At 68.2% G+C, this 230,686-nt stretch carries 224 protein-coding genes, 1 tRNA gene, 4 pseudogenes and 1 other annotated feature (2 of these 230 cut by a window edge); of the genes and pseudogenes, 104 read left to right on the forward strand and 125 right to left on the reverse strand.

Features of this window, described 5'->3' with window-relative positions:
• From atzF to mbp1 (A7U43_RS22515), 12 genes are all read left to right on the forward strand, one after another.
• Positions 1-503 carry the final stretch of an allophanate hydrolase gene (gene atzF, locus A7U43_RS22460; protein WP_067999530.1) on the forward strand. 1,999 nt of this gene lie to the left of the window's left edge, so only the last 503 of its 2,502 coding nucleotides appear in the window; its start codon lies beyond the left edge, outside the window; the stop codon is at positions 501-503.
• An 8-nt stretch (positions 504-511) separates the two neighbouring features.
• Positions 512-1,540, forward strand: a complete 1,029-nt coding sequence (locus tag A7U43_RS22465) for an isopenicillin N synthase family dioxygenase (RefSeq protein ID WP_068003454.1) — start codon at positions 512-514, stop codon at positions 1,538-1,540.
• 86 nt (positions 1,541-1,626) lie between these two features.
• Positions 1,627-3,123: a sodium:solute symporter family transporter gene (locus A7U43_RS22470; RefSeq protein ID WP_068003457.1), complete on the forward strand. Its 1,497-nt coding sequence runs from the start codon at positions 1,627-1,629 to the stop codon at positions 3,121-3,123.
• 50 nt (positions 3,124-3,173) lie between these two features.
• Positions 3,174-3,890 (forward strand): TetR/AcrR family transcriptional regulator, encoded by a 717-nt coding sequence (locus A7U43_RS22475; protein ID WP_067999532.1) that lies wholly within the window; start codon positions 3,174-3,176, stop codon positions 3,888-3,890.
• Positions 3,891-3,933: 43 nt separating this feature from the next.
• Positions 3,934-4,854, forward strand: a complete 921-nt coding sequence (locus A7U43_RS22480; protein ID WP_067999534.1) for a hypothetical protein — start codon at positions 3,934-3,936, stop codon at positions 4,852-4,854.
• Between the two features lie 48 nt (positions 4,855-4,902).
• On the forward strand, positions 4,903-5,307 hold the full coding sequence (locus A7U43_RS22485) for a TOBE domain-containing protein (RefSeq protein WP_067999537.1): 405 nt from the start codon (positions 4,903-4,905) through the stop codon (positions 5,305-5,307).
• Positions 5,301-6,077: a molybdate ABC transporter substrate-binding protein gene (modA, locus tag A7U43_RS22490; RefSeq protein WP_418287699.1), complete on the forward strand. Its 777-nt coding sequence runs from the start codon at positions 5,301-5,303 to the stop codon at positions 6,075-6,077. The genes A7U43_RS22485 and modA overlap by 7 nt, the downstream gene beginning before the upstream one ends.
• Entirely contained in the window at positions 6,074-6,886 is an 813-nt protein-coding gene (locus A7U43_RS22495) for an ABC transporter permease (protein ID WP_067999541.1), read from the forward strand. Before modA ends, A7U43_RS22495 begins: the two co-directional genes overlap by 4 nt.
• The gene (locus A7U43_RS22500) at positions 6,883-7,968 is read left to right on the forward strand and encodes a sulfate/molybdate ABC transporter ATP-binding protein (RefSeq protein WP_067999543.1); all 1,086 of its coding nucleotides are present in this window, start codon (positions 6,883-6,885) and stop codon (positions 7,966-7,968) included. Before A7U43_RS22495 ends, A7U43_RS22500 begins: the two co-directional genes overlap by 4 nt.
• 3 nt (positions 7,969-7,971) lie before the next feature.
• On the forward strand, positions 7,972-9,906 hold the full coding sequence (locus A7U43_RS22505; RefSeq protein ID WP_067999545.1) for a potassium transporter Kup: 1,935 nt from the start codon (positions 7,972-7,974) through the stop codon (positions 9,904-9,906).
• A gap of 80 nt (positions 9,907-9,986) precedes the next feature.
• Complete coding sequence (gene mbp1, locus A7U43_RS22510; protein ID WP_067999547.1) at positions 9,987-10,226, forward strand: microaggregate-binding protein 1; 240 nt, start codon at positions 9,987-9,989, stop codon at positions 10,224-10,226.
• Between the two features lie 274 nt (positions 10,227-10,500).
• On the forward strand, positions 10,501-10,740 hold the full coding sequence (gene mbp1 / locus A7U43_RS22515) for a microaggregate-binding protein 1 (protein ID WP_067999548.1): 240 nt from the start codon (positions 10,501-10,503) through the stop codon (positions 10,738-10,740).
• Between the two features lie 96 nt (positions 10,741-10,836).
• Here the strand turns inward: mbp1 (A7U43_RS22515) and A7U43_RS22520 are convergent, their stop codons facing one another.
• Both A7U43_RS22520 and A7U43_RS22525 read right to left on the reverse strand, forming a co-directional pair.
• On the reverse strand, positions 10,837-11,526 hold the full coding sequence (locus A7U43_RS22520; RefSeq protein ID WP_067999550.1) for a PAS and ANTAR domain-containing protein: 690 nt from the start codon (positions 11,524-11,526) through the stop codon (positions 10,837-10,839).
• Positions 11,527-11,610: 84 nt separating this feature from the next.
• Positions 11,611-12,054 carry an Hsp20/alpha crystallin family protein gene (locus A7U43_RS22525; protein ID WP_067999553.1) on the reverse strand — a complete coding sequence of 148 codons (444 nt, stop codon included), beginning with the start codon at positions 12,052-12,054 and terminating at the stop codon, positions 11,611-11,613.
• A gap of 222 nt (positions 12,055-12,276) precedes the next feature.
• Here A7U43_RS22525 and A7U43_RS22530 point away from each other — a divergent pair, with 222 nt between their 5' ends.
• Both A7U43_RS22530 and A7U43_RS22535 read left to right on the forward strand, forming a co-directional pair.
• Positions 12,277-13,131 (forward strand): SDR family oxidoreductase, encoded by an 855-nt coding sequence (locus A7U43_RS22530; protein WP_082902465.1) that lies wholly within the window; start codon positions 12,277-12,279, stop codon positions 13,129-13,131.
• A gap of 54 nt (positions 13,132-13,185) precedes the next feature.
• Positions 13,186-14,388 (forward strand): metallophosphoesterase, encoded by a 1,203-nt coding sequence (locus A7U43_RS22535; RefSeq protein WP_067999557.1) that lies wholly within the window; start codon positions 13,186-13,188, stop codon positions 14,386-14,388.
• Here A7U43_RS22535 and A7U43_RS22540 read toward each other — a convergent pair.
• The 3 genes from A7U43_RS22540 to A7U43_RS22550 form a co-directional block, all read right to left on the reverse strand.
• Complete coding sequence (locus tag A7U43_RS22540) at positions 14,378-15,259, reverse strand: dihydrodipicolinate synthase family protein (RefSeq protein WP_067999559.1); 882 nt, start codon at positions 15,257-15,259, stop codon at positions 14,378-14,380. The two genes, A7U43_RS22535 and A7U43_RS22540, sit on opposite strands and share 11 nt — an antisense overlap.
• Positions 15,260-15,276: 17 nt before the next feature.
• Entirely contained in the window at positions 15,277-16,062 is a 786-nt protein-coding gene (locus A7U43_RS22545; RefSeq protein ID WP_067999561.1) for an aldolase, read from the reverse strand.
• A gap of 151 nt (positions 16,063-16,213) precedes the next feature.
• Positions 16,214-16,741: a helix-turn-helix domain-containing protein gene (locus A7U43_RS22550; RefSeq protein ID WP_067999563.1), complete on the reverse strand. Its 528-nt coding sequence runs from the start codon at positions 16,739-16,741 to the stop codon at positions 16,214-16,216.
• A 288-nt stretch (positions 16,742-17,029) separates the two neighbouring features.
• Between A7U43_RS22550 and A7U43_RS29835 the strand changes: the two genes are divergently transcribed.
• Positions 17,030-17,179 carry a hypothetical protein gene (locus tag A7U43_RS29835; RefSeq protein ID WP_156526000.1) on the forward strand — a complete coding sequence of 50 codons (150 nt, stop codon included), beginning with the start codon at positions 17,030-17,032 and terminating at the stop codon, positions 17,177-17,179.
• Positions 17,180-17,234: 55 nt separating this feature from the next.
• On the opposite strand, the gene A7U43_RS22555 is transcribed toward A7U43_RS29835, so the two are convergent.
• The 5 genes and pseudogenes from A7U43_RS22555 to A7U43_RS22575 form a co-directional block, all read right to left on the reverse strand.
• Positions 17,235-18,050 (reverse strand): hydroxypyruvate isomerase family protein, encoded by an 816-nt coding sequence (locus tag A7U43_RS22555; RefSeq protein ID WP_067999565.1) that lies wholly within the window; start codon positions 18,048-18,050, stop codon positions 17,235-17,237.
• Positions 18,050-18,767, reverse strand: a pseudogene (locus A7U43_RS22560) (SDR family oxidoreductase). The gene A7U43_RS22555 and the pseudogene A7U43_RS22560 overlap by 1 nt, the downstream one beginning before the upstream one ends.
• Positions 18,768-18,813: 46 nt before the next feature.
• Positions 18,814-18,999, reverse strand: a complete 186-nt coding sequence (locus A7U43_RS22565; protein ID WP_068003460.1) for a hypothetical protein — start codon at positions 18,997-18,999, stop codon at positions 18,814-18,816.
• 95 nt (positions 19,000-19,094) lie between these two features.
• Entirely contained in the window at positions 19,095-19,325 is a 231-nt protein-coding gene (locus tag A7U43_RS22570; protein WP_156526001.1) for a hypothetical protein, read from the reverse strand.
• Positions 19,322-20,350: a YihY/virulence factor BrkB family protein gene (locus A7U43_RS22575; RefSeq protein WP_067999568.1), complete on the reverse strand. Its 1,029-nt coding sequence runs from the start codon at positions 20,348-20,350 to the stop codon at positions 19,322-19,324. Before A7U43_RS22575 ends, A7U43_RS22570 begins: the two co-directional genes overlap by 4 nt.
• A gap of 182 nt (positions 20,351-20,532) precedes the next feature.
• On the opposite strand from A7U43_RS22575, the gene A7U43_RS22580 reads away from it, so the two are divergent.
• The 3 genes and pseudogenes from A7U43_RS22580 (at position 20,533) to A7U43_RS30125 (ending at position 22,905) form a co-directional block, all read left to right on the forward strand.
• On the forward strand, positions 20,533-21,174 hold the full coding sequence (locus A7U43_RS22580; protein ID WP_067999571.1) for a TetR/AcrR family transcriptional regulator: 642 nt from the start codon (positions 20,533-20,535) through the stop codon (positions 21,172-21,174).
• A 49-nt stretch (positions 21,175-21,223) separates the two neighbouring features.
• Positions 21,224-22,387, forward strand: a pseudogene (locus tag A7U43_RS22585) (acyl-CoA dehydrogenase family protein); the annotation flags it as partial.
• A 140-nt stretch (positions 22,388-22,527) separates the two neighbouring features.
• On the forward strand, positions 22,528-22,905 hold the full coding sequence (locus tag A7U43_RS30125; protein ID WP_197500110.1) for an acyl-CoA-like ligand-binding transcription factor: 378 nt from the start codon (positions 22,528-22,530) through the stop codon (positions 22,903-22,905).
• Between the two features lie 45 nt (positions 22,906-22,950).
• Here A7U43_RS30125 and A7U43_RS22595 read toward each other — a convergent pair whose 3' ends face one another.
• The gene (locus A7U43_RS22595) at positions 22,951-23,706 is read right to left on the reverse strand and encodes a GTP pyrophosphokinase (RefSeq protein ID WP_082902261.1); all 756 of its coding nucleotides are present in this window, start codon (positions 23,704-23,706) and stop codon (positions 22,951-22,953) included.
• A gap of 102 nt (positions 23,707-23,808) precedes the next feature.
• Here A7U43_RS22595 and A7U43_RS22600 point away from each other — a divergent pair, with 102 nt between their 5' ends.
• The gene (locus tag A7U43_RS22600) at positions 23,809-24,723 is read left to right on the forward strand and encodes an MBL fold metallo-hydrolase (RefSeq protein ID WP_067999573.1); all 915 of its coding nucleotides are present in this window, start codon (positions 23,809-23,811) and stop codon (positions 24,721-24,723) included.
• 363 nt (positions 24,724-25,086) lie between these two features.
• Positions 25,087-25,449, forward strand: a pseudogene (locus A7U43_RS29285) (DUF222 domain-containing protein); the annotation flags it as partial.
• A gap of 13 nt (positions 25,450-25,462) precedes the next feature.
• Here A7U43_RS29285 and A7U43_RS22610 read toward each other — a convergent pair.
• Positions 25,463-26,718 (reverse strand): IS3 family transposase gene (locus A7U43_RS22610; RefSeq protein ID WP_156525800.1). Its coding sequence is split into 2 segments (ribosomal slippage): positions 25,463-26,421 and positions 26,421-26,718, totalling 1,257 coding nucleotides; the frame shifts between segments, so codons are not numbered across the junction.
• Positions 26,303-26,434 (reverse strand) — a sequence feature (AL1L pseudoknot). (Overlaps the previous gene by 132 nt.)
• Before the next feature lie 15 nt (positions 26,719-26,733).
• Between A7U43_RS22610 and A7U43_RS22620 the strand changes: the two genes are divergently transcribed.
• Positions 26,734-27,123: a hypothetical protein gene (locus A7U43_RS22620; RefSeq protein WP_067999576.1), complete on the forward strand. Its 390-nt coding sequence runs from the start codon at positions 26,734-26,736 to the stop codon at positions 27,121-27,123.
• A gap of 43 nt (positions 27,124-27,166) precedes the next feature.
• Here the strand turns inward: A7U43_RS22620 and A7U43_RS22625 are convergent.
• From A7U43_RS22625 to A7U43_RS22640, 4 genes are all read right to left on the reverse strand, one after another.
• Positions 27,167-27,240 (reverse strand) — tRNA-Met (locus tag A7U43_RS22625).
• 63 nt (positions 27,241-27,303) lie between these two features.
• Positions 27,304-28,689, reverse strand: coding sequence for an FAD-binding oxidoreductase (locus tag A7U43_RS22630; RefSeq protein ID WP_067999578.1), 1,386 nt, complete (start codon positions 28,687-28,689; stop codon positions 27,304-27,306).
• 165 nt (positions 28,690-28,854) lie between these two features.
• On the reverse strand, positions 28,855-31,860 hold the full coding sequence (locus A7U43_RS22635) for a UPF0182 family protein (RefSeq protein WP_067999579.1): 3,006 nt from the start codon (positions 31,858-31,860) through the stop codon (positions 28,855-28,857).
• Between the two features lie 102 nt (positions 31,861-31,962).
• A complete protein-coding gene (locus A7U43_RS22640) occupies positions 31,963-33,003 on the reverse strand; it encodes a YlbL family protein (protein WP_068003468.1) in 1,041 nt (346 codons plus the stop codon).
• A 63-nt stretch (positions 33,004-33,066) separates the two neighbouring features.
• Between A7U43_RS22640 and A7U43_RS22645 the strand changes: the two genes are divergently transcribed.
• Genes A7U43_RS22645 through A7U43_RS22655 form a run of 3 tightly spaced genes read left to right on the forward strand, consistent with a single transcriptional unit; the run spans position 33,067 to position 36,671 of the window.
• Complete coding sequence (locus A7U43_RS22645) at positions 33,067-34,422, forward strand: zinc-dependent metalloprotease (RefSeq protein WP_197499894.1); 1,356 nt, start codon at positions 33,067-33,069, stop codon at positions 34,420-34,422.
• 35 nt (positions 34,423-34,457) lie between these two features.
• Complete coding sequence (locus A7U43_RS22650; protein WP_067999583.1) at positions 34,458-35,297, forward strand: cyclodehydratase; 840 nt, start codon at positions 34,458-34,460, stop codon at positions 35,295-35,297.
• 57 nt (positions 35,298-35,354) lie between these two features.
• Positions 35,355-36,671 carry a macrolide-binding ATPase MABP-1 gene (locus tag A7U43_RS22655; RefSeq protein ID WP_067999584.1) on the forward strand — a complete coding sequence of 439 codons (1,317 nt, stop codon included), beginning with the start codon at positions 35,355-35,357 and terminating at the stop codon, positions 36,669-36,671.
• Positions 36,672-36,700: 29 nt separating this feature from the next.
• On the opposite strand, the gene A7U43_RS22660 is transcribed toward A7U43_RS22655, so the two are convergent.
• From A7U43_RS22660 to A7U43_RS22665, 3 genes are all read right to left on the reverse strand, one after another.
• Complete coding sequence (locus A7U43_RS22660) at positions 36,701-36,967, reverse strand: WhiB family transcriptional regulator (RefSeq protein ID WP_067999586.1); 267 nt, start codon at positions 36,965-36,967, stop codon at positions 36,701-36,703.
• A 142-nt stretch (positions 36,968-37,109) separates the two neighbouring features.
• Positions 37,110-37,286, reverse strand: a complete 177-nt coding sequence (locus A7U43_RS29845; RefSeq protein WP_156526003.1) for a hypothetical protein — start codon at positions 37,284-37,286, stop codon at positions 37,110-37,112.
• 153 nt (positions 37,287-37,439) lie between these two features.
• Positions 37,440-39,530, reverse strand: coding sequence for an ATP-dependent DNA helicase UvrD2 (locus A7U43_RS22665; RefSeq protein WP_197499895.1), 2,091 nt, complete (start codon positions 39,528-39,530; stop codon positions 37,440-37,442).
• A 99-nt stretch (positions 39,531-39,629) separates the two neighbouring features.
• Between A7U43_RS22665 and mrx1 the strand changes: the two genes are divergently transcribed.
• A complete protein-coding gene (gene mrx1, locus A7U43_RS22670; protein WP_197499896.1) occupies positions 39,630-39,881 on the forward strand; it encodes a mycoredoxin Mrx1 in 252 nt (83 codons plus the stop codon).
• Positions 39,882-39,924: 43 nt separating this feature from the next.
• On the opposite strand, the gene A7U43_RS22675 is transcribed toward mrx1, so the two are convergent.
• Positions 39,925-41,772: a sigma-54-dependent Fis family transcriptional regulator gene (locus tag A7U43_RS22675; protein WP_068003470.1), complete on the reverse strand. Its 1,848-nt coding sequence runs from the start codon at positions 41,770-41,772 to the stop codon at positions 39,925-39,927.
• A gap of 189 nt (positions 41,773-41,961) precedes the next feature.
• On the opposite strand from A7U43_RS22675, the gene A7U43_RS22680 reads away from it, so the two are divergent.
• The 5 genes from A7U43_RS22680 to A7U43_RS22700 are packed head-to-tail and all read left to right on the forward strand — an operon-like array spanning position 41,962 to position 49,666.
• Complete coding sequence (locus A7U43_RS22680) at positions 41,962-43,869, forward strand: hydantoinase/oxoprolinase family protein (protein ID WP_067999593.1); 1,908 nt, start codon at positions 41,962-41,964, stop codon at positions 43,867-43,869.
• A 31-nt stretch (positions 43,870-43,900) separates the two neighbouring features.
• On the forward strand, positions 43,901-44,329 hold the full coding sequence (locus A7U43_RS22685; RefSeq protein ID WP_067999595.1) for an acetone carboxylase subunit gamma: 429 nt from the start codon (positions 43,901-43,903) through the stop codon (positions 44,327-44,329).
• A gap of 25 nt (positions 44,330-44,354) precedes the next feature.
• Positions 44,355-46,484: a hydantoinase/oxoprolinase family protein gene (locus A7U43_RS22690; protein ID WP_067999597.1), complete on the forward strand. Its 2,130-nt coding sequence runs from the start codon at positions 44,355-44,357 to the stop codon at positions 46,482-46,484.
• A 22-nt stretch (positions 46,485-46,506) separates the two neighbouring features.
• Entirely contained in the window at positions 46,507-48,819 is a 2,313-nt protein-coding gene (locus tag A7U43_RS22695) for a hydantoinase B/oxoprolinase family protein (RefSeq protein WP_067999599.1), read from the forward strand.
• A 58-nt stretch (positions 48,820-48,877) separates the two neighbouring features.
• On the forward strand, positions 48,878-49,666 hold the full coding sequence (locus A7U43_RS22700; protein ID WP_067999601.1) for a hypothetical protein: 789 nt from the start codon (positions 48,878-48,880) through the stop codon (positions 49,664-49,666).
• Positions 49,667-49,757: 91 nt separating this feature from the next.
• Here the strand turns inward: A7U43_RS22700 and A7U43_RS22705 are convergent, their stop codons facing one another.
• Complete coding sequence (locus A7U43_RS22705) at positions 49,758-50,525, reverse strand: IclR family transcriptional regulator (protein WP_231963391.1); 768 nt, start codon at positions 50,523-50,525, stop codon at positions 49,758-49,760.
• A 166-nt stretch (positions 50,526-50,691) separates the two neighbouring features.
• On the opposite strand from A7U43_RS22705, the gene A7U43_RS22710 reads away from it, so the two are divergent.
• Genes A7U43_RS22710 through A7U43_RS22720 form a run of 3 tightly spaced genes read left to right on the forward strand, consistent with a single transcriptional unit; the run spans position 50,692 to position 53,284 of the window.
• Positions 50,692-51,459, forward strand: coding sequence for a CoA transferase subunit A (locus tag A7U43_RS22710; protein ID WP_197499897.1), 768 nt, complete (start codon positions 50,692-50,694; stop codon positions 51,457-51,459).
• Complete coding sequence (locus A7U43_RS22715; protein WP_067999604.1) at positions 51,456-52,106, forward strand: CoA transferase subunit B; 651 nt, start codon at positions 51,456-51,458, stop codon at positions 52,104-52,106. The genes A7U43_RS22710 and A7U43_RS22715 overlap by 4 nt, the downstream gene beginning before the upstream one ends.
• Complete coding sequence (locus tag A7U43_RS22720; RefSeq protein ID WP_067999606.1) at positions 52,103-53,284, forward strand: acetyl-CoA C-acetyltransferase; 1,182 nt, start codon at positions 52,103-52,105, stop codon at positions 53,282-53,284. Before A7U43_RS22715 ends, A7U43_RS22720 begins: the two co-directional genes overlap by 4 nt.
• A 21-nt stretch (positions 53,285-53,305) precedes the next feature.
• On the opposite strand, the gene nudC is transcribed toward A7U43_RS22720, so the two are convergent.
• Together nudC and A7U43_RS22730 are read right to left on the reverse strand one after the other, a co-directional pair.
• Positions 53,306-54,229 (reverse strand): NAD(+) diphosphatase, encoded by a 924-nt coding sequence (gene nudC, locus A7U43_RS22725; RefSeq protein WP_067999608.1) that lies wholly within the window; start codon positions 54,227-54,229, stop codon positions 53,306-53,308.
• A gap of 6 nt (positions 54,230-54,235) precedes the next feature.
• Entirely contained in the window at positions 54,236-55,327 is a 1,092-nt protein-coding gene (locus A7U43_RS22730) for a potassium channel family protein (RefSeq protein ID WP_067999610.1), read from the reverse strand.
• A gap of 42 nt (positions 55,328-55,369) precedes the next feature.
• Here A7U43_RS22730 and A7U43_RS22735 point away from each other — a divergent pair, with 42 nt between their 5' ends.
• Complete coding sequence (locus tag A7U43_RS22735; RefSeq protein ID WP_067999611.1) at positions 55,370-55,774, forward strand: DoxX family protein; 405 nt, start codon at positions 55,370-55,372, stop codon at positions 55,772-55,774.
• On the opposite strand, the gene A7U43_RS22740 is transcribed toward A7U43_RS22735, so the two are convergent.
• Both A7U43_RS22740 and A7U43_RS22745 read right to left on the reverse strand, forming a co-directional pair.
• Positions 55,759-59,109: an ATP-dependent helicase gene (locus A7U43_RS22740; RefSeq protein ID WP_082902466.1), complete on the reverse strand. Its 3,351-nt coding sequence runs from the start codon at positions 59,107-59,109 to the stop codon at positions 55,759-55,761. The genes A7U43_RS22735 and A7U43_RS22740 overlap by 16 nt on opposite strands.
• The gene (locus A7U43_RS22745) at positions 59,049-62,156 is read right to left on the reverse strand and encodes an ATP-dependent helicase (protein WP_067999612.1); all 3,108 of its coding nucleotides are present in this window, start codon (positions 62,154-62,156) and stop codon (positions 59,049-59,051) included. The genes A7U43_RS22740 and A7U43_RS22745 overlap by 61 nt, the downstream gene beginning before the upstream one ends.
• Before the next feature lie 71 nt (positions 62,157-62,227).
• Here A7U43_RS22745 and A7U43_RS22750 point away from each other — a divergent pair, with 71 nt between their 5' ends.
• Both A7U43_RS22750 and A7U43_RS22755 read left to right on the forward strand, forming a co-directional pair.
• Positions 62,228-63,019 (forward strand): alpha/beta fold hydrolase, encoded by a 792-nt coding sequence (locus A7U43_RS22750; RefSeq protein ID WP_067999615.1) that lies wholly within the window; start codon positions 62,228-62,230, stop codon positions 63,017-63,019.
• Positions 63,020-63,022: 3 nt separating this feature from the next.
• On the forward strand, positions 63,023-63,319 hold the full coding sequence (locus A7U43_RS22755) for an MGMT family protein (RefSeq protein WP_068003482.1): 297 nt from the start codon (positions 63,023-63,025) through the stop codon (positions 63,317-63,319).
• A gap of 59 nt (positions 63,320-63,378) precedes the next feature.
• Here A7U43_RS22755 and A7U43_RS22760 read toward each other — a convergent pair whose 3' ends face one another.
• The 3 genes from A7U43_RS22760 to A7U43_RS22770 form a co-directional block, all read right to left on the reverse strand.
• The gene (locus A7U43_RS22760; RefSeq protein ID WP_067999618.1) at positions 63,379-64,233 is read right to left on the reverse strand and encodes a TIGR02569 family protein; all 855 of its coding nucleotides are present in this window, start codon (positions 64,231-64,233) and stop codon (positions 63,379-63,381) included.
• Between the two features lie 37 nt (positions 64,234-64,270).
• Entirely contained in the window at positions 64,271-65,446 is a 1,176-nt protein-coding gene (gene moeZ / locus A7U43_RS22765) for an adenylyltransferase/sulfurtransferase MoeZ (protein WP_067999621.1), read from the reverse strand.
• Positions 65,447-65,542: 96 nt separating this feature from the next.
• Positions 65,543-66,802, reverse strand: coding sequence for a DUF3152 domain-containing protein (locus tag A7U43_RS22770; protein WP_418287657.1), 1,260 nt, complete (start codon positions 66,800-66,802; stop codon positions 65,543-65,545).
• Positions 66,803-66,925: 123 nt separating this feature from the next.
• Here A7U43_RS22770 and A7U43_RS22775 point away from each other — a divergent pair, with 123 nt between their 5' ends.
• A complete protein-coding gene (locus tag A7U43_RS22775) occupies positions 66,926-67,585 on the forward strand; it encodes a TetR/AcrR family transcriptional regulator (RefSeq protein ID WP_067999623.1) in 660 nt (219 codons plus the stop codon).
• A gap of 20 nt (positions 67,586-67,605) precedes the next feature.
• Here A7U43_RS22775 and A7U43_RS22780 read toward each other — a convergent pair whose 3' ends face one another.
• Positions 67,606-67,854: a DUF3107 domain-containing protein gene (locus A7U43_RS22780; protein WP_067999625.1), complete on the reverse strand. Its 249-nt coding sequence runs from the start codon at positions 67,852-67,854 to the stop codon at positions 67,606-67,608.
• Positions 67,855-68,067: 213 nt separating this feature from the next.
• Between A7U43_RS22780 and A7U43_RS22785 the strand changes: the two genes are divergently transcribed.
• A complete protein-coding gene (locus A7U43_RS22785) occupies positions 68,068-68,952 on the forward strand; it encodes a hypothetical protein (protein WP_067999627.1) in 885 nt (294 codons plus the stop codon).
• A gap of 4 nt (positions 68,953-68,956) precedes the next feature.
• Here the strand turns inward: A7U43_RS22785 and A7U43_RS22790 are convergent, their stop codons facing one another.
• A complete protein-coding gene (locus tag A7U43_RS22790; RefSeq protein ID WP_067999629.1) occupies positions 68,957-69,673 on the reverse strand; it encodes a ferritin-like fold-containing protein in 717 nt (238 codons plus the stop codon).
• A gap of 295 nt (positions 69,674-69,968) precedes the next feature.
• Here A7U43_RS22790 and A7U43_RS22795 point away from each other — a divergent pair, with 295 nt between their 5' ends.
• Together A7U43_RS22795 and A7U43_RS22800 are read left to right on the forward strand one after the other, a co-directional pair.
• On the forward strand, positions 69,969-71,474 hold the full coding sequence (locus tag A7U43_RS22795) for a DEAD/DEAH box helicase (protein WP_067999630.1): 1,506 nt from the start codon (positions 69,969-69,971) through the stop codon (positions 71,472-71,474).
• The gene (locus A7U43_RS22800) at positions 71,475-72,728 is read left to right on the forward strand and encodes an Rv3212 family protein (protein WP_067999633.1); all 1,254 of its coding nucleotides are present in this window, start codon (positions 71,475-71,477) and stop codon (positions 72,726-72,728) included. It begins immediately after the preceding gene.
• A gap of 3 nt (positions 72,729-72,731) precedes the next feature.
• Here A7U43_RS22800 and A7U43_RS22805 read toward each other — a convergent pair whose 3' ends face one another.
• A complete protein-coding gene (locus tag A7U43_RS22805; protein ID WP_082902264.1) occupies positions 72,732-73,526 on the reverse strand; it encodes a ParA family protein in 795 nt (264 codons plus the stop codon).
• 58 nt (positions 73,527-73,584) lie between these two features.
• Here A7U43_RS22805 and A7U43_RS22810 point away from each other — a divergent pair, with 58 nt between their 5' ends.
• From A7U43_RS22810 to A7U43_RS22820, 3 genes are read left to right on the forward strand one after another with little or no spacing between them, the layout of a single operon-like run.
• Entirely contained in the window at positions 73,585-74,199 is a 615-nt protein-coding gene (locus A7U43_RS22810) for an acid phosphatase (protein ID WP_067999637.1), read from the forward strand.
• Positions 74,181-75,284 carry an isochorismate synthase gene (locus A7U43_RS22815; protein ID WP_067999639.1) on the forward strand — a complete coding sequence of 368 codons (1,104 nt, stop codon included), beginning with the start codon at positions 74,181-74,183 and terminating at the stop codon, positions 75,282-75,284. The genes A7U43_RS22810 and A7U43_RS22815 overlap by 19 nt, the downstream gene beginning before the upstream one ends.
• A complete protein-coding gene (locus A7U43_RS22820; RefSeq protein ID WP_067999641.1) occupies positions 75,281-75,766 on the forward strand; it encodes a GNAT family N-acetyltransferase in 486 nt (161 codons plus the stop codon). The genes A7U43_RS22815 and A7U43_RS22820 overlap by 4 nt, the downstream gene beginning before the upstream one ends.
• Here the strand turns inward: A7U43_RS22820 and A7U43_RS22825 are convergent.
• Both A7U43_RS22825 and aroQ read right to left on the reverse strand, forming a co-directional pair.
• Complete coding sequence (locus tag A7U43_RS22825) at positions 75,763-76,140, reverse strand: hypothetical protein (protein ID WP_067999643.1); 378 nt, start codon at positions 76,138-76,140, stop codon at positions 75,763-75,765. The two genes, A7U43_RS22820 and A7U43_RS22825, sit on opposite strands and share 4 nt — an antisense overlap.
• On the reverse strand, positions 76,137-76,580 hold the full coding sequence (aroQ, locus tag A7U43_RS22830) for a type II 3-dehydroquinate dehydratase (RefSeq protein WP_067999645.1): 444 nt from the start codon (positions 76,578-76,580) through the stop codon (positions 76,137-76,139). Before aroQ ends, A7U43_RS22825 begins: the two co-directional genes overlap by 4 nt.
• Before the next feature lie 128 nt (positions 76,581-76,708).
• Here aroQ and A7U43_RS22835 point away from each other — a divergent pair, with 128 nt between their 5' ends.
• The 8 genes from A7U43_RS22835 (at position 76,709) to whiB1 (ending at position 84,868) form a co-directional block, all read left to right on the forward strand.
• Positions 76,709-77,800, forward strand: coding sequence for an acyl-CoA dehydrogenase family protein (locus A7U43_RS22835; RefSeq protein WP_068003488.1), 1,092 nt, complete (start codon positions 76,709-76,711; stop codon positions 77,798-77,800).
• A gap of 1 nt (position 77,801) precedes the next feature.
• Positions 77,802-79,019, forward strand: coding sequence for an acyl-CoA dehydrogenase family protein (locus A7U43_RS22840; protein WP_067999647.1), 1,218 nt, complete (start codon positions 77,802-77,804; stop codon positions 79,017-79,019).
• A 5-nt stretch (positions 79,020-79,024) separates the two neighbouring features.
• The gene (locus tag A7U43_RS22845; RefSeq protein ID WP_067999650.1) at positions 79,025-81,346 is read left to right on the forward strand and encodes a CaiB/BaiF CoA-transferase family protein; all 2,322 of its coding nucleotides are present in this window, start codon (positions 79,025-79,027) and stop codon (positions 81,344-81,346) included.
• A 72-nt stretch (positions 81,347-81,418) separates the two neighbouring features.
• On the forward strand, positions 81,419-82,348 hold the full coding sequence (locus A7U43_RS22850; RefSeq protein ID WP_067999652.1) for a LysR family transcriptional regulator: 930 nt from the start codon (positions 81,419-81,421) through the stop codon (positions 82,346-82,348).
• On the forward strand, positions 82,335-82,736 hold the full coding sequence (locus A7U43_RS22855; protein WP_067999653.1) for a YchJ family protein: 402 nt from the start codon (positions 82,335-82,337) through the stop codon (positions 82,734-82,736). Before A7U43_RS22850 ends, A7U43_RS22855 begins: the two co-directional genes overlap by 14 nt.
• 9 nt (positions 82,737-82,745) lie before the next feature.
• Positions 82,746-83,264: a M15 family metallopeptidase gene (locus A7U43_RS22860; RefSeq protein ID WP_082902265.1), complete on the forward strand. Its 519-nt coding sequence runs from the start codon at positions 82,746-82,748 to the stop codon at positions 83,262-83,264.
• Positions 83,265-83,408: 144 nt separating this feature from the next.
• On the forward strand, positions 83,409-84,356 hold the full coding sequence (locus A7U43_RS22865) for a diacylglycerol/lipid kinase family protein (RefSeq protein WP_067999655.1): 948 nt from the start codon (positions 83,409-83,411) through the stop codon (positions 84,354-84,356).
• Positions 84,357-84,613: 257 nt separating this feature from the next.
• Positions 84,614-84,868 carry a transcriptional regulator WhiB1 gene (gene whiB1 / locus A7U43_RS22870; RefSeq protein ID WP_029373613.1) on the forward strand — a complete coding sequence of 85 codons (255 nt, stop codon included), beginning with the start codon at positions 84,614-84,616 and terminating at the stop codon, positions 84,866-84,868.
• Between the two features lie 122 nt (positions 84,869-84,990).
• On the opposite strand, the gene A7U43_RS22875 is transcribed toward whiB1, so the two are convergent.
• Together A7U43_RS22875 and A7U43_RS22880 are read right to left on the reverse strand one after the other, a co-directional pair.
• Positions 84,991-86,490, reverse strand: a complete 1,500-nt coding sequence (locus A7U43_RS22875; protein WP_067999657.1) for a sensor histidine kinase — start codon at positions 86,488-86,490, stop codon at positions 84,991-84,993.
• A 20-nt stretch (positions 86,491-86,510) separates the two neighbouring features.
• Positions 86,511-86,726: a biotin/lipoyl-binding carrier protein gene (locus tag A7U43_RS22880; RefSeq protein WP_068003490.1), complete on the reverse strand. Its 216-nt coding sequence runs from the start codon at positions 86,724-86,726 to the stop codon at positions 86,511-86,513.
• Between the two features lie 159 nt (positions 86,727-86,885).
• On the opposite strand from A7U43_RS22880, the gene A7U43_RS30690 reads away from it, so the two are divergent.
• Positions 86,886-86,960, forward strand: a complete 75-nt coding sequence (locus A7U43_RS30690) for a 50S ribosomal protein bL37 (RefSeq protein WP_085976028.1) — start codon at positions 86,886-86,888, stop codon at positions 86,958-86,960.
• Between the two features lie 96 nt (positions 86,961-87,056).
• Here the strand turns inward: A7U43_RS30690 and rsrA are convergent, their stop codons facing one another.
• Positions 87,057-87,359, reverse strand: a complete 303-nt coding sequence (gene rsrA / locus A7U43_RS22885) for a mycothiol system anti-sigma-R factor (protein ID WP_067999659.1) — start codon at positions 87,357-87,359, stop codon at positions 87,057-87,059.
• Complete coding sequence (locus A7U43_RS22890; protein ID WP_067999662.1) at positions 87,356-87,988, reverse strand: sigma-70 family RNA polymerase sigma factor; 633 nt, start codon at positions 87,986-87,988, stop codon at positions 87,356-87,358. The genes rsrA and A7U43_RS22890 overlap by 4 nt, the downstream gene beginning before the upstream one ends.
• 212 nt (positions 87,989-88,200) lie before the next feature.
• Between A7U43_RS22890 and A7U43_RS22895 the strand changes: the two genes are divergently transcribed.
• Together A7U43_RS22895 and A7U43_RS22900 are read left to right on the forward strand one after the other, a co-directional pair.
• Complete coding sequence (locus tag A7U43_RS22895) at positions 88,201-88,692, forward strand: YbaK/EbsC family protein (protein ID WP_067999663.1); 492 nt, start codon at positions 88,201-88,203, stop codon at positions 88,690-88,692.
• 10 nt (positions 88,693-88,702) lie between these two features.
• Positions 88,703-89,551 (forward strand): SDR family oxidoreductase, encoded by an 849-nt coding sequence (locus A7U43_RS22900; RefSeq protein ID WP_067999665.1) that lies wholly within the window; start codon positions 88,703-88,705, stop codon positions 89,549-89,551.
• Positions 89,552-89,565: 14 nt separating this feature from the next.
• Here A7U43_RS22900 and A7U43_RS22905 read toward each other — a convergent pair whose 3' ends face one another.
• Positions 89,566-90,291: a YqjF family protein gene (locus tag A7U43_RS22905; protein WP_068003493.1), complete on the reverse strand. Its 726-nt coding sequence runs from the start codon at positions 90,289-90,291 to the stop codon at positions 89,566-89,568.
• 27 nt (positions 90,292-90,318) lie between these two features.
• Here A7U43_RS22905 and A7U43_RS22910 point away from each other — a divergent pair, with 27 nt between their 5' ends.
• Positions 90,319-91,083 carry a class I SAM-dependent methyltransferase gene (locus tag A7U43_RS22910; protein WP_067999667.1) on the forward strand — a complete coding sequence of 255 codons (765 nt, stop codon included), beginning with the start codon at positions 90,319-90,321 and terminating at the stop codon, positions 91,081-91,083.
• Here the strand turns inward: A7U43_RS22910 and A7U43_RS22915 are convergent, their stop codons facing one another.
• Complete coding sequence (locus A7U43_RS22915) at positions 91,084-92,559, reverse strand: N5-glutamine methyltransferase family protein (protein WP_067999669.1); 1,476 nt, start codon at positions 92,557-92,559, stop codon at positions 91,084-91,086.
• Positions 92,556-93,329 carry an SOS response-associated peptidase gene (locus A7U43_RS22920; protein ID WP_068003495.1) on the reverse strand — a complete coding sequence of 258 codons (774 nt, stop codon included), beginning with the start codon at positions 93,327-93,329 and terminating at the stop codon, positions 92,556-92,558. Before A7U43_RS22920 ends, A7U43_RS22915 begins: the two co-directional genes overlap by 4 nt.
• Before the next feature lie 10 nt (positions 93,330-93,339).
• Here A7U43_RS22920 and aroA point away from each other — a divergent pair, with 10 nt between their 5' ends.
• Positions 93,340-94,623: a 3-phosphoshikimate 1-carboxyvinyltransferase gene (gene aroA, locus A7U43_RS22925; protein ID WP_068003497.1), complete on the forward strand. Its 1,284-nt coding sequence runs from the start codon at positions 93,340-93,342 to the stop codon at positions 94,621-94,623.
• Positions 94,620-95,606 carry a ribosome small subunit-dependent GTPase A gene (rsgA, locus tag A7U43_RS22930; protein ID WP_067999672.1) on the forward strand — a complete coding sequence of 329 codons (987 nt, stop codon included), beginning with the start codon at positions 94,620-94,622 and terminating at the stop codon, positions 95,604-95,606. The genes aroA and rsgA overlap by 4 nt, the downstream gene beginning before the upstream one ends.
• A 78-nt stretch (positions 95,607-95,684) precedes the next feature.
• Here the strand turns inward: rsgA and A7U43_RS22935 are convergent, their stop codons facing one another.
• The 5 genes from A7U43_RS22935 to A7U43_RS22955 all read right to left on the reverse strand — a co-directional run bounded on the left by A7U43_RS22935 (position 95,685) and on the right by A7U43_RS22955 (position 101,955).
• Positions 95,685-96,932, reverse strand: coding sequence for a fatty acid desaturase family protein (locus A7U43_RS22935; protein WP_067999676.1), 1,248 nt, complete (start codon positions 96,930-96,932; stop codon positions 95,685-95,687).
• 69 nt (positions 96,933-97,001) lie between these two features.
• Positions 97,002-98,156, reverse strand: coding sequence for a ferredoxin reductase (locus A7U43_RS22940; protein ID WP_067999678.1), 1,155 nt, complete (start codon positions 98,154-98,156; stop codon positions 97,002-97,004).
• A 66-nt stretch (positions 98,157-98,222) separates the two neighbouring features.
• On the reverse strand, positions 98,223-98,738 hold the full coding sequence (locus tag A7U43_RS22945; RefSeq protein WP_197499899.1) for a DUF6912 family protein: 516 nt from the start codon (positions 98,736-98,738) through the stop codon (positions 98,223-98,225).
• A 6-nt stretch (positions 98,739-98,744) separates the two neighbouring features.
• Positions 98,745-100,493 carry a BCCT family transporter gene (locus tag A7U43_RS22950; RefSeq protein WP_067999680.1) on the reverse strand — a complete coding sequence of 583 codons (1,749 nt, stop codon included), beginning with the start codon at positions 100,491-100,493 and terminating at the stop codon, positions 98,745-98,747.
• A gap of 52 nt (positions 100,494-100,545) precedes the next feature.
• The gene (locus A7U43_RS22955; RefSeq protein WP_067999681.1) at positions 100,546-101,955 is read right to left on the reverse strand and encodes a WS/DGAT/MGAT family O-acyltransferase; all 1,410 of its coding nucleotides are present in this window, start codon (positions 101,953-101,955) and stop codon (positions 100,546-100,548) included.
• 168 nt (positions 101,956-102,123) lie between these two features.
• On the opposite strand from A7U43_RS22955, the gene A7U43_RS30410 reads away from it, so the two are divergent.
• On the forward strand, positions 102,124-102,639 hold the full coding sequence (locus A7U43_RS30410; RefSeq protein ID WP_231963392.1) for an Rv3235 family protein: 516 nt from the start codon (positions 102,124-102,126) through the stop codon (positions 102,637-102,639).
• Positions 102,640-102,644: 5 nt separating this feature from the next.
• Here the strand turns inward: A7U43_RS30410 and secA are convergent, their stop codons facing one another.
• The 3 genes from secA to A7U43_RS22975 form a co-directional block, all read right to left on the reverse strand.
• Positions 102,645-105,452 (reverse strand): preprotein translocase subunit SecA, encoded by a 2,808-nt coding sequence (secA, locus tag A7U43_RS22965; protein ID WP_067999686.1) that lies wholly within the window; start codon positions 105,450-105,452, stop codon positions 102,645-102,647.
• Between the two features lie 189 nt (positions 105,453-105,641).
• Positions 105,642-106,277, reverse strand: a complete 636-nt coding sequence (gene hpf, locus A7U43_RS22970) for a ribosome hibernation-promoting factor, HPF/YfiA family (RefSeq protein ID WP_197500091.1) — start codon at positions 106,275-106,277, stop codon at positions 105,642-105,644.
• A 339-nt stretch (positions 106,278-106,616) separates the two neighbouring features.
• Complete coding sequence (locus A7U43_RS22975) at positions 106,617-107,246, reverse strand: ComF family protein (protein WP_068003503.1); 630 nt, start codon at positions 107,244-107,246, stop codon at positions 106,617-106,619.
• An 89-nt stretch (positions 107,247-107,335) separates the two neighbouring features.
• On the opposite strand from A7U43_RS22975, the gene A7U43_RS22980 reads away from it, so the two are divergent.
• The gene (locus A7U43_RS22980) at positions 107,336-108,142 is read left to right on the forward strand and encodes an SDR family NAD(P)-dependent oxidoreductase (protein WP_067999691.1); all 807 of its coding nucleotides are present in this window, start codon (positions 107,336-107,338) and stop codon (positions 108,140-108,142) included.
• 1 nt (position 108,143) lies between these two features.
• On the opposite strand, the gene lpqB is transcribed toward A7U43_RS22980, so the two are convergent.
• From lpqB to A7U43_RS23055, 16 genes are all read right to left on the reverse strand, one after another.
• Positions 108,144-109,916 (reverse strand): MtrAB system accessory lipoprotein LpqB, encoded by a 1,773-nt coding sequence (gene lpqB, locus A7U43_RS22985; RefSeq protein ID WP_067999693.1) that lies wholly within the window; start codon positions 109,914-109,916, stop codon positions 108,144-108,146.
• Positions 109,913-111,595, reverse strand: coding sequence for an MtrAB system histidine kinase MtrB (gene mtrB / locus A7U43_RS22990; protein WP_068003508.1), 1,683 nt, complete (start codon positions 111,593-111,595; stop codon positions 109,913-109,915). Before mtrB ends, lpqB begins: the two co-directional genes overlap by 4 nt.
• Before the next feature lie 28 nt (positions 111,596-111,623).
• Entirely contained in the window at positions 111,624-112,310 is a 687-nt protein-coding gene (mtrA, locus tag A7U43_RS22995) for a two-component system response regulator MtrA (protein ID WP_067999695.1), read from the reverse strand.
• A 117-nt stretch (positions 112,311-112,427) separates the two neighbouring features.
• Positions 112,428-113,051, reverse strand: a complete 624-nt coding sequence (locus A7U43_RS23000) for a dTMP kinase (protein WP_067999697.1) — start codon at positions 113,049-113,051, stop codon at positions 112,428-112,430.
• 26 nt (positions 113,052-113,077) lie between these two features.
• Positions 113,078-113,869, reverse strand: coding sequence for a tetratricopeptide repeat protein (locus A7U43_RS23005; RefSeq protein WP_067999699.1), 792 nt, complete (start codon positions 113,867-113,869; stop codon positions 113,078-113,080).
• 153 nt (positions 113,870-114,022) lie between these two features.
• A complete protein-coding gene (locus A7U43_RS23010; RefSeq protein WP_067999701.1) occupies positions 114,023-115,294 on the reverse strand; it encodes a lipase family protein in 1,272 nt (423 codons plus the stop codon).
• A 192-nt stretch (positions 115,295-115,486) separates the two neighbouring features.
• Positions 115,487-115,945: a hypothetical protein gene (locus tag A7U43_RS23015; RefSeq protein ID WP_067999704.1), complete on the reverse strand. Its 459-nt coding sequence runs from the start codon at positions 115,943-115,945 to the stop codon at positions 115,487-115,489.
• 6 nt (positions 115,946-115,951) lie between these two features.
• Complete coding sequence (gene ahcY, locus A7U43_RS23020) at positions 115,952-117,412, reverse strand: adenosylhomocysteinase (RefSeq protein WP_067999706.1); 1,461 nt, start codon at positions 117,410-117,412, stop codon at positions 115,952-115,954.
• Between the two features lie 121 nt (positions 117,413-117,533).
• The gene (gene alkX / locus A7U43_RS23025; RefSeq protein WP_067999710.1) at positions 117,534-118,166 is read right to left on the reverse strand and encodes a TetR family transcriptional regulator AlkX; all 633 of its coding nucleotides are present in this window, start codon (positions 118,164-118,166) and stop codon (positions 117,534-117,536) included.
• A 62-nt stretch (positions 118,167-118,228) separates the two neighbouring features.
• A complete protein-coding gene (locus tag A7U43_RS23030) occupies positions 118,229-118,408 on the reverse strand; it encodes a rubredoxin (RefSeq protein WP_067999712.1) in 180 nt (59 codons plus the stop codon).
• A 27-nt stretch (positions 118,409-118,435) separates the two neighbouring features.
• Complete coding sequence (locus tag A7U43_RS29290) at positions 118,436-118,618, reverse strand: rubredoxin (protein WP_082902267.1); 183 nt, start codon at positions 118,616-118,618, stop codon at positions 118,436-118,438.
• Complete coding sequence (locus A7U43_RS23035) at positions 118,615-119,772, reverse strand: alkane 1-monooxygenase (protein ID WP_082902468.1); 1,158 nt, start codon at positions 119,770-119,772, stop codon at positions 118,615-118,617. Before A7U43_RS23035 ends, A7U43_RS29290 begins: the two co-directional genes overlap by 4 nt.
• A 305-nt stretch (positions 119,773-120,077) precedes the next feature.
• On the reverse strand, positions 120,078-121,304 hold the full coding sequence (gene manA, locus A7U43_RS23040; protein WP_067999716.1) for a mannose-6-phosphate isomerase, class I: 1,227 nt from the start codon (positions 121,302-121,304) through the stop codon (positions 120,078-120,080).
• Between the two features lie 4 nt (positions 121,305-121,308).
• The gene (locus tag A7U43_RS23045) at positions 121,309-122,379 is read right to left on the reverse strand and encodes a TobH protein (RefSeq protein WP_067999718.1); all 1,071 of its coding nucleotides are present in this window, start codon (positions 122,377-122,379) and stop codon (positions 121,309-121,311) included.
• Positions 122,376-123,776, reverse strand: a complete 1,401-nt coding sequence (locus A7U43_RS23050) for a phosphomannomutase/phosphoglucomutase (RefSeq protein ID WP_067999720.1) — start codon at positions 123,774-123,776, stop codon at positions 122,376-122,378. Before A7U43_RS23050 ends, A7U43_RS23045 begins: the two co-directional genes overlap by 4 nt.
• Positions 123,777-123,918: 142 nt before the next feature.
• On the reverse strand, positions 123,919-124,350 hold the full coding sequence (locus A7U43_RS23055; protein WP_067999722.1) for a DUF3499 domain-containing protein: 432 nt from the start codon (positions 124,348-124,350) through the stop codon (positions 123,919-123,921).
• A 130-nt stretch (positions 124,351-124,480) separates the two neighbouring features.
• Here A7U43_RS23055 and A7U43_RS23060 point away from each other — a divergent pair, with 130 nt between their 5' ends.
• The gene (locus A7U43_RS23060) at positions 124,481-124,903 is read left to right on the forward strand and encodes a metallopeptidase family protein (RefSeq protein ID WP_067999724.1); all 423 of its coding nucleotides are present in this window, start codon (positions 124,481-124,483) and stop codon (positions 124,901-124,903) included.
• Between the two features lie 35 nt (positions 124,904-124,938).
• Here the strand turns inward: A7U43_RS23060 and A7U43_RS23065 are convergent, their stop codons facing one another.
• Entirely contained in the window at positions 124,939-125,208 is a 270-nt protein-coding gene (locus tag A7U43_RS23065) for a WhiB family transcriptional regulator (protein ID WP_197500092.1), read from the reverse strand.
• 470 nt (positions 125,209-125,678) lie between these two features.
• Here A7U43_RS23065 and cofD point away from each other — a divergent pair, with 470 nt between their 5' ends.
• The 3 genes from cofD to A7U43_RS23080 are packed head-to-tail and all read left to right on the forward strand — an operon-like array spanning position 125,679 to position 128,535.
• The gene (gene cofD, locus A7U43_RS23070; RefSeq protein ID WP_067999725.1) at positions 125,679-126,665 is read left to right on the forward strand and encodes a 2-phospho-L-lactate transferase; all 987 of its coding nucleotides are present in this window, start codon (positions 125,679-125,681) and stop codon (positions 126,663-126,665) included.
• Positions 126,662-128,005 carry a coenzyme F420-0:L-glutamate ligase gene (locus tag A7U43_RS23075; RefSeq protein WP_067999727.1) on the forward strand — a complete coding sequence of 448 codons (1,344 nt, stop codon included), beginning with the start codon at positions 126,662-126,664 and terminating at the stop codon, positions 128,003-128,005. Before cofD ends, A7U43_RS23075 begins: the two co-directional genes overlap by 4 nt.
• Positions 128,002-128,535: an NUDIX hydrolase gene (locus A7U43_RS23080; RefSeq protein ID WP_067999730.1), complete on the forward strand. Its 534-nt coding sequence runs from the start codon at positions 128,002-128,004 to the stop codon at positions 128,533-128,535. The genes A7U43_RS23075 and A7U43_RS23080 overlap by 4 nt, the downstream gene beginning before the upstream one ends.
• Positions 128,536-128,586: 51 nt before the next feature.
• On the opposite strand, the gene manB is transcribed toward A7U43_RS23080, so the two are convergent.
• Genes manB through A7U43_RS23100 form a run of 4 tightly spaced genes read right to left on the reverse strand, consistent with a single transcriptional unit; the run spans position 128,587 to position 132,525 of the window.
• On the reverse strand, positions 128,587-129,675 hold the full coding sequence (gene manB, locus A7U43_RS23085; protein WP_067999732.1) for a mannose-1-phosphate guanylyltransferase: 1,089 nt from the start codon (positions 129,673-129,675) through the stop codon (positions 128,587-128,589).
• 1 nt (position 129,676) lies between these two features.
• Positions 129,677-130,552 (reverse strand): glycosyltransferase family 2 protein, encoded by an 876-nt coding sequence (locus A7U43_RS23090; protein WP_067999733.1) that lies wholly within the window; start codon positions 130,550-130,552, stop codon positions 129,677-129,679.
• A 60-nt stretch (positions 130,553-130,612) separates the two neighbouring features.
• Positions 130,613-131,467 carry a dTDP-4-dehydrorhamnose reductase gene (gene rfbD / locus A7U43_RS23095; protein ID WP_067999735.1) on the reverse strand — a complete coding sequence of 285 codons (855 nt, stop codon included), beginning with the start codon at positions 131,465-131,467 and terminating at the stop codon, positions 130,613-130,615.
• A 5-nt stretch (positions 131,468-131,472) separates the two neighbouring features.
• Positions 131,473-132,525, reverse strand: coding sequence for a glycoside hydrolase family protein (locus A7U43_RS23100; protein WP_067999738.1), 1,053 nt, complete (start codon positions 132,523-132,525; stop codon positions 131,473-131,475).
• 215 nt (positions 132,526-132,740) lie between these two features.
• Between A7U43_RS23100 and A7U43_RS23105 the strand changes: the two genes are divergently transcribed.
• From A7U43_RS23105 to A7U43_RS23115, 3 genes are all read left to right on the forward strand, one after another.
• Entirely contained in the window at positions 132,741-134,240 is a 1,500-nt protein-coding gene (locus A7U43_RS23105) for an LCP family protein (protein WP_067999740.1), read from the forward strand.
• Between the two features lie 37 nt (positions 134,241-134,277).
• Positions 134,278-134,976 carry a TIGR03089 family protein gene (locus A7U43_RS23110; RefSeq protein ID WP_068003515.1) on the forward strand — a complete coding sequence of 233 codons (699 nt, stop codon included), beginning with the start codon at positions 134,278-134,280 and terminating at the stop codon, positions 134,974-134,976.
• Positions 134,977-135,066: 90 nt separating this feature from the next.
• The gene (locus A7U43_RS23115) at positions 135,067-135,867 is read left to right on the forward strand and encodes a class I SAM-dependent methyltransferase (protein WP_231963440.1); all 801 of its coding nucleotides are present in this window, start codon (positions 135,067-135,069) and stop codon (positions 135,865-135,867) included.
• Positions 135,868-135,957: 90 nt separating this feature from the next.
• Here A7U43_RS23115 and A7U43_RS23120 read toward each other — a convergent pair whose 3' ends face one another.
• From A7U43_RS23120 to A7U43_RS23130, 3 genes are read right to left on the reverse strand one after another with little or no spacing between them, the layout of a single operon-like run.
• Positions 135,958-137,118: an acyl-CoA dehydrogenase gene (locus A7U43_RS23120; RefSeq protein WP_067999742.1), complete on the reverse strand. Its 1,161-nt coding sequence runs from the start codon at positions 137,116-137,118 to the stop codon at positions 135,958-135,960.
• A gap of 37 nt (positions 137,119-137,155) precedes the next feature.
• Positions 137,156-137,686: a 5-(carboxyamino)imidazole ribonucleotide mutase gene (gene purE, locus A7U43_RS23125; protein WP_067999744.1), complete on the reverse strand. Its 531-nt coding sequence runs from the start codon at positions 137,684-137,686 to the stop codon at positions 137,156-137,158.
• Positions 137,676-138,857: a 5-(carboxyamino)imidazole ribonucleotide synthase gene (locus A7U43_RS23130; RefSeq protein ID WP_067999746.1), complete on the reverse strand. Its 1,182-nt coding sequence runs from the start codon at positions 138,855-138,857 to the stop codon at positions 137,676-137,678. The genes purE and A7U43_RS23130 overlap by 11 nt, the downstream gene beginning before the upstream one ends.
• Positions 138,858-139,007: 150 nt before the next feature.
• Between A7U43_RS23130 and A7U43_RS23135 the strand changes: the two genes are divergently transcribed.
• A complete protein-coding gene (locus A7U43_RS23135; protein WP_067999748.1) occupies positions 139,008-139,697 on the forward strand; it encodes a GtrA family protein in 690 nt (229 codons plus the stop codon).
• Here A7U43_RS23135 and A7U43_RS23140 read toward each other — a convergent pair.
• From A7U43_RS23140 to A7U43_RS23185, 10 genes are all read right to left on the reverse strand, one after another.
• Entirely contained in the window at positions 139,652-140,170 is a 519-nt protein-coding gene (locus A7U43_RS23140; RefSeq protein WP_067999750.1) for a PH domain-containing protein, read from the reverse strand. The two genes, A7U43_RS23135 and A7U43_RS23140, sit on opposite strands and share 46 nt — an antisense overlap.
• 10 nt (positions 140,171-140,180) lie before the next feature.
• Positions 140,181-140,984 (reverse strand): biotin--[acetyl-CoA-carboxylase] ligase, encoded by an 804-nt coding sequence (locus tag A7U43_RS23145; protein WP_067999752.1) that lies wholly within the window; start codon positions 140,982-140,984, stop codon positions 140,181-140,183.
• Positions 140,974-142,239 carry a lipase family protein gene (locus tag A7U43_RS23150; RefSeq protein WP_231963441.1) on the reverse strand — a complete coding sequence of 422 codons (1,266 nt, stop codon included), beginning with the start codon at positions 142,237-142,239 and terminating at the stop codon, positions 140,974-140,976. Before A7U43_RS23150 ends, A7U43_RS23145 begins: the two co-directional genes overlap by 11 nt.
• Positions 142,240-142,290: 51 nt before the next feature.
• Positions 142,291-143,784 (reverse strand): sugar transferase, encoded by a 1,494-nt coding sequence (locus tag A7U43_RS23155; protein ID WP_231963442.1) that lies wholly within the window; start codon positions 143,782-143,784, stop codon positions 142,291-142,293.
• Between the two features lie 808 nt (positions 143,785-144,592).
• Positions 144,593-145,846, reverse strand: a complete 1,254-nt coding sequence (locus A7U43_RS23160) for a lipase family protein (RefSeq protein WP_067999753.1) — start codon at positions 145,844-145,846, stop codon at positions 144,593-144,595.
• A complete protein-coding gene (locus A7U43_RS23165) occupies positions 145,846-147,156 on the reverse strand; it encodes an acyltransferase family protein (RefSeq protein ID WP_082902269.1) in 1,311 nt (436 codons plus the stop codon). The genes A7U43_RS23160 and A7U43_RS23165 overlap by 1 nt, the downstream gene beginning before the upstream one ends.
• 90 nt (positions 147,157-147,246) lie before the next feature.
• On the reverse strand, positions 147,247-148,506 hold the full coding sequence (locus A7U43_RS23170; RefSeq protein ID WP_067999755.1) for a lipase family protein: 1,260 nt from the start codon (positions 148,504-148,506) through the stop codon (positions 147,247-147,249).
• Positions 148,507-148,513: 7 nt separating this feature from the next.
• Complete coding sequence (locus A7U43_RS23175) at positions 148,514-149,239, reverse strand: YveK family protein (protein ID WP_067999757.1); 726 nt, start codon at positions 149,237-149,239, stop codon at positions 148,514-148,516.
• Between the two features lie 14 nt (positions 149,240-149,253).
• Positions 149,254-150,504: a lipase family protein gene (locus A7U43_RS23180; RefSeq protein ID WP_156526004.1), complete on the reverse strand. Its 1,251-nt coding sequence runs from the start codon at positions 150,502-150,504 to the stop codon at positions 149,254-149,256.
• A 4-nt stretch (positions 150,505-150,508) separates the two neighbouring features.
• On the reverse strand, positions 150,509-151,969 hold the full coding sequence (locus A7U43_RS23185) for a tyrosine-protein kinase domain-containing protein (protein WP_067999759.1): 1,461 nt from the start codon (positions 151,967-151,969) through the stop codon (positions 150,509-150,511).
• Positions 151,970-152,150: 181 nt separating this feature from the next.
• Here A7U43_RS23185 and A7U43_RS23190 point away from each other — a divergent pair, with 181 nt between their 5' ends.
• Positions 152,151-153,644 (forward strand): O-antigen ligase family protein, encoded by a 1,494-nt coding sequence (locus A7U43_RS23190; protein ID WP_067999761.1) that lies wholly within the window; start codon positions 152,151-152,153, stop codon positions 153,642-153,644.
• On the opposite strand, the gene A7U43_RS23195 is transcribed toward A7U43_RS23190, so the two are convergent.
• From A7U43_RS23195 to casI, 8 genes are all read right to left on the reverse strand, one after another.
• On the reverse strand, positions 153,641-154,780 hold the full coding sequence (locus A7U43_RS23195; RefSeq protein WP_067999762.1) for a glycosyltransferase: 1,140 nt from the start codon (positions 154,778-154,780) through the stop codon (positions 153,641-153,643). The two genes, A7U43_RS23190 and A7U43_RS23195, sit on opposite strands and share 4 nt — an antisense overlap.
• Positions 154,777-155,967, reverse strand: a complete 1,191-nt coding sequence (locus tag A7U43_RS23200) for a lipopolysaccharide biosynthesis protein (RefSeq protein WP_197499900.1) — start codon at positions 155,965-155,967, stop codon at positions 154,777-154,779. Before A7U43_RS23200 ends, A7U43_RS23195 begins: the two co-directional genes overlap by 4 nt.
• A 4-nt stretch (positions 155,968-155,971) precedes the next feature.
• Positions 155,972-157,108 carry a glycosyltransferase family 4 protein gene (locus A7U43_RS23205; RefSeq protein ID WP_067999764.1) on the reverse strand — a complete coding sequence of 379 codons (1,137 nt, stop codon included), beginning with the start codon at positions 157,106-157,108 and terminating at the stop codon, positions 155,972-155,974.
• Positions 157,108-157,785: an acyltransferase gene (locus tag A7U43_RS23210; RefSeq protein ID WP_067999767.1), complete on the reverse strand. Its 678-nt coding sequence runs from the start codon at positions 157,783-157,785 to the stop codon at positions 157,108-157,110. Before A7U43_RS23210 ends, A7U43_RS23205 begins: the two co-directional genes overlap by 1 nt.
• A gap of 73 nt (positions 157,786-157,858) precedes the next feature.
• Positions 157,859-159,037 (reverse strand): glycosyltransferase, encoded by a 1,179-nt coding sequence (locus A7U43_RS23215; protein WP_067999769.1) that lies wholly within the window; start codon positions 159,035-159,037, stop codon positions 157,859-157,861.
• Between the two features lie 135 nt (positions 159,038-159,172).
• The gene (locus tag A7U43_RS23220) at positions 159,173-160,297 is read right to left on the reverse strand and encodes a Rieske 2Fe-2S domain-containing protein (RefSeq protein ID WP_067999771.1); all 1,125 of its coding nucleotides are present in this window, start codon (positions 160,295-160,297) and stop codon (positions 159,173-159,175) included.
• 2 nt (positions 160,298-160,299) lie between these two features.
• Entirely contained in the window at positions 160,300-161,913 is a 1,614-nt protein-coding gene (locus tag A7U43_RS23225) for an FAD-binding protein (protein ID WP_082902271.1), read from the reverse strand.
• Positions 161,906-163,570 (reverse strand): steroid-22-oyl-CoA synthetase, encoded by a 1,665-nt coding sequence (gene casI / locus A7U43_RS23230; protein ID WP_231963443.1) that lies wholly within the window; start codon positions 163,568-163,570, stop codon positions 161,906-161,908. Before casI ends, A7U43_RS23225 begins: the two co-directional genes overlap by 8 nt.
• A gap of 89 nt (positions 163,571-163,659) precedes the next feature.
• On the opposite strand from casI, the gene A7U43_RS23235 reads away from it, so the two are divergent.
• The 9 genes and pseudogenes from A7U43_RS23235 to A7U43_RS23275 all read left to right on the forward strand — a co-directional run bounded on the left by A7U43_RS23235 (position 163,660) and on the right by A7U43_RS23275 (position 172,312).
• The gene (locus A7U43_RS23235) at positions 163,660-165,288 is read left to right on the forward strand and encodes an acyl-CoA carboxylase subunit beta (protein ID WP_067999773.1); all 1,629 of its coding nucleotides are present in this window, start codon (positions 163,660-163,662) and stop codon (positions 165,286-165,288) included.
• Between the two features lie 50 nt (positions 165,289-165,338).
• Complete coding sequence (locus A7U43_RS23240; protein ID WP_231963444.1) at positions 165,339-165,599, forward strand: acyl-CoA carboxylase subunit epsilon; 261 nt, start codon at positions 165,339-165,341, stop codon at positions 165,597-165,599.
• The gene (locus tag A7U43_RS23245) at positions 165,596-166,237 is read left to right on the forward strand and encodes a Maf family protein (protein WP_067999776.1); all 642 of its coding nucleotides are present in this window, start codon (positions 165,596-165,598) and stop codon (positions 166,235-166,237) included. Before A7U43_RS23240 ends, A7U43_RS23245 begins: the two co-directional genes overlap by 4 nt.
• Before the next feature lie 56 nt (positions 166,238-166,293).
• Positions 166,294-166,833: pseudogene (locus A7U43_RS23250) on the forward strand (cysteine hydrolase family protein).
• Between the two features lie 56 nt (positions 166,834-166,889).
• Positions 166,890-167,786 carry a sulfurtransferase gene (locus A7U43_RS23255; protein ID WP_067999778.1) on the forward strand — a complete coding sequence of 299 codons (897 nt, stop codon included), beginning with the start codon at positions 166,890-166,892 and terminating at the stop codon, positions 167,784-167,786.
• Positions 167,783-168,199, forward strand: a complete 417-nt coding sequence (locus A7U43_RS23260; RefSeq protein WP_067999780.1) for a SufE family protein — start codon at positions 167,783-167,785, stop codon at positions 168,197-168,199. Before A7U43_RS23255 ends, A7U43_RS23260 begins: the two co-directional genes overlap by 4 nt.
• A 199-nt stretch (positions 168,200-168,398) precedes the next feature.
• Complete coding sequence (locus tag A7U43_RS23265) at positions 168,399-169,832, forward strand: hypothetical protein (protein WP_067999782.1); 1,434 nt, start codon at positions 168,399-168,401, stop codon at positions 169,830-169,832.
• A 270-nt stretch (positions 169,833-170,102) separates the two neighbouring features.
• Positions 170,103-171,899, forward strand: coding sequence for an acetyl/propionyl/methylcrotonyl-CoA carboxylase subunit alpha (locus tag A7U43_RS23270; protein WP_067999785.1), 1,797 nt, complete (start codon positions 170,103-170,105; stop codon positions 171,897-171,899).
• 80 nt (positions 171,900-171,979) lie between these two features.
• Positions 171,980-172,312: a hypothetical protein gene (locus tag A7U43_RS23275; RefSeq protein ID WP_067999787.1), complete on the forward strand. Its 333-nt coding sequence runs from the start codon at positions 171,980-171,982 to the stop codon at positions 172,310-172,312.
• Here the strand turns inward: A7U43_RS23275 and A7U43_RS23280 are convergent.
• Positions 172,309-172,866: a nucleotidyltransferase family protein gene (locus A7U43_RS23280; protein ID WP_067999788.1), complete on the reverse strand. Its 558-nt coding sequence runs from the start codon at positions 172,864-172,866 to the stop codon at positions 172,309-172,311. The two genes, A7U43_RS23275 and A7U43_RS23280, sit on opposite strands and share 4 nt — an antisense overlap.
• Before the next feature lie 285 nt (positions 172,867-173,151).
• Between A7U43_RS23280 and A7U43_RS23285 the strand changes: the two genes are divergently transcribed.
• Entirely contained in the window at positions 173,152-173,523 is a 372-nt protein-coding gene (locus A7U43_RS23285) for an STAS domain-containing protein (protein WP_067999790.1), read from the forward strand.
• A gap of 1 nt (position 173,524) precedes the next feature.
• On the opposite strand, the gene A7U43_RS23290 is transcribed toward A7U43_RS23285, so the two are convergent.
• Positions 173,525-174,247 (reverse strand): RNA polymerase sigma factor SigF, encoded by a 723-nt coding sequence (locus A7U43_RS23290; protein ID WP_231963717.1) that lies wholly within the window; start codon positions 174,245-174,247, stop codon positions 173,525-173,527.
• A gap of 26 nt (positions 174,248-174,273) precedes the next feature.
• A complete protein-coding gene (locus A7U43_RS23295; protein WP_067999794.1) occupies positions 174,274-174,699 on the reverse strand; it encodes an ATP-binding protein in 426 nt (141 codons plus the stop codon).
• 174 nt (positions 174,700-174,873) lie between these two features.
• On the opposite strand from A7U43_RS23295, the gene A7U43_RS23300 reads away from it, so the two are divergent.
• Positions 174,874-175,071, forward strand: a complete 198-nt coding sequence (locus A7U43_RS23300; protein WP_067999796.1) for a hypothetical protein — start codon at positions 174,874-174,876, stop codon at positions 175,069-175,071.
• Between the two features lie 73 nt (positions 175,072-175,144).
• Positions 175,145-175,981 carry a DoxX family protein gene (locus A7U43_RS23305; RefSeq protein WP_067999798.1) on the forward strand — a complete coding sequence of 279 codons (837 nt, stop codon included), beginning with the start codon at positions 175,145-175,147 and terminating at the stop codon, positions 175,979-175,981.
• Between the two features lie 31 nt (positions 175,982-176,012).
• Here the strand turns inward: A7U43_RS23305 and A7U43_RS23310 are convergent, their stop codons facing one another.
• The 5 genes from A7U43_RS23310 to A7U43_RS23325 are packed head-to-tail and all read right to left on the reverse strand — an operon-like array spanning position 176,013 to position 178,688.
• Positions 176,013-176,705, reverse strand: a complete 693-nt coding sequence (locus A7U43_RS23310) for a methyltransferase (RefSeq protein WP_231963445.1) — start codon at positions 176,703-176,705, stop codon at positions 176,013-176,015.
• Positions 176,702-177,685: an LLM class F420-dependent oxidoreductase gene (locus tag A7U43_RS23315; RefSeq protein WP_067999801.1), complete on the reverse strand. Its 984-nt coding sequence runs from the start codon at positions 177,683-177,685 to the stop codon at positions 176,702-176,704. Before A7U43_RS23315 ends, A7U43_RS23310 begins: the two co-directional genes overlap by 4 nt.
• Positions 177,686-177,726: 41 nt before the next feature.
• A complete protein-coding gene (locus A7U43_RS23320; RefSeq protein WP_067999803.1) occupies positions 177,727-178,260 on the reverse strand; it encodes a DUF6328 family protein in 534 nt (177 codons plus the stop codon).
• Between the two features lie 30 nt (positions 178,261-178,290).
• Positions 178,291-178,446, reverse strand: coding sequence for a hypothetical protein (locus A7U43_RS29855; RefSeq protein ID WP_149443567.1), 156 nt, complete (start codon positions 178,444-178,446; stop codon positions 178,291-178,293).
• Positions 178,443-178,688, reverse strand: coding sequence for a hypothetical protein (locus A7U43_RS23325; RefSeq protein WP_197499901.1), 246 nt, complete (start codon positions 178,686-178,688; stop codon positions 178,443-178,445). Before A7U43_RS23325 ends, A7U43_RS29855 begins: the two co-directional genes overlap by 4 nt.
• A 170-nt stretch (positions 178,689-178,858) precedes the next feature.
• Between A7U43_RS23325 and mbp1 (A7U43_RS23330) the strand changes: the two genes are divergently transcribed.
• Positions 178,859-179,095 (forward strand): microaggregate-binding protein 1, encoded by a 237-nt coding sequence (gene mbp1, locus A7U43_RS23330; RefSeq protein ID WP_067999808.1) that lies wholly within the window; start codon positions 178,859-178,861, stop codon positions 179,093-179,095.
• Positions 179,096-179,161: 66 nt separating this feature from the next.
• On the opposite strand, the gene usfY is transcribed toward mbp1 (A7U43_RS23330), so the two are convergent.
• The 5 genes from usfY to A7U43_RS23355 form a co-directional block, all read right to left on the reverse strand.
• Positions 179,162-179,470 carry a protein UsfY gene (gene usfY, locus A7U43_RS23335; RefSeq protein ID WP_067999811.1) on the reverse strand — a complete coding sequence of 103 codons (309 nt, stop codon included), beginning with the start codon at positions 179,468-179,470 and terminating at the stop codon, positions 179,162-179,164.
• 98 nt (positions 179,471-179,568) lie between these two features.
• Positions 179,569-179,928, reverse strand: coding sequence for a hypothetical protein (locus A7U43_RS23340; RefSeq protein ID WP_067999812.1), 360 nt, complete (start codon positions 179,926-179,928; stop codon positions 179,569-179,571).
• 94 nt (positions 179,929-180,022) lie between these two features.
• Positions 180,023-180,709, reverse strand: a complete 687-nt coding sequence (locus A7U43_RS23345; protein ID WP_067999814.1) for a PAS and ANTAR domain-containing protein — start codon at positions 180,707-180,709, stop codon at positions 180,023-180,025.
• 11 nt (positions 180,710-180,720) lie between these two features.
• Positions 180,721-181,071, reverse strand: coding sequence for an ArsR/SmtB family transcription factor (locus A7U43_RS23350; protein ID WP_231963446.1), 351 nt, complete (start codon positions 181,069-181,071; stop codon positions 180,721-180,723).
• Complete coding sequence (locus A7U43_RS23355) at positions 181,068-181,496, reverse strand: SRPBCC domain-containing protein (protein WP_067999816.1); 429 nt, start codon at positions 181,494-181,496, stop codon at positions 181,068-181,070. The genes A7U43_RS23350 and A7U43_RS23355 overlap by 4 nt, the downstream gene beginning before the upstream one ends.
• Before the next feature lie 108 nt (positions 181,497-181,604).
• On the opposite strand from A7U43_RS23355, the gene A7U43_RS23360 reads away from it, so the two are divergent.
• On the forward strand, positions 181,605-182,147 hold the full coding sequence (locus tag A7U43_RS23360) for a restriction endonuclease (RefSeq protein WP_067999818.1): 543 nt from the start codon (positions 181,605-181,607) through the stop codon (positions 182,145-182,147).
• Here the strand turns inward: A7U43_RS23360 and lat are convergent.
• Together lat and A7U43_RS23370 are read right to left on the reverse strand one after the other, a co-directional pair.
• Entirely contained in the window at positions 182,134-183,474 is a 1,341-nt protein-coding gene (gene lat / locus A7U43_RS23365; protein ID WP_067999820.1) for an L-lysine 6-transaminase, read from the reverse strand. The two genes, A7U43_RS23360 and lat, sit on opposite strands and share 14 nt — an antisense overlap.
• Positions 183,475-183,523: 49 nt before the next feature.
• Complete coding sequence (locus A7U43_RS23370) at positions 183,524-183,985, reverse strand: Lrp/AsnC family transcriptional regulator (protein ID WP_067999822.1); 462 nt, start codon at positions 183,983-183,985, stop codon at positions 183,524-183,526.
• Positions 183,986-184,003: 18 nt separating this feature from the next.
• On the opposite strand from A7U43_RS23370, the gene hglS reads away from it, so the two are divergent.
• From hglS to htpG, 3 genes are all read left to right on the forward strand, one after another.
• Positions 184,004-185,203, forward strand: coding sequence for a 2-oxoadipate dioxygenase/decarboxylase (gene hglS, locus A7U43_RS23375; protein ID WP_067999825.1), 1,200 nt, complete (start codon positions 184,004-184,006; stop codon positions 185,201-185,203).
• Positions 185,204-185,208: 5 nt separating this feature from the next.
• On the forward strand, positions 185,209-186,744 hold the full coding sequence (gene amaB / locus A7U43_RS23380; RefSeq protein WP_418287658.1) for an L-piperidine-6-carboxylate dehydrogenase: 1,536 nt from the start codon (positions 185,209-185,211) through the stop codon (positions 186,742-186,744).
• Between the two features lie 61 nt (positions 186,745-186,805).
• Entirely contained in the window at positions 186,806-188,719 is a 1,914-nt protein-coding gene (gene htpG / locus A7U43_RS23385; protein ID WP_067999830.1) for a molecular chaperone HtpG, read from the forward strand.
• Positions 188,720-188,751: 32 nt separating this feature from the next.
• Here htpG and A7U43_RS23390 read toward each other — a convergent pair whose 3' ends face one another.
• From A7U43_RS23390 to A7U43_RS23415, 6 genes are all read right to left on the reverse strand, one after another.
• Positions 188,752-189,906 (reverse strand): CaiB/BaiF CoA transferase family protein, encoded by a 1,155-nt coding sequence (locus tag A7U43_RS23390; RefSeq protein WP_067999832.1) that lies wholly within the window; start codon positions 189,904-189,906, stop codon positions 188,752-188,754.
• Positions 189,899-190,819 (reverse strand): SDR family NAD(P)-dependent oxidoreductase, encoded by a 921-nt coding sequence (locus A7U43_RS23395; protein ID WP_067999833.1) that lies wholly within the window; start codon positions 190,817-190,819, stop codon positions 189,899-189,901. The genes A7U43_RS23390 and A7U43_RS23395 overlap by 8 nt, the downstream gene beginning before the upstream one ends.
• Positions 190,816-192,654, reverse strand: a complete 1,839-nt coding sequence (locus tag A7U43_RS23400; RefSeq protein WP_067999835.1) for a flavin-containing monooxygenase — start codon at positions 192,652-192,654, stop codon at positions 190,816-190,818. Before A7U43_RS23400 ends, A7U43_RS23395 begins: the two co-directional genes overlap by 4 nt.
• Positions 192,651-193,829, reverse strand: a complete 1,179-nt coding sequence (locus A7U43_RS23405) for an LLM class flavin-dependent oxidoreductase (RefSeq protein WP_067999838.1) — start codon at positions 193,827-193,829, stop codon at positions 192,651-192,653. Before A7U43_RS23405 ends, A7U43_RS23400 begins: the two co-directional genes overlap by 4 nt.
• A gap of 69 nt (positions 193,830-193,898) precedes the next feature.
• Positions 193,899-195,323 (reverse strand): aromatic ring-hydroxylating oxygenase subunit alpha, encoded by a 1,425-nt coding sequence (locus tag A7U43_RS23410; protein WP_067999840.1) that lies wholly within the window; start codon positions 195,321-195,323, stop codon positions 193,899-193,901.
• A gap of 12 nt (positions 195,324-195,335) precedes the next feature.
• A complete protein-coding gene (locus tag A7U43_RS23415; protein ID WP_067999842.1) occupies positions 195,336-196,181 on the reverse strand; it encodes an SDR family NAD(P)-dependent oxidoreductase in 846 nt (281 codons plus the stop codon).
• A 170-nt stretch (positions 196,182-196,351) separates the two neighbouring features.
• Here A7U43_RS23415 and A7U43_RS23420 point away from each other — a divergent pair, with 170 nt between their 5' ends.
• Genes A7U43_RS23420 through A7U43_RS23445 form a run of 6 tightly spaced genes read left to right on the forward strand, consistent with a single transcriptional unit; the run spans position 196,352 to position 203,259 of the window.
• Positions 196,352-197,944, forward strand: a complete 1,593-nt coding sequence (locus A7U43_RS23420) for an SMP-30/gluconolactonase/LRE family protein (RefSeq protein WP_067999844.1) — start codon at positions 196,352-196,354, stop codon at positions 197,942-197,944.
• Complete coding sequence (locus A7U43_RS23425; RefSeq protein WP_067999846.1) at positions 197,941-198,693, forward strand: GntR family transcriptional regulator; 753 nt, start codon at positions 197,941-197,943, stop codon at positions 198,691-198,693. Before A7U43_RS23420 ends, A7U43_RS23425 begins: the two co-directional genes overlap by 4 nt.
• Positions 198,690-200,189: an AMP-binding protein gene (locus A7U43_RS23430; RefSeq protein ID WP_067999848.1), complete on the forward strand. Its 1,500-nt coding sequence runs from the start codon at positions 198,690-198,692 to the stop codon at positions 200,187-200,189. The genes A7U43_RS23425 and A7U43_RS23430 overlap by 4 nt, the downstream gene beginning before the upstream one ends.
• 1 nt (position 200,190) lies before the next feature.
• A complete protein-coding gene (locus A7U43_RS23435; protein WP_067999850.1) occupies positions 200,191-200,964 on the forward strand; it encodes an SDR family NAD(P)-dependent oxidoreductase in 774 nt (257 codons plus the stop codon).
• The gene (locus A7U43_RS23440) at positions 200,961-202,442 is read left to right on the forward strand and encodes an AMP-binding protein (protein WP_068003543.1); all 1,482 of its coding nucleotides are present in this window, start codon (positions 200,961-200,963) and stop codon (positions 202,440-202,442) included. The genes A7U43_RS23435 and A7U43_RS23440 overlap by 4 nt, the downstream gene beginning before the upstream one ends.
• A 19-nt stretch (positions 202,443-202,461) precedes the next feature.
• Positions 202,462-203,259, forward strand: a complete 798-nt coding sequence (locus A7U43_RS23445) for an SDR family oxidoreductase (protein WP_067999852.1) — start codon at positions 202,462-202,464, stop codon at positions 203,257-203,259.
• Between the two features lie 26 nt (positions 203,260-203,285).
• Here A7U43_RS23445 and A7U43_RS23450 read toward each other — a convergent pair whose 3' ends face one another.
• The 3 genes from A7U43_RS23450 to A7U43_RS23460 form a co-directional block, all read right to left on the reverse strand.
• A complete protein-coding gene (locus tag A7U43_RS23450; protein ID WP_067999854.1) occupies positions 203,286-203,771 on the reverse strand; it encodes a VOC family protein in 486 nt (161 codons plus the stop codon).
• Between the two features lie 109 nt (positions 203,772-203,880).
• Positions 203,881-204,231, reverse strand: a complete 351-nt coding sequence (locus tag A7U43_RS23455) for a heme-binding protein (protein ID WP_067999856.1) — start codon at positions 204,229-204,231, stop codon at positions 203,881-203,883.
• Between the two features lie 29 nt (positions 204,232-204,260).
• Positions 204,261-204,620: a hypothetical protein gene (locus tag A7U43_RS23460; protein WP_067999858.1), complete on the reverse strand. Its 360-nt coding sequence runs from the start codon at positions 204,618-204,620 to the stop codon at positions 204,261-204,263.
• 124 nt (positions 204,621-204,744) lie between these two features.
• On the opposite strand from A7U43_RS23460, the gene A7U43_RS23465 reads away from it, so the two are divergent.
• The 3 genes from A7U43_RS23465 to nei2 are packed head-to-tail and all read left to right on the forward strand — an operon-like array spanning position 204,745 to position 210,606.
• The gene (locus A7U43_RS23465) at positions 204,745-209,286 is read left to right on the forward strand and encodes an ATP-dependent helicase (RefSeq protein ID WP_067999859.1); all 4,542 of its coding nucleotides are present in this window, start codon (positions 204,745-204,747) and stop codon (positions 209,284-209,286) included.
• Between the two features lie 48 nt (positions 209,287-209,334).
• A complete protein-coding gene (locus tag A7U43_RS23470) occupies positions 209,335-209,814 on the forward strand; it encodes a DUF2834 domain-containing protein (protein WP_068003545.1) in 480 nt (159 codons plus the stop codon).
• A gap of 36 nt (positions 209,815-209,850) precedes the next feature.
• Entirely contained in the window at positions 209,851-210,606 is a 756-nt protein-coding gene (gene nei2, locus A7U43_RS23475) for an endonuclease VIII Nei2 (RefSeq protein WP_067999861.1), read from the forward strand.
• Here nei2 and A7U43_RS23480 read toward each other — a convergent pair.
• Together A7U43_RS23480 and A7U43_RS23485 are read right to left on the reverse strand one after the other, a co-directional pair.
• Positions 210,594-211,772: a fatty acid desaturase family protein gene (locus A7U43_RS23480; RefSeq protein WP_411289574.1), complete on the reverse strand. Its 1,179-nt coding sequence runs from the start codon at positions 211,770-211,772 to the stop codon at positions 210,594-210,596. The genes nei2 and A7U43_RS23480 overlap by 13 nt on opposite strands.
• 17 nt (positions 211,773-211,789) lie before the next feature.
• Positions 211,790-212,845 (reverse strand): ferredoxin reductase, encoded by a 1,056-nt coding sequence (locus A7U43_RS23485; protein WP_067999863.1) that lies wholly within the window; start codon positions 212,843-212,845, stop codon positions 211,790-211,792.
• A 150-nt stretch (positions 212,846-212,995) separates the two neighbouring features.
• On the opposite strand from A7U43_RS23485, the gene A7U43_RS23490 reads away from it, so the two are divergent.
• Entirely contained in the window at positions 212,996-213,688 is a 693-nt protein-coding gene (locus tag A7U43_RS23490; protein ID WP_067999866.1) for a TetR family transcriptional regulator, read from the forward strand.
• Positions 213,689-213,698: 10 nt separating this feature from the next.
• On the forward strand, positions 213,699-214,487 hold the full coding sequence (locus tag A7U43_RS23495; protein ID WP_068003555.1) for an enoyl-CoA hydratase/isomerase family protein: 789 nt from the start codon (positions 213,699-213,701) through the stop codon (positions 214,485-214,487).
• Here the strand turns inward: A7U43_RS23495 and A7U43_RS23500 are convergent.
• Entirely contained in the window at positions 214,484-215,254 is a 771-nt protein-coding gene (locus A7U43_RS23500) for an SDR family NAD(P)-dependent oxidoreductase (protein ID WP_068003561.1), read from the reverse strand. The genes A7U43_RS23495 and A7U43_RS23500 overlap by 4 nt on opposite strands.
• Positions 215,255-215,449: 195 nt before the next feature.
• On the opposite strand from A7U43_RS23500, the gene A7U43_RS23505 reads away from it, so the two are divergent.
• Positions 215,450-216,217 (forward strand): FkbM family methyltransferase, encoded by a 768-nt coding sequence (locus A7U43_RS23505; RefSeq protein WP_067999868.1) that lies wholly within the window; start codon positions 215,450-215,452, stop codon positions 216,215-216,217.
• Here the strand turns inward: A7U43_RS23505 and A7U43_RS23510 are convergent.
• The 3 genes from A7U43_RS23510 to A7U43_RS23520 all read right to left on the reverse strand — a co-directional run bounded on the left by A7U43_RS23510 (position 216,204) and on the right by A7U43_RS23520 (position 220,305).
• Positions 216,204-217,067, reverse strand: coding sequence for a pseudouridine synthase (locus tag A7U43_RS23510; protein ID WP_067999870.1), 864 nt, complete (start codon positions 217,065-217,067; stop codon positions 216,204-216,206). The genes A7U43_RS23505 and A7U43_RS23510 overlap by 14 nt on opposite strands.
• Positions 217,064-218,815: a glycerol-3-phosphate dehydrogenase/oxidase gene (locus A7U43_RS23515; protein ID WP_067999872.1), complete on the reverse strand. Its 1,752-nt coding sequence runs from the start codon at positions 218,813-218,815 to the stop codon at positions 217,064-217,066. Before A7U43_RS23515 ends, A7U43_RS23510 begins: the two co-directional genes overlap by 4 nt.
• A 74-nt stretch (positions 218,816-218,889) precedes the next feature.
• Positions 218,890-220,305: an NAD(P)H-quinone dehydrogenase gene (locus tag A7U43_RS23520; RefSeq protein ID WP_067999874.1), complete on the reverse strand. Its 1,416-nt coding sequence runs from the start codon at positions 220,303-220,305 to the stop codon at positions 218,890-218,892.
• A 94-nt stretch (positions 220,306-220,399) separates the two neighbouring features.
• Here A7U43_RS23520 and A7U43_RS23525 point away from each other — a divergent pair, with 94 nt between their 5' ends.
• Entirely contained in the window at positions 220,400-220,873 is a 474-nt protein-coding gene (locus A7U43_RS23525; protein ID WP_067999876.1) for a gamma-glutamylcyclotransferase family protein, read from the forward strand.
• Positions 220,874-221,080: 207 nt separating this feature from the next.
• Entirely contained in the window at positions 221,081-221,266 is a 186-nt protein-coding gene (locus A7U43_RS23530; protein ID WP_067999878.1) for a hypothetical protein, read from the forward strand.
• Positions 221,267-221,329: 63 nt separating this feature from the next.
• On the opposite strand, the gene A7U43_RS23535 is transcribed toward A7U43_RS23530, so the two are convergent.
• Positions 221,330-222,499, reverse strand: a complete 1,170-nt coding sequence (locus A7U43_RS23535) for an amidohydrolase (protein ID WP_067999881.1) — start codon at positions 222,497-222,499, stop codon at positions 221,330-221,332.
• Positions 222,496-223,680 carry a M20 family metallopeptidase gene (locus A7U43_RS23540; protein ID WP_067999883.1) on the reverse strand — a complete coding sequence of 395 codons (1,185 nt, stop codon included), beginning with the start codon at positions 223,678-223,680 and terminating at the stop codon, positions 222,496-222,498. The genes A7U43_RS23535 and A7U43_RS23540 overlap by 4 nt, the downstream gene beginning before the upstream one ends.
• Before the next feature lie 9 nt (positions 223,681-223,689).
• On the opposite strand from A7U43_RS23540, the gene A7U43_RS23545 reads away from it, so the two are divergent.
• Complete coding sequence (locus A7U43_RS23545; protein WP_411289575.1) at positions 223,690-224,493, forward strand: purine-nucleoside phosphorylase; 804 nt, start codon at positions 223,690-223,692, stop codon at positions 224,491-224,493.
• 1 nt (position 224,494) lies between these two features.
• Here A7U43_RS23545 and A7U43_RS23550 read toward each other — a convergent pair whose 3' ends face one another.
• The gene (locus A7U43_RS23550) at positions 224,495-225,040 is read right to left on the reverse strand and encodes a TetR/AcrR family transcriptional regulator (protein WP_067999887.1); all 546 of its coding nucleotides are present in this window, start codon (positions 225,038-225,040) and stop codon (positions 224,495-224,497) included.
• A 97-nt stretch (positions 225,041-225,137) separates the two neighbouring features.
• Between A7U43_RS23550 and A7U43_RS23555 the strand changes: the two genes are divergently transcribed.
• Positions 225,138-226,283, forward strand: coding sequence for an FAD-dependent oxidoreductase (locus tag A7U43_RS23555; RefSeq protein WP_067999889.1), 1,146 nt, complete (start codon positions 225,138-225,140; stop codon positions 226,281-226,283).
• Positions 226,280-227,071 (forward strand): hypothetical protein, encoded by a 792-nt coding sequence (locus tag A7U43_RS23560; RefSeq protein WP_067999890.1) that lies wholly within the window; start codon positions 226,280-226,282, stop codon positions 227,069-227,071. The genes A7U43_RS23555 and A7U43_RS23560 overlap by 4 nt, the downstream gene beginning before the upstream one ends.
• Here A7U43_RS23560 and A7U43_RS23565 read toward each other — a convergent pair.
• Complete coding sequence (locus tag A7U43_RS23565) at positions 227,031-228,122, reverse strand: AbrB family transcriptional regulator (RefSeq protein WP_067999893.1); 1,092 nt, start codon at positions 228,120-228,122, stop codon at positions 227,031-227,033. The two genes, A7U43_RS23560 and A7U43_RS23565, sit on opposite strands and share 41 nt — an antisense overlap.
• 91 nt (positions 228,123-228,213) lie before the next feature.
• On the opposite strand from A7U43_RS23565, the gene A7U43_RS23570 reads away from it, so the two are divergent.
• Positions 228,214-228,663: a MarR family winged helix-turn-helix transcriptional regulator gene (locus tag A7U43_RS23570; protein WP_067999895.1), complete on the forward strand. Its 450-nt coding sequence runs from the start codon at positions 228,214-228,216 to the stop codon at positions 228,661-228,663.
• Positions 228,660-230,249, forward strand: a complete 1,590-nt coding sequence (locus tag A7U43_RS23575; RefSeq protein WP_067999897.1) for a phospho-sugar mutase — start codon at positions 228,660-228,662, stop codon at positions 230,247-230,249. Before A7U43_RS23570 ends, A7U43_RS23575 begins: the two co-directional genes overlap by 4 nt.
• Before the next feature lie 3 nt (positions 230,250-230,252).
• On the opposite strand, the gene upp is transcribed toward A7U43_RS23575, so the two are convergent.
• On the reverse strand, positions 230,253-230,686 hold the 3' portion of the coding sequence (gene upp / locus A7U43_RS23580; RefSeq protein WP_067999900.1) for a uracil phosphoribosyltransferase. It continues 190 nt past the right edge of the window; 434 of the gene's 624 nt are visible here — the last part of the coding sequence; the start codon falls outside the window, past its right edge; it ends in the stop codon at positions 230,253-230,255.

The following is a 230,686-nucleotide window of genomic DNA, read 5'->3' on the forward strand; positions in this document are numbered from 1 at the left end:
TCGATCTGCACCCCGCCGAACCCCTTCCCGATCGGGGTCGGCTTCATCTGGCCGGCGACGTCCTCGTCGAAACCGGCATCGGGCGTGATTATTTCGAGGACTGGGCGGCCGGACCGCCCGCCCCGAACGGGCTGGAGATGTCGCTCCGCGACGAGTCCGGCCGGACCGGGATGTTGCTGCGCGTCGGTGAACACTTCGGCTACGTCCGCGGGCGCGCCGAGGGACGGACACCGGCACCGGGTGTGGCCCTGCGCGACGTCGTTGCCCGCGCCGATCTGGATACCGCGCGCGCCGTGATGGACCTGGAGATTTCACTGGGCACCGTCGAGGACGATCGCTGGGTCATCAGCCGATCGACGCTGCCGTTCCGCGTCGGCGACGACCTGGCGCCCGATCTCGCGGCCGGCGAGGTCACCGTCGCAGAACGTGACACCGCAGGCAGACCCGTGCGGCGGCGGTGGGCGGTGGCCCTGGACCGTTCCGAACCCCTACTGGCTCGCTAGGACTGATGATGACCACCACTTTCACCGATATCCCTGTACTGGACGTGTCGAGTCTGCTCGACGAGTCCGATCCGGGCTACCGCAGCGCGGTCGAGGCACTCGGCGACGCCGCCCGCCGTGTCGGTTTCGCCCAGATCGTCGGCCACGGTATCGATCCCGCGCTTTTCGATGACCTGCTGGCCGCCACCACGGCGTTCTTCGCACTTCCCGATGCGGAGAAGCACCGCGTGCACATCGCCAACTCCACCAACCATCGCGGCTATGTGCCACCGGGCGAGGAGGTGTTCTCGGCGGGCACGGTGGACGCCAAGGAGGCCTTCGACCTGTCCGTCGAGCTACCCGCCGACGACCCCCGCTATGTGGCCGGCCACCCGCTGCTGGGCCCCAATCAGTGGCCCGACCTCGACGGCTTCCGGGAAGCGGTGACCGCCTGGTACGACGCGGTATTCGCGCTGTCCCGGGTACTGCTGCGGGCGTTCGCGGTGGCACTCGGCGAACCTGCCGACCGCTTCGATCGCCATGTCAGCGCCCCTCCCTCACAGTTACGCCTCATCCACTACCCGTTCGATCCGACGGCAGCCGACCGCCCCGGAATCGGTGCGCACACCGATTACGAGTGCTTCACCCTGCTGCGACCCACCGCACCCGGGCTTGAGGTACTCAACGCGGCCGGGTCATGGATCGACGTCCCCCTCATCGAGGGTGCGTTCGTGCTCAACATCGGTGATCTCCTGGAGATCTGGACCAACGGCGAGTTCATCGCCACCACCCACCGGGTACGCAAGATCGCCGAGGAGCGGTACTCGTTCCCGCTGTTCGTCAACGTCGACGACGACACCGAGGTGGCACCGTTGCCGGCCTTCGTCCGCGACGGTGCCCCCACTCGGGCTCCGGTCATCGCCGGCGAGCACCTGTTCGCCCAGACCGCGCAGAGCTTCCGTTACCTGCAGCAGCGCCTCGCCCGAGGGGAGGTGACATTGCCCGAGGGCGCCCACCCGCTCGCGACATTCGGCCGGAAGGCCCTGGCCGCCAACTGAAGCCCCCGCAATGGCGCGGTATCCGAAATCTCCTCCCCGGCAGCGTCGCCGAACTTCCATACCCCACCTCCCCGATGGAGTCCGCCATGATCATCACCGGCGTTGCCATATTCCTGCTCATCCTCACCGTCAGCGGTGTGGTCTCCGCGCGCCGGGTGCGCGGAGACTGTTCGAACTACCTGGTGGCCGGGCGTGCACTGCCCGCCGTGCTGGTCACCGCCGTCCTGATCGCCCAACCGGTGGACTCCAACGCCACCATCGGCAATGCCGACCTGTCAGCGGCTTTCGGCTTCTGGGCCGGCGCTGCACTGCCGATCGGTCTGGCCCTGTGCCTGCTGCTGATGGGGTTGTTCTTCGCCAAGCGGATGCGTGCCGCCGACGTGGTGACCCTTCCCGAGTACTTTCGCAACCGTTTCGGCCGCAGCACCGAGGCGGCGTCGTCGTTTCTGACCATCGCCAGCTTCATCATCCTGTTGGCCGGAAACCTGGTCGCCGTCGGCTTCCTGCTCGAGCGCTTCCTCGGTGTCTCCTACGCCTTCGGCATTCTGCTGACGGTTCCGTTGGCGCTGCTCTACACCATCAGCGGCGGCATGTTCGCCTCGGTCTACACCGGTGTCGCGTGCGTGGTGGTCAATATCGTCGGGGTGATCTCGCTGGTGATCTGGGTTGCCTCCACGCACGGTTTCAGCGCGCCCGAGGGCATGGGCGCCGGTGATCTGGCGCAGCTGACCTCCAGCGAGTCCGGTGCGGTCATCAACTGGGCCACCATCATCGCGCTCGGTCTGGGCAACCTGGTGGCCATCGACCTCATGCAGCGGGTGTTCTCCGCGCGCACCCCGGGCGGTGCGCAGAAGGCCTGCTTCGCCGCCGCGGCCGGTCTGCTGATGCTGTGTATCCCGTTGTCCTTCGTGGCACTGGCCGCGGTGAGCATCGTCGGCGACGCGGCCGCCGACGGGCCGATCCTCTACACGCTGCTGGGCCAGTACGCCCCGGCATGGCTGGCCATCGTCGTCATCTCCGGGCTGCTGGCCGCCACCCTGACCACCATCAGCGGCATTCTGCTCTCGACCGCTGCGGTGTTGATACGCAACATTTTGCGGATCGACGCCGACGCGGTGATCATGACGCCGCGGGTGCTGACCGCGACCCGGTGGGCGACGCTGCCGATGGCGGTACTGGCGGCGGTCGTGGCGCTGCGGGTGCCCCAGACCGGCATCCTGCTCACCCTGGCGTTCGATCTGCTGCTGGCCAGCCTGGTGGTGCCGTTCATCCTGGGCCTCTACTGGTCGCGCGGCGGGGCCGCGGCGGCATGGGCGGCGATCGTGGTCGGGATCGGGGTGCGGTTGACGTTCTTCGTGCTCACCCCGACCATCTACGGCGTCGACAACACCCTGTTCTACCTGCCGAATGAGTGGGTGAGCACCTCGGCCGACGGCTGGAGCACGCTGCTGGCCGGCGCCGCCTCGCTGGTCGCCTACCTGGTGGTGGCCGCCGTCACGCCGGGCCGGGCCGGGCAGCCTGCCGAGGAATCCGTGCAGGATGCCTCGCCCGCGCCGGCTGTGCTCACATCGGCACCGTCCTGAGTCGGTCGGTCGCACACGTGTCGAGCCTGCCTTCCTGGCAGGATCGACACGTGCGCACCACCGCGACCGGCCGCCCCCGGCTGGAGGAACGCAAACGTCCGGGCAATACCGCCCGCGACGAGGTGCTCGACGCCGCCGCCGAACTGTTCACCACGATGGGGGTGGCCGCGACGTCGACGCGGCAGATCGCCGAGGCCGTCGGCATCCGGCAGGCGTCGCTCTATCACCACTTCCGCACCAAGAACGACATACTGGCCGCGCTGCTGAGCGGCACCGTGGTGTCCTCGCTGAGCGCCGCACACCAGTTGCGCGACAGACCGGAGCCGGCCGTGGTGTTGCTGCACGCACTGTGCTACCTGGACTGCCGCCTGCTCTGGGACAGCCCATGGAACCTGGGCATCCTGTACCTGCTGCCCGAGGTCCGCGATCCTCAGTTCGACGAATTCCACCGGCAGCGAACCGAATTGCGTGCCGCCTACCGTGAGCTGGCCGAGCGAGTGGTCGCCGATCTGAGCCCGCCGGCACCCGGCTGCCTCGACGTCACGCCCGATGATGACGCCGTGTTCCGGATGGTCGAGACGCTCCCCAACCTGCGTGCGGACGGGTTGGGTGCACCCGATCAACCGGCGCGCACCGCCGATCTCGCGGTGCACCTGCTCGGATGGCGGGGCGACTGGGCGGCGCTGCGCGCAGCCTCGCGCGCGGTCGCTGCGGAGCTAGCACAGCGACCAGTCGACGAGGTGACCTCCTCGACCGTGGCACCTTAAATTGCGTTGAAACCCGTCGAGGCCGGAGCGTCTAATCGTGCCGATGGACGATCCCTGGCCCTCGCTGTCCGCCCAGCGGGCCGTGGCCGAGGCGATGTTCGGTGCGCACGGCCCTGCCATGGTGGCCGAGTGGTTCGCCGGTGAACTGTCCCGGACCGGCGACGCTGCCTTCGCCCGGTCCTTCTCCGATCACATCCATCTGCCGGGCATCGGGTCCGATGACTACCTGCATCGCCTGATCAGCACCCGGTGGGGACGACTGCTGGGCGGCATCCGCTTCTATGGCCGTGACGTTTCGCGTCCATTCGTCGAGATCGTCGCGCATAGCTTCGATGATCTGGATCGGCTGTGCGACTGCGTCGCCGAGGAATGGACAATGTTCGCGCCCCGCGCGATGCGCCTGCACGCCGCACCTGCGGGCCTGCGGCACCCGCGGGTCGTGCTGGACAAGACCATCCACGCCGCGCGTTGTCGCGAGATTCGCATATCCGCACCGCAGGTCACGCTCGAGCCGTTCACCCGTATCGAGGAGGCGCTGTCCCTGGTTGCCGCCCGATATCGGGAACTGACGCCAGACCTGGCGCGCAATGTCGCCCCTGCCGGAGCCGATGATCTTCGCCGGTGGCACGCGACCGGACAGCTGCACGCGGTGTGTGCCCGCGCGTCGGTGGTGGGTGTGCTGGCGGTGGCGTCGGGATACATCGGCTGGATCGACGGAGAGGAGATTATGGAGGAGGTGGTGGACGCAGCACATGCTGGGCACGGCTACGCCGCACACGCACAAGCTTTCTGGGCCGCGCACCTCTCACCCGATCGGGATCGGTATCTGATCGGTACCATCGACCGACTCAACACCGCGTCGCGCAAGACCGCCGAGGCCGCCGGTCGGCGCAGGGTGCTCGACATGGTGTTCATCCCCCTCGGCGCAGACTCGGCATTGCAACCGCAAACCTCGACGGTATAGCGTCACTTTGTCCGCAACCGCGGTTGATCTAGCCGACTGGAGGTGCAAATGCCGATTATCCGAGTGAAGGATGCGGCAGTGCTGCTCGGCGTCAGCGACGACACCGTGCGCCGCTGGATCGACAGCGGCACGCTCGCATCGACCAAGGACGAGACGGGCCGCAAGGTCATCGCCGGCGAGGTGCTGGCCGCGTTCGTGCGCGATCAGGCCGACCCGCCTGCCGACCCCACGGGCGCCAGCAGCTCGGCGCGTAACCGGCTGGTCGGCCTGGTCACCAAGGTGACCGCCGACCGCGTGATGGCCGAGGTCGAGATGCAGTGCGGGCCGTTCACCGTCGTCTCCCTCATGAGCAGCGCCTCGGCCACGCAACTGGGTCTGGAGCCCGGCGCCGTCGCGGTCGCCGTCGTCAAGGCCACCAACGTCATCATCGAAACTCCCGGCGGCACATCGTGAAGGCCTGGCTCGGAGTCGTCACCGCAGTGAGCGCCTCCGCGCTGCTGGCCGGCTGTTCCTCCGCGGATACCGACGCGACGCGCCCCGGAGACACCGCCACCACGGTGACCGTATTTGCCGCGGCCTCGTTGAAAGCAACATTCACCGAGCTGGCCGGCCGATTCGAATCCGACCATCCCGGAACCAAAGTCGCCCTCAACTTCGCCGGTTCTTCGGACCTCGTCGCTCAGCTCACCCAGGGCGCGCGGGCCGATGTGTTCGCCTCGGCCGACACCACCAACATGACCAAGGCGGTGGACGCGGGCGTGATCGCCGGTGACCCCGTCGCGTTCGCCACCAATATCCTGACCATCGTCACCCCGCCGGGAAACTTGAAGGGGATAACCCGATTCGCGGATCTCGCCGCACCCGGCACCCAGGTGGTGGTGTGCGCGGCACAGGTGCCGTGCGGGGCGGCAACCGAAAAACTGGAAAGGGCAACCGGTGTCACCCTCACACCGGTGAGCGAAGAGTCCTCGGTCACCGATGTGCTCGGCAAGGTGACCTCCGGACAGGCCGACGCCGGCCTGGTGTACGTGACCGATGCGGCCGGTGCGGGTGACAAGGTGGCGACCGTGCCGTTTCCCGACTCCGCCGCAGCGGTGAACACCTACCCGATAGCGGCGCTGGCCGACTCCACCAATCCCACCGCAGCACAACAGTTCATCGGACTCGTGACCGGACCGACCGGCAAGGATGTGCTTTCGGCGGCGGGCTTCGGCACCTCGTGAGATCGCAGCGGCGCGGGCAGTCGGTGGTCCAGGTCGGGCTGCCCGGCTGGATCTACCTTCCCGCGACACTCGGCGCGCTGTTCGTGATCGTGCCGCTGATCGCGATTCTGCTCAAGATCGACTGGCCGAATTTTCTCCCCCTCGTCAGCTCCGAATCGTCGCGGGCGGCCCTGGTGTTGAGCCTCAAGACCGCAGCCGCCAGCACGCTGGTTTGCATCCTGCTCGGGGTGCCGATGGCGATGGTGCTGGCGCGCAGCCAATTTCACGGCCTGTCGGTGCTGCGGGCGCTGGTCCTGCTGCCGCTGGTGCTACCCCCCGTCGTGGGCGGCATCGCGTTGCTCTACACCTTCGGCCGGCAGGGCCTGCTCGGTGCCCACTTCGACCTCTGGGGCATCCGGATCGCCTTCTCGACCACCGCCGTGGTGCTCGCTCAGTCCTTTGTCTCGTTGCCGTTCCTGGTCGTCAGCCTCGAAGGTGCGCTCCGGTCGGCGGGCACCGGCTACGAGAACATCGCCGCCACCCTCGGGGCCCGTCCCACCACCGTGCTGCGCACCGTGACCGTGCCGTTGGTGCTTCCCGGGCTCGTGTCCGGTGCGGTGCTGGCATTCGCCCGCTCGCTCGGCGAGTTCGGGGCGACCCTGACGTTCGCCGGATCCCTGCAAGGAGTGACGCGCACGTTGCCGCTGGAGATCTACCTGCAGCGCGAGACCGACGCCGACGCCGCCGTCGCGCTGTCACTGCTGCTGATCACCGTCGCGGCGGTCATCGTGATCGTGTCGGGCACCCGACGGCTGGCGAGCCCGCTGTGAGCGGCCTACGGGTGTCGGCCCACCTGCGGCAGCGCGACGTCGCCTTCGATATCTCCCTGGCCGACGGCGAGGTGCTGGCCGTGCTGGGCCCCAACGGGGCAGGCAAGTCGACATTACTGGCGCTGATCGCCGGGCTGCTCAAACCCGATACCGGACGGATCGCCGTGGGTGAGACCGTCCTCACCGACACAGCCGCCGGAACGTTCGTACCCCCGCACGCCCGCGGGGTGGCCATGCTGTCCCAACAGGCAATGCTGTTTCCGCACATGAGCGTGCTGGCCAACGTCGGCTATGCACCGCGCTGCCGGGGCGTGGCGCGCGGCACCACCCGGGAGATCGCGCGGCGGTGGCTGGACACCGTCGGCGCCGGCGACCTGGCCACCCGCAAACCCGGCCAACTGTCCGGCGGACAAGCACAACGGGTCGCCCTGGCCAGGGCGCTGGCCGCCGAACCGCGGGTGCTGTTGCTCGACGAACCGATGGCCGCGCTGGACGTCACCGCGACCCCGGCGATGCGACGACTGCTGCGGGAGGTGCTCACCGGTACCGGCCGCACCGCCCTCATCGTCACCCATGATCTTCTCGACGCGCTGGCGATCGCCGACACGGTCATCGTGGTGGAACGGGGCCGCATCGTGGAAGGCGGGCCGGTCCGCGAGGTGCTCACCACGCCGCGCAGTGAGTTCGCGGCCACCCTCGCCGGGGTCAACCTCGTGCCCGGGTCGATCACCGCACCGGGCGTCCTCCGGACAGCCTGGGGTGTGGACGTATGCGGGATCTCCGAGGTGCCGGTCGGTGCCGCCGCGATCGCGCTGTTCCGTCCCGCGGCGGTGGCGGTGCATCTGAGCGCGCCACACGCCAGTCCGCGCAACGTTGTCGAGGTGACGATCACCGAGATCGACATCCAGGGCGCCGCGGTGCGCGTGCGCGGCGTCGACCCGCGCGATGACACCACCGTGCTGGCCGCCGACATCACCGCGGCGGCGGCCGCCGATCTGGACCTGGTGCCCGGCAGACGCGCGTATTTCGTGGTGAAAACGCAGGAAGTGCAGCTTCATCCGGCGCTGGCACCAATGATGTAGGGCATGCTCGAAGACCGCCCCGTGCAGAGCCCGGCCGTCCAAGGGGTCCGCCCACTGCGCGTGGCGGTGATCGTCGGCGCGCTCGGTGTGGTGTTCGGCGATATCGGCACCAGCCCCATCTACACGCTGCAGACGGTGTTCAATCCGGCAGATCCGCACCCGGTGCCCCTCGATGAAGCGAATGTGTACGGGGTTGTCTCGCTGATCTTCTGGTCGGTGATGCTGATCGTCACCTTCACCTACGTCACCTTGGTGATGCGCGCCGACAACCACGGCGAGGGCGGCATCATGGCACTGATCACGCTGCTGCGGCGTGGTGCCGGTACTCGGGGGCATCGGACCGCGATCGCGCTCGGCTTTCTGGGACTGTTCGGGGCGGCCCTGTTCTTCGGCGACTCCATGATCACGCCGGCCATCTCGATGCTCTCGGCGGTCGAGGGGCTCAAGACCATCGAGCCCGACCTCAAGGACTGGGTGGTGCCGATCACCGCGGTGATCACCGTGGCATTGTTCAGCGTGCAGCGCCAGGGCACCGCGGTGGTCGGCCGGTTCTTCGGGCCCGTGATGATCGCGTGGTTCGTCGCCATCGGCGCGTGCGGGATCGGCGGTATCGCCGCCGATCCCGGCATCCTGGCGGCACTGTCACCGACGTATGCGCTCGGCTTCATCAGCGGTCACTTCCACATCGCCTTCTTCGCGCTGGCGGCGATCGTGCTCGCGGTCACCGGGGCCGAGGCGCTGTACGCCGATATGGGCCATTTCGGGCGCCGTGCGATCGTGGTCGGTTGGCTGGGGCTGGTCCTGCCGGCCTGCACGCTCAACTATTTCGGCCAGGGCGCACTGCTGCTGCGCGACGACAATGTGCACAGCGCGCCGTTCTTCCTACTCGCGCCGGAATGGGCGCGGCTGCCGATGGTTCTGCTCGCCACCGCCGCGACGGTGATCGCCTCCCAAGCGGTGATCACGGGTGCCTTCTCGGTGGTGTCCCAGGCCGTTCAACTCGGGTATCTTCCGCGACTGCGGATCACGCACACCTCGGCGAAGGCCATCGGGCAGATCTACGTGCCGTGGATCAACTGGGCCCTGATGGTCTCGGTGCTCACCTTGGTCTTCGCGTTCGAGACATCGGCGGCGTTGGCCTACGCGTTCGGCATGGCGGTGAGCGGGACCATCACCATCACCACCCTGCTCTTTCTCTATTACGCGCGGCAGCAATGGAAGTGGCCACTGGGCCTGCTCGTGGTCGGCGGGGGCGCACTGCTCGTGGTGGATGTGATGTTCTTCGCCGCGAACCTCACGAAGTTGGTGCATGGCGCATGGGTGCCGCTGGTGATCGCCGTGTTCGCGTTCACCGTGATGACAACCTGGCAGCGCGGCAAGCACCTGGTGACCGCGTCGCGGCGCGAGATCGAAGGACCCCTTCGTCCGTTCATCGACGAACTGGCCGACCGCAAGCCCCCGTTGACGCGGGTGCCCGGCACGTCAGTCTTTCTCAACCGCAGCGATGACACCACCCCGTTGGCACTGCGCGCCAATGTCGAACACAATCACGTGCTGCACGAGCACGTGATCATCGTGTCCGTCGAGACGCTGCCGGTGCCCCGCCTCACCCCGGATCAGCGCATCACCGTGGATGCGCTGGGCTACCGCAACGACGGCATCGTGCACGTCACGGTGAACGCCGGCTATATGGAGCGACCCGATGTCCCGGCGGCGCTTCGCATGCTGCCCACCGAGATCACCGCGGGCGGTGTCGATCTGGACCGGGCGTCCTACTTTCTCTCCCATCTGGAGCTGATCCCCGGCGACAGCACCGACATGATGGGCTGGCGCAAGCGGCTGTTCGTGGCGACGGCGTTGCTCACCGCCGATGCCGCCGGCTACTTCAACCTGCCCCAGGACCGCACGATCCTGATCGGGTCGCGCATGCAGGTGTGATCCAGCGCAGTCGATGATTGAACCGCCCGGTCGATGGGTAATAACGGCGGCAGCGTTGAACATCGACCGGGAGGAACCCCATGGCTGACAGCGGACCAGAGAATGCAGTGAGCGGCATTGTCGAAGACCTCAAGGGCAAGGCCAAGGAGGTCGCCGGCACGGTGACCGACAACGACAGCCTGCGCGAAGAGGGCAAAGCCCAGCAGGACAAGGCCGACGCTCAGCGCGATGTCGCGAAGAAGGAAGCCGAAGCGGAGGCCGCCCGCGGTGCCGCCGGGGCTGCCGAGGCACGCCAGGAAGCGGCGGAAAACACCAAGTAAGCCCGCACCGCGCACGATGGGTCCCGCGGCCTGCGGGGCCCATCGTCGCGCGGCAGGCTCGGCGCGCGCGATCATCCGCGGCACGCCACCCACAAACTTTGCGGAGCGGGTAGCTCCAGGCGCACGGAACGGCCCCGGTGTGTTTCCCGGGGGCGTTCCGAATATTCGATCGGCACGCTGCCGCCGTGGTGGCTCCGGTCACATCGATGTTGATATCTCGACCATCCGGGTATCCCCCCAACAGCGGTAATCCCCTCTTCTGAAAGGAATCAACATGGCTGACAGCGGTCCTGAGAACGCAGTGAGTGGTGTCGTCGAAGACGTCAAAGGCAAAGCCAAGGAAGTCATCGGCATCGTGACCGACAACGACTCCCTACGTGAAGAGGGCAGGGCCCAGCAGGACAAGGCCGAGGCCCAGCGCGATGTCGCCAAGAAGGAAGCCCAGGCCGACGCCGCCCGGGCGGCCGCGAGCGCCGCCGAGGCCCGGCAGGCCAGCGCCGAGGCGGCCGACTAGCCGACGCGCTGAGTCCGGTGCGTCCCGTCCAGCGTCGGACGGGGCGCACCCTTTTGTCGTCCACTTTTGTCGCCGGAGGGCGGAAAACGGGTTCGGCTATCCCACCTGCCGGGGCGCACCGCCCAGCCGCTGATGCGCCGTCATCAACAGGGTGTCGAACGTCGTTCGGGGGGGCAAGGATTCACCGCCACCCAACGCGGTGAAGTCGCTCATCAGTTGCTCGGCCAGCGCCCGGAGTTTGACGTTGGTCTCCTGAGAACGCCATTTGAGCAGTCCGAAAGCGGCCTCGGAATCGATGCGGTAGACCATCCGCAGGATGCCCTTGACCTGCTCGATGGCGGCCCGATGATTGGCGATCTCGGAGACCGCCTCGGTGATGGCGGCGTCGCGGACCTGCGCGTCGGGGGTGACGTCGATGTAGAAACCCTGCGCGCCGATCACCTGTCCGGCATCGTCTCGCATCTGCTCACCGATGACCACGACTTCACGAATATCGTTGGCCACGGTGATGATTCGGTGCCGCGTACTGAATGGGGCACGACTGTGCCGAATCCCCGACAACGACGCCGTGACCAACTCCAGGTCGTCGGGGTGCTTGTGCTTCAGCACAAGTTCGGTCGTGGGTCGCGAGGTTCCGGGCTCGTACCCGTGCAGCATCTCGACCTCGGGCGACCAGTCCCAGCGCTCGTCGGCGAAGTAGTACCGATACCAGCCCACCTGCTGGGGCTGGCAACCGGCAATCGCCAGTTCCCCTGCTGAACAATCGGATTCATCGCATGTCGCCATTCCCGCATCCCGTCTCACGTGCCACCGGCGAGGCCGCTGTGCGCGGCCACCGCCACGGGCGGCAGCCGCGCACCGTCGGCCCGGCTAGCCCGGATCGACCGTGGTCGAATCGATGGTGGTGGCGGTTCCGGCATGCGCCACATTGACGCGGCGCGGCTTGGCCCGCTCGGCGAGCGGGATGCTCACGGTCAGGACACCGTTCTCGTAGGTGGCCGAGATGCGCGAGCAGTCCACGCCTTCGCCCAGAGACAACTGCCGGCGGTAGGTACCGGAGAATCGCTCATTGGACAGCCACTGGACCGCCTCGTCGGAGCGCGCGCTGCGATGCGCGGTCAGGGTCATGGTCCCGTTGTCGACGGTGACGTCCACCGAACCGGGGTCCACGCCGGGCAAATCAGCAGTGAGCACATAGTGGTCATCGACCTTGTACAGGTCCATGGGCATGAAACGGGGCACGCGGCCGGAGCCCATCTGGCTCGTGGGCGCCTGGCGGCCGGCAACATCACCGAACGGATCGAAACGGAGCACAGCAATCCACCTCCTCGCTTTCCGGAGCCCGCCGGTCGGCGAGCGATCCCGCACTGTGCACATCCGAATTTAGCACTCGAAACCCGCGAGTGCCAGAAATTTTCTCGTCGGCCGAGCCTCGCCGGACCCGCCAACTCACGCGTTTCACGTGCCGCCGACCGCGGGTAGTCCCACTGTTCCCGAGCGTGAGCCCACCGCACACCGTCAGGAGCCACCATGTCGATGCCCGCCGATCCAGCACCGCACGGCACGATCCCGTATCCGGGACATACCGATCAGATGGAGCGTCGTCCGCGTGACGAGATGGCCGACTACCTCGGCCGGGATCTGCTCGCCGGCAAACGCGCACTGATCACCGGCGGCGATTCCGGGATCGGGCGGGCGGTCGCCGTGGCCTTCGCCAAGGAAGGCGCCGACGTTTCGATCGCCTACCTCGATGAGACCGATGACGCCGACCACACGGTGAGCCTGGTGGAAGCGCAGGGCCGGCGGGGGGTCGCACTACCCGGTGACCTGGCCGACGCGGCGCACTGCCGCGCGGTCGTCGCCGATACCGTCACCGCACTCGGGGGAATCGAGATCCTGGTCAACAATGTGGCCTACCAATCCCCGGTGGACGATTTCGCCGAATTGACCGATGAGCAGTGGCGCCGCACGTTCGCGGTGAACATCGACAGCTTCTTCCACGTGACGAAGGCGGCGCTACCTCTTCTGACGCCTAGCGGTGCGATCATCAACACCGCGTCCATCAACGGGCTGCGGGGCAACAAGTCGCTCATCGACTACTCGGCGACCAAGGGGGCGGTCATCGCCCTGACGTACTCCCTGTCTCAGGCCCTCAGCGATCGCGGCATCCGCGTCAATTGTGTTGCGCCCGGGCCGGTGTGGACACCCTTGATCCCGGCCACCATGGACGCCGAGAAGACCGCGAGCTTCGGCGAACAAGCGCCCATGGGCCGCGCCGCCGAGCCCGACGAGATCGCACCGTCCTACGTGTTCTTCGCCGCGGGACGGCTGTCGTCGTATTACAGCGGTGAAGTGCTCGCGCCGATCGGTGGCGAGACACTGCCGGGGTGAGTCCCCGCCGTCGGTACCGTCGTTGACAGTGACCCTGTACGCGATCGAGGTGTGATGACCGACAATCCTGCCGACGTAGTCGAAGAAGCCGCACACCCACCGCGCCGGACCGGCGCACCCTGGCGCCGCACCGCGGTAGTGACGGTTGTCCTGGTCCTGCTGTTCGGCATCCCGTGGTGGACCCTGGTGGCCGGCCCGGCGTGGCCGCGGCCGGTGCTGATCGCCGGATCCCTGCTGTTCGCCGCCGCGTTGGTGGCGCTGCCGGCGCTGATGTTCACCGGCCACGGGAAACACCGCGATCTGCCGTCGGCGGTCGGTGACGCGCTGCTGGGCACGGTGTGGGTGCTGTTCGTGTGGTCGGTGCTCGGCAACGTGACGGGCCTGTTCCTGCTGGCCGCCGGGATCGAGGATCCGTTGCGGTCCCGGCTGGTCGCGGTGACGGTGCTCGTGGTCTCGGCGGTCCTGCTGGGCTGGGGCCACGTCGAGGCGATGCGGGTGCCGCGGATCCGGCCGGTGCAGGTGCACGTCCCCCGATTGGGCTCCGCCCTGGACGGCCTGCGCGTGGCGATGATCACCGACACCCACTACGGCCCACTGGACCGGGCGCGGTGGTCGGCCGCGGTCGTCGAGCGGGTCAACGATCTCGACGCCGATATCGTCTGCCACGTCGGCGATATCGCGGACGGCACCGTGGCAATGCGCCGCAACCAGGCCAGTCCGTTGGCGTCGGTGCGAGCCGCATCGGCGCGGGTGTACGTCACCGGCAACCACGAGTACTTCAGCGAGGCTCAGGGCTGGCTGGATTACATGGAGAGCATCGGTTGGTCGGCACTGCACAATCGGCACATCGTCGTCGAGCGCGGCGGTGACCGACTGGTGGTCGCCGGGGTGGACGACGCCACCGCCGAGGGTTCCGGGGTGCACGGGCACGGTGAGGATCTCGCGACGGCGCTCTCGGGCGCCGACCCCGCGCTGCCGGTACTGCTGCTCGCCCATCAGCCCAAGCAGGTGGCGCAGGCGGTGGCCGCCGGGGTGGATCTGCAGATCTCCGGGCACACCCACGGCGGGCAGATCTGGCCCTTCAATTTCCTGGTGCGACTCGACCAGCCGGTGGTGCAGGGGCTGAGTGCGCACGGGCAGCGCACCCAGCTCTACACCAGTCGTGGCACCGGCTTCTGGGGTCCGCCGTTCCGGGTGTTCGCGCCCAGCGAGATCACCCTGCTGACGCTGCGGACCGGGCAGCCGCTCACGTCGTGAGCAGCAGCCGCTTCAGCTCGTCCCGCCCGCTCTCGTCGAGCGGCAGCAGCGGCGGCCGCGGTACACCGGCACCTCGACCGAGGACGTCCAGACCACCCTTGACCGTCGTCGGGAGTCCCCCGGCGACGATGAACTCCAGCAGCGGACGCAGGTCCTGGTAGATCGCTTCGGCCCGGGATTGATTCCCGGCGCGCAGGGCGGCATAGAGGTCGAGACACGGCTGCGGACGTAGGTTCGGGGCCGCGGTGCACCACCCCTTGGCGCCGGCGTTGAATGCATCGAGCACCATCGGGTTGCTGCCGTTGTAGCACGGCAACCGACCACCGCTGAGTTCGCCGATGCGCTGCATACGGGCCAGGTCGCCGGTGGATTCCTTGACCATCGTGACATTGTCGATATCGGTGAACATCTGCACCAGCAGTTCAGGACGCATGTCGATGCCGCTGGTGGCGGGGTTGTTGTACACCATGATCGGGATGCCGATTCCGGCGCCGATCGTCGCATAGTGCTGGGCGATCTCGCGCTCGGAGAGTTTCCAGTAGGAGATCGGCAGCACCATGACCGCGTCGGCTCCGGCCCGTTCGGCATAGCGAGCCCGGCGGATGGTGTTGGCGGTGGTGAGATCCGAGGCGCCGATGACCACGGGCACCCGGTCGGCCACCACCCCGATGGTGGTGTCGACGACGGCATCGAACTCAGCTTCGGTGAGGTACGCGGACTCCCCCGTGCTGCCCAGCGGGACGATCCCGTGGGCGCCGTCGGCCACCAGCTGCTCGACGAGCGAGGCGAGCCTGCCGGTGTCCACGTCGCCCTCGGCGGTGAACGGCGTGACGGGGTAGGCCAGGATGCCGTGAATCTCTTTGCTGTTCATATCTCGTTCCTCCGGGTTCAGTTGGACAGCGCATCGGGGTGGTTATGGAACGCGCGGCGCGCGTAGTAGGCGAAGTTGGCCTCGCTGCGCTTGGGGCGCAGGGTCCAGTCGTGGGCTTCGCGGGCCAGCCGCGGAGGCAGCTCGGCGATGTCACCGGCCGCCATGGCCGCCAGCTGCAGTTCGGCGCCACGCTCGATGAGCATGGCCAGCGAGCACGCTTCCTCCACGCTGGCGCCGGCGACGACATGGCCGTGGTGGGCGAGCAGAATGGCCTTCTTGTCCCCCAGTGCCGCGCTGATGATCTCGCCCTCCTCGTTGCCCACCGGCACACCGGGCCACTCTGCGAGAAATGCGCAGTCGTCGTACAGCGGAGCGATATCCATCTGCGAGACCATCAGCGGCACCTCCAGCATGGACAGTGCCGCGACGTGAAATGGATGCGTGTGCACGATGCACTGCACATCAGGCCGTGCGCGGTAGATCCAGGAGTGGAACCTGTTGGCCGGGTTGGCCATTCCTGTGCCGTCCAGCACCGTGAGGTCTTCGTCGACCAGCAACAGGTTGGCGTCGGTGATCTCGTCGAATCCCAAACCCAGACGCTGCGTGTAATAGGTGCCCGGCCGCTCGGCGCGGGCGGTGATCTGGCCGGCAAGACCCGAATCGTGCCCGGCATCGAACAGCGCCCGACAGGTCAGAGCCACCTTCTGCCGAGTCGTCAACGTGGACTCTGCGATATGGGTGGCCAGATCCTCGAGGGCGCGCTGCATCAGGACCTCTTTGGAGTCACCGAGGGTCGTTGTCATCTGGTCAACCTTTCGCCGCAGTAGGACACTGAGGCGACTTTAGGACACTTTGTGTCCTATCGTCAATGCCCGGCAGGAGCCGACGCAACGCGCAGTCAGCCATGCCTGCGACAGGGCGCGAAAAGGGACATCGCCGACGATGCGGGAGGCCTCAGCGGTTGCGGGCGTACCCGGCGTGCACGACCACCAGCACTTCACTACGCGCACTACCCCGCTGGCGAAGCTGATGCGGGATCGACGAATCGAAGTACACGCAATCGCCGGATTCGAGGGGCACCAACTGGTCACCGAGCCGAAGTTCGACCACGCCGGCGTGCACGAATACCAACTCTTGGCCGGCATGCGCCGGGTGCGGGTGCTCGGCGAACTTCTGTGTGGGACGGACGATGAACGGAGACATCGCCTTCCCGAGCATGGACGCTGCGACGGCGTGATAACGACTGTCGTCGCGCCCCTCGACGCGGTCCACCACCAGAGCCCCCGCGGACTGGTCGTCGGCGAACAGTTGCGCCACGTCGACGTCCAGCGCACGCGCCAGCCGCATGGCGACCGCAATCGACGGTGTCGACCGCTGACGCTCGATCTTCGACAGATAGCTCTTGGTCAGCTCGGTCTTGGCGGCGAGCTCTTCCAACGTCATGCCGCGCTGTTGACGCACGGCGCGTAGCAGCGCACTCATCGACCCCTCCGTCCGGCCCGGCCGCCGACAGTGTCACACATGTGCCGATAGGACACGCCGTGTCCGACATACGACACGCAACTGGCGCACAATCGGGTCTCGATGTGACGCCGAGCACTTCGGCCGAGCCAATGCGGCTGAGCTGTCGCCGATCTCACACAAAATAGATTGCTTTACACAGAATTAACACCGACGATGGAGGCGTTGCACAGATCGGGTGATCCCCGACTGGCACACCAGATAGCAACCCAAGTCCCTGTGACCCAGGGCACTCAAGGAGTGAGAAGAATGTCCCTTGCGCAGTTTCGCGACAACATCAAGCGCGCCAACAATCGGCGTCGCCTGTACGCGCGGATCAACGCAATGCCCGACTCGACGGTTCGTGAAGAACTGATCGCGGTGGCGCAGCGTTACGAGTTCGAAGACTCGGTTCGCTGACCTGATCCCGAATACCGATGACCAGAGCCGGTGCCCGCAGGGTGCCGGCTCTGAGCTATGTCAGCGGCTGCCACGCACCGCCGCGGCGGGACGGTGGAAGCCATCCGAACGGGTCCGGGCCGTCGGCGCGGTACTCCAGGCTGACGTTTCCCCGGTAGCCGCGTTCCCCCAGCCGGCGTAGGTGCCGGCCGATATCCAGAGTGCCGGTGCCCGGGGCGCCGCGGCCCGGGGCATCCGCGATCTGCACGTGCCCGATGCGATCGATGTGGGAATCGATCACGGCGTCGATATCGTCGCCGTTGACGCCGAGGTGATACAGGTCGGCCAGCAGCCGTATCGAGCCGGCGCCGACGCGGTCGATGACCGCGAGCGCATCGGTGGCCGTGCGCAGCGGATAGTCGGGAACGCCGCTGAGCGGCTCCAGGAGAATGACCGCGGCGAGGCGTTCGGCCAGCCGGCCGACGTGTTCGAGGTTGGCGATGGCCGTCTCGTCGTGCGCCTGCGCGGTCACGCCGTCGAGTCGATTGCCGTAGAGCGCGTTGAACGCCTTGGTGCCCAGGCGTTCGGCGATGCCGAAGGCGATGTCGGCGTTGTCGCGGAACAGCTGTCGACGCGCGGGATCGGAGAGCAGTCCGCGCTCCCCCGCGGCCATATCGCCGCCCGCGAAGTTCAGCGCCGTCAGCCGCACCCCCGCGTCGGCGATCGACCGGATGAAGACATCGACCTCGGCGTCACCGGGTACCGGCTGCTCGAACGGCCACCAGAACTCGACCGCCCCGAATCCGGCATCGCGGGCCGCCTGCGGGCGGTGCAGCAGCGGCACGTCGGTCAGCAGTATCGAGCAGTTCACCACCCAGCACGGCTCGGCCATCAGCCGCGTCCGACGTAGCGCATACCGCGCGCCATCACCGTGACGGTGGGCACCGAGACGTCCACCGGGAGACCCACGATATGGGCGATCGTGTCGGCCACATGCCGCACATCGATCGTCGGTTCGGCGGTGAAACCACTGGTCATTTCGGTCGCGGCGTTGCCGATGTCAATCTGGGTCACGTCGATGTCCAGGTCGCGCAGGTCGAGCAGCATCGACGCCGTCAGACCGCTGACGGCGTGCTTGGTCACCACATAGGCCAGCGTGTTCGGGCGAGGCCGGTGCGCGGCCAGCGACCCGTTGTTGATGATCCGGCCGCCGCGCGGCAGCTGGTCGGACATGACGCGCGTGGCTTCCCGCGCGCAGAACAGCGCCCCGTCGACATTGGTGCGCCACACGGCATGCCATTGCTCGTCGTCGATACCGGCGATCGACGCGGCCGGGCCGAACACCCCGGCGTTGTTGAACAACACGTCGACGGCCGAAGGCCGACACCGCCCGCTCGAACAGGGCCCGCACCGACGCCGAGTCACCGACATCGGTGGGCACGACCAGAGCGTTCGGATGCCCGTGGGCCGTCTCGGCGAGTTGGTCGGGGCGCCGGCCCGCGAGCACGACCCGATGCCCGGCACCGAGCAGGGTGGCGGCGGTGGCCCGTCCGATACCGCTGCCGGCTCCGGTGATCACGACGACCTTGTTCATGCCACCGATGTCCATGACGCGATTCTTCACCGTCTACCGTCCGCGCGGCCACGGCGCACTCCTAGAAGGTGCGGCGCAATCTCAGCACATCCCGTTTCGCACAGCCCACCCGTTCTGCCGCTTCGGCCGCCGTCAACAGCGGATCCAACACGATGCTCAACTCGCCGGGCGAGAAGTGCGGCTCCTCATCCCAGGGCGCGAAATCCCACCCCGCGTCCTCGAAGCCGGTCGACAGCCGCTCCCCCATGGTCATTCCTCACGTCGATGCCGATACCCGCGGCCGTTCCCGGAACAGACCGGAGACGGCGGCGCCACACGCGTCGGCACTGACACGATCTCAGCCTAAAGATGTGGGCGGTCGCGCGCCGGGTGAACGCCCGGCGCCGCTGCGGTGACCGATTCCGGGGCGGCGCCGGCGCTGCCGCGACGTTTGACCGCGACCACTGTGGCGGTGCCGATCGCGAGGCCGGCCACCAGCAGCGTGGGCCACCACAGCAGTTGGACGATCACGACCCTGCGCTGCACCTTCACGCCGAAACGCGCCGCAGATCGTGCCCGTGCCGTGACGCTCACAAGCGCCCTCCCCTCTCCTGATTCGTCCCGGCAATACCCCCGTCACCGACTCGGGAAACGTCGTCAGCGACATCGGTAGCGTGGAAACTGACGTCCACCCGCTGAAATCCCTTGGCCTGCTGCGCTTCTGCCTGACCGGCATAGACCCGCCGGTCCGCTGGAGTCAGGTCGACGTTGTCGGTGAACGGGGTGAGCAGCGCGCGTGGGTGCAGCCGGTCCACCCGCACCGCGTTGATCTGGGCGCACACCAACAGTGAGGTGCCGACCAGATAAAGGAAGGCCAGCAGCCCCAGCACGATTGCGAACACGCTGTTGGTCACGCTGGCCGACGCGACGACCGAGGACACGTAGCCGGCGCCGAACCACTGCAGCATCTGCCACAGCACCGCCGCGACGACCGCTCCCGGCAGGACCTGCAGGACCGTCAACGGCCGGACGGTGGTGACCCGGAACGCGGCGACGCATACCCCGGTGTTCAGCAGCAACGACGCGACCACGATCGCGACGGTGCCGATGAACCCGAGATCGGACCAGTTCTTGCCGACCGCGGTGAGCAGCGTGGTGGCGATGAGCGCCGATCCCAGCACGATCAGCAGCATGAGGCTGCGCACCCGTGCCTTGATCGGATCGGGCCGCACGTATCGGGGTACCGCCCACACGGTGTCCATCGCGTTCTGCAATGCAGTACCGACGCCGAGGCCGCCGTAGAGTGCGCCGACAATGCCGACCACCACGGCGGTGGTGCCACCGCTGAGTGCGCTGGGCTCGCTCATCTGGTTGCCCAGCAGCGGCAGCTGGCTGAGCGCGGAATCGACGATCTGCTCGCGCCATTCCGGCCGGTCGCGCAGCACCACCCCGAGCGCGGTGGTGAGCAGGAGCAACAGCGGGAACAGCGAGACGAAGGCGTAGTAGGTGATCAATGCGGCGAGGTAATTGGCCTGGTCGTCGATGTACTTGTAGACGACGGCGATGGCGAATCCGGCCGCGCGGCTGCGCTGCTGAACGCGATCGAGCCAACCCAGCATCGTGACCTCCCGTTTCCGCGCGGCCCTGTGCCGACGAGCTGGGGTACCCACTCTGGACATGTTTCGCACCGGATGCGAGCAGACAACAATGCGGGACGGAAGCCGCCCGAATCCACACCATGTCAGACAACTAACCGTCTGCACTGACCGCAAATGCGAGGTACACCGGCTACGATGCGTAAATGAAAGCCGCCGCTGCACCGGCCCGAAGATCCCAAGCGAGCCGTCGCGCCGACAGTCGGACACTGATTCTCGATGCGGCCGTCGACATTCTCGTCGAACGCGGCTACAACGGCACCACCACGGTGGCCATCCAGGAACGCGCGGGTGTCACCCGCGGACGACTGCTGCACCACTTTCCCTCAAGGGACGCGGTGCTGGTTGCCGCCGCACATCATCTCGCCAGCGAACGTATCGCCGAGATGGAGCATTGGTTTGAGCGCGCAGATGATCCCGACCCTGGCGGCCCGGCACGGATCGATCATGCAATTGCCCAGCTGTGGAGCACTTTTCGACAACCGTACTTCTGGGCCGCAATGGAGCTGTGGTCGGCCGCACGTACCGACGCGGCGCTGCGCGACGAAGTGGCCGCAGCCGAGCGCCGCCTCGGCCGTGCGATCCAGAACGTGATTGCCACCATGTTCGGGCCGGTGCACAGCAGCCACCCGCGCTTCGACCTGATGCGCGATGTGGTGTTCGCCAGCATGCGCGGCATCGCGCTGACCTACACCTTTGTCGACCGCGATCCGGCGACCGATCCCCACGTCGCGCTGTGGCGCAGCACCGCCCGGACATTTCTGCTGGGCGAACCGCTCCGCCAATAAACAGTCAACATTGACTGCTATGATGGGCCCAACCCACGAAGGAGTCCCCATGTCGACCCCGGACGCCCCGCCCATCGGTCCCGCGGTACCGCGGACCCAGGACCGCATGACCCACGATGTCTGGCTACCCGACGAGATCATCGGCCTGCGCACCCAGGCGCGCGCCGCCGTCGAACGGCGATTGGCCCCGTATGCACGCGAGATCGGCCAGCGCGAAGAGTCCTCCGACAGCTTTCCGTGGACCGCCTTCCGTGGGCTTGCCGACGAGGGCCTGTTCGCCGTGCCGTTCGGACCCGAGTTCGGTCGAGGACTGCGCCACCCGATGCTCGGCACCTGCACCGTCACCGAGGAGATCGCGTATCACTCCTCCTCGATGGCCGGCGTCTACGACGGGCAGTGCATCCTGGTGCCGCAGACCCTCACCTTCGCCACCGACGATCTGCGCCGCCGCCTGATCCCCGAGTTGGTCAGCGGGCAGACCGCGTTCTCCTTCGCCACCACCGAGCCCGACACCAGCTCCGATCTCACCGCGCAGCGCATGCAGACCGTGGCCGAGGAAACCCCGGCGGGATTCGTCGTCAACGGGCGCAAGCGGTGGATCACGAACAGTGTTGTCGCGGGCTGGGTCTCGGTTCTGGTGCGCGCCGGAGCCGGCAGTGATCGCGCGACCATGCTGCTGATCGACCTCTCGTCACCGGGGGTGCGGATCGGCTCCCCCGACCTGAAAATGGGTCATCGCGGTCAGATCACCGCCGACATTGTCTTCACCGATGTCCTGGTCCCGCACGCGAATCTGCTCGGCCACGCGGGCAACGGGCTTTCGGTCGCGCTGTCCGCCCTCGTCCGTGGCCGGGTCGGCATCGGCGCCGCGGGTGTCGGCGTCGCGCAGGCCGCACTGGACCTCGCCGTGCATCGACTGCGCACCCGCCACGTGTTCGGCGGACCACTGGGCGCGATGCAGCACTGGCAGTTCACCATGGCACAACGAGCCACCGAAATCGAATGCGCACGCGGCCTCTATCAAAAGGCCGCCACACTGCTCGATCGGGGCGAACGAAACGCCGAACCCGAAGCCGCGATGGCCAAGGCCTACGGCACCCGGTTGGCCAACGATCTTGTCCGCGAAGCGATCCAGATTCACGGCGCACTCGGATTTGCCCGCCAGGTGAGCGAAAGCGGCGAGTCCGTGCGACTCGAGGAGATGTATCGCGACGGGCCGTCGAACGGGGCGTCGCGGCGGTCCGCACCGAGGACATCGCCGCAGAAGCCGGCGTCTCACCCAGAACGTTCAACAACTATTTTCCGAGCAAGGAGGCGGCCATCGTCGGCGTCGCGGGGATCCGGACCGAAGTCTTGTGCGCAGCACTTCGCGCCCGGCCCGCCGAGGAGCCGCTGCACGAGGCTCTCCGCGCGGCCGCCCTCGCCCTGTTCGCCGACGAGCCGGATCGCGACTGGCTAGCCCGCAGTCGGCTGATCCGCAATGAACCTTCGCTGTACGCGGAGGAACGAAGGTCCGATATCACGATCGAACGAGTCATCGCCGCCGAGATCGGCATTCGCAGTGGCACCGACCCGACTGTCGACCTCGCGCCACGCCTGGCCGCGGCGACCGTCGTGGCCGCCATCCACACCGCTGTCCAGTTCTGGCTGGACGTTCCCGCCGCCGGGACTTTGCGCGACGTCCTCGAACGAGCCATCACGCAGTTCCCGCTGGGTGCTCCGCAGGCGTAGGGCACGCGAACGGGTGCCTGCGCGGCAACGCTTCTCGCCGGCCCGCTAGATCAGCGGCGCGAATGTCACCCGCTGCTGGGCGAAGCGGGCCAGCACGGCGTCCGGGATCGGGATGCTGCCGTTGGCCATCTCGACCGGCACGGGCGGCAGCGCACCGTGCACATCATGGTGCAGACTCTCCATCTCGTCATCGAGTCGCGCCGCGGTCGTGGCGGCCTCCTGCAGGCTGCGCGCGATGTGGGGCGGCACATCCCCGGAGTACTTGTAGAAGATCTTGTGTTCGAGACTGGCCCAGAAGTCCATCGCCACGGTGCGTATCTGTATCTCGACCGGAACGTCCACCACACCACTGGACAGGAAGACCGGCACCTCGACGATCAGGTGCAGGCTGCGATACCCATTCGGCTTGGGCTCGGCCACATAATCTTTGCGCTGCAGCACGGTGAGATCGTCCTGCCGCGTGAGGGCATCGGAGATCAAGTAGACGTCGGAGGTGAACGAGCAGGTGACCCGGACACCGGCGATGTCGGTGATCTTGGCGCGAATCTCCTCGAAACGCGGCTCACACTGTTTGCGGGCAATCTTGTCCAGCACACTTTCGGCCGTCTTGAGCCGACTCGCCACATGCTCGATCGGGTTGTACTTCTGCAGGTGTTTGAACTCCTGCTGCAGGATGGAGACCTTGGTGGTCACCTCGTCCATGCCGAACTTGTACGCGAACATGAATCGCGAGAACTCCTCGCGCAACACGTGAAACTCTGCGAGCAGAGCGTCAGGCATGGCCTCCAGAGACGAGTTCATACCTCCAGGATGCCTGAACGGGAAAACTCTGCGGAAAGCGTGCGTTCGAGCGGGTAGAAGGGCAGCCCGCACCTTCGTCGACACAAGGATCAGGAGAACAGCATGAGCGTGGACAGCGTTGCAGATCTGGGTAGGACGGGGCTCGACGAGCTGGTGCCGTCACGCTACGCATTGAAAGTGGGCGATATCGATGTGCTGGTGATCAGCGACGGGGTGCTGCCGATCACCGCGTCGACGATGGCCACCAACGTCGAGCCCGCCGAGTACTCGGCCTGGCTCAAGGACATGTTCCTGCCGCCGGAGATCCTGGACTGGCCGCTGAACGTGGCCGTGGTGCGCAGCGGCGGCAAGACGATCCTGATCGACTCGGGCCTGGGCACCGAGTTCCCGGACTTCCCACGGGCCGGTCAGCTGAGCACGCGTCTGGTGGCCGCCGGTATCGAACCGTCCTCGGTGACCGACGTGGTGCTCACCCACCTGCACATGGACCATATCGGCGGGCTGCTCGTGGACGGGCTGCGCAACAAACTGCGGCCGGACCTGCGCGTGCATGTCGCCACTGCCGAAGCGGAGTTCTGGGCGGCACCCGACTTCACCCGCACCGTCATGCCGGCCGCCATCCCGCCGGTGCTGCGTCAGACCGCCGCGCAATTCCTGGAGCTCTACCGCGGCCAGCTGCGGACCTTCGAAGACGAGTACGAGGTGGCGCCCGGCGTGCTGCTGCGCCGCACCGGTGGCCACACACCCGGGCACAGCATCGTGCGCATCGAGTCCCGCGGCGGGGCGTTGACGTTCGCCGGTGACGCGGTGTTTCAGCCCGGGTTCGACAACCCCGAATGGCAGAACGGATTCGAACACGACCCCGAGGAGTCGGCGCGGGTCCGGATCCAGCTGTTGACCGAACTGGCGGCCACTCGCGAGCAGCTGGTCGCCACCCACCTGCCGTTCCCGTCGGTCTGCCATGTTGCGGCCACAGGCAGTGGGTTCCGGTTCATCCCGGCGGTCTGGGACTACTGATCGACCCGGTGGCACCGGACCCCCGGATCGGTCCGGGCTCCGGCGCCACCCGTGTTCATCTCACGTTTACCCGGTGCCGGTTTGGACTCGCAGGTGCGCGGGGTACATGCGTGCCAATGGCGCGATTCGGCGCCGTACCACTGACCCGAAGGCCGCCCATGATTCCTTTCATCTGCACCAGCTGTGGACACATCGACATCGATTCGGCCGAGTGCTCGTCATGCGCGCAGGCGCCGGGCGAGCGCAACGTGGCGGGCGCAGACCTCGCCTGATCGGCGCGCCAACCAACCGCCGCGGAATCCCGGCAAGAAAAGCGGTACGCACTCGACTCAACTTGTCGGACCACCTCTTTAAAATCGTGGTATGCCGCCTCCGACAGCGCCTTTGGATCGGGATCGGTTCGCGCCCAAGCGTATCGAGGTGTTGTTCGAGGAGATGGCGGAGTTGACCGGGCAGCGCAATGCGATCGATGGCCGGTTGGTGGAGATCATCGCCGAGATCGACGGCGCGGGCTCCGAGGATGGCAACGCGTTGTGGGGCGCGACCGGGTGCCGGTCGATCGAGGCTTTGGTGGCGTGGAAGGCCGGGGTGAGCCCGCGGCGGGCCGAGACCATGGTCACCGTCGCGCACCGCATCGACGAACTTCCCCGCTGCACCCAAGGCTTACGGGACGGGCGGGTGTCCTTGGATCAGATCGGGGTGATCGCTGAACCGTCCTGGTCTGGGTGGAGACCTTCGGTTATGCCACCTCTGCTGTGGAGGCGACGGTGTGACGGTACCGGTCCTCGTGCTGGCAGGGCGAGAGATAGTCCAGAGCCGAGTGCAGGCGGGTGGTGTTGTACCAATGCACCCAGGCGGCGGTTTCTCGTTCCACCTCGGCCCGCCCTGTCCAGGACTGGGTGCGATTGATCAGCTCGGTCTTGTAGAGACCGATCGCGGATTCCATCAATGCGTTGTCCAAGGCGTCACCGACCGAACCAATCGATCCCGCGATACCGGAGTCGTGCAATGCATCGGTGAAGGCCAGCGATGTGTACTGACTTCCGGCATCGGAATGGTGCACCAAACCTGTTGTCGTGAAATGGAAATCAGTTCTGCGCCGAGTGAACACAGCCTGCTCGAGGACACTGTGCACCAGCGGTGTCGCCTTGGTCGACATCACCCGCCAGCCCAGTATCCGCCGTGAATACACATCGACGCAGAACGCCGTGTAGACAAACCCTGCCAGCGTCCAGGTGTAGGTGAAATCAGCGACCCACCACTGATCGGGACGCGTGGGCGCACCCCATTGCCGGGCGATCAGATCGGGATGGCGCGCCGCCCCCGGATCAGCGGTAGTGGTGACCGTGGTGCGTCGTCTGCCACGCACCGCACCGCTGATCCCGCAGATGCTCATCAGCCGGCCCACCTGATCACGCCCGATGTCGTGGCCTGCATGTTTCATGGCGTGCCACATCTTGCGGACCCCGTAGAGCCGCCGGTTGTCGACGAACAGCTGGTGCACGGTGTTGGCGGCGTGCGCTTGGTTCCAGGCAGTGTCGCTGACTGGGCCGCGGGCTTTGGCCGCGTAGTAGGTGGACGGGGCGATCTTGACGCCGTAGCTCGAAAGCACGGTGCAGATCGGGTCGACCCCGAACCGGTGACGATGAGCGTCGATGTACTCGACGATCACCGAAGTCGGCGGTCGACCTCCGCCGCCGCGAAAAACGCTGTCGCTGTCTTGAGAATCTCATTAGCCCTGCGCAACTCGGCATTCTCCCGACGCAACGCCGTCAACTCCGCAACCGGGTCACCAGACCCCTGCCCAGCCCCGGGGTCAGTCGAGCCGTAACGGCCCTCCACCCAGTTGCGCAACGTGGCCTCATTGATCCCAAGGATCTCGCCGACATAGCGACGAGCCCCTCGCTTGGAATCCCCGGCCTGACTAATCCGGTCCTGATACATCCGTACCGCCCGCTCACGGGTCTCCGGGTCGAACTTCCTCGGCGCAGCCACAACAACATCCTCCTGGTGCGATCACGATCTCCACCAGACCCAGGACGGTTCAACCACCGCCGCCCACATCGCTCGCTGCCCCACCACGCAACCCCCACCACGATCTACACCAGCCGCCCCAAAGCCGACCCAGCAACCCGACTCGACACCCACAACCGCGTACGCACCGACCGCGTCGACCAAGCCGGAGCCGTCACCCTACGAGTCAACGGACGACTGCACCACATCGGCATCGGCCGACACCACTACCGAACCCGCGTCTTGATCCTGGCCCAGGACCACCACATCACCGTCATCAACGCCGCCACCGGAGAAACACTCCGCGACTTCACCCTCGACCCCACCAGGGACTACCAACCCACCGGCGCACCCAAAGGCCCCAAACGGAAAAAACCGCGGACCTAAAGTAGGTCCGCGGCTATTCCGATGTCTTGCGACATCACAATAGTAGCGGGGACAGGATTCGAACCTGCGACCTCTGGGTTATGAGCCCAGCGAGCTACCGAGCTGCTCCACCCCGCGTCGGTGAACACAACATTACCCAAGGGAGTGCAGCGCACCAAATCGGGTGCTCAGCGCCGGTTTCTACGCCGAAAAGCGCACCACCAGACCGGTCTTGAAGACCCCCGCCGGGTCGTACCGGTCGGCCAACACCGCCAGCCAGTGCCGGGTGTCTTCGTCATAGACCCGCGCCATCCGCTCCGCGTTCGCTGCGGGCGCAAAATTGGGCAGCAGTCCGCCGGTCGACCACGGTTGCAGCGCGCGCGCCAGCGCGCCAGCCTGGGCCGGCACCAGCTCCGCGGCCGGCCCCACCGGCACCCCGATGATGGTGACCGCGTACGCCGCCTGGCGATGGCAGAACGCGCTGGGGTGCGGGGCCTGGCGGGCCATCGCCCCGCCGAGCAGCCGCACCTCCACGATGGTCTGCACCGACGCCGAACCCGGGCCCGCAGCCGTCAGCAGGATATCGACTGCCGCCGAACCCAACTCGCGCAGCAATACCTGCTCCTCGTACGTCGGCATCGGATCCACCGGGTCGGCGTGCACCGCGCCGATCGCCGCATACGGCAGCACCCCGACGGTGTCGAGCACCGGCGTGGCCGCCTCCCGCATCGGCGCCAACATCGCTGCCGCTTCGGCGAAGTCATCCAGCGCGGTGTAGCGCACCGCGACGGTCAGTCGGCCCGCCAGCTCCTCGGGCACCCCGGGCAACGGCGGCAACTGCTGAAAGGCGATGGACGTGTTGATGTTCTCCGGCAGCCCGGCACTCCACTGCTGCCAGCCACCCAGCACCGCCGCGGCATCGGCACCGTCGAAATAGAGTGCGCCACCATAGAACTCGGAGATCGGCAGCAGATCGATCTCGACGCCGGTGACGATGCCGAGGGTGGCCTTGCCGCCGCGCAGCCCCCAGAACAATTCGGCATGGTCCTCGGGGGTCACATGCAGCAACTCACCGGCCCCGGTCACCACGTCAAAGGCGCGCACGTAGTCCGAGGACACGCCGACGCTGCGCACCAGCGGACCGACACCGGCGCCGGTGAGGAACCCCACCACGCCCACACTCGGAGAGGATCCGCACAGCGGAGCCAGCCCGTGCGGTGCGGCGGCGTCCAGCACGTGCTGCCACCGCGCGCCGGCTCCCACCCGGGCGGTCCGCGTCGGCAGGTCCACCACGCAGTCGGTCATTGCGCTGGTCTGCACCAGAATGGTGTCCGCGGCCACCGGGATGGCGCCGTGCCCGGTCGCCTGCACCGTCACCCGCAGACCGTGGGCGGCGGCGAAGCGCACAGCTTCGGCGACGTGATGCGGCGACGTGGCGAACACCACGGCCGCGGGCTGCACCGGCACGGCGACGTTCCACGGGGTGCAGCGCTCGTAGCCGGGCTCGCCGCGCAGCGCGACCAGGGCGCTGACGTGGTCGGGCAGTGCCGACACCACGCTCCTGTCGACAGATTCGGCCAGGGTCATTCGAGGGTCCTTTCGGGCAGGGCTGTTCATCGGTCCCCACCTTCGCCCGGCCCACTTGGCATCTTCTTGGAGCCGCCCGCAAGTCAGCCCGCGCACGCGAAAGTGCGGTCCCATCCGCACCCTCTCGGGGTGTTGCGGATGGGACCGCACTGTCGGCGGGTGGAGCTACCGGGCCTCGCGGTACTTGTTCATCGCGTCGTCGAGGCGCTGCAGCGCCTCGCCGAACTCGGCGAAATCACCGCTGGTCTGGGCGGTCTGCATATTGTCCAGCGCCGCATTGACCTCCTGCAGGGCGGCGGCCTTGGCCCCCGACAACTGCACCGGTCCGCCCGGAACCGCGGCGGCGGGCGGTGGCGCGCTGGGCGCACTCCCCTGCTGCGGCGGAGTGGCCTGCGGGTTGGCCGCGGGCTGCGCCGGCGGCCGCGCCGCCGGCTGTCCCTCGGCCGGCGCCGGACCTGTCGCGGTCGCGCCCGCACCGGCACCGAAGATCTCATCGAGGGCATCGCGGACCGTCGGACCGTAGCCGACCTTGTCGTTGTACATCATCGCGACACGAATCAGCCGTGGGTATGTCGACGCGGCATCGCTGGCCCCCGGCGAGGCGTAGATCGGCGCCACATAGAGCAGGCCACCGTTGCCGATCGGCAGGGTCAGCAGGTTGCCCCAGCGAATCCGGTTCTGGCCGTCACGCCCGATCTGGCCCAGCTCCGTGGACACCGCGGTATCGGTGCTGATGGCGTTGAACGCCAACTTCGGCCCGTTGACCTGGCCCGGGATCGTGAGCACCGTGAGCTTGCCGTAGGTGTCGGGATCCGAGCTCGCGCTGATATAGGCGGCCAGGAAGTCACGCCTGATCCAGTTCATCGCACTGGTCAACTGGAACGACGCCGAGTCGCTCTCCTGCTGGGCCAGATCCTTGGCCACGATGTAGTACGGCGGCTGGAAGCTACTGGCCGTCGGGTTCGGATCCAGTGGGACATCCCAGAAGTCGGCGTTGGTGAAGAACTTCACCGGATCATCCACGTGATACTTGGCCAGCAGCGCACGCTGCACCTTGAACAGGTCCTCGGGATAGCGCAGATGGGCCTGCAGGTCCGCGGAGATCTCCGACTTGGGCTTCACCGTGTCCGGGAAAACCGACATCCACGCCTTGAGCACCGGATCGGTCTCGTCCTGCGCGTACAGCGTCACCGTGCCGTCATAGGCATCCACGGTGGCCTTCACCGAGTTCCGGATGTAGGACACCTGCTTATCCGGCAGCAGCCGGTTGACGGCCACCTCGTTGGAGTCGATGGTGGCGTTCGACAGCGTGGTCAACTCCGAGTACGGGTAGTTGTCCAGGGTGGTGTACCCGTCGACGATCCAGACCATCCGCTTGTTGACGATCGCCGGGTAGACCCCGTTGTCGGTGGTCAACCACGGCGCGACGGCCTCGACCCGCTGCGCGGGGTCACGGTTGAACAGGATGCGGCTGTTCTCGCCGATCACGTTGGACAACAGGAAGTTCCGCTCGGCGAACTTGGCCGCGAACACACCGCGGTTGATCCAGTTGCCGATCCCCACACCGCCGGTGCCACCGTAGGTGTAGTTCTTGGTCTCCATGTTGGTCTCGTAGTCGTATTCACGGTCGACGTCACCGCTCTTGCCGACGATCGCGTAATCGTCGGGGGCACTGGCGATCACCGGGCCGAAGTAGATCCGCGGCTGATCCAGCGGTGCCGGGCCCGGGGACACCACGCCGCCGTTGGCCCCGACCACGCTGGCCAGGAACTCCGGGTATCCGCCGTTCTGGTTGGGGTCGTTGGCGACACCACGCACCGTGTTGGCCGGCGAGGCGACAAAGCCGTTGCCGTGGGTGTAGACGGTGTGCCTGTTGATCCAGTCCCGCTGGTTGTCGATGAGGCGGTCCGGGTTGAGCTCACGCGCGGCCACCACGTAGTCGCGGATCTGGCCGTCGGGGCCGGTGTAGCGGTCCATCGAAAGCTGGTCGGGGAAGTTGTAGAAGTTCTTGCCCTGCTGGAACTGGGTGAAGGCCGGGCTGACGATGGTCGGGTCGAGCAGCCGGATGTTCGAGGTGGTGGCCCGGTCGGCCGCCACTTGCTGGGCCGTCGCGTTGGCGTCACCGCTGTAGTCGCGGTAGGTCACCACGTCGTCGGTCAGCCCGTAGGCGTGCCGGGTCGCGTCGATACTTCGACTGATGTACTCGCTTTCCTTCTGCGCCGCATTGGGCTTGACGCTGAACTGCTCGACGACCAGCGGCCAGCCCGCGCCCACCACCAGAGAGGACAGCAGCAGCAGCACCAGACCGATGGCCGGGATACGCAGATCACGCAGGACCAGCGCGGAGAACACCGCGACCGCGCAGATGACGGCGATGGCCAGCAGGATCAGCTTGGCCGGCAGCACCGCGTTGATATCGGTGTAGCCAGCACCGGTGAAGGGCTTACCGGCGCGGGTGTTGCTCAGCAGTTCGTACCGGTCCAGCCAGTACGCGGCGGCCTTGAGCAGCACCAGGGTGCCGGCCAGCGCGATCAGCTGGATACGGGCCGCGCGGCTGAGCGCGCCGGAGCGCCCGGCCAGCCGGATCCCGCCGAACAGGTAGTGGCCCAACAGGTTGGCCACGAACGCCAGGAACACCGCGACGAACAGGTAGGTCAGCACCAGCCGATAGAACGGCAGGTCGAAGGCGTAGAAGCCGAGATCGATGCCGAACTGCGGGTCGGTGATCCCGAACTCGCCGCCGTGCAGGAACAGCTGCACCTGCGGCCAGTAGCTCTGCGCGACGATGCCGGCCAGCAGACCGATGAACACCGGGATGCCGATACCGAACAGCCGCAGCCGGCTCATCACGGTGGTGCGGTAGCGGGCCACCGGGTCGTTGGGGCCCACGGTCGGCACGAACACCGGGCGGGTGCGATAGGCCAGCGTCATGGCCGCGAAGACCACCGCTCCGATCAGCAACGCCACCACCAGGAACAGCACGATGCGGGTGAACAGCACCGTGGTGAACACCGAGCGGTAGCCGAGCTCGCCGAAGAACAGCCAGTCGACATATCCGTCGATGAACCGGGGGCCCACCAACAACAACAGGACTACAGCTACCGCGACGCCGATGAGAACCCGGCTCCGTCGTGTCAGCTGCGGCATTCGTGCCGCGGGCCGCATACCCAACTCTTCAACTCCAGTCCATGATCGGTGGCCTCAGCATGTCTGAATCCCGGTCGAGGGGCCACGTCTTGTCCCAACTCTACGCAGTGCCTGCCAAGGAACTTCTCAGCATGTGGGGGGTTCGCCACCGGCAGAAATCGTGTTCAACGCGTCCACTGCCGTGGTGAGCGTCTCCACCTTGACCAGTTGCAGACCGTCTTCGTGGGCGGTGCGCGCCTCGGCGCAGTTCTCGGCGGGGACCAGGAACACCGTCGCACCCGCTTCGCGCGCGGCCACCATCTTGTGCGTGATGCCGCCGATGGAACCGACCTTGCCGTCGGCGTCGATGGTGCCGGTGCCGGCGACGAACTTGCCGTCGTTGAGTTCACCGGTGGTCAGCTTGTCCACCACGGCCAGGCTGAACATCAGGCCCGCCGACGGCCCGCCGATATTGGCCAGGTTGAACTCGATGTCGAACGGCGCCCACGGCGCGTCCAACACCCCGACACCGAGGTAGCCCTGCTCCTTGTCGGGGTGCTTGCCCAACGTGATGGTGGCGGTGCCGACGCCGCCGTTCTTGCGCCGGTAGTCGATCACGATCTGATCGCCGGGCTTGGTGTTCTTCACGACATCCTGGAAGGCCTTGAGGTCGGGCACCTCGATGTTGTTCACCATGTCGATGGCATCGCCGCGTTCCAGCTTCCCGGCCGAGGGCCCCTTCTCTTCGACGGACTCCACCGTCACGGCCTTCGGGTACTTCAGGTAGGACAGTGCGGCGTATTCGGCGTCGTCCTCGGAACGTTTGAAGTCCTCGGTGTTGCCCTTGTCGATGTCGTCCTTCGACTTGTCCGGCGGGTAGACCAGCTCGCGCGGGATCAGCTGATCGCGGCCCGACATCCACAACACCAGCGCCTGGCCCAGGCTCAGGCCGTCCCGCTGGGACACCGTCGTCATGTTCAGGTGCCCGGAGGTCGGATGGGTAACCTGACCGGCGACCCCGTCGGTGGCTTTGATGTCCACGACCTGCTTGCCGTCGATCTCACCGAGGGTGTCGAATGTCGGCCCCGGACCCAACGCGACGAAGGGCACCGTCACCACCGACAGCAGCAACCCGAACGCCACGATCGGCACGAGCGCGACCACCAGCGTCAAAATCCGCCTGTTCACGCCGCCCACAGTAGAGCGCGTTCACCCACAGCGTGACCCACGGGCCCACCCGCGACACCGCCGGTGGGTACCGTTGACGGTATGGCTGACCTGCCCTTCGGCTTCTCTCACGGAGATGACCCGGATCCTGACAAGCGCAAGAAAGATCCCTCCGGGGATCCGTTCGGGCTGGGCGGTGAAGGTTTCGACATGTCCGATCTCGGCCAGATCTTCACCCGCCTCGGCGAGATGTTCAGCGGTGCAGGCACTATGGCCGGCGCCGGGCAGCAGGCCGGACCGGTGAACTACGACCTGGCCCGCCAGCTGGCGTCGAGTTCCATCGGTTTCGTCGCACCGGTGCCCGAGTCCACCGCCACCGCGATCGCCGATGCGGTGCGCCTCGCCGAGACATGGCTCGACGGGGCCACCGCCCTGCCGGCGGGCACCACCCGCACGGTGGCGTGGACGCCGACCGAGTGGCTGGACAACACCCTGGACACCTGGAAGCGGTTGTGCGACCCGGTGGCCGAGCAGATCTCCACCGTGTGGGCCTCCGCGCTGCCGCAAGAGGCCCAGGCGATGGCCGGCCCGTTGCTGGCCATGATGTCCCAGATGGGCGGGATGGCTTTCGGCAGCCAATTGGGGCAAGCCCTCGGCAAACTGTCCAAGGAGGTGCTGACCTCCACCGATATCGGATTGCCGCTGGGCCCCAAGGGTGTCGCCGCCCTGATGCCGCAGGCCGTGGACGCACTCACCGAGGGTCTAGAGCAGCCCCGCAGCGAAGTACTGACCTTCCTGGCCGCCCGCGAGGCGGCCCATCACCGGCTGTTCAGTCATGTGCCGTGGCTGTCCAGCCAGCTGCTCAGCGCCGTCGAGGCGTTCGCCAAGGGCATGAAGATCGACATGTCCGGTATCGAGGACATGGCCCAAGGCTTCAACCCGGCGTCGCTGGCCGACCCGGCGGCCATGGAGCAGCTGCTCAGCCAGGGCATGTTCGAACCCAAGTCCACCCCGGAGCAGACCGCGGCGCTGGAGCGGCTGGAGACCCTGCTGGCGCTCATCGAGGGCTGGGTGCAGACCGTCGTGATCGCCGCGCTCGGGGACCGGCTGCCGGGCACCGAGGCGCTCAGCGAGACGATGCGCCGTCGCCGCGCCACCGGTGGTCCCGCGGAGCAGACCTTCGCAACCCTGGTCGGGCTGGAACTGCGGCCCCGCAAGATGCGCGAGGCCGCCGCCCTGTGGGAGAAGCTGACCGAGGCCGTCGGCGCCGATGCCCGCGACGCGGTGTGGCAGCACCCCGACCTGCTGCCCGGTGCCGCCGATCTGGACGAACCGGCCGCCTTCATCGACCGGGCCATCGGCGGTGATACCAGCGGCATCGACCAGCTGCTGGAAGACCTGGAACGCAACGAGGGCCCCGAAGGCCCTGTGGATAACTGACGCGGCGGGTGCGCCCGTCGTGACACAGTCATGACATGCGGCGCTACGCACTGAACCCGGCGATGCCGGTCCTGCTGCGTCCCGACGCCACCGTGCAGGTGGGCTGGGATCCGCGTCGCGCCGTCCTGGTGCACCCCCCGGCCGGACTGACCGGCCCGGCGCTGGCCCGGCTGTTGCGTTCCATGCAGGACCCGGTCACCGTCGGTGACCTGGTCGCCCGCGCGGGCCACCCCGAGCCGTCCCGGGAGGCCGTCACGGAACTGCTGGACGGCCTCGTCGCCGCGGGCGTGGTGACCCCGAGCCGGCCGCCGCTGCGGTCCGTGTCGGTCCGGGTGCACGGCCGCGGACCGCTGTCGGATCTGCTGTCCGGGTCGCTGCGCTCCTCGGGGACCCGGGTGACCCGCAGCAGCCGGCGCCACGCGGTGGTGACCACCGACCACACCGACCTGGTGGTGCTGGCCGATGCACTGATCACCGACCCGCGGGTGCTGCGCGATCTGCACACCGCCCGGGTGCCGCACCTGCCGGTCCGGGTGCGTGACGGCACCGGACTGGTCGGGCCGTTGGTGATTCCCGGGCTGACATCGTGCCTGGCGTGCGCCGATCTGCACCGCAGCGAGCGGGATGCGGCGTGGCCGGTGCTGGCCGCACAGCTGCGGCACGCCGTGACCACCGCCGACCGGGCCACCGTGCTCGGCACCGCCGCACTGGCCCTCACCCAGGTGGAGCAGGTCCTGCGGGCGCTGCGGGAAGGGGCGGGTACCGAGGGTCCGCCGCCGGAGCCGATGACACTGGACACCACCGTCGAATTCGATGTCGGCAGCGGCTCGGTGGTGACCAGGCGCTGGTCACGCCACCCGGCCTGCGGCTGCTGACACCACATGTTGCCCGTTCGTTGCGGCACATTCAGCCTCGTCATGGATGATGGTTAGGTGTCTGAAATTAAACGAGGCAGCGTCGCGCGCAATGCGAAGCTGGCCTCACTGCCCGTCGGCATCGCCGGACGGGCCGCGCTCGGGATCGGCAAGCGGCTGGCCGGTAAATCGAAGGACGAAGTCACCGCGGAGCTGATGGACAAGGCTGCCCAGCAGCTGTTCACCGTGCTCGGTGAACTCAAGGGCGGCGCCATGAAGGTCGGGCAGGCCCTGTCGGTGATGGAAGCCGCGATACCCGAGCAGTACGGCAAGCCCTACCGCGAGGCGCTGACCAAGCTGCAGCGCGAGGCTCCGCCGCTGCCCGCGGCCAAGGTGCACCGTGTCCTGGACGGGCAGCTGGGTACCAAATGGCGCGAACGGTTCCAGTCCTTCGACGACAAGCCGGTCGCCTCGGCCAGCATCGGGCAGGTGCACAAGGCGGTGTGGTCGGACGGCCGCGAGGTGGCGGTCAAGATCCAGTACCCGGGTGCCGATGAGGCGTTGCGCGCCGACCTGAAGACCATCCAGCGGTTGACCGGGGTGTTCAAACAGCTCGCGCCGGGCGCCGATATCGAGAGTGTGGTCGCCGAACTGATCGAGCGCACCGAGATGGAACTGGACTATCGGCTCGAAGCCGACAACCAGCGGGCCTTCGCCAAGGCGTACGCCGACGACCCGCATTTCGTGGTGCCCGCAGTGATCGCGAGTGCGCCCAAGGTCGTCATCGCCGAGTGGATCGAAGGCGTGCCGATGTCGGTCATCATCCGCGAGGGCACCCCCGAACAGCGCGACACGATGGGCACTCGCCTCACCGAGCTGACCTTCGGGGCGCCCAAGCGTCTGGAGATGATGCACGGCGACGCGCACCCCGGCAACTTCATGCTGATGCCCGACGGCCGGATGGGTGTCATCGATTTCGGTGCTGTCGCACCGCTTCCCGGCGGATTCCCGCCCTCGCTGGGCACCTGTATCCGGTTGGCCAGGGACAAGAACTACGTCGACCTGCTGCCCGCGATGGAAGCCGCCGGGTTCATCCAGAAGGGTGAGCAGGTCTCGGCGCAGGAGATCGACGACATGCTGCGCCAGTACGTCGAACCGGTGCAGACCGAGGTCTTCCACTACACCCGGCGCTGGATCCAGCGGATGGCCGCCGGACAGATGGACAACTCGGTGGCGCAGCTGAAGATGGCGCGCCAACTCGACCTGCCGGCCAACCTGGCCATCCCGCTGCGGGTAATCGCGTCGACCATCGCGATCTGCTGCCAGCTGGACGCCCACGTTCCGGTGAAAGCCATTGCCACCGAGTTCGTTCCGGGTTTCACCGACGTCGCATAGTGCGCCGGCAAGCGGCCTGACCTGTTTGGTCAGGCCGCTTGCGCGTCCTTACGCGGACGGCCACGTGGCCGCTTGCGGGCCACGATCGCGCCGCGCTCGATGATCTCGCCACCCCACACTCCCCATGGTTCCTGGCGCTCCAGCGCCTCGTTCAGGCACAGGCTGCGGATCGGGCAGTCCGCGCACAGCGCCTTGGCCCGCTCCAATTCCGACGGGCTCTCGGCGAACCACAGGTCGGGATCTGCCTCGTGGCACGGCACCGTGAGTATTCGTTCAGGGCATGCCTGGACGGACATGTCGTTCCCTACTTCCTGGTCGTTGTTTCGGTGTCGGTGTTGAGACCGGACCGGGTGACCAGAGTGTTCGGGTGTTCCGAAAACAATGGCCACGGATCCGGTTGACGCGGGTCCGTGGCCTTTTCGGCGGTGCTGGGGCTACCTAGATGGGGCCCACTTCACGGACTCGGCGGTCGTCGGCGGCGCGGCGCTTGTGCTGCGGCGCGGCGGCAGCGGGCGCCCAACCAGCTCGATGCGCGGCGGGAATGCCGACGACGGCGTGGACGGACAGCGGCATACCGCTGACATTTACGCCCTGCTGCATGGTGAAAATCGTCATGATGCCGTATCCCTCCTCTCGCCCAGACAAAAAAGTAGCCCCGAAGAACTTGTGATCTTGAGGCTAGAGCCTAACAGCCCGAACGCACAAGCGATTTTCTGACCAGCGCATTTGGCGGAATATGCACCACAGTTGGCCGAAGTCCGGTCGGTGTCAGGACCGAGCCTTCACCAGGGCCAGCACATCGGAGCCGTACTGCTCCAGCTTGCGGGCACCGATCCCGGGAATCGCCACCAGCGCGGCCGCATCGGCCGGCAGCGTCTCGGCGATGGCGATCAGCGTGTTGTCGGTGAACACCACAAATGCCGGCACCTTCATCTCCTGGGAGATCCGCAGCCGCCAATCCTTCAGTTCGGCCAGCAGCTCGGTGTCGATATCGGACGGGCAGCTCTCGCAGCGGCGCAGCATGATCGCCGTCGGGGAATTCAGCGCCCCGTTGCACACCCGGCAGCGCGGCGCCGCACCCTTGGCACGTCGCGGACGCGACGGCGCGGCGTCCGACGGTGATTGCGGGGCCACCCCGTTGAGGAAGCGCGAGGGCCGCCGGCCCTGCCGCCCACCGGGCGTGCGGGCCAGCGCCCAGCTGAGCGCCAGATGTACCCGCGCCCGGGTGACGCCGACGTAGAGCAGCCGGCGCTCCTCCTCGACCGCCTCGCTGTCGGGTCCGTGGGCCAGCGCGTGCGAGATCGGCATGGTGCCGTCGGCCAGCCCGACCAGGAACACCGCATCCCATTCCAGGCCCTTGGCCGCGTGCAGCGAGGCCAGCGTGACACCCTGGACAACCGGCGGGTGCCGGGAGTCGGCGCGCTGCCGGAGCTCGGCGAGCAGCGTCGGCAGATCCAGCGAAGGACGTTGCGCCACTTCGTCATCGACCAGATCGGTGAGCGCCGTCAGGGCCTCCCAGCGCTCCCGGGCCTGGGTGCCGGCGGGCGGTTCGTCGGTCAACCCCAACGGTTCCAGCAGTGCCCGGACCAGATCGGGCAGCGAATCGTGTGGGTGATCGACATTGCGTTGCAGCGCCATCAGCGCCTGCCGGATCTCCTGCCTGCTGAAGAAACCCTCGCCGCCGCGCACCTGGAAGGCGATACCGGCCTCGGTGAGCGCCTCCTCATACACCTCGGACTGCGCATTGATCCGGTACAAGACCGCGATTTCGGCTGCGGGCGTGCCGGATTCGATGAGCTTCTTGATCTTCTTCGCGACGCCGGTGGCCTCGGCCACTTCATCGGGGTGCTCGGCGAAGGACGGTTTGGGGCCCGGGTCGCGCTGCCCGATCAGGTGCAGCTTGCTGCCGGCCATCCGGCCGCGCGCGGCCGCGATCACCCGGTTGGCCAGCGACACCACCTCCGGGGTGGATCGGTAGTCGCGTTCCAGCCGCACCACGGTGGCCTCGGGGAAGCGCCGGGAGAAGTCGAGCAAGAACTTCGGGGTGGCGCCGGTGAACGAGTAGATCGTCTGGTTGGCATCACCGACGACCGTCAGGTCGTCCCGGTCGCCGAGCCATGCGTTGAGCACCCGCTGCTGCAGTGGCGTGACGTCCTGGTACTCGTCGACGACGAAGCAGCGGTAGCGGTCCCGGAATTCCTGGGCCACCGCCGCGTCGTTCTCGATCGCCGCCGCGGTGTGCAGCAGCAGGTCGTCGAAGTCGAGCAGTGCGGTGCCGTCCCGGTGCGTTTTGAGCCGCTCGTAGTTGTTGTAGACCTTGGCGACGGTGCCCGCGTCCATCGGGACGTCGCGACGGGTCTTGGCGACCGCGGCCGCGTACTGCTCGGGGGTGATCAACGAGGCCTTGGCCCATTCGATCTCACCGGCGAGATCGCGCACGTCATCGGTGCTCGCCTTCACCGCCGCCTTGTTCGCGGCCTGCGCCACCACCGAGAACTTGCTGTCCAGCAGTTGCCACCCGGTGTCACCGACCACCCGCGGCCAGAAGTACTGCAGCTGGCGCCGCGCCGCCGCGTGGAAGGTGACGGCCTGGACCGCGGCGGTCGGCACCCCGGACTGATCACCGAGGGCGCGCAACCGGCTGCGCATCTCACCGGCTGCGCGCGCGGTGAACGTCACCGCCAGCACCTGGCCGGGCGCGACATGCCCGCCCACCACCAGGTGGGCGATGCGGCGGGTGATGGTGCGGGTCTTCCCGGTGCCCGCGCCCGCCAGCACGCAGACCGGTCCGCGTGGTGCCAACACGGCCTCGCGCTGTTCGTCGTCGAGGTCGCCGAGGAGACTGTCGACGGACGGCATGGGCTCCATCATGGCAGGGGGCACCGACATGGGCAGCGCCCGTCCCGTTACATAGGGTGGGCGGGAAATACGCATCGACGTCGATAGGTTGGTTACTCCATGGCCCCAACTTCTGCAGCCCAGCTGACCATGTACACCACCTCATGGTGCGGTTTCTGCAATCGGCTCAAGACCGCCCTGAAGGCCGAGGGCATCGCCTGGGACGAGATCGACATCGAGGCCGACCCGTCGGCCGCCGAATTCGTCGGCTCGGTGAACAACGGCAACCACGTGGTACCGACGGTGAAGTTCGCCGACGGGTCCACCCTGACCAACCCGAACATCAAGCAGGTCAAGGCCAAGCTGGGTTAATCCAGCGCCGCCCAGGACGGCGCTGGTCGTGGGCGTGCCAGGGCTATGCCGTGATGCCGTAGGCCTTGACCTTGCGGTACAGACTCGACCGCGACATCCCCAGATGCGCGGCCGCCGCAACCCGGTTGCCGCCGGCATCACGCAGCGCCGTCACGATGGCATCGCGTTCCGCGGATTCCAGCGGGGTCAACGCGTGGCGGGACGCGGTCTGGCAATAGCCGGGTAGATCGGACTCCTGGATCTCACCCACCGGCCTGCGCCGCACCGCATGCACCAGCGCCTCGCGCAGCTGAGTGATGTTGCGCGGCCACGAATATCGTGCGATCAGTCGCTGCGCCTCTGGACTGAGGCGCACCTTGCGGGCAGGTGCGATCCCGCGCAGCAATGCCGCAGTGAGCGCCGTCAAATCATCGGTGCGGCACCGCAGCGGTGGAATCGCTATCGACAACTCGAAATGATGCAGCAGCTGACGAAACGGCAGATCGGCAGAAGACGCCGAATCGGAACCGGTGGCAACCACCCAGGCCGGGCCCTCCATCGCCGCCACCGCCGAGAAATACGACTCAAGCCGCTCGACGCCGTCGGTACTGCCCTGGTCGATGTCACGGATGATGTGCAGTGTCGGATCGGCGGGATCACCGAGCAGTGAGCCGAGGTCGGTGGCCGGGCCCTCGACTCCGAGCTGGGTGGCGTCCACCGAGATGGCCCGTCCACCCGGATACACCGCATGGAACAACTCGGCCACCAACGTGAACTTTCCCGAACCCGGTTCCCCGACGACCAACGCCGGCAGACCCTGTTCGAGAGCCTGACACAAATCCGTGCACGCACGGACCCACGCCGGCGAGGTGCCGCCGGCCATGGAGTCCCGCGAGCGCGACAAACCGCTGACGATCTGTGATGTCTGCGGCGTTGCGACGGCGACCTGAGGCAACTTCTGCTCGCTGAAATCACCGGGCGACCCCGGCTGACGCACGGTCACGACATCGGCGATCACCACCATGCCCGCCACCTCCGCCCCCGCCAGGATCCGAGTTCCCCGGATACGGACCAGGCGCTGTCCGGGCAAGGTGATGGTGTCGCTGACTCGGTCCTTGCCCGCCATCAGGAACATCGCGTGCTCACGGACGACGCGTTGCTCGTCAGCGTCGAACATCTGCTGAGCGGCCGAATTGGCGACGAAGACCGAATCTCCGAAGGCGAACACCGCCTGTCGCGCGGCCCGCGCGGTGACCTTCAGATAGGTGTCGAAGATGGCCCGCTGCGCCTGCCCGCGATCCAGCAGCAGATTGCGTGCGATGTCCTTGGCCGCACTCTTGACCAGGGTGTGCATCAGCGGGCTCCAGGTCGACGAGAGCGTCGAGATGTCGAGTACTCCCTCCAGCCGGCCCGTCACCGGGTCGATCACCGGAGCGCCGGTACAGGCGAAAAGGTGCAGATTCTCGCTAAAATGCTCGGGGCCCACCACGCTGACCGGCTGTCCCGCTTCGAATACCGTGCCGATGCCGTTGGTGCCCATCGTCGACTCGGCATAACTGAATCCCGGGGCCAGATGCACCCGATCCAACAGCCTGGCCACCGCGTTCGAACTGTCGATGCGCTCCACCACCCGAGCGTTCTTATCGGTCAACGCAATGACCAACGGCATATCCGCAGTATCGATTTCCAACTGTTGTAGCACCGGTCGCGCGCAGCGGACCAACAGCGAGGCGGTGTCGATCTCATCGGTGAACTGCACGTCCGGGTGCGAAACGTCCACCCCGGCGGCCTGGCTGCGCTCCCACGATGCGGCGAGCACGTCGGAGACGCCGGCGGCGCCGCGGCCGCCGTACTCCAGGAAATCCGCCCGTGCGGCAGCAACCCGCAGTAACCGCATATCGCTGTTGGGCATGGCCACCTCCTGACTCGGTTGTCACCAAGTGTGAACGAGACACACATCACAACCAAGTCTTCCGATGTCCGATATTGGGACACCTTGCCGCCTGAGACACAGTTCACGCTTGGTCAAGCGATGTGGTGCACAGCACAGATGCCGCACGCATAACGCATTCACACATGCGAGTCCCACGAACGGAGCGCCATGGGAACCCTCATCAACATCGACAACGGCGGAACGCTGACCGACATCTGTGTCTGGGACGGCGGTGCGTTCACCTTCACCAAGACCCTGACAACCCCCCACGATCTGTCGGAATGCCTGTTCAGCGGTATCGAGAAGGCGTCGACCGCCCTCTACGGCGCGGCAGACACCACCCGGCTGCTACACGCCACCGAACACATCCGCTACTCCACCACGCAGGGCACCAACGCCCTGGTGCAGCGCCGCGGACCGATGATCGGCATCCTCACCACGCTGGACACCCTCGACACCCGGATGCAGAACACCGCCGCAGAGGAGAAGCTGTTCACCGGGTTGGTGGCCGATCGATTCCTGACGATCGACCCCGAGGCCGAGGACTTCGACTTCGATGCCGTCCAGAGGGTGAACCGGCTCACCACCCTTGGGGCGGCCCGCGTCGTCATCGCTGCGGGCAGTGCCGACGAGGAACGACGACTGCGGCACATACTGCTGCGCAAGTTCCCCCGCCACCTGCTGGGCTCGGTGCCGCTGCTGTACAGCTGGGAACTGGCCGGCGACCGCGACGACGCACGACGAGTGTGGTCGTGCGTGGTCAACGCGTTCTTACATCCGACGATGGAGCGGTTCCTCTACGGGGCCGAACGTCGCCTGCAGGACTACAAGGTGGTCAACCCGCTGCTGGTCTACCGTAACGACGGCGCCTCCTCCCGGGTGGCGAAATCAGTTGCCCTCAAGACATATTCGTCCGGACCTCGCGGAGGTCTGGAGGGCACCGCGGCAATGGCGAAGGTATACGGGCTGTCGCACGCACTGATGATGGACATCGGGGGCACGACAACCGACGTCGGCGTCGTGGAGGACGGATCCGTGGCGGTGTCGGACCGGGGCGCGATCGAAGGCGTGCAGATCTCCTATCCGATGAGCGACGTATCCTCGGCGGGCGTCGGGGGTTCCTCGGTCATCCAGGTCATCGACGGCAACATCACCGTTGGCCCGCAGTCCGTCGGTGCCGCACCCGGGCCGGCCTGCTTCGGATTCGGCGGCAAGCAAGCCACGATCACCGACGTCAACCTGCTGCTGGGGGTCCTCGACGCCGACACCTACCTCGACGGCACCTTCACCCTCGACGCATCCAGATCCCGCGCGGTGATCACCGAAACGATCGCGGCCCCGCTCGGAATCTCGCTGGAGGAAGCCCTGATCCGGATGGAGCATGCCTACTTCCAGGCGTTGTCGGCGTCGTTCGCGCACCTCGTCGGTGACGGCACCACGCTGCTGGCATTCGGCGGGGCCGGACCGATGAGCGCCACCGGCGCGGCCCGCCTCGCCGGTGTCAAGAAGGTGCTCGTCCCTCGCACCGCGGCAGTGTTCTCCGCCTTCGGGATCTCGTTCTCCGATATCGGCAAGACCTACGAGGTGCTGATCGACGAGCCCAGCGCCGCCGCCGCCCGCGCGACGCACGGCGCACTGCTGGCCCGCGCCGAGCGAGACATGTTCCAGGAAGGGTATGCGCTGGCCGACTGCCAGACGACCTGGCAGCTGCTGGTCGAAAACCCCGACGACGCAACGGTGTCGCAGCTGCCGTATGAGCCCGGTGACGAGGTCGACTATCCCGGCGCCGTGGTGTCGCTGCGGTTGAATGCCGCTGCGCCCCTGCCTCACCCGAACCTCGAGGCCGATGTCCCGATGTCGCCGCTCGCAGCCCCGGCACAGGGAACGCGCGCGGTTCGTTCGACCGCCGACCGGATCGACGACGTCACCGTGCATGTCCTCGATGAGCTCTCACCCGGACATACCGGTGCGGGGCCGGCCATCATCGAGGGCCCGTTCTTCACCGCTCGGGTCCTGCCGGACTGGTCATTCCGGGTCACGGCGGCCGGCGACCTGATGCTCACCGACAACCACTGATCCAAACCCGCACTCAGAAAGGAGGACTCCCATGCGAGTCCCCATGACCGAATACCTCGTGATCGACCTCGACTCCGAACGCTGGGTGTGCCGGGTGTGCGCCCACGACATGGGCTCGGCACACGAGAACTACAAGCCGGGAACGCTGGTGTACGACCGTGATCCCCGCGAGATCCACCAACCCATCATCGACCCCGACCGCTACGAGTACACCTTCAGCCCCGACCCCACGTACTGCCGGATCCTGGAGTACTACTGCCCCGGCTGCGCGACCCAGATCGAATGCGAGTACCTCCCCCCGGGGCACCCGCCGGCCGTCGACATCCTCGTCGACATACCGGCCCTGCGAAAGCAATGGGAACAACGCGGCATCGATGCCGAAGCGGCGCACAACTACGGCCCCGGCGAGGACGCCCAGAAGTACACCGCAGCACTCAAGGCCGCCGGCCACACCCACTGACCCGAGAATCAGGAGATCCACTGGCATGAAACGAATTTCGGTCGACATCGGTGGCACGTTCACCGACTGCTTCTTCGTCTGGGACGACATCTACGTCGACGCCAAGGCGCTCACCACCCATCACAACCTCGCCATCGGGTTCAACGAGGCCCTGGACCTGGCGTGCAAACGCGCCGGGTTGGACCGCTCGACCGTGCTCTCCGAGGTCGATTCGGTGCGATACGCAACCACGCTCGGCACCAACGCACTCATCGAGCGCAACGGTCCGAAGGTGGCCGCGATCGTCACCCACGGCTTCGAGGACACCATCCCGCTGTCGCGCGGCCGAGGCTACGGCGAGGGCTTGGACTACGCCATGCAGCAGAATCTGCCCGCTGCGGAACGACCAGAACCCCTGGTGCCGCGGCAGCTAATCCGATCAGTCAAGGAGCGGATCAACTCTGCCGGCAAGGTGGTCGCACGGCTGGACCCCGAGGATGTCCGCACCGTGGTCCGTGAACTTGTCGATGCCGGCGCCGAAGCCATCGTGGTGTCGTTGGTCAACGCCACCGAGAATCCCGAGCACGAACTGGCGATCCAAGAGATCATTCTCGACGAGTTCCCGCCGCACGAACTCGGTGCCATCCCGATGCTGCTCGGCCACCAGGTGTCGGGACGCAAGGGCGAATACGTCCGTGCCACGTCGACGATCATCGACGGCTATCTGCACGAGATCATGTTCCACGCGCTGGCCCAGCTGTCGGCCAACCTGCGCGACTTCGGTTACGACAAGCCGATGTTGGTGATTCACAACTCCGGTGGCATGGCGCAGATGAACTCCACCGATGCTCTGCAGACCATCCACTCCGGCCCCATCGCCGGGGTGGGAGCCGCCGAGCATCTCTCGAACGAGACCGGGCTCGGCCATGTCATCGCCACCGATATGGGGGGCACATCCTTCGATATCGGGCTGGTGCCCGAGGGCGGGGTCAAACACTACGACTTCCTGCCCACCATCGACCGCTGGCTGGTGTCGGTGCCGATGGTGCATCTGGACACCCTGGGTGCCGGCGGCGGATCGATCGCGAGCTACGACCGTATCCACAACTCCGTCAAGATCGGCCCGAAGTCGGCCGGCTCCAACCCGGGCCCGGCATGTTACGACCGAGGCGGATTGAAGCCGACCGTGACCGACGCCGACCTGGTGCTGGGCTACCTCGACCCGGACAACTACGCCAACGGCTATATCAAGCTCAACCGCAAGCGGTCGATGTTCGCCATCGAGGAGGAGCTCAGCGACCCGCTCGATATGGACCCGATCGAGGTCGCACGCGTGATCAAGGACGGTGTCGACGAGCAGATGGCCATCGGCATCGGCAAGGAGCTGCGGGTGCGCGGCTACCTGCCGGAGGACTTCACCATGCTGGCCTACGGCGGCAACGGGCCGCTGCACGCCTGTGGTGTTGCCCGGCACGCCGGTATCAAACGTGTACTGGCACCACCCTTCTCATCGGTGTTCTCGGCATGCGGCGCGGGCAACATGAAGCAGTTGCACTTCCACGAGCGAGGCGTGCACGTCACCATGTACAACGCCACCACTCGGGCGCTGTACGACAACTACGACGAGTTCAATGCCGTCGTCGCGGAACTCGAGGCGCGCGGCCGCGAGGACCTGGTGCGGCAGGGATTCTCCGAGCTGGACGTCCAGTACCGCCTCGAGCTGGACATGCGCTACGGCAACCAGCTGCTGACTCAGGCGGTGGCACTGTCGGATATCCACCGGATCTCCGGCGTCGGCGATGTGCTGGACATCATCAAGACGTTCGGCGATGTCTACAGTCACCGTTTCGGAGCGTCATCGGCGGCACCGGAAGCCGGAATCCGTTGCAGCACCATTCGAGTGGCTTCCTACGTGGACGGCGACGTGGTGAACTTCGAACCGCTCGAAGCCGGTGGGCAACGTAGCGCCCCGGAGCCGGTCGGACATCGCAGCGCCCACTTCATCGGCATTGATGAGCCGATCGACACCCCGGTGTTCGACGACAGCGCCCTGGCCCCCGACCGGGTCATTGCCGGCCCGGCGATCGTGACCACCGAGAACACCACCTTCCTGGTCGAACCCGGTTGGCGACTGGAGCCCACGGCCCAGGGCGCTGTCTGGTTCCTGCAGGACTGACCACAAACGTAAGGACTAGAAGATGACAACAGTCAACGAAAGCCCGGCCGGCACGCTCACCGACGAAGAACAGCAGTGGGTGGACCGCTTCATGGACGAGACCACCCTGTTTCTCGGCCCAGACCGCGAAATCATGCGCAGTCACAGCATTTCCGACCGATCGGATCATGAAGAGCTGGCCATCGCCGCAGGCGTGGACCGGCTACAGGTCGAACGCATCCGCAAGCGCATCGCGGGCGCCCTCGACGAGGGTTATGAGATGTGCGAGGCCCAAGGTGCCGCCCCCGGCGCCAAATGGGGCGACCTCACCACCGCCATCTACACCGCCTCCGGCGATGTCTCGTACCTGTCCTGCCACGGGGTGATCGCATTCAGTGCGATCCTGCACCACCCAATCCGGTACATCATGAAGTACTGGAAGGACGAACCCACCGTCGGCGTCAACCCGGGTGACGGATTCATCCACAACGATGCCCGGTACGGCAACGTGCACAACACCGACCAGTCGATGATCATGCCGATCATGCGCGACGGCGAGATCATCGCCTGGGTGGCCGCCACCATCCACGAAGGCGAGAACGGGGCGTGCGAACCCGGTGGCATGCCCTCGGGTTCGGAGACGGCGTTCGACGACGGGCTGAGGATGAGCCCGTTCAAGATCGTCGAGCGCGGCGAGTTGCGCCGAGATCTGCTGACCTTCCTGCAGCATTCGGTGCGCGACCCCAAACTGCAGCTCGCAGACCTCAAGGTGAAGATCACCGCGGTTCGCAAGATCATGGAGCGCATCGACGCCGTGATCGACGAGGTCGGTGTCGACACCTTCGTGGGCGCGCTGCGCACCACGGTCGAGGATGTCGACGTCGAAGTCCGCCGCAGGATCGCCGAACTCCCCGACGGCACGTACCGCTTCGACCAGTTCATGGACAGCACCCTCAAGGAGAACATTCTCATCAAGTTCGCCTGCACGATCACGGTCAATGGTGACCACATGACCGTGGACCTGCGCGGCACCGGTCCCGAGATCCTCAATCGGGCCATCAATTCGCCGCTGTGCTCGGTGAAATCGATGATGATGCAGGCCATTCTGGCGTTCTGGTGGCCCGACCTGCCCCGCTGCACCGCCGCGATGAGCTGCATCGACATCATCTCCGACGAAGGTACGTGGGCCGACGCATCCTACGATGCCCCGATGGGCCAGTCGCTGCAGGCCTCATTCCGCGGATTCTCCTGCATGCAGGCGCTCTACAGCAGAATGTCCTTCTCCACCCCGCACAAGTACAGCAACGTGGTGTCCAACTGGTTCAACCAGATCAACACCTTCCTGTGGGGCGGCATCACCCAGCACGGGGACATGGTCGGCAACCTGTGCGCCGATCTCAACGGGATGCCCGGCGGCGCAAAACCGTTCCGTGACGGCGAAGATGCGATCTCCCCGCTGTTCTGCGCCATGGCCGATACCGCCGAGCAGGAGGTGATGGAGGAAGAGGTGCCCTTCATGCAACTCGTCGCCAAGCGTCTGATCCGCGACAACATGGGATTCGGGAAGTTCACCGGCGGAATGGGTTACGAGATGATCGTCGCCGCCGAAGGTACACCCCAGTGGGGCTTCATGACGGTGACGTCGGGGGCCAAGTTTTCTTCGATCTACGGCATGTACGGCGGCTACGGTTGCGGAACCTATCCGCTGGCGATGGTCAAGGGCACCAACGTCTACGAGCACTTCCGGACGGACAACAAGAAGTTCGACCTGTCGATCGAGAAGGTCATGAACGAGCGTCCCTTCCCGGACGGTCGATACTCCACCTCGCACATGGGCCTGCAGTTCGACCTGGCCAAGGACGGCGAGCTGTACATGATCAGTCAGGGTGCCGGCGGTGGATACGGCGACCCACTGGAGCGAGCACCGGAATCGGTGATCCACGATGCCGAACTGGGCCGAATCAGCCAGCAGGTGGCCGAGGATATCTTCGGCGTTCGCTACGATCCCGCGACGTTCCGCATCGACGCGGCCGGCACCGAGGCCGCTCGGGCCGCCGCACGCAAGCAACGCCTGCAGCGGGGTAAGCCGTTCGCGGAGTTCTGCGCGGAGTTCGTCACACCGGAGCCTCCGAAGGATCTGCCGTACTACGGATCCTGGGGAACGTGGACGCCAGAAAGACAGGACATCACCGCCACGGTGTACTCCATCGACGGTCCCGAGCGGGTATGTGCGCCTCTGGCGGAACTTCCGATCGTGATGGTCCCGGATCGTCGCGAGGTCAAGATCGGCAAGCTCGAGGCCCGCATCGCCGAACTGGAATCCAAGTACGGCGAGCACGTCGCCCGACTCACCTGAACCTGGTGGCGGTCCCGGATGTCCCCCGGGGCCGCCACCAACCCGGAAAGGCAGTTCCATGAGCGCGAAATCGCTGGCAGTCGCCACCCCGAGTGGCCGCAGCCGTGCGCTGTTGATCGACGATGCCGAATACTCCACCACGGTGATCCGTCAGGGATCGCCGATTCCGTGGACCGACACCACTATGGCGACAACACATTTCGACCAAGTCAGGGCGCTATTGAATCCCGATGCGCTGTGGGTCGACATGGGGCGTTTGTTCCTCGCGCATACCGATTCCCGCCCGGACCTTGTCACGGCGATGGGAGCGCGCACCCGCGTCGGCTATCCGCTGCGCACCCTGTTGACCGACTCCGACGTGCTCGCCGCCAGTCGCGAGATGATGGAAACGGTGGCGAAAACCGCACGGCGTCAACTGCTCCTGCATGTACCGTCGCCCGCGTCATGGCTGGCGACCGCCCACGAGATCGCGGGCAATCCCCTCTCCGAGGTGGATGCCGACCGCGCCGACAGCGCATCGATGTACATTGCCGAGTGGCTGGGACAGCTCGGCTCGCTGCCGGTCGCGCTGGTCCTCCTGGACGCTCGAAATGCGTCGCTGGCAGAAACCCTGGCGGACTATACGGCCGTGACCAATGTGTCATCGCACTTCGGTTGGACACCGGCGATGTGGCAGGACGAGCGAATCGACACGGCCCAAGACCACGCCAGTATCGGCCTGATCGGCGCAGGGTTCTGGACGGGAGATACCGACGCCCCCGTGCCCGACGCCGATGTGCTCGTTACAACGATCCCGGCATCGGCGTCACCGGAACGTGTTCTCGATCAACTCGCAAAACTCAGCTGATACCGAGTGCATCGCCGAACTGTAATCAGGAAGGGAAAGTTCGAGTAGCCGCCGTCTGGAACGCGATTTCGGCGGTGGGCAGGCCGAGGTACTAGCGGCGCAGGCGTAGCGACAGTCGGTGCGCCTGCGCCAGTAGCATTTCGCCCAGCACCGGGCGTCGATCGGGACGAAACCTGGTCTCCACTCCGGTCAGACTCAACGCCCACGCGGGCTGACCATATCGGTCGAAGACAGCGGCGCCGATTCCCCAACTGCCCTCGACCAACAGGGCAGGGTTGACCGCATAACCGGTGGCCCGGGTCGAGATCATCCGCTCACGAATCATGGATTCGGAATGCGCAGAGCCCCAATTTATTTCAGGCGAGACACGGGAAAAGAAGTCGTCCGCCTCCCGTTCGGGGAGGTGACTGAGAATGGCCAGGCCGGCCGATGCGACACCCAGCGGGAAACGGATGCCGACGTGCAGGACGTGCGACCGCAGCGGAAAACTGCCTTCCTGGGCATACACGCAGACCGTCTCGTCGCCTCGCCGAGCCGACAGGAACGCACTCTCCCCTGATTCCCGCGCCAGCTCAGCCACGATGTCACGCCCCTGCGGGACGATGTCGTACCGGTTGGCCGCGCTCGTTCCCAGTAGGTACAGTTCCGGCCCCAAGGTCCACCGTCCCGTCTTGCGGTCACGGTCGACAAGGCCCTCCTCACCGAGGGCCGCCAGCAGTCGATGGACCGTCGGCCGTGCCAGCCCGGCGACTCGGGCCACCTCGGTGGTGGAGGCACCATCCGGTTCGTTCGCCGCCACCGCGCGCAACAGCGCGCCGGTGCGTGCAATCACGCCGAGGACGTTCGTGGTCTCACTCACAGCCTCATGATATGCGTTCACTGAATGGACGCATCGATCGATCACGACCATTGCGCGAACAGCTTCGACCTAATCGATGCTGATTTGTTCTCGTCTGCCACATGGCAATAGAGAATCTATGACCGAGACAGCAGCAGTTTGATCAATGGACGAAGATGGTGATCACATGGCCTCGAAGGTGTACTCCAGCGCCGCAGAAGCCGTCGCCGATATCGGCGACGGCGCCCGAATCGCGGTCGGCGGATTCGGCCTGTGCGGCATCCCGGACGCACTCATCCAAGCTGTCGCCGATACGACGGCGACCGGTCTGGAGGTGTTCTCCAACAACTGCGGCGTTGATGACCACGGCCTCGGCATACTGTTGTCGCTGGGCCGTATCCGGCGCGTCACCGCCTCCTACGTCGGGGAGAACAAGGAGTTCGCGCGCCAGTATCTGTCCGGCGAGCTGGAGGTCGAGTTGACGCCGCAGGGAACCCTCGCCGAGCGACTGCGAGCGGGCGGGGCGGGCATTCCGGCGTTCTACACCCCCGCCGGTGTGTCGACACCGGTCGCGGACGGGGGCATTCCGTGGCGATATGACTCCGACGGATCGGTGCTGATCGCCTCGCCTCCGAAGGAGACCAGGGTCTTCGGTGACCGTCGCTATGTGTTGGAAGAGTCCATCCGCGCCGACTTCGCACTGGTCCACGCTCGTCTCGGCGACACCGCAGGCAACCTCGTGTTCGAGAAGACGGCGATGAACTTCAACCCGCTGGCCGCAATGGCGGGCAAGGTCACCATCGCGCAGGTGGAGACCCTCGTCCAGCCCGGAGAGATCGACCCCGGCTCGGTGCACCTCCCCGGTGTGTTCGTCCAGCGCGTGGTGCACACCGGGCCCCAGGACAAACGCATCGAGAAGCGCACAATGCGCACCGATGAGGAAGCGAAGCGATGACCACACCCCTGCTCGGCTGGTCCCGCAATCAGATGGCCGCCCGGGCGGCCGCCGAAATGGTCGACGGCGAGTACGTCAACCTCGGCATCGGCCTGCCGACCCTGATTCCCGACCACCTCGACCCCAGCGTCCGAGTCACCCTGCATTCCGAGAACGGGATCCTGGGCACCGGTCCATACCCGGTCGAGGACGCCGTCGACGCCGATCTGATCAACGCGGGCAAGGAGACGGTCACCGTGAATCCCGGTGCGGCGTACTTCGACTCGGCAACCTCGTTCGGCATGATCCGCGGCGGCCACATCGATACCGCCGTGCTCGGCGCCATGCAGGTCTCCCGGTGGGGCGATCTCGCGAACTGGATGATCCCAGGCAAGATGGTCAAGGGCATGGGCGGCGCCATGGATCTCGTGCACGGTGCCGACCGGGTCATCGTGCTGATGGAACACACCGATAGGTCCGGGCAATCCAAGATTGTCCATTCCTGCACGCTGCCACTGACCGGGTCCCGTGTCGTCGACCGCATCATCACCAACCTCGCCGTCCTGGATGTCAGTGAGCGCGGAACGCTGGTGCTGCGCGAGCTGGCACCCGGGGTGGGCCTCGCGGACCTGGCCGAGGCGACCGATGCCCCGCTGGACCTGTCATGACGGCGACAACGTCGGTCCTGGTGGCGGGCGCCCGCACCCCGGTCGGCCGGCTGATGGGCTCGCTTGCGGCCGTCAGCGCCGCCGAACTCGGCGGGATCGCCATCGCGGCCGCACTCGCCAAAGCGGGTATCGAGGCCGACCGGGTCCAGTACGTGATCATGGGTCAGGTGCTCACCGCCGGCGCGGGACAGCTCCCGGCGCGCCAGGCCGCCGTCGCCGGTGGCATCCCGATGACGGTGCCCGCCCTCACCGTGAACAAGGTCTGCTTGTCCGGAATCGACTCGATCATCCTGGCCGACCAGATGATTCGTTCAGGTGCCGTTGATGTGGTGGTCGCCGGTGGGCAGGAGTCCATGACGCAGACGCCCCATCTGCTGCCGAAATCGCGCGCGGGCTACAAGTACGGCGACGTCGCGATCATCGATCACCTCTCCTACGACGGACTGCGGGACGTCTTCACCGACGAGGCGATGGGCGCATTGACCGAAGATGCCAACGATGTCGCCCGCGTCCACCAGGACGAGTTCGCTGCGCGCTCCCACCAGCGCGCCGCCGCAGCATGGCGGGACGGGATCTTCGACGACGAAGTCGTGCCGGTCACGCTCCGGCCACGACGTGGCGAACCGGCGTCGTTCAGGCGCGACGAGAGCGTCCGGGCGGAAACGACCAGCGAATCGCTGGCCGCACTGCGTCCGGCATTCCGGCCCAACGGCACCATCACGGCCGGCAACGCCTCCCCGATCAACGACGGCGCGGCCGCCGTGGTGGTGATGAGCCGACGCAAAGCCGAGAATCTCGGTCTGCCCTGGATCGCCGAGATCGGTGCCCACGGCATGGTCGCGGGACCCGATTCCACCCTGCAACTGCAACCGGCGAACGCCATCGCGGCGGCCTGTACGCGGGACGGCCTGGACCCCGGCTCACTGGACCTTGTCGAGATCAACGAAGCATTTGCGGCCGTCGGCATCGCCTCGACGGCAGCGCTCGGAATCGACCCCGCCAAGGTGAATGTCAACGGTGGAGCAATCGCCATCGGACATCCCCTCGGCATGTCCGGGACCCGTATCACCCTGCACCTGGCCCTCGAGCTGGCCCGCCGCGGAGGTGGGACCGGCGCCGCCGCACTGTGTGGCGGGGGTGGGCAGGGCACTGCTCTGGTGTTGCGCGCCAACCCGTAGTCGCCGCGGGCCGCGCCGTTCTTAGTCCAGCGCCGCCCAGGATTCGATGATCTCCCGGGCGATCGAGATGGATCCCGGCAGCAGCAGACGCGACGGGGAATCGCTGCTCCAGTCCCCGTTCTCGAGCGCGTCGCGGATTTCGGCGCGGGTGAACCAGTGCGCCTCGGCGATCTCGCCGTCGTTGAACGCGAACGGTTGTTCGGGGTCCCCGAGCGCGTGGAAGCCCACCATCAACGAGCGCGGGAACGGCCAGGGCTGACTGCCCAGGTACTGCACATCGGTCACGTCCAGGCCGACCTCTTCGGCGATCTCGCGGACCACGCAGGACTCGAACGACTCCCCCGCCTCCACGAAACCGGCCAGGATCGAGAACATCCGCTCCGGCCAGACACCCTGACGGGCCAGCACCGCGCGGTCATGACCGTCGTGCACCAGACAGATCACCGCGGGGTCGATGCGCGGGAATTCCTCGTGCCCGTTGTCGGGGTTGAGCCGCGACCAGCCGGCCTTGATCGACTTGGTGGGTGACCCGTCGACCGGGCTGTAGCGGGCGCTGTCATGCCAGTTCAGCAATGCCGTCGCGGTGGACACCAGCTGCGCGCTGGCATCGTCGAAGATCGCGCCGGCACGGCGCAGGTCGAGCACCTCGGATTCGACGGTCGGGTCCTCGGGTGCCTCCAGGCCCGCGCGGATCGCCCAGACGTGCCTGCCGTCGGCGAGGCGGCCCAGGAACACCGCCTGCTCGGGCGGGGCGTCACCGAGGCCGGTGGCCTTGCCGAGCACGACGCTGCCACCGGCGATCAGCACCTGGTTGCGCCGGTCCACCCGCAGCACCAGCGCGTCGGCCCAGCCGGCGATGGCGGCGTCGATATCGGTGCGCAGGGTGTCTGCGCGGTCCGCGCCGACCCGGGACAGCAGGGGCACATTGCGCAGCGTGAAACTCAAGGTCGGTTACCGGTCTTCCTTGGAGCGGATGTAGAGCAGCCGGTCGGACAGCTCGAGTGCGTCTACCCGTTCGTCGTCCACGCGAAGCAGTTCGCCGTTGCGGACGACACCGAGCACGATGTCGGTGAGATGGCGCGGCGAGCCGCCCACCTCCTTGGGTTCCACCTGCCGCTCGGCGATCGCGAAGCCCGCGTCGGGGGTCAGCAGGTCCTCCATCATCTCGACGACGCTCGGGGTCTGGGTGGCGATACCCAGCAGCCGTCCCGCGGTCTCCGACGTCACGACGGTGGTGTTGGCCCCGGACTGTTTGAGCAGATGCTGATTCTCGGCCTCCCGGACGGCGGCGATGATGTTGGCGCGCGGGTTCAGCTCCCGCGCGGTCAGCGTCACCAGCACGGCGGTGTCATCGCTGTTGGCGGCCACGATGATCGACTTGGCGTGCTGAGCCGAGGCCAGCCGCAGGATCTCCGAGTCGGTCGCGCTGCCCCGCACGGTGACCAGACCGGCGTTCTTTGCGCGTTCCAGGGCGGTGGGGTTGTTCTCGACGACGACGATATCGGCGGGTGCGACATCGTCACCGATCATCGCGGCCACCGCGGTGCGGCCCTTGGTTCCGTAGCCGACGACGACGGTGTGGTTGCGCACGCTTTTCCTCCATCGCTGAATCTTCAGCGCCTGACGCGACTGGGTGGTGAGGGTCTCGACGGTGGTGCCGATCAGCACGATCAGGAACGCCACCCGCAGCGGCGTGATGACCAGCACGTTGATCAGGCGAGCCGATGGCGACACCGGGGTGATATCGCCGTAACCGGTGGTCGAGAGCGAGACCGTGGCGTAGTACAGGCAGTCCAGGAACGACAGCGGGTCGTCCGGGTTGGGAGCGGAGTCGATATCGCGGTACCCGTGCCGGTCGATGTAGACGATCAGCACCGCGGCGAACAGCGCGCCGAGCGCCAACAGCACGCGGGTGAAGATCCGTCGCCACGGGCTGACGAACTTCTCCGGGATGTTGAGGACATCGACGAGGTCGGCGTCATGACGCGACGTCAGGTTCTCGTTCACCGCCGCCAGCCGCCGGCGCAATCTACCTTTGGCCACGTTTCACCGTTCGGCGCGGGTTGGGCACGCCACAATGAAACCATGACACCCCCCACATCCGGAGATCAGCAGCAAGCAAGTGCCACCCGCGCCGTCCGGATGGGCGGATGGCTCGTCGGCATGGGCGTCCTGCACTTCGTGGCGCCCAAGCCGTTCGACACCATCGTGCCTGCCGAGCTGCCCGGCAGCGCCCGCCTGTACACGCACGCCTCCGGGGTCGCCGAGGTCGCCGCCGGCGCCCTGCTGATCGCACCGAAAACCCGCAAGGTCGGGGCGCTGGCGTCGATCGTGCTGTTCCTCGGGGTGTTTCCCGCCAACGTCAACATGGTGCGGTTGTGGTCCCAGGAGCCGGCCAAGCCGGTCTGGATGCGCATCGGCGCGTGGGCCCGGCTGCCGTTGCAGATCCCGATGATCGCCCAGGCCTACAAGATCTACCGCAGCGCCTGAGCGTCCTCCAGCAACTCGGCCAGCTGCTCGGCGCCGGGCAGCGTGTCCGGCATGACGGTCACCCCGCTGCGCACGTAGTGGAAGGCCGCCCGCACCGATTCGACCGGGCACCCGTGCAGGCCGGCCCACGCCAACCGGTAGACGGCCAGCTGCACCGCCGCGTGCCGCTGGGCCTCCGGGGTCGACGGCGGCTCACCGGTTTTCCAATCGACCACCACCGAGCCGCCGTCGGGTTCGGCGAAGACGGCGTCGATGCGTCCGCGCACCACGGTGGCGCGCGGCCCGTCGAGAATCATGTCGAAGGGCACCTCGACGTCGACCGGGGTGCGCGAGGCCCAGACCGACGAGGCGAAAGCGGCCTGCAGGTCGGCCAGCTCCTCGGCGTGCACCCGCCCGGCCTCGCCGTCGACCGCACCGGGCAGATCGTCCAGATCGAACAACCGCTCGGCGTGGAAGTAACGCTGCACCCATTCATGGAATGCGGTGCCCAGCAACGCGTGTGGATCCGGCCGGGTGGGCAGCCGCCGACGCAACCGCTGTCGCGCCGTGGCGGGATCCTTGCTCAGCTCGACCAGGGTGCTCACCGAGAGTTGCCCGGGCAGTGCGACCGGCGGCTGCTCGGTGGCGCGGGCCCGCTCCGCGAGCAGCGCGTCCACGTCGGCGGCCCAGTTCTCCATGTCGACGGCGGCACCGATCGGCCCCTGGGCGGCCTCGGCCACCAACGCGGCGCCGCGCTCGATATGGGTGCGCCGGTCACCGGCCGCCTCGACCGGCCACACGGCCTCGGCTACGCTGCCGCGCAACGGGTTCGGATCTCCGTCGGCCGGTTCGGGCGCCCAGTGGTCGATGACGCCGCAGGGCTGCCCGGCCGCCACCGACGCGTCGATGATGGCCTTGAGTTCCAGCAGGAACTCCGAGGGCCCGCGGGGTTTGGCCTCGGTGGGTCCCCAGTGGTGACCCGAGAGCAGCAGGGTGTGCTCCGATCGGGTCAGCGCGACATAGAGCAGCCGTCGTTCCTCGTCACCGCGCCGCTGGGCGAGCATGTCCTTGTGATCGGCGATCTTGTCCGACAATGTCTTCCGGTCGTTGACATCGGAGGTGTCCAACACCGGGACGCCGTGTTCGTTCACGGGGGCATCCGGGCGAGCGGAGCGCGCGGATACGGCTCTGTCGCCGCGCAGCAGCGGCGGCAGGTCCCCGGCATCGCTGAGCCAGGTGCGGGCCATCGCGGTGGACGGGAACACCCGTCCGCTCAGGTGCGGAACCGCCACCACCTCCCATTCCAGGCCCTTGGCGGCGTGCACGGTGAGGATCTGTACCCGGTCGGTCGACACCGTCACCTCCGCGGGGGCCAGGCCGTTCTCGACGACCGCGGCGGCGTCCAGGTAGGCCAGCAATCCGGCCGGAGCACCGTCGGAGCGGGCGGCGAAGTCGGCGACCACGTCACCGAAGGCGTCCAGATGTTCGGTGCCACCCCAGCCGGCGGGCACCGGGCGGGCCGACCGCGCTTCGACGTCGACGCCGAGCACCCGTCGCACCTCGGCGATCAGATCGGGTAGCGGATGGCTCAGATGCGCACGCAGACCGCTGAGTTCACGGCCGAGCGCCGCGATACGGGCGTAACCCGCCGGCGAGTACAGCTCGGCCGGGCCGGGGTCACTGATGGCATCGGCGAGGCAGGCGGTGTCCGCGTCGGGCGCGGCGCGGGCAACGATGCGCTCCAGGGTGCCCAGTTGTCCGGGGGCAGGCACATCCAGCTCGACGGCGCGCTGCCACAGCGCCGCGATATCGCGGGCGCCCAGACGCCAGCGCGGCCCGGTGAGCACCCGCATGGCGGCCGCACCGCCGGTCGGATCGACCGCCAGGCGCAGCATGGCCACCACATCGGCCACCTCGGGGATCGCCAGCAACCCGGCCAGGCCGACGACCTCGACGGGGATCCCGCGCGCCGTCAGCGCCTCGGCCATCGGTGCGGCGTCGGCGTTGCGCCGCACCAGCACCGCCGCTGTCGGTGGCGTCGGGGTACCCCGGTAGCGGGCGGCGACCTGATCGGCCACCCAATCACGCTCTTCGACAACGTCATTCAGTAGGGCGGCGCGCACGATACCCGGCTCGGCGTCCGGGCGGGGCAACAGTTCGCGCACGCTCACCGACCGCTTGCGGGCCTGCGCGGACACCGCGTTGGCCAGGTGCAGCGCCTCCGGCGGGTTGCGCCAGCTGGTGCGCAATTCCAGGGTGGGCGCCGGGCGGCCGTCGGCGTGCGGGAAGTCGGTGGCGAAGCGCGGCAGATTGGTCGCCGAGGCGCCACGCCAGCCGTAGATCGACTGAATGGGGTCACCGACCGCCGTCAGGGCGAGGTCATCGTCGACACCGCCGCCGAACAGCGAGGACAACGCGATCCGTTGGGCGTGTCCGGTGTCCTGGTACTCGTCGAGCAGCACCACCCGGTAGCGCTGCCGCAGCTGGGCACCGACCTGCGGCGCGGCCACCGCCAGCCGGGCGGCCGCCGACATCTGGGCCCCGAAGTCCATCACCTTGCCCGCCCGCATCCGGCGGTGCAATTCGTCGATGAGCGGTACCAGCTCGGTGCGTTCGTGCTGGGTGGCCAACAACTTCAGCAGCCATTGCGCCGGGCCGCGGTCCCGTTGGCTGCCGCCGGCCGGCAGATGGTGGATCAGACGTTCCAGCTCGGTATGGGTGTCCAGCAGGGCCGCGGTGTCCACCAGATGCTCGGACAAGGCGCCGGCAAGCCGCAACACCAGTGCCGTCACCGCGGCCGGCGTCTTCTCAGTGTCCAGGACTTGGGGATGCTCGCAGACCACCCGGAAGGCCAACTGCCACAATTCGGTTTCGCCGATCAGCCGGGTATCCGGCTCGACCGGCAACAGCAGACCGTGCTCACGCAACAGCGCCCCGGCGAAGGCGTGGTAGGTGCTGATGGTCGGCGGTTCGCCGGTACCGAGGTGCGAGCCGCGGATATCGCGGCCGATACCGGTTCCGGCCAGTCGGGCCAGTCGGGTGCGGACCCGGCGCAGTAACTGGCCGGCGGCCTTGCGGGTGAAGGTGAGGCCGAGCACCTCATCGGGGCGGGCATACCCGTTGGCCACCAGCCAGACCACGCGGGCGGCCATCGTCTCGGTCTTGCCGGCACCGGCGCCGGCGATGACGACGAGCGGGCCCGGCGGCGCCGCGATCACCGCGGCCTGCTCCGCCGTGGGGGCGAACAGTCCCAGCGCGTCGGACAACTCGGCGGGACTGTACTGCTGCACGGCGGTCACGACCGGCCTTCCGGGTTCTGGGCGGGGCAGATGGGGCGCACCGGGCAGTGCCCGCAGCCCGCGTTGGCACGCGCGACGAAGTGCGGTCCCCGGGTGGCCGCGGCCGCCTCGGTAACGGTATCGCGCCACTGCTGGGCGGTGTCCTCGGTGAGCGCGTCCTGGGTCCGTTCGGTGACGCCCCCGGCCGTCGTCTTGCCCGGATAGACCAGCAACCCGCCCCCGGGCTCGTCGCCCTCGGGCAACACGCCCTCGGCGACGGCGAGCTGGTACATGGCCAGCTGGGCGTGGCGCTGCGCGTCGTCCTTGGTGGCCGGACTCTTGCCGGTCTTGATGTCGACGATCACCAAACGGTCGGCGTTGTCCCGCTCGAGACGGTCGATGCGCCCGCGCACCCGCACGCCGGGGGCGACCATACCGTCGACGGCCACCTCGGTGCCCACCTCGGTGAGCTGATCGCGGGTGGACTGTCGCCACTGCGCAAACGCCGAGAGCATCGCGCCGTGCCGGGCCAGCTCGTTGTCTGCGTACCACTGGGATTCGAATGGCATTGCGGCCCAGACGCTCTCCAGCTCGGCGAGCAGCTGGCTCTCGGACTTGGCGGAGTCCGACACCAACGCGTGCACCAGGGTGCCGACGGCCGATCGCACGTCGCGGCTGTCGGACCCGCCGTGGCGTTCCAGCAGCCACCGCAGGGGGCAGTCCGCAAGCGTCTGCAGAGTGGACGGTGACAGCGTGCTCACGTGGTCGTCGCCGGACCACAGCGGCTCCACCGTCGAGGGCTCGGTGCGATCCTGCCACTGCGCGGGGTCCGCGCCCGGCACCCCCGCCGCGGCGAGCCTGGCCAATTGCATTGCCGCACCGGACTTTGCCGATTCGTCCACCTCACCGTCGGGGGCGCACACCACGGCCCGCAGCCGGCCCACCAGTGCTGCCGGTGTCAACACCCTTGGCGCCGGGATGATCTCACGCTCTGCGCCGGTCTCGGAGCTCTCCGAGGTCAGCTCGGCAAGCTCGGCGCAGAACGGCGACGGCAACATCGCGGTGTCGCCGGTGTCGCTGTCGACGGCGGTCACCAGCAGGCGGTCGCGGACGCGTCCCATCGCCGCGATCAGCAATCGGCGTTCCTCGGCCAGCAGCGGCGCCCTGGTGGACAGTCGGGCCGTCGGGCCGTCGTCCGGCCCGGTCACACCGTCGAGCACGTCCACCAGATGCTGGGTGCCGAGCACCCCGCCGCGGGGAACGGTGTTGGGCCACAGACCTTCCTGCAGCCCGGCCAGCACCACGACATCCCAGTCGCGTTCCAGCGCCGCGTGCGGGCTGCAGATCGCCACCGCGTCCTCGCGGCCGGGGCACATGCCGGTGGCCGGTAGCTCCAACGCGTCGACGTGGGCGACCAAACCGCTCAACGTCGCCCCCGTGGTGTTGGTGACGTACTGGTCGGCAATGTCGAACAGTTCCGTGACCGACGCCAGATCGCGCTCTGCGGCGGCGCTTCCGGACCCGCCACGATCGGCCAGTGTCACCCACCGCCGCTGCAGCCCGCTGCGATTCCATGCCTGCCACAGCGTGCTTCGCGGATCTTCGCCGACACGGTGACTGTGCGCGGCGGCCCGCAGCACCGCCCGAACCCGCTGCAGGTTACGGTCCAGATCCTCGGGCAGACCTTCGGGTACGCGCCGCACGGAGCGGGCGAGCAACTCGGAGAATTCCTGCTGATGGCCGAACGTGCGACGCAGCGCGCGACGCAACTGCCGTAGCGACACCGGGTCGACCCGGCCGATGGGTCCGGTCACCAGATCCATCGCGGCGGCTCCGGTCAGACCGTTGGCGGTCACCTCGGCCACGGTGAGCAACGCACGAACCGCGGGCTGCTGGGCCAGCGCGGCCTCGGCGACGGGCAGCTCGACGGGGACACCGGCGGCGGTCAGGGTGCGGCCCAGTGCGGCACCGACGCGGGACACCGACCGGACGATGACCGCCATCTGCGACCACGGCACCCCGTCGATCAGGTGGGCCCGGCGCAGCGCGTCGGCGATCAGGGTGGCCTCGGCGTGCGTCGACCCGGCGATCCGAACGGCGACCGAACCGGACCGGCCGGGTACCCCGGTGAACTCACGGCGCCCGTCCGCCCCGGGCAGGCGCCGCGCGATCCCGCAGACCGCGGCGGCCACCGCCGTCGAGCAGCGGTGCGATCCGGTGAGCACGACGGCCGGCGTCTCGGTGCGCAGCAGCGCAGGATCACCACCGCGGTAACCGAACACGGCCTGATCAGGGTCGCCGGCGAACACCGCGAGATCGGCACCGGCGGCCAGCACCCGCACCAGCAGCGCCGCCTGCGGATCGAGCTGCTGTGCATCATCGACCAACAGCAGGCGGACCCGGGCACGTTCGGCGGCGAGCAGCCCCGGATCCAGTGCCAGCGCGTCCAGCGCGGCGCCGACCAGTTCGGCCGCGCCCAATGCCGGCACGGTGGCCTGCGGTGCGGCCATTCCCACCGAGGAGCGCAGCAACATCACCTGCTCATAGGTCGCAGCGAACCGGCCGGCCGCCACCCATTCGGGGCGTCCGGACAGCCTGCCGAGACGCTGCAGGGCGACCGGGTCCACGCCGCGTTCAGCGCAGCGCGCCAACAGGTCCCGCAACTCGGTGGCAAAGCCTGCCGTCCCGAGCGCCGGATGCAGCGGCAACGGCCAGCGCTGTGCGCCGTCCTCCAGATCCCCGGCGAGCAGTTCCCGGATGATGCCGTGCTGTTCGGCGCTGGTGATCAGCCGCGGCGGCGGATCACCGTTGCGCTGCGCGGCGAGGCGCAGCACCGCGAAGGCATAGGAGTGCACGGTGCGCACCAGCGGTTCACGCACCACGGCGCGCGCCCCCGCCGACAGCAGTGCCGCGGTGATCGCCCCGCGGGCACGGGCACCGAGCCGGGACGAACCCGTCAGGAGCAGAACGCTTTCCGGGTCCGCTCCGGCGGCGATATGGGCCGCCGCGGTGTCCACGAGCAGGGTGCTCTTGCCCGTCCCGGCGCCACCGAGCACCCGAACCGTGCCGCGCACACCGGTGGCGGTGAGCGCGTCGGGAGTCAGATCGGTGTGCGGCGCGGACATGTGGGCATCACACCAGGAAGGTCTGACAAGTCGCGCTGACCAGCGCGGACGGCGGCGTCTACGATCGAGCCGTGACCAACGGCCTCCACACCTACCGTTATGGCCCCTCCCGGCCGGCTCAGATCCTGGGCGTGCACGGACTCACCGGGCATGGGCGGCGCTGGGAAACCCTGTCCGAGGGGTACCTGCCCGAGTTCTCGGTACTGGCACCGGATCTGATCGGACACGGCCGGTCCACCTGGTCGGCGCCGTGGACGGTGGAGGCCAACGTGGCGGCGCTGGCGGCGCTGCTGGACGCCGAGGGAGGCGCGCCGGTACTGGTGGTCGGGCACTCGTTCGGCGGCGCGGTGGCGCTCGCCCTGGCCACGGCTCGGCCCGATCTGGTCTCCGGGCTGGTGTTGCTGGATCCGGCGGTGGCGCTGGACGGCGCCTGGATGGCCGAGATCGCCGACGCGATGCTGGCCTCCCCCGACTACCCCGACCGCGAGGAGGCCACCGCCGACAAGCTGTCCGGGTCGTGGGGCGAGGTCGCCGCCCGCTATCCCGACGAGTTGACCCGCGAACTCGACGAGCACCTGATCGCACTCCCCAACGGTCGCCTGGGCTGGCGCATCAGCATCCCGGCCGCGATGTCGTACTGGAGCGAGCTGACCCGGCCGATCCCGTTGCCGCCCAGCACGACACCCACGACACTGATCCGCGCCACCCGCACCACGCCGCCGTACGCGACCGATGAGCTCATCGGTGCGCTGCGCGGGGCGCTGGGTGAGCGTTTCACACTGGTCGAGCTGGACTGCGACCACATGGTCGCCCAGGCGCTGCCCGCAGAGACCGCGGCCGTCATCCGCGGGCATCTGGCCTGAGTGATGGCGCCCGTCACCGAGGACCAGGTCGAGACGGTGCGGGCGTTGGTCGCAGGTATCCCGGCCGGTCGGGTGAGCACCTACGGCGATATCGCCGAGGCGGCCGGGCTGTCCAGCCCGCGGATCGTCGGCTGGGTCATGCGCACCGACTCCTCGGATCTGCCGTGGCATCGGGTGGTTCCGGCGTCCGGACGGCCGGCGCCACACCTGGCGGCCGAGCAGTTGGCGCGGCTGCGCGCCGAGGGGGTGCTGGCCGCCGACGGCCGGGTCCCGCTGCGCACCTACCGTCACGAGTTCTAGCGATTTGTGGAGCGAAAGCCGTAACCATTACGGGTAAAACTCCACAAATCGCGGGGGAATCAGAGGGCGAGCCGGACCAATGCTGCCGTCCGTGCCAGACCGGGGAAGGCCGCCGCGGTGGACCGCGGGTGCAGCGCGTGCACCGCGAGCCGGAACATCAACGCGCGTAACAGCATCTGCGGCCATTCCGGCAGCGGCGCCCACCGCTCGACCAACCCGTCGTCGGCCTCGCCCCAGGCCAGCGCATCGACGACCACCACACCGGCGGCCCACGATGCCGGCCGCCAGTACGGGGTGATATCGGTGATGCCGGGTGCCGCGGTGCCGGCGAAAAGCACTGTGCCGTAGAGATCTCCGTGCACCAACTGGCTCGGGCTGCGCGTCGGCTTGCGCAGCGCGGCGAGCTGGTTGATCAGCTCCACGGACTTCTGGCCGTCCGCCGAGCCGGGCGCCACCCGCGCACCCTGCGGCAGTCCGTGCAGCGGGCGGTCCTCCCAGGCCGCGCGGTCGGCGGCGATGAACACATCGACGTCCGACCACGGCGCCACCGGCGGTTGGGTCAGAAAGCGTGGGCGCTCCAGTTTCGCGGTGGCCTCGTGCAACCGGACCGCGGCGGAGACGACCTCGTCGTGCCGAGGTTCGGGGGTACCAGCGACGAAGGTGTCGGCCCGCCAGCCGGCCACCACATAACGACCGTCGGTGGAACGCACCGGGCGGGCCAGCCGGATCCCGTCGGCGAACAACGTCTCACGGACCTTGGCCGACCAGGCGGCGCGAGCGTGGTCGGCCACCATCGACAGCACGACCTCTCCGCACCGCCAGCCGCCCTCCCAGCTGGGACCGAGCGGAACCGGCGACAGGCCGGCCAAACCGAACGCCGCCATCACATGGTCGGGTGGCAGATCGTCAGACACGCACGTCAGCCTAAGCGGTGAGCCCCTCGAGACGGGCTCAGTACATGACCATGTCGGGCTCGAGTTGCTTTGCCCACGCCACGATGCCGCCCTGTAGGTGCATCGCGTCGGCGAACCCGGCCTTCTTCAGCACCGCCAGCATCTCCGCGGAACGGATCCCGGTCTTGCAGTAGAGCACCGCGGTCTTGTCCTGCGGGACGGTCGCCAGCCCCTCGCCCAGCTCGATCACCGACTTGGGGATCAACGTCGCGCCCTCGATGTGGTTGATCTCCCACTCGACGGGTTCACGGACGTCGATCAAGGCCACCGGTTTCCCGGAATCGAGCAGCTCACGCAGCTCGCGCGGGGTGACCGTGGAGTCGACCGCCGCCTCGGCCGCGGCATCGGAGACCACACCGCAGAAGGCCTCGTAGTCGATCAGCTCGGTGATCTTCGGGGTGGCCGGATCCTTGCGGATCTTGATGGTCCGGTACGTCATGTCCAGCGCGTCGTACACCATCAGCCGGCCCAACAGCGGGTCGCCGATACCGGTGAGCAGCTTGATGGCCTCGGTGCCCATTACCGACGCGATCGAGGCGCACAGGATGCCGAGCACCCCGCCCTCGGCACACGAGGGCACCATTCCCGGCGGCGGCGGCTCCGGGTACAGGTCGCGGTAGTTCAGGCCCAGCCCGTCGGGGGCGTCCTCCCAGAACACCGACACCTGGCCCTCGAAGCGGTAGATGGAACCCCACACGTAGGGCTTACCGGCGAGCACGGCGGCGTCGTTGACCAGATAGCGGGTGGCGAAGTTGTCGGTGCCGTCGAGGATCAGGTCGTACTGGGAGAACAGTTCCACCGCGTTGTCGGGCTCCAGGCGCACCTCGTGCAACACCACGTTCACCAGCGGGTTGACCTCGAGCACGGAATCGCGGGCGCTCTGGGCCTTGGACCGGCCGATATCGGACTGCCCGTGGATGATCTGGCGCTGCAGATTGGACTCGTCGACGACGTCGAACTCGACGATGCCGATCGTCCCGACCCCGGCGGCGGCCAGGTACAGCAGGGTCGGCGAGCCCAGCCCGCCGGCCCCGATGACGAGCACGCGGGCGTTCTTCAACCGCTTCTGACCGTCCACGCCCATATCCGGAATGATCAGGTGCCGGCTGTAGCGGGCGACCTCTTCGCGGGTCAGTTCAGCGGCTGGCTCCACCAGCGGTGGCAACGACGTCACCGTGCACTCCTCGAATCGACGACGAATTCCTGGGCCAATCAGACCAGGCACAGGTACTCAACAGCAATTCACCGCAATACGTTCCCGGCGTGCGCGTCAGGCGATCGGATACGGCCACGGGTTGAAGCGGCACGTCAGATTGTCGGCCTTCACCGACTCCGGGTCGAACCGGGCGCCGTCGTTGTTACTGGTCGAGAAGGTCTGCTGCATCATGATCGGCGCCAATGCACCGTTCTCGGGGCACGGCTCGTGCTGGCGGTAGCCGATCGCGTGGCCGACCTCGTGGTTGACCACATACTGGCGGTAAGACCCGATGTCGCCCTGGAACGAGGTGGCGCCGCGCACCCACCGGGCCTCGTTGATGAACACCCGCGCCTGATCCCCCAGATAGGCCGGGTTGTAGCAGGACGCCTCCAGCGGGATGTCGTAGCCGCAGCCCTCACGGATGGTCAACGGTGAGGTCAGCGACACCCGGAAGTCCGGCGGGCCTTCACTGTCGTTGTCGACGCGCAGGAACGCGAACTGCGCGTTGTGGGTCCAACTCTTCGGGTTGGCCAGGGTCTCGCTGACCATCCGGGCGAACCCCTCGTCACCGCCGAAGGACGCGGTGTCCAAACCGTCCTCGACCTCGACGGTGTAGGTGAACGTCTTCTCGGTGCCCTGCCCCACCTTGGGCGAGGTGCCCGGCACGATGTGCCAGGTCTTCGCACCGGCCTGCGTGAACGGGCCGCCGCCGGGAAGGATGCCGGTGGGCAGGTTGGCGTCGAACTCGGTCAGCCCCTTGGGCGGCGCGCCGATGATCGCGGTGCTCGGGGCGTCGATGGTGGGCGGACCCTGCACCGGCCCCTCGGCATTGACCGGGACGGCAGACGTGCCGGTGCCGGCCACCGTCTGATACAGCACGACGCAGGTGACCACCGCGAGGATCGGCAATGCGTAGGCCCGCCAGCCATAGGTCGAGACGAAACGCCCCAGCCAGGTCTGCTTACGCCACTGCTGGTGTTCGTCGCGGTTCGCCCGCGGCCGGCCCAGGCCCTCGGCCAGCGGATCGCGCTGCGCACGCAGCGGTTCACGCTGGTCATCGCGCCGGACCGGCATGCGGTCCGGGTCCGTACGCCCGGTGCCGCGCTGGCCGCGATAGCGCACCCCGTGCCCGCCGTATCGATCTCCCGGGTCGCTGCGCTCTCCCCCGCCGTATCGATTCCCCGGGTCGCTGCGCTCCTGCCCGCCGAATCGATCTCCCGGGTCGCTGCGCTCCTGCCCGCCGAACCGGGCACGGTCGCCGACGCGACGCCCCGGGTCGTAGGTCACCGCACCAGGATGGCACAGCCGCGCCGCCGACACAGGTACCGACACCGGGCGCTCCCCAGCGTGCGGTTGCCGTGCGGTAGTAATGTCGTGGCGATCGGCAGGTTCGCCCGCCGGCGAGGCGCCAACCGCGCCTGAGCGTATGCAGCACACTTTGAGATTGAGGACGTGATGAGCGATCTCGCCAACGCCGCGGGAGCGCGGGGCGCCAAGACGGCCGCCGGCGGTAACCGGCGCGGTAACCGGCTGCCCCGCGACGAACGTCGCGGCCAGCTGCTCATTGCGGCCAGCGAAGTCTTTGTGGACCGCGGGTACCACGCCGCCGGTATGGACGAGATCGCCGACCGGGCCGGCGTCAGCAAACCGGTTCTCTACCAACACTTCTCGTCGAAACTGGAGTTGTATCTGGCGGTTCTGCAACGCCATGTCGACAACCTGGTCTCCGGGGTGCGCCAAGCGCTGCGCACCACCACCGACAACCGGCAGCGACTGCGCGCGGCGGTGCAGGCCTTCTTCGAATTCGTCGAACATGACAGCCAGGGCTACCGGCTGATCTTCGAGAACGACTACGTCACCGAACCCCAGGTCGCCGCTCAGGTGAAGGTGGCCACCGAATCCTGCACCGACGCGGTGTTCGATCTGATCAGCCGGGATTCCGGCCTGGAGGCGCACCGCGCCCGGATGATCGCGGTCGGACTGGTCTCCACCAGCGTCGACTGCGCGCGCTACTGGCTGGACAACGACCGCCCGATCTCCAAGGACGCGGCGGTCGAGGGCACCGTGCAGTTCGCCTGGGGCGGTCTGTCACATGTGCCGCTGACCCGGTCCTGAGGGACCGGGCCAGCGGAGCACTAGCTGGTCTTGATGGCCTCCGCGCCGACCCCGAAGCCGACCTTGCGGATATCGGCGGCACCGATCTCGACGTAGGCGATCTTCGCCGACGGCACCAGGTAACGGCGCCCCTTCTCATCGCTCAATGCGAGCACGGCCGAACTGTCACCCAGTGAGTTGACGATCGCCTTTTCCACCTCGTCGGGTGTCTGCGCGCTGCTGATGATCAGCTCTCGCGGGCTGTCGGTGACCCCGATCTTGATGTCCACTCTGCGGGCCTTTCGGTTGGTTGGCGATGCGTCCAACAAAGGCTAGTGGACGCATCGAAGATCGCGTCGCCGTGGTCGTTGCGCCGTAAGCGAAGTGCACTGATCAGACCGAGTCCGGACCGTGACCGGACCGCGACCGCGCCAACATCATCTGTCACATTCGCCCCATTAACATCGGTTGAGTACGTGCTGGAACTATCTGGGAAATGGGTTATGAGCAGGCAATATGCGCCCTACGCGAGCACCCGCGACAGCTACCCGGGCAGCGGCTACCAGTCGGCCGCCCCGGCCGATCCCGCGGTCGATCAGCAGACCGCGTACCGCAGCGACCGCGAGCGCCGACGCGCCGCGAGGCGGGGCGCCGGCTATGGGCGGGTCCCCCGCACGACGTACGCCGACTACGACACCTACGACCCGGCTCATGACGATCTCGCCTACGACGAGGCCGACACCGACTACACCGACTACGAGTTCCCGGCCGACTACCACGAGCCGCTGGATCGTCGCTGGATCTGGGTGGCCGGCGTCGCCGGTGTCATCCTGATGGTCGCGGTCATCTGCACCGGCATCATCCTCGGCGGCGGGGACAGCGGCACCGTCTCCGCCGGCGCCACCACCACATCGGCCGACGCCGAACCCACTGCTGCACCCTCAGCCAGTGCCACTCCCAGCGCTGCGGCGCCGGCCCCCGTCTTCCCGTCACTGCCGCCCGAGACGGTGACCACGGTGACCCCGAGCGCCACCGCGACACCCGCCCCCGCGCCGGCCCCCACCGCACCGGCTCCGGTGGTCGTCCCGGAGGCGCCGGTCGCCGACCCCGCGCTGGCCGCGCGCACCGTCACCTATCACGTGACCGGCAACCGGCAGCTGATCGATCTGATCACCGTCATCTACACCGACCAGCAGGGCGCGTTGCAGACCGATGTCAACGTCGCACTGCCGTGGGTCAAGACCGTGGTCCTCGACCCCGGGGTATCGCTGTCATCGGTGACGGCGACCAGCGTCGGCGGTCAGCTCAACTGCTCGATCGTGGACGGCAGCGGCGCCGCCGTGGCAGTGCAGGCCAACAACTCGATGATCGCGACCTGCACCCGGTAGCCGGTCAGCCCAGACCGAGTTCCTGCATCCGGCTGGCGTGGGTGCGCTGCAACCGATCGAAGAACTCCGAGAGCTGTGCGAGCCCGTCACTGCTGCTGATCACCAGATCGACCAGTTCGTCATGGTCGGCGAGCACGAACTGGGCTTGGGTGATGGCCTCGCCGAGCAGCCGGCGCGACCACAGCGCCAACCGGTGGCGCTGGCGGTCGCTGGCGGTGACGGCGGCACGCACCTCGCCCACCACGAACTGCGAATGTCCGGTCTCGGCCAGCACCGAGCGCACCACGCCGGAGGCCTCGGCGGGCAGCGCATCGGCGATCTGCAGGTAGAAGTCGGCGGCAAGGGCATCGCCGATATAGGTCTTGACCAGCGCCTCCAACCAGGTGCTCGGGGTGGTCAGGCGGTGGTAGTTCTCCAGCGCGGGTGCGTACCGCGTCATCGCCGGCACGGTGTCCACGCCGCGGGCGGTCAGCGCCTCGTGCAGCACCTCGTAATGCCGCATCTCCGCGGCCGCCATGCTGGCCATGTTGATCCGGCCGGCCAGGTTCGGCGCCATCTTGGCCTCTTCGGTCAACCGGTAGAACGCGGCCACCTCCCCGTAGGCGAGCAGCGCGAACAGCTCGGTGACACCCGGATGATCGACCGACACACCCGGCGCCTGAGGCTCGTCAGCGGGGGTGACAGGCTGCGTTGGCGACGTCTGCGGCGTCGGTGAAATCATGGCCCAACTCTAGTCCGGCGGCGATGCGACGACCCAGTAGCGGGTTGAGCAGCTATCATGGACCACAGGTAGCGATCTTTTGGGCATGGCGAACGGCTTTTTCCACCGGTCGATACCGAAGAAATGTGCGTGCACGTGGTTTGGCCCGCCCTCGATCGGCAGGGCCCGACGGAGCGGTATCCCCCGTCTAGCTGGGAATACCCGCCTTTTACTCGTCATCGTCGTGCGCGCGTGGACGCGACGAGGATTAGACAAGCGAAAGGCTGACGGCAGCGAAAGCTACGCCGACCACACTATGACTGCACTTGACAGCAAACCGAACATTTCCTTCGCCGAGCTGGGTGTCCGGGACGAGATCGTCCGGGCCCTCGCCGAGACCGGCAAGGAACACGCCTTCGCCATCCAGGAACTGACCCTGCCGCTCGCGCTGGCCGGCGACGACCTGATCGGCCAGGCCCGCACCGGCATGGGCAAGACACTGGCCTTCGGCGTGCCGCTGCTGCACCGGATCAGCAGCGACGGTGGCCGCCCGCTCAACGGCACCCCCCGCGCGCTCATCGTGGTGCCCACCCGCGAACTCTGCCTGCAGGTCTACAACGACCTGGAGATCGCCTCGAAGTACCTGCGCGCGGTCTCCGAGGACTCCGACCGGAAATTCGTGGTGACCTCCATCTACGGCGGGCGCCCCTACGAGCCGCAGATCGAGGCGCTGCGCAAGGGCGTCGACGTCGTCGTCGGTACCCCGGGACGGCTGCTCGACCTCGCCCAGCAGGGACACCTGCAGCTGGGCAGCCTGTCGGTGCTGGTACTCGACGAGGCCGACGAGATGCTCGACCTGGGCTTCCTGCCCGATATCGAGCGGATTCTGCGGCTCACCCCCGACGACCGGCAGTCGATGCTGTTCTCGGCCACCATGCCGGGTCCGATCATCACGCTGGCGCGCACCTTCATGAACCAGCCCACCCATATCCGGGCCGAGGCTCCGCAGTCCTCGCAGACCCACGACACCACCGAACAGTTCGCCTACCGCGCGCACGCGCTGGACAAGGTGGAGATGGTCGGGCGCATCCTGCAGGCCGAGGGCCGCGGCGCCACCATGATCTTCACCCGGACCAAGCGCACCGCGCAGAAGGTCGCCGACGAGCTCGCCGAGCGCGGCTTCAAGGTCGGCGCCGTGCACGGTGACCTGGGCCAGGTCGCACGCGAGAAGGCGCTCAAGGCGTTCCGCACCGGCGAGGTCGACGTGCTGGTGGCCACCGATGTCGCCGCCCGCGGTATCGACATCGACGACATCACCCACGTCATCAACTACCAGATCCCCGAGGACGAGCAGGCCTACGTGCATCGCATCGGCCGGACCGGGCGCGCGGGCAAGACCGGCATCGCGGTCACCCTGGTGGACTGGGATGAGCTGCCGCGCTGGACGATGATCGACAAGGCGCTGGGGCTCAACAACCCCGATCCCGTCGAAACCTATTCCAGCTCACCGCATCTGTTCGAAGAGCTGAAGATCCCCGCCGACGCCACCGGGTCGATCGCCGCGCCACGCAAGACCACGACCCGCACCGAGGGTGAACGCACCGAACGCCCGGCCCGCAGCCGCAACCGCACCCGGCAGCGCACCCGCGCCGGCCAGCCCGCGACCGGTCACCCGGAGGGCGATACGGCCCCGGCCGCGCCGGCGGGCACCGAAAGCCCCGCCGCCGCCGAGGGATCCTCGGACTCCGACGGTGCCGACGCACCGGCCAAGCGCCGCCGCCGGCGCCGTCCGCGCAAGTCCAGCACCCCTGCCGCCGGCTAAGTGGGTGCTGACCGACCTGCCCGGTCGCTTCGTCGCTTTCCGCCGCCGGAACGGCGCACGCGCGGTGATCTGATCGCGGCCGCGGCGATTGCCCTGGTGGTGGCCGTGGTCGCGGCGCTGGTCTGGTGGACCAGCGACGCACGGGCCACCATCAGCAGGCCCGCCGCGCAACCGGTACCGAGCCTGACACCGGCGACCCGGGTGCCGGCCGCCCTCACGCCACTGTGGTCGGCGCCGAGCGCAAAGACCACGATGCCGCTGGTGGTCGCCGGTGCACTGGTGACCGCCGACGGCAACGGCGTGACCGGCCGGGACCCGGCGACGGGAACCGAATTGTGGAGCTATACCCGCGATCTCGAACTGTGCGGCGCCACCTCCGTGTACCAGTACGCGGTGGCGGTGTACCCGGACTCGCGGGGCTGCGGTCAGGTGAGCACCATCGACGCCTCCACCGGAAAGCGCGGCCCGGCGCGCACCGGCTACGCCGATCGGGAGGTGCGACTGTCCTCGGACGGCAGCACGGTGCTCGCGGCCGGCGACAGTCGCCTTGAGCTGTGGCGCTCGGACATCGTCCGGATGCTCGGATGGGGAACGGTCGACGCCCGCGTGAAACCCGATGTGCCGCAGTCTCCGTTGTGCCGGCTGGTGTCGGCGGCGGCCAGTTCGGCCGCGGTGTCGGTGCTGGAGTCCTGCCCGGAACAGACCGAGATGCGCCTGACCCTGCTCCGGGTGTCCGACGAAGAGGACGTTCCCGAGGTCAAGTATGAGCAACAGCCCGGTGTGTCCGCCGATGCCGATGCCCGGGTGATCGCGGTCTCCGACACCACCACCGCGGTCTACCTGCCGACACCCAAGCCGGTGGTCAACGTCGTCGACGACACCGGCACGGTCACCGCCAGCACATTGCTGGACCGAGCGCCCGCCGAGGCGGCGACCATGTCCCGCGCGGGTGACCTGATCACCTGGTGGACCGGCGATTCGGTGTTGGTCTTCGAGGCCGCCGGTCTGCGCTACAAGTACACCGTGGCGCCCGCGCCCGGCGGCGCGCCGATCGGCCCGGGCACCATGATGGCCGGCGACCTGCTGATCCCGGTCACCGACGGCTACGACGTGTTCAATGCCGAAACCGGCACCGGGATACGACATATCGATCTGGACCGCGAACCGGTACCGACGGCGGTCGTGCCGGCCGCGGCCGGTTCCACCCTGATCGAACAGCGTGGCGACACCGTCGTGGCGCTGGGATCGCCGTAGCCGCTAAACCTCCGGGGCGAAGGTGCCCAGCGCTTTGCCGGACTTCCAGTGTTTCAGCAACGAGTCGGCGAGTTCGCGATAGGCGTTGGCGCCCTTGTTCTTCCGCCCCGCCAGCACCGACGATCCCGATGCGCTGGCCTCGGCGAACCGCACCGTGCGCGGGATCGGCGGCGCCAGCACCGGCAGGTCGTAGCGGTCGGCGACGTCGAGTAGCACGTCGCGGCTGTGCGTGGTGCGCGCGTCGTAGAGCGTCGGCAGCGCGCCGAGCAGCTTCAGGTCCGGGTTGGTGATCTGCTGGACGTCGTTGACGGTCCGCAGGAACTGCCCGACCCCGCGGTGCGCCAGCGTCTCGCACTGCAGCGGGACGATCACCTCATCGGCGGCCGTCAGCCCGTTGAGCGTCAGCACCCCCAGCGACGGCGGGCAGTCGATGACCACCACGTCGAAATCCTCTGCGATCTTGGCCAGGGCCCGCTTCAGCGCGTACTCGCGCCCGGCCCGCATCAACAGCATGGCCTCGGCGCCGGCCAGATCGATATTGGCCGGCAGCAGGGTCATACCCTCGACGGTCGGGATCAGGGCGGCACCCGGCTCCACGTCGCCGAGCAGCACCTCATGGACCGATACCGCCAACTTGTCCGGGTCCTGCCCCAGCGAGAAGGTCAGACAGCCCTGTGGGTCGAGGTCGACGAGCAGCACCCGTTGACCTTTCTCCGCCATCGCCGCACCGATCGACGCCACCGTCGTCGTCTTGGCGACCCCACCCTTTTGATTGGCGACCGCTAATACTCGCGTCACCCGTTCATCCTGGCACGCGGATGCGGCGACGGATGCCCCGTGCGGCAGAATCGCCGGTGTGAGCGTCCACCAGCACCGGTTGATCTTGCTGCGCCACGGCGAAACCGAGTGGTCACGCAGCGGCAGGCACACCGGACGCACCGATATCGAACTTCTCGAAGTCGGGCGCGAGCAGGCCACGTTGGCCGCCGACGCCCTCGGCGATCTCGCGTTGCGCGACCCGCTGGTCGTCAGCAGCCCCCGCACACGCGCACTGGTCACCGCCGAACTGGCGGGGTTGTCCGTCGACGAGGTATCGCCACTGCTCGCGGAATGGGACTACGGCGCCTACGAGGGCCTGACCACCCCGCAGATCCGCGAGACGGTTCCGGGCTGGACGGTGTGGACGCACGAGAGCCCCGGCGGTGAGTCCGCCGCACAGGTGTCCGCCCGCGCCGACGCCGCCATTGCGCTGGCCCTCGAACACATGCAATCCCGGGACGTGGTGTTCGTCGGCCACGGGCATTTCTCCCGCTCGATCCTGAGCCGGTGGGTTGAACTGCCCGTCTCCGAGGGCGTGCGGTTCTCGATGGCGGCCGCCTCGATCGCGGTCTGCGGCTACGAGAAGGGCATCCGTCAGATCAGCGCGCTCGGACTGACCGGGCACACCAATCCATGCCTGCCACCGGCGTGACACCGTCCTTCGTCCTGTCCGGGCCGTCGGGCACCCTGCTCGCCGACCACATCGACACCGGGTTCTCCGAGATCGCCGCGGCCCAGCGTGCGCTGCGCACCGGATCGGCACCGATGGTGTTGGGCGCGTTGCCTTTCGACCTTACCGGCCCGGCGGCCCTGCAGGTTCCGGGCGGCGTGCGCAGAGTCGACGCGTTGCCGGACTGGCCCGAGATCGCCGCGCCGGTGGTACACACCCGCGACACCCTGCCGGCCGGACCGGTGCACCGCGAACGGGTGGCCGAGGCGGTGCGCCGGCTGCGCGCACCGGAGTCGGCGCTGCAGAAGGTGGTGCTGGCGCGCGCGTTGCGGCTGACGGCCGACGCGCCGTGGGATGCCCGCTCGGTGCTGCGCCGGCTGGCCCGCGCCGACCCCGCGGCGACGGTTTACCTTGCCGACCTCTCACCGGCCGGGTCGCGGTACCGGGGCAGCCTGCTGGTGGGTGCCAGCCCCGAACTGCTCGTCGCGCGCCACGGTGCGGAGGTGGTCTGCCAGCCGTTCGCCGGTTCGGCACCACGCTCGACCGATCCGCGCGTCGATGCCGACAACGCGGCGGCGCTGGCGCGATCCGGCAAGAACCGCCACGAGCACGCACTCGTCGTCGAGATGATGCGCAGCGCCCTGGACCCGCTGTGCACCGACCTGCAGATCGCGGCGGAGCCCGAACTGCACGGCACCGACGCGCTGTGGCATCTGAGCACCCCGATCCGCGGTCGGTTGCGCTCGCCGGACACCACGGCGCTGGACCTAGCGCTCGCCCTGCACCCGACCCCGGCGGTGGGCGGGGTGCCCACCGATCTGGCCGCCGAGCTGATCACCGAGTTGGAAGGCGACCGCGGCTTCTATGCCGGTGCCGTCGGCTGGTGCGATGCGCGCGGCGACGGCCGCTGGGTGGTCTCCATCCGGTGCGCGGTGCTCTCCGCGGACCGGCTCGGCGCGCTTGCGCACGCCGGCGGTGGGATCGTGGCCGAATCCGATCCCGATGACGAGGTCGACGAGACCACCACCAAATTCCGGACGATCCTGACAGGGCTGGGGGCAGCATGAGCGAATTGATCCGGCGCGCACAACCCGGCGACGAGGCCGAGATCGTCGCGATGATTCGCGAGCTCGCCGAGTTCGAACACGCCGCCCAGGAGTGCGTGGTCACCGAAACCGCGCTGCGCACAGCGCTGTTCGGTGATCAGCCGACCGCGCACGCCCACATCGTCGAGATCGACGGCCGCGCCGCGGCGACCGCGGTATGGTTCCTGAACTTCTCCACCTGGGACGGGGTCTGCGGGATCTACCTGGAGGACCTCTATGTCCGGCCCGACTTCCGCCGGCGCGGGCTGGCTCGGAAGTTGTTGTCCACCTTGGCCGCCGAGTGCGAAACCAACGGCTACACCCGGCTGAGCTGGGCGGTGCTCAACTGGAACGTCAACGCCATCGCGCTCTATGACGCCGTCGGCGGCAAGCCACAGTCCGAGTGGACCACCTACCGGGTGTCCGGGCCCGAACTCGCGGCGCTGGCGGCGCGGCGTTCCTAGTCCCGGCTCGCCATCCACTGCACCGCCGACGGGCTGAACAACATGCCCAGCGCGGTCAGCGCCAGCAGACCGACCAGGATGCCGTAGACCGCGTGGTGGCTGGTGATGACGTACCAGGCGATCGGCAGCAGCAACAGGTTGGTGGGCACGGCGATCCCACGGCCCCAGCGCCGGCCGGTGATCAGCGCCCAGCCCCCGGCCAGCACACCTCCGCCGATCAGGATGAACCACACCGCGGTGCCGTAGCCGTTGACGATGTGCTGATCGGCCCCGGCGAACGCGCGCACCAGCAGCACCACGGCCATGATCAGCGCCGCCGCCCCCTCGGCCGCGACCAGGAATCCGACATAGCGGACGATCGGCGGCTGGATCACGACGACAGCCGGCCGGCCAGGTGGCGCACCGCGAACTGGTACCCCGACGGACCCGCACCGGCGATCACCACGTCGGCGACCGCGGAGACATAGGAGTGATGCCGGAACGTCTCGCGCCGGTGGATGTTGCTCAGGTGCACCTCCACGACCGGCAGCTCGACACCGGTGAGGGCATCGGCGATGGCCACCGAGGTGTGGCTGTAGGCGCCGGGATTGATGATGATGCCCGCACAGTCCGCGCGGGCGGCGTGGATGGCGTCGATGAGGACACCCTCGTGGTTGCTCTGCACGGCCCGCACGTCGAAGCCCTGTTCAGCGGCCGACTCGGCCACCTGCTGTTCGATCTCGGCGAGCGTGGTGGAGCCGTAGATCTCCGGCTCCCGGGTCCCGAGCAGGTTGAGGTTCGGGCCGTTCACGAGCAGCAGTCGGCGTTCGGTCACGTCCGTACGGTACCGATGCACCCGGTCCGAGCGCCAAGACCGCCATGGCGCGGCGTTTCCCAATCGGAAACGTGCCGGTGTCGGGATCCGTGCTGTACAGCCGGCCGGTGAGCACGTTGCATGAACGGGTGACCATCGACACGGCCGAGCGGGCCGAATTCAGATCCGCCGTGCGCGACCTGCTGCACGAGGCGTGCACCGAGGCCGACGTCCGGCGGGTGATGAGTTCCGCGGACGGGTTCGATCGCGCGCTGTGGGCCAAGCTGGCTGCCCAGGGCGTCGTCGGCCTGCTGGTGGAGCCCGAATACGGCGGTGTCGGACTGGGCGCAGCCGAACTCGAGGCCGTCGCCGAGGAGACCGGCGCCGCCCTGCTGCCCGCGCCGTTCCTGTCCAGCGCGGTGCTCACCGTGGCCCTCATCCAGGCCGCCGGCACCGAGTCCGACAAGGCGCGGCTGCTGCCCGCGCTGGCCGACGGCAGCGCAATCGGCGCGGTCGCACTCACCGGCGCGCGCGGAACCTGGACCGCCGACGGTGTCGAGGTCCGGGCCGGCGCCGACGGAACCCTCACCGGGACAGCCCAATACGTGCCTCACGGTCAGGTGGCCGATGTCATCCTCGTCGTCGCCCGGACCGATGACGGGCTCGGCGTCTTCGAGGTGGCACCCGATGCCGCGGGTTTCCAACGCACCACTGCCACGGTCTTCGACCCGACCACCCCGTTGTCGCGCTACACATTCGAGGCCACCCCGGGCCGGCGCATCGGGACCGCCGGCTGGGACGCGGTCCAGCAGGCACTCGATCTCGCGGTGATCGGCCTGGCCGGCGAGCAGGCCGGCGGCGCACGGCGGATCTTCGACATCACCGTCGAGTACCTCAAGACCCGCATCCAGTTCGGCCGCCCGATCGGCAGCTTCCAGGCGCTCAAACACATGGCGGCCGACCTGCTGCTGCGGGTGGAGTCGGCCACCTCCGCGGCCCAGCACGCCGCGGCGCAGTTCGGCGACGCCGAGAACCGCGGCGGGGCGGTGGCACTGGCGGGGTTCGCCTGTGCCGAGGCGTATGTCGACACCGCCATGCAGGCCATCCAGATGCACGGCGGTATCGGATTCACCTGGGAACATCCCGCGCACCTGTTCGTGCGCCGGGCCCGCACCGGTCTACAACTGTTCGGCGACTCCGCGGCCCACCGCGAGCGCTACCTGCTGTCGAAGGGCGCCTGAGATGACCGAGAACACCCTGCCCTCGGCAGACGAACTGCGCGCGGAGGTCCGCGAATGGCTGGCCGCGCACTGGCACGGACTGCCGAAATCCGATGACCCGTGGGCGAGTTCCCCCGAACGCATCGCCTGGCTGGAGCAGGTGCTCGACGCCGGATACGCGACACCGACCTACCCGACCGAATGGTACGGCCGGGCATACCCCAACCACCTCGCCAACGTGATCGACCAGGAGTTCCGCGCCGTGCGCGCGCCCGGCGCCCGCCAGGACAAATACAGCATCCCGGCCAACACCGTGCTGACCTTCGGCACCGAGCACCTCAAGACGGCGCTCCTGCGCGATTTCCTGACCGAGCGCGCCCGGACCTGCCTGCTCTACAGCGAACCGGGCGCCGGGTCGGATCTGGCCGGTATCCGCACCACGGCGGTTCGGGAGGCGGGAGCTCAGGGCGGCGGCGATGACCGATGGATCGTCAACGGCCAGAAGGTCTGGACCTCGGGGGCGCAGACCTCCGACTACGCGCTGCTGATCGCCCGCACCGACTGGGATGTCCCCAAGCACCAGGGCATCACCTTCTTCATCATCGACATGAACCAACCCGGTATCGAGGTGCGACCGCTGGTCCAGATCACCGGGGAGTCGCACTTCAACGAGGTGTTCATCACCGATGCGACGGTGCCCGACGCATACGTCGTCGGCGGGACCGGCAACGGGTGGCGGGTGTTGCAGACCGCGCTGGCCTACGAGCGGTCCCTGATGGGAGCGGCCGGCCGCTCCGGGCGCAACCGGTCGGCCGCCAACAGCCTTGTCGAACTCGCACGCGAGCACGGGCGACTCGACGACGCCGCGGTCCGCGCCTCGCTGGCCGAGGTGCTGGCGCTGCGAGAACTCAACAGCCTGAACAACGCTCGGACGAAGGCCGAGGCCAAGCAGGGCTCCTCCAGCCCCGTCATGTCGCTGGGCAAGCTGGCGATGTCGGGCATCCTGCACGCCGAGGCTCGGCTGAAAACCGACATCATCGGCGCGCAGGCGCTATTGGCCGGCGCCGACAATCCCGAAGCCGATGACGTCAACTTCCTGACCCTCAACGCGTTTTTCACCTCGATCGGCGGCGGCACCGACCAGATCCAGCGCAACATCATCGGGGAACGCGTCCTGGGGCTACCCAAGGAACCCGAGGTCGACCGCGATATCCCGTTCCGCCAAGCCCGGAGGAACTGAGCCCGATGCAGCACCAGAACGACTACGACCCGCCCCTGTCGGGCGTCCGGGTCCTCGACCTGACCACCGGCCCGATGACGGCCGTCGGGCGGCTGCTGGCCGATCTCGGTGCCCACATCAGCCCCGTTGCGCTGCAGGGTGTCAACGCCTCCGATGATCCCGTCCCGCTCGACACCGCCATCAACCGGCACGGTATGTCCACGGTGACGGCGCACGATCCCGGACACTGGGCGGGCATGCTGGCGGGTGCGGACATCCTCATCGAGGAGACCGCGCCCGACTCCGCGGCCGAAGCCGCACTCGACGTCCGCGGTATCCGGACGGCCAACCCGGCACTGGTGATCCTGTCCGTCAGCGATTTCGGCCGCGACACCCGATTCCGGAACTGGCAGGCCACCACACCGGTGCTGCACGCCCTGACCAGTCAACTGTCCCGGTCCGGCATCCCCGGTCGCGAACCTCTGGTGCCACCCGGGCGAAACCTGCCCTACCAGGTCGCCGCCGCGCAGGCCGCGGTGTTCGCTGTCAGTGTGCTGCTGGACCGATTGCGTACCGGCGAAGGCGATCTCATCGACTTCTCGGTGCTCGAGGGCGCCATGCAGACTCTCGATCCGCCGTACGGCACGGCCGGCACCGCCTCGGCGGGCGTGGCGCTCAGCGCGCAGAAACGCAACTGGGCTGCCGAGCAGTTGCGGTACCCGATCATCGCCTGCCGAGACGGCCACGTGCGGATCTGCCTGCTGTCCAAACGACAGTGGCAGGGCATGTTCGAATGGCTGGGCCGCCCAGCCGAATTCGCCGACCCGAAATACGACAGTCTCCGTGAGCGGCTCACCTCCGTCGAGTTGCTCGGCGCGATAGGGCGATTCTGCGCCGACAAGACCCGCGCCGAACTTGAGGAGCAGGGGCAACGCCACCGGGTACCGACCGCGGCGGTGCTGTCGCTCGCCGAAGCGCTGCGCAGCGAACACGTCACCGAACGCGGGCTGTTCCGCAATGTCGAACTCCGAGATGTCGAACTCCGAGATGTCGAACTTCGAGATGCCGAACTCGGCACCGGGGCGACGGTCCCGGTCCCGGTCGGCGTCGTGGAGATCGACGGCCACCGCGCCAGCACACTCACCTGCCCCGCCACTCCGGCCGCACGCCCGGTACGCGCCAGCATTCTCGGCGCGCGCACGCGCCGCGACGAAGGGCTCCCGCTGGAGGGCCTGCGCGTGCTCGACCTCGGGGTCATCGTGGTGGGCAGCGACACCGGCCGGCTGTTCGGTGACCTCGGCGCCGATGTCGTCAAGATCGAGAACTCGGCGTTCCCGGACGGCTTGCGCGGCAACCTGGCGTCGATATCGCACACCTACGCCGCCGGCCACCGCAACAAACGATCCATCGGCATCGACCTGCGGATCGCCGAGGGCCAGGCGCTGGCGCACCGCCTCGTCGAATCCGCCGATGTGGTCCTCACCAACTTCAAACCCGGTGTCGCCGCCGCCCTCGGCATGGACCACGCCACCCTTCGCCGCATCAACCCCGGCATCGTCGTCGTCGACAGTTCGGCCTTCGGCCCGACCGGGCCGTGGGCGGACCGGCTCGGCTACGGACCCTTGGTGCGGGCCGCCGCAGGGTTCACCGACCGGTGGGCCTACCCGGTCAGCCGTGATGCCTTCTGCGACGCCGTGACCGTCTACCCCGATCACGTCGCCGCCCGGATCGGGGCGCTCGCCGCCCTGGCCCTGCTGCTGCGCCGGGAGCGCACCGGCACCGGCGGCGCGGCCAGCGTCGCCCAGTCCGAGGTGATGATCAGCCACCTGGCCGCCGAGATCGCCGCCGATGTGCTCGACCTGCCCGAGCACCGCCACGAACACCCCTGGGGCCTGTTCCCGGCCAAGGGCGACGACGCGTGGGTCGCGGTGACCGTCCGCGACGACGCCGACGACCGCGCGCTGCGCACCGTCATCGGGGACCGGCCGCTGGCACAGTGGACCGCCGATCACAGCGCAGGTGGGGCCATGGACCTGCTGCAGTCGGCGGGGGTCCCCGCGGGTGCGGTACTGCACGCCGCCGACGTCCCGCACTGGGCCTACTACATCGAACGCCGCGCCTTCCGGGAAGAACTGCACCCGCACGGCCGGGAGCCCTACATCTTGGAGAACGTCCAGATCCGCTCCGAGCGCATCGCCGATCCCCCACTCGGGCAGGCGCCGCTGCTCGGGGAGCAGACCCGCGAGCTGGCCGCCGAGCTGCTGGGATTGGGCGCGGCCGAGATCGACGAGCTGGTCGCCGCCGGGGTGCTGGAGACCGTGGCGCAGGTGGCCGCGCAACCACGCTGACCTGGCCGCCGGGCCACCGGCCTAAGATCCGGGAACCAGCATCGTCCCTCTACCCGGTTCGGATATACCCGCATGCACGTGGACTTCACCAGGCTCCGTTACTTCGTGGCGGTCGCCGAAGAGCTGCACTTCAAACGGGCCGCCGACCGGCTGATGATCACCCCGCCGCCGCTGAGCAAGCAGATCAAACTGTTGGAGAACGAGCTCGGCGGCCGACTGTTCGACCGCGACTACCACAACGTCGGACTCACCCCGCTCGGCGAAACATTGTTGGGCCCGGCCCGCGACATCCTCGACCGGGTCGATGACCTCAAGGCGATGGCAGCACGGATGACCCACGGCGCCACAGTCATCCGCATCGGCGCCACCGCCTATGCGCCGTCGGACTTTCTGGCACAACTGGAGACGACGGTGGCGGCACTGACGGTGCCCACCGCATTCAGTGTTCCCGGCTCGGCGGCCGAGGTCACCGCCAAACTGGTGTCCGGTCACCTCGATCTCGGCCTGATCCATCTGCCGTCCTCGGACCGGCGGTTACGCCACCGGGTGGTGGCCAGTTATCCCGGCGCGATCGCCGTCCGCTTCGACGATCCGCTGGCCGCCAGCGACAGCGTGTCCATCGAGGCGCTGCGCGAGCGCGACGTGGTGATCGATTTCGCACGGCCCAACCCGGTGGTGCTCGCCGGGCTGACCCGTGGGCTGCAGGCCCGCGGGGTGCAGCGGATCGTGCGAACCACCAACCAACTCGGCGGTGAACTGGAGATGGCAACCCAGGTCTTCAACCGCCACCTGGTGGCTCTGGTGACCTACGCGCCGGCGTCGGCGATCGGCAGGATCTTCTCGCCGCCGGAATTCAAACTGATACCGATCGACGAAAGCACCTGGCCTCCAGTGAAAATCGCGCTTTCCTGGGCACCGGACCGGCTGGGCGATCCGGCACACCTCGAGGCCCTGGTGGACGAAATCGCCGCTGCGATAGGGAAATCCGATGCCCGACGCTGACTCGGAGAACTGCCCGTGCGGATCCGGACGAACCTACCGCGAGTGCTGCCGAACATTGCACGACGGGACGCTCGCGGTGACCGCCGAAGCTCTGATGCGGTCGCGGTTCAGCGCCTTCGCGCGCGGCCGCGCCGACTACCTGCTGCGCAGCTGGCATCCCGACACCGCGCCCGCACGGCTGGATCTCGACGACGAGATCATCTGGCGGCGCCTACAGATCGTGGACACCGAGGCCGGCGGCGTCGCCGACGACACCGGCATCGTGGAATTCCGCGCCCAGTACCAGCACCACGGGAAGCGCCACATCCTGCACGAACGCAGCCGTTTCTGCCGCATCCAGGACGGCTCCTGGCGATATGTGGACGGGGATTTCATCGACGGTCCGTAGACTGGCCCGATGCGTGTCCAGCTGATCGTGGCGACAGCGGCCTGCGCGGCCGCCGCCGTGCTGATGGCACCGGTGTCCCAGGCCGACCCGGCCGGTGAGACCACGCCGGGCAGCGCACCGTTGACCGCGTTCGACGTGGCCGATCCGGCCATCGGCGGGCTGGACCCCACCCTGCTGGCCGCGGTGCAGAACGCCACCTCGGCGGCCGCCGCCGACGGGGTCACCGTCACCGTGACCTCGGGGTGGCGTTCACCGGAGTTCCAGCAACAGTTGCTCGACGAGGCCATCGTGACCTACGGCAGCTACCAAGCGGCCCGCCGCTACGTGCAGACCCCCGAACAATCCCGCCATGTGGTGGGCGCGGCCGTCGACATCGGCGGTCCCGGCGCGGACCAGTGGATGATCGCCAACGGACCCCGGTTCGGGCTGTGCCAGATCTACGCCAACGAGACATGGCATTTCGAGTTGAGTACCGATCTGTTCGGGGCCTGCCCGGCGCTGCTTCCCGACGCCGCCGGCGCCCACTGACCCCGCGGACCCAACGGGCTTCCGCGCCAACGCTATCGACGGACGCGTTGTTCACCCGATGATCATCGGGTGTGCGCCACCCGCTCACCCGGCGTTGCGTCCGTGGATTCATCGTCGGCGGATTCACGGTTAGGGTGGTACCTCGTGCGCGCCGTGCTGATCGTCAACCCCAACGCCACCTCGACGACCCCGGCCGGGCGTGATCTGTTGGCCCATGCGCTGGAGAGCCGCGTCGAGCTGAGCGTGATCCACACCGACCACCGGGGCCATGCCATCGAGATCGGCCATCAGGCCACCCGCGACGGGATCGACGTGCTGATCGTGCACGGCGGTGACGGCACGGTCAACGAGGTGGTCAACGGCGTGCTGCAGGAGCCCTGCGAACATGCCCCCGCCGTCGGCGTGGTGCCGGGCGGCTCGGCCAACGTCTTCGCCCGGTCCCTGGGGATCAGCCCGGACCCCATCGAGGCGACCAATCAGCTCGTCGACCTGCTCGGCGATCACCGCCGCGGTGTGCCGTGGCGGCGCATCGGCCTGATGAACTGCGGCGAGCGCTGGGGCGTTTTCACCGCGGGCATGGGCGTCGACGGTGACGTGGTGGCCGCCGTGGAGGCTCAGCGCGCCAAGGGCCGCACCGTGACCGCGTCCCGCTATATCCGGGTGGCGATCCGCGAAATGCTGGCCAGCGCGCGCAGAGAGCCCCTGCTGACCGTCGAGTTGCCGGGCCGCGAGCCGGTCTCCGGTGTGCATTTCGCGTTCGTGTCGAACTCCAGCCCGTGGACGTACGCGAATGCCCGGCCGGTCTGGACGAACCCGACCACGACATTCGAAACCGGGCTCGGGGTGTTCGCCATCACGAACATGAACGTGTGGCGCAATCTCGGCCTGGTACGCCGAATGCTGTCGTCCAAACCGGATATCAAGGCGCCGCATTTGATCCGCGAAGACGACCTGGCGTGGCTGCGGGTGACCAGTGACACACCGGTGGCGTGCCAGATCGACGGGGATTACATCGGATTGCGTGACGCGATGACTTTCACGTCGGTCCCCGACGCGCTGTGCGTGGTTGCGCCGACCGTTGAATCGTCCTGACCTGCGAATTTGCTGTGAGCGGCATAAATTTAGAGCGCAAGTGAGTTGAGTGTAGTACAAACGAGTGAGCGGACCGGTAACCCGGTACCGCAGTGACATTGCCCACGTGTTAACGCACTTCTATTGACATCTGTTCAGCCTGTGAAAGCATCAGATGCAACAGTGCAGAAACATTTCATGTGCACGCGTTAACAGCCGAAAACAAGCTAGTGCGTCTTTGTGGCGCAACTGCAATGACCTGACTAGGAGATGGAAGCATGGATTGGCGTCATAAGGCGGTCTGTCGCGACGAGGATCCGGAACTGTTCTTCCCGGTGGGAAACAGCGGCCCGGCGCTCGCCCAGATCGCTGACGCGAAGCTCGTCTGCAACCGTTGCCCGGTAACCACCGAGTGCCTGAGCTGGGCACTCGAGTCCGGCCAGGACGCCGGGGTGTGGGGCGGCATGAGCGAAGACGAGCGTCGCGCACTCAAGCGTCGCAACGCACGGACCAAGGCGCGCACCAGCGTCTAGGCCCACCCGCAAGATTTCGACTGCGGCCCCGACATTCACTGTCGGGGCCGCAGTCTTTTTCGTACGGGGTCGACTGAGCCACCAGTCACTGTGCGCTGCATCACATTTGACGCCCGGTCGGGCTAGATCGCGGCCCGGCGGTGGCGCCCGATCGGCACCCGCAGCACCACGTCGGTGCCACCGGAATCCACATCGTGCATGCCAAGGGAGCCGTCGAGTTCCGCGGAGACCAGCGTGCGCACGATCTGCAGTCCCAGCCGGTCGGACTTCTCCAGGCTGAAACCCTCCGGCAGTCCGCGGCCGTCGTCGTGCACGACGACGTCGAGCCAGCGCGCCGAACGCTCGGCCCGGATGGTCACCGAACCCTTCACCACATCGCCGTCGAACGCATGCTCGAGTGCGTTCTGCACCAGTTCGGTGATCACCATGATCAGCGCGGTGGCCCGGTCGGCGTCGAGCACGCCCAGATCGCCCTCGCGGGTGATCCGGATGGGGGTGTCCACCGAGGCGACGTCGTTCATGATCGGCAGGATGCGGTCCACCACCTGGTCGAGATTGACCTCCTCATCCACCGACATCGACAGCGCGTCGTGCACCAGGGCGATGGAGGACACCCGGCGCACCGACTCGATGAGCGCCTCCCGGCCCTCGGCGTTGTTGGTCCGCCGGGCCTGCAACCGCAGCAGCGCGGCAACCGTCTGCAGGTTGTTCTTCACCCGATGATGAATCTCTCGGATCGTCGCATCCTTGGACAACAGCGCGCGGTCGCGCCGTTTGACCTCGGTGACATCGCGAATCAGCACCGCCGCCCCGGCGGCCGCACCGCCCACCTGCAGCGGGATGGTGCGCATCAGCACCGCAGCGCCGCCGGCGTCGACCTCCATCCGCATGCTGGACCCGCCGGCCAGCGAGTCACGCACATGCTCGGCCAACTCCTGGGCCTCGAACGGATCCGAGATCAGCGGCCTGGTCACCGCGACCAGGTTGTGCCCCTCGAGTTCGGCGGCGAAACCCATCCGGTGGTACGCCGAGATCGCGTTGGGGCTGGCGAAGGCGACCTCACCGGCCACTCCCAGCCGGATGAAACCGTCGCCGACCCGGGGGCTGGACCGTGACATCGGCAGGTCACCCACATTGGGGAAGGTGCCGTCGCTGAGCATGTGCAACAGGTCGGCGGCGCAATCGAGGTAGGCGCGTTCCAACGGGCTGGACGTGCGGCCCTCGGCCAGCGCCGTCTGGTGGGTGATGACGGCGACCACCCGGTCACCATGTCGCACCGGGACGGCCTCGACGTTCAACCATTGGCCATCCCCGGTGGGCGGCGGGCGGACATCGCTCTCCCGGCCGATCGCGCCGGAGTCGAACGCCGCGCGGACCACCGGCATCTCCGCGGCGGCCGTCGTGGTACCCACCGCATCGGCCAGCAGCATGGTGGAGGCGGTGTTCGGACGCACCTGCGCCACACAGACCAGGTACTCGTCATCGCGGCGGACCCACATCAGGTAGTCGGCGAAGGACAGATCGGCCAGCATCTGCCACTCACCGACCACGGCGTGCAGATGGTCGACGGCGGTACCGGGAAGGACGGTGTGCTCGGCGAGCAGGTCACCGAGAGTCGACATGGCGCGCTACCGCGGACGGGCTAGCTGATCACCGCGATGAGATCGCCGGCCTGGATGACGTCACCCACCGTGACGCTCACCTCGCTGATCGTGCCCGCGACCTCTGCCAGCACCGGGATCTCCATCTTCATGGACTCCAGCAGCACCAGGGTGTCGCCCGCATCGATCTGGTCGCCCTTTTGCACCACGACCTCCAGCACGCTGGCCACGATCTCCGCGCGAACATCCTCGGCCATCTTCACCCCACTCACTTCGCCTTGGCTGGCTGCTGTTCCGCCTACCTGCCTATATCGAACCACAAGACCGAAAGCGGCATCGACCACCATGCGGGAAAAAGCAGTCCTCGCGGCATGAGATACTGGACCCCAAGCATTCATTTGATCTGGAGGTTCACCATGGCCAAGCGAGGCCGCAAGAAGCGCGACCGCAAGCACTCGAAGGCCAACCACGGCCGTCGCCCCAACGCCTGACGCGGCACGCCGTCTCGGCGAAGACGGCGTACGCAACAAACCGCCCGGTCTCCCAAGGGGAAGCCGGGCGGTTGTCTTTTGTGCGGGTAGGGGCCCTCAGCCCCGGATGATGGTGGTTCGGCTGATCTCGATCTGCAGCCGTGCCCGTAGCCCTTCGGGTGCCTTCTCGCCACTGCACTTGTTGGCGATCAGGTTCTTCACCCGCTCCTCCACACCGTAGTGGCGCAGGCAGGTCGGGCACTCCTCGAGATGCTGCTTGAGCTTGTCGCGACTCTCGGCGGTGCATTCACCGTCCAGCAGCGTCCATACCTCGGCGATCACCGCCGCGCATTCGGGGTGGTCAGGGTCGACCGGGCCGATCGGCGGTGTCCAGCGTTCATCTTCAGGTGACTGGGTCACGACGACACCTCCTCGGGCGCACCGAACTGCGGATTTCGGATGAATCCCCGGTCCCTGGCCACGTCGGCCAGCAGCTCACGTAGTTGTTTACGGCCGCGGTGCAGCCGCGACATCACCGTCCCGATCGGCGTGTCCATGATCTCGGCGATCTCCTTGTACGGGAATCCCTCGACATCGGCGTAGTAGACCGCCATCCGGAATTCTTCGGGCAGGGCCTGCAGCGCCGCCTTGATCTCGGTATCCGGCAACGCCTCCAGGGCCTCCACCTCCGCCGAGCGCAGACCGGTCGACGAGTGCTCGGCGTTGGCCGCCAGCTGCCAGTCGGTGATCTCCTCGGTCGGGTACTCGGCCGGCTGGCGCTGCTTCTTGCGGTAGCTGTTGATGTAGGTGTTGGTCAGGATGCGGTACAGCCAGGCCTTCAGGTTGGTCCCGGCCCGGAACGACCGGAACCCGGCATAGGCCTTCACCATCGTCTCCTGCAGCAGGTCCTCGGCGTCGGCGGGATTGCGCGTCATCCGCAGTGCACCACCGTAGAGCTGGTCGAGCAGTGGAATGGCATCGCGTTCGAACCGAGCGGTCAGCTCGGCGTCGGTCTCTGCGGCGGGGGCCGCCTCATCGATATCGGTCATTGCGGGAGACACCGTCCCTTCTGTCGCGGCATCACCGAACAGCGCCGGCATGAATACCGGACGATCCAGGCAGGCCGTTGGCACCAAAATCTCCTATCTGACGATCCTAAGGGCAATGACCGACATCATCGGGGCCGAGGCGCCCGCAGCTGTCGATATCTGCAACAACGGTGGCCGCGTCCGTCCGCATTCCCCGCAACTAGTCTGACCGGGTGGCACGAGCAGCAACCCCGGCGATCGCCGCCCTGCTCGCCGACGGCACCGAGCACCAGATCCTGCGCTACCAGCACGACCCGCGTGCCGCGTCGTTCGGCGACGAGGCCGTCACCGAACTCGCCGCCGCGCACGGCCTGGATCCCGCACAGATCTTCAAGACGCTGATCCTTGCCGTGCCGGGCGGGCTGGCGGTGGCCGTCCTGCCGGTGCCCTCGAAGCTCTCGCTGAAGGCCGCGGCCGCCGCGTTGAATGTGCCCAAGGCGGCGATGGCCGACCGCGCCGCGGCCGAACGCTCCACCGGCTACGTGCTCGGCGGCATCTCCCCGCTGGGTCAGCGCCGGGCGTTGCCCACCGTGATCGACTCCTCGGCGCTGCGGTGGGACCGGGTGCTCTGCAGCGCGGGCAAACGCGGCTGGGACGTCGCGCTGGCACCCGCGGACCTGGTACGGCTTACCGTTGGCATTACCGGGGATATTCGCGCCACGTAGGCTGTCGACCATGTCGCTTCAGGGAAAGACCATGTTCATCTCCGGCGCCAGCCGGGGCATCGGCCTGGCCATCGCCAAGCGGGCCGCCGCCGACGGCGCCAACATCGCACTACTTGCCAAGACCGCCGAACCGCACCCCAAACTGTCCGGCACGGTCTACACCGCGGCCCGCGAGATCGAGGAGGTCGGCGGTCAGGCGCTGCCCATCGTCGGCGATGTGCGCGACGGCGACTCGGTGGCCGCCGCCGTGGCCCAGGCGGTCGAGCAGTTCGGCGGGATCGACCTCTGCGTGAACAATGCCTCGGCCATCAACCTGGGCTCCATCGAGGAGGTACCGCTCAAGCGCTTCGACCTGATGAACGGTATCCAGGTGCGCGGCACGTACAGCGTCTCGCAGGCCTGCATCCCGCACATGAAGGGGCGCGCAAACCCCCACATCCTCACGCTGTCCCCGCCCATCCGGCTGGAGTCCGAGTGGCTCAAACCGACCCCCTACATGATGGCCAAGTTCGGGATGACGTTGTGCGCGTTGGGTATCGCCGAAGAGATGCGCCAGCACGGCATCGCCTCCAACACGTTGTGGCCACGCACGATGGTGGCCACCGCGGCGGTGCAGAACCTCCTCGGCGGCGACGAGGCGATGGGCCGCGCCCGCAAACCCGCGGTATACGCCGACGCCGCCTACGCGGTCTTCACCCGCGCGGCCCGCGAGTACACCGGCCACAGCCTGCTGTGCGAGGACGTGCTGCTGGAATCCGGGGTCACCGACCTGTCGGCCTATGACTGCGTGCCCGGATCCGATCTCGGCGTCGACCTGTGGGTGGACACCCCCAACCCGCCCGGCTACACCGGGCCTTGAGGGCATCGCGAGCGCTACCGACGCACCCGCACGGGCCTGCCGAACCGGGCCGCCACCCCGGGTGAGTACATGGCGGGCAACCGGGCACCGGCCACCGGCACACCGCTCGCAACGACCAGATCGTCACGCAGGTGGTCGATCTCGGCTGCGTGCAGCGGCCATGGCGGGTGGTCGTTGGGTACCCACCAGGTGTGTCCCGCCGTGCGCGTGTGCGCACCCCAGCGAGCGGTGAGCCACACCTGCAGCGGTGTCGGCTGCAGCGGCGCACCGACGGTCACGCTCAGCGTGCTGCGCAAACCCCTTCGCGGCCAACGCCGCACGCTCTGATAGCTGATCCGGTCGCCGGATCGGGTCACCCGCATCCTCGCCCAGGTGTAGGGCACGCCCAACCCGATGCGGGTCAGCGGCACCACGGCCAGCCGCTCGGTCTCCAGGGACCGGAACAGCACGCCCTGGCGTCCCGCGGTGTCCACCGAGTACAGCCGCACGTTGGTCTCGGCGAAGGCACCGAGGTAGGGCACCGGCACCCGGTTCGCCAACGCGGTGTGGCGCATCACGAACGGGATCAACCCGACGTAGGTGAGCCCGTCGCCGAAGACATCCGGGCGGGTGCCGTCCGGGAACAGGTGCGCGACCGCCGCCGGGCGCACCGGCCAGTGCACGAAGGTCAGATCACTCCAGAATTGGCCGACCAGCACCGGGCGCCGTAACGGCGGGGCGATGACGGACGGACCGGTCACCACGTCATCGTGGCATAGGCTGGCCGGGTGTCAATCTGGTCTGCGGGACGGTATGAGGCCGTCGCCCACCGCATCGCGCCCATCTCCGCCCAGCTGGTCGCCACGGTGGACCGGTTACGCCCGCTCGATGGCGCCCTCGTCGTCGATCTCGCTTGCGGCACCGGTAACGCCGCGCTGGCGGCCGCCGCGGCCGGCGCGCAGGTGACCGGCGTCGACCTCACCCCCGAACTGCTGGCCATCGCCGCCGACAAGCCCGGCGGCGACGCGGTGCACTGGGTCGCCGCCGATGCCTCGACCACCGGACTGCCCGACGCGGGTTTCGACGCGGCGCTGTCCAATATGGGCATCATCTTCGTCGAGCCGGTCAGTCAGGTCGCCGAGATCGCCCGGCTGCTGCGCCCCGGCGGCTTCCTGGGGTTCTCCACCTGGGTACGCGACACCCACAATCCGTTCTACAACCCGATCATCGACGTGCTCGGCACACCCCCGGCCATGCCGTACAGCCCCGATCAATGGGGCGAGCCCGATATCGTCACCACCCGGCTCGCCGATGATTTCGACGAAATCTTCATCGAGAATGGCCGGCATGCTTGGGAATTCGGGTCGGTGGCGGATGCCGTGGTATTCGTCACCGACGAATCCCCGATGCACGTGGACCTGTTCACCCGTTCCGATGAGGACACCTGCGTGCGCCTGACCGAGGCGTTCACCGCGGCCTTCGAGCGCTACGCGACCGCCGACGGGATCAGCTTCGAAGCGTCCTACGCGGTGGTCGCGGCCCGGCGGCGCTAGTCACTGCGCCTGATACAGGATCCCGCGGCCGATTGCCTCGCGAACCTCCGGCAGCGCCACCTCGGCCAGTGCATCGGCGTCCACCCCGTGGTGCGCCGCGAGCAGGGCGATCAGCGTGCCCAGCGGCACCTCCCCGCGGCAACCCGCCAGCAACGCGGTGAGAACCTCGTCGACACCGATCACCGCGCCCGGACCACCCGGGCGCCGGACCGCGGCACCGACCTGCTGCCAGCCGTCGGGCCCCGGCAGCGACTGCTGCTCCAGGAACACCGGTGCGGTGGACAACCGCGCCGCCAGTAGGGTGGAGTCGCTGGTGGCGCGCAGATATCCGCGCCGGGCGAAGAACGCCTCCACTTCGGCGCCGGTGACGAGTTCATCCGCGGCGGTGATCTCTTCGAGGATCTGCTCGGGCGCCTCACCCTCCACCGGGCGCCGCAGCGAGATCAATCCCATGCCGATCCCGGTGATGCCCTGTTCGGCGAACCAGTCCAGCCAGGCGCCGCCGCGGCGCGCCGTCTGGTCCTGACTCTCGCCGGCGTCGGCCAGCCACAGCGACACGTAGCTCACCGGGTCGGCAAGTTCACGCTGCACCACCCAGGCGTGCAGGCCGGCGCCGGCCAACCACTCGCGCACACGATCGCGCCAATCACCTTCGCGGACAATCCAGTTCGCCATGATCTGAGCGGTCCCGCCGGGGTTCAGGTGATCCCCGACCTGTTGCACGAGGGTGCGGCACACACCGTCCCCGGCCACCCCGGAATCGCGGTATTCGTAGTCGCTGGCACCGGAACCGATGACGAACGGCGGGTTGGACACGATCAGGTCGAAGCGCTCCCCCGCCACCGGCTCGAACAGGCTGCCCGAGCGCAGATCCCAGGACATCCCGTTCAGACGTGCGGTGGCCGCCGCCAGCATCAGCGCCCGCTCGTTGGTGTCGGTGCCGACGATCTGTTCGCAGTGCCCGTCCAGATGCAGGGCCTGGATCCCGCACCCGGTACCCAGATCCAGCGCGCGGCGCACCGGGGTGCGGACGACGGCACGCGCCAGCGACATCGACGCGCCACCGATACCGAGCACATGGTCACGGCGCAGCGGGCCGCCGCGCAGCGCGGCGTCCTGGTCGGAGACGACCAGAAAGTCACGGGCGCCGTCGGAATGCGGGCGGATGTCCAGTGCCGCCCGCACGGACCCGTCGACCGTCTCCAGCACCCCACCGGCCAGCAGCGCGGCCGGCGAGGCCGTCGGGAATGTCCCCTCGAGCTGGGCGCGCGGCACCTGGGCGCCGAGCAGGAACAGCCGCACCAGCGTGGACAGCGGATCCGCGCCGTCGGCCACCCGCGCGGCCGGCCACCACACACCGCGGCCCAGGGCGGCATGTGCCTGGTCGCCGAGCAGTTCGGCAACCCCGTCCACGGTGAAGCCGGCCGCCCGCAGATCGGCGCCGAGGGCGTCCAGCGTGTCCGGCCCGAGGGTCAAAACAGGCCCGCCTCGGGGTGCACGGGCGCGATGAGTTCCGGGCCGTTGTTGCGCACGCTGTTCACCAGCCGCGACACCTCCCGGATCTCGATGCGGTCCAGGTCGCCGTGCCCGCGCAGCAGGCCCTCGTCGATGGGGGCGTCGGGATCCAGCCAGCGGTCCCAGTCCGGTGCGCTGATGGACAGCGGCATGCGGTCATGGATGTCGGCGAGTTGCGCCGCGGAATCGGTGGTGATGATGGTGCAACTGATCAGCGGTGGCGCATCGGACGGATTTTCTCGGGGCCGCCACACCGACCACAGGCCGGCCATGAACAACGGCTCGCCGTCGGCGGCGTACATGTAGAAGGGCGTCTTGGCGGGCTTCTTGCCGTCCGCGGAGGCGGTCGGTTTCCACTCGTACCAACCGTCCATCGGGATCAGGCAGCGCTTGCTCTTGGCCGAGCCGCGGAACGCCGGCGACGTGGTCAACGTCTCGGAACGCGCATTGATCAGCAGGGGGCCCTTCTTGGTGTCCGGGGAGCCGTCCGCGCCGGCCTTCGCCCAGGGCGGGATCAGACCCCAGCGCATGGAACGGATCCGCCGGGTGGACTCGTCATCGGGCTCGTCATGGCGTTTGACCACGGTGCTGATGGTGGTGGTCGGCGCCACGTTGTAGTTCGCGCCGGAACCCGGCGCCTCGGCTGCCGCGGCGCCCACCGTCTCGTCGAGGGCCTTGATTTTCTCCGCCAACAGCGCCGGGTCGGTGGTCACCGCAAATCGCCCACACATACCAGGCAGGATAGAGGCCGTGAAGAACTGGCCGGCACCGACGACCACCACACCCGTGCACGCCACGGTGGCGGTACCCGGATCGAAATCACTGACCAATCGGGCGCTGGTGCTGGCCGCGCTGGCCACCCCCCAGGGGGCGACCACCATCAGCGGCGCGTTGCGCAGCCGCGACACCGATCTGATGATCGACGCCATCCGGGCGCTGGGCGTGACCGTCACCGGCGACGGCACCGAACTGACCGCCGCCGGCGCCATCGCCCCCGCCCCGGCCACCCGCATCGATTGTGGGCTGGCGGGCACCGTGCTGCGGTTCCTGCCCGCGGTGGCCGCCATCGGCACCGCAACGGTGCTCTTCGACGGCGACGAGCAGGCCCGGGCCCGCCCCATCGCGCCGCTGCTGGACGCGCTGCGCGGCCTCGGTGTCCGGATCGAGGGCAGCGGACTGCCCTTCGAGGTCCGCGGGGAGGGCTCGGTGGCCGGCGGGCAGGTACGCATCGACGCATCGGCATCCTCGCAGTTCGTCTCCGGGCTGCTGTTGGCCGGCGCCACCTTCCGCGACGGCCTGATCGTCGTGCACACCGGCGACTCGGTGCCGTCCGCCCCGCACATCGCGATGACGGTGTCGATGCTGCGCAGCGCGGGCGTCACCGTCGAGGACGACGTGCCCAACCGCTGGCGGGTGGCCCCCGGCGCGGTCGCCGCCCGGCACTGGGACATCGAGCCCGACCTGTCCAATGCGGTGCCGTTTCTGGCCGCCGCCGCCGTCACCGCCGGGACGGTACGGATCAGCCGGTGGCCGGCCGAGAGCATCCAGCCGTCGGGGGCGATCCTTGATCTGCTCTCCCGGGTGAATATCGTTGCCGAACAGACCGATTCGTATCTGCAGGCGCGGGGCGCGGCGGGCTACGGAGGTATCGACGTCGACCTGCACGATATCGGCGAGCTGGCTCCGGCGGTCGCGGCGCTGGCCGCCCTGGCCACACCGGGGTCGGTGTCCACACTGCGCGGGATCGCCCATCTGCGCGGACACGAGACGGACCGCCTGGCGGCGCTGAGCACCGAGATCAACGGCCTCGGTGGGCAATGCGCCCAGACCCCGGACGGCCTGCGGATCACCGCGGCCCCGCTGCACGGCGGGGTGTGGCGGTCCTACGCCGACCACCGGATGGCCACCGCCGGTGCGATCATCGGGCTGCGGGTGCCCGGCGTACAGGTCGAGGACATCGCCACCACATCCAAGACACTGCCCGACTTCCCCGGGATGTGGGCCGACATGCTGGGCGCGATGTGAGATCTCGCGAGTACGACGAGTCCGATGTCCGGGTACGCCCGGGCAAGGGTTCGCGTCCGCGGACCAAGACCCGGCCCGACCATGCCGACGCCGCCGAGGCGATGGTGGTCACCGTCGACCGTGGTCGGTGGGGCTGCGCGTTGGGTGGCGACCCGGATCGCAACGTCACCGCGATGCGGGCCCGCGAGCTGGGCCGCACGCCCATCGTCGTCGGCGACGAGGTGAGCATCGTCGGTGACCTGTCCGGCCGACCGGACACTCTGGCCCGCATCGTGCGTCGCGGCGATCGACGGACGGTGTTGCGCCGCACCGCCGATGACACCGACCCGGCCGAGCGGGTGGTGGTGGCCAATGCCGATCAGCTGCTGATCGTGGTGGCTTTGGCCGATCCGCCGCCGCGCACCGGGTTCGTCGAGCGCGCGCTGATCGCCGCGTATACCGGCGGGCTGACCCCGATCCTGTGCCTGACGAAATCCGATCTGGCCGCGCCGGAGCCGTTCGCGGCGCAGTTCAGCGATCTGGATCTGCAGGTGGTCACGGCGGGGCGCGACGACCCGCTCGACGTGGTGGCGCCGCTGCTCACCGGGAAGGTGACGGTTCTGCTGGGGCATTCCGGGGTGGGGAAATCCACCCTGGTCAATCGTCTTGTGCCGGAAGCGGATCGCGCCACCGGCGGGGTGTCCGGAGTCGGCAAGGGCAGGCACACCTCGACCCAATCGGTGGCGTTGCCGCTGCGCGGATCCGGCTGGGTGATCGACACCCCGGGCATCCGGTCATTCGGGCTGGCCCACGTGCAGCCCGATGACGTGGTTCAGGCTTTCTCCGACCTCGCCGAGGCGGTCGACGAATGTCCGCGCGGCTGCGGACATCTGGGGCCGCCCGCCGATCCGGAATGCGCGCTGGACACGCTGACCGGGCCCGCGGCCGGCCGAGTCGCGGCCGCCCGGCTGTTGCTGGCCACCCTCAACGAGGCGGGTTACTGACCCGCGAAGGTGCACAAACGCCGAACCGCGAGCGGCGTGTCTGGGACAGACACGCACGCTCGCGGTAGGGGTGGATGGTTATGCGGCGATCTTGCCCTGCCGCCAGCCGCGCACCGTGGCGATCGCGGTCTTCAGGCCGCGGCGTTTCCCGGTGGCGGGATCGGTGACTCCGAAGCCCTCCAACTCGTCGAACATCCGCTCGCTGCGGGTCTCCGGCGCGTTGTCCCTGGTGTCCTTGAGGAACTTGTCCGGCACGGACAGCTTGGCGATGGTGCGCCACGTCTTGCCGTACTGCACCAGGAAGTTCCCGGTGGTGTAGGGCAGATCGTATTTGTCACACAGTGCGCGCACCCGGATGGAGATCTCGTAGAGCCGGTTGCTCGGCAGGTCCGGGTACAGGTGATGCTCGATCTGGTGGCACAGGTTGCCGCTCATGAAACGCAGCACCGGGCCGTTCTCGAAGTTGGCGCTGCCCAGCATCTGACGCAGGTACCACTCACCGCGGCTCTCACCGGCCATATCGGTCTTGGTGAATTTCTCCGCGCCATCGGGGAAATGGCCGCAGAAGATCACGGCGTTGGCCCACACGTTGCGGATGATGTTGGCGACCGCGTTGGCCTTGGCGGTGGACTTGAACGTCGCACCCGGCGACAGGGAGGTCAATGCGGGCCAGAGCACATAGTCTTTGGCCACCTGATGACCGGCCTTCACGCCGAACTCCCTGACCCGGACCATTGTCGCCTTGCGGTCGTCGCGGCCCTTGAAGATCTTGCCGAGTTCCAGGTGCTGCAGGCCCACACCCCATTCGAACAGGGCGGCCAACAGCGTGTTGAACACCAGGTTCGAGAGGTTGAACGGCTTCCACTTCGCATCGCGGGTGACGCGGATGACGCCGTAGCCCACATCGTCGTCCATGCCGAGGATATTGGTGTACTTGTGGTGCATGAAGTTGTGGGTGAACCGCCAGTGCTTGGAGGCGCCACTCATGTCCCACTCCCACGTGGAGGAGTGGATCTCGGGATCGTTCATCCAATCCCACTGGCCGTGCATGACGTTGTGGCCGATCTCCATGTTCTCGATGATCTTGGCCACGCCCAGGGTCGAGGCGCCCGCCCACCAGAAGCTGCGCTTGGAACTGCCGGCCAGCAGCAGGCGGCCGACGATCTCCAGCCCACGCTGTCCGGCGATGGCCCGACGGATGTAACGCGCGTCGGCGGCGCCTCGCGAATCCTCGATGTCCTGGCGGATTGCGTCCAGTTCCGCGCCCAGCGTCTCGATATCCGCCTCGGTGAGATGCGCAAACGACGGTACGTCGGTAATAGCCATTTTTCGGCCCTCCTTCCAATCCCTACGATAACGTAACCTACGGAACCGTAGGTTACTTGTCGGTAAAAGCTATGCGTCCAGCACGCAGTCGCCGGAGGCGGCCGAAACGCAGGTCTGCACCCGGGTCCCCGGCTCGTGCTCCACGCCCGTGCGCAGATCGCGCACATGGCCCTCGACCAGGCCCACCACACACGACTGGCAGATGCCCATCCGGCAGCCGAACGGCATCTGGATCCCGGCACTCTCCCCGGCTTCCATCAGCGAAGTCGCGGCATCGGCCGGCACACTCTTACCGCTGCGCTCGAACGTCACGGTGCCGCCGGTGCCGTGCGGCGCGGCGCGGCTGACGGCGAACCGCTCCAGATGCAGATTCGCGGGGATACCCGCCTCGGCCCAGACCCGCTCGGCGTCGTTGAGCATCGCTTCCGGACCGCACGCCCACGCCTGACGTTCGCGCCAGTCCGGCACCACCTCGCCCAGGCGGGTCAGATCCAGCCGGCCCTGGGTGCGGGTGGTACGCAGTTCCATCCGGTACCCCGGATGGACATCGTGCAGTTGCTTCAACTCGGCGGCGAACATGACATCGGCCTCGGTCGGTGCGGAGTGCACGTGCACGATGTCGGTGATCTGTTCGTGGCGCTGCAGGGTGCGCAGCATCGACATGACCGGGGTGATCCCCGATCCGGCGGTCAGGAACAGCACCGATGCCGGCGCGGGATCGGGCATCACGAAGTTGCCCTGGGGCTCGGCCAGCCGCACGATCGTGCCCGGTTCCACGCCGCCGACCAGGTGCGTCGACAGGAAGCCCTCCGGCATGGCCTTCACGGTGATGGTGATGGTGCGTGCACCACGCTTGTTCTCGCCGCTGCGCAGCGGGGGCGAGGTCAGCGAATAGGAGCGCCAGCGCCAGCGGCCGTCGACCAGCAGGCCGATCCCCACGTACTGGCCGGGCTCGTAGTCCAGCGAGAAGCCCCAGCCCGGTTTGATGACCAGCGTGGCGGAATCCTCGGTCTCGCGGCGCACCTCGACCACCCGGCCGCGCAGTTCGCGTGCCGACCACAGCGGGTTGGCAAGTTTGAGGTAATCGTCGGGCAGCAACGGGGTGGTGATCCGGCCGGCGATGGTGCGCAGTGCGTGCCAGCCGCGGTGACGGTCTGCGCCCGCGATCGTGGGACGCACTGTGTCGGCTACTTTTGCCGCGACCTTGATCTCACTCTTCGCCACGCAACCTACGGTACCGTAACTTACGCACGCGTAGTGACTTTCCGCGCACGTGAGGTGCGACGTGCATCACAACAGCTCGAGCAGGAACGGCAACTCCTGCGGCGCGTACCAGGCCAGGTCGTGGTCCTGGGCGTCACCCACAGCAAGCTCGGCGTCCTCGTCGCCGAGATCCGCCTCGTCGACCCGCTCGACGGCGGCCAGGACATCGGCCTCGGCGGCGGCGTTGTCCACGTAGACGGCGACGACGTCGGCCAGCGGGACCGGACCCGCCAGCCGCACCACCGCATCGTCGAGATCGGGCCGCGGCGTCGCCTCGGCGACATCGACCACCAGCGCGGCCCGCCGGGGCGGCAGTGCCTCACCGTCCGAGGGAGCCTCCGCGCCGATCGCCAGCAGACGCAGCGACGCCAGCGCGGCCTCCCGCAATGCCACCTCGGCCAGCTCGTCGTCATCGCCCTCGGCATAGGACTCGCGCAACGCCGGCGTGACCGCAAAAGCGGTGCCGCTGCGGGCATGGATCAACCCGTCGGCCACCAGCTGCTGCAACATCGTCAGGGTCGCCGGTATGTAGACACGCACCACGCGAGATTAACCCCCGGTGCGCCCGCCGGAGCTCGCGGTCGCGTCGGGGTCGGCGTCGGGGTCCTTTTCCACCGCGATGACGAAATCGTCGCCGTGCGCGGTGACGCCGGCGATCACCGCCGAGTTCACCGCGTCGACGGCGTACTGCCGGCGCACCATCATCGGGTCCTGGCGCAGGTCTTTCACCAGCGCCACCGCCAGCCCGATCATCACCAGCACGAAGGGCAGCGCCGCCACGATGGTGATGGTCTGCAAACCGGTCAGCGCATCGGAACCGCCCGCCAGCAACATCACCGCCGACACGGCGCCGGTGGCGACGCCCCAGAAGATGACGGTCTTGCGGTGCGGCTCGATGGTGCCGCGTTCGGACAGCGAGCCCATCACGATGGACGCCGCATCGGCGCCGGAGACGAAGAACACCGCCACCAGCACCATCACCACCACGGTCGACACGGTCGCCAGCGGATACTCGCCGAGCAGACCGAACAGCTGCCCCTCCACGGTGCCCTCGCCGGCCGGATCGGCGCCCTCCTGCTGGGCCTTGATCGCCGCACCGCCGAACACACAGAACCAGACCAACGAGACCAGGCTGGGCACCATCAGGACGCCGGTGACGAACTGCCGGATGGTCCGCCCCCGCGAGATCCGCGCGATGAACATGCCGACGAACGGTGTCCAGGAAATCCACCACGCCCAGTAGAAGACGGTCCACGATCCCAGCCAGGCCTCGGTCTCGGCCCCCTCGGCACCGGTCCGCGCCGACATCATTGCCAGGTCCTGGAAGTAACTGCCGATCGACGTCGGTATCAGGTTCAGGATGAAAACCGTTGGGCCGACGATGAATACGAAGGCCGCCAACAGCAGGGCCAGCACCATGTTGAAGTTGGACAGCCACTGGATACCGCGCGCAACACCGGACACCGCGGAGAGCACGAACGCGCAGGTGAGCACGGCGATGATGCCGATCAGGACCGCGTTTCCGGTCTCCCCGATACCGCCGACGATCTGTAGGCCGCTGCGAATCTGCAACGCGCCCAGGCCCAGTGAGGCCGCCGACCCGAACAGCGTGGCGAAGATCGCCAGCATGTCGATGACCTTGCCCCAACCACCGTGGGCGCGGTCGCCGAGCAGCGGCTCGAACGCCGCACTGATCAGCTGGAAGCGCCCCTTGCGGTACACGCCGTAGGCGATGGCCAGGCCCACCACCGCATAGATCGCCCACGGATGCAGAGTCCAGTGATACAGCGTGGTGGCCATCGCGTTCTGCACCGCTTCGGGGTTGCCCTGCGCACCGGTGCCCGGCGGCGGGGAGACCAGATGCGAAAGCGGTTCGGAGACACCGAAGAACATCAGCCCGATGCCCATACCGGCGCTGAACATCATCGCGATCCAAGAGACCGTGCGGAATTCGGGTTCCTCGTCGTCGCGGCCGAGCGGGATGTTGCCGAACCGGCCGAGGGCAATCCACAGCACGAAAAGCACGAATGCCGAGGCCATCAGCGTGAACAGCCAGCCGGTGTTCGACATCACCCAGCCCAGCGCGTCACCGGATGCGGCCGCCAGCGATGCGGTGTCCAAGAACCCCCAGACCAAGAATCCGACCGCGATGACGGCGGTGACACCGAATACGACAAGGTCCAGCCGACCCTCCTTGACCAGTGCTTGTTCGTCGATCGGAACGTCGAGGACGGGATGCGGGATCACGTCCAGTTCGGGTTTGCGGCCTGTTTGTTCGCGAGGCGAATTAATAGACATGGTCGATCCATCACAACGCGATCGGCCGACCGAAGTCAACTTCGTTCCCGAATCAGCGCGTTACGTCCAGCAATTCGTCCAGCGACTCGCGCAGCAATCCCGGCAGAACATCCACATCGCTCATGGCATCCCGGTCGGCGTTGATTCCGAAGTACAACATGCCGTTATAGGAGGTCACCGCGATCGCCAGCACCTGATTGGCCAAAAGTGGCGGCACCGCGTAAAACTCCAGCAGCTTGGCACCGGCGATGTAGATCTGCTTCTGCGCACCGGGCACATTGGTGATGAGCACATTGAACTGCCGGGCCGAGAAACTCGTCGCTACCCGGATGCCCATGGCGTGCAGCGTCGGGGGCGCGAACCCCGACAGCGTGACGATGGTGCGGGCGTCGACCAAACTGGCTGCGGTGGAATGGGATTCGGTGGCGTGTGCGATCTGGGACAACCGCACCACGGCATTACCCTCGCCGATCGGTAGATCCACCAGGAACGGCGACACCTCACTGATGGCCTGACCCGGTCCCGCCGAATCGATCTCGGCGTCGGGATACACCGAGTTCGGCGCCATCGCGCGCACGGTCGATGTCGCGGTCACCGGCTCGCCGCGGGACAGCAACCAGTTACGCAGCGCCCCGGCCACCACCGCGAGCACCACATCGTTGACATCACATTCGTAGCGCGCCCGCAGCGCGCGGTACTCCTCGAGCGGGTGCGCGGCCACCGTGAACCGCCGGTTGCGCGAGACGGTGGTGTTCAGCGGGCTGCTCGGCGCGGTGCCGCGGGCCACTGTGCGTGCGACGTCGGCGATGCGACGGCCGGCGTCCACCAGCGCACCGGCAGTGGTGGCCAGGTCTCCCACCGCCGAGCGGACCGCGGCGGCCTGCGCAGTGGGCCGGGTGACCCACTCCCCCAGCGCGGCGACGAACAGCTGGGAATCGCTGGGTTCGCGGGCCGGGATCCAGATGTCCTCGCCGAACTCCGGTGGCTTCTGGGTCCGGTCGGCGATGACGTGCCCGATCTCCAGCGCCGACATGCCGTTGACGAGCGCCTGATGCGATTTCGTGTAGATGGCGATGCGGTTGCGGGCCAGGCCTTCGACGATGTACATCTCCCACAACGGCCGGGACTTGTCCATCGGCCGGGAGCCGATCCGGGCGATCAGGTCGTGCAGCTGGGCATCGCTGCCCGGTGAGGGCAGCGCCGAGCGCCGGACGTGATAGGTGATGTCGAACTCGGTGTCGTCGATCCACACCGGCCGCGCCAACCCCAGGCTCACCTCGCGAACCTTCTGCCGGTACCGCGGGATCTGCGGCAGCCGCTGCTCGACGGTGGCCAGTACCGCCTCGTAGCTCAACCCGCCGCGCGGCTTACGCACGATCGACAGCGACCCCACGTACATGGGGGTCGAACTGTTCTCCAGGCGGTAGAACGCAGAGTCGGATGCCGACAGTCTCGTCACCATCGCGACAGCGTCCTCCCCTCACCCGGTGCTGTTTCCCCGCCACCGTATCCGCCGACGTCCACTGCGCGCATCACGGGTGCACTGCAGCACCGCCGACCCGTGCGATCATCAATATGGCTGTGCCTCTCCAGCAGCGTCCCGTCCGTTTCCGTGCCCGCTGGAGAGCCCGTGACCCATGTCAGACCGCACCCCGTCCACCACGTCGAAGTGCACGCCGAACCGGGTCACCCCGCGGTGACGTCACCGATCATCGACTGCGAACCACCGGTCTGCGGGGCGGGGCGCCAGGCGCCCCATCCGCCCACCCTGCGTCCGCGGCCGGCGCGGCCGGCGCGCCCGCCCGCCGTCGCCGGTGAGCTCCCGGTGCCGGCGGCGGCGGTGACGTTCACCGACGCCACCTTGCGCCGGGTCCTGGAGGTGGTGGACCGCCGACGACCGGTCAGCCAGTTGCGCGGCTTGCTGGCACCCCCGTTGATCGACATCGCGCAGACGTTGGCACGGGTGCCGCCGGCCGGCGGCACCGCGGTGCTGCGCCGGATCCGGCTGCGCCGCGTCGGGACCGCGACCGACGACGCCGCCGAGGTGTTCGCCACCTACACGCGCGGATCCCGGGTGCGCGCCATCGCCGCCCGCGTCGAATTAGTGGCCGGACGCTGGCAGCTGGTGGCGCTACAGATCGGCTGACCCGGTCAGCGCTTGCGGCCCTTGCGCGCCGCCTCGCGGCGCTCCTTACGTGTCCCGCCGGAGGTGGCGGGGCCGGCCGAACCGGCGCGCTTCACCTCGGCCGAGCCGTCCTCGGCCGGGCCGGAGTAGGTGAGCGCGGGTGTCCCGTCGCCGCCGATGCCTTTCGCCTGAACACCGGCCGGGCGTTCCTTGGTGGCCACCTGGCCCTGTGCGTGATCCGCGGCTGCCGCGGAGGCCTGCTCGGCCGCCGCGGCGGCGAAGTCGGCCAGTCCCTGCGGCATCGGGGCAACCGTCGGGGCCGTGCGCGGCGCGGCCTCGACCGCGACGTTGAACAGGAAGCCGACCGACTCCTCCTTGAGGCCGTCGAGCATGGCCACGAACATGTCGTAACCCTCGCGCTGGTACTCGACCAGCGGGTCGCGCTGAGCCATCGCGCGCAGCCCGATGCCCTCCTTGAGGTAGTCCATCTCATAGAGGTGTTCACGCCACTTGCGGTCGATCACATTGAGCAGCACGTTGCGTTCCAGCTGGCGCATGGCGCCCTCGCCACCGATGGCGTCGATCTGCTTCTCCCGCTCGGCGTAGGCGCGCTCGGCATCCTTGACCAGGGCGTCGAGCAGTTCGTCGCGGGTCAGCTCACCGGGCTCTCCGACCGCGTCGGAGTCGATCAGGTCGTGGTGGTCGATACCGACCGGGTACAGCGTCTTGAGCGCCTCCCACAGTTTCTCCAGGTCCCAGTCCTCGGAGTAGCCCTCGGCCGTCGCCCCGTTCACGTAGGCGGTGATGACGTCGACCATCATGTCGTGCGCCTGTTGCGCCAGGTTCTCGCCCTCGAGGATCATCCTGCGCTCCTTGTAGATGACGGTCCGTTGCCGGTTCATCACCTCGTCGTACTTGAGCACGTTCTTGCGGACCTCGAAGTTCTGCTGCTCCACCTGGGTCTGCGCGCTCTTGATGGCGCGGGTGACCATCTTGGCCTCGATCGGCACATCCTCGGGCAGGTTCAGCCGGGTCAGCAGGGTCTCCAGCGTCGCGCCGTTGAAGCGCCGCATCAACTCGTCGCCCAGCGACAGGTAGAACCGGGATTCGCCGGGATCGCCCTGCCGGCCCGAGCGACCACGCAGCTGGTTGTCGATGCGGCGGGACTCGTGGCGCTCGGTGCCCAGCACGTAGAGCCCACCGGCAGCGATGACCTCTTCGGCCTCGGCCTTCGCCTCGGCCTTGATCTTGCTGACCGTCGGCTCCCAGGCGGCCTCGTACTCCTCCGGGGTGGTGACCGGGTCCAGGCCCTGATCCCGCAGCCGCTTGTCGGCCAGGAACTCGACGTTGCCGCCGAGCACGATGTCGGTACCGCGGCCGGCCATGTTGGTCGCCACGGTGATGGCGCCGCGGCGGCCGGCCTCGGCGATGATGTTCGCCTCGGATTCGTGGTACTTCGCGTTCAGCACGTTGTGCGGCACCCGGCGCTTGGTGAACTGGCGCGACAGGTACTCCGAACGCTCGACCGAGGTGGTGCCGATCAGGACCGGCTGGCCCTTCTCGTAGCGCTCCACCACATCGTCGACAACGGCGATGTACTTGGCTTCCTCGGTCTTGTAGATCAGGTCGGACTGGTCGACGCGGATCATCGGCCGGTTGGTCGGGATGCTGACCACACCGAGCTTGTAGATCTCGTGCAGCTCGGACGCCTCGGTCTGGGCGGTACCGGTCATGCCGGCGAGCTTGTCGTAGAGCCGGAAGTAGTTCTGCAGCGTGATGGTCGCCAGCGTCTGGTTCTCGGCCTTGATCTCGACGTGCTCCTTGGCCTCGATGGCCTGGTGCATGCCCTCGTTGTAGCGCCGGCCCACCAGCACGCGGCCGGTGAACTCGTCGACGATGACGACCTCACCGTTACGCACGATGTAGTCCTTGTCGCGCAGGAACAGTTCCTTGGCCTTCAGGCAGTTGTTCAGGTAGCTGACCAGCGGCGAATTCGCGGCCTCGTAGAGGTTCTCGATGCCCAGCTGGTCCTCGACGAACTCGACGCCGAGCTCATGCACACCGATGGTGCGCTTGCGCAGGTCGACTTCGTAGTGGACGTCCTTCTCCATCAGCGGGGCCAGCCGGGCGAACTCGCTGTACCAGTGCGAAGCGCCGTCGGCGGGGCCGGAGATGATCAGCGGTGTGCGGGCCTCGTCGATGAGGATCGAGTCGACCTCGTCGACGATGCCGTAGTTGTGTCCGCGCTGCACCATCTCCTGTACGGAGTGGGCCATGTTGTCGCGCAGATAGTCGAAGCCGAACTCGTTGTTCGTTCCGTAGGTGATGTCGGCGGCGTAGGCCGCGCGGCGCTCGTCGGGGGTCAGCCCGGACAGGATGACGCCGACCTCCAGCCCGAGGAAGCGGTGGATGCGGCCCATCTGCTCGCTGTCGCGTTTGGCCAGATAGTCGTTGACGGTGACCAGGTGCACACCCTTGCCCGACAGCGCGTTCAGGTAGGCGGGCAGCACGCCGGTCAGGGTCTTACCCTCACCGGTCTTCATCTCGGCCACATTGCCGAAGTGCAGCGCCGCGCCACCCATCAACTGGACGGGGAACGGCTTCTGCCCCAGCACCCGCCAGGCGGCCTCACGGGCCACCGCGAACGCCTCGGGCAGCAGGTCGTCGAGGTCTTCACCGCCGGCAACCCGTTTGCGGAATTCGTCGGTCTTGGCGCGTAGCTCCGCGTCTGACAGCTTCTCGACGTCGTCGGACAAGGTCTCCACATAGTCGGCGACCTTCTTGAGGCGCTTGACCATGCGGCCTTCACCGAGACGGAGCAACTTATCGAGCACGCTAATTCCCCTGTGGGTTGATGAACAGTGTCGGCCGACGTGTGCGACGGGGGTGCCGCGCGCCGGCCTGCCAACACTCCATCGTAGGCGACTCGCCGAAACGGCCGGCTGAAAGTCTGCTGCGGGCGCGCCCGGACATGCGACGAGCCCCCGGCGTCGCAGCCGGGGGCTCGCGCGTGGGCGGCCGGCTCAGGCCAGCCGGATGAGTCCGTAGTCGTAGGCGTGCCGGCGGTACACCACCGACGGCCGATCGGATTCCTTGTCGTGGAAGAGGAAGAAGTCGTGCCCGACGAGTTCCATCTCGTAGAGAGCATCGTCGATGCTCATGGGGGTGGCCGCGTGCTCCTTGGTGCGCACGATGCGACCGGGTTCGTGGTTGGGCTCCACGGCGAACGGGTCGTGCGGCGTGGGTTCCTCGACTGCTGCCAGCTCCGCGGTGGCCTCGTGCACCGAGACGGGCGTCTTGTCGCCGTAATGGATCTTGCGACGATCCTTGCTGCGGCGCAGTCGTGCTTCGAGTTTGCTCGCCGCCGACTCCAGTGCCGCGTAGAAGCTGTCCGCGCACGCCTCGCCGCGCACCACCGGGCCGCGCCCGCGGGCGGTGATCTCGACGTGCTGACAGTTCTTGCGCTGGCGCCGGTTCTTCTCGTGATCGAGTTCGACGTCGAACAGGTAGATGGTTCTGTCGAAACGCTCCAACCGGGCCAGCTTCTCGGCGACATAGATGCGGAAGTGGTCGGGAACCTCGACGTTGCGGCCCTTGACGACGACGTCGGCGTTGAGCGCCGGCGCCTCGGTCGAACGGTCGTGATCCTCGAGGACCATGGTGGAGCTATTGGTTTCCACGGAATTGGTTGACATGCTTGACAACTCGTTTCTGTCGGAAGGCGCACGTGCGTCACGTGCTGCGGATCATCACAGTCACGTCGACGGACGTTGCATGTCGCTGCGCCCGCCGGCGTCAGGTGTCGAGTAATCACCTCCTACCGCACTCGGGCAGTCCCGGTGGCCCACGGGCGCCCTTACCGGGTGCCGCCGTGTGCAACACGGGGTTGTTGGACCCGACGGTAGTCGTTGTTCACCTGACTGTGCCACCAATTTCGCAGACCTGTTTTGAGTTCTTCATCTGGCAGCAATAGACACCCCTGCCGTCGGCGTCGCGTTTCATGCATCGGCCAGGGCCAACACCGCGTGCACCTCGGCGCCAGCGGTTTGCAGGGCGCGCACCGATTCGCAGGCGGTGGCACCGGTGGTGACGACATCGTCGACCAGCACCACCGGACCGCGGACCGGTGTGCTCAGCCGCACCCGCCCGGCCAGATTGCGCTGCCGGTCCGCGCTGGAGAGACCGACGGAGTCCCGGGTGAAGCCGGACAGCCGCAGCGCCGCCACCACGGTGACCGCGGGCAGCTGCGCGGTCGCCGCGAGTGCCAACCGGGTCACCGGGTCACCACCGCGCCTGCGTGCGGCCATCCGTCGGGTCGGGGCGGGCACCAGGGTCAGCGGCGCATCGAGCAGTCCCCAGCCGAGCAGCCGGGCCAGGCCGGTGTACAGGGCACCGGCCAGCGGCCCGACCAGATCGGCGCGGCCGTGTTCCTTGACCGCGACGATCGCCTGGCGCCGGGCGGCGGCGTAGCGGCCCAGCGAGAACACCGGCACCCCGGGGTTCACCCGCGGGGTGACCAGTCGCGGTTCAGCGGCACGGGCCACCAACTCCGCCGCACAGGTGGGACACCAGCGCGTCGACGGTGCGCCGCAGCCGCCGCACTCCAGCGGCAGGATGAGGTCGAGCAGCATGTCTGCAGTGTGGCGCCGGGCACCGACAGCTCCGGCTCCGACCCGCATGTGAAGGTCACCGTTGCCATTACCGTTAGCATTTCGGCATGTTCGCGGGAAAACAGGCCATCGTCACCGGAGCCGGGTCCGGGATAGGGGCGGCCCTGTGCCGCGCACTGGCCGGAGCCGGCGCGCAGGTGCTGTGCACCGACGTCGACGAAGCCGCGGCGCGCGCCACCGCCGAACCGCTCGGCGCCCGGTGGCTCCGGCTCGACGTCACCGACGCGACCGCCGTCGCCGACTGTGTCACCGAGGTGGTGGACCGGACCGGCCGACTCGACCTGATGTTCAACAACGCCGGCATCACCTGGGGCGGGGACACCGAACTGCTGACCCTGGATCAGTGGAACGCGATCATCGACGTCAACATCCGCGGCGTGGTGCACGGGGTGGCCGCCGCCTACCCGGTGCTGGTCACGCAGGGCCACGGGCACATCGTGAACACCGCGTCGATGGCCGGGCTGGCCGCGGCCGGCCAGATCACCAGCTATGTGATGACCAAACACGCCGTCGTCGGGCTGTCGTTGGCGCTGCGCAGCGAGGCCGCCGGCCACGGGGTCGGGGTGCTGGCGATCTGTCCGACCGCGGTCGAGACGCCCATCCTGGACAAGGGTGCGGTCGGCGGGTTCGTCGGCCGCGACTTCTACCGGATGGGCCGGCGCAGTACGCGATTCGCCTCCGCCGACGAACTGGCCGCCGACACGCTGCGGGCCATCGAGCGCAACAAGGCGCTACTGGTCTGGCCGCGCCGAGCCCGCATGGCCTGGCGGTTGGCCCGATACGCGCCGGGACTGCTGCAACGCATGTCGATTCGGTTCGTCGCGCAGCAGCGCGCGGCGCAGCGCCCGCGCTGACTCAGCCCGGCAGCACCGGCAGCGCGCCGGCGATCATCAACGGCCGCACCTCCGACCAGGCCAGGTCGTCGTCGGCCGCCGAACCGGACAGCTGCAACACCCCGCGCCGGTCGGCGACGTAGACCGTCGACGGATTCGCGGCCACCACCGTGACCGGGCCGGCCAGGTTGCCGCTGGGCCCGTCGGAGTTCACGCCGTCGAGGTTGACGTAGGACACCGGATGGGCGCCGTCGGTGCGGGTGACGACGATATCGTCGCCGGTGCGCCAGGACAGCGAGACCGCGGTCTCCCCCAGCCCGAAGCCGAGCCGGCGCGGGTAGGTCAGGGCGTACCCACCGCCGGGGGTCTGCTCCACCCCGGCCAGGATCACCCGACCGTCGATCACCATCGCCGCCCGGGTGCCGTCGCGGGAGAGCTGCAATTCGGTGATGGCGCCCGGGAACTTGGCCGCCAGCGCGGTCGAGTCCACCGGGATCCGGGCGGGTTGCCCCAAGGCGTCCTGCAGCACCCGCACCACGTTGACACCGTCGACGACGATCCAGATGGCATCGTCGAGCGCCCAGCTGGGCCGGGTCAGGGTACGGCCGTCCAGGGCCTGGCCGGCCGCGCCCCCGATCGGCCCGATCCACAGCGAGGAGGCCATATCCGGGGCACCCGGGCGCAGCACCATCACCGAGGCCACTTCCTGCCCGGAACGCGACAGCGCCGCGGACACCTGGTCCGGCATCTGACCGAACGGGCCGGGTACCCGGGGCGCGCGCTGACCGTCCAGCGAGACCAGGGATCCTCCCACCAGTGCGTGCAGGCCCGCCCCGGCGCCGTCGGCGGCACCCGGGTCGGTGGCGGCCACATCGGCGGTGTTCCACCCCTCGGCGAAGCGGTCGTCCAGTGCCGCACCATCCACGTTGATCACGTAGGGGCCGTTGATACCAGCCCGCGACAACGTCCAGATGATCTGCGCGGCAAGCAATTGCCGGGTATGCGGGTCGGTGGTGGACAGATTCTCCAGCTCGATGCGCGCCCCGCCGTAGCCGCGGCCCACCCCGGTCTTGCCGCCGTCGGCGCGGGTGACCGGGCCGCGCAGGCGCAGCGGCGCGGCCAGCAGATTGCGTACGGTGCGCGCCATCTCCGGCCGCGGTCCGGTGATCAGTTTGCTCAGCAGTTCGGTGGCCAGCTGGTCGGAATCGGCGACCGCGACGTAACGCGGATCCGGCACCACGGTGTTACCGGTGGGGTCGGTGAAGTACAGGGTGTTGCGCTTGTAGGTCTGTTGAAACTGCTGCCAATCCAGGAAGACTCCGTTCGGCAGGCGGTCGATGCGCCAGCCGCCCGGGGTCTTCACCAGCTCGATCGGGCCCGGGTCCGGCAGCGCCCCCTCGGCGGTCTCGAACACCCCGAGCTCGGAGAGCGACCCGAGGATATCGGCCTGCATGCTCACCGTGACGAGCTCGGGCCGGCGGGTCTCGGTGAACACGACGCGGTCGATGAGCAGCGCGCTGCCGGCGTCATCCCATCCGCGCGAGGCGGACTCGGTGAGGAACTGCCGGGCGGCGAGATGCCGATTGGCGGGATCGGCAGTGGCCTTGAGGAATTCCCGCAACAGCACATCGGGTTCCATGCCCGGTGTCGGGGTGGGCAGGCTCGGCGGTGGCGGTAGGTCGACGGTCCCGATGGCCTGTGGCGCAGAGGAACTGGGCACCCCGGCACAGCCGGCCGTGGCAACGGCGAGCACGGTGGCCACGGCCAGGCAGAAGGCCTTCACGGCGGGTGTCATACGCCCTCCGACTCACGGTCACGCCGCATGCCCGCGGGGTCCTTGACGCGCGCCTGCGGTCCGGTGGACCCGCCGGAGAGCCCGGATGGTTTGAGCGGCAACGGACTTGTGGTGACCTTGTGGCCGCGTACCAGCGGCAGGGTCAGCCGGAAGCAGGCGCCGTTGCCGGGCTCGCCCCATGCCTCCAGGCGGCCCTGGTGCAGCCGGGCGTCCTCGATGCTGATGGCCAACCCGAGTCCGGTGCCGCCCGAACGGCGCACCCGCGACGGGTCGGACCGCCAGAACCGGCTGAACACCAGCTTTTCCTCGCCGGGGCGCAGGCCGACACCGTGATCGCGGACCGTCACCGCGACGGTGTCCTCGTCGGCGGCCATCCGGATCTCGACCGGCTTACGCTCGGCGTGGTCGATGGCGTTGGCGATGAGGTTGCGCAGGATGCGTTCCACCCGGCGCGGATCGACCTCGGCGATCACCCCGTCACCGGGCATGTCGACGTCGAGTTGCACGCCGGCGTCGGCCGCCAGGTGACCCACGTTGTCCAGCGCGCTCTGCACGGTGGAGCGCAGATCGACGGCTTCCACCGCGAGCTCGGCGACACCGGCGTCGTGCCGCGAGATCTCCAACAGATCGGCCAGCAGCGTCTCGAACCGGTCGAGTTCGTTGACCATCAGTTCGGTGGACCGGCGCAGCGCGGGATCCAGATCATCGCTGTGGTCGTGGATCAGGTCGGCCGCCATCCGCACCGTGGTCAGCGGAGTGCGCAGCTCGTGGCTGACATCGGAGGTGAAGCGGCGCTGCAGGTTTCCGAACTCTTCGAGCTGAGTGATCTGGCGGGACAGGCTCTCGGCCATATCGTTGAACGACACCGCCAGCCGCGCCATATCGTCCTCGCCGCGCACCGGCATGCGTTCGGTGAGATGTCCCTCGGCGAAGCGTTCGGCGATCCGGGACGCCGACCGCACGGGCAGCACGATCTGCCGGGCGACCAGCAACGCGATGGCCGCGAGCAGTCCGAGCAGCACGACGCCGCCGGTGGCCATGGTGCCGCGCACCAGCGCGATGGTGGATTCCTCGTTGTTCAGCGGGAAGATCAGGTAGAGCTCAAGATTGCTCACCGACGATGCGCTGGGGCTCCCGACGATCAGCGCCGGCCCGGAGAACCCGTCGGTGTGCACGCCCGCGTACTGGTAGCTGACCTGCCCGGCCTGCACGAAATCGCGCAGCGCCTCGGGCACCTGCTGCACCGGACCCGCGGCGGTGGCGGCGCGGGGACCGTCACCGGGCACCACGAGGACCGCGTCGTAGGCCCCGGCCAGGCCGGGTCCGGCATCGGCCTTGCGGTCGATGAGGGTGTTGCGGGCCAGTTGCAGGCTGCTGTCCAGCGAACGGGTCTCCTCGCCGCCGACGATGCCGCCGACGGTGTCGCGGGCGCGTTCGATCTCCTCGGTGGCTGCCCGCACCTTGACTTCCAGGATGCGGTCGGTGATCTGGCTGGTCAGCACGAAGCCGAGCACCATGATGACCGCGAGCGAGAGCCCCAGGGTCAGCGAGACCACCCGCAGCTGTAGCGACCGGCGCCAGGCATAGCTGACGGCACGGCCCACCGCACTGAGCCCGCGCAGCATCGGCGACGAGCCTCGGAAACGGCTGCGTACCCGGCGTCGTGTCCCCCAGATCACGAACGCCACCCCGCCGCGGGCCCACCGATCACGGAGGTCCGGCCTTGTATCCCACTCCTCGAACGGTCAACACCACCTGCGGATTCTCCGGGTCGGTCTCGACCTTGGCCCGGAGCCGCTGGACGTGCACGTTCACCAGACGGGTGTCCGCGGGATGTCGGTAACCCCACACCTGCTCGAGCAGCACATCACGAGTGAACACCTGGCGGGGTTTACGCGCCAGGGCCACCAGCAGGTCGAACTCCAGCGGTGTCAGCGAGATCTGCTCACCGGCGCGGGTGACCTTGTGCGCGGGCACGTCGATCTCGATGTCGTGGATGGACAGCAGCTCGGCCGGCTCGTCGTCGTTGCGCCGCAACCGGGCCCGCACCCGGGCCACCAGTTCCTTGGGCTTGAACGGCTTCATCACGTAGTCGTCGGCGCCGGACTCCAGTCCGAGCACCACGTCCACGGTGTCGGTCTTGGCGGTGAGCATCACGATCGGCACGCCGGAATCGGCGCGCAACACCCGGCACACGTCGATACCGTTCATGCCCGGCAGCATCAGGTCGAGCAGCACCAGGTCGGGGCGCAACTCCCGGACGGCGGTCAGCGCCTGGCTGCCGTCTCCGATGACAGCGGTGTCGAAACCCTCCCCACGCAGCACGATGGTGAGCATCTCAGCCAGCGAGGGATCGTCATCGACGACCAGGATCCGTTGCCTCATGGTGACCATGGTGTCACCACAAGGCGACAAAACCCGGGTGCCACACGCGGGTTTCTCACGGTTATCCGATGATGCCGGGCGATCCGGGGCGCTGCGCTCGCAGATCCCGGCCCGGGCTCGTCACGGCTACAGCTGCGCGGCGAGCCGGCCCGGGTCGCAATCCGGTGCCACCACCCGCCAGGGGCCGGCCCAGTTCGCGGCGGCCAGTGCGCCGTAGGCCGCGGCGGTGCGCTGCTGCAGGCCGCGATCGCGTTCGTAGGCATCGCGGGCCCGGTCGGTCTCCTGCTGCGCCCGGCTGCGCGCGCGCCGGTCGGCAAGCTCAGGCGAAACATCGAGCAGCAGTTGGCAATCCGGCTTGGGAAGTCCGAACCGTTCGAACTCCAGCCGGTACACCCAGTCGACGACCCCGCCGTCGGTGCCCTGGTGCAGACGCGCCGCGCTGTAGGCGGCATTGGAGGCGACGTAGCGGTCCAGGATGACGACGTCGTGGCTGGCCGTCAGTTCCGCGATCTCGTCCTTGGCGCCGCGGCGGTCCAGTGCGAACAGCGTCGCCATCGCGTACACCGAGTCGGTGAGATCGCCGTGTTGGCCGTGCAGCGCCTCGGCGGCCAGGTCGGCGTGCACCGATGCGCCGTAGCGCGGGAAGGCCAGCGTGGTGACCGACTTTCCGTCCGCCTGCAGCGCCGCGCGCAGCCCCTCGGTCAGGGTGCGCTTGCCGGCACCGTCGAGGCCTTCGATCACGATGAGCACGCTGCGAGCCTAGCGAGGCGCCCGTCTCAGGCCCCGGCCATCCAGCCCAAGAGCGTCAGCACGATGACACCGAGCACGAGCAGCGGGCCGGTGACCCCCGCGCCGGCCGTCGCGCCGGCCACCGCGGCCAGACCCGCGAAGACCGCCAGCACGAGGAACAACAGGCGCACGCCCAGCACCGGATGGCGGCGCAGCACGACCCGCAGGGTCGGGCCGGGCACGGTGCGCAGCGTCCACCCGATCGCGACGATCGGCACCCCGGTGAACACCGCGGCGGCGATGCGCGGCAGTACGGTCGGGGCCGCGTCGGCGTGCATCGCTCCGACCACGATGAGCGCGGTCGCCAGCAAGACCACCGCAGCGGTCGCCCAACGCAGCACCCGGGTGACCGCGAGCGCAATGTTGCCCTCCGCGAGTGCACGCAACCCGGGATCCAGCCGGGCGGCTTCCAGTAACCCGCGCACCGCCGCGGTCACCGTGCCCATGCGCATCCTGCTGACGGCCAGATTGTGGACCGCCATGGCGTGCCCGGGGTGCAGTCGCAATGCCTGCCGGTAGTCGGCTTCGGCCGCGTGCGCCCCCGTCAGCGTCCGCTGCAGATCGCCGCGCAGCACCAGCGCGTCGGCCGACGGGCCGGCCGCCACCGTCTGGTCGATGACGGCCAGCGCTTCCCGAAACCGGCCGGCGTCCCGCAGCAGACTGGCGTAGGTGTATTGCGCACGAGCAGAATTGGGGTATGCGGTGACGGTGTGCCACGCGGCCGGCAGCGCCTCCGCGAGTCGGCCCTGCCCGTAGAGCGCCAATACCTGCGAGTGCATGGCGTTTTCGTCACCCGGCGCTGGGCCAAGCGGTGGCCTGGTCACGTTTCTGATCCCCCTCCCGGCAAGGGGTATGCAGCCGGATAGACCCCCGCCCCCGAATTTCCAGCCTAAGTCACCCGCACCGGTGGCAGGACACCAAAGTGTCGGGGTTCAGTAGGTCCCGCAGTTCGGCGCCGTCGGCACCCCGTTGACCCGGTCGGCAACCCACTGCAACGCCGGTTCACCGTCGACCGCCATCGGCAGCGCGTGGTTGATCACCAGCTTGTTGAAGATCGGCGGAGCCTCGTTGGTGCGGAATTCCACATCGCCGCCCTTGGCGCACCAGTCCTTGCCCAGTTGCACCACCGGCGCGTACGGCACCAACGGGTCGTAGCGGTTGCTGTTGAGCAGCACGGGCGCATTGGGTTTCAGCGTGCCGAGCTTCTGCAGGTCGAAGATGCCGCGGAACTGCGGATCCTGCAACAGCTCTGAGATCGGATGGTTGAAGTAAGGCTGCAGGTGCCGGAACATGAACTTGGTCAGCGACTCGGCGACACACTGGTCGCGGGTCTTGTCGACGAAGTCCATGCCGCGCGGGGTGAGCAGCGCCCGGATCTTGGGTGCGGCCTCCGGGTAGGACTGCATGACGCTGTTGAGCGCGTAGCCGATCACGCCGACCAGCGCGCTGCCGTCGGCGTACGGGATCAGATCGACCAGATCGGCCGGCGGCGCACCCGCATAGGTGCCGACGATCTTGAGTTCCGGCGCATAGGCGTCGGCCAGTTCGGCCGCCGAGGCGGCCGCCCCGCCGCCCTGTGAATAGCCCCAGAACACCACCGGCCCATCGGGTGTCAGCGAGGTGCCCGGCAGCTTGCGGGCCACCCGGGCCGCGTCGAGCATGGCGTGCCCTTGCGAGAGCCGGTTGACGTAGGTGTGGGTGACGCCGATGGTGCCCAGACCTTCGTAGTCGGTCATCAGGACCGCGAACCCGCGGTTCACCATGGTGTTCACGAATCCGGACTCGTAGTTGACCATGATGTCCAGGTACGGCGACCAGTGGACGCCCTGGTTGAACTGTCGTGACGGTGCGCACTGGTCACCTTGGCCCTGGGTGCCGGGACCGAACACGATCAGCGGGCGCGGGCCCTGTCCCGGCCAGGCGTTGAACGGCTCGAAGTAGGTGCCGGTGACCACATTCGCATTGCCGCGGCCATCGGTGCTGCGGTACATGACGCGGGTGCCGGTCGCGTTGATCCGACCGACCTGACCCGACGGCTCGATCACCAATCGGGACGGTTCGGAGCGCACCAGCTCCCCCGGCGGAACGTCCGGCAACGGATTCGGTGGGGTGTAGAACGCGGTGTACTCGTCCTCGTTGTAGTACGGATACCAGTCGTCGGCATGCGCCAAACCGGTTGCGAGACAACCGATGACGAACCCCATACATGCGACGACGATGAACGCCCCGGCCCGAATCACTACCGGACAGTAACAAACAGGTAGCCGAATGGCTACGAATTCCTCACGTTCCGTTTTGCCACCGAGATGTAATGCCTGTCATCGAAATTTGCCGGGGGTTCGGATCCACCGGCAAGCAGACCATACACCAGCTACCGAGGTGTCGAACCGAACTGCTCAATCCAGGCTGGTCGCCTGCAGCACCAGCGTGGCTACGTCGCGATCCAGGAATGCATAGGTTGCGGTGGACGCGGAGGAAAAACCCGCGTCGAGAAGTTCGCCGGTCAGGAACGGGCCGGGCGGCACCTCGGCGGAAAGTGCATCGGCCACCCTGGGCGCCCGCCCGGTGTCGGTGGGCGCGAACTGGTCGACCATGGCGCCCGCGACGGCCGGTGAGAGCTTGACGACGGCATCCGTCCAGCGCACCGCGTCCTCGGCCGGGTCGCCCCACTGCAGCCAGGCCACCGCGTCGGGTGCGCCGACGGCGGGGAACACGGCGACCAGACCGGGAATGTCGCGACGGATGTCGGTGGGCGGGGGCGACGCCTCCGGCGCGGCCTGCTCGGACGTGTCAGAACAGCCGGTCGCCACGGCGGCACACAGGGCCGCCGTGGCGATGGCATTGCGAACATGCACGCTGGGTCAGTAGCGGTAGTGCTCCGGCTTGTACGGGCCGTCGACGTCGACGCCGATGTACTCGGCCTGTTCCTTGGTGAGCTTGGTCAGCGAGCCACCGAGCGCCTCGACGTGGATCTTGGCGACCTTCTCGTCGAGGTGCTTGGCGAGGCGGTAGACCTCGTTGTCGTACTCGTCGTTCTTGGTCCACAGCTCGATCTGCGCGATGACCTGATTGGAGAAGCTGTTGCTCATCACGAACGACGGGTGCCCGGTCGCGTTGCCCAGGTTCAGCAGACGCCCCTCGCTCAGCACGATGATGGAGTGACCGTCGGGGAAGATGAACTCGTCGACCTGCGGCTTGATGTTGATCCGGCGGATGTCCTTGTCGCGCTCCAGGCGGGCCATCTCGATCTCGTCGTCGAAGTGCCCGATGTTGCCCAGGATCGCCTGGTGCTTCATCGACCGCATGTGCTCGAGGGTGATGATGCCCTGGTTGCCGGTCGCGGTGATGACGATGTCGGCCCAGCCGATGGCCTCTTCGACGGTCTTGACCTCGAAGCCGTCCATCAGCGCCTGCAGGGCGTTGATCGGGTCGATCTCGGTGACCGCGACGCGGGCGCCCTGGGCCTTGAGGGCCTCGGCGCAGCCCTTGCCGACGTCACCGTAGCCACACACCAGCGCGGCCTTGCCGCCGATCAACACGTCGGTGCCGCGGTTGATGCCGTCGATCAGCGAGTGCCGGGTGCCGTACTTGTTGTCGAACTTGCTCTTGGTGACCGAGTCGTTGACGTTGATGGCCGGGAACGCGAGCTCACCGGCGGCGGCGAACTGGTACAGGCGCAGCACACCGGTGGTGGTCTCCTCGGTAACGCCCTGCACCGACTCGGCGATCTTGGTCCACTTGTCCTTCTCGGTCTCGTAGCGCTTGCGCACCAGCGCCAGGAAGACCTTCCACTCGTCGGAGTCGTCGTCCTCGCCGGGGGGCACCACGCCGGCCTTCTCGTACTGCGCACCGCGCAGCACCAGCATGGTGGCGTCACCACCGTCGTCGAGGATCATGTTCGCCGGCTCGCCGGGCCAGGTCAGCATCTGCTCGGCGGCCCACCAGTACTCCTCCAGGGTCTCGCCCTTCCAGGCAAAGACCGGGGTGCCCTTGGGCTCCTCGACGGTGCCGTGCGGCCCGACGACGACCGCCGCGGCCGCGTGGTCCTGGGTGGAGAAGATGTTGCACGACGCCCAGCGCACCTCGGCACCGAGCGAGACCAGGGTCTCGATCAGCACGGCGGTCTGGATGGTCATGTGCAGTGAGCCCGAGATGCGCGCGCCCTTGAGCGGTGCGACATCGGCGTACTCGCGGCGCAGCGCCATCAAACCGGGCATCTCGTGCTCGGCGAGGCGGATCTCCTTGCGGCCGAATTCGGCAAGCGAAAGGTCAGCGACCTTGTAGTCGATGCCGTTGCGTACGTCGGCGGTCAACTCAGTCATGTGGATAGAGCCCCTTATTCATCGTCGTTCTCGATCGGTTGCCCGGCGCGCACAGCTGTGCGGGGGCGACACCGGTGGCCTGCGGGCTCGCGGGACAGGCACTTCTGCAGCGCTCTGCCAGCTACCGGGTGTCTATGACACCGTACCGCTCGGCGAACGGCGTCATGAGCCTAGCCAGATCCATGGCCACATCGTGGTCGGCTTCCGGGGGCATGGAGACATAGCTCATGGCCAGCCGGACGATGGCCCTGGCCAGCACTCCGGAGTCTTCGTCGGTGGCCTTGATCCAGCTGTGCTGGAACGTCTCGGTCAGCCGCTGCGAACACCGGGTGATGATCGGTCCGCTGTCGGTGGTGATGATCTGCAGGAGATCCGGCTTGGCTTCCCCGTTGAGCAACGAGATCACCAGCGGATCCGAGGCCGAGTCGATGAAGAACGCGCGGAAACCCTCCAGGAACGCGTCGTAGACGCGGCCGACGTTGTGGTTGATCGCCGCGTCGACGGCGTTGACGAGGCGATCGGCCAGCCGCAGCGCATAACCCTCGGCCAGGCCCTGACGCGATCCGAATTCGTTGTAGATGGTCTGGCGGCTGATGCCGGCCGCCCGCGCGACGTCGGTGAGGGTGATCGACGACCAATCCCGGGTCAGCAGCATGTCGCGCATGCCGTCGAGGATCGAGTCCCGCAACAGCACCCGGGACGCCTCGGCGTACGGCACGCGCGGTGCCGTACGCCGGGTGTCGGGTGCGTTCATAGTCGCGACCCTATAACTTCGCGCCGCCGGGAGGCGCTGTTGACGCCCCGGCGCCCGAACGGTCACGGCCGGGCGATCTCGACCATGTCGAAATCGGATTTCGCCGCGCCGCAGTCCGGGCAACTCCAGTCCTCGGGGATGTCATCCCAGCGGGTACCGGGGGCGATACCGTCCTCGGGCCAGCCCTTGGCTTCGTCGTATTCGAAGCCGCATTGCACGCAGACGAACAGTTTGTAGTCCATGGGTGTTCCTCTCGGGTCCGGCCGGTTCTATGTCCCGGCGCTTGCCTCGTCGTGCACTTCGAAGTCGACCTTCTCCCGTACCGCGCAGTCCGGGCAGCACCAGTCGTCAGGTATGCGATCCCAGCTCGTTCCGGCCGGAAAGCCTTCGCGGGGAGCACCTTTGGCCTCGTCGTACACGTAGCCACACGCCGGGCAACGGTAGGCGCTCACTGGGGTGCCGCCGCGTGACCGTACTTCGCCAGCACCTTGTCACGCATCCGGGGATGGATGTTCACCTTGGTGAGGTCGCCGCCGTAGTGCGCCAGCACCCGGTGATCCATCACCTTGCGCCACAGCGGCGGAAAGTAGGTCAGCCCCACCATCGACGCGTAGCCGCTGGGCAGGTTCGGTGCGCCCTCCATGCTGCGCAACGTCTGGTAGCGCCGGGTCGGGTTGGCGTGGTGATCGCTGTGGCGCTGCAGGTGATAGAGGAACAGGTTGGTGACGATGTGGTCGGAGTTCCAGCTGTGCTCGGGTGCGCAGCGTTCGTAGCGCCCGTTGGCGGTCTTCTGCCGCAGCAGGCCGTAATGCTCGAGGTAGTTCACCGTCTCCAGCAGCGAGAAGCCGAACACCACGGAGATCAGCACATACGGGATGACCGCGACGCCGAAGACCGCCAGGATCGCCCCGTAGAGCACCACCGACATCGCCCAGGCATTCAGCACATCGTTGGACCAGTGCCACTTGCTCTTGCCGACTCGCTCGAGCCGCTTGGCCTCCAGCTCCCACGAGGATTTCAGGCTGCCCCACACGCTGCGCGGGAGGAACTCCCAGAACGTCTCGCCGAACCGCGCGGACGCCGGATCCTCCGGGGTGGCCACGCGCACGTGGTGACCGCGGTTGTGCTCGATGAAGAAATGGCCGTAGCAGGTCTGCGCGAGGGTGACCTTGCTGAGCCAGCGCTCCAAAGTCTCCTTCTTGTGCCCCATTTCGTGGGCGGTGTTGATCCCGACGCCACCCATCATGCCCACCGACAGGGCAAGACCGATCTTGGCCGGCCAGCCCAGCGATCCGTCGAAGCCGAGCCAGCTCAGGTCCGCCGCGGTGAACAGGTAGGCGCCCAGCACCAGCGTCAGGTACTGGAACGGGATGAAGCTGTAGGTGCAGTAGCGGTAGTAGCGGTCGTTCTCCAGCCGCTCCATCAGCTCGTCGGGCGGGTTCTCCCCGTCGGGCCCGAACCGCCGATCCAGCAACGGCAGCACGATGTACACCAGGATCGGACCGATCCAGAACGGCACCTGCGCCGCGGCGTGCCAACCGAACTGGTTGAGCGCCCAGACGATCGGGAGCATCACCAGCACCGCGGTGGGCACGATCAGCCCCATCAGCCACAAGTGCCGCTTGCGGTCGCGCCACTGCCCGACCGGGGTCGTCGCTTCGGATTGCGTCGTCACAGCCCATTCACCTCCATGTGAGTGCCATCACTAATGGATTTGACTATAGAGCCCACTTTGTCCGATGTCTAGACAAAACATAACTATTTGTAAAAGTGATCGGCCGATGCGGACCGACACCTCGACGAGGACGGGCGTGCCGACACCATCGGCCACGGCGGCGGCAATAGCCGAGGAGGAGACGGTCGGTGGCCTTGGGTTCGGTGCAGGGGCGCCGCCGGTGCGGCGCAGCGGGGTCAGAACCCGACGGTCACCCGGAACAACCGCGCGGGCTCGGCGGTGTACAGCCGGATCTGCCCGTCATCGGCGGACACCCATGCGGCGCCGCCACGCTCCAGGGTCACCGACCCGGACTTGGCGCGCACCTCGACGGTGCCCTCGATGCACAACAGCACCTGCGGGCCGTCGTGTTCGGCCGGCGCGTCGATAACGTGTCCCACCTGTTCGCCGCTCACCTGCAGCACCGACACCGCGAACTCCGGGGCCGGGGTGTCATAGACCAGTTCGGCCCCACCGCGGGTCGATCGGGGCAGGATCACCGAGTCGTCGGCCGGCGTGAAGTCCAGCACGCGCAGCAGTTCCGGCACGTCGACGTGCTTGGGCGTCAACCCGCCCCGCAGCACATTGTCGGAGTTCGCCATCACCTCGAAGCCCACGCCGTGCAGATAGGCGTGCAGGTTGCCGGCCGGCAGGTAGATCCCCTCGCCGGGCGCCAGCGTGATGCGGTTCAGCAGCATCGCGGCCAGCACCCCCGCGTCACCGGGATAGCGTTCACCGAGTTCGAGGATCGTCTTGGCCTCGGCCTGGAAGGTCGTCTCACCCGAACGGATGTAGTTGATCGCGCCGTCGAGCACGGCGGGCACCAGCAGATCGAGTGCGGGCTGGGGCGCGGTGATCCAGGTGGTGAACAACGCGCGCAGCCCGTCGGCGTCGGATTGGCCCTCGAGCAGGGCGATGTAGGGATCCAGGTCGGCGACGGCCAGCGCACGCATGAATTCCACGCTGGCCGCGGCCGGGCGGAACCCTGCCAGCGCCTCGAACTGGCCCAGCGCCACGATCAGTTCCGGCTTGTGGCTGGCGTCCCGGTAATTGCGGGTCGGCGCCGACACCGGAATGCCGAGCCGCTCCTCGCGTTCGAAGCCGTGCACGGCCTGCTGACTGCTGGGGTGCGCCTGCAGCGACAACGGCTCGTCCGCGGCGAGTACCTTGGCCAGAAACGGCAACCCGTCACCGAATCGGGCCCGCGCGCCCTCGCCGAGTTGCCCCGCCGGGTCGGCGCCGATCACGTCCAGCAGCGAGCGCTCACCCTCATCGGTCACGCAGTGCGCCGAGTCACCCGGGTGCGCGCCGAACCACAGCTCCGCCTCGGGATGTTGTGTGGGGCTTTGCCTTCCGGTGAACTCAGCTATCGCGGTACGCGACCCCCACGCGTATTTCCGGACAGCGCCACGGAGCAGATTCACACCCTCAACCTCGCACCAGTCGTAGGTACACGGCGGTCATCTCCAGACGCACCGCCAGCGTCGCCAACTGCTGTTCCAGGCGCACGCCCCCGATCACGGTCCCGGCGTCGGGCACATCGTCGGCGCTGACCACATCCAGGTCGGCAAAGCCCTCGGTCCGCGTCACCACCGCGGGTCGGCGCTCATCGGAGGTCAGCACCACGGTGCGCACCCGCGACGGCAGCGGACCGTCGAATTCCTCGTCGTGGAACAGCGCGGTCTCGTAGTCCACCGGCGCGATGTTCAGCGGGCTCACCGCCGCCAGCGCGTCGGCGAGCCCGACCGCCGCCACCACCTGACGCGCCACCCGCAGCAGCACCGCAGCGCCGTGCTGCGCCAGCGCCAGCATCGCCGCGCTGTCCGCGGCCAGCACGACGTCGCGGCCGGTCAAGCGCTCGGCCAGCGTCTTGGCCGGATTGGTGAACAGCTCGCGGGCCGCGCTGTTGCGCAGGGCCTCGGCATCGAGGGCATCGGCCAGCGCACCGATATCGACGCGCGCCGCGTCGTCGACGACGGACAGCACCGCCACCCCGGCCGCCAGATAACGGGTCAACCCGAACTCGTCGGGGACCGGCAGCCGCGGCGCCAGCACGGCCGCGCGACCGGCCGTCGCGTCGCGCAGCGGTCCCTCGTGCGGCGCGACCACGGCGACCCGTGCACCGCGGCGCACACCGGTCGCGGCGGCGGTCACCAGCACCGGATCACCGGCATCGGCGCCGGCCACCACCACGACATCCAGCGCACCGGTCCACGGCGGAACCTCGGGCGCCACCACGATGGGGACACCGCTGGCCGCCCCGAGCGCCGCCGCCAGCACGGCGCCGGCGGCCCGGGCCGCGCCGGCCTCGGCAATCCAGATGAGCGTGCGCGGCGGGATCTCGGACCGCAGCAGATCCAAGGCACCCTCGTCGACCGCGGCCGCGGTGGCGCGCACCTGCGCGCCGGCCATGGCGGCCGCCCGCAGCAGCCCCTCGCGGTCGGCAGCCAGCAACCCCTCGACATCGTCGAGGTCGATGGTGGCCGCCCGAGAGGTCACGGCGCCGGCTCGCTGCGCGCGGCAATGAGACTGGCCACCTGCTGCACCACCTCGTCGACTTCCTCGGTGGTGCGGGCCTCGACATTGAGCCGCAGCAGCGGCTCGGTGTTGGAGGTGCGCAAGTTGAACCAGCGGCCATCACCGAGATCCACCGTCACACCGTCGAGATGATCCAACGACTGGATACGGCTGCCGAATGCGGTGAGCACGGCATCCACACACCCCGGGGCGTCGGCGACGGTGAAGTTGATCTCGCCGGAGGATTCGTAGCGCTGGTAGTCGGCCATCAGCTCCGAGAGCGGACGCTGTTGTTCGCCGAGGGCGGCCAGCACGTGCAGCGCGGCCAGCATTCCCGAGTCGGCACCCCAGAAGTCACGGAAGTAGTAGTGCGCCGAGTGCTCACCGCCGAAGATGGCGCCGGTCTCGGCCATCAGCCCCTTGATGTAGGAGTGGCCCACCCGCGAGCGCACCGCGGTGCCACCTCGTTCGGTGATTAACTCCGGCACCGCACGTGAGGTGATCAGGTTGTGGATCACCGTGGCACCGATCTCGCGGCCCAGCTCGCGGGCCGCGACCAGGGCGGTCACCGCGGACGGCGACACGGGCCGCCCCCGCTCGTCGACGACGAAACACCGGTCGGCGTCCCCGTCGAAGGCCAGCCCGATATCGGCACCCGATGCCAGCACGTGCGCCTGCAGATCGACCAGATTGGCCGGATCCAGCGGGTTGGCCTCATGGTTGGGGAAGGTGCCGTCGAGTTCGAAATACAACGGCAGCACCGTGATACCGGGAATCGCCCCGAGCACTGCAGGGGTGGTGTGCCCACCCATGCCGTTTCCGGCGTCGACGGCGACCCGCAACGAACGCATCGCGGACAGATCGACCAGTGAACGCAGGAATTCGCCGTACTCGGCGAGCAGATCGCGATCGGTGATCGTGCCGGCGGCACCGTCGTACGCGGGTACGCCGTCGATGACCTCTTGAGCGATGGTGGCAAGACCTGTTTCCCGCCCGACCGGCAAGGCGGCGGCGCGGCACAGCTTGATGCCGTTGTAAGCGGCCGGGTTGTGGCTGGCGGTGAACATCGCGCCAGGGCAGTTCAGCAGGCCCGAAGCAAAGTACAGCTGATCGGTGGAGGCGAGCCCGATGCGGACCACGTCGAGGCCCTGGGCGATGACGCCCTCTGCGAACGCGTCGGACAGCGACGGCGAGCTCGCGCGCATGTCATGCCCGATGACGACGGTGTCGACCGTTGCGGCACTGTCCTCGTCGCGCACCAGCCGGGCGAAGGCACCGCCGACGTCACGGACGAACGCGTCGTCGATCTGTTCTCCGACCAGCCCCCGCACGTCATAGGCCTTGATGACAGCGTGGACAGCCTCAGCGGGCCGAGACATGGCTCTCCTCGCTCTCTGTGTACAGGGGAATCAAAGAACTGCTTGGCACACTCAGCCTAGTGTCTCGCCACGGCGGCCGCCGCAGGTCCCGTGAGCGGGCACGACGCAATCCGCCGCCCGCCGGGATCCGAGCCGGGCCGGATTACTCCGAGTTCGGCTCGGGGTCCGGAAGCACCCGCAGATGACCGCGCCGGCGGCCGTTGGGCTCCGGGCGACGCACCGGAGGGGCCATCAGGGCACCGCCGGGCAAGCCGGTGCCGGGATCGGAGAATCCGGCGGGCACGCCGTTCACCAGCGATTGCACGCCGTCACGGCCTTCCCGGACGGCATCGGCGAGGGCCGACAGATCGTCCTCGTCGGGATGGGTCGGCAACGGACCGGCATGGCGCACCAATTCCCATCCGCGGGGAGCGGTGATCCGGCCGGCATGCACGACACACAAATCCCAGGAGTGCGGCTCGGACACGGTCGCCAGGGGTCCGACGACGGCTGTCGAGTCCGAATAGACAAAGGTCAGCGTCGCCACGGCGTAGTGCGGGCACCCGGGCCTGCAGCAGCGACGGGGAACGTTCACGCAGGGAAGATTATCGTGCGGCGACGCGTCGGGCCTCCGGACACGCGCGCGCCGGGGTCGCCGATCTCCAACCGTTACCATCTCTGGCGTGGCGCAGCGTATCCATCGGGGTTCCCGGCGCGGCCGTGGAATGCGCGGGTCGCTGCTGCCGCCGACCGTGCCGGGGTGGCGCAGCCGCGCCGAGCGATTCGACATGGCGGTACTGGAGGCCTACGAGCCGATCGAGCGCCGGTGGCATCAGCGGGTGTCCGGATTGGACGTCGCGGTCGACGAGATCCCGCGCATCGCGCCCAAGGATCCCGATAGCGTGCAATGGCCGGCCGAGGTGGTGGCCGACGGCCCGATCGCGTTGGCACGCCTGATCCCGGCCGGAGTGGATGTCCGCGGTAACGCCACGCGGGCGCGAATTGTCTTGTTCCGCAAGCCGATCGAGCGACGCGCCAAAGACACCGACGAACTCGCCGACTTGCTACATGAGGTGTTGGTGGCGCAGGTGGCCACCTATCTGGGCGTCGAGCCCTCCGTCATCGACCCTTCGGCCGAGGACGAATAGCGCGTTGCGACCGGTGCGGCCGCAACGCGCCTGCGTCAGATGATGCCGCGCTTGAGGCGGCGACGCTCCCGCTCGGAGAGGCCACCCCAGATACCGAAGCGCTCATCGTTGGCCAGTGCGTACTCCAGGCACCGGTCACGTACCTCACAACCCTGGCAGATCCGCTTGGCCTCGCGGGTCGAGCCGCCCTTCTCCGGGAAGAACGCCTCGGGGTCGGTCTGCGCACACAGACCGCGCTCCTGCCACTGGTCGTCGTCCTCGATCGTGTCGGGCGCCAACTCGATACGGTCGGGCACCAGACTCAGATTCGGGCGCCCGACGACGTCGCTCGCCGCTGGATCGGTAGTGGTGTGCGGTGCACTGTCCACTGAACCGAGCATCCGGTCTTCGAACCGGAGCGCGCGGTCGAAATCGACCTGCTCAAAAGACATGTTCCGCCTCCTCACCTGATAATTTTCCCCGTTGTTGCCGATCGGAGCCCATACTGAATCGCGGATCGGCAAACCCTCCAGCACTGCCCCAGCTATCACTATTGTGATGTCAGGCCATCTACGATTCGAACATACGATCGAATCCCGGTCTGCGGCACCGAAACCGGCGGGCGAACCACGAATGACACTGATGTGATTAGACACGCGTTAGCTGTCAGGGTCAAGCGGAATGGCTGGTTTTCATACCATCTCGTGACATAGATCCGGCGTGTCCACGCTCCGGCGTGTTCGCCACACCCGGGTGGCCACACCGACAAATGCTGGCTGGCCTAGGGTCTGAGGGCGTGAAGGTCACAGTTCTGGTCGGCGGCGTGGGTGGCGCCCGCTTCCTGCTCGGCGTCCAGCATCTGCTGCGACTGGGGCAGTTTGCCGATGCCGGCGCCGAATCCGAGCACGAGTTGACCGCCGTGGTCAATGTGGGAGACGACGCGTGGATGTTCGGGGTGCGCATCTGCCCCGACCTCGACACCTGCATGTACACCCTCGGCGGCGGTATCGATCCCGAACGCGGCTGGGGTCACCGTGACGAAACGTGGCATGCCAAGGAGGAACTGGCCGCCTACGGCGTCGCGCCGGATTGGTTCGGACTCGGCGACCGGGACCTGGCCACCCATCTGGTGCGCAGCCAGATGCTGCGCGCCGGCTATCCGCTCTCGCAGGTCACCGAGGCACTGTGCACACGATGGGCGCCCGGTGCCCGGCTGCTGCCGGCCAGCGATGACCGCAGCGAAACCCACGTCGTCATCACCGATCCCGAGGGTGAACGCAAGGCGATCCATTTCCAGGAGTGGTGGGTGCGTTACCGCGCCAAGGTCCAGACCCACAGCTTCGCCCACATCGGCTCGGACAAGGCGACCGCCGCCCCCGGTGTCACCGAAGCGATCTCCGACGCCGATGTCGTGCTGATCGCGCCGTCCAATCCGGTCGTCAGCATCGGCTCCATCCTGACGATCGGGGGGATCCGCGGCGCCCTGCGATCCACCCCGGCTCCCGTCATCGGTTACTCCCCCATCATCGCCGGAAAGCCGTTGCGCGGTATGGCCGACGAGTGCCTCTCGGTGATCGGTGTCGAATCATCCTCGGAGGCCGTCGGAAAACACTTCGGCGCCCGCAGCGGAGTCGGCATCCTGGACGGCTGGTTGATCGATCAGGGCGACTCCGCCACCATCGACGGCGTGCAGGTGCGCCAGGCGCCATTGCTGATGAGCGACCCGGCGGTCACCGCCGACATGGTGCGGGCCGGCCTGCAATTGGCGGGCGTCGCGCTATGAGCGCCGAGCACGGAACCGCCGGGCCCATCGAGATCATCCCGGTGACCGGGCTGGGCGAGTTCCGGCCCGGCGATGATCTGGCCGCCGCGATCGCCGATGCCGCCGCCTGGCTGCGCGATGACGACGTGGTGGTCATCACCAGCAAGGTGCTCTCCAAGACCGAGGGCCGTATCGTCAGCGCACCCACCGACCCCGAGCAGCGGGACACCCTGCGCCGCAAGCTCATCGACGACGAGGCCGTGCGGGTACTGGCCCGCAAGGGCAAAACCCTGATCACCGAGAACGCCATCGGGTTGATCCAGGCCGCCGCCGGCGTGGACGGCTCCAATATCGACACCGCCGAACTCGCCCTGCTGCCGGTGGACCCGGACGGCAGCGCCGCGGCGATCCGCGCCGGCCTTGCCACCCTTCTCGAGGTCCGGGTCGGCATCGTCATCACTGACACCATGGGGCGCGCCTGGCGCAACGGACAGACCGATGTCGCCATCGGCGCCGCCGGGCTCACGGTCCTGCACGGCTACGCCGGAGCCACCGACCCGCACGGCAACGAACTCGTGGTCACCGAGATCGCCGTCGCGGACGAACTGGCGGCCGCGGCAGATCTGGTGAAGGGCAAGCTGACCGGCATCCCGGTGGCGGTGGTGCGTGGCCTGCGGTTGCACGATGACGGCTCCAACGGGCGCACCTTGGTCCGCAGCGGCGAGGATGACCTGTTCTGGCTCGGCACCGCCGAGGCGATCGAGCTGGGCCGCAGACAAGCACAGCTGCTGCGGCGTTCGGTACGGCAGTTCGGTACCGAACCGGTGCCCGCGGAACTCATCGAGGAGTCGGTCGCCGAGGCGCTGACCGCGCCGGCCCCGCACCACACCCGCCCGGTGCGATTCGTATGGGTGCGCGACCCGCAGACCCGGCTGCGATTGCTCGATGCGATGAAGCGGCAGTGGCAGGCCGACCTGACCGGGGACGGCCGCTCCGAAGACGACGCTCGGCGACGCACCGATCGCGGCCAAATCCTCTACGACGCACCTGAACTCGTCATCCCGTTCATGGTGGGCGATGGTGCGCACAGCTACCCGGACCCACAGCGCACCGCCGCCGAACACACCATGTTCACCGTCGCCGCGGGTGCGGCGGTACAGGGACTGCTGGTGGCGCTGGCCGCCCGCGGGATCGGCAGCTGCTGGATCGGTTCGACCATCTTCGCCGCCGAGATCACCCGCCGCGAGCTCGCCGTCGAAGACGAGTGGGAACCGTTGGGGGCCATCGCAATCGGCTACCCCACCACGGCGGCCGGGCCCCGCGACCCGGCGTCGACCGATGGGTTGCTGATCGAGCGATGAGCCTGCACGCGTCCGTCGTCGACACGTTGTCGCGTTGGCATGCACCCGATCCCGAGCAGGACGCTCTGCGCCATGCGGTCCTGGCATTCGTGTTGGCCCGGCCCGACGCCTGCGCCCGGGCCTGCGCGCCCGGGCACATCACCGCCTCGGCGCTGGTCGTCGACCACAGTGGCGGGCACGCGCTGCTGACGCTGCATCCGCGCGTCGGGAAGTGGCTGCAATTGGGTGGGCACTGTGAGGACTCCGACTCCGATATCAGCGCCGCGGCGCTACGCGAGGCCACCGAGGAGTCGGGCATCGAGGGACTGCGTATCGAGCCGGACCTGGCGGCCCTGCATGTCCATCCGTTGACCTGCTCGTTGGGCTCGCCCACCAGACATCTGGATCTGCAGTTCATCGTGCGCGCCCCGACCGGGGCCGAATTCATACGCAGTGCGGAATCGCTGGACCTGCGGTGGTGGCCGCTGGATGCGATGCCCCAGGATGATCCGGCACTGTTGACCCTGGCCCGGGCGGCCCGCACGGCGTAGCGGCGCGATCACCAATTAGCTTCGTGCGCAGCGTATTCCGAAGCGCCGCCGCTAGACGTCGGTGGAGTAGCGGATGCCGCCGTCGGGGATGGTGACCCCCGGCCACACCCGGGCACCACGCAGCAGCTCGCAGCGGGCCCCGATATCGGCTCCGTCGCCGATGACACCGTCGCGGATGAGCGCCCGCGGCCCGATGCGCGCACCGAACCCGATGATCGAGCGTTCGATGACCGCGCCGGCCTCCACCCGGACACCGTCGAAGATGACCGCGCCGTCCAGGCGCGCGCCGGCACCGATCTCCGCGCCGCGCCCGACCACGGTGCCGCCCAGCAGCAGCGCACCCGGGGCGACGGCCGCTCCGTCGTGGACGAGGAACTCCCCGCGTTGATGCTGCAAGGCCGGCGACGGCGCGATGCCGCGCACCAGATCCGCCGAACCCCGCACGAAATCGTCGGGGGTGCCCATATCGCGCCAGTAACTGGCGTCGACGTAACCGCACACCAACTTTCCGTCGCTGAGCAGCTTCGGGAACACCTCGCGTTCCACCGAAAGGGCCCGGTCCTTCGGGATCTGCTCGATGATCTCGCGGCGGAACACATAACAGCCGGCATTGATCTGGTCGGTCGGCGGGTCCTGCGTCTTTTCCAGGAATGCGGTGACCCGGCCGTCGGCGTCGGTGGGCACACACCCGAACGCGCGCGGATCTCCCACCCGCACCAGGTGCAGCGTCACATCGGCCCGGTGGCCGGCGTGGTAGTCCAGCAGCGCACCGAGATCGGCGCCGGAGAGCACGTCCCCGTTGAACACCAGCACGGTGTCGTTGCGCAGCTTGTCGGCCACGTTGGCGATACCACCACCGGTGCCCAGTGCCTCCTTCTCGACCACATACTCGATCTCCAGCCCGAGTTTGGAGCCGTCACCGAAGGCAGCTTCGAACACCTCGGCCTTGTACGAGGTACCCAGCACCACGTGGTGGATCCCCGCCGCGGCGATCCTGGAGAGCAGGTGGGTCAAAAACGGCAGGCCGGCCGTCGGCAGCATCGGCTTGGGCGCCGACAAGGTCAGCGGACGCAAGCGGGTGCCCTGCCCACCGACCAGGATTACCGCGTCCACCTTCGACGGATCGAGTGTGCCGGCCATGTCAGAGCCGTCCTTTCGTCTGCTTACGTCGAGAGTTCCGGACCACGAGACCGGCGCGGGCGGCCAGCGCACCCCTGATCGTCCACCTCAGCGGGGCCTGCCACCAGCGCGAATGGCGGTCAGCCAGGAAAGTGTAGGTGCTGCGGTGGTGGGCCGCCAGGTTCCGGGCGGGATCCCGTCCGGTCGAATGTCCCTTGTCATGCAGGATCTCGGCGGACGGCACGTAGATGTTCTGCCGGCCCGAGCGCTCCAGGCGATCACCGAGGTCGACATCCTCCATGTACATGAAATAGCGCTCGTCGAAACCGCCGACGTCGACGAAAGCGTCCCGGCGTAACAGCAGGCAGGCACCGGACAGCCAGCCGACCGGACGTTCGCTGGGGGTCAGTCGCTCCTGCCGGTAGGCCGCCGTCCACGGATTCGATTTCCACACCGGGCCGACGACAGCGTGCATGCCGCCGCGGATCAGGCTGGGCTGATGCCGGGCGGACGGATACACCGAACCGTCCGGATCGCGGATCAGCGGACCGAACGCGCCGGCGGCCGGCCAGCGCTGCGCGGCCGCCAGCAGTTCGTCGATACTGCCCGGACCCCATTGCACGTCCGGGTTGGCCACGATGAACAGCTCGCCGTCGGTGACGTGGGCGTCGACGGCCCGGTTGACGGCGGTGCCGTAGCCGAGGTTGCCGCCGGTGTGCAGCAATGTCACGTTCGGGTAGCGCGCGACCGCGTCCTCGGGGGCACCGTCGGTGGAGCCGTTGTCGGCCATGATCACCGTCACCGGCAGCTCGGTGGCGTGCGCCAGTGAGGCCAGGAAGCGATCCAGATGCGGGCCCGGCGAGTAGGTCACCGTCACGACCTTGAGTTCGTCAGTCACCGCGGGAAGCCAGTTCGTCGCTCACGCTGCTAGAGGTTAACCGGACCGCCGAACGGGACGTCAATTCAGCTCCGCCAACGCCGCACCCAGCCCGTCCCGCCACGACCGCAGCGGGCGGTAGCGGGCGTCGAAACGCGCGGTCGACAGCGCCGAGTAGACCGGACGCGGAGCCGGTCGCGGGTGTTTGTCGGTGCTCACCGGGCGCACCCGTTCCGGGTCGGCACCGCTGCCGGCGAAGACCGCGCGGGCCAGCTCGTAGCGGCTGGCCGGGCCGGTGTTCACCACGTGCAGCAGCGGCGGGGCCCCGGGGTCGTCGGCGATCTGCAGCAGCGCCCCGACCAGGTCGGCGACATAGGTGGGTGAGCCGGTCTGGTCGGCCACCACCTCTATCTCGTCACGTTCGGACTCCAGCCGGCGCATGGTGGCCACGAAATCGCTGCCCACCCCGGTGTACACCCAGGCGGTGCGCACCACGGTCGCGTCCGGCAGCGCGTCGTGCACGGCGCGTTCCCCGGCGAGCTTGCTCTGGCCGTAGACGCTGCGCGGGCCGACCGGATCATCCACGTCGTAGGGCCTCGGCGCCCCGTCGAAGTCGCCGCCGAACACATAGTCGGTGGAGATGTGCACCAGCCGGGCGCCCCTGGCCGCGCACGCGCGCGCGACGTTGCCCGCCCCGGTCGCGTTGACCGCGTATGCGCGGGCCGGTTCGGCCTCGGCGACGTCGACCGCGGTCAGGGCGGCACAGTTGATGACGACGTCGCCGGGCGCCACGATGTCGTCGCCGGCCGCCGGATCGGTGATGTCCCATTGCACCGACGTGCACGCAAGCAGATCACGGCCCCGGGCGGTGAGTTCAGCGCCCAGGAAGCGTCCAACCTGCCCGCCCGCGCCGGTGATGACGATTCGGGCAGGCACGACCGCTATCCGGCGAGCACCCCGGCGGCAACCTTGGGCTGCCAGTCCGTGGTGAGCAGCGCGCCGTAGTTGGCCTCGCGGTCGTTGCGGTTGGCGGTGTCCAGATCGCGCACGGCGTGGATGAAGGCCGGGCCGGCCCAACCCACCGCCGCCGCGGCGCCCAGCACGTCGACGATCTGCTTGGCCTGCTCCTGCTGGCTCACGCCGTCACCGGGAATATCGCTGGTGGACGCGCCCATCTCGGTCAGCCAGATCTTCTTGCCGCCGTCACCGTTGGCCACCATGACATCGTGCATGCGCAGAACATCGGACCAGCCGTTGTTGCTGTCGGCGGCCAGGCCACCCGGGAAGACGTAGGGGTGGGCCGCGGCGGCGTCGAAGGAGCCCTTGGCGCCCGCGTCATACATCTGCTGCAGGAACCCGGGCGGTGAGTCCGGTCCGGCCAGCGGGCTGAGCCCGGCGGCGACCACGGTGGCGCCCGGGTTGGCGCCCTTGATGGCGGGGTAGGCGGCCTTGAGCATGCCGGTGTAGCGAACCGCCTTGTTGTCGGCGAAGCCCATGAACAACGGCAGGTTCGGCTCGTTCCAGATCTCCCAGGCGTTGACCCGGCCGGCGTAGCGGCTGGCCGCGGCCGCGGCGAAGGCACCGAACTCACCGTTGTCCTTGGGCGGTGAGGACGGGAACAGCAGCTGCGCCCCCTGGGTACGCGCCCAGAACGGCGTGTTGGAGATCAGCCCGAGGACGCGCAGGCCATTCGCGCTCGCGGCGTTGACCAGGCTGTCGAAGTAGCCCCAGTTGTATTCACCCGGACCGATCCCGACGATCCCCCAGTCCAGCGGAAGACGCACCCAACTCGCACTGGTCTTGCCCACCGCGGCGATCTCGCGGGCGGAATCGGCCGGGTTCCCGGTGGCCCAGGTGTATCCCTGGGCGAATCCGTAACCGTCGGCCGGGGCCACCACGGCGTTCGCGGTGGCCGGGCTGACCGTGACCATCGACACCACCAAGGCGATCATGACCACCGCACGGCTGCAGGCCCTGCCCCACGTTTTTCGCATACCGCTCAAGTTACCGGACCTCCCATGTACTCATCGATCGAACGCCCAGCACAGACGGGGGAATGCCACGGTCTGCCGATAACGATCGGTACGCCATGTGTCGTTCACCGACCCGCCATCGTTACCGCGACCGCCACCGCGGATCCGGCACCGACGTGGTTGGCACGCCGACGCGCTTGGGCGGACATCCCGGTTGCGGCCAGTAGCCTGGGCTGATGCAAAATCGGCTGACCAGGACGGTCGGCGTCATTGCCGCGGTGGCGGTCGTGGTGTCCACCGGTGTGGCCTGGAGCACGGTGCGTTCCTTCGAGGACGGCATCAACCACGTCAATTCCGCCGCGCTCGGCGGGGGCGGCGAGGACGGCGCGATCGACATCCTGCTGGTCGGCGTCGACAGCCGCACCGATGCGCACGGGAACCCGTTGTCGGCCGAGGAGTTGGCCACCCTGCGGGTCGGCGACGACGTGGCCACCAACACCGACACCATCATCCTGGTCCGCATCCCGAACAACGGGAAGTCCGCGACGGCGATCTCCATCCCCCGTGACACCTATGTCGACCTGCCGGACGACCAGGGAAAGATGAAGATCAACGGGGTGTACGGCGACGCCAAGCTGGCCACCATGAAACAGCTCATCGAGGTCGAGGGCATGGACCCCGCCGAGGGTGAGAAGCAGGGCATCGAAGCCGGCCGCGAAGCGCTCATCGAAACGGTGGCGCACCTGACCGGTGTCACCGTCGACCACTACGCCGAGATCGGGCTGCTGGGCTTCAGCCTCATCACCGATGCGCTCGGCGGGGTCGATGTGTGCCTCAAAGAGCCGGTGTACGAACCGATGTCCGGGGCGGATTTCCCGGCAGGCTGGCAGAAGCTGGACGGTCCGCGGGCACTGAGCTTCGTGCGCCAGCGCCACGACCTGCCGCGCGGCGACCTGGACCGGGTGACCCGCCAGCAGGCGGTCATGGCATCGCTGGCGCATCAGGTGATCTCCGGTAAGACGCTGTCCAGCCCGGCCACTCTGGGCCGGCTGCAGACCGCGGTGCAGCGTTCGGTGGTGCTCTCGGAGGGCTGGGACATCATGGACTTCATCAAGCAGCTCCAGGAGATCGCGGCGGGTTCGGTGGCATTTGCCACCATCCCGATCCTGCGCGAAGACGGCTGGAGCGATGACGGTATGCAGTCCGTCGTGCGCATCGACCCCGAACAGGTGAAGGAATGGGTGGACAGCCTGCTCACCGAGCAGGCCGAGGGCAACACCGAGAAGGTGGCCTACTCCCCCGACAAGACCACCGTCGACGTGATCAACGACACCGACATCAACGGCCTGGCCGCTGCGGTGTCGGAGGTGCTGACCGGCGGCGGATTCACGGCGGGCTCCGTCGGTAACCACGAGGGCCCCGGCGTGGCCAACAGCCAGGTGCGCGCGCACAGCACCGATGACCTTGGCGCTCAAGCAGTTTCAAAGAGCCTGGGCAATCTGCCCGTCGTCGAGGACCCCTCGATGACGGACGGCACCGTGCAGGTCGTGCTGTCCGACGACTACTCGGGACCGGGTTCGGGCCTGGAGGGCAGCACGCCGGCGGCCGATCCCGCGTCCACCGAGTGGTATCAGGGGTATGAGGGTGGCGATCTGGTGTCCTCCCCGGAATCCGCCGCGCCACCACCGTCGCCGATCATCACCGCCGGTTCCGACGACCCGCAGTGCGTGAACTGACGTGTCGACCCTCAGCGCGGCACTGCTCGACCCGTTGATGAAACGCGATCCGATGGGCCCGCGGATCACCTACTACGACGACGCCACCGGTGAGCGCATCGAGGTGTCCACCGTGACGCTGGCCAACTGGGCCGCCAAGACCGCCAACCTGCTGCGCGATGAGCTGGGGGCCGGGCCGGGCAGCAGGATCGCGGTACTGCTGCCCGCGCACTGGCAGACGGCCGCCGTGCTGCTGGGTGCCTGGTGGATCGGGTCGGAGGTGATCTTCGGGGACCCCGACGGCGCCGATACCGTGGCCGATATCGCGTTGTGCACCGCCGAGCGCCTGGACGAGGCCGACGCCGCGGTGGGCACGGACTCCGGGCTCGGGGAGGTGGTGGCACTCTCCCTCGATGCGTTCGGCAAGCCGGTACCCGATCTGCCGATCGGGGTCACCGACTACGCGACCTCGGTGCGCGTGCACGGTGACCAGATCGTGCCCGAGCGCACACCCGGCGCCGCGCTGAACGGCCGGACCGCCGCCGAGGTCTTGGCGCTGGCCACCGATGCGGCCCACGAGCAGGGATTCACCCCGGTCGACCGCATGCTCTCGACCGCCCCGTGGCGCACCGCCGACGATATGATCGGGCACTTTCTGGCCGTGCTGGCCGCGGGTGCGTCACTGGTGCTGGTCGCCAATGCCGATCCAGACGTACTGGACCGGCGGCGTGTGACGGAGAAGGTGAGCCGGGGGTAATTCCTCCGGTCCACGGCAATATCAAATACCCTGAGCGTCAATATCGTCCTCGCATAGGCCGACCGGCCTCGGGTGAGTACCCTGTGACAGGTGGGAAGCATCGCCATGAAATTCGCTGCGTATCGGCATCTTGGCCATCGACGTGTGCAGGGCTATACGGAGTCGTCGGCCATAGGGTTGCTGCACGCCGTCGATCGGTATCAGCGCGAGGCCGGGATCAGCGGTCCGATCGCGGAGATCGGCGTCCATCACGGGCAACTGTTCATCGCGATGAAGCTGCTGCAGCAACCGGGCGAAGCCGCCATTGCCATCGACCTGTTCGAAGACCAGGAAGCCAATATCGACAAGTCCGGCCAGGGTGACCGGGACCGCTTCCTGCGCCACCTCGATCGCTGGACCGACCGCACCGGCCTGGTCATCCACCAGGGCGACTCCACCGCGATCGTGCCCGGTGACATCCCGGCGATGTCGAACGTGCGGATCTTCTCCGTCGACGGCGGACACACCCAGGAAATCGTGCTCTCCGATATGCGGCTGGCCGAGAAGAGCCTGGCCGACGGCGGCGTGGTGATCGCCGACGATGTGTTCAACCAGCAGTGGCCCGGGGTGTGCGTCGGTACCGTGCACTATCTGGAGCAGGGCGGCGCGCTGGTGCCGTTCTACATCGGCCACAACAAGGTGCTGTTCACCCAGCCTGAGCATGCCGAACGCTACCGCCGCACCCTCGATGCCGCCTACGCGGACAAGACCATGACCGCGGTGTTCGAATCGACCTTCGTGGGCCATCCGGTCAGCATCCTGGTGCCGGTGCCCAAGCACCCGGTGCACATCGCGCGGCGCAGCGAGACCGTGCGCACCACCTACCAGAAGGTCACCAAACTGCTCCGGTAGCCCACCGCACCCCGCGAGCAGACACATATGGCCGCAATTCCGTGAAGAATTGCGGCCATATGTGTCTGCTCGCGCAGAAAAGAGGGAAGGCTACTTGAGCAGCTGGCGGCTCATCACGACGCGCTGGATCTGGTTGGTGCCCTCGTAGATCTGGGTGATCTTGGCATCGCGCATGTAGCGCTCCACCGGGAAGTCCACGGTGTAGCCGTAACCGCCGAACAGCTGCACCGCGTTGGTGGTCACCTCCATCGCCACGTCGGAGGCGAAGCACTTCGATGCCGAGGCCAGGAACTGCAGGTTGGGTTCCATCCGCTCGGCCCGGGCAGCGGCGGTGTAGACCATCAGCCGGGCCGCCTCGATCTTCATGGCCATATCGGCGAGCATGAACTGGGTGTTCTGGAAATCGGCGATCGACTTCCCGAACTGCTTGCGCTCCTTGGTGTACGCGATCGACGCGTCCAGGGCACCCTGGGCGATGCCGACGGCCTGGGCGCCGATGGTGGGCCGGGTGTGGTCCAGGGTGGCCAGCGCGGTCTTGAAGCCGGTGCCGGGCTCGCCGATGATGCGGTCGCCGGGGATCCGGCAGTTCTCGAAGTACAGCTCCGTGGTGGGCGACCCCTTGATGCCCATCTTGTGTTCCTTGGGCCCGGCGGAAAAACCCTCGTCGTCTTTGTGCACGATGAACGCCGAGATGCCGTTGGCGCCCTTGTCGGGGTCGGTCACCGCCATGACGGTGTACCAGGTGGACTTGCCGCCGTTGGAGATCCAGCACTTGGTGCCGTTGAGGATCCAGTCGTCCCCGTCGGCGACGGCCCTGGTGCGCATCGCGCCGGCGTCGCTGCCGGCCTCGCGCTCACTGAGCGCGTAGGAGGCGGTGGCCTCGCCGGCCGCGATGGACGGCAGCACCTTGGCCTTGAGTTCCTCGGAGCCGCGCATCAGCAGTCCGGTGGTCCCCAGCTTGTTGCAGATCGGGATGAGCGAGGACGACGCACACACCCGCGCGACCTCCTCGATCACGATGCACGCCGCGACCGCGTCGGCGCCCTGACCGCCGTACTCCTCGGGGATGAAGACCGCCGAGAAGCCCGAGCCGTCCAGGGCGGCCAGCGCCTCGTCGGTGTAGCGGGCCTGCGCGTCCACCTCGGCGGCGTACGGTGCGATCTCCTTCTCACACAACGCGCGCAGCACTGTGCGCAGCTCGTTGTGCTCGTCGGACAGCTGGAACAGGTCAAATGACGGATTGGCAACCATTTGGGATCTCCTCGCTACTCGTCGATAACTTTAGCGCTCAGTCTCCGCCACCCAGCAGCCGGTTCCGCAGCGCGGCGTCTTTCTCCAGCACCATCGCCTCCAGACCGGCCTGGAACGCCTCGATCCGCGCGCGCAGCGCGGGGTCGAACGCGCCGATGATGCGCACCGCCAGCAGGCCGGCGTTGCGGGCCCCACCGATGGACACCGTCGCCACCGGAACCCCGGCCGGCATCTGCACGATCGACAGCAACGAGTCCAGACCGTCCAGGCGGGCCAGCGGCACCGGCACCCCGATCACCGGCAACGGGGTGGCGGCGGCGACCATGCCGGGCAGATGCGCGGCCCCGCCGGCACCGGCGATGATGACCTCGATACCGCGCCCCGCCGCGTTCTGGGCGTAGTCGAGCATCCGGCCCGGCGTGCGGTGCGCCGAGACGACGCCGATCTCGAAGGGGATGTCGAACTCCGCGAGCGCCTCGACCGCGGCCTCCATCACCGACCAGTCGCTGTCGCTGCCCATGATGACCCCGACGCGGGGGCTCAATTTCTCACTCACCTCAGTGCCCATCCCATCCGTCGGTCCACTCTGCATGCGACAGCCAGTGCGCCGCGCGTTGCGCCCGTTCCCGCAGTGCGCCAACATATTCCGGGTCATCCGGTGAACCGTCGGCGGACCCCACCAGGTTGACGTGACCGATCTTGCGGCCCGGGCGCTCCCCCTTGCCGTACAGGTGGATCTTGGAATCGGGCATCCGGGCGCACAGGTGGTGCACCCGCTCGTCCATCGACATGGCCGGGGTCTGCGCGGCACCCAGGACGTTGCCCATCACCGTCACCGGGGCCAGTGCCGCGGTGTCGCCGAGCGGGTAGTCCAGCACCGCGCGCAGGTGCTGTTCGAACTGGCCGGTGCGGGCCCCGTCCATGCTCCAGTGCCCGGAGTTGTGCGGGCGCATCGCGAGCTCGTTCACCAGGATCTCGCCGGTCTCGGTCTCGAACAACTCGACCGCCAGCACGCCGACCACGCCCAGTTCGGCGGCCAGCCGCAGGCCCAGCGCCTCCGCACCGGCCGCGACCTCTGCGGGCAGGCCCGGTGCCGGTGCGATGACCTCCACACAGATCCCGTCGCGCTGCACGGTCTGCACCACCGGCCACGCCGCACCCTGGCCGAACGGGGAGCGCGCCACCAGCGCCGAGAGCTCGCGGCGCATCGCCACCCGCTCCTCCAGCATGACCTCGACACCGTCGGCCAGATACCCGGCGACCGCCTCCCTGGCGTGCGCGAGGTCCCGGGTGAGCACCACGCCGCGGCCGTCGTAACCGCCGCGGACGGTCTTGATGACAACCGGGGCGCCGGTCCGCTCGGCGAACGCGTCGACATCGTCGACGGTGCGGACCGCCGAGAACGCCGGAATGGGTGCGCCGAGGACCTCCAGGCGTCGGCGCATGACCAGCTTGTCCTGGGCATGAATGAGCGCCTGCGGCGGCGGAGCCACCGTCACCCCCTCGGCGACCAGCCGTTCCAGGTGTTCGGTCGGCACGTGTTCGTGGTCGAAGGTCAGCACCGTCGCCCCCTGCGCGGCACGGCGCAGGGCGTCCAGGTCGGTGTGGCCCCCGATGACCACGTCCGGTGTGACCTGCGCCGCAGGGTCCTCGGGTGCGGCGGCCAGCACCCGCAGCGTCTGCCCGAGCGCGATGGCGGCCTGGTGGGTCATTCTGGCGAGCTGGCCCCCGCCGATCATCGCGACGACGGGCGCTCGGGAGTCAGTGGGCGTTCGGGGCACGGCACATATGGTGTCATGCCCCACGCGACCGGGATGCGGGCCGACCGGCACGGGCGGTGACCTGCACAGGTTCACCTTCGGCAGGGTGGTTACGTAGACTCGTCCCTCGTGTCCTTCGCTGATGCCACGATTGCGCGGCTACCCCGCCCGATCCGGCCCTTCGCCGAGCGGCACCATGAGCTCATCAAGTTCGCCCTCGTGGGAGCGACGACGTTCGTCATCGACTCGGCGATCTTCTACACGCTCAAGCTGACCATTCTCGAGCCCAAGCCGGTGACGGCCAAGATCATCGCCGGCATCGTGGCGGTCATCGCGTCCTACATCCTGAACCGGGAATGGAGCTTCAAGGACCGTGGCGGCCGCGAACGCCACCACGAGGCGCTGCTGTTCTTCGGGGTCAGCGGCGTCGGCGTGGTGCTGGCCATGGCCCCGCTGTACTTCTCCAGCTACGTGCTGGGCCTGCGCGTCCCCGAGGTGTCGCTGACGGTGGAGAACATCGCCGACTTCATCGCCGCCTACATCATCGGCAACCTGCTCCAGATGGCGTTCCGGTTCTGGGCGTTCCGTCGCTGGGTGTTCCCCGACGAGCACGCCCGCAACCCGGAGAAGGCCCTGGAGTCCACCCTCACCGCCGGCGGTATCGCCGAAGCCTTCGAGGACCACGCCGAGCAGCACCACCTCGGTCAGCGCGCCGGTCACGGCGTCGACGACAACACCGTGACCCCGCTACGCCGGCGGGTCCGCGACGCCGATCAGCTCGGTGACTCCTCGGAATCGAGGGTGTCGAAGACTTCGTGATAGAGCAGCGAATGCACCTGCTCGACGCGCGGAATGTCGTAGAACTCCAGTGGGTCCTGTGACGCGGACTCGATGATCAGCGTTCCGGTGCGCAGCATCCGGTCCAGCACACCGTGCTTGAATTCGACGCTGTTGATCCGGGCCAGCGGGATGTCGATACCGCTGCGGGTCAACAGGCCGTGGCGGAACATCACCCGGCGGTCGGTGATCACGAAATGCGTTGTCCACCACGTCAGGAATGGCCAGATGCTCAGCCAGCCGACGAGCACCAGCCAGAGCGCGGCGATCACGCCGAAGATGATCCGCTTGGCGTTGACGTCCCAGTCGGTCTGATTGACCCAGCCGGCACCGAACGCGGCCAGCGCGGTGGCCACCAGCAGCACCAGCGCCGGCCCGAGCAGCCGCTTCCAGTGCGGATGCCGGTGCAGCACCACATGCTCGTCTCTGGCCAGCACGTTCTCCGGATAGCCCACGAGGTGGACTCTACTCAAACACCTCGCCGGATAGCGGGCGCAAATGCACAATATCGGCGGCGGCGACGACCTCGGTGGCCTCATCGGTGGCGATGCACAGCCGGCCCTGGGCATCGACCGCCGTGGCGGTCCCCACGATCTCCCGGCCGCCGGGCAGCAGCGCGCGCACCGGTCTGCCCACGGTGGCACTGCGCTCCCGGTAGTCCGACAGCAGCGCCGCGGCCGCACCGGACTGCCAGTCCCGGACGCGGGTGCCCAGCTCACGCAGCAGTATCCGCGCGATCTCGGTGCGCTCGGCGCCCACCCCGAGCGCGCGTACGGAGGTGGCCTGGGGCTGCCCGATCTCCTCGGGCAGCACCTCCACGTTGAGGCCGATGCCCAGCACCACGACCGGCTTGGGCGATGCCACCTCGGCGAGGATGCCGGCGATCTTCGCCCCGCCGACCAGGACGTCGTTGGGCCACTTCACGCCGGCCCGGATACCGATCGCGGCCAGGGTGTCCGCGACGGCGACACCGGCCAGCAGCGGCAGCAGCCCCCACTGCTGTTCGTCGACGCCGTGCGCCGAGATCCCGACCGACACGATGACCAGTCCGCGCGGCACCGCGGTCCAGGCCCGCCCGCCGCGCCCGCGTCCGGCACTCTGATGCTCGGCCAGCAGCACCGCCCCGGCGATGTCCTCGCCGGCGGCGGCCCGCGCGATCAGATCGGCGTTGGTCGATCCCGTCTCGGCGACGATGGCGAGCCGATCCCACGGTGCGCACAGGTCGGCGCGCAGGGCGTCGCGGTCCAACGGCAGCCGTTCAGCAGTCATTCGGCACCGGCTGATCGGCGAATCTCTTTGCCATCCAATCCAATTGGCTCGCGAGATCGACACCCGCGTGGCCCTTGTCCGGTTCGAACTGCACCGTCACCGTTCCTCCCATGGCACATGCGCGCGCGATGGCCGCTGCTGTCCACTCCGCGTCGACCAGGGTATCGGCCCCGCCGTACCAGACCGACAGTGGTGCCGACAGCGGCCGCTGCGGCAGTGCCCAGGCGCGGAGCAGCTCGCGCAACTGGTCGGCCGCCGCGGCCGACTGCGGTGCCACATCCTGCTGGCGCAGATGCTCGGCGGCGGCCTGGCGCTGGTAGATCTGCGGGGCCTGGCATGCGGTGAGCACCGACCAGTACTGCTCGGCTGCCCCCGCCCGGAAGTCGTCGCGCTGCAGCTCCGGGTGGATCCGGGCCAACGATTCGACGATGACCGGCATGGCCAGCAGTTGGTCGGAGGTGAGCCCGCCGCGCATCGACTTGTCCGCGAAACCGCTGACATCGGCGGCCGGCGCCGCCGCCACCGTACCGAGCAACCGCAGTTCGGGCGCGTACACCGCGGCCTGCTCATTGGCCGCCCAGGTGGCCGCCCCGCCCTGGGAATGACCGAAGCCCAGCCATTTCGTGGACACCTCCCCGAAGGTATGACGCAGCGCACGCACGCTGTCGATCATGTTCAGACCTGCGGTCCTGGCATCGAGATACGGATGGATTCCCTTGGCGCCCAAGCCCTGATAGTCGGGCACCGCCACCGCGAACCCGCGATCGATGAACGGCGTCACGAACGCCAGCGCACCGAGCATGGTGTCCGACAGCGACGGTGCGCACGGGTTGTCGATGCCGACGGTGCCGTGGCCGATGGCGACCACCGGCCAGCCACCCGGCGGCGCCGGCCCTTTGGGCGTGAACACCGAACCCGAGACCACCGTGGGCTCGCCGGTGTCACCGAATGTGGACCGGTACAGCACCCGCGCGGCGCGGAGGTTGCGCGCTTCCACCCGGCGGGTGACCCCCGGCATGGTGGTCGCCGTGACCAGTGAGCCGGGGCCGGCGTCGGTGATATCGGCGGTGTCGATGGCCACCGGCGCCCCGCCGGCGGACGGGAAGCTGTTCACGAACTCCAGACCCAGTGGCACCGCGAACGGCAGCAGTGCCCGGCCGAGCAGAAGCTGGGCGAGGACGACGACGATGACCGTGACGGCGACCGCTGTCCGTGCGAGCCAACGCGGCCGGTCGTTGCCTCGGGAAAGCCGCACGGACCTACGCTACCGGACCGTCGTTGCAGGCAGGGTTGGGCGGAAGGGGCGTCAGTAGGCGCCGGTGCCACCCAGCACGGTACGCACGGTCTTGATAGCGATCAGCAGGTCACCGCTGATGGACCAGTTCTCGACGTAGGACAGGTCGAGGCGCACCGAATCGTCCCAGGACAGATCGGCGCGGCCACTGACCTGCCAGAGGCCGGTGATGCCCGGCAGCACCAGCAGCCGCCGCCGAACCTGATCGGTGTAGGCATCGGCTTCACACGGCAGCGGCGGCCGCGGTCCGACCACGCTCATATCCTTGCGCAGCACGTTGATGAACTGCGGCAGCTCGTCGATGCTGTAGCGGCGCAGGATGCGGCCCACCGCGGTGACCCGGGGGTCACGGCGGATCTTGAACAGCACGCCGCCGTCCATCTCGTTCATATCGGCGAGACCGGCAACCATCTTGTCGGCGTTCTCGACCATCGTGCGCAGCTTGATCATCTGGAACGGCTTACCGTCCAGGCCGATGCGCTCGGACAGGTAGAACACCGGCCCACGGCTGGTGAGCTTGATGGCGATGGCGCTGACCAGCAGCAGCGGGAACGCGGCAGTCAACACAGCCAGCGACACGAAGATGTCGAAGGCGCGCTTCTGCACCTTGGTGGTGCCGCTGTACTGCGGCTTCTCGACGTGGATCAGGTTCAGCCCGGCCACCGGGCGCATGGTCAGCCGCGGGCCCGCGACATCGACCATGCCGGGCGAGACCACCAGGTCTACGCCGAGCCGGTCGAGATCCCAGGACAATTCGCGGACTCCCTCCGGGCCGAGGTGCTCGGTGGTGGTCAGCGCCACGGTGTCCGCATTGGCCTTGACGATCGCCTCTTCCACCTGGTGCTCGTCGCCCAGGATCGGGAGCGGGCCGACGCCCGGCACGTCGAGGGTGCCGCCGCCGACGCGGCCGGTCAGGCAGACCCCGACCACCGAGTATCCGTAACCCCACGCGCGGTCCAGGGACTGCACCAGGCTGCGCACCGCGGCCGCGTTACCGACCGCGACCACGGAGTTGACGCACTGACCACGCTTGCGGTACCAGCCGAGGACCCGTCGGCACGCGGCGCGGCCGAGGACCAGGAACACCAGGCCCAACGGGAAAGCCAGCGCCAGATAGCCGCGGGCGTACTCGGGCCGGAAGATCATGAGGGTGACGGCGACGACACCGATCGTCGCCAGCGTCGCCGAGAGCACCCGGCGGTATTCCTCGATGCCGGCTCCGACGATCCGCGGCGACCGGCTGCGGTAGGCCGTCAGCAAACCCAGCCAGATCAAGCCGAAGATCACCGACAAGAGGCCGAAGTACTTGGTGAGTGGATCGAAATCGGTAACTGGGCGCCCCAGGCGCACCATTTGAGCACAGGCCATTGCGGCACCGACCACGACGACATCGGTGATCAGCAGGGCCAACCCGTAGCGGCGCTGCCACTGCAGCCCGTCGCCGTCGCGGGCGGGCGCCGGGCTCACCAGAGCGATCGGCGGTTCCGTCTCTCTCACCAGCGTCACGTGCGCTTCCACCTTCGTTTGCTGCACCGGTCCATGCGTGCTGCCTAAGACTATCGCTTTGTTTCCTGCTTCTTGCAACATTTCCCCCCAAAAATCCACCCTTCGGCTGACGCGCACGCAAATTCGCCGGCAAATATGATCTCGGTTCGGGCGGCGCGGCCGAGTGGGCGATGCGGTGAAAACTGACGCCCGCGACGATTTGACCAGGTGATTCGCGCTGGGACGAGTCTGTCAATGGGATGTACCCAAGGGTTATCGCCGGGGTTGCCGATGCGTTACACGACGACCAAGATCTCCCCGCCCCCGGCGGGTCACCCCTGGGGTCATTGCTGAAACTGCGCGCCCGTGCGAGGTTCGGCTGTTTAACGGCTTAGCCGCGACACCCGCCACCGGCAACCTGCCCAGACCTCCCGGCGAGCCCCGACCGGCCGGCCGCCGCCGCGGTGCGGCGTTGCGAGAAGTCACCGGCGGCCGGCCTGCGACTGCTTGCGAACGCGAATATTCCCTATCGCTGATATACCCCCAACGGACCGCCGACCAGCCCCGCAGATCGGCCGACGGGGCCGATACCAGCACCGCGCCGATGGATCGGCATGGGCCGGCCGTTTCACTTCCACACCAGCGGCACCAACGCGTCTGGCACACTCGTGCCGTTCGCCGGCCGCCGCGGCGCGGCCAGCGAATCGCCTGGCGTTCGGGCCGGACCGGACGCCGCCGCGCATCGAGCCTGCCCGCACATCACCGGAACTTCGCTGCCGACGAGCGAGGCAACACCGTCGTCCGCCGTTCCGCGAGGCGGAAGACGGCCCTACCCGCACGCGTTGGCCGCGGCATCCCCCGTCGCAGGCGCCACCGGCAGGCCCTGCAGCCGCTCGGCCAGCCAGCCGAGTTGATTCGCCACCTCAAGGTCGCCGTGCCCCTTGTCCGGCTGGAAATCCCACACCACGGTGCCGCCCAGCGCGCAGGCGCGCGCCAACGCGTCCGTCGTCCAGCGCGGGTCGATGTACTCGTCCTCGCCGCCGTACACCACCGACATCGGGGCGGCCGGCCGCTGCTGGGGCAACGCCCACCGGCTCAGATAGCCCCGCAACCGATCGGCGGCCTCCGGAGTGACCGGTGACAGGTCACCGGATACGAGGCGGTCGATCACACCCTCGCGGGTGTGCACCGCATCCCCGGAACAGGCGATCAGGACGTCCCAGTTCTCGGCGGCCGTGCCATGCCGGTAGTCGTCCCGGTTGATCTCGGGATGCAGCCGGGCCAGCGATTCCACGACGAGCACCAGTGCGGCGACCTGTTCCTTGGTCAATGTGCCCTCGACGGACTTGTCCACCAGACCGGCGACATCGGCGACCGGCGCCAGCGCCAACACCCCGCGCGGCAGCAGTTCCGGGGAGTACGTCCCGGCCTGCTCCCCCGCCGCCCAAACCGCGCCACCGCCCTGCGAGCCGCCGAGGGCCGCCCAGCTGTCCGAGATGCCGGGAAAGGTATGCCGAAGTGCCCGTACCGAGTCGATCATGTTGAGCCCGGCCGTCTTCGAATCCAGATAGGGGTGGATACCCGGGGATCCGAGCCCCTGGAAGTCGGCCATCGCCACCGCGAAACCCAGTTCGGTGAGCTTGACCACCCAATCGGTCAGACCGAGCAGCGTCGCCGACAACGACGGCCCGCACGGTTCGTCGATGCCAAGGGTGCCGTGCCCGAAGGCGACCACCGGCCAGCCGCCCGCGGGTGCGGCACCGCCGGGGGTGAACACCGCCCCGGACACCACCGTCGGCTCGCCGCTGTCGCCATTGGTCGAGCGGTACACGACCCGGGCGGAATTCAGCCCCGACCCCTGCGGGCTGCGACTGAACTCCGGCATCGTCATGGCACTGACCAGCGATCCGGGACCGCTGCCCGACAGGTCGGCACCCTCGATCGGCTGGGGGGAGACCGCGGCCGGCGGCTCACCGGAGAGCCCGACCGTCTGGCGCGCCGACGGGGACACCACCAGCACCACCGCCGCAATGAGGATCAGGACGGACAGCACGATGCCGGCCGGCAGCAGGTAACGGCGCATCAACTCTTCCGGAACCGCTTGACCAGGCCCAGACCCGGACGCTCCACGGCGTAGTAGGTGATGGTGGACAGCAGGATCGTCACGACGGCCACCACCGCAACATTACGGAACATCCCGCTCCACGAGTCGCCGGCGGCCAGGTCGTAGCGGCCGAGCAGCAACAGCACCGGGTAGTGCCACAGGTACACCGACAGTGAGATCACGCCGACGAAATGGAAGGGTTTGAGGTCGAGGAACCGCGCGATCGGGGAGTCCTTGCCGCGGGCCAGCGGCAGGACGACGATGGCGATGAACACGGCGGAGACGAAACCGATTCCGGCGGTGGCGAATACGGTGCCCTTCACCGCGAGCACCAGCGCGGCGACGAAGGATACCGCCAGCAGCGGGAAACACAGCAGATGGATGCGCCGGGCCGCCGGGGCGGAGATGACGCCCTGTTCGATCGCGACGAACAGGATCGCGGCGAACATCCCGTAGGCGAACAGGTCGGCGTTGGTGATGAAGCTGCGCATGAACACCGCCGCCCAGGTGGGACCCCAGTTCTGCATCAGCACCGTGTCCGCGCCGGATGCCGAGAACACCAGCGGCGCGAACAGCCGGCCGATGACCCCGACCGCCAGCAGAATCGCCGGAGCGAGGCAGGCCAGCACCAACGGCTTGACGTCGGTGCGCTTACGCAACGCGAACAGCAGCAGGCCCAGCAGCGGCAACATCGCGTAGAACGCGATCTCCAGCGTCAGCGACCAGGACGGGCTGATACCGGTCTGCACGTACTCGGGAATGTAGGTCTGGGTGAGCGTGAGGTTGGCCAGCAGTTCCCAGGGGTCGGTGATCATCCCGGTGCCGGCGTCGGTGCCGTGCGGCTGGATCGCCGAGTTCTGCACATAGGCCACCTGCAGCACGAAATTGCAGATCAAGAAGATGGTCAGGTAGCCGGGGAACACCCGGAAGAACCGGTGCAGGGCGTACTGCTTGGTGTCCGGCATGACGGCTTTGGCGCGGTCCTTGGTCAGTCGCCGGATATAGGGCAGGAACAACAGGAAGCCGCTGAGCACGAAGAACAGGATCAGCGCCAGGCCCAGCACACCGAGGAATGCCTTGTCGTGGGTGACCGGCGAATAACTCAGCGCGACGTGACCCATCACCACGGCCAGGCAGCCCAGCCCGCGGATGCCGTCGAGACCGATGATCCTGGTGTGCGTCGGCGAACTGGCCAGCACCTGGGATTCGATGACCGGCTCCGGTTGCGCCTCGGACTGCGCTTCGGCGGGGGCCCCCGCGTTTCCGCGCGCCGCGTTCGTGTCTGTCATGGGCGTTCTCCCGGTCGCGGTAGTTGGGGACCAAGGCCTCGTTCTGGCGGGGTGAGCGGCGGCTGCCGGTCGGTGTCGAATTATCGGCGATCAGGTGGTCTTCAGGATCGACGGCCCGCCTTCGACCCCACAGGTGCTGTCGGCCGGCGCGTCGTCGAACCGTTTCATGATCCAGTCCAGCGACACGATGGGGTCGAAATCACCGTGTCCCCGGCCGCCAGCGATGAACGATGCCACGGTGTCGCCCATATCGCAGGCTCTTCGCACCGCTTCGGTCGTCCAGACCACCGGCACCACGTCGTCGGCGTCGCCGTGCACCACGAACATCGGCGCGCTGGCCGGGGCCCGGGGCAGACCGCTCATCTGGTTGAGGTAGCCGCGCAGGACGTCGAGTGCTTCCGGGGTCGACGGGCGCAGGTCCTCCGGCGGCACCTGCTCGGCCACCGACAGCCGGTCCTCGGTGGCGTCGGTCGAGCAGCCCGCCAGCAGGTCCCACTTCTCCTGGACCAGGCCGCGGCGGTAATCGTCGAGGTCGAGGTCGGGATGCGCGTTCTTCAGCGACGACAGGATGAGCACCATGGCGATCCGCTGCTGCGGGGACAGCGTCCCCTCCGCGGCCATATCGGCCAGGCCGGTGATATCGGCGGCCGGCGACACGCTCACCGAGCCGATCAGCCGGGTGTCCTGCGCGCCGTATCCGGCGATCAGTTCGTTCGCCGCCCATGACGCCTGGCCGCCCTGGGACACCCCGAACGCGACCCAGCGCTCCGAGGACTCCGGCACCAGCTTGCGGGCCGCACTGGCCGCGTCGATCATGTTGTAACCGGCGGTGGTGGCGTCCAGATACGGGTGGTAGCTGTCGATGGTTCCCAGCCCCTGGTAGTCGGGCACCACCATGACGTAGCCGAGGGTCACCAGCGCGCGCACCGCGTCCGCGGCGCCCAGCAGGTTCGGCGACAGTGACGGCGCGCAATCCGACAAGACGCCGGTGGTGCCGTGCCCGAACACGATGACGGGCCAGCCGCCCTCCGGCGGTGTCCCGGACGGAGCGAACACGCTGCCGGACACCACCTGCGCGCTCCCGTCGACCCCGGAGGTCGAGTTGTAGGTGATGTGGGCGGCGACGGAGGTGACCCGCAGTAGCCGGCGGTCGATGGTCGGCAACCGGGTGGCGCTGACGAGCGCCCCGGGACCGGTCGCCGAATAGTCGGCGGGCAACTGGAGTTCGGAGTTCACCGCCGCCGTCGGACCGGGATCGGGCTGCGCGCAGCCGGCGAGCACCAACGCCGATGCCAGCACCGCACCCGCCAGCGCCTTGCGTGTCGTCGTCGCCCGGACTCCCTGTGCCATCGAACTCCTAAGACCTGGCGTCACCGCTGGGCGACGTGAACGAGTTGGCGACCTGGCGGAGCTGGCCGGGAGTCAGCACCTCGTCGCGGGCGAGTCCGAACGCCAGCACCAGCACCACGCTCAGCGCGAACCCGACACCGGCGGCCACCAGCAGGATATTGGTGATATCGGGCTGGACCTCGTGGACGACGGTCGCCGGGTCCACGGCCACCAGCTCGGCCACCGGTCCGGTGTACTGGATGGGGTCGGTGGGCTTGGCCTCGATCCATTCGAGCTCACCGGACATCTTCATCAGCACCGAGGCCAGAGTGTTGACGGTGTCGATGGTGGTTTGCGGGTCGGTGCCCGTCACCTTCACCCGCAACAGCGCCGAGGACGGCCTGCCGAACCGCGACACACCGTAGGGCTCCCACGCCGCGGTGACGTTCGCCGCGAGTTCACTTGGCGTGAGCGGCAATCCGAGGGTTTCGATGGTGCGCTCACTGATGACCGTGGACTGGGCCAACGACACGTAGGTGGACATCCGGCTGTTGGCCCCGATGCCGCCGGCGTAGGCAGAGTAAGTACCCGGATCGCCGGCGACCTGGGCGAACAACAGTACCGAGGCGGTGTAGCTGCGCTCGGCGGTGAGCTTGTGCAGGCCGAACGCCGCGGCCGGCGCCAGCAGCGTCGCCACCAGGATGACGATCCAGCCCTTGGCGAGGATCGTCAGGTAATCCCGTGCCCGTGGCACGTCGACCGGCGCCCTCAATTTCTGCTCAGGCAGTCGTTGGGCGGCGGCTGTGCCCCGTCGAGGCGATCCATCAGCCAGGGCAACGTGAAACCACTGTCCAGGTCGGCGTGGCCCTTTCCGGGCCCCTTGCGGATCTCGATGTAGCTGCCCATCGCGCAGGCCCGGTCCAGGGCCCGCTCGAACCAGGACTCGTCGACCAGCATGTCCTGGGTGCCGTACCCGACCACCATGGGCGTGGTGTTCGGCGCTTGCGGCACAGCGATTTCGGCGAGCCGGTCACGCAACCACACAACATCCTCGTAGGTGGCCGGCCGGAGGTCCTCGTTGGTCATCAGCGCCCGCACCCTGGCGATATCGTCGAAGTTGGGCGGGATGCAGTCCAGCAACTCGTCCCAGTGCTCGGCGGTGGCCCCGCGCCGGTAGTTGTCCAGGTTCATCTCCGGGTTGAACCACTTGAGCGACTGCAGCGCGAAGACCAGGGTCACCCGCTGATCGGGAGTCAGTGTGCCGTTCCACGCGGCGTCGGCGAGGCCGGACATGTCGGCGGCCGGGGCCATCGAGACCGTGCCCAGCAGGTTGAGTCCTTGACCGTAGGTGGGGGCCTGCTCGGCGGCCGCCCACACCGCCAGCCCGCCGGCCGAGTGCCCGTAGGCCAGCCACGTCCCGGTGGTCTCCGCACCGACCCGCTGCGCGGCGCGCACCGAGTCGATGACGTTGTAGCCGTAGGTCTTGGCATTGAGGAACGGATGCTGGTAGCCCTCGACACCGGCGCCCTGGAAATCGGACACGGTCACCAGAAACCCGGACCGCACGAAGACCGACATGGTCCACGCGTTCAGCGGCAGGCTGCCGTAGAGGCTGCTCGCGCACTTGTTGAGGACACCCTTGGTGCCTTGGCCGAAAGCCAGGATCGGCCAGCCGCCCTTGGGCGGATCGCCCGGGGGTATCGCGATGGCACCGGACACCTCGGTCGGCGAGCCGTCCACCCCGGAGGTCGACCGGTAGACCACCCGCATGTAGGTGGCGTCGTCCTGGTTGAGCAGTTCGCTGCCGCTCATCGGCTCCACGGACACCAGCGAACCCGGTCCGTCGTCGGTCATATCGGGCGGCGGCAGATGCGGCTTGCCGTCGAACGGCGGCGCGAAGGTCTTGATCGCGACGGTCTCCGAGCCCGCCGGTGGTGCCGGTGCGTCCGCCGGTGCGCAGGAGGTCACCAGGACGACTGCGACGAACAGCACCGCCGCACCACGAATCAGACTCGGCACGCCGTTATCCCGAGCTGTGCGATGAGGTCTGCGACCTCGCGGTGCGGCTGTCGGCGTCGTCCTCGGCGGCGGCCGAGGGCGCGGCGGCCGCGTGCGCGCCACCGTGGTGCTTGCGATCGGCGGACAACTCGCGCCGATGCCCGGGTTCGCAGGTCGCCACCACGCCGAGCACCGGGGCATGCGCGGTCTGCAGCACCTTGAGCGCCTTGCGCAGCGCCGAGGTCTTGGTGTGCCCCAGTCGGCCGAGCACCAGTGCACCGTCGCCGAGCGCGGCGGGCACCGCACCGTCGGCGTACTTGGTCAGCGGCGGGGTGTCGATGATGACGTAGTCGAAGTGGCCGCGCAGCAGCTCGAGCACCCGCTGCACCCGCTGGTCGCCCCACAGCTCACGACGCACCGACGGCACGGGGCCGGACGGCAGCAGCGCGAACCCGGACTGCGGGACCTCGATCAGCGACTCGGACAGATCATGCTGGCCGGCCAGCAGCGTGGTGAACCCCTTGGTGCCGGCCTGCGACAGGGCGGCGCCCTCGAGCGCGAGCAGCTGCGGCAGTTCCGGATTCACCAGGTCGCCGTCCACCAGTACCACCGAGTGGCCCGATTCGGCGAAGGCGACGGCCAGGTCGATGGCGGTCGAGGACCGGCCGTCCTGGGCCGACGGGCTGGTCACCGCGATCACCCGGGGGTGCTGTCCGGTGGCGTTGCGGGCGAACTGCACGTTGGTGCGCAGCTCACGCAGGCGCTCCACGGCCAGGCCGCCGGCGTCGATGTCGATGATGCCGTCGCGGCTCTGCTTGTCGTCGACCAGCGTGCCCAGCAGCGGGATCCCGGTGACATCTTCGATGCGCTCGCTGCGGCGCAGCTTGGTGTCCGAAAGACCCAGCGCGATCGCCAGCAACACACCGAGCACCAAACCACCCACCGCGCCGGCGGCCAGCCGGGTGGTCAGTCCCATCGCGGGCACCTTGGTGCCGTAGCTGGCGTCGTCGACGAGCACGGCGGCCGCCGCGGCCTCACCACCGCGGCGCGAGGTCTCCAGCTCGGCCGTCACGTTGACCAGTTGGTCGGCGACGGCATTGGCGTAGCGCTGGGCGGCCGCGGGATCCGGATCGGTGGCGGTGACGTCGAGCAGCACGGTCTGAGGCAACGGGACGGCCGTGATCTTGGCGCGCAGCTCGTCGACGGTCAGCGGCGCCTTGAGCTGGTCGATGGCCCGCGCGGCCACCTGATCGCTGGTGGCCAGACCGGCGTAGGAGAAGACGCGCTCCTGGGAGAACAGGTTGTTCTGGTAGGCATCGCCCACCGAGGATCCGCTCTGCGTGGTGACGAACAACCGCGTCGTCGATGAGTACTGCGTCGTCGAGAAGAAGGTGGTTGCGTAACCCACGGCGACACCGATCAGCGTCGCCAAGAGCACCACCCACCACAACCGGCGAAAAATTCGCAGGTAATCACCGATGGCCAAGGGAGCACTCCATTCGCTCTTGGGTCGCCACAACAATGCAACGATAGCGTCAACAACAGTAGCTGCACACTTTGCCGAGCGCCCCTGTAGCGCGGCCAGCTGAGTCGATGCAAGGATAGTTAAATGCAACGACGGTGCGGTAAAGCCGTGAGGATCATGACGCAATGAGGACGAGTCCGCAATGAAACTCGGCACGTCGGGGCGCCCCAACCTGCTGGTCGCAGCCGCGATCATCGTCGTGGTCCCGTTGATCGCCGCCGCGGTGGCACAGGGCGGCAAGCTCGGGGTCATGGCCGTCGGCGGGTTGATTGCTCTGGCGGTCGGCGTCTACATCGGTCTTCGCCATCCGCTGTGGCTGTACTGGGGTATGGCGATCGCCGTCGGCGCGCTGCCGTTCGGCTACTTCCCGGGTGTGCACCTGCCGCTGTATCTGCCGTTCGCCGGCGGGGCGCTGGTGGCCGCGCTGGTGCATCCCAACGCCGCCAAGCGCTTCCCGGTGTTGGGCAGCACGCTGGCCAAGGCCGTGCTGGTGCTGGTGGTCATCTCCGCGGTGTCGATGGTGATCACCTTCTCCTCGATCGTGAACATCCTCGACTACACCAAATGGGCGATCGCGACGGGCGCCTTCTTCGCACTACTGGCGCTACCGCGCCAGCATCTGGTCAAGTTCGGCCGGATCTTCGTCTACGCGGCCAGTTTCAATGCGTTGATCGGTATCGGGTCCATTGTGCTGGGGTCGAATCGGCTACTGCTGCAGCCATTCCGGATCTTCGGTTATGCGGTGGCCGATACCGAACGCTTCTTCTTCACCGGTGGCACGGCCGACCTGCGCGGTGACGGCCGGTTCGCGGTGGCCGCCGACAGTCAGGCCTTCAGCCGGCTCGGCGGGCTGTGGCTGGACCCCAACGCCGCCGGTATCGGTCTGGTCATCTCGTTCGTGATCGCCATGGTGGTGTTCACCGGCTGGCGCCGGGTGGTGCTCGCCGCGATCCTCGGTTCGGCCATCGCGCTGACCCTGAGCCGCTCGGCCATCGTCAGCGTATTGGTCGGTGTGGTACTGGTTTTCGTGTTCCACCCGATGCGCTCGCGCGATCGCCAGATTCTGATCGGCACGTTGACGCTGGCCTTCATCGGCGCCTTCATGGTGCCCTCGGTGCGGACCCGGCTGATGGGCACGCTCAGCTCGAATGACGCCGGTGCCAGCGACCGGGTGGACTCGATCCGGGAGTTTCCCGGCCGCATGGACGGGCACTGGCTGTTCGGTTGGGGGTGGTCGCAGCGCGAGTTCAAGGACGGCGCATACGCCTTCATCGAGAACTTCGTCTCCAACGCCCCGTTGATCGCGATCCACCGCGGCGGGATCTTCGTCGGCGCGGCGTTCCTGGCCGTCGTCGTCACCGGGTGTGTAATTGGTTACCGGTTGTTGCGTTCGAATTCGCTACCCGCCGCACTTTATGGCGGTGTATTCATCGGATTCTCGATTGTGGCATTGAATCTCGACCACCCCGTGGTGGTGATCCCACAGATCGTGTTTCTGTACACCATTTTCCTGACATTCCTGGCCTACGCCGATCAACTCCGGCGCGAGGACAACGAGCGCTCGGCGCTGGAGTCGCGCATCGCCGAGGCCACCCGACCGGCACCGCCGGCCCCGGCGCGCGCCGGCGCCGGCTAGCGCGGCGGGGTTGCCGCCAGCAGCGCCTCGACCGCGCGGTGGGGTCGCCGCTGCTGCCAGTACTGACGGTTGAGCGCGTACAGCCGGTCCCCCGCCGCGACGGCGGCCGGCACATCCAGCAGCAGCCGCCGGCATTGCCCGACGAAATCGGCATCGTCATCGTGGACGCCCAGCTCCAGCAGGTCACCGAGCGATCCGACCGCCGCCGTGGTGCCCACCACCGGCAAACCCATTCTGGCCGCATCGAGGATCTTCACCCGGACGCCGCCGCCGGTGCTGATCGGCGCGATCATGGCCCGGCAGGTGCCGAGGAATCCGGCCAGGTCGTCGACGAAGCCCAGGTCACGCACACCGTCGGGATAGTGCGGCGCCTTGGCCTTGGCGTGTTTGGCGCCGATCACGCACAGTTCGGCACCGGGGATACCCGCCGCGATCTGCGGCCACAGCCGCAGCGCGGTCAGGAAGGCTTCCTGGTTCGGGGGCCAGTCCCTGGTGCCCATCAGGACCAACCGGCGCCCGGTGCCCGCCACATCGACCTGCGCCGCCGGGGGCAGCGTGATGTCGAGCCATCGTGCGGACGCAATCCCGTTGGCGCGGTAGAACTCCGCCTCCTGGGCGTCGTAGGTGCCGACCGCGTCGGCGGCCCGGGCGACCCGCAATTCGTCGCGCACCAACCGACCGGCCTGCAACCGCCCCAGCAGACCCCGGCTGGCCCGCCAGACCAGCGATTCGCTGACGTGGGTGTTGACGACGAAGCGCGCCCCCCCGAATTGCGTGCTGCGCAGGAACGATTCGGCCATGTAGCTGTGCTCGGCGACGAACACATCGGCCGGGGAGGCGGAGATCGCGGCCACCAGATCGTCGTTGTCGAACCGCGCGTGCGCCAGGCTGCGCCCGGTACGCACGGTATCGGTGAGCAACGCCAGCGGCCGCACCCCCGACTTGGCCACCCGCTGCAGTTCGGCGCCACCCTCGACCAGGTCGGTGCTCACGCGCCCCGGTCGCTGGTGCGACAGGCAGATGACCGATACCGCATGGGAATCCGCGGCCAGCCGCATCACCAACCGGGAGAGTTCCACATCCCCGCCGTGTTCGGCGACCGGATCTTTGGACAGCAGGAACGTCGCTGTGGTCATTCGCGGACCTTCTCGGCGGGGGTCGTCGTGGGCTTGCGGTACAGCACGTAGGCATAGATGGCCAGCAGCAGAGCGTCGGCGATCACCGTGGCGATCGCGGCCCCGACCGCACCCGCCACCGCCAGCAGCGCGACCAGCCCGAGCTTGACCGGGAGCAGGCTGATATTGGCCACCAACCGGGTGGTGTCACGCCGCTGTAGGTAGAGCACCGCCTGGAACACCGAGGTGATGGTGCGCATCCCGCAGAACACGCTCATGATGATCATCGCCACGGCGAGCTGCTGGGGTGCGGGGGTGAACAACATCACCACGCCGACGATGAGGACCAGCGACCCGGCGACCCCACCGAGGATCAGCGTGCTCTTCAGCGGCGGGCCGGCCGAGAGCTGCCCGCCTCCTTCGCGCAGCGAGCGGTTGTAGGACATGCCGAAGGACTGCCCGACCGCGACGATCGCGATGGTGACGGTGACGGTCAGCGCGTAGTACCCGACGATGGTGTCATCGGTCAGCCACCCCAGCAGCAGCACGTCGCCCTGCAGATAGGCGGCCAACCCGAGCATCTCGCCGATCAGGATCGCGATCAGCTTCGGCGGGCCCGGCATGCCGGGGCGGTGCCGCAGCACCACGAAGCCGACCACCACGGCGATCACCGCATACGGCGCCACCAGGAACAGGCTGGCGACCTGCAGGGTGGGATCGTCGACCGCGAAGACGTACCCGGCGGCGCACGCCACGCTGGCAACCTGGCGGATGGTGTCCAGCTGCGCGACCCGCTGCGGCTGACCGTCGCGCGCCCAGTGACTCTGGTAGGCCTTCAAGATGATCTCGCCGCCGGCCACGAACAGCCCGAACCAGGCGATGTAGCTGACCTCGACCAGGGCCGCCCCGGCCGCCATCAACGTCAGGCCGAGCAGGTACCGGGTCACCCGTTCGCGCAGGAACCGTTCCTGCGACTCGCGCACCGCGCGTACCGCGAACGGATTGTCCAGCGGCGGCCCGATCAGCGAGAACGCGGCGTAGGCCATGCCGTACTGGCCGTAATCGGCAATACCGAGCTGAGCGATGATGATCACCGTCCAGAGCAGACCGACCCCACGTCCGCCGTAGAGCCAGAACACCGCCCACAGGGTGCGCATCAGGTGATGCGAGGTGGGGGCGGGCGCCACCGGCTCGGTCGGTTCGCTCACCCGCTCAGGCGCTCTCGGTCTGTCCGGCCAGTACCCGCGCCCAGATCTCGACCAGCGCCGCGGCGGTGCGCTCGGCCGAACGCTCCTGGCGGGTCCGCTCGGCATTGCGACCCAACTCGGCGAGCCGGGCAGGATCGTTGAGCAGCGCCTCGATGCCCGCGGCCAGCCCGGTGGCGACGGCGTCCTCACCGGCGCCGCGCGGGCTCACGTTGAGAACACCGTGCGCACTGTCCAATTCGGCCAGCGAACCGTACCCGGTGCACACCACCGGGGTGCTGTAGGCCATCGCGTGGGCCACCACGCCGGAGGCCGGGTAGGTCTCGGCGTAGAAATGCCGCTTGCCGTAGGGAACGACGATGGCGCGCACCGAATCGAAGAAGGCGTCTTCCGCCGGACCGTCCACGCCGCCGAGGATCTCGATGCCCTCGGCCGGCGGCAGCGCTTCGGTGCCGCGGCCGGCGACCCGGATGGCGATATCGGCGGGCAGCAGCTCGCGGATCCGGGCGATCTGCTCGAAACCCTTGCCCCGGTAGACGAACCCGAAGAAGCCGACCGCCTTGGGGCGTTCTTCGGCGGGCCGGATCGCGGGCCGGTCCCGCACCAGATGCGGCACGTAGTAGGTGGTGGTGCGCGGATACGTGCGTTCGATCGACTGCCTGCCCGTCTCGGTGAGCGCGATCAGCGTCCGGTCCCCGTGCACCCGGCCCTCGATCGCCCGGGACAGCGGTCGCAGCGGGTAGTGAATACCGTGGGTGAGCAGCCGGGACTTCGCGATGGTGCGGGTGCGGGCCAGAAACCACAGACCCTGCGGCGGGTCGTGGATGGTGGCGGTGACCGGGACGCCCTTCAGCCCGGCGACCGCCCAGAAGGTGGGCAGCACGCCGGTGGACAGTTCGGCGTGCACCAGGGTCCGCCCGGGCGGGCCCTCGGCGACCAGCCGACGCACCTGCGCGCGGTGCCGGCGCAGATCGGCGATGCCGTCCTGACCCGGGCCGGCGGTCCGGTGTTCGACGATCTCACCGAAATGCGGGCGCAGCGCGGTGAGGAGATCCTGCGCGTAGTCACCGACCGCGGTCTGGCCGACATCGGGCGCGACGAAAACGAGCCGGTGCTCACCGAACGGGGTGGACGCAGCGCCCATCAGTAGAACAGCGGGCGGTGATTGTTGGTGTAACCCAGCGAATCGGCCGGGCGCTTACCGATCACCTTGGCCGGCACCCCACCGACGATCGCCAGTTCGTCGACGTCCTTGTTGACCACGGCATGCGCGGCCACCACGGCACCGCGGCCGATCAGCGACGGCAGCACCATCGCGCGGCTGGCGATCCAGACGTAGTCCTGCACCACCGTCGGGATCGGGACGGGCAGGAAGTCGGGGTGGTTGATGTCGTGACCGCCGCCGATGAAGTGCACGTCGCTGGCGATCGTGACGTTGTTGCCGATATAGAGCCCGGCGCGGGAGTCGAGCAGGCAGCGGAACCCGATCGCGACGCCGTCCCCGATGGTGAGGAACTCGATATCGAGCACGGTGGTGCCGCGCAGGATGGAGCTGCGCTTGCCGATCCGGGCGCCCATCAGCCGCAGGTATCCCTGGCGGATGGTGTGCGACGGGATGTAGGTGATGAAACTGTTGAAGAACAGCTCACCGAGCCGGTTGCGGATCTTGCGACCGCGGGTCATGCCCTGCATCTTGTAGTCGATGACCCGGTTGTTCTCGTCGAGGATCCACTCGGGCGGCGGAGGCATTCGCAGATCGGGAGCGGCGGCCTGTTTGCGGGCGACGTCTGCCGGGTCTGCCGACGCGGGTACTCCGGTCATAGGTGTTGTGCTCCTTTGAGAAATTCGCGTCAACCATAACTATCCGAGCAACGTCGCGCCGCTCGGTTGGCCGTTACCCGGCCCGATCGGGATTCTGCTGTGCGGTCAATGCGTCGACGGCCGCGTACAACGATTCCGCGTACCGCTGCTCGGTGAACCGTTGGGCGTGTGATCGCAGCTTGTCCGGATCGAACTCGCAGGCCTCGAACCGGTCCAGCGCCTCGGCGATGGAATCGGCGGCGGGCCGGTCGAAGAACATCCCGGTGGTGCCCTCGATGACGGTGTCCAGGAACCCGCCCCAGCGCAGCACCACCGCCGGTCGCCCGGACACCGCGGCTTCGATGGGGGTCAGCCCGAAGTCCTCGTAGCTGGCCGCGATCAGCGCCCGGCACGACTGGTACAGCCAGGCCATCTGCCCGTCGGTGAGCGCCGAGAGCATCCTCACGTTGGGCGTCTTCATCCGCTCGATCCGGGTGGCCTCCGGGCCGTGACCGACCACCACCAGGCGGCGGTCGGTGTCGGCGAAGGCGCCGACCACCGCGTCGACGTTCTTGTAGGCCATCAGCCGGGACACACACAGGTAGAACGGGGCACCCCCGTCGGTGGCCCAGTCCTGCAGTTCGGGTACCGGTTCGGAGGCGGTGTGCGGCTTCATCGCGATCGGGGACGGCAACACATCGGCGTCGATCCCGTAGGCATCACGGATTCGGTGCTTGATGGCCGTGGACACGGCCAGGTAGCGGTCGACCGAGGAGGCCGCGCGCCGGTCCCACGACTTCAGCAGCGGCGAGCCGACTTTCAGCGCGGCCCGCTTGAGCAGGTCCCCGTCGGGTTTGAGGTAGTGCTCGCGGGCGTAGAGCCAGTGCGCCGGGGTGTGGCAGTGCACGAGTTTGACGCCGTTGGTCCGGAAACCGTGGGCCCAGCCGCTGCTGCTGGTCACCACCACATCGGCATCGACGAACATCGCGCTCGCCGTGAACGGCAGCACCGGCAACGCCGCTCGATGGTGTTTGCGGAACGCCGACACCCGATTCAGTGGCGACACCCGGATATCGCGATCGGCGAACTCCGGGTAGGTGCCCTCCGGGTCATAGAGCAGGGTGTAGATCGGGGCGTCCGGGAACGCCTTGCTCATGGAGAGCACCACCTTCTCGGCGCCACCGCGCTGGGTCAGGTAGTCGTGGGCAATCGCCACCCGCGGGCCGTCGGAACCGTCGTACCGGTGCGGCGGCGCGCTGCGGTCCTCGGGCACGGCCCTCTCCTCTTCGCTGAAACGTCATGTGCGCGTCGGTTCGGCCGACGGCGGGTTGCTCACGTGACGTTAGCCGACCCAGTTGACCATGCCTGCCCGCCGCCCGCCAGTCGCTGCCCGCACGCCCCGGCCCCCTCAGCGGGCCGTCAGCTTCTCCAGGTTCGCGTTGACCTCCTGCTCCCAGATGCCGAACGCGTGCGTGGTGTCCACCTCCAACTCGAAGCGAGCGGTCATCTCGGGGGTGACCTCGTCCAGGTCCACGTAGAACTGTTCGTACCAGCGGCGGTGCTGATAGACCGCGCCGTCCTCCTCGGTGAGCAGCGGGTTGTCGATGCGGGTCTTGTGCTTCCAGATCTCGACGTCCTCCAAGAAGCCCTCACCGAAGGACCGGCTCATCGCCGAGGCGAGCTTGGCGGCCTTGTCGGCGGGCAGGCCCGGCATCTGCTGCACCGCCACGCCGTACTGCAGCACGAACGAGTTGTGCGTCACCGGGTAGTGGCAGTTGATCAGCGCCACCTCCACGGTGAATCCCGGGGCCAGGTCGTTGTGCAACCAGTTGATCATGTACGCCGGCCCGAAGTAGGTGGCCTCCGACCGCAGATAGGTTCCGTCCCAGAGCTTGTCGGGGTCGGCGATGTAGTCCGGCCGGGGTTTGGACTCCATGAACTGGCTGGCGGTGTGCCCTTCGATGACGTTCGTGAAGAACGTCGGGTAGGCGTGATGGATGTAGAAGAAATGCGCCATGTCGACGTTGTTGTCCACGATCTCGCGGCAGTGCGAGCCCTCGATGAGCATCGAATTCCACTGCCACGGCGACCACCGGCCTTCGGGGTAGCCCTCGATGGACGGCGGCGCCAATTCCGGCGGCGGGTCCGAACGTTGCGGATCGTGCCAGACCAGCAGCTGACCGTTCACCTCGTGGGTGGGCCAGGTGCGGGTGCGCGCCAACCGCGGGGTGCGCTTGGCGTAGGGCACCAACGCGCATTTGCCGTCGCTGCCCCACCGCCAGTCGTGGAACGGGCAGGCCAGGTTGTCGTCCTTGACGGTGCCCCGGGACAGATCACCGCCCATGTGGCGGCAGTAGCCGTCGAGCACGTGTACCGCCCCGGCGGAGTCGCTGTAGACCACCAGCCGGGTACCGAACGCGTCGACACCGTGCGGCTGCCCGTCGCGGAACTCCTCGGCCAGGCCCAGGCAGTGCCAGCCGCGGGCGAACCTGGTCATGGATGTGCCGGCGTCGATCTCCCGGATCTCAGTCATGCTCAGCCCCCCTGCTCTTCGCGCAAGCGCTCATCACTTCTGATCTGCTCTTCGCGCAAGCGCTCATCACTTCTGCCTAGCATGTCTTTCACGGCGAGGTGGCTGAACAGCATGCTCGTCCCGATCGGATTGCCGCCGCCGGGATAGCTGGTCCCGCTGGGCGCGGCCATGGTGTTGCCCGCCGCGTACAGCCCGGCGATCACCCGGCCCTCGGTGTCGAGCACCCGGGCGGCGGTATCGGTGCGCAATCCGCCCTTGGTCCCGAGGTCGGACACCCCGAACGCCGCAGCATGAAACGGTCCCCGCTCGATCGGCACCAGCGGCGAGGCGCCCCCACTGAACGCGCGGTCATACGGTTCCTCGCCACGGCCGAAATCCTCGTCGGTACCGCGGCGGACGAAGTCGTTGTACCGGGCCACCGTCGCGACCAGACCGTCCGGCGGCACCCCGATCGCGGCGGCGAGATCGGCCAGCGTGTCGGCGCTGCGCCACAGTCCGGCCTCGATATAGCGCTCGGTGTCGACCATCGAGACGTTGGTGGCCTTCACCGGCGGGACGACACCCTCGCGATCGTCGTAGACCATCCAGTACGGCAGGGTCACCGTCCCGGCCGACATCGCGTCCAACACCGCCCGGCCCAGCCGGTCGTAGGCGGCCGATTCGTTGACGAACCGCCGGCCGCGGTCGTCGACGAAGATGCCACCGGTGAACCACAGCGCGAAGGCCGAGCTGCCGTCGGGGTGGGTGAGACCCGGTGACCACCAGGCCTGCTCCATCAGATCGGTGTCGGCGCCGGCAGCGATGCCGGCCAGGTGGGCCAAACCGCGATTGCCCCACGGCCCCATGGTGTCCCGCGAATTCCCTGGCACCCCGTAACGGGCCCGCATCTCGTCGTTGCGCTCGAAGCCGCCGGCCGCCAGCAGTACCCCGCGGCGGGCCCGGATCGCCCGGCGCCGCCCGCCGGTCTCGACGATGGCGCCGGTCACCGCCCCGCCGGAGCGCACCAACTCGACCACCGCGGTGTTCAGTCGTGCGGAGGTGTTCGGGTACCGGCCGGTGGCGGTGAGCAGCCGGGCGATCAGCGCCCGGCCGCCGACGAAGTAGTCCTGCGGCTGCGGGTGGCCCAGGCGGTCGGCGTCCAGCGGGCCCCGCACCGCTTCCCGCAGTTCGGGTGCGGCGGCGATCTTCCACGGTTTGGCCGCGATGTGGCGCATGCCGTCGGCGCGGGCCTTGGGCGCCTTGCCGAAGTAGTCCGGCCACGGCAGCAGCGAAAACTTCAGCAGCTCATCGGCTTCCAGATATTCGATCAGCGGCGCTCCGCCGCGCACGTACGTTTCCTGCAGGTCCGCAGGCGTGCGGTCCCCGACTACGGCGTGGTAGTACTCCCAGGCATCGTCGAGGGTGTCATCGACCCCGGCGCGGGCCAGAACGGGGTTGCACGGGAACCACATCCCGCCGCCGCCGGAGTAGGCGGTGGTGCCCCCGAACTTGTCGGACGCCTCGACGAGAATCACCTCCAGACCTTCCCGGGCGGCGGTGTAGGCGCCGGTCACCCCGCCCGCCCCCGACCCGGCGACCAACACGTCGGTGGTCTCATCCCAGTGCGGGTCAGACATGGCGCTCCCTTCCGTACACGGCGAACTCGCGATCCAGCGCGGTTCGGTCGGCGCGCGACAGCAGCCGGTATTCGGGGGTGCCGCGGCCGGCCCACCGGTACACCGATTCCGTTGTATGCCAGCGTTGTTGCTGCAGTTCCCGTTTGAGGACCTTGTTCGACCCGGTGACGGGAAGGTCGGCCGATACGCGCAGCAGCCGTGGAGCTCCCTTGGTGCCCAGGTCATGCTGCGCCGCCAGGAAGGCCGCGAACTCCGCAGCGTCGAATTGGTCGGGCCGGGCGACCTCGAGCGCCGCCATCACTTGGTCCCCGGAACGCGGGTCGGGTACGCCGAACGCGGCGGCGGCGATCACCAGCGGGTGCCGGCGCAGCACGTGTTCGATGGTCAACGCCGAGATGTTCTCGCCGTCCACCCTGATCCAATCGCCGCGGCGTCCGGCGAAGTAGATGAAGCCCGCCTCGTCGAGGTAGCCGAGGTCGCCGGTCCAGTACCAGCCGTGGCGAATCCGCTCCGCGTTCGCCTCGTCGTTGTTGTAGTAGCCCTCGAAGGTGCGGGTGCCGAACTTGTCGACGATCTCCCCGACGGCGGCGTCGGGGTTGAGCACTCGTCCACCGGCATCCAGAACCGCTGCGGGACAGTCCTTCAACGTCATCGGGTCGACGATGGCGACACCGTCGTGGGCGGGTCTGCCCAGCGCGCCCGGCGGCGCGTCGGGCGCCAGTGTCACCGCGCCACCGCCCTCGCTGGAGCCGTAGCCCTCGAACAGCTCGGCGCCGAACCGGCGACGGAACTCGGCCTGGTCGTCCGGGGAGGCCTCGGTGCCGAATCCGCGCTGCAGCGGGTTGTCCGCATCGTCGGGCAGCTCCGGGGTGGTCATCAGATAGCCCAACGCCTTGCCGACGTAGGTGAAGAAGGTGGCCCCGAAGTACCGGACATCCGGCAGGAACTGCGAGGCGGAGAAGGTGGGCGCCAGGCAGACGGTGGCACCGACGGCCAGCGCGGGGGCCCACAACGCCATGATCGCGTTGCCGTGGAACAGCGGCATGCTGCAGTACTCGACATCGTCGCGCCGGTGGCCGTACTTGTCCACCGCGGCATAGGCGATCCGGGCCAGCCTGCCCTGGCTGCACCGGACCGCCTTGGCGGCCCCGGTGGTGCCGGAGGTGAACAGCAACAGCAGCAGGGTGTCGGGACCCGCCTCGGCGTGCAGCGGCGTGCCGCGGTGGCGGTCGACGGCCGCGGCGTAGGCCGGGCTGTCGATCACCAGCAGCTCGGTGTCGATATCCAGCGCGTGCAGGCGCTCGGCCCCAGCGGTGTCGGTGACGATGAGTTGGCAGTCGGCGAGCCGGATCTCGGCCGCCAGATCGGCCGGCCCGCGAGTCGGGTTGAGGCCGACCACGGTGACCCCGGCCAGTGCCGCGCCACCGAGCCAGAACACGAACTCGGCGACGTTGGGCAGCAGCACGCCGATATGGGGCGGCGCGCCCGGCCGGTCGGCCAGCAGCGCGGTGCCCAGCGCGCCGCGGGCGGCGGATTCGGCGACCACCTGATCCCAGCTCCAGCTGCGTTCCCTGGACCGCAGTCCGGGGCGGGTGTCCCCGCGTCGATCGAGCAGCAGTGCCGCGATGCAGTCGCGGGTGGGGTGGGCGATCGGCACCGACCCAGCTTGGCCGTCAATCGGCACGCAGTGACTTAACTCGCACCTCTCTTATGCAGTTCTTAGAAGTACAGCTAGCATCGACTCCCATGACGAGCACTATCGAGCCGGCGGCAGAGCACGTACCCGATATCCACACCACGGCCGGCAAGCTGGCCGACCTGCGTAAGCGCGCCGAAGAGGCGCTGCACCCGGTCGGCGAGGACGCGGTCGAGCGGGTGCACGCCAAGGGCAAGCTGACCGCCCGTGAGCGCATCTACGCCCTGCTCGACGAGGGGTCGTTCGTCGAACTCGACGCGCTGGCCCGGCACCGCTCGACCAACTTCGGTCTGGAAAAGAACCGCCCCACCGGTGACGGCGTGGTGACCGGCTACGGCACCATCGACGGCCGCGAAGTCTGCATCTTCAGCCAGGACGCCACCGTGTTCGGCGGCAGCCTCGGCGAGGTCTACGGCGAGAAGATCGTCAAGGTGCAGGAGCTGGCGATCAAGACCGGTCGCCCGCTGATCGGCATCAACGACGGCGCCGGCGCCCGCATCCAGGAGGGTGTGGTCTCGCTCGGCCTGTACAGCAAGATCTTCCACAACAACATCAAGGCCTCCGGGGTCATCCCGCAGATCTCGCTGATCATGGGCGCCGCGGCCGGTGGGCACGTCTACTCCCCCGCGCTGACCGACTTCGTCATCATGGTCGATCAGACCAGCCAGATGTTCATCACCGGTCCGGACGTCATCAAGACCGTCACCGGCGAGAACGTCACGATGGAGGAGCTGGGCGGTGCACACACCCATATGGCCAAGTCCGGCACAGTGCACTACGTCGCCTCCGGTGAGCAGGACGCGCTGGACTACGTCCGCGACCTGTTGAGCTACCTGCCGCCCAACAACTACGCCGATCCGCCGCGCTTCCCGGTGCCCGCGCCGGTCGGTGCCATCGAGGACAACCTCAACGACGAGGACCACGAACTCGACACCCTGATCCCGGATTCGCCGAACCAGCCCTACGACATGCACGAGGTCATCTCGCGCATCCTCGACGATGACGAGTTCCTCGAGGTGCAGGCCGGCTACGCCACCAACATCCTGATCGGCTTCGGCCGGGTCGACGGCCGCCCGGTCGGCATCGTGGCCAACCAGCCCACCCAGTTCGCCGGCTGCCTGGACATCAACGCCTCCGAGAAGGCGGCGCGCTTCATCCGCACCTGCGACGCCTTCAACGTCCCGATCGTGCTGCTGGTCGACGTGCCGGGCTTCCTGCCCGGTACCGACCAGGAGTACAACGGCATCATCCGGCGCGGCGCCAAGCTGCTGTACGCCTACGGCGAGGCCACCGTCCCGAAGATCACCGTCATCACCCGCAAGTCCTACGGCGGCGCCTACTGCGTGATGGGTTCCAAGGACATGGGCGCCGATGTGGTGGTCGCCTGGCCGACCGCGCAGATCGCCGTCATGGGCGCCTCGGGCGCGGTGGGCTTCGTGTACCGCCAGGAGCTGAAGAAGGCGGCGCAGGACGGCGAGGACGTCGACGCGCTGCGCCTGGAGCTGCAGCAGACCTACGAGGACACCCTGGTGAACCCGTACATCGCGGCCGAGCGCGGTTATGTCGACGCGGTCATCCCGCCGTCGCACACCCGCGGATATGTCGGCACCGCGCTGCGGCTGCTGGAGCGCAAGATCAGCCAGGTTCCGCCCAAGAAGCACGGGAACATCCCACTGTGAGCGAAGCGAACGATTCAGCGACTGTGAGCGAAGCGAACGATTCAGCGACTGTGAGCGAAGCGAGCGAGGCCCCCGTGGAAGAAGGCACCGCACCGGGCACCCATGAGCCGCATATCAAGGTGCTCAAGGGTTCCCCCACCGATGCCGAACTGGCCGCCCTGATCGGGGTGTTGTCGGCCGCCGGCGGCGGTCCGACCGAGCCGGTGGTCACCGAGAAGAACCTGTGGGGACATCCGGTGGATCGGCTGCGCTACCAGAGCCACAGCTGGCAGCGGGTGACGCTGCTGGAGCGGACGCACCTGCGCAAGTGACCCGCCTGGTCCTGGGCTCGGCGTCAGCGGGTCGCCTCGGCGTGCTGCGCCACGCCGGCATCGAGCCGGTGGTCGTGGTGTCCGATGTCGACGAGGACGCGATCATCGCGCGGATGGCCGACGCCGCCCCGGTCACGGTGGTGGCGGCGCTGGCTACCGCCAAGGCCCACCGCGTCGTCGAACTTCTCGACGCCGATATCGCCGCCGATTGCGTGGTCATCGGGTGCGATTCGATGCTGGAAGTCGACGGCGTGCTGCGGGGCAAGCCGGGCAGCGTCGAGGCCGCCCGCCGCCAGTGGCAGTCCGCGGCGGGGCGGGCCGGACTGCTGCACACCGGGCACAGCGTGGTGCGGGTCCGGGCCGGTGCCGTCACCGGCGAGACCGCCCGAACGGGTACCACCACAGTGCGTTTCGGGGTTCCCGGCGATGACGATCTGGACGCCTATCTGGCCGGCGGCGAGCCGCTCTGGGTGGCCGGCGCATTCACCTTGGACGGCCTGGGCGGCTGGTTCATCGACGGTATCGACGGGGACCCGTCCAACGTCATCGGTGTGAGCCTGCCCCTGCTGCGCCAGCTGCTGGCACAGCTGGGGGTATCGGTCGCCGCGCTGTGGGCGGCCAACCGGGTCGCCGGCTGACCGCTGACCTGGCGGCCCACGCGTCGAATCGGCCGGCGACGGGTAATCCACCCGGCATGGCCGATACCGCCGTGCTCGTCATCGACATGCTGAACGCCTACCGGCATCCGGACGCCGACCGGTTGACCGGCAGTGTCGCCGAGATCATCGACCCGCTGTCCAACCTCATCGAGGATTCGCGGCAGCGCGACGGCGTGGACGTCGTCTACGTCAACGACAATCACGGTGACTTCACCGGCGACTGGGATGACGTCGTGCGCGGCGCCCTCGACGGCGCACGCCCGGACCTCGTCGAACCCATCCTGCCGAGCCCCGGCTGCCTGCGGCTCACCAAGGTTCGGCACAGCGCCTTCTACTCGACCCAGCTGCACTACCTGTTGACCCAGCTCGGCACGCGCCGGGTGGTGCTCACCGGTCAGGTCACCGAGCAGTGCGTGCTCTACACCGCGCTCGATGCCTAAGTCCGCCACTACGACGTGGTGGTGCCGCGCGACGCGGTGGCGCATATCGATGCAGGTCTGGGTGAAGCCGCCTGCCAGATGATGCAGCGCAACATGAAGGCCGACATCGTGGCGGCCGCGGACTGCCTGCCCTAGCCGTTTGCACCGACGGGCGCACGCGCAGCCGAACTACCCATGGGTAGGCTCATGGGGTGTCGCTTCCTGCCGATCCAGATCCCGCCCTCGCCGCTTATGCGCATCCCGAACGCCTGGTCACCGCGGATTGGTTGTCGGCCAATCTCGGCCGCCCCGGGTTGGCCATCGTGGAGTCCGACGAGGACGTCCTGCTCTACGACACCGGCCACATCCCCGGCGCGGTGAAGATCGACTGGCACACCGACCTCAACGACCCGAACGTCCGCGACTACATCGACGGCGCGCAGTTCGCCGACCTGATGAACCGCAAGGGCATCTCCCGCGATGACACCGTGGTGATCTACGGCGACAAGAGCAACTGGTGGGCCGCCTACGCGCTGTGGGTATTCACCCTGTTCGGTCACCCCGACGTGCGCCTGCTCGACGGTGGTCGTGACCTGTGGGTGAGCAACGGGCGCGACACCACGCTGGACGTGCCGAGCAAGCCGAGCACCGGCTACCCGGTCGTCGAGCGCGCCGACGCCGCGATCCGCGCGTTCCGCGAGGACGTGCTGGATGCGCTGGGCCAGGAACCGCTGATCGATGTCCGCTCGCCCCAGGAGTACACCGGCGAGCGCACTCACATGCCCGACTACCCCGAGGAGGGCGCGCTGCGGGGCGGGCACATCCCGACCGCGGTGTCGATCCCGTGGGCCAAGGCAGCCGAGGACAGCGGGCGGTTCCGCAGCCGGGCCGACCTCGACGCGCTGTACGGCCACCTCACCGCCGACGACAAGACCATCGTCTACTGCCGCATCGGCGAACGGTCCAGCCACACCTGGTTCGTGCTGACCCACCTGCTGGGCCTGCCCAACGTCCGTAACTACGACGGGTCCTGGACCGAGTGGGGCAACGCGGTCCGGGTGCCGGTGGCCGTCGGCAGCGAACCGGGCGCGGCACCCGGCACACGATGACCCTGCCCGCGGCGCTCGCCGAGGTCGTCGGGGAGTTCGGCGCGGTCACCGGCCAGGACAAGCTGCAGCTTCTGCTGGAGTTCGCCAATGAGCTTCCGGCGTTACCGTCGCACCTGGAGGAGGCCGCGATGGAGCCCGTCCCCGAGTGTCAGTCCCCGCTGTTCCTCGATGTCGACGCGACCGATCCCGAGCATGTGCGGCTGTATTTCAGCGCACCCGCCGAAGCGCCCACCACCCGGGGGTTCGCCTCGATCCTCGCGGCCGGCCTGGACGGGCAGTCCGCTGCCGACATCCTGGCCGTGCCCGACGATTTCTATGCCGACCTGGGCCTGGCCGCCTTGATCAGCCCGCTGCGACTGCGCGGGATGTCGGCGATGCTGGCCCGGATCAAGCGGCGGTTACGCGCGAGCTGAGCAGCGACGAGCCGCTGTGAGGGACATCACCGTTGTCGCTGGTGTCAATATTGCCGACCACGGCAATTCCCGCCGATCCGTGCCAGAATGGCCGGTAGCCAGCTAACTGGCCAGCGCCGTCCGCAGCGCCTGCCCCGGCCATCCACCCGGCGCGGGCGGGGCCAGTAGCAAAGGACGATCAGGAAAGGGGCCCAGCTCGATGAATCGGCAGGCCAGAGACGTCATTCTGTATGAACTCAACGAAGTGCCGTGGGATGTCGTCGACATCTACGTCAAGCACCGTCCCGACTCGCACATCGCCGCGCTGCTGGCCGAGGGTCAGTCGCTGACCACCGTGCACGAGGACCGCGAAGAGTTGCAGGGCCTGCAGCCGTGGCGCACCTGGCCCACCCTGCACACCTCCTCCTACGAGCACAACTCCTTCGACCTGGGGCAGGACCCCTCGACATTCCGCGGCGACCCGATCTGGGATGTGGCCGAGCGGGCCGGCCTGTCCGTCGGATTGTTCGGCCCGATGCAGAGCTGGCCGGCACGGCAGTTCACGCACGGCGGTTTCTACGTGCCGGATACCTTTGCCTCCGACGCCAAGACCTATCCGCCCGCGCTGGAACGGTTTCAGGCGTTCAACCTGGCGATGACAGGAGAGAACGGCTTCTCCCCCGATTCGGCGTTGAGCCCCAAGGCATTGGCCGGCACGGCCGTGGACCTGGTGCGGCTCGGACTGACCCCGCGGGCCACCGCCACGCTGGCCACCCATCTGGTCAAGGAGCGAATCGACCCGCGCTACAAGGCTTTCCGGTCGGCAATGCAGGCGCCGCTGAGCTTCGACCTGTACTGGCGCCAGCACCGCAAGACCAAGCCGCGTCTCAGCGTCTTCTTCACCAACCACGTCGCCGGCATGATGCACCGGTTCTGGGGCGACGGGATGCCCGGGTACACCGAGAAGTACGAGTACGACGCCGACGAGGTGTACGGCAGTTTCATCATCGCCGCCATGGACATCACCGACCGCCAGATGGGGCGCATCCGTAAGTACCTGGCCAAGCATCCGCAGTCGATGCTGGTGCTGTCGGCCAGCATGGGCCAGGGTCCGGTGGCGGTGCCCAAGCTCGACGGCGGCCGGTTCGTCCTCGACGATCACACCAAGCTGGTGGCCACGCTCGGCCTCAAGCCCGCCGAGGTGGCCCTGGCGATGTACCCGATGCTCTCTCTGGTGTTCGAATCCGAGGCCGACGCCGCCGAAGCGGTGGCACCGCTGGAGTCGGTTCTGGTCAACGGCACCGACCGACTGTTCGCCCGGTTGCGGGTGGAGGGCAAGACCGTCACCTTCGGCATCGACTACACCGTCCCCGGCGAGGACACCACGACGGTGACCGTGCGCCCCTCCGGCGCCGCCACCGCCGTGAACGTGCCGGCCACCGACCTCGGGCTGAGCGTGCATGCGCGGATCGGCGGGGTGAACACCGGTTACCACATCCCGGAGGGCATTTTGCTGGCCGCGGGCGCCGGCGTCACCGCGGACCCATCCCGCAAGGAGGTCGACATCCTCGACGTGGCGCCGTCACTGTTGGCCAACGCGCTCGGTGTGGAGCCGGCACCGTCGATGAAGGGCATCCCCACCCTCTTCGGCTGAACCCGCTTCTCGACTGCTGTCAAACAACGGCGGCGCCCCGTTCCGGGGCGCCGCCGTTGCGGTCAGACGGTGCATTCGCGGGCATTCCCGCAGCACAGCTACCGAGCACGTCAAACGTACCGACGAGTAACAAGCGTGGCTTACCGAAAGGGTAACGGTAACTTGCCGGAAAATCGGGGGTCCGACTCGCCACCCCGGAATTGGACACATAAACTTCGCCCGATACATTCTTAAAGACGTTTCTTAGAGAACATGCCATCAGGAGGCCCAGTGCCCAGTCACGCCAGCTCGAAGATCTCAAAGGTGCTCGTCGCCAACCGCGGGGAGATCGCTGTCCGTGTGATCCGAGCCGCGAAAGACGCCGGGCTGGCCAGCGTGGCCGTCTACGCCGAACCCGACGCCGACGCGCCGCACGTGCGGCTCGCCGACGAGGCGTTCGCGCTCGGCGGCCAGACCTCGGCCGAGTCCTACCTCGTCTTCGAGAAGCTGCTCGAGGCCGCCGAGAAGTCCGGCGCCAACGCCATCCACCCCGGCTACGGCTTCCTCTCGGAGAACGCCGACTTCGCCCAGGCCGTGCTGGACGCCGGGCTGATCTGGATCGGGCCCAGCCCGCAGTCCATCCGCGACCTCGGTGACAAGGTCACCGCCCGCCACATCGCCGCGCGCGCCCAGGCGCCGCTGGTGCCGGGCACCCCCGACCCGGTCAAGGACGCCGACGAGATCCTGGCGTTCGCCAAGGAGCACGGACTGCCCATCGCCATCAAGGCCGCCTTCGGCGGTGGCGGGCGCGGCATGAAGGTCGCCCGCACCCTCGAAGAGATCCCCGAGTTGTTCGACTCGGCCACCCGCGAGGCCGTCGCCGCCTTCGGTCGCGGCGAGTGCTTCGTGGAGCGCTACCTGGACAAGCCGCGCCACGTCGAGGCCCAGGTCATCGCCGACACCCACGGCAACGTCGTCGTCGCGGGCACCCGCGACTGCTCGCTGCAGCGCCGCTTCCAGAAGCTGGTCGAAGAAGCCCCGGCGCCCTTCCTGACCGACGCGCAGCGCAAGGAGATCCACGAGTCCGCCAAGCGCATCTGCAAGGAGGCCGGCTACTACGGCGCGGGCACCGTCGAGTACCTGGTCGGCCAGGACGGCCTGATCAGCTTCCTGGAGGTCAACACCCGCCTGCAGGTCGAACACCCGGTCACCGAGGAGACCTCGGGCATCGACCTGGTGCTGCAGCAGTTCAAGATCGCCAACGGCGAGGCCCTGGACATCACCGAGGACCCGACCCCGCGCGGGCACTCGTTCGAGTTCCGGATCAACGGTGAGGATGCCGGTCGCGGCTTCCTGCCCGCCCCCGGCCCGGTCACCAAATTCGAGCCCCCGACCGGCCCCGGCGTGCGGATGGACTCCGGCGTCGAGAGCGGATCGGTCATCGGCGGACAGTTCGACTCGATGCTGGCCAAGCTGATCGTCAGCGGCGCCACCCGCGAGGAGGCCCTGGCCAGAAGTCGCCGTGCGCTGGCCGAGTTCAACGTGGAGGGGCTGGCGACCGTCATCCCGTTCCACCGTGCGGTGGTTTCCGACCCCGCGTTCATCGGTGACCAGGACGGCTTCGCCGTGCACACCCGCTGGATCGAGACCGAGTGGGACAACACCGTCGAGCCGTTCACCGGTGGCGAGCCCCTCGACGAAGAGGACAACCTGCCCCGGCAGAAGGTCGTCGTCGAGGTCGGCGGCCGCCGCCTGGAGGTCTCGCTGCCCGGCGACCTGGCCATCGGTGGTGGCGGTGGCGCGGCGGCCGGTGTCGTCCGCAAGAAGCCCAAGCCGCGCAAGCGCGGCGGCGGGGGCGGCGCGGCCGCGTCCGGCGACTCGGTGACCGCACCCATGCAGGGCACCGTGGTGAAAGTCGCCGTCGAAGAGGGCCAGCAGGTCTCCGCCGGTGATCTGGTCGTGGTCCTGGAGGCCATGAAGATGGAGAACCCGGTCACCGCCCACAAGGACGGCACCATCACCGGGTTGTCCGTGGAGGCCGGCGCCGCCATCACCCAGGGCACCGTGATCGCCGAGATCAAGGACTAACACTCGTCCACTGGCCACTTATGGCACGGATTCTCGGGAATCCGATGCCATAAGTGGCCATTCGGCATTCTGGAGGCGCGATGGAACCCGTCGAGATCAACAACGGCCAGTGGTACCTGCGTGGGCTGCGCTGCGATGACCGTGTCGACGATCGCCCAGCCCTGACCGACATGGGCGAGGACGATCTGGACTACGTCCATGACGCGGCCGACGGCTGGGTCGACGACACCCGCTACACCTGGGCGGTCTGCGAACCGACCACCGGCGAGATGCTGGCCGAGGTGGCCCTGGACCCCGTCTCGGGCCACATGTCGAGCCGGGCCCGGCCGGGCTTCGAGGACGTCGCCGCGATATCCGAGGACACCGTGCGCCGCTACGCCTCGGCCGCGCTGGGCCTGCAGGTGCACACTTAACCGGGTTCGTCGATATCGGCGCCGGTGGCCAGGTCAGCGCATTCCACCGCGATGACATCGGCGCGGGTCCGCAGGAACGGACCGGCGCCCACGTCACCGTTCAGCCCCGCCAGCAGCTCCGGGAAATGCCGGTGTGCGATGACGACGGGATGGCCCGGGCGACCCTCATACACCGCCCTGGCCAGCCCGGACGACCCCGTCCGGGCCGCGTCGAGCACCCTGCGCACCACGTCGGCGCCGATATCCGGGGTGTCCACCAGGTGCACGACGGCCCACGCCGCATCCGCCGCGGCGTTCAGCCCGGCCCGCAGGGAGGCCGAGAGCCCGTCGGACCAGTCGGGGGCGTGTACCGCACGGCCCGGGACGGGTATCTCCACGGCGTCCGCGCCCGCCGCGCCAAGCACCACGATCACCTCATCGCAGCCGCCGCGATCCAGGGCCGCAACCGCCCGCTCTAGCCAATACCCTTCTGCGGCGAGAACTTTCGGCTGGCCATACCGACTACCGGCGCCGGCGGCGAGAACCACGCCGACAGCGCGGGCGTCACTGGACATGACACCAGTGTGCCGGTGACGACGTCCGGGCCGAAAGCGGCCGGGCCGTCCGCGTGTTCCTGAGAGTCCGGTAAGGCAATTGTTCGCCATGATCATGTGGCGTAGGGTCGGTACCAGGTTGAGTTCACAGCCGGCATCACGCGTCATCGCACTCACGGGGCCCACGAGAGTCCCCGCAGACATTCCTCAAGCCCATGGGGTCGATTCTTTTCGAACTTCGCACACGCGGACGCGTGCCCGCACGATCAGGTTCATCCAGGTGCATCCGACTGATGGAGTCCGCAAATGTCCCACCTCAGCGCCACCGCGCGAATGGCCGCCCCGCAACACCTCACCCGCGACCGGGCGACCTACACGAGCCAGTCCCTACCCCCTTCGACCGTGGTGATCACCGTCGAGGGCGAACTCGACGCCGCCAACACCGCGCACTTCGGCTCTTATGTCGAACTGCGACTGGGCACCGCCGACAAGCTGGTGCTCGATCTCAGCGGAGTGACATTCTTTGCCGCAGAGGCATTTTCAGCTGTACACAAGGTCAGCGTGCAAGCCGCCGGCCAGAATGTCCAGTGGAACCTGCTGACCAGCGACCCGGTCGAGCGGATGCTGCGGATCTGCGATCCCGATCACGCGCTCACCGATCTGCGCCGCGCGGGCTGAACTACTGCAACTCGTCGCGCAAGCGGGCCAGGGATTTCGCCAGCAAGCGCGAGACATGCATCTGGGAGATGCCCACCCGCTCGGCGATCTGCGACTGCGTCATCGACTCGAAGAACCTCAGGATCAGCACCGTGCGTTCACGCTCGGGCAGGGTGGCCAACAGCGGCCGCAGCGCCTCTCGGTTCTCGATCTGATCCAGCGCATCGTCGGATGAACCCAGCGTGTCGGCGATCGCCGGGGCCTCGTCATCACCGGAACCACCACTGTCGATGGACAGCGTGTTGTACGAGCTGCCGGCGATCAGGCCCTCGACCACCTCTTCGCGATCCATCCCGAGTTCGGCGGCGAGTTCGCTGGGGGTCGGCGCATGGCCCAGCCGCTGTGACAGCTCGGCGGTCGCCGCACCCAAACGCAGGTGCAGTTCCTTGAGCCGGCGCGGCACCTTCACCGACCAGCCGTTGTCCCGGAAGTGCCTGCGCACCTCCCCCATGATGGTGGGGACGGCATAGGACGCGAAGTCCGAGCCGGCATCGACGTCAAAGCGGTTGACCGCGTTGACCAAACCGACGCGCGCTACCTGCACCAGGTCGTCGCGCGCTTCACCGCGCCCCTCGAACCGGCGCGCGATGTGATCGGCCAGCGGCAGGCAGCGTTGCACAATCCGCTCGCGTTGACGTGCGAATTGTGCTGAGCCATCGGGGAGTTCGCGGAGCTCGCGGAACATCTCGATGACGTCGGCGTATTCCGAGCTCACTGCAGCAGGCTCGCTCGTCTCGCAGTGAGCGCGATCCCGAATACGCCGTCGCCGTCGTTGAAGGTGCTGACCTCATCGGTCAGTGAGTTGAGCACATGCCAGCTGAAGCTGCCGGGAGACACGATCGCCTCCTCGTCGCCGTCGCAGGTCGCCGATGCGCGCACCACCAGCGCATCCGCGCGCGGTTCGACGCGCACCACCAGGGCCGAACCGGCCACCGCGGACCGGATCAACCTGGTGGCGGCCTCGTCGACCGCCAGCCGCAAATCCGAGACCGCGTCGAAATCCAGATCCTCGAACGTAGCGACAGCGGACACCAGAGCCCGCAGCACGGCCAGGTTCTCCACGGTGGCCGCCACCCGAAGTTCGACCGATCTGTCCGCGACGGCCGCACCATCGTGCGTGCCCGTACTCTGCACCATCTGACCTCCTGCTGAATCCGCTCGGAGGTTACCCCACATCGGCGGGTCGCTAACCAACGGTGTTGACCGACACAGCGGTGCGTCCTCGAACAGAGTGCGGGCCACCCCAGGCGAGCGCCGGACGCCCCGCGCGCGGGCGATCGTGTCGACCCGCCCGGCGAGTACCCTCGAGTCATGACCAGACCAGTTCCCGACGAGGTGCCCGAGGCCGACGCCATCGAGCAGTCCCGCGACGACTCGGAGCCGGTATCTGACCCCGAGGCCCCCGACCTTGCCGGCGACGCGCCACCGTTGGAGGTCGGCACCGCCGATTGGCAGGAACAGGCCACCGCTGTCGAAGCGGATGCCGATGAGTTCGATCGGCGCGACTGACTGACCGGGCATTCCCGACGGCATCGCGAGATCCGTGGGTTTGCACCCGACACACAGTGGGCACTCTCGCGCCATGTTGGTTCGTCGAATCGCCCGCCCACTGTTGTCAGCCGCATTCATCGGACAGGGCATCGAAGCCCTCCGCGATGTGAAGCCCGCCGCCGAGACCGTTCAACCGGCGCTCGACGCCGCTCAAGCGCTCCCGAGTTCGGTGGCCGACCAGATCCCCGATAACGCCGTCACCGTGGCGCGCATCAATGCCGCGGTGCAGATCGGGGGCGGACTGCTATTGGCCACCGGACGCATCCCGCGGGTCGCGTCGGCACTGCTGGCGGCCACCGTGGTGCCCGGCAACCTCGGTAGGCACATGTTCTGGGAGGAAAGCGATCCCGCACTCAAGGCCGAGAAGCGCCGCGGCTTCCTGACCGACCTGAGCCTGATCGGGGGCTTGGTGCTCGCCTCCGCCGACACGGCGGGCAAGCCGTCCCTGGGTTGGCGTGGACGGCGCGCCGGACGCCGTGTCGCCGAGCGGGTTTCGGCCGTGCTGCCGTCCTCCTCGCACGATGCCCTGATCGACGCCGAACTGGCCGAGAAGCTCAGCCACGGTGTGCAGACCGGCGTCGACCGCGGCCGCGAATTCGCCGAGACGGCCTACGAACGGGCCGTCCCGCTGGCGGCCACCGCCTACGAGCGCAGCGCCAAAGCACTGCGCAAGGCCGAGGACCGGGCGGCCCCGTTGGCCGCCGAAGCCTACGAACGCGGCGCGCACGTTTTGCAGAAGGGCGCCGACCGGGCCGCGCCGTTGGCCGCCGAAGCTCGCCGCCGAGGCGCGGAGCTAGCCGAGACCGCCCTCGAGCAGGGCGGCGATCAGCTGTCTTCGGGCTGGCGCCGGGTGCGCAAGCAGATCTGACGCGACTCCACGAACTGTCCACCGCGGTGGTTCAGGCCGGCTTGTCGGCCTGGATCACCGCGATCGTCTGCTGCCGGCGCCCGACGGCCAGCCGCCCGGTCCGCTCCAACCAGCGGGCCTGTTCGGCGAGCGCCGTCCCGAATCGGACCTGGTCGCTCAGCACGACGCGCGCATCCAGCCCGCTGTCCGACAATTGCCGCAGTGAGCGCTCGATATCGGCAAACTCGGACTGGACCAACAGCAACGTGCCGCCGGCGGTGAGCATGTCGGCGGCCACCCGACACAGCGGATCCAAGATCACCCGCCCGTCCGGCCCGCCGTTCCACGGCGTGCTGGGTGCACCCCACGCGCCGGGGGGCGCACCGTCGCCATGACCGGGTTCGGTCGGCAGGCTCGGGGGGTTGCACGCCACCACGTCGAACGGCGCGCACTCCAGCGCCTGCGTCCAGGAGCCGAGCCTCACGTCCACCCGGGCCCCGGCCACCGATGCGCGGGTGCGCGCATAGCGAACCGCGTGCGCACAGATGTCGAACCCAGTCACGCTCGCGGCGCCCAGACCGGCCACGGCCATGGCGACCACACCGCTGCCCGAGCACAGATCGAGCGCCCGCCGCCCGACCACCGGAACCGATTCCCGCACCGCCCGTATGAGCAGGTGCGAATCCTGTTGCGGCCGATACACAGCGGTGGCGTCCAGGGCCACCCCGGTCAGCGTCGGTCTCACCCCAGCTCCGCGCGCAGCGCGCTCAGCAGCGGCGTGGCCGCCTCGGCAAGGAACTGGTCCTGGGTGTCCCCGCCGATCTGGATCAATGCGATATCGGTAAAGCCGGCGTCCCGGTAGGGTCGCACGGCCTCGACGATGGCGTCGAGATCGGGCCCGCACGGTATGGCCGACGCCACGTCGTCGGGTCGGACGAACTTGGTTGCCGCAGCGAACCCCGCGGGGGTCGGCAGGTCGGCGTTGACCGGCCAACCGCCGGCGAACCACCGGAATTGATCGTGGGCCCGCGCCACGGCGGTGTCGCGGTCGGGATCCCAGCAGACCGGTAGCTGACCGACGACGCGGCCCTCGGTCAGGCCCATGCCTTGGCGCTGATGGTGCCACCCCTGCACGACGTCGCCGTCGGGAGCGGTGTTGATCAGATGATCGGACAGCACGGCCAGTTGCTCGACCGCCCGCTGCCCACCCATCGCGACCGCCAGCCCGACCGGTTCGGCCGGCAGGTCCCACAACCGGGCGGAGTCCACGGTGAAATAGTCGCCGGTGAAGTCCACCAGCTCGCCGCCGAACAGCTCCCGGATCACCCTGATGGCCTCGGCCAGCATGTCGAGTCTGCGGCCCGCGGTCGGCCACCCCTGGCCGACCACGTGTTCGTTCAGGTTCTCGCCGCTTCCCAGCCCGAGGGTGAATCTGCCCTCGGCCAGGATCTGCACCGTCGCGGCCTGCTGCGCGACCACCGCAGGGTGGTACCGCATCGTCGGGCACGTCACGTACGAGTACAGGCCGACCTCGCTGGTGGCGTGGGCCACCGCACCCAGCACCGGCCACGCGTTGGGTGCGTGCCCCTGCGCCGCCAGCCACGGCGAGTAGTGATCACTGCAGACCTCGAAGTCGAACCCGACCTGTTCGGCGGAAACCGCATGGCGAACAAGATCTTTGGGACCAGCCTGCTCGGTCATCAAGGTGTATCCGAATCTGGTCATTGCCCCGGCATACCCACCCACCGACGGGGCAAACGCTCTGATCAGTCCCCGGGTCCGTACCGGTTGTCATCGCACTCCGGCGACCCGGCACGGATCCGCAGTGAGAGCGGGAACACCAGCCAGCAGGCCGCAATGCCGACCGCGGTGACCGTGCCCGCCACGACACCGGCCCAGAGTTCGAGCACCGCGCCGAAGATCAACACCATCACCCCGGCCAGCGTGAGCGCCAGCAGCACGATGCCGGCGTAGGCGAGTCGATGCGCCTGCCCCACGACGACGTCGAGCCGGTGCCGCCGGAACAACACCCGATGGATCCCGATCGGCGCGATCAGCAATACCGTCGCCCCGATCGAGCAGGACACCGTGCACAGGTAGACGATCCGCAGCGGGGACCGCAGGTCCTCGAAGCCATCATGGAAGGGCAGGGTCAGCAGCAGACCCGTCAGCAGTTGAACCCCGGTCTGCACCACCCGTAGTTCCTGCAGCAGGCTGGACCAATTGCGGTCCAGCCGTTGCGCGCTCGTCTCGTGACGGGCGGCTTCGTTCCAGCGCCGATCGCGCTGCACGCGATCCACCGTGCCCTCGGATCTTCGACCTCAAGGTCGCTAGAACCAGGCGCGCCTGCCGGCAACCGGCCGTCCGATCGCGCCGAGGGCCCAGAAGACCGCACCCACGACGAGTAGGACGACGCCCACCACCCAGAGCAGGTAGACATCGAGCACGAGGCCGAGAATCAGCAGTATTGCTCCGAGAACGATCACGACACCCTCATTTCCATCGATCCCATCGAACTGGGTTCCGGCAGTTTGCAATCGGTCACCTTGGGGTTGACGCCCCCGTAGTTCAGCGGTCCGGCGACCACGGTCAACGCGATGGTTCCGGCGGTCGCGCAGTTGGCCGATCCGCTGTCGAAGTAATCGCGCTGCCACGCCGCGAACACGCCTATCAACAACCAGATCAACACGAGCGTGCCGATGAGTCCGCGTCCCATGGAAGCCTCCAAGATTGCCGTGGATGAATGCAGCCCGCGGGTACCCGTTTGACGGCTGCGTCAAACATCCCGACCCCGGATCCATGGGCGATCATCGGGTCATGTTTGGCCCACCGAGACACCGGGAAGACCTGTGGGGTGCGGGACTACTCCAATCCACTCCCGTAGCGGAAAGGTTGAACATGACTGACAAGAAGACCGGTCCCGAATCTGGCGTCAGCGGCATCGTCGAGGACGTCAAGGGCAAGGCAAAGGAAGCCGTCGGCACCGTCACCGGCCGCGACGACTTGGTCCGCGAGGGCGAGGCCCAGCAGGACAAGGCAGACGCCGAGCGCGACGTGGCCAAGAAGGAGGCCGAGGCCGAGAGCGCACGCGCCGGGGCCCAGGCCGCCGAGGAGCGCCAGAAGGCCGAGCAGTAACGAGCCTGGCGCGCAACGGAACCGGCCCAGCCCAGCACCCCGCGGGGCTGGGCCTTTCCGTGTGCGCTAGCTGGCCGGCCGCTGCCTGATGGCCTCGGGGTGTTCTGCGTACCAACGGTCTTCGATGCGGCGTACCCGAATGTGCTCCACCGCCATCCAGAGCGCCCCGATGAGGAAGCCCGCGACCGACAGCGAGCCCAGCATCAGGCCGACATCGTGATGCCGGGTGGCGAACGCGGCCAGGCACCCGACGAACAGCACAAGGGCAAGGCCGATGACGATGAGCGCGGGCATGATGACGTTGTCTTTCATGGACTCGCCGGCGTGCGTGCGCGTCGTGCGGGTGTGATCGACAGGATCTTTGGGGCCTTTCATGGCTGACTTCCTTTTCCCCGACCGACTTCTCCTGCTCCGCCCGTGACCGGGCTACCTCCAGGGTAGGACCGTGGGTGCACCCGTGCGGGAGAACGACGTCATCCGCCGAACCCGGCCAGCGCGGGCAGACTCATGGTCAGCACCGTCATCATCAGCAGCATCAGAAACCAGCCGGCGCCCTGCCACGCCCACCATGTCTGCCGGTTCCTCCACGTCTGATAGGTGCGCACGAACGCGCGGACCCCACCGCCGAACAGGATCACCGGCGCACCGAGCGCCAACACCAGCCGCTGCGGACTCCCGCACGACACCGAGTCGACGAGGGCGCCGGCGCAGCTTCGGGTCAGCACGGCCGCGACGATGAGGAACAGGACGCCCAGCACGGCGGTCACGAGTCCGAACCGGATCGCCGAGGCGACCTCTGGGTCGTCGCGCCGCAGCGGTGCGCCGGTACCCATGTCAGCGCGCCGCCGAGCGCATCTCGCGACGGGGCTCACCGGTGGAGCCGTACCTCATGGACGGTGGATGCCCGGCACGGCCGGGGCGCAAACGTCAGGACTCCACGCGCAGATGCGCGGTCAACAGCAGTCGGTCGTACACGCTGCGGTGCGGCAGAAGCTCCTGGTAGTCGAGTTCGAGGAAATCTCTGGCGATCCGCTCGGCGAGCGCCCGCAGCTTGGTGTTGGTCTCCTGCGAACGCCAGCGCAACAGCTCGAACGCGGCGTCCGCGTTGATGCGGTATATCAACATCAGCATGCCCTTGGCCTGCTCGATCCCGCTGCGGGCCTCGGCGATCTCGGCGACCGCCTCGCTGACCCGTTCTTGCTGGTCACGCGCGCCGCTCTGAGCCGAAGGTGTCACGTCGATGTAGAAGCCGTGGCTTCCCACCACCGTCACACCGTCGTCGCCGAACAGCCGATCGGCGACGACCACCACGTGATGGGTGTCGCCGTGGGTGTCCACGATCCGGTGCCGGGTGCTGAACGCCGCGCCAGTGCGCCGGATCTCTGCCAGAGTGGCCGACACGTGACCGAAGTCGTCCGGATGCTTATGGGCGAGAACCAGTTCCGTCGTCGGATGCACCGTGCCCGGCTGGTAGCCATGCATGCGCTCGACCTGCTCCGACCATTCCCACCGCTCGTCGGCGAGGTAGAAGCGGAACCAGCCCACATGCTGATGTTCGCCGCCGGCGAGTGCGCCGTCGTCCGGTGGCTGTTCGCCGTCGTGTCCATCGCTCATATCGAGATGGATTATGCCGAATCGTCGGCCCCTTCAGCGATTCGCTTGATAGCCAAAAGGCGACGATCCCATTGCTGCCCGATCACTGCCAATTGGGTCCCCAGCGCACTCAGCCTGGCACCCAGCGCGCGGTAGCGGATCTCGCGGCCGGCCCGTACAGACTCGACGAGGCCGGCGTCGGCGAGCACCGACAGGTGTTTGGCGATCGCCTGCCGGCTCACCGGCAGGCGGGAAGCCAACCCGCTGGCCGACATCTCGGCAGCGCCGAGTTCGGTGAGGATGCGCCAACGAGTTTCGTCGGCCAGCACGGCCAGCACACCGGGCAGCGCCGCCGGTTCGGTGTCCACAGCGTTCGCCGTCACGACCCCGCCGTCAGGAATTCGACCAGTTCGCCGAGTTCGGCGGTCCAGCCACCCTGATTCTCGGCGTGTGCGGCTTCCGGGTTCGCCAGCTCCTCGAAACCGCTCTCCACCAGCGCGAGTCGGGTTCCGCCGTCGATCTCGCAGAGTTCGATGCGCACCGTCGTCGAGTTCCCGGGGACCGGGTCGGTGTCTTCCTCCCTGGCCCATCGGTAGACCAGCAGGCGGGGCTTGTCGGCCTGTTCGACGCGCACCCGGAACTTGCCGTGTTCGGACCAGCCGAAGAAACCGGTGCCGCCGGCCACGGGGTCCAACTCGGCGCTGTCACCGAGCCACTGCGCAATCAGATCCGCTTCGGTGAGGGCCGACCACACCTTCGTGATGGGTGCCGCGATATCGATGCTGCGGGTGATGTCGAGCGTGTCCATGATCTCTCCCTCGGTTGCCGTATCTGCAACCACAGGATTGCACATCAGCGGGCAATGGCGCAACCCTCGGGTTGCAGTTGCGCGGTCGTGTCGGAGCCTGCGCCTACCATGCGAACCGTGCGGATCAAAATCGTTCTCGCGGTCGGCATCACCGCCGGCGCCCTCACCCTTGCCGCCGGCGCCGGCTGGCCACTGGCGTTGGCCGCCGCGGGGCTCGCACCTCTCGCGCTGGCCGCCGTGCCGCATTTCCTGACCGGGTTGCGCACGCCGGCCCCTGCCGAGAATCCGATCGACGCCATGTCGGGCACCGAGTTCGAGGACTACATCGCGCGCATCGCCCGCTCGTGCGGCGCGCCGGTGATCATGACATCCGTCACCGGGGACTGGGGCGTCGATCTCGTCGTCGGCCGCCGGCCGGATCGGCTTGCCGTGCAATGCAAGCGGTTGAATCGACCGGTCGGTACCAGCGCCGTCCAGGAGGTGGTGGCCGGCGCCGCGATGCAGGACTGCACCCACACGATGGTCGTCACCAACAACGAGTTCACGCCGGCTGCGCGCAAGCTTGCCGAACGCCACGCCTGCGTCCTGGTCAGCGGCACGGATATCCCCCGGCTCAAGGGATTGATCCGCGGACTGACTACATCGCGGTGAGCACCTCGCGCACCGCGTCGACGGCGGCATCGATCTCGCCGGCCGTCACCGTCAACGCCGGCCGGAACCGTACCGAGTCCGCGCCGCTGGCCAGCATGATGACCTGCCGCTCCCACAATCGCTGGATCAGTTCGTCGCGCGCGGCGGCGGTCGGCATGCTGAATGCGCACATCAGCCCGCGGCCCCGCGGGTCGAGCACCCGGCCCGGGAACTCGTCGGCCAGCTCACACAGCCGATCCAGCAGGCGGCGTCCCGCGGCGGCGGCATTGGCGATCAGCTCATCGGCCTCGATGACCTCCAGGATGCGCCGCGCGCGGACCATGTCGGTGAGGTTCCCGCCCCAGGTGGAGTTGATCCGCGAGCTCACGTGGAACACGTTGTCGGCCACTTCATCGACGCGTCCCCCGGCCATCACGCCGCATACCTGAGTCTTCTTGCCGAAGGCCACCACATCCGGAGTGACACCCAATTGCTGGTAGGCCCAAGCGGTTCCGGTGATACCACAGCCGGTCTGCACCTCGTCGAAGATGAGCAGCGCGTCGAACTCATCACACAACGCACGCATGGCCGCGAAGAACTGCGGGCGGATATGCCGGTCGCCCCCCTCCCCCTGGATCGGTTCGGCGATGAAGCAGGCGATGTCATGCGGATGCCGCTCGAATGCGGCACGCGCCTGGCGAAGTGACTCGGCCTCCAACGCGGCCATATCGGCGCCGGGCCGCAGATAGGGGGCGTCGATACGCGGCCAGTCGAACTTCGGAAAACGGGCGACCTTGTTGGGATCGGTGTTGGTCAGCGACATCGTGTAGCCACTGCGGCCATGAAACGCGCCGCGCAGGTGCAGAACCCGCGTGCCCAGTGCCGGATCGATACCGCGGGCCTCATTGCGCCGACTCTTCCAGTCAAAGGCCACCTTCAGTGCGTTCTCGACGGCCAGCGCGCCGCCGTCGACGAAGAACAGATGCGGCAGAGCCGGGTCGCCCAGCACCCGGGCGAACGCGTCCACGAAGCGCGCCATCGGGACCGTGTAGATATCGGAGTTGCTGGGCTTGTTGACCGCCGCCTGGGCCAGTTCGGCGCGGAAGGTCTCGTCGTCGGCCAGCGCCGGATGGTTCATCCCGAGTGCCGACGAGGCGAAGAACGTGAACATGTCCAGGTAACGGCGGCCGTCGCGGGCGTCGACCAGAACCGAGCCGCGGGATCGGTCGAGATCGAGCACCAGGTCCATGCCGTCGGCCAGCATGTTGCGACTCAGCACATCGTGCACCTGGCGGGCGGGGATCTGAGCGGGGCGCTGATGGCGCGCGGAAGGCAGGACAGCGGTCATGCCGCCACTCTAACGCAATATTTACACTCGATGCACGTTGAAACAGTAACTATTCCGGCAGATATGTTCTTCCATCGTAAAAAGTCTGTAAGATGATGGTGCTTCGCGTGCGGACATTGGCCGCCGTGCGGATCCGCTGCAGCAGGTCTTCCAGCGTCCGCGCCGAGGCGACCCGCACCAACAGCACATAACTCTCATCGCCGGCCACCGAGTAGCACGACTCGATCTCGTCGATGTGGCGCAGCCGGGCCGGGGCGTCATCGGGTTGAGAGGGATCAAGAGGAGTGATGGCCACGAACGCCGACAGCATGTGCCCGACCGTCTCGGGGTTGACCCGGGCGGTGTACCCGGTCACCACGCCGCGGGATTCCAGCCGCCGCACCCGCGACTGGACCGCCGAGACCGAGAGTCCGGTGGTGGTCGCGAGATGCGCCAGCGTCGCGCGACCGTCCGCGATGAGTTCCCGCACCAGGATCCGATCGATCTCGTCGAGGTGCTCGGTGTCGACCATGGCCGGAGACTATCGCAGATGACCGTGCCCACTTCACAGTTGCGCGCATCGTTCGCCGCGACACTGTCGCAGATGTACGGCGCCGAGGTTCCCGCGTACACCACGCTGGTGGAGGTCACCTCCGAGGTGAACCGCGAGTGTGCGGGCTCGGATCGACTCGGCTCGCTCGCGCGGGTCACCGCCGAACGCCACGGGGCGATCCGGGTGGGCAGCGCCGCCGAACTCGCCGACACGGCCGACCTTTTCGCGGCGTTCGGCATGTTCCCGGTGGGGTTCTACGATCTGCGCGCGGCGAAGTCACCGGTGCCGGTGGTATCGACCGCGTTCCGCCCCATCGACCCGGACGAATTGGACGCCAATCCTTTTCGGGTGTTCACCTCCATGCTTGCCACCGCCGACACGAGGTTCTTCTCCGCCGAGCTGAGGGCCAGGGTGGACCACTTCGTCGCCCGGCGTCAGCTCTTCGACCCGGCCCTGATCGCCCAGGCCCGCCGCATCGCCGCCGATGGATGCCCGCGGGCCGAGGCCGGCGACTTCGTCCGGCGTGCCGCCGCCGCATTCGCGCTGTCCCGCGATCCGATCGACAAGGCCTGGTACGACGAATTGTCGGCGGTGTCGGCGGTCGCCGCCGATATCGCCGGCGTGCGCACCACCCACATCAACCACCTCACCCCGCGGGTGCTGGACATCGACGAGCTGTATGCCCGGATGACCGCACGGGGTGTCACCATGATCGAGGCGATCCAGGGACCACCACGCACCACCGGGCCGGCGGTACTGCTGCGCCAGACCTCGTTTCGGGCGCTGGCCGAACCGCGCCGCTTCCGCGCCCCGGACGGCACGGTGTTCGACGGCACGTTGCGGGTGCGCTTCGGCGAGGTCGAGGCGCGCGGCGTGGCGCTCACGCCGGCCGGGCGGGCGCGCTACGACGCCGCCATGACCGATCCCGAACACTGGGACCGGTACTTCCCGGACGACGACACCGCGATGGCGGCCCAAGGCCTCGCCTACTATCGCGGCGGGGACCCGACCAAACCCGTTGTCTACGAGGATTTCCTGCCCGCTTCGGCAGCGGGGATCTTCCGCTCCAACCTGGACTCCGACGCCGCGCCGGTGCAGATATCCGACGAGTCGGGCTACAGCCCGGACTGGATGTCGGGCGCCATCGACCACCACATCCACGACCCTTACGCCCTCTACGAGAAAGCGGCATCATGACCGTCATGCACACGAACACGCTCCCCACCGCAACCGACCTCCGCGACCGGGTACGTGTCGCGCTGCAGGCGATCGGCGCCGACGCCCGGCTCGAGGCACCGAACCAGCCGGGACTGCCCGCCGGCAGCCCGATCAGCGGCAACGTGCTCTTCACGGTGCCCGAGCACACTGCGGCCGACACCGAGGAGGCCATCGCCGCCGCAGCCGCGGCCTTCCTGGACTGGCGGACCACTCCCGCACCGGTGCGCGGCGCCCTGGTGGCACGGCTCGGTGAACTGCTCACCGAGCACAAGTCCGATCTCGCGACCCTGGTGACCGTGGAGGCCGGCAAGATCACCTCCGAGGCGCTCGGCGAGGTACAGGAGATGATCGACATCTGCCAATTCGCCGTCGGCCTGTCCCGCCAGCTCTACGGCAAGACGATCGCCTCCGAGCGGCCCGGCCACCGGCTCATGGAGACCTGGCATCCGGTGGGCGTGGTCGGTGTCATCACCGCGTTCAACTTCCCGGTCGCGGTGTGGGCGTGGAACACCGCGATCGCGCTGGTGTGCGGGGACACCGTGGTCTGGAAGCCCTCGGAGTTGACTCCGCTGACCGCCATCGCGTGCCAGGCCCTGATCGAACGCGCCTGCGCCGACGTCGGTGCCCCGCCGGAGGTGTCCCGCCTCGTCCAGGGTGGTCGCGAGATCGGCGAGAAGCTCGTCGACGATCCGCGGGTCGCCCTGGTCAGCGCGACCGGATCGGTGCGGATGGGACGCGAGGTCGGACCCCGGGTCGCCGCGCGGTTCGGCAAGGCACTGCTCGAACTCGGTGGCAACAACGCCGCCATCGTCACCCCGTCGGCGGATCTCGACCTCGCGGTGCGCGCCATCGTGTTCTCGGCGGCCGGGACGGCGGGCCAACGGTGCACCACCTTGCGCCGGGTCATCGCGCACACCTCGATCGCCGAGGAACTGTGTCGTCGGGTGGCCGCGGCCTACGCCTCGCTGCCGATCGGCGACCCCTCCACCGAGGGAAACCTCGTCGGTCCGTTGATCCATGCCCGCGCATACCGCGATATGGTCGGCGCACTCGAGGCGGCCCGCGCCGACGGCGGTGAGGTGATCGGTGGGCACCGCCACGATGTCGGGGACGAGGGCGCCTACTACGTGTCCCCGGCGCTGGTGCGCATGCCCGCACAGACCGAGGTGGTGCACCACGAGACGTTCGCCCCGATCCTCTACGTGCTGACCTACGAGGATCTGGACTCCGCGATCGAGCTGAACAACGCGGTACCGCAGGGACTTTCCTCGGCGATCTTCACCACCGACATCCGCGAGGCCGAGCGGTTCATGGCCGCCGACGGATCGGACTGCGGTATCGCCAACGTGAACATCGGCACCTCGGGTGCGGAGATCGGCGGCGCGTTCGGCGGTGAGAAGCAGACCGGCGGCGGCCGGGAATCGGGATCGGACTCCTGGAAGGCCTATATGCGCCGGGCGACCAACACCGTCAACTACTCCGGCGAGCTGCCGCTTGCTCAGGGCGTGCGATTCGGGTGAGCGGGGCCGGGTCCAACCCGGGTTGCTGTGCTCCTGCCCGCCGCACGTAATATCGAGGGCTGTGAGCGAGCAGGTCGAACAGCGGGAATTCCAGGCAGAGGCCCGTCAACTGTTGCAGCTGATGGTGCACTCCATCTACTCCAACAAGGACTCGTTCCTGCGGGAACTGGTCTCGAATGCCTCCGACGCCCTGGACAAGTTACGACTCGCGGCGTACCAGGACAAGGACCTGGACGTCGATACCTCCGACCTGCACATCGACATCGACCCCGATGGCGCTGCGCGCACGCTGACGATCCGCGACAACGGCATCGGCATGTCCCGCGACGAGGTCGTGGAGCTGATCGGCACGCTCGCCAAGTCCGGCACCGGCGAGCTGCGCCGCAAGCTCAGCGAGGCGCAGCAGCAGGGTGAGGTCAGCGACCTCATCGGCCAGTTCGGCATCGGGTTCTATTCGACGTTCATGGTGGCCGACAGGGTCGTGCTACTGACCCGCAAGGCGGGCGAGAGTACCGCCACCCGTTGGGAATCCAGCGGTGACGGCACCTATACGATCGCCACGGTCGACGACGCCCCACAGGGCACGTCGGTGACGTTGCACCTCAAGCCCGAAGACGCCGACGACGAGCTGCACGACTACACCGCACCGTGGAAGATCCGGCAGCTGGTCAAGAAGTATTCCGACTTCATCTCCTGGCCCATCCGGATGGAGGTCGAGAAGACCGTCCCGGCTCCGGAAGGCGCCGAGGAGGGCACCGAGCCGACCGTCACCACCGAGATCGAGACCGTCAACTCGCGCACCGCACTGTGGGCGAAGCCCAAGAGCGAGGTCTCCGACGAGGAGTACCAGGAGTTCTACCGCCACATTGCGCATGCGTGGGACGAGCCGCTCGACGTCATCGCGATGAAGGCCGAAGGCACCTTCGAGTACCAGGCGCTGTTGTTCATCCCCTCGCAGGCGCCGTTCGACCTGTTCAACCGCGACGGGCGCACCGGTGTGCAACTGTACGTCAAGCGCGTGTTCATCATGGGTGACTGCGACGAGCTGCTTCCTGAGTACCTGCGGTTCGTCAAGGGTGTCGTCGACGCACAGGACATGTCGCTCAACGTGTCTCGTGAGATTCTTCAGCAGGACCGCCAGATCAAGGTGATCCGGCGCAGCCTCACCAAGAAGGTGCTCTCGGCGATCAAAGACCTGCAGGCCAACCGCCCGGACGACTACGCGACCTTCTGGTCGCAGTTCGGCCGCGCATTCAAGGAGGGTCTGCTCTCGGATCCCGACAATCGCGACACCGTGCTCGGCCTGTCGGCGTTCGCATCGACCTTCAGCCCGGACAACCCGACGACGCTGACCGACTACGTGGGGCGGATGCGGGAGGGCCAGGAACAGATCTTCTACGCCACGGGTGAATCACGCCAGGTGCTGGAGCGCTCACCGCACCTGGAGGCGTTCAAGGCCAAGGGCTTCGAAGTGCTGCTGCTCACCGATCCCGTCGACGAGGTGTGGGTCGACGCGGTACCGGAGTTTCAGGGCAAGGCGCTGCAGTCGGTGGCCAAGGGCGAGGTCGACCTCGGCGACACGGATACCGACAAGCCGGATCACGGTGAGTTCGCCGAGTTGCTCACCTGGTTGCAGGAGACCCTCGACGAACACGTCAAGGAAGTGCGGCTCTCGACCCGACTGACCTCGTCGCCTGCCTGTCTGATCACCGACACCTTCGGCATCACTCCACAATTGGCGCGCATGTACCGCGCCTCGGGCCAGGACGTACCCGTCGGCAAGCGGATCCTGGAGCTCAATCCCGATCACGCCCTCGTCACGGCGTTGCGGGACGGCTTGGCATCGGGGGCCGAAGGTCTCCGCGATGCAGCCGAGTTGCTCTACGGCACAGCGCTTCTCGCCGAGGGTGGCTCGCTCGACGATCCGGCACACTTCGCCGCCATCCTGGCTGACCGGTTGGCCAAGACCTTCTAGCAGGTCGGTCGTGGTGCGTCGCGCAGGCAACCTCAGCGCCGAACGTCGGCCTCCAACTCCGCCAGCACCGCCTCGGTATCGGCGCCCAACGCCGGTGCCGGTCCGCGGACATGGCCCGGGGTACGGGAGAACCAGGTCGGCACACCGGGAAACCGGACCGGGCCGTCCGGGGTCTGGACCGTCTCGAACAGCCCGGCGGCGTTGAGCTGCGGCGAATCGAACAGCGCGTCGAGGGTGTTGATCGGTGTTGCCGGTATCTCCAACTCCGCGAACAGATCCAGCCACTGCGCGGTGGTGCGCTCCCGCATGGTCTGCGCGACCAGCCCGTACACCGTGTCGATCTGCTTGGCGCGCAGTTCCAGCGTGGCGTAGGCGTCGGAATTCCAGGCCGGCCGCACCGCATCGATGAAGGCGCGCCAGTGCTTGTCGTTGTAGATCAGCGCGGCGACGAACCCGTCCTTGGTCTCGTACGGGCGCCGGTTCGGTGCCACGGTGCGCGGGTAGATCGCCGGCCCGACGGGCGGGTCGAAGATGGCGCCGTTGGCGTGCTCGACGAGCATGAAGGAAGCCATCGTCTCGAACATGCTGACCTCCACCTCCTGACCCTCACCGGTGCGCTCGCGGTGGAACAGCGCCATCATGGTGGCGTACAACGCGGTCAGGCCGGTGACCTTGTCGGCCATGATGGTCGCGACGTAGGTGGCATCGCCGGTCAGCTGCTTCTGCACCGCGGGCAGCCCGCACTCCGCCTGGATGGTGTCGTCGTATGCGGGCCGGTCGGCATCCGGGCCACGCCTGCTGTACCCATAGCAGTTGGTGTAGACGATCTTGGGGTTGATCGCGGCGACCGATTCGTAGTCGAACCCGAGTCTCGCTATCGCCTTGGCCCGCATGGAGTGGATGAACACGTCTGCCGTCGCGACCAGTGCGCGCAGCGCCGCCGCACCCTGTTCGGAGCGCAGATCCAGTACGACACTGCGCTTCCCGCGGTTCACATTCACGAACACGCCGTTCATACCCGGCGACGGACCCACCGCCACGTTGCGGGTGATGTCCCCTTCGGGTGGCTCGATCTTGATGACGTCGGCACCCATGTCGGCCATGATCTGGGTGCAGTACGGGCCCATCACCACCGAGGTGACGTCGATGACGCGCACCCCGTGCAGCGGCCCCCGATGGTCACTCATGCTGGGCCCCTTGGGATGCCATGGCGAACGAGTACCTGATGTGGTCGGTGTGGCCGTCGGGCACCGGCGGGAACACCAGCGGCGCCGTGTCGTCGCGAATCTGCTCGATATCGGCCGCGACGTCCTCGACCGACCACGACGGCCGGTAGACGCCGGCCGTCTCGGCGACGAAGGCACGGGCCACCCTGCCGCCTATCGCTATCAGCATCTCGCCGGTCACCGAGCAGCTCTCGTGCGACAGCCAGGCCACCATCGGCGCCACCAATTCCGGCCCCATCGGCGGGTAGGACGAGGTGTCGATACCCTCCGCCATCCGGGTGACCGCGCTGGGTACGACGACGTTGCAGGTGACGTTGTGTGCGGCACCCTCCAGCGCGGCCACATTGGACAGCCCGACCAGACCCGCCTTCGCGACGGCGTAGTTGGCCACGCCGTGGTTTCCGTAGAGTCCTCCAATGGAGGAGGTCAGCACGATGCGGCCGAAGCCGTTGTCGCACATGATCGGAAAGGCCGGGCGCAGCACATGGAACCCACCGCGCAGGTGCACATCGAGGACGGCGTCGAAGTCCTGGTAGCTCAGCTCCCGCAGCGGCGCGCGGCGCACCGTGCCGGCGTTGTGGATCAGGATGTCGACGCGACCGTAGTTCCGCACGGCCGCGTCGATGATGGCCCGGCCCCCGTCGGCGGTGGCCACCGAGTCCGTGCTCGCGATGGCATGCCCACCGGCAGCGACGATCTCACGAACCACGTCGTCGGCGGGCCCCCCGTCTGCTCCCTCACCGGTCAGAGTGCCACCGACGTCGTTCACGACGACCTTCGCACCGCGCGAGGCCAGCAGGAGTGCGTACTCGCGGCCCAGCCCACGGCCGCCGCCGGTGATGACGGCGACGCGGTCGTCGAAGCGCAGGGTCACCTGATCTCCAGCCCCGCCAGATCGCCCGCGGCACGCCAGTCGGCGATCAGGTCATCGAAGGCGTAGAAACCGGGCGCATAGAAGTCGCCGAGGAAGCCCCCGTTGCGTACCGCGCTACCGCGCCCCTCGTTGTTGTAATAGCCGGGCGTGCAGGATAGTTCGAAGGCCGAGTTGTCGATCGAGAGTTCCCGCACGGTCGCCACCCAGCTCTCCTGGCCCTGCTGGCTCGGTTCCACCGTGGTGGCACCGCGGCGCTGGGCCTCGGAGATGATGTAGGCGATGTGGCGGGCCTGCTGCTCGAACATCGCGGTGGTGTTGGCCGACACCCCGCCCTGGATGAAGCCCATGAAGAACTGGTTGGGGAATCCGCGGCTGGTCATCCCGTGCAGCGTCTTGTAGTCGTCGCGCCAGTGGTCGAACAGCGAGAGTCCGTCGCGGCCGGTGATCCGCTCGATCGCGAACCGCCGGTGGATCTCGGTGGAGATCTCGAAGCCGCTGGCGAAGATCACGCAATCGACCTCGTATTCCACGCCGTCAGCGACGATGCCCTTCTCGGTCAGCCGCTGCACACCCTTGGAAGCCGAGACGTCCACCAAGGTGACGTTGGGCCGGTTGAAGGTGTCCAGATAGTGTTCACTGGAGGTCGGCCGCTTACACATGAAACGGTAGTACGGCTTGAGCGCCTCGGCGGTGCCCGGGTCGGTGACGATCTCGGCGACGCGGCGACGCAGCCGCTCCATGATCTTGTAGTCCTCTTCCTCCCGGAACGCCATGATCTGCTCGATACTCACCGAGGCGGGATCGTCGCTGGCCGCGATCCGGGCCGTCAGGTTCCGCCCGAGCTCAGTCCAGAAGTCACACACCAGATCCGGTTCGCCGAACACCACTCCGACGAACGGTGACCAGTTGTGGAAGTTGCGCTTGCGTTCCTCCTGCCAGCCCGGCTGCAGCGCTGCAGCCCACTCCGCGTCGGTGGGCGGGTTGGACCGCTCGTCGACCGAGGAGGGGGTCCGCTGGAACACGAAGAGTTCTTTGGCGTCGCGGCCGAGGTGCGGCACCAGCTGGATGCCGGTCGCACCGGTGCCGACCAGCGCCACCCGCTTGTCGGCGAGCTTGTGCAGCCCGCCGTCGGCGTCACCTCCGGTGTAGTCGTAATCCCAACGTGCCGAATGAAAGACGTGTCCGGAGAAGTCCTTGATACCGGGGATCCCCGGCAGCTTCGGCCGGTTATAGGAGCCCTGCGCCATCACCACGAACCGGGCCCGGATCTCGTCGCCGCGGTCGGTGCTGATCTGCCACCGCTGCGTGGCATCCTCCCAGCACAGTTCCCGCACCTGGGTGGAGAACAGCGCACCGTCGTACAGTCCGAAGTGCTTCCCGATATTGCGGCAGTGCTGCAGGATCTCGGCGCCGTCGGCGAACTTCTTGCTCGGCATGAAGTCGAGCTCTTCGAGCAGCGGGATGTAACAGTACGCGTCGTTGTCGCATTGGATTCCGGGGAACCGGTTCCAGTACCACACCCCGCCGAAGTCACCGGCCATCTCGATGACCCGGATCCCCTCGACCCCGGCCTTCTTCAGGTAGGCCCCGGCCAGCAGACCCGCGAAACCGCCACCGAGGATGACGACGTCGACGTCCTCGACGACCGGGTCCCGTTCGACGACCGTCGTGTACGGGTCCACCTCGTAGAATTCGGCGAGATCGTCCTCGAGCTCCAGGTATTGGTCGGCGCCGTCGGGTCGCAGCCGTTTCGCCCGTTCGGCGGCGTACTTCTCGCGCAGCGCCGGAATGTCGATATCGGCCGGGGGGTCCGTCGGTCCGCACGGGGTCGTCATGCGAGAGCGTTCTCCGGCAGCGCGGCGGGATGCAACGGGGCGGCCATCTCGTGCACCGCGGGCAGTACCTCCTGGGCGAACAGTCGGGTGCTTTCCATGGCGTCCTCATACGGCATGGTGCCGAACTGCGGGACGATCGTCACCTCGGAGAACGAGCACGCCTGTTGTGCGGCCTTCAGCTTCTCGAACACCACTTCCGGGGTCCCGATCAGCAGATTGGAGGCGTGGTATCCGGGCGGGCCGCCCTTCTTCTGGTCGCCCACCTGCGAGGCCAGCACCGCGGTCGCGGTGGCTTCGCGCGCGGCGTAGGCCTCATACCCCTTGACGCCGTTGAAGTTGGACGCGTCGGCAAATCCGTAGTGGACGTTGACATCCCGGTTCGCCGTCCAGATCCACTCCTCGGTCAGCGCGGCCAGCTTGTCGTCATCCTTGGCCGTGCAGTACATGAACATCACGTTCTTGGGCTGACACGGCTCGAAGCCCTCCTCGGCGCGGAAGGTGTTGACCTTGCGGACCTCCTCGCCGGCATCCCAGATCGGCTTGTTGCCGACGAACAGCGGCACCATGCCGCGCCGCGACAGGATCTCCAGCGATTCCGCGGTCGAGGACGAACTGTAGATCCGCGAGAACAGGTCCTTGCTGATCGGTTCGGGTCGCAACGACATCTCCGGGAAGCTGAAGATCTCTCCGTCATAGGAGAACCGCTCCCCACCGAACGCCAACTCCAGGATGTCGAGGGTTTCGTTGAAGCGCTGCCTGCTCTGCTCGCGTGGCACGCCGACGGCGTCGAACTCGCTCTTGGACACTCCCCGCCCGATGCCGATGGTGTCGTACCGGCCATTGGAGACGATGTCCAGATAGGCGATCTGGTGCGCCAGGCGCACCGGGTTCCACCACGGCGCGACCGCCACGAAGGTGCCCAGACTGACTCGCTCGGTCCGCCCGGCGAAATACGTCAGGGCCTGGATCGGGTTGGGCGTCATACCATATGGGGTGCCCTGGTGCTCGGGGAACCAGATCCCGTCGTAGCCCAGCGGCTCGGCCAGGTCGCCGAGCGCCAACGCGGCCTGCACGCACACGTGGTCCGGTGTGGTGGGCGCGGCGCGGAAATCACCCGCCATCACCCGTTCCCAGTCGCGCGAGTTCTGCGCACCCGTACCCAGATTGACCTTCATCATCGTCTCCTTTGCCTGTGATTTGTGGAGTCTTAGCCGGACTCATTACGGCTAAGACTCCACAAATCGCTAGATGTCGTGGGGTTCTCCGCTGCCCATGTACTTGGACAGCTGGTAATGCAGGTTCACGGTGCTGCGTTCCCGATACGGATTGGGCAGCGTGCCGGGGAAGCCGGCCGACTTCATGCCCTGCTGCACGGCGGCCATATTGGAAAAGTCCTGTGGCAGAACCGAAAGCCAGTTCGGTGAATCCTTCGGCGTATAGACCCACTCCGTCTGGGGTTCACCCCCTTCGGGGTACAGCTCGAAGACGGCGACCTCGAAGATGCACTTGTTGGGGTCATAGCTCGGATCGGGACGCGCGGCATAACACAGCGCACTGGTCAGCCCCTGTCCCACTTGGAAGTTCGGGAAGATCTGCCAGGCCGTTCCGCTCTGGCCCAGGATATCGGGCGGGATGGTCGGCCATATCACGCCGCGGGCCTCGTCATCGCGGCGCGCCGAGGCCAGCCAGTGCGCCAGCACCTGATCGGCCGGAGTGCCCTCGGGCAACTCATCGACCAGCCGCTTGGCGGCCTCCACCAGCGTCCTCGTCGTCGTCGCGTTGGTCTCTTCCATGGTGTAGACCTGCATCTCGGCGGTGGAGATGCGCGGGTCACCGGTACCGAGCCGGATCTTGGACTTGGTCTCGTCCATGCCCTTGGGGGCGTCATAACCGATATTGCTGTGCTTGCCCTGGGCCTTGGCCCAACCCTTGAACTCGCCGAACTTGTTGAACTCCGGGTGGGTGGTGAACACGTGGTAGGTCTCGTTGAAGGCCTCCATCGCGACTTTCCAGTTGCAGTCGAAGTACAGCCATTTGCGCCACTTGTAGCGCATGTTCTCCAGGCCGAACGGATCCAGGATCTTCGCGGCCGGCATCAGGTAGTCGGCCAGCGACTCGGCCTCGGGGTCCATGTTGATGAACAACCAGCCACCCCAGGTGTCCACCTGCACCGGCGCCAGGTGCGTGTTCGCCGGGGTGAGCTTGCCCTGCCAGTCGTCCTGCTCGCGGATGTGCGTACAGGTGCCGTCCAGACCATAGGTCCAGCCGTGGAACCCGCAGACGAAGGACTTGCGCGCCCGGCCCACGGCGTTCTTGGCGCCCTCCGGGTTGTCGATCAGCTTGCGCCCGCGGTGCATGCACACGTTGTGGTGGGCCGTGAACGAATCGGCCGAGTTCCCTGTGCCGGTGCGCACCACGATGATCGAGTCGTCGAGGATGTCGTAGGTCAGATAGCCGCCCACCTCGGGGATCTCATCGACCCGGCCCACCTGCTGCCACACCTTGCGCCACAGTCTGTCTCGTTCATTGCGCGCGTACTCCGGACAGATGTACGCATCGACAGGGATGGTCATCGCCGACGACAGATCCTCGGCGACCCGCCCCGTGGCGTCGTCGGGTTCGGCATCCACCTCGATGGTGGCGTCGAGATCGGATTCGGTGTGCGTCACCTGTTTGTCCTTTCAGATCCGACGGATCGCGCTGCGGAAGTTGTCGTCCTTGAGGAACAGCGAGGTGTTGTCCGCCCCGAGGTGCGTCCAGCGCAGGTTGAGCCCGCCGTCGACGAGCAGCGTCTGCCCGGTGACATAGCCTGCGAGATCGGACAGCAGAAACATGATCGCGCCGGCCTGCTCGAGCGGGGTTCCCCGGCGCCCCATGGCGATTGCGGCGCGGTCCCGTTCGGGGTCCTCCTCGACGTAGGTGGCCGACGCCGCGGTCTCGGTGACCCCGGGTGCGACGGCATTGACGCGGATACCGTACGGGGCCAGTTCGACGCCCAGGGTCCTGGTCGCGGCGACGACAGCGGCCTTGGCCGTGCCGTAGGCGATGTGGAACGGTGCGCTGTTCATCCCGCTGATCGAGGACACCGACACGATCGAGCCGGGGCCACCGGCGGCACGGATCTCGGCAGCGACCGCCTGGCTCATGAAGAACATCGTCTCCAGGTTTGCGGTGAACAGGTCCCGCCAGTCCGATCGTGTGACACGGGTGGCCGGCATCCAGGTCTCCGGCGCGGCGCCGCCCGCGATGTTCACCAGACCGTAGAGCGACCCGTCCGCGGAGCGGGCGGCCTCCAGCACCGTCGCGATGCCCTCGTCGGTCGCGGCGTCGGCGGTCACCGGTATCACCGGCAGCCCACTGTCGGCCAGTGGCGCGACATGGGTGTCCAGGTTGGCCCGCGAGCGGCTCACCGCGATGACCGTGGCGCCGGCCTCGGCCGCCAGCCGCGTGACCGTGGTCCCGATTCCGCCTCCGCCGGCACCGGAGACGACGACGATTCGCCCGTCGAGCCTCAGGTGGTCAGCCATGTCCCGCTGCTCTCGACCCGCCGAAGTCGGCGATCATTTGTCCGTACAACATATGCCGCTCTACTCATTGGAGAACACTATTCCGCAGCGGTTATGTGGCCGTCAAGAGCGATCCGCGACCGTGTTCGGACTATTGTCTGGACTAGGTGTGAGTTGATAGCGTCCAGCACATGAGCATCGCGCAGACCGGGCGGTATCCAGTCGGGTCGCCACCGGACACCGCCGCCGGCTGGTTGCTGACCCGTCTCACGGCGCCCAGCAGGCTGTTCGGCGCCAACGGTCTGCGCACCGGTCCCGACGGACGCCTGTACATCGCGCAGGTGACCGGGAGTCAGGTCAGCGCACTGGATGTGGGCACCGGCGAGATCGAGACCATCTGCGCCAAGGGCGGCGACATCGTCGCCCCCGATGATCTGGCCTTCGGCGCCGACGGTGGCCTGTACGCGACCGAGGTGATGGACGGCCGGGTCAGTGCACGCGACGCGTCCGGGACCGCCCGCGTGCTACGCGACGATCTGCCGTCGGCCAACGGCATCACCTTCCATCAGGGCCGATTGTTCGTCAACGAGTGCCGCGATGGCGGCCGATTGCTGGAGATGGACCTCACCGGCGGCGAACCACGGCTCATCCTGGCCGACCTGCCCTCCCCCAACGCCATGGAGGTCGGGCCCGACGGGCTGCTGTACTTCCCGGTGATGACCGCCAATCAGATCTGGCGGGTACATCCCGACGGTGGCGAGACCGAGGTCGTGGCCGGTGATCTCGGGGTACCGGACTCGGTCAAATTCGATGCCGACGGCACCATCGTGTCCACCCAGGTCGCCAGCGGTCAGGTGTTGCGCATCGATCCGCGCACCGGAGCCAAGACCGTGCTGTGCACCTTGACCCCCGGGTTGGACAACTGCGCGTTCGTCGACGGTCGGCTGTTCGTCTCCCACTTCACCGGCGCCATCACCGAGATCCTCGGGAACGGCGATACGCGCGCACTGCTGCCCGGCGGACTGAACTGGCCGCTCGACATCGTCGTCGGCGCAGACGGCCTGCTGTATGTCGCCGACGGAACCTATCTCTACCGCGTGCGTGCCGGTGGCGCACCGCAGACCGTCGGCATGCTGTTCAGCCCCGGTTACCCGGGGTTCGTGCGCGGGCTGACCGTGGCCGGGCCCGGCGAGTTCGTGGTCACCACGTCGGGCGGGCAGGTCGCCCGCTACCGCCCCGCCGACAACGAAACCACCTATCTGGCAGACGGTCTGGACCAGCTCTACGGAGTCACCCTGTTGCCCGACGGCACCCCGGTCGTCGTCGAACAGGGCACCGGACGGGTACTTGCCGTCAGTGGCTCCGGCACGCAGGTACTGGCCGCGGATCTGGATACCCCGGTCGGGGTGACCACCGATGCCGACGGGACCGTCCTGGTGTCGGTGGCCGGGGCGGTGCTGCGCGTGACGGCGTCGGGAACCGAGACCGTCGTCGACGGTCTCGTCACTCCGCACGGCATCCTGGTGGGCGCCGGCACGCTGTACATCCTCGACGCCGGCACCAAGTCCGTCATCGCCGTCGACCTCACCACCGGAGCACGCCGCACCCTGGCCGCCGGACTACCGGTCGGGGCACCACCGGGCGTCACGCCGAAACCGCTACGCGGGATGCCTCCGTTCTCCGGCCCGCAGGGCCCATTCGCCGGCCTCACGGCGGGACCCGATGGCACACTTTACTTTTCGGCCGACGGCGAGGGCAGCGTGTTCGCGCTGCGACCGGCGTGACACCGCGCACGGCCGAAGCGGCCGAGCACCGCTACCTGCAGGTGGCCCGGACACTGCGCAAGGAGATCGTGGACGGGGTCTACCCCGTCGGATCGCAACTGCCCACCGAGCACGAACTGTGCGACCGCTTCGCGGTCAGCCGGTACACCGTGCGCGAAGCGCTACGCCGGCTCCGTGACGACAACCTGGTGTCCTCGCGGCCGCGGACCGGCACCCTGGTGGTACCGCGCCCGTCGACGAGTTCCTATGCCCAGGACGTGATGTCGATCGACGACCTGTTGGCGTTCGCGGCGGGGACGCACTTCGAGATCGAGTCCAATGCGATGGTGACCATCGACACCGAACTGGCCGGGCGCACGGGACTGCGGCCGGGCGAGCAGTGGCTTGCGGTGCGCGGCTACCGTCGGGACGCCGTGGCGAACACCCCGATCTGTCGCACCGAGTACTACGTGAACCGGGCCTTCGCGGCGGTCGGCCGGATGCTGCAGCGCAATTCGGGTCCGATCTTCCCGCTCATCGAGGATCTCTATGGAGTCAGCATCACCGAGGTGCATCAGGAGATCACCGCGGTCGCGCTGCCTGCCGATCTCGCCGTGCTGCTCGACGCGGACGCCGGGGCCCCCGCACTGCAGATGCAGCGCAGCTACCGGACCTCCGACGGAGAGGTTGCCCAGGTCACCGTCAACACCCACCCGGCGTCCCGGTATCGGCATTCGATGACCATGCGCCGCGTCAAGGACCAACCGTGAGCACACTCGCCGCCGCGCTTGGCACTGCGGCACAAGAGCGTCCGGACCGGGTGCTCATCGTCGACGGAGACGTCGAACTGAGCACCGCCACGTTGTACCGGCAGGCGGGGGCCCTGGCCACCTCGATGTCACGGCGGATGCGCGTGGGCAGCGTGGTGTCCTTCATGTTGCCCAACTGGCACGAGGCCGCCATCGTCTATCTGGCCGCGGCGATCTCCGGCATGGTGGTCAATCCGATCCTGCCGTCGCTGCGCGACAGCGAACTGCGGTTCATCCTGTCCGACGCGGACGTGCGGATGATCGTCATCCCCGGGCAGTTTCGCGGATTCGACTACGCCGCGATGCTGTCGCGGGTGACCGCCGAGATGCCCGCGCCGCCCGAGGTCGTCGTGGTACGCGGGGAACATCCGGGGCAGACACCGCTGCCCGAACTGCTCGAAGCGCCGGCCGCCGCCGCGTCGGAGTCGGACCCCGCCGCGGCGCGCATGATCATGTACACCTCGGGTACCACCGGCCGGCCCAAGGGGGTTCTGCACAGCGATGAGTCGATCGAAGGCCTGATCCGCCAGATCGGTCGATACTGGCGCATCGATGCGGGTGACACGTTCCTGGTGCCTTCACCGATCGCTCATGTCGGCGGGTCCATCTACGCCTTCGAATGCCCCTTGCTGCTCGGCTCGAGCGCCGTGCTGATGGACACGTGGGACCCTGATGCCGCGGTCGCACTCATGCAGCAGCATCGGGTCACCCACATGGCCGGTGCCACACCGTTTCTGGACGGTTTGCTCGGCGCCGCCGAACGCGCCGGCAGCCGGTTGCCGGATCTGAAGGTGTTCATCTGCGGTGGCGCGTCGGTGCCTCCGGCGCTGATCCGCAGGGCAGCAGACTATTTCGACAACGCGGTCGTGACCCGTGTGTACGGGTCCACCGAGGTTCCGGTAACCACCGTGGGTTCCCTGGAATGCGCGGATCGTGCGGCCGACACCGACGGACACGCAGGCATCGCCGAGATCACGATCGTCGACGGCGAGATCCGGGTGCGGGGCCCGCAGATGTGCAAGGGGTACCTACACCGGGAGGATGGCGCGTCGGCGCTCGACGAGAACGGGTACTTCCGTACCGGAGATCTCGGCCATCTCACCGCCGACGGTCACCTGGTGGTGACCGGGCGCGCGAAGGACATCATCATCCGCAACGGCGAGAACATCTCCCCCAAGGAAGTCGAGGACATCCTGATCGGCCATCCGGAGATCGCCGAGATCGCCGTCGTGGGGATCCCCGATGCGCGCACCGGCGAGCGGGCGTGCGCGGTGATCGTTCCGCACGCCCGCAGCATCCCCGGGCTCGCCGATCTGCGCGATCTGCTGACCGCGCACGGCGTCGCCAGGTTCAAGACCCCCGAGCAGGTGGTCGTCTGGGATGCGTTGCCCAAGAACGATGCCGGAAAGGTGCTCAAGCACCAGATCCGGGCCACGCTGAGCAAGGGGGGCAACTGACATGCAGGTGGCGATCGTGACCGGCGCGAGCAGCGGCATCGGTTTCGGCTGTGCCGTCAAACTCGCCGAGGCCGGCATGGCGGTGCTCGGCGCCGGCCGCGATACCGACCGACTGACCGACCTGGCGCAGGCCATCGGTGACCCGGATCGGGTGGCGACGCTGGCCGTCGACCTGACCGCCGACGACGCCCCGGCCCGGATCGTCGACGCGGCGGTATCCCGTTGGGGCCATGTCGATTTCCTGGTCAACAATGCCGGTGTGGGCAGTCCCAAGCCGTTGCACGAGACCGATGACGAGTCGCTGGACTATTTCCTGGGGCTGATGCTGCGCGCACCGTTCCGGCTGGCCCGCGATGTGCTGCCGCATATGGGTCCCGGCTCGGCCATCATCAACGTCACCTCGACGTTCGCGGTGGTGGGTGGGATGCGGGGCGGCGCCTATTCGGCGGCCAAGGGCGGCCTCACCGCATTGACGGGCCACATCGCCTGTCAGTATGGCGCCGAGGGTATCCGCTGCAATGCGGTGGCCCCCGGGGTGACGCTGACCCCGATGGTCGCCACCCGGCTCGAAGACGAACGTTTCCGCAAGATCAACACCGAGATGACCCCGCACACCCGCCTCGGCACCGTCGACGATATCGCCAGCACGGTGGCGTTCCTGTGCTCTCCCGGAGGTGCTTTCATCAACGGGCAGACCATCGTCGTCGACGGCGGCTGGAGTTCGACGAAATATCTGTCGGATTTCGCACTGACCTCGCAGTGGGTCGCCAGGTGAATCTGTTCGCGGTACTCGACCAGGCCGCAACGCGTTTCGGCGATCGCGGCGCGGTGTACCTCGGCAACGAGCAATGCCACACGTTCGCCGGGCTCCGCGATCGGGCGTTGCGGCTGGCGTCATCCATATCGGCGAACAGGGATACCGGGGCACGGATCGCGATCGCCAGCGAAAACCGCCCCGAGATCATCGAGTTGATGTTCGCGGTCTGGGCCGCCGGCTGCGCGGTCGTCCCGATCAACTTCAAGCTGCATCCCCTGGAGATGGCGCAGATCCTCGAGGATTGCCGCGCCGCCGTCGTCTTCGCATCCCCGAAGATCGCCGGCGGTCTCGCCGCGGTCACCGATGTGGCGGTCGAAAACATCGAATCCCCCGCGTATGCCGCTCGCCTGCACACGCAGCCGGCCGTGCCGGCCATCGTGGACCCCGGCGCGCTGGCCTGGCTGTTCTACACCAGCGGCACCACCGGTAAGTCCAAGGGCGCGATGCTCTCGCACCGCAACCTGATGGCGATGACGGTGGCGCACCTGGCGGACTTCGACTCTCCGGACGAAAATTCCAGTCTCGTGCACGGGGCTCCGATGTCGCACGGCTCGGGTCTCTACATCGCGCCCTACATCCTGCGGGGCGCGCGGCAGGTCATCCCCGCTTCGTCGGGTTTCGACCCCGAGGAGTTTCTCGACCTGTGCGGCCACCACCCCCGCACCAGCTGCTTCCTCGCGCCGACCATGGTGGCGCGGCTGCTCGCCACGGGCCGGCCGCGCCCGCAGAACCTCACGACCATCGTCTACGGCGGTGGCCCGATGTACCTGGACACGCTCAAGAAGGCGATGGCCACGTTCGGGCCGACCCTGGTCCAGCTCTACGGGCAGGGTGAGGCACCGATGACCATCACCGGGTTGCGCAAGTGCGACCACCTCTCCGGCGATGGGCTGGCCGACGATGCGATCCTCGGCTCAGTGGGTTATCCGCGCAGCGGCGTCGAGGTCGCGGTGCTCGACGCCGACGGGAATCCCGCAGCGGTCGGTGAGATCGGTGAGATCGCCTGCCGCGGTGACGTCGTCATGTCGGGCTACTGGAACAACGCGGCAGCGACGTCGAGCACCCTGGTCGGCGGATGGTTGCACACCGGGGACATGGGATCCTTCGATGCACGCGGATACCTGACCCTGCGCGACCGCTCCAAGGACGTGGTGATCAGCGGCGGCAGCAACATCTACCCGCGCGAGGTCGAGGAGGTGCTCCTGGAACACGCCGGCGTCGAAGAGGCGTGTGTCGTCGGCGCACCGGACGAGGACTGGGGCGAGATGGTGGTGGCGTTCATCGTCGGGACGGCCGCCGAGGCGGACCTCGACGCTCACCTGCTGGAGCGGATCGCCCGGTTCAAGCGGCCCAAACGCTACATCTACGTCGACGAACTGCCCAAAAATAGCTACGGCAAGGTCCTCAAACGGGAGTTGCGCGAGTCGGTCCGCTGAGCCCTGGTAGACACGACCCATGCAGATCGAAGGCAAGGTTGCCGTCATCACCGGGGCGGGATCGGGTATCGGCCGGGCACTGGCGCTGGCGTTGGCCGCCGCCGGGGCGTCGGTGGTCGCCGGGGACATCGATGCCGCCGCCGCCGCGCAGACCGCTGCGACCATCGGTGAACGCGCGCTCGGGGTGGGTGCCGATGCCGCGTCGGCCGCCGGTATCGCCGCCCTGCTCGACGCCGCACGGGAGGCGTTCGGCCGCGTCGACATCTATGTCGCCAACGCCGGCATCATCGGCGTGCCGGGTCTGGGCGGTGACAGCGACTGGGATCGTGTGCTGGAGGTGAATCTGCGCGCGCACATCCGGGCCGCCGACGCACTGCTGCCGGACTGGATCGACCGCGGCAGTGGCTATTTCGTCAGCGTCGCCTCGGCAGCCGGGCTGCTCACCCAGGTGGGCGCCGCCGGGTACGCGGTCAGCAAGCACGCCGCCGTGGGCTTTGCCGAGTGGTTGTCGATCACCTACGGGGACAAGGGGATCGGCGTGACATGCGTATGCCCGATGGGGGTTGCCACACCGCTACTGGAGGCGATCACCGGCGCCGAGGACGCCACCGCCCGGGTCGCGGCCGCGTCCATCACCACCGCCGGTGAGGTACTGAGCGCCGAGGATGTGGCGGCGGCGACGCTGGCCGGGGTTCGCGAGGACCGCTTCCTGGTGCTGCCGCACGCATCGGTTCTCGACATGTACCGGGGCAAGGGCACCGATTACGACCGCTGGATCTCCGGGATGCGGCGATACCAGCGCGCGTTGAACGGCTGAGAACGCTCGGGGCGGGGCGGACGCCGCTAGCCGACGGCGATATCGGCGGCGCTGATGCCGGACAGGTCGGGCACGTTCTGCATGAGCTCGATGCGGGTGCCGTCGGGGTCGGTCAGGTAGATGAACCGGCCGGCCGCCGGGTCGGCGGTATCGCCCAGCACGGTGCGCGTCGACTCCACGAGGGTTCCGCCCGCGGCGAGGATCGCGGCGGTCAAGCCGTCGACGTCCTCGACCCGGAAGGACAGGTGCGTGAAGCCCAGTTCGGTCATCGGTTTGCGCTGTCCCGACCCGGTGATCGGCACGTCGACCCACTGCAACAATTCGATGCGGATGTCATCGCGGATGAGCATCGCCGAGCGGAATCGGCCTTCCTGCTCCATGGTCGCGGCGACTTCGTTGTTGTCGAAGTCGAGCCGATAGAGCACTACGAACCCGAACACATCGGTGTAGAAGCGGATCGAGCGGTCGAGGTCGGTGACGCAGATACCGATATGCGAGAAACCCTGGATCATCAGTGGAGTGTGCCAGAGCCCGGCGCCGCCCAGGCGTGTTTGCTGTCAGACGCACCCGATGTCGCATTCGCCTGACGCGATCGACGCAGCGGGCTGCCGATCCCGGGCGCTAGTTGTCGCAGCGGGCCCGGAAATCCGTGCTGGGCTGCCGGATGCCCCGGAGCTCGTCGCGCACTTGCGGATTGACGTCCATGTACGCGCTCAGCTCGGCCCGGCGCTCCTCCTGCGTCTTGTCTTGCAGGCCGGTGAAGAAGTCGTTCACCGGCGGGTGGGTGAACAGGTAGGCCGATGTCGCGGCGGTGACGCCGGCGATCACACCGGCCAGGTCGGCGGCGGTGCAGTTGGGCGGTGGCGGCGGAGGGAGCGGCTCCGCCGACGCCGTTGCGACGGAACCGAACACGGCCAGCGCACCGAAGGCCGCAGCGAGTATGCGCCGCGCCGGGATGGGATTGATCAGCATGCCGCTCTCCTCGATCGATTGGTGGGTACTCATCGCCCGCGACCGCCCCGGCCGCCGCCACCGCCGGCGTTGGGCCGGCCGCCGCCGGGCAGTCCGATATCGGGGCCGCCGGGACCACCCGGCCGTCCCAGGTCCGGGTCGAGATTGACGTCGATCTCCCAACCCCAGGCGTCGTCACAGGCATACCAGTCGTAGTCGCACGGGTACGGGACGTACGGACCGGAGGAACCGCTCGGCCCGTCACCGGTGTTCGAGCCGCGGACTTCTCCTTGCGAACAGATCGTCGTTCCCCCCGCGCTCGTGCAGTCCGCGGTCGCGGCGGGGGTGGGAGCGGCACCGAGACCTGCACCGATGAGCACCGGCACGGCGAGAACCTGGAACAGTCGCATCACTGACTCCTTCAACCGTCGTGAACCAGCGCCGGAGGTGGCTGCCCCGATCATAGGCCCGTATGCGCCCACCCGGACCGGGATTGCCGCAGGTCATCGTGACTTGTCGGTGGGTAGGGGCACCATGGAGAACGTGCCCGCCGCCGAGGATCCCCTGGCCCGGTTCAGTCCGCTGACCCGGGAGTGGTTCCACGGCACCTTCCCGGCCCCCACCGCGGCCCAGCAGCAGGCGTGGTCGGCGATCGCCGACGGGCACAACACGCTGGTCGTGGCCCCGACCGGGTCGGGCAAGACGCTGGCGGCATTCCTGTGGGCCATCGATGACCTGGCCCAGCATCCGTCCACGACATCGGGGCGGAGCAGGCCGGGCACCCGGGTCCTCTACGTGTCTCCGCTCAAGGCGCTGGCCGTCGATGTCGAGCGCAACCTGCGCACCCCGTTGACCGGTCTCGCGCGGGTGGCCGAGCGCGCGGAGATGCCCGCGCCGAGCATCACGGTCGGTGTCCGCTCCGGGGACACCACCGCCAAAGATCGCCGCGATCTGATCTCCAGACCGCCGGACATCCTGATCACCACGCCCGAGTCGCTGTTCTTGATGCTCACCTCCGCGGCCCGCGACACGCTGGCCGATGTGCGCACCGTCATCATCGACGAGGTGCATGCCGTCGCCGCCACCAAACGCGGTGCACACCTGGCCGTTTCGCTGGAGCGCTTGGACGCGCTGCTCCCCCGTCCCGCCCAGCGGATCGGTTTGTCGGCCACCGTGCGCCCCGCCGAGGAGGTGGCCCGGTTCCTGGCCGGGTCGGCGCCGACCACGATCGTCGCGCCGCCCGCGGACAAGACCTTCGAATTGCAGGTCCAGGTTCCGGTGCCGGATATGACGAACCTGACCGAAGGTTCCATCTGGCCCGATGTCGAGGAGCGCATCGTCGATCTGGTCGAAGCGCATCGGTCCTGCATCGTGTTCGCCAATTCGCGGCGGCTCGCGGAGCGGCTCACCTCACGGCTCAACGAGATCCACGCGCAGCGCTGCGGTGTCGAACTTCCCACCGGCCCCAACCCGAAGGTCCCCGCCGGTGCGCCGGCCCACGTGATGGCCAGTGGGCAGAGCTTCGGCGCCCCGACGGTGCTGGCCAAGGCCCATCACGGCTCGGTCAGCAAGGAGCAGCGGGCGCTGGTCGAGGACGATCTCAAGAGCGGGCGGCTCAAGGCCGTGGTCGCCACCTCCAGCCTGGAACTCGGTATCGACATGGGCGCGGTGGACCTGGTGATCCAGGTGTCCGCGCCGCCCTCGGTGGCCAGCGGTCTGCAGCGGGTCGGCCGGGCCGGACACCAGGTCGGCGAGATATCGCAGGGCGTGCTCTTCCCGAAGCACCGCACCGACCTGATCGACTGTGCGGTCACGGTGCAGCGGATGCGCGCCGGCCAGATCGAGACCATGCGGGTACCCGCGAACCCGCTCGACGTGCTCGCCCAACACACGGTGGCCGCTGCCGCTCTCGAACCGTTGGACGCCGACGCCTGGTTCGACACCGTGCGGCGCAGCGCCCCCTTCGCGACACTGCCGCGCAGCGCCTTCGAGGCCACCCTGGACCTGCTGTCCGGGAAATATCCGTCGACCGAGTTCGCCGAGCTGCGCCCCAGACTGGTCTACGACCGCGACGCTCGCTCGCTCACGGCACGCCCCGGCGCGCAGCGGCTGGCCGTCACCTCCGGTGGCGCCATCCCCGACCGCGGCATGTTCACCGTCTACCTGGCGTCCGAGTCCGAGAAGCCCTCCAGAGTCGGCGAACTCGACGAGGAGATGGTTTACGAGTCGCGGCCCGGGGACGTCATCTCCCTCGGTGCCACCAGCTGGCGCATCACCGAGATCACCCACGACCGGGTACTGGTGGTGCCCGCGCCCGGCCTGCCGGCCCGGTTGCCGTTCTGGCGCGGTGACAGCGTGGGACGTCCCGCCGAGCTCGGCGCCGCGGTCGGCGCGTTCACCGGCGAGCTCGCCCAGCTGGGATCCGACGACTTCCGGAAGCGTTGCCGGGAGACCGGATTCGACGAGTTCGCCACCGACAACCTGTGGCAGCTGCTCGACGAGCAACGGCAATCCACCGGTGCGGTCCCCAGTGACACCACGCTGATCGTGGAGCGCTTCCACGACGAGCTGGGTGACTGGCGGGTGATCCTGCACTCCCCGTACGGACTGCGCGTGCACGGTCCGCTGGCGCTGGCCGTCGCGCGACGGTTGCGCGAGCGTTACGGCATCGACGAGAAACCCACCGCCTCCGATGACGGCATCATCGTGCGGCTGCCCGACGGTGGCGATGATCCACCCGGGGCGGACCTTTTCGTGTTCGACGCCGACGAGCTGGAGCCCATCGTGACCGACGAGGTCGGCGGCTCCGCACTGTTCGCCTCCCGGTTCCGCGAGTGCGCCGCGCGGGCGCTGCTGCTGCCGCGCCGGCATCCGGGCAAGCGTTCGCCGCTGTGGCATCAGCGTCAGCGGGCGGCCCAACTGCTCGACGTGGCGCGCAAATACCCCGACTTCCCCATCGTGCTGGAGACCGTGCGGGAGTGCCTGCAGGACGTCTACGACGTGCCCGCCCTGACCGATGTGATGAACGGGATCGCCCAGCGCAGAATCCGGCTGCTCGAGGTCGAAACCGCCACACCGTCACCGTTCGCCGCGGCGGCGCTGTTCGGATACGTGGGCGCGTTCATGTACGAGGGTGACAGCCCGTTGGCCGAACGACGGGCCGCGGCACTGTCGCTGGACACCGTGCTGCTCGCCGAACTGCTGGGCCGGGTGGAGCTGCGTGACCTGCTCGACCCCGATGTCGTCACCGCGACGACCAGGGCGCTGCAGCATCTGGACGCCGACCGGTCCGCCCGTGACGCGGAAGGTGTCGCCGATCTGCTGCGGCTGCTCGGCCCGCTCACCGAGGCCGAGATCGCCGAGCGGTGCGCGCAGGACGATATCGGCGGCTGGCTGGAGGGGTTGCGCGCAGCCCGGCGGGCGCTGACCGTGTCGTACGCGGGCTCGACATGGTGGGTGACGGTCGAAGATGTCGCGTTGTTGCGCGACGGTGTCGGTGTGGCGGTGCCGGTCTGGGTGCCGGCCGGACTCACCGAATCGGTCTCCGACCCACTCGGCGAGCTGCTGGGCCGCTACGCGCGCACCCGCGGGCCTTTCGGCACCGAGCAGGCGGCCGCCCGCTTCGGCCTGGGCATCCGCGTCGCCGCCGACGTGTTGGGCCGGCTGGCCGGCGATGGCCGGTTGATCCGCGGCGAGTTCACCGAGGCGATCGCGGGCTCATCCGAGCAGTGGTGTGACACAACTGTTCTCAAGATTCTTCGGCGACGCTCATTGGCCGCGTTGCGGGCGGCGGTCGAGCCGGTCAGCACGGCGGCCTACGGCAGGTTCCTGCCCGCCTGGCAACACGTCGGATCCGCGCACAATCGTGGGGTGGACGGCCTGGCCGTGGTGATCGAGCAGCTGGCGGGTCAGCCACTGCCGGCATCGGCCATCGAAACCCTGGTGCTACCCCAGCGGGTCGCCGACTATCAGCCCGCCATGCTGGACGAACTGTTGGCCTCGGGCGAGGTGAGCTGGTCCGGGATGGGGCAGATCGGGGCATCCGACGGCTGGATCGCCTTCCATCTCGGTGACTCCGCGCCGCTGACACTGGCCACCCCCGTCGAGATCGAGTTCACCGATCACCATCGCGCCATCATGGGGTCGCTGGGCTCGTCCGGTCAGGCCGGCGGGGCCTACTTCTTCCGCCAACTGGCCGACGGCGGATCCGAGGGCGATCTCAAAACGGCGCTGTGGGAACTCATCTGGGCCGGCTGGGTCACCGGCGACACCTTCGCGCCGGTGCGCGCCCTCCTGTCCGGTCCGCGCCGCGCCGGCACTCCCTCGCATCGTCAGCGCCAACGGCCCCCGCGGCTGAGCCGCTACAGCCTGGCCCAGGGTCAGCAGCGGGCCGATCCGACGGTGGCCGGTCGCTGGTCGGCATTGCCGGCCGCCGCACCGGATTCCACGGTGCGCGCCCACTTTCAGGCCGAACTGCTGCTGAACCGCTTCGGGGTGCTCACCCGGGGCGCGGCCGACGGCGTGCCCGGCGGATTCGCGATGTTGTACAAGGTGCTCACCGCGTTCGAGGATGCCGGCCGCTGTCAGCGCGGCTACTTCGTGGAATCTCTGGGCGGCGCGCAGTTCGCCACGGCGCCGACGGTCGACAGGCTGCGGTCGTATCTCGACGGTATCGATCCGCAGCGCCCGGCGCTGCACGCCGTCGTGCTGGCCGCCACCGACCCGGCCAATCCCTACGGCATGGCGTTGCCGTGGCCCGATGTCACCGATGTCGGTCACCGCCCGGGACGCAAGGCCGGCGCGTTGGTGGCACTGGTCGATGGACGGCTCGTCTGGTTCCTGGAGCGGGGAGGCAAATCGCTGCTGAGCTTCGGCGCCGATCCCGACGCCCAGGGCGCCGCGGCCGCCGCGCTGGCCGACCTGGTGGGCGCCGGCCGGATCCCGTCGCTGTTGGTCGAGCGTGTCAACGGCGTCGGCGTGCTCGATCCCGGGGCGGGCGAGGACCACGCGGGGGTGCTGGAGGCGCTGGTGGGCGCCGGGTTCGCCCGCACACCACGGGGGCTACGCCTGCGCTGAATCTGTCAAAAGTGACAAAACTCGACGCGGCTGTCCGATACTTCGATGATGGTCTCGCTCATCGTTCATCTCGTCCTGGGCATCGGCGTCGTCACCTGGATCGTGCGCGCGAATCGACAGATCTTCACCCGCCCCGCCGACGGCAGTCCGATGTTCTCGCCGCTGGAGATTCTGTTCTACGTCATCGGCGCGGTGTCGATCGTGCTCGGTTACTACTTCAACCATCAGTTCGTCGCCACCTACGCGGTCGCGGGCGGGAACCCGATCTGGGGTCCCGGCAGTTGGCAGCAGTTCATCATGCTCGGCTATGCGAATCCGGCGGCGGCGTCGGCCAGCCAGGATTACACCATCATCAACGTGATCCTGCTCCCGCTGTTCACCATCGTCGATGGCTACCGGCGGGGGATCAGACGCCCGTGGCTGTTTTTCGTGTCCAGCCTGTTCACCAGTTGCGCGTTTGCCTACGCGTTCTACTTCGCCACCGTGGACCGCGTGCACCGGCAACAGCGGGCCCTGACCACCGTCTGACGCCGTCGCGGCGAGAGCGGACATGTTCAATGGGGTATGCCCGAAGGTGACACCGTCTTCCGCACCGCCGCCAAGCTGCGCGAGGCGCTGGTCGGCAAGACGCTGACCCGCTGCGATATCCGGGTGCCCCGCCACGCGACGGTGAATCTCACCGGACAGGTCGTCGACGAGGTACTCAGCCGCGGTAAGCACCTGTTCATCCGGGTGGGTGAGTCCAGCATCCATTCCCACCTCAAAATGGACGGCAGTTGGCGGATCGGGACGGCGAAGGTGCCCGCACACAAGGTCCGCATCGTGCTGGGCACCGCTGACGCCACGGCCACCGGTATCGACCTGGGCATCCTCGATGTGCTGGAACGCCGCCATGACCAGGATGTGGTGGCCCATCTCGGACCGGACCTACTGGGCCCCGATTGGGACGCACACCTGGCCGCGGCGAATCTGATTGCCCAGCCGGACCGCGAACTCGCCGAAGCACTGCTGGATCAGCGGGTGATGGCCGGCGTCGGAAATGTCTTCGCCAACGAGCTGTGCTTCGTCTTCGGCCGAGCCCCGAACGCCGCGGCGGGCACCCTGTCGGATCCGCTTCGGGTGGCCCGGCGCGCGCGTGACATGCTGTGGCTCAACCGACTCCAGGTGAATCGCACCACCACCGGTAACACCCGGCGTGGCGAACAGGTCTGGGTGTACGGCCGGGCCGGAGAGCCGTGTCGCCGCTGTCGCACCACCATCAAGATGGACAACAGCGGCGACCGGATCAGGTATTGGTGCCCGAATTGTCAGGCAGCGTGAGGCATTTCGTCGTTCCGGGAGGTCGGCTTGCGGTCGGGCAGGGCCAGCCGCAGAATCTTGCGGACCACGGTGGCGAACTGCTTCGGCAGCGGGCCGGTGTTGTAGGGCAGGCCGTAGCGCTCGCAGATCTCACGGACCTCGACCGAGATCTCGGCGTGCCGGTGCGCCGGGATGTCCGGGAACAGGTGGTGTTCGATTTGGAAGGACAGGTTGCCGCTGAGGATGTGGAACCACTTCCCGCCGGTCAGGTTGGCCGAGCCGAGCAGCTGGCGGAAGTACCACTGGCCGCGTGATTCACTCTTGGTCTCTTCGATGGAAAATTCCTGGGTGCCCTCCGGGAAGTGCCCGCAGAAGATGATCATGTAGGACCACACGTTGCGCATCAGGTTGGCGGTCATGTTGCCGGCGAACACCCACGGTGCGAACGGGCCGGCCAGCAGCGGGAACGCCACGTAATCCTTCAACGTCTGCTTCTTGGTCTTCTGCCAGATGCCGCGCAGGATGTCACGCTTGTCGGCGACGCTGATCTCGCCGGCCCGGATGCGTTCGGTCTCCACTTCGTGCAGGGCGACGCCGTACTGGAACAGCACCATCAGCAGGAACGCGTACACCGGGTTACCCAGGTAGTACGGAGACCATCTCTGATCCTCGCTCATCCGCAGGACGCCGTAGCCGATATCGCGGTCCATGTCGACGATGTTGGTGTAGGTGTGGTGCATGTAGTTGTGCGAATGCCGCCACTGGTCGGACGGGCAGGCGTTGTCCCATTCGAACGTCTTGCTGGACAAGGCCGGATCGCCGGTCCAGTCGTACTGGCCGTGCATGATGTTGTGGCCGATCTCCATGTTGTCGAGGATCTTGGCGATCCCGAGCATGGCGGTGCCCGCCAGCCAGAAGGGCGGGAAGATGCCGCCGAACAGCAGGGCCCGGCCACCGACCTCGAGGGTGCGTTGGGCCTTGATGACCTTGCGGATATAGGTGGTGTCCCGCTCACCGAGGTCGGCGATCACGCGTTCGCGGATCGCGTCGAGTTCGGCGCCGAACGCATCGGCCTGCTCGGGGGTCAGGGAGTACTTGTCGGAGCGCACCGCGCGGTTACGGATGTCCTGGGGGCGAGCGGAGCGACGGGAAATGTCCTGGGGGCGAGCGGAAATCGTGTCAGTCATTGCTGTTCCTTCCGTTCTCAGAGTTCGATGGCGACGTCACCGACGGGGGCGGTGACGCAGATCTGGATGTCTTCACCGTCGGCGGTGGACACCGCTCCGGTGATGAGGTTTCGGACCGCACCGCTCTTCTTGAAGCGGGTGCAGCTGTGGCAGATGCCCATCCGGCAGCCGCTCTCCGGGTTGAGTCCGGCGGCTTCGGCCTGGGCCAGCAGCGGCTGCCCGTCGTCGACGACGTCGACACCGCTGTCGGTGAAGGTGATGGTGCCGCCGCTGGTTTCGGTGGGCAGCGCGAACTCGGGGGGCACGAAGCTCTCCGAGTACGCCTGCGGGAAGATCTCACGGACAGCCTCGATGAGCACCGCGGGACCGCACACGAACACGGCATCCGGGTCGGGCATCGCGGCCGCCAGGTGCTCGGGGCCGAACCGGCCGTCGAGATCGGAGCCGGTGGTGTCGCGGGTGTAGCCGTGCAGCACCCGCACACCCGGCAGCGCGTCGAGTTCCTGCCGATAGCAGGCCTCGGCCGCGGTGCGCGCGTAGTGGATGAACGCGATCTCGCCGGAGAATCCCTCGGCGCGCAGCGTGCGCACCATGGACAGCACCGGGGTGATGCCGCTGCCGCCGGAGACGAACAGGAGGCGTCGCGGGCGCACGGGCGGCATCACGAAGTCGCCGCCGACGGAGTCCAGGCCGACCACCATGCCCGGCCGGGCGTGATCGCACAGGTAGGTGGAGACCAGGCCGTCGTCGTGCCGCCCGATCGTCAGTTCGATCAGCGGGCTGCCCTCGGCGCTGGCCGGTGAGTAACAGCGGGTACGGCGCCGCCCGTCGATCTCGACGGACAGGTTGATGTGCTGGCCGGCACGGAAGCCGGCGAAGGCCCCGTTGGGCTGCAGCGTCAAGGTGACGCTGCGTGAAGTTTGGCGGCGGACGGCCACGACGCGTGCGCGGGCCTGGTCCTGCGTCCAGGTCGGGTCGACGATCTCGGTGTAGCGGTCGACACCGTGGGGTCCGGTGAGCAGATTCAGCAGCGGAGACCGGGACATCCGCCGCGTCAATGTTTCGGTGAACATATGTACACTCTGATCCTGTCGGAAGCGCATGGTCAAGGAAATGCTGCAGGTTGTGATGGGCGTAACACAGTGAACAGTCGTACTCTCGAATCACAAACACCCGATAATGGCATCGTCGGAGCTCAGAGCGGGTATACGCCGGTAGGCTCTATGGTTGTGGCAAGTGACCTTTCCAAGTCTCGAACGGGTCGTTCCGACCGCTCGAGCAAGTCACGCTCGCGCGACACCTTGTCGCGCGACGAACGCAAAGAGGTCACCCGCCGCGCCATCGTCGCGGCCGCCCTGCATCTTCTGGAGGAGGGCAGCTTCACCGGCCTGAGCCTGCGCGAGGTCACCCGCGAGGCCGGCATCGTGCCCGCGGCGTTCTACCGGCACTTCGATTCCATGGAGTCACTCGGCCTGGTTCTCATCGACGAGTCGTTCCGGTCGCTGCGGGATATGCTCCGCGGCGCCCGGGCCGGAAAGCTCGACCCCAACCACGTCATCGACTCATCCGCCGAGATCCTGATCACCGGGATCAGCGAGCGCCGCGAGCACTGGCGCTTCATCACTCGCGAACGCGCCAGCGGCGTCGCGTCGCTGCGGTATGCCATTCGCACCGAAATACGGCTGCTCACTTCGGAACTGGCGATCGACCTGGCCCGCTTCCCGGGGCTGAAGAACTGGAGCAGCGAGGACCTCAACATCCTGGCGAACCTGTTCGTCAACGCGATGATCTCCATCGCCGAACTGGTCGAAGATGTCACCGACCCGGCCGCCCTGGAGGCCATCAAGCAGACCGCGATCAAGCAATTGTCGATGATCACGATCGGCGTGCGGGGATGGCGCAGCGAGGACACCTAGTGTGTGGGCCATGGCACACCTGGAGCTGACCCACCCGCGCCCCGAGATCGCCGTCATCACGCTCAACCGCCCGGAGAAACTCAACGCGCTGTCCTCGACACTGGTGGAGGAGCTGCACAGCACCCTCGACACCATCAAGAACGACAACGACTGCCGGGTGGTGGTGCTGACCGGAGCGGGGCGCGGATTCTGCGCCGGCCTGGACCTCACCGATACCGATTCCCCGGCGGCCTCGGCCGGACTGGAGGCGCCGCGCGCGGGGATGCGCTGGCAGGAACGCATCGCCGAGCTGACCGTGAAGCTGCACCGGCTGCGCCAGCCGGTGCTCGCCGCGGTGAACGGCCCCGCCTATGGCGGGGGCTTCGCGCTGGCGATGGCCAGCGACATCCGCATCGCGGCTTCCTCCGCACTGTTCTGTACCCAGTTCATCAAGCTGGGCCTCGGGGGCTGCGATATCGGCGTCAGCTACACCCTGCCGCGCATCATCGGGGCCGGGCCGGCGTTCGATCTGATCCTCACCGCCCGCACCGTCGAGGCCGACGAGGCCCTGCGGTTGGGCATGGTGTCGCGGGTCTGCGCCGATGGCGCGGTCCTGCAGGACGCGCTGCAGATCGCCGAGACACTCTGCGGCTACGGGAAATTCGGGCTCGAATCGACCAAACAGGTGCTGTGGGCCAATCTGGAGGCCGGCAGCCTGGAGAGCGCCCTGCATGTCGAGAACCGTAGTCAGATCCTGTCCTCGTCCAGCGGGGAGATGCGGGCGTTCGTCCAGGCGTTCGCCCGCCGCAAGACCGACTAGCGGGGCGTCCCGCCCCCATCGACGATGACCACCTGGCCGGTCATGTAGCTGCCCGCCCGCGAGCACAGCAACAGCGCCGCACCGACCATCTCGTCGGGTTCGGCCAACCGCTTCATCAGGGTGCCCGCGGCCATCGCGTCGATGACCTGCTGCGGGTTGTTGCGCATCATGTCGGTGTCGACCGGCCCGGGCGCAATCGCGTTGACGCGAATGCCCGACGAGGCCAGTTCGGCCGCCATCGACCGGGTCACCGACATCAAGGCCGCCTTGGCGGAGGCGTAGATGGACAATGCGGGCGCGAAATTGAACGCACCCACCGACACCATGTTGAGCACCGCCGCCGACGGGCTCTGCACCAGGTGCGGCAACGCGTGCTGCACCAGGAACACCGGGCCCTGCAGATTGACCGAGTAGGACTTCGTCCAGGCATCCGGAGTCATCTGGCCCAGCGGTTGGGCCAGAGCATTGGCCGCATTGTTGACCACCACGTCGATACCGCCGAACTCCGCCACGGTGGCCGATACCAGCGCGGCGAGCGAGTCGGGATCACCCACATGGGTCGGGACCCCGAGCGCCTCGCCACCCAGCCCGCGCAGGTGCGCGGCGGCCGCCTCGCAGGCGTCGGCCTTGCGACTGGCCACCGCCACCCGCGCACCCGCCAGGACGAAGCCCTCGGCCAGCGCCAGACCGATTCCGCGGGTGCCGCCGGTGACGATCACCGTGCGATCCGACATGTCGAACAGTTGGTCAAAACCGGTGCGATCCACGCGGGTCAGTAGATCAGATCGGCGCTGTCCGGTCGTGGAGAACGCGGTGCCACGCGACCAGTGGCGCGCGGTGAGCGAAAACCGCTCCGTCATACATTGGCGGGCCTCCGCTGTCAGAATCCGGGCTTGCGACTAATCTCAATCGGAACCGGGCATACCTACCGCAAAGGTTGAACCCGTCACTCTGGAGGTGGAATGCAGATCGCTGGGCGCGGGTTCGGCAAAATTGCCGGTTCGGTTCTGCACCGCCGGAACTACACCGCAGCACGCAACATGCTGCGGGTATACGAGCATCCGGCGCAGGTCTTCCGGCGCTACCTCACCGGCTCCGGCAGCTATCCCACCAGCCTGCGGGTACGCACCCCGTTGGGTTGGGTGACCCTGCGGCTCTACACGGCACACGACCTGTTGACGGTGAACGAGATCTTCTGCCGGTCCGACTACTACGCCGGCGTCGACGACCGCGTCATCGTCGACTTCGGCTCGAACATCGGCATCTCCGCGGCCTACTTCCTGTCCCGGAACCCGGACGCCTTCACCTATCTGTTCGAGCCGTTGCCCCGTAACGTCGGCCGCCTGCAGGAAAACCTGCGACCGTTCGAGGACCGCTACGCCCTGCGGGAAGTTGCGGTCGGCGTGGTCGACGGTGAGGTCGAGTTCGGCTGGGAGGAAACCGGCCGCTACGGCGGGGTGAATGCCGAACTCGGCAATTCACTGACGGTGACATGTGTCAATTCCCAGCAGATTCTGCGCGACGTCGTAGCAAAGCACGGCCACATCGACATCCTGAAGATCGATATCGAGGGATTGGAAGCGGCCGTCATCGGGAACATCCCGGTGGATTTGGCCCGCAACATCAAGAAGCTCTACGTCGAATGGCTGTTCGCCGAGAATCCCTTGGCGCAGACGCACACACTGCAGCATTGGGGCGGTATCGCGCAGTTCACGCTCAAGTCGCACTGAGCAGCGTCCTGGCGCTGGTGAACCGGCGTGGTTGGCCGCTGAGCGGATCGTCGAATTCCAGCCGCTGCGCCAGCAGCTGCAGCGGGCGGCTGAAATCGTCGGCGGCCACCTCTCGGATATCCGGATACAACGAGTCGTTGATGATCGGCACGCCGAGCGAGGCCATCTGCACGCGCAGTTGGTGGGTGCGCCCGGTGCGTGGCGTCAGCCGGTACACCCCGTCGCAGAGGAGTTCGACGTGGGTTTCGGCGTTCGGCTCGCCCGGCTCCTCATAGGCCTGTAATCGGCCGCGCACCTTGACGATCCGGCTTCTGCACACCGTCGGCAGGTCGACCGCCGGTGTGCCGGCCGCGCGCGCCAGATAGGTCTTCCGGGTGCGCTGCTCGGCGAACAGCCGCTGGTAGGCGCCCCGCACCTCACGCCGCGCGGTGAACAGCAGCACCCCGGCCGTCAGCCGGTCCAACCGGTGCGCGGGGCTCAGTTCCGGGAGGTCGAGTTCGCGCCGCAGGCGCACCAACGCGGTCTGCACGACGTGCCCGCCACGGGGCATGGTGGCCAGGAAGTGTGGCTTGTCGACCACCACAATGTCCTTGTCGCGGTGCAGGATCGGCATCTCGAACGGAACCGGCACCTCGTCGGGCAGGTCGCGATAGAGATAGACGACGGCACCGGGCGGCAATACCGTCGACGCGCCGACCACCGTGCCATCGGCGCACACCACCTCCCCGGCCAGAACCTTGGTGGCCGCCTTCTCGCCGAACCGGTCAGCCAGTTCGACGAGCACCGCCCCGCCGCGCAGGCGTATCCGCGTCGGCCCCAGCCCATCACGGTCGGGCAGCGGAGCACTCAATTCAGCGGAACCGGTTCCAGGATCTCCGCGCGCGCCTCCGGTGCGGCCGCCCGCAGCGCGTCCGCCGACTCGTCATCGGGCTGGGTCTGCGAGCGCACCTCGGCCTCGACGCGCGCCAGATATGTTTCGACCTCGCGGTCGACGTCCGCGGCGCTCCACCCCAGCGCGGGTGCCACCACTTCGGCGACCTCGCGGGCACAGTCCACACCACGGTGCGGGTACTCGATGGAGATCCGCATGCGCCGGGCGAGGATGTCCTCCAGGTGCAGAGCGCCCTCGGCGACCACCGCGTACACCGCCTCCACCTTCAGATACACCGGAGCATCGGTGATCGGTTCCAGCAGTTCGGGTTTGACCACCCCATTCTCGGAGGCCATGGCCAGCACCTCACCGATCAGCGATCCGTAGCGATCCAGCAGATGGCGCACCCGGTAGGGGTGCAGGCCGTAATGCGAACCGACATGCGCGGTCTGGTTGACCAACGCGAAGTAGCCGTCCGCGCCCACCAGCGGCACCTTCTCGGTGATGGACGGCGCGACGCGGGTCGGCACGAACTCGGCCGCCGCGTCGATCGCGTCCTGCCCCATCACCCGGTAGGTGGTGTACTTTCCGCCCGCGATCGCCACCAGTCCGGGTGAGGGCACCGCGACCGCATGCTCGCGGGAGAGCTTCGAGGTCGACTCACTCTCCCCGGCCAGCAGCGGCCGCAGGCCCGCGTACACGCCGTCGATGTCGTCGTGGGTCAACGGGGTGGCCAGCACCTTGTTGACGTGTCCGAGGATGTAGTCGATATCGGCTTTGGTCGCGGCCGGATGCGCGAGGTCCAGATTCCAGTCGGTGTCGGTGGTGCCGATGATCCAGTGCGTGCCCCACGGAATGACGAACAGCACCGACTTCTCGGTGCGCAGGATGATCGCCACCTCGCTGACGACGCGGTCGCGCGGCACCACGATGTGCACCCCCTTGGAGGCACGCACCCGGAATCGGCCGCGTTCCTTGGACAATGCCTGGATCTCGTCGGTCCACACCCCGGTGGCGTTCACCACGACGTGCCCGTGCACCTCGGTCACCGCTCCGTTCTCGGAGTCGCGCACCTTGACCCCGGTCACCCGGTCGCCCTCGCGCAGCAGCGCCACCACCTGAGTGGATGTGCGCACCACCGCCCCGTAGTGCGCCGCGGTGCGGGCCACCGTCATGGTGTGCCGGGCATCGTCGACCACGGTGTCGTAGTAGCGGATGCCGCCGATCAGTGAGCTTCGCTTGAGTCCGGGCGCCAGCCGCAGCGCGCCCGCCCGGAGCAGATGTTTCTGCGCCGGAACCGATTTCGCGCCACCCAGCTGGTCGTAGAGGAAGATGCCTGCGGCGACGTACGGGCGCTCCCAGAGCCGCTTGGTCAGCGGGAACAGGAACGGCAGCGGCTTGACCAGATGCGGCGCCAGCGTCGTGAGCGACAGTTCGCGTTCGTGCAACGCCTCGCGCACCAGACCGAATTCCAGCTGTTCCAGATAGCGAAGTCCGCCGTGGAACATCTTGGAGCTCCGGCTGGAGGTGCCCGACGCGAAATCGCGGGCCTCCACCAACGCCACCCGCAGCCCGCGGGTCGCCGCGTCCAGCGCCGCGCCGGCACCGACCACCCCGCCGCCGATGACCACGACGTCGAACTGTTCGCTACCGAGCCGTTCCCAGGCGATCGCGCGCTGGGTAGGCCCGAGTTGAGCTTGACCATTGCCTGAAATCGGGTCAGTCACGGCTACGAGCCTACGTTGCGCGACCCGCCGGTGTGGCCCACCAGGGCGCAGACCTCGCCTTTGGTCGAGGTCGGCTAGTCCAGATCGTCGTGGGCCATCAGTCGGCGCGCGGCCTCCACGATGGACCCGGACAGCGACGGGTACACCGACAGCGTCTGGGCCAGATCGGTCACCGTCAGGTTGTTCTGCACCGCCAGCGCGATCGGCAGGATCAGCTCCGAGGCGATCGGTGCGACCACCACACCGCCGATCACCACGCCGGTGGCGGGCCGGCAGAAAATCTTGACGAAGCCGCGCCGGAGCAACGACATCTTCGCCCGGGCATTGGTGGTCAGCGGCAGCATCAGCGTCCGGGCGGGCACCGCACCGCTGTCGATCGCGGTCTGCGGGACGCCGACGGCGGCGATCTCCGGCCGGGTGAACACCGCCGCGGCCACCGTCCGCAGCCGGATCGGCGAGACCCCCTCGCCGAGGGCGTGGTACATCGCGATGCGGCCCTGCATGGCGGCCACCGAGGCCAGCGGAAGCAGACCGGTGCAGTCACCGGCGGCATAGATGCCCGGCGCCGAGGTGCGCGACACCCGGTCCACGCCGAGGTAATTGCCCGGCCCGAGTTCGATACCCACCCGCTCCAGGCCCAGTCCCCCGGTGTTGGGCACCGAACCCACCGTCATCAGGGCGTGGCTGCCCTCGACGACGCGACCGTCGGCCAACGCGACCTTGATGCCGCGCTCGGTGCGGGTCACCGCATCGGCGCGGGCGTTCTTGACCAGCTGCACGCCGCGCTCGGCGAACGCCTCCTCCAGCACCGCGGCGGCATCGGAATCCTCGTGCGGAAGGATCTGGTCACGGCTGGCCACCACCGTCACCTTGACCCCCAGCTCGGTGTAGGCGCTGCAGAACTCGGCGCCGGTGACACCCGAACCCACGATGACCAGATGCTCGGGGAGTTCGGTCAGGTCATAGAGCTGGCGCCAATTCAGGATGCGTTCACCGTCGGGGCGCGCGTTGGGCAGCACCCGCGGGGTGGCGCCCGTGGCGATCAGCACGACGTCGGCCTTGAGCACCCCCGTCTTGCCGTCGCGGGTGACCACCTTGACCCGATGCGTCGCCATGCCCGGCACGTCATCGACGAGTTCGCCGCGGCCCTGCACCACGGAGACGCCCTGGCTGAGCAGCTGCGCGCCGATATCCGCGGACTGCGATCTGGCCAGCGTCTTGACCCTGTTGTGGATCTGACCCAACGAGATCTTGGCGTCGTCGATGGCGATGTCGAAGCCCAGGCCATTGGCCCGGCGCAGCTCGGTGCGCACGCCGGTGGAGGCGATGAACGTCTTGGACGGGACGCAGTCGAACAGCACACAGGCACCGCCGATGCCGTCGGAGTCCACGACGGTCACCTGAGCAGCCTCGGGTCCGCGGGCCGCGGCGACGAGAGCTGCCTCATAGCCGGCGGGGCCGCCGCCGATGATCACGATGCGGGTTGCCACGTGACAAACCTAGTGGGTCGGTGCGCTCGAGCCCACACGACCGATCTCCCGGGTCGCTGCGCTCTCCCCCGCCGGACCCCTTAAAGTTGGGCCCGTGCCGCTCTACGCCGCTTACGGATCGAACATGCATCCGGAACAGATGCTGCAGCGAGCTCCGCATTCACCGATGGCGGGAACCGGCTGGCTGTACGGCTGGCGACTGACCTTCGGCGGTGAGGATCTCAGCTGGGAAGGCGCGTTGGCGACCCTGGTCGAGGATCCACTGTCCCGGGTGTTCGTGGTGCTCTATGACGTCACCCCCGAGGACGAAGAGAACCTGGACCGCTGGGAGGGTTCCGAGCTGGGCTTCCACAAGAAGATCCGCTGCCGGGTCGACCGGCTCACCTCCGACACCACCACCGACCCGGTGCTGGCCTGGCTCTACGTGGTCGATGCTTGGGAGGGCGGGGTGCCTTCGGCCCGCTATCTCGGCGTGATGGCCGACGCCGCGGAGATCGCCGGCGCGCCCGCGGAGTACGTGCACGACCTGCGCATCCGCCCCGCCGGCAACGTCGGGCCCGGCACCTAGCTCGCGCTTGGCGCGAGCGGCCATGTCTGTACACGGACACGCCGCCGCAGGTGGCATTGTGTGGTCACTCAGGCGACCGCGCGGCACAGATGCCGTTGCAGGCGGCCGCAAGACAAGTCGAGACCTCTCAGCAGCATTCCCCGGTCCGGTTCCGCGCGGGGTGCAGATGCCGTGCCAAAGCCTCGTCAGTGATCCGCAGGCGAGCGCGTGCTCGAATCCGCGTCGGGTGACGTGCTGCAGGATCTGTCCACTGGCGGCAACGCCACCCTGCCGGTCGAAGAGTTCGGCGAGCGCATCGGGCACGCCCACGATCGTCGGCGACGGAGCGCCCTCAGCGACAGGGCCGCGAACGGATCTGTGGACGGCGCCACGATTGTGCACAACCGGCGTTGACGAGCGACCCCAAACTGTCCCGGATCACGGCGTGCCGGCGTACCGACACGGTCGCTCGCAATGTCAGAATCCGGCGGACTGCTCGACCAGGTTCACCATCGTGCGCACCCCCACCGCGAGCGCGCGCTCGTCCAGATCGAAGGTCGGCTGGTGCAGGTCCAGCTGTGGACCGCGCCCGGACCACACGCCCAGGCGTGCCATCGCCCCGGGCACCTCCTCCAGGTACCAGGAGAAGTCCTCGCCACCCCCGGACTGGTGGGTGTCGGCCAGCGCGGTCGGCCCGAGCGCCTCGATCGCGTGAGTGAGGATCCGGGTGGACACCTCCTCGTTGACCACCGGCGGTACACCACGGCGGTAGTTCACGCTGTACTCCACGGCCAGCGGCGCCAGCAGCGACGAAACAATCTCGCCGACAAGCGATTCCAGGGTCAGCCAGGTTTCCCTGCTGGCGGTCCGGATGGTTCCCGCCAGGGTGCCGGTTTGCGGAATCGCGTTGGCCGCAACACCGGCGTTGACCGCACCCCACACCATCACGGTGCTCTTGCGGGGATCGATGCGTCGTGACAGCACCCCGGGGACCCCGGTAATCAGGGTGCCCAGCGCGTAGACCAGATCACCGGTCAGATGCGGCCGCGACGTGTGACCGCCCGGGGAGTGCAGGGTGATCTCGATCGAATCGGCGGCCGAGGTGATCGGGCCCAGCCGCACCGCGACCTTGCCCACCTCCAGCCGGGGGTCGCAGTGCAGGGCGAAGATCCGCGCGACCCCGGCGACCGCACCGGCGGCGACCGCGTCGATCGCGCCACCGGGCATCAGTTCCTCGGCCGGCTGGAAGATCAGCCGCACGCCCGCCGGCAGTTCCGGGGCCGACGCCATGGCCAGCCCGGCACCGAGCAGCACGCTGGTGTGCGCGTCGTGCCCGCACGCGTGTGCGACGCCGGGCACCGTGGAGCCGAACGGCAGTCCGGTGCGTTCGGCCATCGGAAGCGCATCCATATCGGCGCGCAACGCGATCCGCGGGCGATCCTCCGGCCCGAAGTCACAGGTCAGGCCGGTGCCTCCGGGCAGCACCTTCGGGTTCAGGCCGGCGTCGGCCAGTCGGTTCGCCACGAACTCGGTGGTCGCGAACTCCTGGCGGCCGAGTTCTGGGTGGGCGTGGATGTGCCGGCGCCAGGCCACCAGATCATCGTGGTGGGCGGCCAACCATGCCTCGGTATGGGCGCGCAGCGTCATGACGCCCTCCGCCGGGCGTGCGCTTCCATCACCCGTCCACGTTCGGCCGCGTTCTCGGCCAACGCGACAACGGTGCGCGCCAGCATGATCGAACCGTCGATGACCGCCTTGTCCGCGCTGGCCCCGGCGGCGGCGGCGGCGAACTGCGGCTGGTGCAGCGAGGCGCCACCGGCGTCGATGCCCACCACCGGGTGGATCCCCGGCAGCACCTGGGTGACATTGCCCATATCGGTACTGCCCAACGGCAAGGCTGCCTCCAATTCCACCGGCAGCGGGTGCCGGCCGTTGCGAATCATCTCCGCGCGGAACACCGCGGCCAGGAACGGATCCGGGGCCAGTGCGTCATAGGGCGGCGCGGTCTCGACGACGGTGTGCTCGCACCCGGTGGCCAATGCGCCGGAGGCGAAACAACCGGCCATCCTGGCCTCCAGGGCGCGCAACGATTCCATGTCGTTGGCGCGCATCGTGTAGCGCAATTCGGCATGTGCGGGAATCACATTGGTGGCCTGCCCGCCGTCGGTGACGATGCCGTGCATCATCTGGCCCGGGGCGAGCTGCTGGCGCAGCAGCCCGACGGCCACTTGCGCGACGGTGACGGCGTCGGCGGCGTTGATACCCAGATACGGCGCCACCGCCGCGTGGGATTCGCGTCCGGTGTAGCTGACGGCGACCTCGGAGAGCGCCAGCGAGCGAGCCGCCGCGATATCGGCGGGACCGGGGTGCAGCATCACCGACGCGGCAATATCGTCGAACGCTCCGGCGTTGAGCAACAACACCTTTCCGCCACCGGCCTCCTCGGCGGGCGTGCCGATGAGCACGACCGTCAGATCCAGTGCGTCGGCCACCTCGGCGAGCGCCAGCGCGGTGCCCACCGCCGACGCCGCGATGATGTTGTGCCCGCAGGCATGCCCGATCCCGGGCAACGCGTCGTATTCCGCGCAGATACCGACCACCAACGACCCGCTGCCGTACACGGCCCGGAAAGCGGTGTCGAGGCCGCCGGGGGCGGCCTCGATGAGGAAACCGCGTTCGGCGGCCAGCGCCTGGGTTTTGGCGCAGCTGCGGTGCTCGGCGAACGCCAGTTCGGGCTCGGCGTGGATATCGTGCGACAGCGCGACAAGGTCACCGCTGCGGCGGTGGACGGCGTCCTCGACGCTCGCGGACGCGGTGACCGTGGACATCCTGGCAGTATCTCACTCGTGTCAGATCCACAGTCGGCCGCCAACGACGCCGCCACCGCGATCAGCGAACGCACCGGGGTGCCGGTGCACGACGTGGCCGTGGTGCTCGGCTCGGGGTGGGCTCCCGCGCTGGCCGCACTGGGCGAGCCGACGGCCTCCGTTCCGATGGCCGACCTGCCGGGTTTCACCCCGCCCACCGCGGCCGGGCACGGCGGCCAGGTGTTTTCGGTGCCGATCGGCGCGCGCCGGGCGCTGGTGCTCGTCGGGCGCATTCACGCCTATGAGGGTCATGATCTTGCCCACGTGGTGCATCCGGTGCGGACGGCGTGCGCCGCGGGTGCCGGGACCGTGATCCTGACCAACGCGGCGGGCGGGCTGCGGGCCGACATGGCGGTCGGGCAGCCGGTGCTGATCAGCGACCATCTGAACCTCACCGCACGGTCGCCACTGGTGGGAGCGCAGTTCGTCGACCTGGTGGACGCCTACGCCCCACGCCTGCGCGCCGTCGCCCGCGGCATCGACCCCACGCTGGCCGAGGGGGTGTACGCCGGTCTGCCCGGGCCGCACTACGAGACGCCCGCCGAGATCCGGATGCTGCGCACCCTGGGTGCCGATCTGGTCGGGATGTCCACGGTGCACGAGACGATCGCCGCCCGGGCCGCCGGCGCCGAGGTCCTCGGCGTCTCGCTGGTGACGAACCTGGCCGCCGGCATGACAGGTCAGCCGCTCAGTCACGACGAGGTGCTGGAGGCGGGCCGGCAGTCCGCGGCGCGGATGGGCGCCCTGCTGGCCGCGGTGATCGCGGCGCTGTGAGCTATTCGGTCAGATAGCGCTGCAGGGTCGGCCCGATCCATTCGACCACCTCACTGCGGGTCATCTCCGCCAACGGACCGAACGCCAGCACGTAGCGGCACAGGGCCATTCCGAGCACCTGCGAGGCGGCCAGACTTGCCCGCAGCGGGGCTTGCCGTGAATCGCCGAGCGCCTTGCCGATGACCGGCGCGAGTTGGGCGGCGAAGATGGTTCGCATCCGTTCGGCCACGGCGTCGTTGGTCACACCGGCGCGGAGCAGGATGAGCAGCGCCTCGTCGCGTTCCCACCGTTGTACGAAATGTTCGGCCAGCGCGGCGCCGAGTTGCTCGACGGGGACTACCGACAGGTCGGGCAGTTCGAGATCGAATTCGGCGGCGGCGGCGAACAGGCCCTCTTTGTTGCCGAAGTAGCGCATCACCATGGCCGGATCGATGCCGGCGTCGGCCGCGATGGCGCGGATGGTCCCGCGCTCATAACCCTCCGCCGCGAAGCGCTCCCGCGCCGCGGCCAGGATCGCGGCCTTGGTCTCGGTGCCGGGACGACGCATATCAACGATCGTAGGCCAACACTCGTTGACTTACCGCATCCGCGCCCCTAACGTAGTCAACACACGTTGACCAACGTTTGTTGACTTAGGAGGAGAGATGACCACCGAACAGACGGACGTCCTGGTGGTGGGCGCCGGACCGGTCGGCCTGACCGCCGCGATCGTGCTCACCCAGCGCGGACACGCGGTGACGGTGCTCGACAGCCAGACCGAAGGCGCCAACACCTCACGCGCGGCGGTGGTGCACTCGCGCACGCTGGAACTGCTCGAGCCCTACGGCGTGACACCCGAGCTGGTCGCCCGGGGCGTCCACATCCCGACCTTCACCGTCCGCGACCGCGACGACCTGCTGATGTCCATCCCGTTCGACACACTGCCGACGCCCTACCCGTACACCCTGATGATCTCGCAGGCCGAAACCGAGACCCTTCTCCTGAAACGCCTGCACGACCTCGGCGGACGGGTGACCCGTCCGGCCTCGGTGAGCGCCGTCGACCAGGGACCCGACGGTGTTACCGCAACGCTGCGCGACGGTCAGCGCATACCTGCCCGCTACCTGATCGGCGCGGACGGCGTGCGCAGCACGATCCGCGAACAGATCGGAAGCGCGTTCAGCGGCAGCACCTACGCCGAGTCCTTCGTACTGGCCGACGTGCGGCTGTCCGGCGGCGTCCCGGTCGATGAGGTGATCCTCTATTTCGCCCCGGCCGGCCTCATGGTGCTCGCTCCGTTGCCGGATGACCGGTACCGCATCGTGGCCACCGTCGACGACGCCCCGGAGGTGCCCGATGCCGCCTTCGTGCAGCGGTTGCTCGATGAGCGCGGACCGCGATCCCGCTCGGCCGTGGTGCACGACGTGCAGTGGGGCTCTCGGTTCCGGGTGCATCACCGCGTCGCCGAAAGCTTTCGCGCCGGGCGGGTCTTGCTCGCCGGCGACGCCGCGCATGTCCATTCTCCGGCCGGCGGACAAGGCATGAATCTCGGCATCGAGGACGCCGTGACGGCCGCCGAGTGCTTGTCCGGTGCGCTACTCGGTCACGGGCGCACAGCGCTGGCGGGCTACGACACCCAGCGCCGTCAGGCCGCCGAGCGCGTGGTGCGGCTGGCCGATCGGCTCACCGGGCTGGCCACGCTGTCCGCCCGCGGACGCCCGCTGCGCAACGCGGCGCTGCGGGTGGTCGGCGCGGTGCCGGCACCGCGCCGCCGCCTCGCGCTGCAGCTGTCCGGACTGGACCGGCGATGAAGATCGTCGATGAGGAGCACGCGGTGCCGGTCACGCTCACCGCGCCCAACGACTTCGGGTACCTGCTGATCGCTGCGGAGATCGGCCGGTGGGCAGGGCCTTTCCCCTGGCCCAGTCGATCGCGCCGGCAGGCGCTCGCACGCGCCGCCGAGTGGTGCGCAGAACTCACGCACCGCGACGACGTGCTGGAGGCGGTCGTGTTCGGCGGTGCACTCCGACCACCCGGGGCGGGCGCCGCGCTGCTGGCCCGCGCCGGTGCCCGCCCGGCCCGGCACGACCTCGTGGTCCTGATCCGGACCGCCGATATCGACGCCGTCGGCGCGGTACGCGCCGATGCCACCTTCCGCGCACTGGGCGCCGACATCGAACGCATCGCCCGGTACGGCTACCGCGTCGGCGCCGGTAACGCGGCCCGTATCGCCGACGTCGACCACGGCAGCAATCACTGGTTCTTGTTCAACTACTTTCACTGCGAGGACGCCAGGACCGTCTTCGAGGTGTGGAGGTACACGGCCGGGTGGTTCCAGCGGCGTACCGCTCTGCCGAACTCGACCCTGCTGCGGCCGCTGCCCGGCGAACCCGACGACTACCGCGTGATCAACCATGCCAGCTGGCCGCGGCTGCGCGACTTTCTGCCGGTGCTGCTGTTCCACCCGGAGTTCCGGTCGTTCGTGCTCGCCAACTTCGCGGCCAACGGCGTGGCCGCGCAGCCGATCATCTACCGGCGCCGGGGCTCGCGAGATCGACTCACACGCCGAGGGCGGCGCGGGGGCGGACCCGCTCGCTGAGCCGCGCGATCGCCCTGGCCATCAACGGCGCGGCGAACAACATCATCAGGATGCGCACCACCTGCGCGGCGATGATGAACGTCACGTTGGAGCCGGTCTCGACGGCGGTGGCCAGGACTGCGTAGACCCCGCCCGGGCTGGTCGCCAGATACCCCTCCAGCGGGGTCAGGCCGGCGAGGTGCGCCAACAGCGCTCCGAGTCCGGCGGTGGCCACGGTCAGCACCACGATCAGCGCCAGCGCCGCGGGAAGCGTGCGGCCGACCGCGCGCAGGGATTGGCGGGTGAACGCCACCCCGGCCTGCCATCCGATCACCAGGTAGCCGATCTGGACCAGCGCGGCGGGCACGTTCAGGTCGAACGGCACCGCGCTCAGTTGCAGCGCGACGGTCAGCGCCAGCGGCCCGAGCAGGCCGGCACCGGGCAGCCGGATCAACTTCCCGGCGGTGTCCCCCACCAGCGCCAGGCCCGCGATCACCAGAACGCTGAGATACCAAGGTGTCACCGATGTCTGGTCGATGATCACGGTGTGGTCGGTGCGCTCGGCGCGGTAGATCAGGGTCACCGCGATCGGCATGGACGCCGTCACCAGCGCCACCCGCAGGTACTGCACGACGGCCACCACGCGGTCGTCGGCGCCGAGTTCGCGGGCGATGGCCACCAGCCCGGAGGCGCCGCCGGCAACCATGGCCAACGAACCGGTCAGCGGACTCACCTCGCGACGCAGGCCCAGCAATGTCCCGAACAGCACGCTGATGAGCAGGGTCGCCACCGCGACGCCGAGCACGAGCAGCCAGTGCGGGCCGAGCGCGCCGACGGCGTCCCGGGAGACCATGGTGCCGATGTAGACGCCCAGCACCCCTTGCGCGGCGATGCCCACCGTGCGCGGCACCCGCGCGGGGGCCAGATTCATCAGCGCCAGCGCGATGCCCACCACCAGGGCGGCGAACAGGCCCGCCGACGGCACCCCGAGTGCGGTCAGCGCCCCAGTGGCCGCCACGCTGAGGGCCGCCAGCAGGACCCACTTCGCCAATCCGAGCCACTTTCCCGCCACCGAGCGCCCCCTTCGATAACAAGTATGCCCTTGTCTTTAATTGGCTGCAAACTGCACTATCACGCCAAATTATTAAGGTATAACTTGGTATATGGCGCAGCCTGACACGTCGACAGCGACCGAACTGCGGGAATCGGTGATGGCGGTCGCCCGCCAGCTCCGACGACACCGCCCCGACCACGGCCTCACCCTGAGCCAGATGCAGGTGCTGGCCGAGGTGACCCGTACCGGCGCCGCCACCCCCGCCGAACTCGCCGGCCGGATGCACGTGCGCGTGCAGTCGCTCACCGACAGCATCAACGGGCTGGCCGCCGCCGGGCTGGTGTGCCGCCGCACCGATGACGTCGACCGGCGCCGCCAACTCGTCGAGCTCACCGAGGCGGGCGGCGCGCTGCTGGCTGCCGACCGGGCCGAACGGGACGCCTGGCTGCACACCGCGATGCGCGAGAACCTCACCGAGCTGGAATTCGGGCTGCTGCTGTTGGTGGCCCCCGTGCTGCGCAAGCTGGCCGATGCCGAAGCGGGCACAATCGGGACATGACCTCGGCACAGGACTGGATCGCTCACGACCCCGACCCGGTCACCGCCGCCGAGCTGGCATCCTGCGACCCCGACGAGATCGCCCACAGGTTCGCCCATCCGCTGACCTTCGGCACCGCCGGATTGCGGGGCCCCCTGCGCGGTGGGCCCGACGGCATGAACATCGCGGTCGTGGTGCGCACCACCTGGGCGCTGGCCCAGGTTCTCAAAGATCGTTGCCTGGGCGGTTCGCTGGTGGTCGTGGGCCGTGACGCCCGGCACGGCTCCGAAGCCTTCGCTCATGCTGCAGCGGAAGTGCTTGCCGCCGAAGGCTTTTCGGTCATTTATCTGTACACGCCGGCGCCCACACCGGTGGTGGCGTTCGCCGTGCGGCGCCTCGGCGCCGGGGCGGGCGTGCAGATCACCGCCTCGCACAATCCGCCCAACGACAACGGCTACAAGGTCTTCGTCGACGGTGGGCTGCAGATCATCTCCCCCACCGACCGCGAGATCGAGACGGCGATCACCCGGGCCCCGCATGCCGACACGATCGGCCGCACCCCGGTGGCATCGAGCGGTACCGATATCGTCGCGGCCTACCTGGAGCGGGCCGCCTCCGTGCGCCGCGCGGCCGGACCGGCCCGGGTGGCCCTGACCCCCATGCATGGAGTGGGCGGCGAATTCGCCTTGGATGCGCTGGCATTGGCCGGTATCGACGACGTGCACGTCGTCGAGGCCCAGTTCGCCCCCGATCCGGACTTTCCCACCGTCGCGTTCCCCAACCCCGAGGAGCCCGGCGCGACCGATCTGCTGCTGGCACTGGCGGCCGAGGTCGGCGCCGAGGTGGCCATCGCGTTGGATCCCGATGCAGACCGATGCGCGGTGGGCGTGCCGGACGGGGGGCCCCGGGGCTGGCGCATGCTCACCGGTGACGAAACCGGCTGGCTACTCGGCGATTACCTGCTCTCCCAGCTGACCGATCCGTCGTCGGCGTTGGTGGCCAGCACGGTGGTGTCCTCGCGCATGCTGTCGGCCATCGCCGCGAGTTACGGTGCGCACCACGCCGAGACGCTCACCGGTTTCAAATGGCTCGCCCGCGCCACCGCGCCGGGCACGGCCCTGGTCTATGCCTACGAAGAGGCCATCGGGCACTGCGTCGACCCGGATGCCGTGCGCGACAAGGACGGTATCAGCGCAGCGGTGCTGATCTGCGATCTGGTGGCGGCGCTGCGCGCACAGGGCCGGACGATCACCGACGCCCTGGATGACCTGGCCCGCCGGCACGGCGTACACCTCACCGGGGCGGTCTCGCGCCGGGTGCCCGACGCCGGTCAGGCGATGGCGGCGCTGCGCGCCGACCCGCCGGCCGCCCTTGCCGGTATCGCGGTGGACCTGGACGACCTGAGTCGGCGACGCGGTCAACAGCGCACCGACGCACTGGTGTTCACCGGTGCGGGGATCCGCGTCGTCGTGCGGCCCTCGGGCACCGAGCCGAAGCTGAAGTCCTATATCGAGGTGCGCTGCGAACCCACAGCGGACCTGGTCACCGCACGGGCACACGCCGCACGGCTGCGCACCGAGCTGGAGGCGGCCGCCGCCCGCTGGTAACGGTCAGCGCGGGCCGAACTGGCGATCCCCGGCGTCGCCCAGCCCCGGGACGATATAGGCGATCTCGTTGAGCCCGTCATCGACGGTCGCGGTCACCAACCTCATTGCGGGCGCCGCCTTCTCCAGCGCCGCAATGCCTTCCGGTGCGCACACCACACATACCGCGGTGATGTCGACAGCTCCACGGGCACGCAGCAGGTCGACGGTGTGCACCATCGAACCACCCGTTGCCAACATCGGGTCCAGCACGAAAACCGAGCGAGCACTGAGATCTTCGGGCAGCGACGCCAGATAGGGCATGGGTTGATGGGTGTCCTCGTCGCGCGCCATCCCCACGAAACCGACCTGCGCCTCGGGGATCAGCGCGTGCGCCTGGTCCACCATCCCGAGGCCGGCCCGCAGTACCGGCACCAGCAGCGGCGGGTTGGCCAGTCGGG

This window comes from Mycobacterium adipatum, from assembly GCF_001644575.1.
Lineage (GTDB): Bacteria > Actinomycetota > Actinomycetes > Mycobacteriales > Mycobacteriaceae > Mycobacterium > Mycobacterium adipatum.

Bases quoted from the DNA above. Each gene is read 5' to 3' on its own strand.
- A7U43_RS22855 (WP_067999653.1), top strand. From the start codon at position 82,335: ATGCCCGACGCTGACTCGGAGAACTGCCCGTGCGGATCCGGACGAACC.
- A7U43_RS22580 (WP_067999571.1), top strand. From the start codon at position 20,533: ATGAAAGCCGCCGCTGCACCGGCCCGAAGATCCCAAGCGAGCCGTCGC.
- A7U43_RS23455 (WP_067999856.1), bottom strand. From the start codon at position 204,231: ATGCTGATCAATCCCATCCCGGCGCGGCGCATACTCGCTGCGGCCTTC.
- A7U43_RS23280 (WP_067999788.1), bottom strand. From the start codon at position 172,866: ATGTCCAGTGACGCCCGCGCTGTCGGCGTGGTTCTCGCCGCCGGCGCC.
- purE (WP_067999744.1), bottom strand. From the start codon at position 137,686: ATGGGCACTGAGGTGAGTGAGAAATTGAGCCCCCGCGTCGGGGTCATC.
- A7U43_RS22650 (WP_067999583.1), top strand. From the start codon at position 34,458: ATGCGGCGCTACGCACTGAACCCGGCGATGCCGGTCCTGCTGCGTCCC.
- A7U43_RS22550 (WP_067999563.1), bottom strand. From the start codon at position 16,741: ATGAGTGCGCTGCTACGCGCCGTGCGTCAACAGCGCGGCATGACGTTG.
- A7U43_RS23075 (WP_067999727.1), top strand. From the start codon at position 126,662: ATGAGCGCCGAGCACGGAACCGCCGGGCCCATCGAGATCATCCCGGTG.
- A7U43_RS29845 (WP_156526003.1), bottom strand. From the start codon at position 37,286: ATGACGATTTTCACCATGCAGCAGGGCGTAAATGTCAGCGGTATGCCG.
- A7U43_RS23560 (WP_067999890.1), top strand. From the start codon at position 226,280: ATGAAGATCGTCGATGAGGAGCACGCGGTGCCGGTCACGCTCACCGCG.
- A7U43_RS22950 (WP_067999680.1), bottom strand. From the start codon at position 100,493: ATGTCTATTAATTCGCCTCGCGAACAAACAGGCCGCAAACCCGAACTG.
- A7U43_RS22745 (WP_067999612.1), bottom strand. From the start codon at position 62,156: ATGTCCGCGCCGCACACCGATCTGACTCCCGACGCGCTCACCGCCACC.
- A7U43_RS22935 (WP_067999676.1), bottom strand. From the start codon at position 96,932: ATGGCTATTACCGACGTACCGTCGTTTGCGCATCTCACCGAGGCGGAT.
- A7U43_RS22690 (WP_067999597.1), top strand. From the start codon at position 44,355: ATGAAACGAATTTCGGTCGACATCGGTGGCACGTTCACCGACTGCTTC.
- A7U43_RS22575 (WP_067999568.1), bottom strand. From the start codon at position 20,350: ATGCTGGGTTGGCTCGATCGCGTTCAGCAGCGCAGCCGCGCGGCCGGA.
- A7U43_RS23235 (WP_067999773.1), top strand. From the start codon at position 163,660: ATGACGAGCACTATCGAGCCGGCGGCAGAGCACGTACCCGATATCCAC.
- A7U43_RS22535 (WP_067999557.1), top strand. From the start codon at position 13,186: ATGACCGACAATCCTGCCGACGTAGTCGAAGAAGCCGCACACCCACCG.
- A7U43_RS23340 (WP_067999812.1), bottom strand. From the start codon at position 179,928: ATGGGTACCGGCGCACCGCTGCGGCGCGACGACCCAGAGGTCGCCTCG.
- hglS (WP_067999825.1), top strand. From the start codon at position 184,004: ATGACCGTGCCCACTTCACAGTTGCGCGCATCGTTCGCCGCGACACTG.
- A7U43_RS23060 (WP_067999724.1), top strand. From the start codon at position 124,481: ATGCGCGGGTCGCTGCTGCCGCCGACCGTGCCGGGGTGGCGCAGCCGC.
- A7U43_RS23170 (WP_067999755.1), bottom strand. From the start codon at position 148,506: ATGGCACAGGGAGTCCGGGCGACGACGACACGCAAGGCGCTGGCGGGT.
- A7U43_RS23005 (WP_067999699.1), bottom strand. From the start codon at position 113,869: ATGCACTCGCAGGTATTGGCGCTCTACGGGCAGGGCCGACTCGCGGAG.
- A7U43_RS22470 (WP_068003457.1), top strand. From the start codon at position 1,627: ATGATCATCACCGGCGTTGCCATATTCCTGCTCATCCTCACCGTCAGC.
- A7U43_RS22665 (WP_197499895.1), bottom strand. From the start codon at position 39,530: ATGCCGTCCGTCGACAGTCTCCTCGGCGACCTCGACGACGAACAGCGC.
- mbp1 (WP_067999808.1), top strand. From the start codon at position 178,859: ATGACTGACAAGAAGACCGGTCCCGAATCTGGCGTCAGCGGCATCGTC.
- lat (WP_067999820.1), bottom strand. From the start codon at position 183,474: ATGACCGCTGTCCTGCCTTCCGCGCGCCATCAGCGCCCCGCTCAGATC.
- lpqB (WP_067999693.1), bottom strand. From the start codon at position 109,916: ATGACACCCGCCGTGAAGGCCTTCTGCCTGGCCGTGGCCACCGTGCTC.
- A7U43_RS22880 (WP_068003490.1), bottom strand. From the start codon at position 86,726: ATGGCCGAGGATGTTCGCGCGGAGATCGTGGCCAGCGTGCTGGAGGTC.
- A7U43_RS23480 (WP_411289574.1), bottom strand. From the start codon at position 211,772: ATGACTGACACGATTTCCGCTCGCCCCCAGGACATTTCCCGTCGCTCC.
- A7U43_RS23035 (WP_082902468.1), bottom strand. From the start codon at position 119,772: ATGGGGCTGATCGTGCCCACCGCGGTGCTGGTGATGCTCCCGATCGTC.
- A7U43_RS23555 (WP_067999889.1), top strand. From the start codon at position 225,138: ATGACCACCGAACAGACGGACGTCCTGGTGGTGGGCGCCGGACCGGTC.
- A7U43_RS23535 (WP_067999881.1), bottom strand. From the start codon at position 222,499: ATGACGCTGCGCGCCCATACCGAGGCATGGTTGGCCGCCCACCACGAT.
- A7U43_RS22700 (WP_067999601.1), top strand. From the start codon at position 48,878: ATGAGCGCGAAATCGCTGGCAGTCGCCACCCCGAGTGGCCGCAGCCGT.
- A7U43_RS23405 (WP_067999838.1), bottom strand. From the start codon at position 193,829: ATGAAGGTCAATCTGGGTACGGGTGCGCAGAACTCGCGCGACTGGGAA.
- A7U43_RS22980 (WP_067999691.1), top strand. From the start codon at position 107,336: ATGTTCGCGGGAAAACAGGCCATCGTCACCGGAGCCGGGTCCGGGATA.
- A7U43_RS22630 (WP_067999578.1), bottom strand. From the start codon at position 28,689: ATGACCCTGGCCGAATCTGTCGACAGGAGCGTGGTGTCGGCACTGCCC.
- A7U43_RS23370 (WP_067999822.1), bottom strand. From the start codon at position 183,985: ATGGTCGACACCGAGCACCTCGACGAGATCGATCGGATCCTGGTGCGG.
- A7U43_RS23550 (WP_067999887.1), bottom strand. From the start codon at position 225,040: ATGCGTCGTCCCGGCACCGAGACCAAGGCCGCGATCCTGGCCGCGGCG.
- A7U43_RS22955 (WP_067999681.1), bottom strand. From the start codon at position 101,955: ATGGTGACGAGACTGTCGGCATCCGACTCTGCGTTCTACCGCCTGGAG.
- A7U43_RS22850 (WP_067999652.1), top strand. From the start codon at position 81,419: ATGCACGTGGACTTCACCAGGCTCCGTTACTTCGTGGCGGTCGCCGAA.
- A7U43_RS22545 (WP_067999561.1), bottom strand. From the start codon at position 16,062: ATGACAACGACCCTCGGTGACTCCAAAGAGGTCCTGATGCAGCGCGCC.
- A7U43_RS23120 (WP_067999742.1), bottom strand. From the start codon at position 137,118: ATGGTTGCCAATCCGTCATTTGACCTGTTCCAGCTGTCCGACGAGCAC.
- A7U43_RS23355 (WP_067999816.1), bottom strand. From the start codon at position 181,496: ATGGACACGCTCGACATCACCCGCAGCATCGATATCGCGGCACCCATC.
- A7U43_RS22840 (WP_067999647.1), top strand. From the start codon at position 77,802: ATGACCGAGAACACCCTGCCCTCGGCAGACGAACTGCGCGCGGAGGTC.
- A7U43_RS22660 (WP_067999586.1), bottom strand. From the start codon at position 36,967: ATGTCCGTCCAGGCATGCCCTGAACGAATACTCACGGTGCCGTGCCAC.
- A7U43_RS23505 (WP_067999868.1), top strand. From the start codon at position 215,450: ATGCAGATCGCTGGGCGCGGGTTCGGCAAAATTGCCGGTTCGGTTCTG.
- A7U43_RS23205 (WP_067999764.1), bottom strand. From the start codon at position 157,108: ATGGGCGCTGCGTCCACCCCGTTCGGTGAGCACCGGCTCGTTTTCGTC.
- A7U43_RS23420 (WP_067999844.1), top strand. From the start codon at position 196,352: ATGAGCATCGCGCAGACCGGGCGGTATCCAGTCGGGTCGCCACCGGAC.
- A7U43_RS23050 (WP_067999720.1), bottom strand. From the start codon at position 123,776: ATGTCTCGGCCCGCTGAGGCTGTCCACGCTGTCATCAAGGCCTATGAC.
- A7U43_RS23470 (WP_068003545.1), top strand. From the start codon at position 209,335: ATGGTCTCGCTCATCGTTCATCTCGTCCTGGGCATCGGCGTCGTCACC.
- A7U43_RS23275 (WP_067999787.1), top strand. From the start codon at position 171,980: ATGGAACCCGTCGAGATCAACAACGGCCAGTGGTACCTGCGTGGGCTG.
- A7U43_RS23190 (WP_067999761.1), top strand. From the start codon at position 152,151: ATGAAACTCGGCACGTCGGGGCGCCCCAACCTGCTGGTCGCAGCCGCG.
- A7U43_RS23495 (WP_068003555.1), top strand. From the start codon at position 213,699: ATGGCACACCTGGAGCTGACCCACCCGCGCCCCGAGATCGCCGTCATC.
- A7U43_RS23105 (WP_067999740.1), top strand. From the start codon at position 132,741: ATGCAAAATCGGCTGACCAGGACGGTCGGCGTCATTGCCGCGGTGGCG.
- A7U43_RS23315 (WP_067999801.1), bottom strand. From the start codon at position 177,685: ATGACCAGATTCGGATACACCTTGATGACCGAGCAGGCTGGTCCCAAA.
- A7U43_RS22820 (WP_067999641.1), top strand. From the start codon at position 75,281: ATGAGCGAATTGATCCGGCGCGCACAACCCGGCGACGAGGCCGAGATC.
- A7U43_RS22860 (WP_082902265.1), top strand. From the start codon at position 82,746: ATGCGTGTCCAGCTGATCGTGGCGACAGCGGCCTGCGCGGCCGCCGCC.
- A7U43_RS23570 (WP_067999895.1), top strand. From the start codon at position 228,214: ATGGCGCAGCCTGACACGTCGACAGCGACCGAACTGCGGGAATCGGTG.
- amaB (WP_418287658.1), top strand. From the start codon at position 185,209: ATGCACACGAACACGCTCCCCACCGCAACCGACCTCCGCGACCGGGTA.
- A7U43_RS22600 (WP_067999573.1), top strand. From the start codon at position 23,809: ATGAGCGTGGACAGCGTTGCAGATCTGGGTAGGACGGGGCTCGACGAG.
- A7U43_RS23210 (WP_067999767.1), bottom strand. From the start codon at position 157,785: ATGACCGGAGTACCCGCGTCGGCAGACCCGGCAGACGTCGCCCGCAAA.
- A7U43_RS22720 (WP_067999606.1), top strand. From the start codon at position 52,103: ATGACGGCGACAACGTCGGTCCTGGTGGCGGGCGCCCGCACCCCGGTC.
- A7U43_RS22540 (WP_067999559.1), bottom strand. From the start codon at position 15,259: ATGAACAGCAAAGAGATTCACGGCATCCTGGCCTACCCCGTCACGCCG.
- A7U43_RS23445 (WP_067999852.1), top strand. From the start codon at position 202,462: ATGCAGATCGAAGGCAAGGTTGCCGTCATCACCGGGGCGGGATCGGGT.
- A7U43_RS22875 (WP_067999657.1), bottom strand. From the start codon at position 86,490: ATGTCGACTCTCGGTGACCTGCTCGCCGAGCACACCGTCCTTCCCGGT.
- A7U43_RS23485 (WP_067999863.1), bottom strand. From the start codon at position 212,845: ATGTTCACCGAAACATTGACGCGGCGGATGTCCCGGTCTCCGCTGCTG.
- A7U43_RS23100 (WP_067999738.1), bottom strand. From the start codon at position 132,525: ATGCGAAAAACGTGGGGCAGGGCCTGCAGCCGTGCGGTGGTCATGATC.
- A7U43_RS23295 (WP_067999794.1), bottom strand. From the start codon at position 174,699: ATGGTGCAGAGTACGGGCACGCACGATGGTGCGGCCGTCGCGGACAGA.
- A7U43_RS23195 (WP_067999762.1), bottom strand. From the start codon at position 154,780: ATGACCACAGCGACGTTCCTGCTGTCCAAAGATCCGGTCGCCGAACAC.
- mrx1 (WP_197499896.1), top strand. From the start codon at position 39,630: ATGGCCCCAACTTCTGCAGCCCAGCTGACCATGTACACCACCTCATGG.
- A7U43_RS23540 (WP_067999883.1), bottom strand. From the start codon at position 223,680: ATGTCCACGGTCACCGCGTCCGCGAGCGTCGAGGACGCCGTCCACCGC.
- A7U43_RS22715 (WP_067999604.1), top strand. From the start codon at position 51,456: ATGACCACACCCCTGCTCGGCTGGTCCCGCAATCAGATGGCCGCCCGG.
- A7U43_RS22790 (WP_067999629.1), bottom strand. From the start codon at position 69,673: ATGATTTCACCGACGCCGCAGACGTCGCCAACGCAGCCTGTCACCCCC.
- mbp1 (WP_067999547.1), top strand. From the start codon at position 9,987: ATGGCTGACAGCGGACCAGAGAATGCAGTGAGCGGCATTGTCGAAGAC.
- A7U43_RS23305 (WP_067999798.1), top strand. From the start codon at position 175,145: ATGTTGGTTCGTCGAATCGCCCGCCCACTGTTGTCAGCCGCATTCATC.
- A7U43_RS22815 (WP_067999639.1), top strand. From the start codon at position 74,181: ATGCCTGCCACCGGCGTGACACCGTCCTTCGTCCTGTCCGGGCCGTCG.
- A7U43_RS22530 (WP_082902465.1), top strand. From the start codon at position 12,277: ATGCCCGCCGATCCAGCACCGCACGGCACGATCCCGTATCCGGGACAT.
- hpf (WP_197500091.1), bottom strand. From the start codon at position 106,277: ATGGTCCTCGAGGATCACGACCGTTCGACCGAGGCGCCGGCGCTCAAC.
- A7U43_RS22785 (WP_067999627.1), top strand. From the start codon at position 68,068: ATGAGCAGGCAATATGCGCCCTACGCGAGCACCCGCGACAGCTACCCG.
- A7U43_RS23450 (WP_067999854.1), bottom strand. From the start codon at position 203,771: ATGATCCAGGGTTTCTCGCATATCGGTATCTGCGTCACCGACCTCGAC.
- A7U43_RS23400 (WP_067999835.1), bottom strand. From the start codon at position 192,654: ATGACGACCCCGTGCGGACCGACGGACCCCCCGGCCGATATCGACATT.
- A7U43_RS23265 (WP_067999782.1), top strand. From the start codon at position 168,399: ATGAATCGGCAGGCCAGAGACGTCATTCTGTATGAACTCAACGAAGTG.
- A7U43_RS23415 (WP_067999842.1), bottom strand. From the start codon at position 196,181: ATGGCTGACCACCTGAGGCTCGACGGGCGAATCGTCGTCGTCTCCGGT.
- ahcY (WP_067999706.1), bottom strand. From the start codon at position 117,412: ATGACTGAGTTGACCGCCGACGTACGCAACGGCATCGACTACAAGGTC.
- A7U43_RS23490 (WP_067999866.1), top strand. From the start codon at position 212,996: ATGGTTGTGGCAAGTGACCTTTCCAAGTCTCGAACGGGTCGTTCCGAC.
- A7U43_RS22710 (WP_197499897.1), top strand. From the start codon at position 50,692: ATGGCCTCGAAGGTGTACTCCAGCGCCGCAGAAGCCGTCGCCGATATC.
- A7U43_RS23260 (WP_067999780.1), top strand. From the start codon at position 167,783: ATGACCCTGCCCGCGGCGCTCGCCGAGGTCGTCGGGGAGTTCGGCGCG.
- A7U43_RS22680 (WP_067999593.1), top strand. From the start codon at position 41,962: ATGGGAACCCTCATCAACATCGACAACGGCGGAACGCTGACCGACATC.
- A7U43_RS23435 (WP_067999850.1), top strand. From the start codon at position 200,191: ATGCAGGTGGCGATCGTGACCGGCGCGAGCAGCGGCATCGGTTTCGGC.
- A7U43_RS23345 (WP_067999814.1), bottom strand. From the start codon at position 180,709: ATGAGCGATGGACACGACGGCGAACAGCCACCGGACGACGGCGCACTC.
- A7U43_RS22675 (WP_068003470.1), bottom strand. From the start codon at position 41,772: ATGCCCAACAGCGATATGCGGTTACTGCGGGTTGCTGCCGCACGGGCG.
- mtrA (WP_067999695.1), bottom strand. From the start codon at position 112,310: ATGGTCACCATGAGGCAACGGATCCTGGTCGTCGATGACGATCCCTCG.
- A7U43_RS23290 (WP_231963717.1), bottom strand. From the start codon at position 174,247: ATGTTCCGCGAGCTCCGCGAACTCCCCGATGGCTCAGCACAATTCGCA.
- A7U43_RS22480 (WP_067999534.1), top strand. From the start codon at position 3,934: ATGGACGATCCCTGGCCCTCGCTGTCCGCCCAGCGGGCCGTGGCCGAG.
- A7U43_RS22485 (WP_067999537.1), top strand. From the start codon at position 4,903: ATGCCGATTATCCGAGTGAAGGATGCGGCAGTGCTGCTCGGCGTCAGC.
- A7U43_RS23390 (WP_067999832.1), bottom strand. From the start codon at position 189,906: ATGAGTGACCATCGGGGGCCGCTGCACGGGGTGCGCGTCATCGACGTC.
- A7U43_RS23010 (WP_067999701.1), bottom strand. From the start codon at position 115,294: ATGGGGTTCGTCATCGGTTGTCTCGCAACCGGTTTGGCGCATGCCGAC.
- A7U43_RS22505 (WP_067999545.1), top strand. From the start codon at position 7,972: ATGCTCGAAGACCGCCCCGTGCAGAGCCCGGCCGTCCAAGGGGTCCGC.
- A7U43_RS23080 (WP_067999730.1), top strand. From the start codon at position 128,002: ATGAGCCTGCACGCGTCCGTCGTCGACACGTTGTCGCGTTGGCATGCA.
- A7U43_RS22520 (WP_067999550.1), bottom strand. From the start codon at position 11,526: ATGGCGACATGCGATGAATCCGATTGTTCAGCAGGGGAACTGGCGATT.
- alkX (WP_067999710.1), bottom strand. From the start codon at position 118,166: ATGAACGCACCCGACACCCGGCGTACGGCACCGCGCGTGCCGTACGCC.
- A7U43_RS23300 (WP_067999796.1), top strand. From the start codon at position 174,874: ATGACCAGACCAGTTCCCGACGAGGTGCCCGAGGCCGACGCCATCGAG.
- A7U43_RS22695 (WP_067999599.1), top strand. From the start codon at position 46,507: ATGACAACAGTCAACGAAAGCCCGGCCGGCACGCTCACCGACGAAGAA.
- A7U43_RS29835 (WP_156526000.1), top strand. From the start codon at position 17,030: ATGTCCCTTGCGCAGTTTCGCGACAACATCAAGCGCGCCAACAATCGG.
- A7U43_RS23145 (WP_067999752.1), bottom strand. From the start codon at position 140,984: ATGACTGCTGAACGGCTGCCGTTGGACCGCGACGCCCTGCGCGCCGAC.
- A7U43_RS23225 (WP_082902271.1), bottom strand. From the start codon at position 161,913: ATGTCTGACCCGCACTGGGATGAGACCACCGACGTGTTGGTCGCCGGG.
- A7U43_RS23160 (WP_067999753.1), bottom strand. From the start codon at position 145,846: ATGCGCCGTTACCTGCTGCCGGCCGGCATCGTGCTGTCCGTCCTGATC.
- whiB1 (WP_029373613.1), top strand. From the start codon at position 84,614: ATGGATTGGCGTCATAAGGCGGTCTGTCGCGACGAGGATCCGGAACTG.
- A7U43_RS22735 (WP_067999611.1), top strand. From the start codon at position 55,370: ATGACACCCCCCACATCCGGAGATCAGCAGCAAGCAAGTGCCACCCGC.
- A7U43_RS23030 (WP_067999712.1), bottom strand. From the start codon at position 118,408: ATGGACTACAAACTGTTCGTCTGCGTGCAATGCGGCTTCGAATACGAC.
- A7U43_RS22685 (WP_067999595.1), top strand. From the start codon at position 43,901: ATGCGAGTCCCCATGACCGAATACCTCGTGATCGACCTCGACTCCGAA.
- A7U43_RS23165 (WP_082902269.1), bottom strand. From the start codon at position 147,156: ATGACAGACACGAACGCGGCGCGCGGAAACGCGGGGGCCCCCGCCGAA.
- A7U43_RS22845 (WP_067999650.1), top strand. From the start codon at position 79,025: ATGCAGCACCAGAACGACTACGACCCGCCCCTGTCGGGCGTCCGGGTC.
- A7U43_RS23460 (WP_067999858.1), bottom strand. From the start codon at position 204,620: ATGCGACTGTTCCAGGTTCTCGCCGTGCCGGTGCTCATCGGTGCAGGT.
- A7U43_RS23285 (WP_067999790.1), top strand. From the start codon at position 173,152: ATGTCCCACCTCAGCGCCACCGCGCGAATGGCCGCCCCGCAACACCTC.
- mbp1 (WP_067999548.1), top strand. From the start codon at position 10,501: ATGGCTGACAGCGGTCCTGAGAACGCAGTGAGTGGTGTCGTCGAAGAC.
- A7U43_RS23360 (WP_067999818.1), top strand. From the start codon at position 181,605: ATGCGAACCGTGCGGATCAAAATCGTTCTCGCGGTCGGCATCACCGCC.
- nei2 (WP_067999861.1), top strand. From the start codon at position 209,851: ATGCCCGAAGGTGACACCGTCTTCCGCACCGCCGCCAAGCTGCGCGAG.
- A7U43_RS23130 (WP_067999746.1), bottom strand. From the start codon at position 138,857: ATGATCGGCGGGGGCCAGCTCGCCAGAATGACCCACCAGGCCGCCATC.
- A7U43_RS22795 (WP_067999630.1), top strand. From the start codon at position 69,969: ATGACTGCACTTGACAGCAAACCGAACATTTCCTTCGCCGAGCTGGGT.
- A7U43_RS22565 (WP_068003460.1), bottom strand. From the start codon at position 18,999: ATGGGGGAGCGGCTGTCGACCGGCTTCGAGGACGCGGGGTGGGATTTC.
- A7U43_RS22775 (WP_067999623.1), top strand. From the start codon at position 66,926: ATGAGCGATCTCGCCAACGCCGCGGGAGCGCGGGGCGCCAAGACGGCC.
- A7U43_RS22890 (WP_067999662.1), bottom strand. From the start codon at position 87,988: ATGACCGATATCGATGAGGCGGCCCCCGCCGCAGAGACCGACGCCGAG.
- A7U43_RS23575 (WP_067999897.1), top strand. From the start codon at position 228,660: ATGACCTCGGCACAGGACTGGATCGCTCACGACCCCGACCCGGTCACC.
- manB (WP_067999732.1), bottom strand. From the start codon at position 129,675: ATGGCCGGCACACTCGATCCGTCGAAGGTGGACGCGGTAATCCTGGTC.
- usfY (WP_067999811.1), bottom strand. From the start codon at position 179,470: ATGAAAGGCCCCAAAGATCCTGTCGATCACACCCGCACGACGCGCACG.
- A7U43_RS23465 (WP_067999859.1), top strand. From the start codon at position 204,745: ATGGAGAACGTGCCCGCCGCCGAGGATCCCCTGGCCCGGTTCAGTCCG.
- A7U43_RS22465 (WP_068003454.1), top strand. From the start codon at position 512: ATGACCACCACTTTCACCGATATCCCTGTACTGGACGTGTCGAGTCTG.
- A7U43_RS23220 (WP_067999771.1), bottom strand. From the start codon at position 160,297: ATGACTGAGATCCGGGAGATCGACGCCGGCACATCCATGACCAGGTTC.
- A7U43_RS22900 (WP_067999665.1), top strand. From the start codon at position 88,703: ATGTCGCTTCAGGGAAAGACCATGTTCATCTCCGGCGCCAGCCGGGGC.
- A7U43_RS22920 (WP_068003495.1), bottom strand. From the start codon at position 93,329: ATGTGTGGGCGATTTGCGGTGACCACCGACCCGGCGCTGTTGGCGGAG.
- A7U43_RS22555 (WP_067999565.1), bottom strand. From the start codon at position 18,050: ATGGCCGAGCCGTGCTGGGTGGTGAACTGCTCGATACTGCTGACCGAC.
- A7U43_RS22595 (WP_082902261.1), bottom strand. From the start codon at position 23,706: ATGAACTCGTCTCTGGAGGCCATGCCTGACGCTCTGCTCGCAGAGTTT.
- A7U43_RS23110 (WP_068003515.1), top strand. From the start codon at position 134,278: ATGAAACGCGATCCGATGGGCCCGCGGATCACCTACTACGACGACGCC.
- A7U43_RS22755 (WP_068003482.1), top strand. From the start codon at position 63,023: ATGGCGCCCGTCACCGAGGACCAGGTCGAGACGGTGCGGGCGTTGGTC.